Source organism: Streptomyces sp. NPDC056144 (genome assembly GCF_042264145.1).
GTDB lineage: Bacteria > Actinomycetota > Actinomycetes > Streptomycetales > Streptomycetaceae > Streptomyces.
The window spans coordinates 345,874-572,068 of sequence record NZ_JBHJVF010000002.1; the positions used below are offsets into that span (position 1 = coordinate 345,874).

Annotated in this window: 200 protein-coding genes and 5 pseudogenes (2 of these 205 running past the window's edge); 94 read left to right on the forward strand and 111 right to left on the reverse strand. The window is 72.9% G+C overall.

Annotated features, from left to right (window positions below):
- Positions 1–603, forward strand: partial view of a multicopper oxidase family protein gene (locus ACFC0Z_RS08065; protein ID WP_376434011.1) — the 3' portion only. 1,008 nt of this gene lie to the left of the window's left edge; 603 of the gene's 1,611 nt are visible here — the last part of the coding sequence; its start codon lies beyond the left edge, outside the window; it ends in the stop codon at positions 601–603.
- A gap of 65 nt (positions 604–668) precedes the next feature.
- Complete coding sequence (locus tag ACFC0Z_RS08070; RefSeq protein WP_376434013.1) at positions 669–1,241, forward strand: antibiotic biosynthesis monooxygenase; 573 nt, start codon at positions 669–671, stop codon at positions 1,239–1,241.
- 31 nt (positions 1,242–1,272) lie between these two features.
- Here ACFC0Z_RS08070 and ACFC0Z_RS08075 read toward each other — a convergent pair whose 3' ends face one another.
- Entirely contained in the window at positions 1,273–1,455 is a 183-nt protein-coding gene (locus ACFC0Z_RS08075; RefSeq protein ID WP_376434015.1) for a hypothetical protein, read from the reverse strand.
- A 161-nt stretch (positions 1,456–1,616) separates the two neighbouring features.
- Here ACFC0Z_RS08075 and ACFC0Z_RS08080 point away from each other — a divergent pair, with 161 nt between their 5' ends.
- Complete coding sequence (locus tag ACFC0Z_RS08080) at positions 1,617–2,573, forward strand: helix-turn-helix domain-containing protein (RefSeq protein WP_376434017.1); 957 nt, start codon at positions 1,617–1,619, stop codon at positions 2,571–2,573.
- A 72-nt stretch (positions 2,574–2,645) separates the two neighbouring features.
- The gene (locus ACFC0Z_RS08085) at positions 2,646–3,659 is read left to right on the forward strand and encodes an alpha/beta hydrolase (RefSeq protein WP_376434019.1); all 1,014 of its coding nucleotides are present in this window, start codon (positions 2,646–2,648) and stop codon (positions 3,657–3,659) included.
- A 15-nt stretch (positions 3,660–3,674) separates the two neighbouring features.
- On the opposite strand, the gene ACFC0Z_RS08090 is transcribed toward ACFC0Z_RS08085, so the two are convergent.
- The 19 genes from ACFC0Z_RS08090 to ACFC0Z_RS08180 form a co-directional block, all read right to left on the reverse strand.
- Positions 3,675–5,948, reverse strand: coding sequence for an NB-ARC domain-containing protein (locus tag ACFC0Z_RS08090; protein ID WP_376434021.1), 2,274 nt, complete (start codon positions 5,946–5,948; stop codon positions 3,675–3,677).
- Between the two features lie 24 nt (positions 5,949–5,972).
- Complete coding sequence (locus ACFC0Z_RS08095) at positions 5,973–6,953, reverse strand: helix-turn-helix domain-containing protein (protein WP_376434023.1); 981 nt, start codon at positions 6,951–6,953, stop codon at positions 5,973–5,975.
- Between the two features lie 230 nt (positions 6,954–7,183).
- A complete protein-coding gene (locus ACFC0Z_RS08100) occupies positions 7,184–9,958 on the reverse strand; it encodes an AAA family ATPase (RefSeq protein WP_376434025.1) in 2,775 nt (924 codons plus the stop codon).
- 48 nt (positions 9,959–10,006) lie between these two features.
- Positions 10,007–10,627: an FMN reductase gene (locus tag ACFC0Z_RS08105; protein ID WP_376434027.1), complete on the reverse strand. Its 621-nt coding sequence runs from the start codon at positions 10,625–10,627 to the stop codon at positions 10,007–10,009.
- Complete coding sequence (locus ACFC0Z_RS08110) at positions 10,624–11,709, reverse strand: LLM class flavin-dependent oxidoreductase (protein WP_376434028.1); 1,086 nt, start codon at positions 11,707–11,709, stop codon at positions 10,624–10,626. Before ACFC0Z_RS08110 ends, ACFC0Z_RS08105 begins: the two co-directional genes overlap by 4 nt.
- 125 nt (positions 11,710–11,834) lie before the next feature.
- A complete protein-coding gene (locus ACFC0Z_RS08115) occupies positions 11,835–12,671 on the reverse strand; it encodes an alpha/beta fold hydrolase (protein WP_376434030.1) in 837 nt (278 codons plus the stop codon).
- Between the two features lie 133 nt (positions 12,672–12,804).
- A complete protein-coding gene (locus ACFC0Z_RS08120) occupies positions 12,805–15,669 on the reverse strand; it encodes an AAA family ATPase (RefSeq protein WP_376434032.1) in 2,865 nt (954 codons plus the stop codon).
- Positions 15,666–16,553, reverse strand: coding sequence for a carbohydrate ABC transporter permease (locus ACFC0Z_RS08125; RefSeq protein ID WP_376434034.1), 888 nt, complete (start codon positions 16,551–16,553; stop codon positions 15,666–15,668). The genes ACFC0Z_RS08120 and ACFC0Z_RS08125 overlap by 4 nt, the downstream gene beginning before the upstream one ends.
- Positions 16,550–17,518: a carbohydrate ABC transporter permease gene (locus ACFC0Z_RS08130; RefSeq protein WP_376434036.1), complete on the reverse strand. Its 969-nt coding sequence runs from the start codon at positions 17,516–17,518 to the stop codon at positions 16,550–16,552. The genes ACFC0Z_RS08125 and ACFC0Z_RS08130 overlap by 4 nt, the downstream gene beginning before the upstream one ends.
- Positions 17,515–18,846: an ABC transporter substrate-binding protein gene (locus tag ACFC0Z_RS08135; protein WP_376434038.1), complete on the reverse strand. Its 1,332-nt coding sequence runs from the start codon at positions 18,844–18,846 to the stop codon at positions 17,515–17,517. Before ACFC0Z_RS08135 ends, ACFC0Z_RS08130 begins: the two co-directional genes overlap by 4 nt.
- A 123-nt stretch (positions 18,847–18,969) precedes the next feature.
- Positions 18,970–19,305, reverse strand: a complete 336-nt coding sequence (locus tag ACFC0Z_RS08140) for a GNAT family N-acetyltransferase (protein ID WP_376434040.1) — start codon at positions 19,303–19,305, stop codon at positions 18,970–18,972.
- A 44-nt stretch (positions 19,306–19,349) separates the two neighbouring features.
- Entirely contained in the window at positions 19,350–20,051 is a 702-nt protein-coding gene (locus ACFC0Z_RS08145) for a GPR1/FUN34/YaaH family transporter (RefSeq protein WP_376434042.1), read from the reverse strand.
- Positions 20,052–20,065: 14 nt separating this feature from the next.
- Positions 20,066–21,985 carry an amidohydrolase gene (locus ACFC0Z_RS08150; RefSeq protein WP_376434044.1) on the reverse strand — a complete coding sequence of 640 codons (1,920 nt, stop codon included), beginning with the start codon at positions 21,983–21,985 and terminating at the stop codon, positions 20,066–20,068.
- A complete protein-coding gene (locus ACFC0Z_RS08155; RefSeq protein WP_376434046.1) occupies positions 21,982–22,935 on the reverse strand; it encodes an alpha/beta hydrolase in 954 nt (317 codons plus the stop codon). The genes ACFC0Z_RS08150 and ACFC0Z_RS08155 overlap by 4 nt, the downstream gene beginning before the upstream one ends.
- 62 nt (positions 22,936–22,997) lie before the next feature.
- Complete coding sequence (locus ACFC0Z_RS08160; RefSeq protein ID WP_376434048.1) at positions 22,998–23,858, reverse strand: alpha/beta fold hydrolase; 861 nt, start codon at positions 23,856–23,858, stop codon at positions 22,998–23,000.
- A gap of 72 nt (positions 23,859–23,930) precedes the next feature.
- On the reverse strand, positions 23,931–25,355 hold the full coding sequence (locus ACFC0Z_RS08165) for a dihydrolipoyl dehydrogenase family protein (protein ID WP_376434050.1): 1,425 nt from the start codon (positions 25,353–25,355) through the stop codon (positions 23,931–23,933).
- Positions 25,355–25,936 carry a Dps family protein gene (locus tag ACFC0Z_RS08170; RefSeq protein ID WP_376434051.1) on the reverse strand — a complete coding sequence of 194 codons (582 nt, stop codon included), beginning with the start codon at positions 25,934–25,936 and terminating at the stop codon, positions 25,355–25,357. The genes ACFC0Z_RS08165 and ACFC0Z_RS08170 overlap by 1 nt, the downstream gene beginning before the upstream one ends.
- A 3-nt stretch (positions 25,937–25,939) precedes the next feature.
- Positions 25,940–26,437, reverse strand: a complete 498-nt coding sequence (locus ACFC0Z_RS08175) for a DoxX family protein (protein ID WP_376434053.1) — start codon at positions 26,435–26,437, stop codon at positions 25,940–25,942.
- Between the two features lie 5 nt (positions 26,438–26,442).
- A complete protein-coding gene (locus ACFC0Z_RS08180; protein WP_376434055.1) occupies positions 26,443–27,105 on the reverse strand; it encodes a hydrolase in 663 nt (220 codons plus the stop codon).
- A 395-nt stretch (positions 27,106–27,500) separates the two neighbouring features.
- Between ACFC0Z_RS08180 and ACFC0Z_RS08185 the strand changes: the two genes are divergently transcribed.
- Both ACFC0Z_RS08185 and ACFC0Z_RS08190 read left to right on the forward strand, forming a co-directional pair.
- Entirely contained in the window at positions 27,501–28,235 is a 735-nt protein-coding gene (locus ACFC0Z_RS08185; RefSeq protein ID WP_376434057.1) for a DUF4232 domain-containing protein, read from the forward strand.
- Positions 28,236–28,402: 167 nt separating this feature from the next.
- Positions 28,403–29,068 (forward strand): NADPH-dependent F420 reductase, encoded by a 666-nt coding sequence (locus ACFC0Z_RS08190; RefSeq protein ID WP_376434059.1) that lies wholly within the window; start codon positions 28,403–28,405, stop codon positions 29,066–29,068.
- Between the two features lie 82 nt (positions 29,069–29,150).
- Here ACFC0Z_RS08190 and ACFC0Z_RS08195 read toward each other — a convergent pair whose 3' ends face one another.
- From ACFC0Z_RS08195 to ACFC0Z_RS08215, 5 genes are all read right to left on the reverse strand, one after another.
- Positions 29,151–30,605 carry a cellulose binding domain-containing protein gene (locus ACFC0Z_RS08195; protein WP_376434061.1) on the reverse strand — a complete coding sequence of 485 codons (1,455 nt, stop codon included), beginning with the start codon at positions 30,603–30,605 and terminating at the stop codon, positions 29,151–29,153.
- A gap of 103 nt (positions 30,606–30,708) precedes the next feature.
- Complete coding sequence (locus ACFC0Z_RS08200) at positions 30,709–32,265, reverse strand: beta-N-acetylhexosaminidase (protein WP_376434063.1); 1,557 nt, start codon at positions 32,263–32,265, stop codon at positions 30,709–30,711.
- Positions 32,266–32,374: 109 nt separating this feature from the next.
- Positions 32,375–33,217, reverse strand: a complete 843-nt coding sequence (locus ACFC0Z_RS08205) for a carbohydrate ABC transporter permease (protein ID WP_376434065.1) — start codon at positions 33,215–33,217, stop codon at positions 32,375–32,377.
- Complete coding sequence (locus tag ACFC0Z_RS08210; RefSeq protein WP_376434067.1) at positions 33,214–34,146, reverse strand: carbohydrate ABC transporter permease; 933 nt, start codon at positions 34,144–34,146, stop codon at positions 33,214–33,216. The genes ACFC0Z_RS08205 and ACFC0Z_RS08210 overlap by 4 nt, the downstream gene beginning before the upstream one ends.
- 3 nt (positions 34,147–34,149) lie before the next feature.
- Positions 34,150–35,415, reverse strand: coding sequence for an extracellular solute-binding protein (locus tag ACFC0Z_RS08215; protein ID WP_376434069.1), 1,266 nt, complete (start codon positions 35,413–35,415; stop codon positions 34,150–34,152).
- Positions 35,416–35,647: 232 nt separating this feature from the next.
- On the opposite strand from ACFC0Z_RS08215, the gene ACFC0Z_RS08220 reads away from it, so the two are divergent.
- The gene (locus tag ACFC0Z_RS08220; protein WP_376434071.1) at positions 35,648–36,496 is read left to right on the forward strand and encodes a GntR family transcriptional regulator; all 849 of its coding nucleotides are present in this window, start codon (positions 35,648–35,650) and stop codon (positions 36,494–36,496) included.
- Positions 36,497–36,576: 80 nt separating this feature from the next.
- Here the strand turns inward: ACFC0Z_RS08220 and ACFC0Z_RS08225 are convergent, their stop codons facing one another.
- A complete protein-coding gene (locus tag ACFC0Z_RS08225; RefSeq protein ID WP_376434073.1) occupies positions 36,577–38,040 on the reverse strand; it encodes an MFS transporter in 1,464 nt (487 codons plus the stop codon).
- Complete coding sequence (locus tag ACFC0Z_RS08230) at positions 38,037–39,245, reverse strand: M20 family metallopeptidase (protein ID WP_376434075.1); 1,209 nt, start codon at positions 39,243–39,245, stop codon at positions 38,037–38,039. The genes ACFC0Z_RS08225 and ACFC0Z_RS08230 overlap by 4 nt, the downstream gene beginning before the upstream one ends.
- A gap of 121 nt (positions 39,246–39,366) precedes the next feature.
- On the opposite strand from ACFC0Z_RS08230, the gene ACFC0Z_RS08235 reads away from it, so the two are divergent.
- On the forward strand, positions 39,367–40,449 hold the full coding sequence (locus ACFC0Z_RS08235) for an Lrp/AsnC family transcriptional regulator (RefSeq protein WP_376434077.1): 1,083 nt from the start codon (positions 39,367–39,369) through the stop codon (positions 40,447–40,449).
- A 131-nt stretch (positions 40,450–40,580) separates the two neighbouring features.
- Here the strand turns inward: ACFC0Z_RS08235 and ACFC0Z_RS08240 are convergent, their stop codons facing one another.
- The 4 genes and pseudogenes from ACFC0Z_RS08240 to ACFC0Z_RS08255 form a co-directional block, all read right to left on the reverse strand.
- On the reverse strand, positions 40,581–41,207 hold the full coding sequence (locus tag ACFC0Z_RS08240) for a hypothetical protein (protein WP_376434079.1): 627 nt from the start codon (positions 41,205–41,207) through the stop codon (positions 40,581–40,583).
- 85 nt (positions 41,208–41,292) lie between these two features.
- Positions 41,293–42,018 carry an HD domain-containing protein gene (locus ACFC0Z_RS08245; protein WP_376434081.1) on the reverse strand — a complete coding sequence of 242 codons (726 nt, stop codon included), beginning with the start codon at positions 42,016–42,018 and terminating at the stop codon, positions 41,293–41,295.
- A gap of 203 nt (positions 42,019–42,221) precedes the next feature.
- Positions 42,222–42,305: pseudogene (locus tag ACFC0Z_RS08250) on the reverse strand (DUF202 domain-containing protein); the annotation flags it as partial.
- 104 nt (positions 42,306–42,409) lie between these two features.
- Complete coding sequence (locus tag ACFC0Z_RS08255; RefSeq protein WP_376434083.1) at positions 42,410–43,165, reverse strand: DeoR/GlpR family DNA-binding transcription regulator; 756 nt, start codon at positions 43,163–43,165, stop codon at positions 42,410–42,412.
- 95 nt (positions 43,166–43,260) lie between these two features.
- Here ACFC0Z_RS08255 and ACFC0Z_RS08260 point away from each other — a divergent pair, with 95 nt between their 5' ends.
- Complete coding sequence (locus ACFC0Z_RS08260) at positions 43,261–43,977, forward strand: NUDIX domain-containing protein (RefSeq protein ID WP_376434085.1); 717 nt, start codon at positions 43,261–43,263, stop codon at positions 43,975–43,977.
- 113 nt (positions 43,978–44,090) lie between these two features.
- Here the strand turns inward: ACFC0Z_RS08260 and ACFC0Z_RS08265 are convergent, their stop codons facing one another.
- The 3 genes from ACFC0Z_RS08265 to ACFC0Z_RS08275 all read right to left on the reverse strand — a co-directional run bounded on the left by ACFC0Z_RS08265 (position 44,091) and on the right by ACFC0Z_RS08275 (position 47,937).
- Positions 44,091–44,411 carry a chorismate mutase gene (locus tag ACFC0Z_RS08265; RefSeq protein WP_376434087.1) on the reverse strand — a complete coding sequence of 107 codons (321 nt, stop codon included), beginning with the start codon at positions 44,409–44,411 and terminating at the stop codon, positions 44,091–44,093.
- Positions 44,412–44,966: 555 nt separating this feature from the next.
- Positions 44,967–45,587: a hypothetical protein gene (locus ACFC0Z_RS08270; RefSeq protein WP_376434089.1), complete on the reverse strand. Its 621-nt coding sequence runs from the start codon at positions 45,585–45,587 to the stop codon at positions 44,967–44,969.
- 88 nt (positions 45,588–45,675) lie between these two features.
- The gene (locus tag ACFC0Z_RS08275; RefSeq protein WP_376434091.1) at positions 45,676–47,937 is read right to left on the reverse strand and encodes an alpha-N-acetylglucosaminidase; all 2,262 of its coding nucleotides are present in this window, start codon (positions 47,935–47,937) and stop codon (positions 45,676–45,678) included.
- 293 nt (positions 47,938–48,230) lie between these two features.
- Between ACFC0Z_RS08275 and ACFC0Z_RS08280 the strand changes: the two genes are divergently transcribed.
- Complete coding sequence (locus ACFC0Z_RS08280) at positions 48,231–49,484, forward strand: serine hydrolase domain-containing protein (protein ID WP_376434093.1); 1,254 nt, start codon at positions 48,231–48,233, stop codon at positions 49,482–49,484.
- Positions 49,485–49,614: 130 nt separating this feature from the next.
- The gene (locus ACFC0Z_RS08285) at positions 49,615–50,001 is read left to right on the forward strand and encodes an FKBP-type peptidyl-prolyl cis-trans isomerase (protein ID WP_376434095.1); all 387 of its coding nucleotides are present in this window, start codon (positions 49,615–49,617) and stop codon (positions 49,999–50,001) included.
- A gap of 171 nt (positions 50,002–50,172) precedes the next feature.
- Here the strand turns inward: ACFC0Z_RS08285 and ACFC0Z_RS08290 are convergent, their stop codons facing one another.
- Complete coding sequence (locus ACFC0Z_RS08290) at positions 50,173–50,532, reverse strand: SH3 domain-containing protein (RefSeq protein WP_376434097.1); 360 nt, start codon at positions 50,530–50,532, stop codon at positions 50,173–50,175.
- A gap of 55 nt (positions 50,533–50,587) precedes the next feature.
- Here ACFC0Z_RS08290 and ACFC0Z_RS08295 point away from each other — a divergent pair, with 55 nt between their 5' ends.
- Complete coding sequence (locus tag ACFC0Z_RS08295; RefSeq protein ID WP_376434099.1) at positions 50,588–51,106, forward strand: HAD domain-containing protein; 519 nt, start codon at positions 50,588–50,590, stop codon at positions 51,104–51,106.
- Here the strand turns inward: ACFC0Z_RS08295 and ACFC0Z_RS08300 are convergent.
- Both ACFC0Z_RS08300 and ACFC0Z_RS08305 read right to left on the reverse strand, forming a co-directional pair.
- Positions 51,098–52,027: a hypothetical protein gene (locus ACFC0Z_RS08300; RefSeq protein ID WP_376434101.1), complete on the reverse strand. Its 930-nt coding sequence runs from the start codon at positions 52,025–52,027 to the stop codon at positions 51,098–51,100. The two genes, ACFC0Z_RS08295 and ACFC0Z_RS08300, sit on opposite strands and share 9 nt — an antisense overlap.
- Position 52,028: 1 nt before the next feature.
- Positions 52,029–52,481 carry a hypothetical protein gene (locus ACFC0Z_RS08305; RefSeq protein WP_376434103.1) on the reverse strand — a complete coding sequence of 151 codons (453 nt, stop codon included), beginning with the start codon at positions 52,479–52,481 and terminating at the stop codon, positions 52,029–52,031.
- Positions 52,482–52,582: 101 nt separating this feature from the next.
- On the opposite strand from ACFC0Z_RS08305, the gene ACFC0Z_RS08310 reads away from it, so the two are divergent.
- The 3 genes and pseudogenes from ACFC0Z_RS08310 to ACFC0Z_RS08320 all read left to right on the forward strand — a co-directional run bounded on the left by ACFC0Z_RS08310 (position 52,583) and on the right by ACFC0Z_RS08320 (position 56,694).
- Complete coding sequence (locus ACFC0Z_RS08310) at positions 52,583–55,765, forward strand: CHAT domain-containing protein (RefSeq protein ID WP_376434105.1); 3,183 nt, start codon at positions 52,583–52,585, stop codon at positions 55,763–55,765.
- Positions 55,766–55,795: 30 nt separating this feature from the next.
- On the forward strand, positions 55,796–56,572 hold the full coding sequence (locus tag ACFC0Z_RS08315; protein ID WP_376434107.1) for a hypothetical protein: 777 nt from the start codon (positions 55,796–55,798) through the stop codon (positions 56,570–56,572).
- A 34-nt stretch (positions 56,573–56,606) separates the two neighbouring features.
- Positions 56,607–56,694 (forward strand): annotated as a pseudogene (locus tag ACFC0Z_RS08320).
- Positions 56,695–56,984: 290 nt separating this feature from the next.
- On the opposite strand, the gene ACFC0Z_RS08325 reads toward ACFC0Z_RS08320, so the two are convergent.
- Positions 56,985–57,722, reverse strand: coding sequence for a VOC family protein (locus tag ACFC0Z_RS08325; RefSeq protein WP_376434109.1), 738 nt, complete (start codon positions 57,720–57,722; stop codon positions 56,985–56,987).
- 161 nt (positions 57,723–57,883) lie between these two features.
- Between ACFC0Z_RS08325 and ACFC0Z_RS08330 the strand changes: the two genes are divergently transcribed.
- Positions 57,884–58,678 carry a DUF2785 domain-containing protein gene (locus tag ACFC0Z_RS08330; protein ID WP_376434111.1) on the forward strand — a complete coding sequence of 265 codons (795 nt, stop codon included), beginning with the start codon at positions 57,884–57,886 and terminating at the stop codon, positions 58,676–58,678.
- Here the strand turns inward: ACFC0Z_RS08330 and ACFC0Z_RS08335 are convergent, their stop codons facing one another.
- On the reverse strand, positions 58,679–59,194 hold the full coding sequence (locus tag ACFC0Z_RS08335) for a DUF5956 family protein (RefSeq protein ID WP_376434113.1): 516 nt from the start codon (positions 59,192–59,194) through the stop codon (positions 58,679–58,681).
- Positions 59,195–59,285: 91 nt separating this feature from the next.
- Here ACFC0Z_RS08335 and ACFC0Z_RS08340 point away from each other — a divergent pair, with 91 nt between their 5' ends.
- The 8 genes from ACFC0Z_RS08340 (at position 59,286) to ACFC0Z_RS08375 (ending at position 65,952) form a co-directional block, all read left to right on the forward strand.
- The gene (locus ACFC0Z_RS08340; protein WP_376434115.1) at positions 59,286–60,047 is read left to right on the forward strand and encodes a 2-phosphosulfolactate phosphatase; all 762 of its coding nucleotides are present in this window, start codon (positions 59,286–59,288) and stop codon (positions 60,045–60,047) included.
- Between the two features lie 76 nt (positions 60,048–60,123).
- The gene (locus ACFC0Z_RS08345; RefSeq protein WP_376434117.1) at positions 60,124–60,471 is read left to right on the forward strand and encodes a thioredoxin family protein; all 348 of its coding nucleotides are present in this window, start codon (positions 60,124–60,126) and stop codon (positions 60,469–60,471) included.
- Positions 60,472–60,498: 27 nt separating this feature from the next.
- The gene (locus ACFC0Z_RS08350) at positions 60,499–61,074 is read left to right on the forward strand and encodes a GNAT family N-acetyltransferase (protein ID WP_376434119.1); all 576 of its coding nucleotides are present in this window, start codon (positions 60,499–60,501) and stop codon (positions 61,072–61,074) included.
- Positions 61,075–61,382: 308 nt separating this feature from the next.
- The gene (locus tag ACFC0Z_RS08355; RefSeq protein ID WP_376434121.1) at positions 61,383–62,237 is read left to right on the forward strand and encodes an SAM hydroxide adenosyltransferase; all 855 of its coding nucleotides are present in this window, start codon (positions 61,383–61,385) and stop codon (positions 62,235–62,237) included.
- Between the two features lie 207 nt (positions 62,238–62,444).
- Positions 62,445–63,314: an ABC transporter substrate-binding protein gene (locus ACFC0Z_RS08360; RefSeq protein ID WP_376434123.1), complete on the forward strand. Its 870-nt coding sequence runs from the start codon at positions 62,445–62,447 to the stop codon at positions 63,312–63,314.
- Positions 63,315–63,324: 10 nt separating this feature from the next.
- Complete coding sequence (locus tag ACFC0Z_RS08365) at positions 63,325–64,248, forward strand: amino acid ABC transporter permease (protein WP_376434125.1); 924 nt, start codon at positions 63,325–63,327, stop codon at positions 64,246–64,248.
- Positions 64,245–65,018: an amino acid ABC transporter ATP-binding protein gene (locus ACFC0Z_RS08370; RefSeq protein ID WP_376434127.1), complete on the forward strand. Its 774-nt coding sequence runs from the start codon at positions 64,245–64,247 to the stop codon at positions 65,016–65,018. Before ACFC0Z_RS08365 ends, ACFC0Z_RS08370 begins: the two co-directional genes overlap by 4 nt.
- A gap of 121 nt (positions 65,019–65,139) precedes the next feature.
- Positions 65,140–65,952 carry a CPBP family intramembrane glutamic endopeptidase gene (locus ACFC0Z_RS08375; protein WP_376434129.1) on the forward strand — a complete coding sequence of 271 codons (813 nt, stop codon included), beginning with the start codon at positions 65,140–65,142 and terminating at the stop codon, positions 65,950–65,952.
- A 34-nt stretch (positions 65,953–65,986) separates the two neighbouring features.
- On the opposite strand, the gene ACFC0Z_RS08380 is transcribed toward ACFC0Z_RS08375, so the two are convergent.
- Positions 65,987–66,667, reverse strand: coding sequence for a phosphotransferase (locus ACFC0Z_RS08380; RefSeq protein ID WP_376434131.1), 681 nt, complete (start codon positions 66,665–66,667; stop codon positions 65,987–65,989).
- Positions 66,668–66,737: 70 nt separating this feature from the next.
- Here ACFC0Z_RS08380 and ACFC0Z_RS08385 point away from each other — a divergent pair, with 70 nt between their 5' ends.
- Positions 66,738–67,247 carry a hypothetical protein gene (locus tag ACFC0Z_RS08385; RefSeq protein WP_376434132.1) on the forward strand — a complete coding sequence of 170 codons (510 nt, stop codon included), beginning with the start codon at positions 66,738–66,740 and terminating at the stop codon, positions 67,245–67,247.
- A gap of 18 nt (positions 67,248–67,265) precedes the next feature.
- Here ACFC0Z_RS08385 and ACFC0Z_RS08390 read toward each other — a convergent pair whose 3' ends face one another.
- Positions 67,266–67,655 carry a hypothetical protein gene (locus tag ACFC0Z_RS08390; RefSeq protein WP_376434133.1) on the reverse strand — a complete coding sequence of 130 codons (390 nt, stop codon included), beginning with the start codon at positions 67,653–67,655 and terminating at the stop codon, positions 67,266–67,268.
- A gap of 71 nt (positions 67,656–67,726) precedes the next feature.
- Complete coding sequence (locus ACFC0Z_RS08395; protein WP_376434135.1) at positions 67,727–68,206, reverse strand: hypothetical protein; 480 nt, start codon at positions 68,204–68,206, stop codon at positions 67,727–67,729.
- A gap of 105 nt (positions 68,207–68,311) precedes the next feature.
- On the opposite strand from ACFC0Z_RS08395, the gene ACFC0Z_RS08400 reads away from it, so the two are divergent.
- The gene (locus ACFC0Z_RS08400; RefSeq protein ID WP_376434137.1) at positions 68,312–68,809 is read left to right on the forward strand and encodes a hypothetical protein; all 498 of its coding nucleotides are present in this window, start codon (positions 68,312–68,314) and stop codon (positions 68,807–68,809) included.
- A 34-nt stretch (positions 68,810–68,843) separates the two neighbouring features.
- On the opposite strand, the gene ACFC0Z_RS08405 is transcribed toward ACFC0Z_RS08400, so the two are convergent.
- The 3 genes from ACFC0Z_RS08405 to ACFC0Z_RS08415 all read right to left on the reverse strand — a co-directional run bounded on the left by ACFC0Z_RS08405 (position 68,844) and on the right by ACFC0Z_RS08415 (position 71,743).
- Positions 68,844–69,842, reverse strand: coding sequence for a DUF2332 family protein (locus tag ACFC0Z_RS08405; RefSeq protein ID WP_376434139.1), 999 nt, complete (start codon positions 69,840–69,842; stop codon positions 68,844–68,846).
- Between the two features lie 84 nt (positions 69,843–69,926).
- Positions 69,927–71,102: a citrate synthase gene (locus ACFC0Z_RS08410; protein WP_376434141.1), complete on the reverse strand. Its 1,176-nt coding sequence runs from the start codon at positions 71,100–71,102 to the stop codon at positions 69,927–69,929.
- A gap of 32 nt (positions 71,103–71,134) precedes the next feature.
- Entirely contained in the window at positions 71,135–71,743 is a 609-nt protein-coding gene (locus ACFC0Z_RS08415; RefSeq protein WP_376434143.1) for a TetR/AcrR family transcriptional regulator, read from the reverse strand.
- Between the two features lie 74 nt (positions 71,744–71,817).
- On the opposite strand from ACFC0Z_RS08415, the gene ACFC0Z_RS08420 reads away from it, so the two are divergent.
- The 4 genes from ACFC0Z_RS08420 to ACFC0Z_RS08435 all read left to right on the forward strand — a co-directional run bounded on the left by ACFC0Z_RS08420 (position 71,818) and on the right by ACFC0Z_RS08435 (position 73,988).
- The gene (locus ACFC0Z_RS08420; RefSeq protein ID WP_376434145.1) at positions 71,818–72,399 is read left to right on the forward strand and encodes an RBBP9/YdeN family alpha/beta hydrolase; all 582 of its coding nucleotides are present in this window, start codon (positions 71,818–71,820) and stop codon (positions 72,397–72,399) included.
- Positions 72,400–72,484: 85 nt separating this feature from the next.
- The gene (locus ACFC0Z_RS08425; protein WP_376434147.1) at positions 72,485–73,027 is read left to right on the forward strand and encodes a 2'-5' RNA ligase family protein; all 543 of its coding nucleotides are present in this window, start codon (positions 72,485–72,487) and stop codon (positions 73,025–73,027) included.
- A gap of 161 nt (positions 73,028–73,188) precedes the next feature.
- Complete coding sequence (locus tag ACFC0Z_RS08430) at positions 73,189–73,617, forward strand: serine hydrolase (protein WP_376434149.1); 429 nt, start codon at positions 73,189–73,191, stop codon at positions 73,615–73,617.
- On the forward strand, positions 73,590–73,988 hold the full coding sequence (locus tag ACFC0Z_RS08435) for a serine hydrolase (RefSeq protein WP_376435025.1): 399 nt from the start codon (positions 73,590–73,592) through the stop codon (positions 73,986–73,988). The genes ACFC0Z_RS08430 and ACFC0Z_RS08435 overlap by 28 nt, the downstream gene beginning before the upstream one ends.
- A 301-nt stretch (positions 73,989–74,289) precedes the next feature.
- On the opposite strand, the gene ACFC0Z_RS08440 is transcribed toward ACFC0Z_RS08435, so the two are convergent.
- Positions 74,290–74,724, reverse strand: coding sequence for a VOC family protein (locus ACFC0Z_RS08440; protein ID WP_376434151.1), 435 nt, complete (start codon positions 74,722–74,724; stop codon positions 74,290–74,292).
- Between the two features lie 67 nt (positions 74,725–74,791).
- Positions 74,792–75,208 carry a GNAT family N-acetyltransferase gene (locus ACFC0Z_RS08445; RefSeq protein WP_376434153.1) on the reverse strand — a complete coding sequence of 139 codons (417 nt, stop codon included), beginning with the start codon at positions 75,206–75,208 and terminating at the stop codon, positions 74,792–74,794.
- Positions 75,209–75,324: 116 nt separating this feature from the next.
- Between ACFC0Z_RS08445 and ACFC0Z_RS08450 the strand changes: the two genes are divergently transcribed.
- Positions 75,325–75,831 (forward strand): GNAT family N-acetyltransferase, encoded by a 507-nt coding sequence (locus tag ACFC0Z_RS08450; RefSeq protein ID WP_376434155.1) that lies wholly within the window; start codon positions 75,325–75,327, stop codon positions 75,829–75,831.
- On the opposite strand, the gene ACFC0Z_RS08455 is transcribed toward ACFC0Z_RS08450, so the two are convergent.
- A complete protein-coding gene (locus ACFC0Z_RS08455; RefSeq protein WP_376434157.1) occupies positions 75,821–84,478 on the reverse strand; it encodes a SpvB/TcaC N-terminal domain-containing protein in 8,658 nt (2,885 codons plus the stop codon). The genes ACFC0Z_RS08450 and ACFC0Z_RS08455 overlap by 11 nt on opposite strands.
- A 372-nt stretch (positions 84,479–84,850) precedes the next feature.
- Complete coding sequence (locus tag ACFC0Z_RS08460; protein ID WP_376434159.1) at positions 84,851–85,255, reverse strand: hypothetical protein; 405 nt, start codon at positions 85,253–85,255, stop codon at positions 84,851–84,853.
- 192 nt (positions 85,256–85,447) lie between these two features.
- Between ACFC0Z_RS08460 and ACFC0Z_RS08465 the strand changes: the two genes are divergently transcribed.
- The 26 genes and pseudogenes from ACFC0Z_RS08465 (at position 85,448) to ACFC0Z_RS08590 (ending at position 117,900) form a co-directional block, all read left to right on the forward strand.
- Positions 85,448–86,494 carry an NlpC/P60 family protein gene (locus tag ACFC0Z_RS08465; RefSeq protein WP_376434161.1) on the forward strand — a complete coding sequence of 349 codons (1,047 nt, stop codon included), beginning with the start codon at positions 85,448–85,450 and terminating at the stop codon, positions 86,492–86,494.
- Positions 86,495–86,585: 91 nt separating this feature from the next.
- Entirely contained in the window at positions 86,586–86,954 is a 369-nt protein-coding gene (locus ACFC0Z_RS08470) for a BlaI/MecI/CopY family transcriptional regulator (RefSeq protein WP_376434163.1), read from the forward strand.
- Positions 86,951–87,940, forward strand: coding sequence for a M56 family metallopeptidase (locus ACFC0Z_RS08475; protein WP_376434165.1), 990 nt, complete (start codon positions 86,951–86,953; stop codon positions 87,938–87,940). Before ACFC0Z_RS08470 ends, ACFC0Z_RS08475 begins: the two co-directional genes overlap by 4 nt.
- Before the next feature lie 274 nt (positions 87,941–88,214).
- Complete coding sequence (locus ACFC0Z_RS08480) at positions 88,215–89,081, forward strand: alpha/beta hydrolase (protein ID WP_376434167.1); 867 nt, start codon at positions 88,215–88,217, stop codon at positions 89,079–89,081.
- A gap of 63 nt (positions 89,082–89,144) precedes the next feature.
- Positions 89,145–89,615 carry a GNAT family N-acetyltransferase gene (locus ACFC0Z_RS08485; protein WP_376434169.1) on the forward strand — a complete coding sequence of 157 codons (471 nt, stop codon included), beginning with the start codon at positions 89,145–89,147 and terminating at the stop codon, positions 89,613–89,615.
- 413 nt (positions 89,616–90,028) lie between these two features.
- A complete protein-coding gene (locus tag ACFC0Z_RS08490) occupies positions 90,029–91,540 on the forward strand; it encodes a sugar transferase (protein ID WP_376434171.1) in 1,512 nt (503 codons plus the stop codon).
- Between the two features lie 91 nt (positions 91,541–91,631).
- The gene (locus ACFC0Z_RS08495) at positions 91,632–92,948 is read left to right on the forward strand and encodes a nucleotide sugar dehydrogenase (protein WP_376434173.1); all 1,317 of its coding nucleotides are present in this window, start codon (positions 91,632–91,634) and stop codon (positions 92,946–92,948) included.
- On the forward strand, positions 92,938–94,215 hold the full coding sequence (locus tag ACFC0Z_RS08500) for a glycosyltransferase family 4 protein (RefSeq protein WP_376434175.1): 1,278 nt from the start codon (positions 92,938–92,940) through the stop codon (positions 94,213–94,215). The genes ACFC0Z_RS08495 and ACFC0Z_RS08500 overlap by 11 nt, the downstream gene beginning before the upstream one ends.
- The gene (locus tag ACFC0Z_RS08505; RefSeq protein ID WP_376434177.1) at positions 94,212–95,603 is read left to right on the forward strand and encodes a Wzz/FepE/Etk N-terminal domain-containing protein; all 1,392 of its coding nucleotides are present in this window, start codon (positions 94,212–94,214) and stop codon (positions 95,601–95,603) included. Before ACFC0Z_RS08500 ends, ACFC0Z_RS08505 begins: the two co-directional genes overlap by 4 nt.
- Positions 95,600–97,114 (forward strand): Wzz/FepE/Etk N-terminal domain-containing protein, encoded by a 1,515-nt coding sequence (locus ACFC0Z_RS08510; RefSeq protein WP_376434179.1) that lies wholly within the window; start codon positions 95,600–95,602, stop codon positions 97,112–97,114. The genes ACFC0Z_RS08505 and ACFC0Z_RS08510 overlap by 4 nt, the downstream gene beginning before the upstream one ends.
- A gap of 3 nt (positions 97,115–97,117) precedes the next feature.
- Positions 97,118–99,052, forward strand: coding sequence for an asparagine synthase (glutamine-hydrolyzing) (gene asnB / locus ACFC0Z_RS08515; RefSeq protein ID WP_376434181.1), 1,935 nt, complete (start codon positions 97,118–97,120; stop codon positions 99,050–99,052).
- A gap of 29 nt (positions 99,053–99,081) precedes the next feature.
- A complete protein-coding gene (locus tag ACFC0Z_RS08520; protein WP_376434183.1) occupies positions 99,082–101,292 on the forward strand; it encodes a bi-domain-containing oxidoreductase in 2,211 nt (736 codons plus the stop codon).
- Positions 101,289–103,307, forward strand: a complete 2,019-nt coding sequence (locus ACFC0Z_RS08525; protein ID WP_376434185.1) for an alginate lyase family protein — start codon at positions 101,289–101,291, stop codon at positions 103,305–103,307. The genes ACFC0Z_RS08520 and ACFC0Z_RS08525 overlap by 4 nt, the downstream gene beginning before the upstream one ends.
- The gene (locus ACFC0Z_RS08530; protein WP_376434187.1) at positions 103,304–104,917 is read left to right on the forward strand and encodes a right-handed parallel beta-helix repeat-containing protein; all 1,614 of its coding nucleotides are present in this window, start codon (positions 103,304–103,306) and stop codon (positions 104,915–104,917) included. Before ACFC0Z_RS08525 ends, ACFC0Z_RS08530 begins: the two co-directional genes overlap by 4 nt.
- A 1-nt stretch (position 104,918) precedes the next feature.
- Entirely contained in the window at positions 104,919–106,160 is a 1,242-nt protein-coding gene (locus ACFC0Z_RS08535) for an O-antigen ligase domain-containing protein (RefSeq protein WP_376434189.1), read from the forward strand.
- Between the two features lie 8 nt (positions 106,161–106,168).
- Positions 106,169–107,491: a glycosyltransferase family 4 protein gene (locus ACFC0Z_RS08540; protein ID WP_376434191.1), complete on the forward strand. Its 1,323-nt coding sequence runs from the start codon at positions 106,169–106,171 to the stop codon at positions 107,489–107,491.
- Positions 107,492–108,727, forward strand: coding sequence for a class I SAM-dependent methyltransferase (locus tag ACFC0Z_RS08545; RefSeq protein ID WP_376434193.1), 1,236 nt, complete (start codon positions 107,492–107,494; stop codon positions 108,725–108,727).
- Positions 108,724–109,518, forward strand: coding sequence for a sugar phosphate nucleotidyltransferase (locus tag ACFC0Z_RS08550; protein WP_376434195.1), 795 nt, complete (start codon positions 108,724–108,726; stop codon positions 109,516–109,518). Before ACFC0Z_RS08545 ends, ACFC0Z_RS08550 begins: the two co-directional genes overlap by 4 nt.
- Positions 109,515–110,156 (forward strand): annotated as a pseudogene (locus ACFC0Z_RS08555) (PIG-L deacetylase family protein); the annotation flags it as partial. The gene ACFC0Z_RS08550 and the pseudogene ACFC0Z_RS08555, both read left to right, overlap by 4 nt.
- A gap of 83 nt (positions 110,157–110,239) precedes the next feature.
- The gene (locus tag ACFC0Z_RS08560) at positions 110,240–111,265 is read left to right on the forward strand and encodes an NAD-dependent epimerase/dehydratase family protein (protein ID WP_376435027.1); all 1,026 of its coding nucleotides are present in this window, start codon (positions 110,240–110,242) and stop codon (positions 111,263–111,265) included.
- Positions 111,253–112,536 (forward strand): DUF4910 domain-containing protein, encoded by a 1,284-nt coding sequence (locus ACFC0Z_RS08565; RefSeq protein ID WP_376434197.1) that lies wholly within the window; start codon positions 111,253–111,255, stop codon positions 112,534–112,536. The genes ACFC0Z_RS08560 and ACFC0Z_RS08565 overlap by 13 nt, the downstream gene beginning before the upstream one ends.
- Positions 112,533–113,849, forward strand: a complete 1,317-nt coding sequence (locus tag ACFC0Z_RS08570) for a hypothetical protein (RefSeq protein ID WP_376434199.1) — start codon at positions 112,533–112,535, stop codon at positions 113,847–113,849. The genes ACFC0Z_RS08565 and ACFC0Z_RS08570 overlap by 4 nt, the downstream gene beginning before the upstream one ends.
- Entirely contained in the window at positions 113,846–114,802 is a 957-nt protein-coding gene (locus tag ACFC0Z_RS08575) for a glycosyltransferase family 2 protein (RefSeq protein WP_376434201.1), read from the forward strand. The genes ACFC0Z_RS08570 and ACFC0Z_RS08575 overlap by 4 nt, the downstream gene beginning before the upstream one ends.
- Positions 114,799–116,013 (forward strand): polysaccharide pyruvyl transferase family protein, encoded by a 1,215-nt coding sequence (locus ACFC0Z_RS08580; RefSeq protein WP_376434203.1) that lies wholly within the window; start codon positions 114,799–114,801, stop codon positions 116,011–116,013. Before ACFC0Z_RS08575 ends, ACFC0Z_RS08580 begins: the two co-directional genes overlap by 4 nt.
- Entirely contained in the window at positions 116,013–116,564 is a 552-nt protein-coding gene (rfbC, locus tag ACFC0Z_RS08585; protein ID WP_376434205.1) for a dTDP-4-dehydrorhamnose 3,5-epimerase, read from the forward strand. Before ACFC0Z_RS08580 ends, rfbC begins: the two co-directional genes overlap by 1 nt.
- A gap of 7 nt (positions 116,565–116,571) precedes the next feature.
- Positions 116,572–117,900 (forward strand): glutamate-1-semialdehyde 2,1-aminomutase, encoded by a 1,329-nt coding sequence (locus tag ACFC0Z_RS08590; RefSeq protein ID WP_376434207.1) that lies wholly within the window; start codon positions 116,572–116,574, stop codon positions 117,898–117,900.
- 17 nt (positions 117,901–117,917) lie between these two features.
- On the opposite strand, the gene ACFC0Z_RS08595 is transcribed toward ACFC0Z_RS08590, so the two are convergent.
- Positions 117,918–118,472, reverse strand: a complete 555-nt coding sequence (locus ACFC0Z_RS08595; RefSeq protein ID WP_376435030.1) for a phosphatase PAP2 family protein — start codon at positions 118,470–118,472, stop codon at positions 117,918–117,920.
- Between the two features lie 214 nt (positions 118,473–118,686).
- On the opposite strand from ACFC0Z_RS08595, the gene ACFC0Z_RS08600 reads away from it, so the two are divergent.
- Complete coding sequence (locus ACFC0Z_RS08600) at positions 118,687–120,819, forward strand: hypothetical protein (RefSeq protein ID WP_376434209.1); 2,133 nt, start codon at positions 118,687–118,689, stop codon at positions 120,817–120,819.
- Between the two features lie 30 nt (positions 120,820–120,849).
- Here the strand turns inward: ACFC0Z_RS08600 and ACFC0Z_RS08605 are convergent, their stop codons facing one another.
- The 11 genes and pseudogenes from ACFC0Z_RS08605 to ACFC0Z_RS08655 all read right to left on the reverse strand — a co-directional run bounded on the left by ACFC0Z_RS08605 (position 120,850) and on the right by ACFC0Z_RS08655 (position 133,409).
- Positions 120,850–121,743 (reverse strand): geranyl diphosphate 2-C-methyltransferase, encoded by an 894-nt coding sequence (locus tag ACFC0Z_RS08605; protein ID WP_376434211.1) that lies wholly within the window; start codon positions 121,741–121,743, stop codon positions 120,850–120,852.
- A 3-nt stretch (positions 121,744–121,746) separates the two neighbouring features.
- Positions 121,747–123,100, reverse strand: a pseudogene (locus tag ACFC0Z_RS08610) (family 2 encapsulin nanocompartment cargo protein terpene cyclase); the annotation flags it as partial.
- Positions 123,018–124,433, reverse strand: a complete 1,416-nt coding sequence (locus ACFC0Z_RS08615) for a family 2B encapsulin nanocompartment shell protein (protein WP_376434213.1) — start codon at positions 124,431–124,433, stop codon at positions 123,018–123,020. The pseudogene ACFC0Z_RS08610 and the gene ACFC0Z_RS08615, both read right to left, overlap by 83 nt.
- A gap of 311 nt (positions 124,434–124,744) precedes the next feature.
- Complete coding sequence (locus tag ACFC0Z_RS08620; protein WP_376434215.1) at positions 124,745–126,010, reverse strand: alpha/beta fold hydrolase; 1,266 nt, start codon at positions 126,008–126,010, stop codon at positions 124,745–124,747.
- A 110-nt stretch (positions 126,011–126,120) separates the two neighbouring features.
- A complete protein-coding gene (locus tag ACFC0Z_RS08625; RefSeq protein ID WP_376434217.1) occupies positions 126,121–126,804 on the reverse strand; it encodes a GntR family transcriptional regulator in 684 nt (227 codons plus the stop codon).
- A gap of 47 nt (positions 126,805–126,851) precedes the next feature.
- Positions 126,852–128,237, reverse strand: coding sequence for an aldehyde dehydrogenase family protein (locus ACFC0Z_RS08630; RefSeq protein ID WP_376434219.1), 1,386 nt, complete (start codon positions 128,235–128,237; stop codon positions 126,852–126,854).
- The gene (locus ACFC0Z_RS08635; protein WP_376434221.1) at positions 128,234–129,241 is read right to left on the reverse strand and encodes a proline racemase family protein; all 1,008 of its coding nucleotides are present in this window, start codon (positions 129,239–129,241) and stop codon (positions 128,234–128,236) included. Before ACFC0Z_RS08635 ends, ACFC0Z_RS08630 begins: the two co-directional genes overlap by 4 nt.
- A gap of 65 nt (positions 129,242–129,306) precedes the next feature.
- Positions 129,307–130,215 carry a dihydrodipicolinate synthase family protein gene (locus ACFC0Z_RS08640; protein WP_376435033.1) on the reverse strand — a complete coding sequence of 303 codons (909 nt, stop codon included), beginning with the start codon at positions 130,213–130,215 and terminating at the stop codon, positions 129,307–129,309.
- 144 nt (positions 130,216–130,359) lie between these two features.
- Positions 130,360–131,838 carry an FAD-dependent oxidoreductase gene (locus ACFC0Z_RS08645; RefSeq protein ID WP_376434223.1) on the reverse strand — a complete coding sequence of 493 codons (1,479 nt, stop codon included), beginning with the start codon at positions 131,836–131,838 and terminating at the stop codon, positions 130,360–130,362.
- Positions 131,819–132,151 carry a (2Fe-2S)-binding protein gene (locus ACFC0Z_RS08650; protein WP_376434225.1) on the reverse strand — a complete coding sequence of 111 codons (333 nt, stop codon included), beginning with the start codon at positions 132,149–132,151 and terminating at the stop codon, positions 131,819–131,821. The genes ACFC0Z_RS08645 and ACFC0Z_RS08650 overlap by 20 nt, the downstream gene beginning before the upstream one ends.
- Positions 132,152–132,233: 82 nt before the next feature.
- On the reverse strand, positions 132,234–133,409 hold the full coding sequence (locus ACFC0Z_RS08655; RefSeq protein ID WP_376434227.1) for an NAD(P)/FAD-dependent oxidoreductase: 1,176 nt from the start codon (positions 133,407–133,409) through the stop codon (positions 132,234–132,236).
- Between the two features lie 201 nt (positions 133,410–133,610).
- Here ACFC0Z_RS08655 and ACFC0Z_RS08660 point away from each other — a divergent pair, with 201 nt between their 5' ends.
- From ACFC0Z_RS08660 to ACFC0Z_RS08680, 5 genes are read left to right on the forward strand one after another with little or no spacing between them, the layout of a single operon-like run.
- Positions 133,611–135,353, forward strand: a complete 1,743-nt coding sequence (locus tag ACFC0Z_RS08660; protein WP_376434229.1) for an ABC transporter substrate-binding protein — start codon at positions 133,611–133,613, stop codon at positions 135,351–135,353.
- A gap of 20 nt (positions 135,354–135,373) precedes the next feature.
- Positions 135,374–136,309 carry an ABC transporter permease gene (locus ACFC0Z_RS08665; protein WP_376434231.1) on the forward strand — a complete coding sequence of 312 codons (936 nt, stop codon included), beginning with the start codon at positions 135,374–135,376 and terminating at the stop codon, positions 136,307–136,309.
- Positions 136,306–137,292 (forward strand): ABC transporter permease, encoded by a 987-nt coding sequence (locus ACFC0Z_RS08670; protein WP_376434233.1) that lies wholly within the window; start codon positions 136,306–136,308, stop codon positions 137,290–137,292. Before ACFC0Z_RS08665 ends, ACFC0Z_RS08670 begins: the two co-directional genes overlap by 4 nt.
- Positions 137,292–138,356: an ABC transporter ATP-binding protein gene (locus tag ACFC0Z_RS08675; protein ID WP_376434235.1), complete on the forward strand. Its 1,065-nt coding sequence runs from the start codon at positions 137,292–137,294 to the stop codon at positions 138,354–138,356. Before ACFC0Z_RS08670 ends, ACFC0Z_RS08675 begins: the two co-directional genes overlap by 1 nt.
- Positions 138,353–139,366, forward strand: coding sequence for an ABC transporter ATP-binding protein (locus tag ACFC0Z_RS08680; RefSeq protein WP_376434237.1), 1,014 nt, complete (start codon positions 138,353–138,355; stop codon positions 139,364–139,366). Before ACFC0Z_RS08675 ends, ACFC0Z_RS08680 begins: the two co-directional genes overlap by 4 nt.
- A gap of 72 nt (positions 139,367–139,438) precedes the next feature.
- On the opposite strand, the gene ACFC0Z_RS08685 is transcribed toward ACFC0Z_RS08680, so the two are convergent.
- The 3 genes from ACFC0Z_RS08685 to ACFC0Z_RS08695 all read right to left on the reverse strand — a co-directional run bounded on the left by ACFC0Z_RS08685 (position 139,439) and on the right by ACFC0Z_RS08695 (position 143,839).
- A complete protein-coding gene (locus tag ACFC0Z_RS08685) occupies positions 139,439–140,341 on the reverse strand; it encodes an ornithine cyclodeaminase family protein (RefSeq protein ID WP_376435035.1) in 903 nt (300 codons plus the stop codon).
- Between the two features lie 29 nt (positions 140,342–140,370).
- The gene (locus tag ACFC0Z_RS08690; RefSeq protein WP_376434239.1) at positions 140,371–141,351 is read right to left on the reverse strand and encodes a proline racemase family protein; all 981 of its coding nucleotides are present in this window, start codon (positions 141,349–141,351) and stop codon (positions 140,371–140,373) included.
- A gap of 82 nt (positions 141,352–141,433) precedes the next feature.
- Positions 141,434–143,839, reverse strand: a complete 2,406-nt coding sequence (locus ACFC0Z_RS08695; RefSeq protein ID WP_376434241.1) for a collagenase — start codon at positions 143,837–143,839, stop codon at positions 141,434–141,436.
- 271 nt (positions 143,840–144,110) lie between these two features.
- Here ACFC0Z_RS08695 and thpR point away from each other — a divergent pair, with 271 nt between their 5' ends.
- Positions 144,111–144,701, forward strand: a complete 591-nt coding sequence (thpR, locus tag ACFC0Z_RS08700; RefSeq protein ID WP_376434243.1) for an RNA 2',3'-cyclic phosphodiesterase — start codon at positions 144,111–144,113, stop codon at positions 144,699–144,701.
- 55 nt (positions 144,702–144,756) lie between these two features.
- On the opposite strand, the gene ACFC0Z_RS08705 is transcribed toward thpR, so the two are convergent.
- Positions 144,757–145,311 (reverse strand): hypothetical protein, encoded by a 555-nt coding sequence (locus ACFC0Z_RS08705; RefSeq protein WP_376434245.1) that lies wholly within the window; start codon positions 145,309–145,311, stop codon positions 144,757–144,759.
- 81 nt (positions 145,312–145,392) lie between these two features.
- Entirely contained in the window at positions 145,393–146,040 is a 648-nt protein-coding gene (locus ACFC0Z_RS08710; protein WP_376434246.1) for an alpha-ketoglutarate-dependent dioxygenase AlkB, read from the reverse strand.
- A 277-nt stretch (positions 146,041–146,317) separates the two neighbouring features.
- Here ACFC0Z_RS08710 and ACFC0Z_RS08715 point away from each other — a divergent pair, with 277 nt between their 5' ends.
- The gene (locus ACFC0Z_RS08715) at positions 146,318–146,773 is read left to right on the forward strand and encodes a VOC family protein (RefSeq protein ID WP_376434248.1); all 456 of its coding nucleotides are present in this window, start codon (positions 146,318–146,320) and stop codon (positions 146,771–146,773) included.
- 7 nt (positions 146,774–146,780) lie between these two features.
- Here ACFC0Z_RS08715 and ACFC0Z_RS08720 read toward each other — a convergent pair whose 3' ends face one another.
- Complete coding sequence (locus ACFC0Z_RS08720; protein ID WP_376434250.1) at positions 146,781–147,365, reverse strand: GNAT family N-acetyltransferase; 585 nt, start codon at positions 147,363–147,365, stop codon at positions 146,781–146,783.
- 123 nt (positions 147,366–147,488) lie between these two features.
- On the opposite strand from ACFC0Z_RS08720, the gene cpt reads away from it, so the two are divergent.
- The 3 genes from cpt to ACFC0Z_RS08735 all read left to right on the forward strand — a co-directional run bounded on the left by cpt (position 147,489) and on the right by ACFC0Z_RS08735 (position 151,781).
- Positions 147,489–148,034, forward strand: coding sequence for a chloramphenicol phosphotransferase CPT (cpt, locus tag ACFC0Z_RS08725; protein WP_376434252.1), 546 nt, complete (start codon positions 147,489–147,491; stop codon positions 148,032–148,034).
- Positions 148,035–148,107: 73 nt separating this feature from the next.
- Positions 148,108–150,177 carry a DUF4139 domain-containing protein gene (locus ACFC0Z_RS08730; RefSeq protein ID WP_376434254.1) on the forward strand — a complete coding sequence of 690 codons (2,070 nt, stop codon included), beginning with the start codon at positions 148,108–148,110 and terminating at the stop codon, positions 150,175–150,177.
- 8 nt (positions 150,178–150,185) lie between these two features.
- The gene (locus ACFC0Z_RS08735) at positions 150,186–151,781 is read left to right on the forward strand and encodes a mucoidy inhibitor MuiA family protein (protein ID WP_376434256.1); all 1,596 of its coding nucleotides are present in this window, start codon (positions 150,186–150,188) and stop codon (positions 151,779–151,781) included.
- Between the two features lie 19 nt (positions 151,782–151,800).
- Here the strand turns inward: ACFC0Z_RS08735 and ACFC0Z_RS08740 are convergent, their stop codons facing one another.
- Positions 151,801–152,994, reverse strand: a complete 1,194-nt coding sequence (locus ACFC0Z_RS08740; protein WP_376434258.1) for an MFS transporter — start codon at positions 152,992–152,994, stop codon at positions 151,801–151,803.
- Positions 152,995–153,116: 122 nt separating this feature from the next.
- Positions 153,117–153,872 (reverse strand): alpha/beta fold hydrolase, encoded by a 756-nt coding sequence (locus ACFC0Z_RS08745; RefSeq protein WP_376434260.1) that lies wholly within the window; start codon positions 153,870–153,872, stop codon positions 153,117–153,119.
- Between the two features lie 198 nt (positions 153,873–154,070).
- On the opposite strand from ACFC0Z_RS08745, the gene ACFC0Z_RS08750 reads away from it, so the two are divergent.
- Positions 154,071–154,799 (forward strand): lysophospholipid acyltransferase family protein, encoded by a 729-nt coding sequence (locus tag ACFC0Z_RS08750; protein WP_376434262.1) that lies wholly within the window; start codon positions 154,071–154,073, stop codon positions 154,797–154,799.
- A gap of 33 nt (positions 154,800–154,832) precedes the next feature.
- Here the strand turns inward: ACFC0Z_RS08750 and ACFC0Z_RS08755 are convergent, their stop codons facing one another.
- The 5 genes from ACFC0Z_RS08755 to ACFC0Z_RS08775 form a co-directional block, all read right to left on the reverse strand.
- The gene (locus ACFC0Z_RS08755; RefSeq protein ID WP_376434264.1) at positions 154,833–155,882 is read right to left on the reverse strand and encodes an enoyl-CoA hydratase/isomerase family protein; all 1,050 of its coding nucleotides are present in this window, start codon (positions 155,880–155,882) and stop codon (positions 154,833–154,835) included.
- A 279-nt stretch (positions 155,883–156,161) separates the two neighbouring features.
- Positions 156,162–156,845, reverse strand: a complete 684-nt coding sequence (locus ACFC0Z_RS08760; protein ID WP_376434266.1) for a GNAT family N-acetyltransferase — start codon at positions 156,843–156,845, stop codon at positions 156,162–156,164.
- 285 nt (positions 156,846–157,130) lie between these two features.
- The gene (locus ACFC0Z_RS08765; RefSeq protein WP_376434268.1) at positions 157,131–157,853 is read right to left on the reverse strand and encodes a ribonuclease H; all 723 of its coding nucleotides are present in this window, start codon (positions 157,851–157,853) and stop codon (positions 157,131–157,133) included.
- 70 nt (positions 157,854–157,923) lie between these two features.
- Positions 157,924–158,850 carry an AAA family ATPase gene (locus ACFC0Z_RS08770; protein WP_376434269.1) on the reverse strand — a complete coding sequence of 309 codons (927 nt, stop codon included), beginning with the start codon at positions 158,848–158,850 and terminating at the stop codon, positions 157,924–157,926.
- A gap of 2 nt (positions 158,851–158,852) precedes the next feature.
- The gene (locus ACFC0Z_RS08775) at positions 158,853–160,061 is read right to left on the reverse strand and encodes an RNA ligase (RefSeq protein ID WP_376434271.1); all 1,209 of its coding nucleotides are present in this window, start codon (positions 160,059–160,061) and stop codon (positions 158,853–158,855) included.
- Between the two features lie 169 nt (positions 160,062–160,230).
- Here ACFC0Z_RS08775 and ACFC0Z_RS08780 point away from each other — a divergent pair, with 169 nt between their 5' ends.
- From ACFC0Z_RS08780 to ACFC0Z_RS08790, 3 genes are all read left to right on the forward strand, one after another.
- Positions 160,231–160,626, forward strand: coding sequence for a hypothetical protein (locus tag ACFC0Z_RS08780; RefSeq protein ID WP_376434273.1), 396 nt, complete (start codon positions 160,231–160,233; stop codon positions 160,624–160,626).
- Between the two features lie 106 nt (positions 160,627–160,732).
- A complete protein-coding gene (locus tag ACFC0Z_RS08785; protein WP_376434275.1) occupies positions 160,733–161,314 on the forward strand; it encodes a dienelactone hydrolase family protein in 582 nt (193 codons plus the stop codon).
- A 183-nt stretch (positions 161,315–161,497) separates the two neighbouring features.
- Positions 161,498–162,700 (forward strand): hypothetical protein, encoded by a 1,203-nt coding sequence (locus ACFC0Z_RS08790; protein WP_376434276.1) that lies wholly within the window; start codon positions 161,498–161,500, stop codon positions 162,698–162,700.
- Between the two features lie 12 nt (positions 162,701–162,712).
- On the opposite strand, the gene ACFC0Z_RS08795 is transcribed toward ACFC0Z_RS08790, so the two are convergent.
- From ACFC0Z_RS08795 to ACFC0Z_RS08815, 5 genes and pseudogenes are all read right to left on the reverse strand, one after another.
- Complete coding sequence (locus ACFC0Z_RS08795) at positions 162,713–163,252, reverse strand: NUDIX domain-containing protein (RefSeq protein WP_376435038.1); 540 nt, start codon at positions 163,250–163,252, stop codon at positions 162,713–162,715.
- A pseudogene (locus ACFC0Z_RS08800) lies at positions 163,244–163,630 on the reverse strand (hypothetical protein); the annotation flags it as partial. The gene ACFC0Z_RS08795 and the pseudogene ACFC0Z_RS08800, both read right to left, overlap by 9 nt.
- Before the next feature lie 80 nt (positions 163,631–163,710).
- A complete protein-coding gene (locus ACFC0Z_RS08805; protein WP_376434278.1) occupies positions 163,711–164,283 on the reverse strand; it encodes an NADPH-dependent FMN reductase in 573 nt (190 codons plus the stop codon).
- A gap of 122 nt (positions 164,284–164,405) precedes the next feature.
- Positions 164,406–165,122, reverse strand: coding sequence for a DUF2470 domain-containing protein (locus tag ACFC0Z_RS08810; protein WP_376434280.1), 717 nt, complete (start codon positions 165,120–165,122; stop codon positions 164,406–164,408).
- 89 nt (positions 165,123–165,211) lie between these two features.
- Entirely contained in the window at positions 165,212–166,792 is a 1,581-nt protein-coding gene (locus ACFC0Z_RS08815) for an aspartate:alanine exchanger family transporter (RefSeq protein ID WP_376434282.1), read from the reverse strand.
- An 85-nt stretch (positions 166,793–166,877) separates the two neighbouring features.
- Between ACFC0Z_RS08815 and ACFC0Z_RS08820 the strand changes: the two genes are divergently transcribed.
- Positions 166,878–168,260, forward strand: coding sequence for an NAD(P)/FAD-dependent oxidoreductase (locus tag ACFC0Z_RS08820; protein WP_376434284.1), 1,383 nt, complete (start codon positions 166,878–166,880; stop codon positions 168,258–168,260).
- A 78-nt stretch (positions 168,261–168,338) separates the two neighbouring features.
- Here the strand turns inward: ACFC0Z_RS08820 and ACFC0Z_RS08825 are convergent, their stop codons facing one another.
- A complete protein-coding gene (locus ACFC0Z_RS08825; RefSeq protein WP_376434286.1) occupies positions 168,339–169,097 on the reverse strand; it encodes a hypothetical protein in 759 nt (252 codons plus the stop codon).
- A gap of 157 nt (positions 169,098–169,254) precedes the next feature.
- Here ACFC0Z_RS08825 and ACFC0Z_RS08830 point away from each other — a divergent pair, with 157 nt between their 5' ends.
- The 3 genes from ACFC0Z_RS08830 (at position 169,255) to ACFC0Z_RS08840 (ending at position 171,333) form a co-directional block, all read left to right on the forward strand.
- A complete protein-coding gene (locus tag ACFC0Z_RS08830; RefSeq protein WP_376434288.1) occupies positions 169,255–169,704 on the forward strand; it encodes a GNAT family N-acetyltransferase in 450 nt (149 codons plus the stop codon).
- A 64-nt stretch (positions 169,705–169,768) separates the two neighbouring features.
- The gene (locus tag ACFC0Z_RS08835; RefSeq protein ID WP_376434290.1) at positions 169,769–170,848 is read left to right on the forward strand and encodes a dihydrodipicolinate reductase; all 1,080 of its coding nucleotides are present in this window, start codon (positions 169,769–169,771) and stop codon (positions 170,846–170,848) included.
- Positions 170,845–171,333: a carboxymuconolactone decarboxylase family protein gene (locus tag ACFC0Z_RS08840; RefSeq protein WP_376434292.1), complete on the forward strand. Its 489-nt coding sequence runs from the start codon at positions 170,845–170,847 to the stop codon at positions 171,331–171,333. The genes ACFC0Z_RS08835 and ACFC0Z_RS08840 overlap by 4 nt, the downstream gene beginning before the upstream one ends.
- Before the next feature lie 57 nt (positions 171,334–171,390).
- On the opposite strand, the gene ACFC0Z_RS08845 is transcribed toward ACFC0Z_RS08840, so the two are convergent.
- The 5 genes from ACFC0Z_RS08845 to ACFC0Z_RS08865 all read right to left on the reverse strand — a co-directional run bounded on the left by ACFC0Z_RS08845 (position 171,391) and on the right by ACFC0Z_RS08865 (position 178,404).
- Entirely contained in the window at positions 171,391–172,227 is an 837-nt protein-coding gene (locus tag ACFC0Z_RS08845; RefSeq protein ID WP_376435040.1) for a DUF3592 domain-containing protein, read from the reverse strand.
- Positions 172,228–173,055: 828 nt separating this feature from the next.
- The gene (locus tag ACFC0Z_RS08850) at positions 173,056–174,705 is read right to left on the reverse strand and encodes a GMC oxidoreductase (RefSeq protein WP_376434294.1); all 1,650 of its coding nucleotides are present in this window, start codon (positions 174,703–174,705) and stop codon (positions 173,056–173,058) included.
- Between the two features lie 82 nt (positions 174,706–174,787).
- A complete protein-coding gene (locus ACFC0Z_RS08855; RefSeq protein WP_376434296.1) occupies positions 174,788–175,585 on the reverse strand; it encodes an aminoglycoside adenylyltransferase family protein in 798 nt (265 codons plus the stop codon).
- Between the two features lie 61 nt (positions 175,586–175,646).
- Entirely contained in the window at positions 175,647–177,080 is a 1,434-nt protein-coding gene (aspA, locus tag ACFC0Z_RS08860; RefSeq protein ID WP_376434298.1) for an aspartate ammonia-lyase, read from the reverse strand.
- Between the two features lie 247 nt (positions 177,081–177,327).
- Positions 177,328–178,404, reverse strand: coding sequence for an asparaginase (locus ACFC0Z_RS08865; protein WP_376434300.1), 1,077 nt, complete (start codon positions 178,402–178,404; stop codon positions 177,328–177,330).
- A gap of 116 nt (positions 178,405–178,520) precedes the next feature.
- Here ACFC0Z_RS08865 and ACFC0Z_RS08870 point away from each other — a divergent pair, with 116 nt between their 5' ends.
- Positions 178,521–178,985, forward strand: a complete 465-nt coding sequence (locus ACFC0Z_RS08870; RefSeq protein ID WP_376434302.1) for an Lrp/AsnC family transcriptional regulator — start codon at positions 178,521–178,523, stop codon at positions 178,983–178,985.
- Positions 178,986–179,157: 172 nt separating this feature from the next.
- Positions 179,158–179,961, forward strand: a complete 804-nt coding sequence (locus ACFC0Z_RS08875; RefSeq protein ID WP_376434304.1) for an endonuclease I family protein — start codon at positions 179,158–179,160, stop codon at positions 179,959–179,961.
- On the opposite strand, the gene ACFC0Z_RS08880 is transcribed toward ACFC0Z_RS08875, so the two are convergent.
- Positions 179,924–181,474: a SulP family inorganic anion transporter gene (locus ACFC0Z_RS08880; protein ID WP_376434306.1), complete on the reverse strand. Its 1,551-nt coding sequence runs from the start codon at positions 181,472–181,474 to the stop codon at positions 179,924–179,926. The two genes, ACFC0Z_RS08875 and ACFC0Z_RS08880, sit on opposite strands and share 38 nt — an antisense overlap.
- 249 nt (positions 181,475–181,723) lie before the next feature.
- Between ACFC0Z_RS08880 and ACFC0Z_RS08885 the strand changes: the two genes are divergently transcribed.
- Both ACFC0Z_RS08885 and ACFC0Z_RS08890 read left to right on the forward strand, forming a co-directional pair.
- Positions 181,724–182,998, forward strand: coding sequence for a VWA domain-containing protein (locus tag ACFC0Z_RS08885; RefSeq protein WP_376434308.1), 1,275 nt, complete (start codon positions 181,724–181,726; stop codon positions 182,996–182,998).
- Complete coding sequence (locus tag ACFC0Z_RS08890; RefSeq protein ID WP_376434309.1) at positions 182,998–183,828, forward strand: hypothetical protein; 831 nt, start codon at positions 182,998–183,000, stop codon at positions 183,826–183,828. The genes ACFC0Z_RS08885 and ACFC0Z_RS08890 overlap by 1 nt, the downstream gene beginning before the upstream one ends.
- Before the next feature lie 56 nt (positions 183,829–183,884).
- Here ACFC0Z_RS08890 and ACFC0Z_RS08895 read toward each other — a convergent pair whose 3' ends face one another.
- Genes ACFC0Z_RS08895 through ACFC0Z_RS08910 form a run of 4 tightly spaced genes read right to left on the reverse strand, consistent with a single transcriptional unit; the run spans position 183,885 to position 187,790 of the window.
- Positions 183,885–184,349: a MarR family transcriptional regulator gene (locus tag ACFC0Z_RS08895; RefSeq protein WP_376434311.1), complete on the reverse strand. Its 465-nt coding sequence runs from the start codon at positions 184,347–184,349 to the stop codon at positions 183,885–183,887.
- A 12-nt stretch (positions 184,350–184,361) separates the two neighbouring features.
- Positions 184,362–184,841: a MarR family winged helix-turn-helix transcriptional regulator gene (locus ACFC0Z_RS08900; protein ID WP_376434313.1), complete on the reverse strand. Its 480-nt coding sequence runs from the start codon at positions 184,839–184,841 to the stop codon at positions 184,362–184,364.
- A gap of 41 nt (positions 184,842–184,882) precedes the next feature.
- Entirely contained in the window at positions 184,883–185,374 is a 492-nt protein-coding gene (locus ACFC0Z_RS08905) for a (2Fe-2S)-binding protein (protein WP_376434315.1), read from the reverse strand.
- Positions 185,375–185,405: 31 nt separating this feature from the next.
- On the reverse strand, positions 185,406–187,790 hold the full coding sequence (locus ACFC0Z_RS08910; protein WP_376434317.1) for a molybdopterin cofactor-binding domain-containing protein: 2,385 nt from the start codon (positions 187,788–187,790) through the stop codon (positions 185,406–185,408).
- Between the two features lie 191 nt (positions 187,791–187,981).
- Here ACFC0Z_RS08910 and ACFC0Z_RS08915 point away from each other — a divergent pair, with 191 nt between their 5' ends.
- The 3 genes from ACFC0Z_RS08915 to ACFC0Z_RS08925 all read left to right on the forward strand — a co-directional run bounded on the left by ACFC0Z_RS08915 (position 187,982) and on the right by ACFC0Z_RS08925 (position 190,322).
- Positions 187,982–188,635 carry a class I SAM-dependent DNA methyltransferase gene (locus ACFC0Z_RS08915; protein WP_376435043.1) on the forward strand — a complete coding sequence of 218 codons (654 nt, stop codon included), beginning with the start codon at positions 187,982–187,984 and terminating at the stop codon, positions 188,633–188,635.
- Between the two features lie 384 nt (positions 188,636–189,019).
- Positions 189,020–189,766 carry a type 1 glutamine amidotransferase gene (locus tag ACFC0Z_RS08920; RefSeq protein WP_376434319.1) on the forward strand — a complete coding sequence of 249 codons (747 nt, stop codon included), beginning with the start codon at positions 189,020–189,022 and terminating at the stop codon, positions 189,764–189,766.
- A gap of 118 nt (positions 189,767–189,884) precedes the next feature.
- Positions 189,885–190,322 (forward strand): OsmC family protein, encoded by a 438-nt coding sequence (locus tag ACFC0Z_RS08925; RefSeq protein WP_376434321.1) that lies wholly within the window; start codon positions 189,885–189,887, stop codon positions 190,320–190,322.
- 16 nt (positions 190,323–190,338) lie between these two features.
- On the opposite strand, the gene ACFC0Z_RS08930 is transcribed toward ACFC0Z_RS08925, so the two are convergent.
- On the reverse strand, positions 190,339–191,292 hold the full coding sequence (locus ACFC0Z_RS08930) for a GlxA family transcriptional regulator (RefSeq protein ID WP_376434323.1): 954 nt from the start codon (positions 191,290–191,292) through the stop codon (positions 190,339–190,341).
- Between the two features lie 164 nt (positions 191,293–191,456).
- Here ACFC0Z_RS08930 and ACFC0Z_RS08935 point away from each other — a divergent pair, with 164 nt between their 5' ends.
- A complete protein-coding gene (locus ACFC0Z_RS08935; protein ID WP_376435046.1) occupies positions 191,457–192,392 on the forward strand; it encodes an NADP-dependent oxidoreductase in 936 nt (311 codons plus the stop codon).
- Positions 192,393–192,416: 24 nt separating this feature from the next.
- Here the strand turns inward: ACFC0Z_RS08935 and ACFC0Z_RS08940 are convergent, their stop codons facing one another.
- Complete coding sequence (locus tag ACFC0Z_RS08940; RefSeq protein WP_376435048.1) at positions 192,417–193,001, reverse strand: HAD-IA family hydrolase; 585 nt, start codon at positions 192,999–193,001, stop codon at positions 192,417–192,419.
- Positions 192,998–193,453 carry an Lrp/AsnC family transcriptional regulator gene (locus ACFC0Z_RS08945; RefSeq protein ID WP_376434325.1) on the reverse strand — a complete coding sequence of 152 codons (456 nt, stop codon included), beginning with the start codon at positions 193,451–193,453 and terminating at the stop codon, positions 192,998–193,000. The genes ACFC0Z_RS08940 and ACFC0Z_RS08945 overlap by 4 nt, the downstream gene beginning before the upstream one ends.
- Before the next feature lie 135 nt (positions 193,454–193,588).
- On the opposite strand from ACFC0Z_RS08945, the gene ACFC0Z_RS08950 reads away from it, so the two are divergent.
- Together ACFC0Z_RS08950 and ACFC0Z_RS08955 are read left to right on the forward strand one after the other, a co-directional pair.
- Complete coding sequence (locus ACFC0Z_RS08950) at positions 193,589–194,509, forward strand: SMP-30/gluconolactonase/LRE family protein (RefSeq protein WP_376435050.1); 921 nt, start codon at positions 193,589–193,591, stop codon at positions 194,507–194,509.
- Positions 194,510–194,602: 93 nt separating this feature from the next.
- A complete protein-coding gene (locus ACFC0Z_RS08955; protein ID WP_376434327.1) occupies positions 194,603–195,193 on the forward strand; it encodes a GNAT family N-acetyltransferase in 591 nt (196 codons plus the stop codon).
- Here ACFC0Z_RS08955 and ACFC0Z_RS08960 read toward each other — a convergent pair.
- From ACFC0Z_RS08960 to ACFC0Z_RS08970, 3 genes are all read right to left on the reverse strand, one after another.
- A complete protein-coding gene (locus tag ACFC0Z_RS08960; protein WP_376434329.1) occupies positions 195,190–197,445 on the reverse strand; it encodes a sulfatase-like hydrolase/transferase in 2,256 nt (751 codons plus the stop codon). The two genes, ACFC0Z_RS08955 and ACFC0Z_RS08960, sit on opposite strands and share 4 nt — an antisense overlap.
- Positions 197,446–197,620: 175 nt before the next feature.
- Positions 197,621–199,057: a carboxylesterase/lipase family protein gene (locus ACFC0Z_RS08965; protein WP_376434331.1), complete on the reverse strand. Its 1,437-nt coding sequence runs from the start codon at positions 199,055–199,057 to the stop codon at positions 197,621–197,623.
- Positions 199,058–199,125: 68 nt separating this feature from the next.
- On the reverse strand, positions 199,126–200,403 hold the full coding sequence (locus ACFC0Z_RS08970; protein WP_376434333.1) for an MFS transporter: 1,278 nt from the start codon (positions 200,401–200,403) through the stop codon (positions 199,126–199,128).
- A gap of 209 nt (positions 200,404–200,612) precedes the next feature.
- On the opposite strand from ACFC0Z_RS08970, the gene ACFC0Z_RS08975 reads away from it, so the two are divergent.
- The gene (locus ACFC0Z_RS08975) at positions 200,613–201,605 is read left to right on the forward strand and encodes a LysR family transcriptional regulator (protein ID WP_376434335.1); all 993 of its coding nucleotides are present in this window, start codon (positions 200,613–200,615) and stop codon (positions 201,603–201,605) included.
- A complete protein-coding gene (locus ACFC0Z_RS08980) occupies positions 201,602–201,967 on the forward strand; it encodes a hypothetical protein (protein ID WP_376434337.1) in 366 nt (121 codons plus the stop codon). Before ACFC0Z_RS08975 ends, ACFC0Z_RS08980 begins: the two co-directional genes overlap by 4 nt.
- A 7-nt stretch (positions 201,968–201,974) precedes the next feature.
- Here the strand turns inward: ACFC0Z_RS08980 and ACFC0Z_RS08985 are convergent, their stop codons facing one another.
- Entirely contained in the window at positions 201,975–202,481 is a 507-nt protein-coding gene (locus tag ACFC0Z_RS08985) for a hypothetical protein (protein WP_376434339.1), read from the reverse strand.
- 213 nt (positions 202,482–202,694) lie between these two features.
- Between ACFC0Z_RS08985 and ACFC0Z_RS08990 the strand changes: the two genes are divergently transcribed.
- Both ACFC0Z_RS08990 and ACFC0Z_RS08995 read left to right on the forward strand, forming a co-directional pair.
- The gene (locus tag ACFC0Z_RS08990; RefSeq protein ID WP_376434341.1) at positions 202,695–203,903 is read left to right on the forward strand and encodes a serine hydrolase domain-containing protein; all 1,209 of its coding nucleotides are present in this window, start codon (positions 202,695–202,697) and stop codon (positions 203,901–203,903) included.
- Between the two features lie 36 nt (positions 203,904–203,939).
- Positions 203,940–204,230 carry a hypothetical protein gene (locus tag ACFC0Z_RS08995; protein WP_376434343.1) on the forward strand — a complete coding sequence of 97 codons (291 nt, stop codon included), beginning with the start codon at positions 203,940–203,942 and terminating at the stop codon, positions 204,228–204,230.
- A gap of 5 nt (positions 204,231–204,235) precedes the next feature.
- Here ACFC0Z_RS08995 and ACFC0Z_RS09000 read toward each other — a convergent pair whose 3' ends face one another.
- From ACFC0Z_RS09000 to ACFC0Z_RS09045, 10 genes are all read right to left on the reverse strand, one after another.
- Complete coding sequence (locus tag ACFC0Z_RS09000) at positions 204,236–205,006, reverse strand: GNAT family N-acetyltransferase (RefSeq protein WP_376434345.1); 771 nt, start codon at positions 205,004–205,006, stop codon at positions 204,236–204,238.
- Positions 205,003–205,410 (reverse strand): DUF4440 domain-containing protein, encoded by a 408-nt coding sequence (locus tag ACFC0Z_RS09005; RefSeq protein WP_376434347.1) that lies wholly within the window; start codon positions 205,408–205,410, stop codon positions 205,003–205,005. The genes ACFC0Z_RS09000 and ACFC0Z_RS09005 overlap by 4 nt, the downstream gene beginning before the upstream one ends.
- Before the next feature lie 73 nt (positions 205,411–205,483).
- A complete protein-coding gene (locus tag ACFC0Z_RS09010; RefSeq protein WP_376434349.1) occupies positions 205,484–207,799 on the reverse strand; it encodes an arylsulfatase in 2,316 nt (771 codons plus the stop codon).
- Complete coding sequence (locus ACFC0Z_RS09015; protein WP_376434351.1) at positions 207,796–208,737, reverse strand: formylglycine-generating enzyme family protein; 942 nt, start codon at positions 208,735–208,737, stop codon at positions 207,796–207,798. Before ACFC0Z_RS09015 ends, ACFC0Z_RS09010 begins: the two co-directional genes overlap by 4 nt.
- Positions 208,734–210,719, reverse strand: coding sequence for an ABC transporter ATP-binding protein (locus tag ACFC0Z_RS09020; RefSeq protein WP_376434353.1), 1,986 nt, complete (start codon positions 210,717–210,719; stop codon positions 208,734–208,736). Before ACFC0Z_RS09020 ends, ACFC0Z_RS09015 begins: the two co-directional genes overlap by 4 nt.
- Positions 210,716–211,576 (reverse strand): ABC transporter permease, encoded by an 861-nt coding sequence (locus ACFC0Z_RS09025; RefSeq protein WP_376434355.1) that lies wholly within the window; start codon positions 211,574–211,576, stop codon positions 210,716–210,718. Before ACFC0Z_RS09025 ends, ACFC0Z_RS09020 begins: the two co-directional genes overlap by 4 nt.
- A gap of 5 nt (positions 211,577–211,581) precedes the next feature.
- Positions 211,582–212,526: an ABC transporter permease gene (locus tag ACFC0Z_RS09030; protein ID WP_376434357.1), complete on the reverse strand. Its 945-nt coding sequence runs from the start codon at positions 212,524–212,526 to the stop codon at positions 211,582–211,584.
- A 1-nt stretch (position 212,527) separates the two neighbouring features.
- The gene (locus ACFC0Z_RS09035; protein ID WP_376434359.1) at positions 212,528–214,135 is read right to left on the reverse strand and encodes an ABC transporter substrate-binding protein; all 1,608 of its coding nucleotides are present in this window, start codon (positions 214,133–214,135) and stop codon (positions 212,528–212,530) included.
- A gap of 318 nt (positions 214,136–214,453) precedes the next feature.
- The gene (locus ACFC0Z_RS09040; protein ID WP_329625827.1) at positions 214,454–214,525 is read right to left on the reverse strand and encodes a putative leader peptide; all 72 of its coding nucleotides are present in this window, start codon (positions 214,523–214,525) and stop codon (positions 214,454–214,456) included.
- Positions 214,526–214,601: 76 nt separating this feature from the next.
- Positions 214,602–215,891, reverse strand: coding sequence for an ROK family protein (locus ACFC0Z_RS09045; protein WP_376434361.1), 1,290 nt, complete (start codon positions 215,889–215,891; stop codon positions 214,602–214,604).
- Positions 215,892–216,405: 514 nt separating this feature from the next.
- On the opposite strand from ACFC0Z_RS09045, the gene ACFC0Z_RS09050 reads away from it, so the two are divergent.
- Positions 216,406–217,353, forward strand: coding sequence for a TauD/TfdA dioxygenase family protein (locus ACFC0Z_RS09050; protein WP_376434363.1), 948 nt, complete (start codon positions 216,406–216,408; stop codon positions 217,351–217,353).
- Positions 217,354–217,404: 51 nt separating this feature from the next.
- Here the strand turns inward: ACFC0Z_RS09050 and ACFC0Z_RS09055 are convergent, their stop codons facing one another.
- Positions 217,405–217,776 (reverse strand): cupin domain-containing protein, encoded by a 372-nt coding sequence (locus ACFC0Z_RS09055; RefSeq protein ID WP_376435053.1) that lies wholly within the window; start codon positions 217,774–217,776, stop codon positions 217,405–217,407.
- Positions 217,777–218,092: 316 nt separating this feature from the next.
- On the opposite strand from ACFC0Z_RS09055, the gene ACFC0Z_RS09060 reads away from it, so the two are divergent.
- The 3 genes from ACFC0Z_RS09060 (at position 218,093) to ACFC0Z_RS09070 (ending at position 220,438) form a co-directional block, all read left to right on the forward strand.
- Positions 218,093–218,473 (forward strand): SPW repeat protein, encoded by a 381-nt coding sequence (locus ACFC0Z_RS09060; protein WP_376434365.1) that lies wholly within the window; start codon positions 218,093–218,095, stop codon positions 218,471–218,473.
- A 183-nt stretch (positions 218,474–218,656) separates the two neighbouring features.
- A complete protein-coding gene (locus tag ACFC0Z_RS09065) occupies positions 218,657–219,004 on the forward strand; it encodes a DUF805 domain-containing protein (RefSeq protein WP_376434367.1) in 348 nt (115 codons plus the stop codon).
- A gap of 144 nt (positions 219,005–219,148) precedes the next feature.
- On the forward strand, positions 219,149–220,438 hold the full coding sequence (locus ACFC0Z_RS09070; RefSeq protein ID WP_376434369.1) for an ATP-binding protein: 1,290 nt from the start codon (positions 219,149–219,151) through the stop codon (positions 220,436–220,438).
- Here the strand turns inward: ACFC0Z_RS09070 and ACFC0Z_RS09075 are convergent.
- The 3 genes from ACFC0Z_RS09075 to ACFC0Z_RS09085 all read right to left on the reverse strand — a co-directional run.
- Positions 220,416–221,363, reverse strand: a complete 948-nt coding sequence (locus tag ACFC0Z_RS09075) for a carbohydrate kinase (RefSeq protein WP_376434371.1) — start codon at positions 221,361–221,363, stop codon at positions 220,416–220,418. The two genes, ACFC0Z_RS09070 and ACFC0Z_RS09075, sit on opposite strands and share 23 nt — an antisense overlap.
- A gap of 3 nt (positions 221,364–221,366) precedes the next feature.
- Positions 221,367–224,966, reverse strand: coding sequence for a GH32 C-terminal domain-containing protein (locus ACFC0Z_RS09080; protein WP_376434373.1), 3,600 nt, complete (start codon positions 224,964–224,966; stop codon positions 221,367–221,369).
- 64 nt (positions 224,967–225,030) lie between these two features.
- Positions 225,031–226,195, reverse strand: the 3' portion of a protein-coding gene (locus ACFC0Z_RS09085) for a glycoside hydrolase family 32 protein (RefSeq protein ID WP_376434375.1). 335 nt of this gene lie beyond the right edge of the window; only the last 1,165 of its 1,500 coding nucleotides appear in the window; its start codon lies beyond the right edge, outside the window; the stop codon is at positions 225,031–225,033.

Here is a 226,195-nt window from a genome sequence, read left to right on the forward strand (position 1 = left end):
GGCGGGCTCCTCGAAGCGCCCGTCGCCCACGACACCCTGGACGTCGCCCCCGCCGAGCGCTACGACGTCGTCGTCGACTTCTCCCGCTACGCCCCGGGCACCAAGGTCCACCTGCGCAACCAGCTCGCGGACGGCTCCACGAGTCACGTCATGCGGTTCGACATCGGCTCCGGCGCTCCGCGTGATGACACCCGCGTCCCCGCCAAGCTCTCCACGATCCCCCGTCTCGACCCGTCCAAGGCCGTGACGACCCGCGACTTCCACCTCACCGGCAACGACTCCGGCTGGACCATCAACGGCCTGCCGTACGTGCCGGGTTACGACTTCGCCCAACCCACCCTGGGTGCCACCGAGATCTGGCGCTTCACCACCAACTTCCACCACCCCCTCCACATCCACCTCGACCCCTTCCAGATCCTCACCCGCAACAACCAGCCGCCCGGCTCGCACGATCACGGCCTGAAGGACACGATCAACATCCGTCCGGCCCAGACCGTCGAGGTCGCCATCCGCTTCACCGACTACGCCGGGACCTACATGCTCCACTGCCACAACCTCGAACACGAGGACATGGCCATGATGGGGGACTTCAGCACGCGGTAGCCCGACCCGGTGGGGACGACGGCGTAAAGTACGGGACGGCGCGGCGTGATCACCCTGGAGAAGCCGTGCCCACCGCCAGCCCCGAGCTCGCCACCGTCCCCGCCGACACCGGCGAAGTGACCCTGCTGATAGCCCGCCGGGTCGAGCCCGGCCACGAAGCCGCGTTCGAGGCCTGGGCGCACGGCATCCTCGGCAGCGCCGCCGCCTTCCCCGGGCACCTCGGGTACGGCTTCTTCCGCTCCTCCGGCGGCGACGCGCCCTGGTTCCTCGTCCACCGCTTCCGGGACGCGGCGGCCTGCCAGGCGTGGCAGGAATCGCCGGAGCGGGCGGCCTGGTTCGCCGACTGCCACGGGCACCACCACATCGAGATCGCCCGCCGCACCCTGACCGGCATGGAGACCTGGTTCGCCAAGCCCGGATCCACGCGGCCCGCCCCGCCCCGCTGGAAGATGGCGATCAGCGCGACCCTCGCGATCTACCCCATCACGCTCGTCGCCGGTTACGTCCTCACGCCCCATCTCACCGCCCTCCCGCTCCCCCTCGGCACGGCGGTGACCGCGGCCGTCTTCAACCTCCTCATGACCTACATCGCCATGCCCACCGTCAGCAGACTCCTCCGCAACTGGCTGACCCCGTAAGGGCATTCCCGGGTTTCCCGCAGGAAGGTGGTCACACCCACGTGTAGTTGTCGTCCGTGACCGCTCCGAGGGCGGCATCGGTGACGCCGGCGCGGGGGTCGGGAAGGGCGGAGAGGGCCGCGCCGATGGGCGGGAAGATCAGCAGGTTCCCCGTCCTGCGGTATTCCGGCCCGCCCGTGCGGCCGTGACGTGCCGGGCCGGCCCCCAAGGCCACGCGGGCGCGATGGCTTGTTCTGCCGATTCCTGCCTGTGGTTCTGCCTGGAGTCGGGGAAGGCCCGCTGCTTGGCTGGTCTCCGCGGGCGGGAACCCGGCGTTCCGCCGAGGCGCCCGTGGCAGTCCCCGGAGTCACTTCCCTGAGCGGAGAGAAATTGAGCGTGGTGTTCACGACCGCCTCCGTGCCCGACCGGAACAAGGTCGCGTTCTGGAACGACGCGGTGAGCAGGACGCTGGTGCCGATGGAGGTCGCCCCTCGGAGCGACGGGCCGTTCGACGGCCGGATCTCCGCCGACCGTCTCGGGTATCTCCAGGTGTCCAGCATGGAGGCCGACGCCAAGCGGGTCAGTCGTACGCCGGCGCTCATCGCCCGGTCGTCCGAGGCGTTGGTGGCGGTCGGTGTCCAGGTGGCCGGCACGGCCACGTTCGTCCAGGACGGCAGGCGGGCCGAGGTGGGTGAGGGCGACCTGGTGGTGTACGACACGACCCGCCCGTACTCCTTCGACTATCCGCGGCGGTTCGCCACCCATGTCTTTCAGCTTCCGCGCCGCACCTTGGGCGTGCCGGACGGCGACATACGGCAGGTAACCGGCAGCGCCATCGGTACCGGGGACGGCTTCGGCGCGATGCTGCTCCCGTTCCTGGCCACCCTGGCCTCCTCCCCCGCCGACGGCTACCCGCCCCCGGTCGCCGACCGGCTGGCCGGCAACGTGGTCGAGCTGTTCGCGACGCTGATCGCCGAGCGGGCCCATCCGGGCGGCGCGGACGCGGACGCTCCGAGCCATCTGGTGCAGCGCGTCCGTGACCACATCAACCGGAACCTGGGCGACCCGGACCTGTCGCCGGAGCGCATCGCCCGGGCGCAGGGGATCTCGGTCCGGTACCTGCACCGCCTCTTCGAGGGCGAGGGGACCACGGTCGGCCAGCTCATCCGGCAGCGCCGTCTGGAGGAGTGCGGGCGCGAGCTGGCCCGCCGTGGCCGGACCGCCCCCACCGTGTCGGCCGTGGCCCAGAGGTGGGGCTTCGTCAGCCCGGCGCACTTCAGCCGGTCCTTCCGCGCCGCCTACGGTGTCTCTCCCCGTGAATGGCGTGACGTGCGTGCCGCCGCCCAGGGGTAGGACCTCGCGTCTGCCGGGGGCCCTGCGCCGTACCTCCCACTCGCTTCGGCCCGTCCCGGCAGGAGACCGTGCGTGACCGTTCCTCCGTCCCCTCGACCCTTCCTGGACGATCCCACTCGGGCTCTCCTGTCCCGGTACGCCTGTCCGTCGTCTCGTGACGGCCTGGACCCGGAGCAGGCCCGTCTCGGGCTCGCGATGCTCCAGGCCGACGCCGACGCTCGCGACGACGCCGACCTTCGCGACGAGGCCGACCCTCGCGACGACGCCGTCTCCACGGAGTGGTTCGCCCTGCCGGGCGGGCCGACCGGGCACGTACGGGTGCAGGTCGTCAGGCCGGCCGACAGCGTCGGCGAGGCTCCCGTCGTGCTGTTCCTGCACGGTCTCGGCTGGGTTCTCGGCGATGCCGGGACCCATCAGCGGCTGGTGCGCGCGTTCGCTCTCGGTACGGACGCCGCCGTGGTCTTCGTCGAGTACGAGCGCGCCCCCGAGGCGCGGTACCCGGTCGCCGTCGAGCAGTGCTACGCCGTCGCCCGGTGGGTCTGCGAGCGGGGCGGCGAGATCGGCCTGGACGGGAGCCGGATGGCCGTCGTGGGCGACTCGGCGGGCGGCAACCTGGTCGCGGCGCTGACTCTGCTCGCCAAGGAGCGCGGCGGGGTGCGGCTGCTCCAGCAGGTGCTGATCTGCCCGGTCACCGACGCCGCCTTCGACACTCCCTCGTACCGGGAGTTCGCCGACGGGTACCTCCTCGGCCGCGAGACCATGCGCTGGTTCTGGGACCAGTACCTGCCCGACGTACGGCAGCGGAGCCAGGCCACCGCTTCCCCGCTGAGGGCGTCCCTGGAGCAGCTCGCCGGGCTGCCCCCGGCGCTCGTCGTCACCAGCGAGGCCGACGTGGTGCGCGACGAGGGCGAGGCGTACGCGGCGAAGCTCCGCGCGGCCGGGGTGGCGGTGGTGTCCGTGCGCTACCAGGGGACGATCCACGGTTTCATGGTGCTCGACCGGCTCCGCGACACGGCGTCCGCCCGTGCCGCCCTCGTGCAGGTCCTCGACACCGTGCACGTGGCCCTGCACCGGCATCGAGGGTGACCTGTCGGGGGCTTCTCATGCCGCGATCGTCTCCCCGGCGAGCGTGTCCAGGAGTTTCCGCGCGGCCTTGAGCTCCTTGTCGTCGGCCGCGTCTCCCAGGGCGAGGACCTGGCGCAGGACGTAGCGGGCCTCCTCGGTCTCGCCGAGTTCCACCAGGGCTTCGCCCAGATGCAGCAGCTGCTCGGCCTCTCGGTGGACGATGCCGATGCGGTTCGACTGGATCTGGGCGCTGCGCAGGTGGTCCGCGGCCTCCCGCCACCGCCCCAGCTCGGCGTAGTCGAGTCCGACCGCCTGCGTCGCGGTGGCGCGGAAGATGGCGGCCGTGTGCGCGCTGAGCGGGCAGTCGGGGGCGTCGAGGAAGGCGATGACGCGCCGGTGGAGGACGAGGGCCTCGCCTGCTCGGCCGAGCAGGCGCAGGGCGCTTCCGTACAGGCGCATCGCCTGGGGCCAGACTTCGTAGTGACCGGCGGCCTCCGCCAGCTCGATGGCGGCGAGGGACCGTTCGGCGAGCCTCGCGGCGTCGCCGAGCTGCCGGTAGCCGCTCGCCGCGTGCACCAGGGCCGAGACCTGCTGGTGGACGTCCTCGGCCCGGCGGGCGTGGGTCAGCGCCTCCTCCGCCTGCTCGATGGCCTCCTCGTAGCGTTGCTCGCAGGTGTTGAGGGCCCAGGAGTGGCAGTTGAGGTGGAACGCCCGCATGTACGGGTCGTCGAGCGCGGCGGCGGCCTCGGCCCCCAGGCGGAAGACCTCGGGCCAGTGCCCCCAGTGGGCCCACAGGTCGCAGACCCAGTCCATGGCATGGGTGGCCTGAACGACCTGGTCGTACTCGCCCCGGTGGACGGCCGCGCGCAGGGCGGCGAGCCAGGAGGGGGCCTCGCTCTGGAGCCAGGTACGGCCCTCCTCCGCGCTCTCCAGCGGGACCAGGCCCCGCCAGGAGGGCGGCGGCGCGCCGTACCCGGGCTTGTACCAGCGGCCGGCGACGGCGGAGGTCTCCAGGAGCCAGGTGCGCAGTCGGGCGTCCGCCGCTTCCCGGTCTCCGTCCTCCTCCGCGCGGGACAGCCGGTCGCGGCCGAACAGTCGCAGCAGGTCGTGGAGTTGGTAGCGTCCGGTGAAGGTGGCCTGGAGGAGTCCGGCCTCGACGAGCTCCTCCATGACGTCCTCCGCTTCGTAGACGCCGGTCGCGGTGAGAGCCGCGCCGTAGGCGGCGGTCATGTCCGGGCCCGGGACCAGGCTGAGGAGCCGCAGCATCCGCGCGGCCTCGCCGGTCAGTTGCCGGTAGGACAGTTCGAAGGCCGCCTCCACCCGTACGTCCCCGGCCGCGAGCGCGCCGAGCCGCCGCTCCTCGTCGGCCAGGCGCCGTACGAGGTGGGCGACGGTCCATCCGGAGCGGACCGTCAGCCAGTTGCCCGCGACCCGCAGGGCCAGGGGCAGCCGACCGCACAGCTCCGCCACGTGCGCCACGGCCTCGGCCTCCGCGTCGGCCCGCTCCTCGCCCAGGATGCGTCGCAGGAGTTCGACGGCCTCGTCCCGGGCCATCTCCGTCAGCGCGAGGCGGCCGACGTCCTCGAGTCCGGTCAGCGGGCGCCGGCTGGTGACCAGCACCAGACTCCGCCCTCCGGCGGGCAGCAGCGCACGGACCTGGCCCTCGTCGCGGGCGTTGTCGAGGACGACCAGACAGCGGCGGTCGCCAAGGAGCGCGCGCAGCAGCCCCGCGCGCCCCAGTGCGTCCTCCTGCGCCAGACGGCGGTCCGACACTCCCAGGGCCTTCAGCAGCTTCATCAGCGCCTCGTCGGTGTCGACGGGGCCGTCCACTCCGTGCAGGTCGACGACGAAGCACCCGTCGGGGAACTCCTCCGCGAGGTCCGCCGCCGCCTTCAGTGCCAGCGTGGTCTTCCCGCACCCGGGCGGGCCCGAGACGACCCACACCGACACCTCGCCGCCGCCTGTACGGGCTCGCAGGGCGGCGGCCCGGAGGACGGCCAGCTCCGGCTCGCGTCCTGTGAAGTCCCCCACCGATCGTGGTGGAACGACCGTTCCCGCCACCGCGACCGCGCGCGTGGGGCGTGCCGCCCGCACGGTGTGCAGCAGCGCCTCGCGCTCCTCGTCCGTGAGCCCGAGGCCTTCCGCCAGCGCCACGACCGTGCGCCGCTGCGGGACCAGGCTGCGGCCGCGCTCCATGTCGCCGATGGCCCGGACGCTGACGCCCGACGCCTCGGCCAGTTCCTCCATGGTCAGTCGGCCTCGCTGGCGCAGGCCGCGCAGCACGGTGCCGAAGGACTTGTTCTCGTACACGACTCTCCTTTCCGGCTCGGCCGGTCAGCCGGTGGTTTCCGTGGATTCCATGGCGTTCGTGGCTTCCGTGGCTTCCGTGGATTCCGTGGATTCCTGGGTGTCGGCGGGCATCGGCGCGAAGGCCGAGGTCGCCAGGGTCTGCCAGGCGCTGGGGCTCATGCCGTAGGCGCCGCGGAAGGTGCGGCTGAAGTGCGAGGGGCTGCTGAATCCCCAGCGGTGGGCCATCGCGGCCATGGTGGTTCTCCGGGTGGAGCGGGCCAGTTCGCACCGGCAGGCCTCGAGCCTGCGCTGCCGTACCCACTGGCTCACCGTGCTGCCGTCGTTCTGGAACAGCTTCTGGAGGTACCGGACGGAGATGTGGTGGGCGCGTGCGATGGACTCCGGCGAGAGGTCGGGGTCCGTCAGGTGTTCTTCGATGTGGGCGTGGACGCGGGCGAGCATCGCGTCGCCCGCCGGGGACCCCTCCTCCGCCGCACCCGTCGGTTCCGTCGAGGCCGCCGGGTCCGTTGCGAGGAGCTCCGACACCAGGACGGCCAGCAGGCGCACGGCCGTACGGGCACGCCGGTCCTCGTTGGGGGAACGGCGGGACTCGGCGTCGGCGGCGAGCGCGGTCAGGAAGTCGGACGCCAGTGCTCCGATGCCGTCACCGCCGCGTACGGGGACGCCGAGCAGCCGCTCCAGTTCAAGCTCGGGGACGCCCAGGTAGTGCCGGGGCACCCGGAAGAAGGTCATCCGGCCGTCCTCGCCGAAGCGGAGGTGGTGACGTCGGGCCGGGTCGCAGAAGACGAGGTCGTTCGGCTCCAGGAGGGTCCTGGCGCGCTGACGGCCGACGGTGACCGTCCCCCGGACGTGGACGCCGAGGTAGACGTGGTTCCCGTCATCGATGTCCGGCAGCTCGGCGAGCATCCGGACCAGCCATCCGGGGCGGGGGGAGGGCACGGTGGGGGCGGGTCCCTGGCGGGGACCCCGTTCGGGGGCCCGGGAGGACATCAGTGTGGGGGGCATGGTGGTTCCTAGCCGTGGGGGCGCGTACGGGCGGAGAGCGGTCTCAGACCCTGTTGACCGGTTCCTCGGCCCGTAACAACCTGACGGTCACGCGTGGTTCCTCTCTTGATCAGGTGACCCGCGGCTTTCCTCCTGCCACGGGCGGTTCTTGATCATTCTGAGGAAACGACGACATCGGCACATCGCATGAATCGTCCATTGCGCCGACACCCACAGGGGATACGAAGCGACTACTCTCCGCAGTCGCGCTGCCTGACCAGCCTGGTCAGCTCCGTGCGCGAGGTGACGTCCACCTTGGTGAAGGCACGGCGCAGGTGCGAACCCACCGTGTGCGGGGAGAGGGAGAGCCGCTCGGCCGTCTGCTGGTTCGTCAGGCCCTGCGCCACCAGTCGTACGACGCGGGTCTCCGCGGCCGTCAGCTCGGGCCACGCGGAGTCCGGTACGGCCGGTGAAGGGCGCTTGCGGACCCCGGCGGCCCGCAGGCGGCGGCGTACCCGTGCGACCTCCCGGTCGGCGCCCGCGCGCTCGTAGAGGGCGAGGGCCGTGTCCAAGTACGGCACCGCTTCGGACTTTCGGGTGGCGGCCAGCTTGCGTCCGGCGTCCTCCAGCGCCGACGCCCGGGCCAGTACCCGGGGGCTGTCCTCGTAGAGCCGGACGGCGCGTACGAGCGAGGCGAGGTCGTTGTCGAGGAGCCCGCGGGCGTGCGCGGCGGTGGCGGCGAGGAACGGGAAGCCTGGATTGAGCGCGGCACGCCGCTCGGCCTGGGCGACGGTCTGCGCGGCCCGGTCGAGGGCGCCCGCCCGCAGCGCCAGCCGGACGAGCACGGGTGCGTCGGCGGGGTCGACCAGGCCGGCGTACGCGGGGCGGGCCTCGGCGGGCGAGGTCATCACCGCGTCGAGTTCGGCCATGGCACGGTCGGGACGGCCTTCGACGTCGGCCGCCAGCGCCAGCATCCAGGAGCCGAAGTGCCGGACGACGGGGGCGTCGTCGGTCCGCATGCGCCGCGCCTCCGCCGCGTACGTCCGCAGGGTCTCCCGGTCGCCGGTGTGGAGGGCGACGCGCAGCATCACGTACCGGAGGGTGACGTCGGCGAGGTTGCCCGGGCCGGGGTCGTCGGGCGCGGTCGCCGCTGCGCAGTCGGCGCGGGCGTCCGCGAGCCGTCCGGCTTCCAGCAGGACGCGGGAACGGGTCATGCGCCACATGCGGGTGGCGGCCGTCCTGCCCTGTTCCCCGGTGATCCGAATGCCCTCGTCCGCGACGGCGAGGGCCTCGGCGCTGCGCCCGGTGGTGTTCGACAGGAGGGCGTGCCACAGGGCCTCGGGGACCCACAGGGAGGTGCTGACGCCCAGGGCGTCGGCCAGCGCGGCGGACCGCTCGGCCTGCCGGAACGCCTCGGTCAGGGCCATGCGGTGGAAGCTCACGGCCGAACGGACCGTCGTCAGGGTGGCCTCGGTGCCCCGGTCCCCCGTGGCCGCGGCGGTCTCCCACGCCTGAGCGGCGACCTGTTCGGCGACCGCGTGCTCGCCCGACATCGACAGGCCGACGGCGAGCATGGCGAGCAGCCGCCCGCGCACGGCGGCGGAGATCCCGGGGAGTGCCGCGCCGGCGCGGGCGTGGGTGACCGCTTCGGAGAAGTCGAAGGGTACGGCGAGGCGTGCCAGGGCGAGGCGTACCAGCGCCTCGCCCTCGGGTGCGAGGCCGTCGGCGGCCAGGGCGGCGGTGCCCAGCTCACGCGCCTGGGCGGCCCGGCCCGTCTGCCAGAGCAGCGGGATCGTCTCGGCGATGATCGCCGGACGTTCCGGGGCGGTCGCGCCGACGAGTTCCAGCGCCTGGAGGCTCCGTTCGGCGGCGGGTCCGGGCGCGGTGGGCGCGAGCTCCGCCGCTTCGGTGCGCAGCCGGTCGGCCTCCGCCGCGTCCGCGGGTGCCTCCGGCGGCAGCCCGGCGGACTGTCGGCGCAGGCACTGGCGCAGGGGCAGCGGCAGGGGGAGGCCGGCTTCCACCGCCTCGCGGATCAGGTCCTGGCGGAAGGCGAGGAGGTCGCCGGTCTCGGTGAGCAGTTCGGCGTCGAGGGATTCCCGTACGGCGGTGATGAGCCCCACCGGGGACCGGTCGAGCAGTTCGGCGAGGCCCGCGACGGTGACGGTGCCGCCGGCGACGGCCACGGCCCGCACCAGCTCCCGTGCTTCGTCGGACAGCTGGTCGAGTCGGCGTGCGACGGAGGGGAGTTGTCGTGGCGCGGGAGGTCCGGCGGGCAGCGTGGCCGTTCCGTCCTCGATCGTCACCGCCTCCTCGCGCAGGGGGGCCAGCAGCTCGATCAGCAGCTGGGGCACCCCCTCGGCACGGCGGGCGAGGTCCAGGACGTCGGGGCCGGGAGCGGCGCCGAGGACGTCCTCGGCGATCCGGGCGACCGCGCGGTCCTCCAGCGGTTCCATGACGAGCTCGCGTGCGCCCGCCTGCCGGATCCGGTCCAGCGCGGTGCGTACGCCCGAGGGGACGTGGCCGCCCCGCACGGCGACGAGCCACAGCACCCGGTGCGGGGAGAGCCCGGCCGCGAGGGTGTGGAAGGCGAGGAGGGTCAGGTCGTCGCACCACTGGAGGTCGTCGAGGACGACGAGCAGGGGTGTCCTCCCGGCCGCCTCCCGCAGACGGTCCCCCAGCTCCTGGAGCAGCCAGAACCGCTGGCCGGGCGCCGCGGCGAGCTCCCTGAGACGCGGGCCGGACGACAGCGGTTCGTCGCCGGAGAGTACGCCTTCCAGCAGCGGCCCGAGCGGTACGGACGGTTCGCCGGGGTCCGCAGCCCCCGCGAACACCCGGATGCCGCGTTGTCGCGCGGCGGCCGCTGCCTCGGTGAGGATCCTGGACCTGCCGATGCCGGCGGGGCCCTCGACCCGGACGATCCCGCCCTCGCCGCTGCCCAGCGCGGTGAGCCGCTCCTCGATGAACGCCAGTTCGGCGTCCCTGCCTCGGAGGGGCAGCGGGCTTGTCGTCACTCGGTTCACGCTCATACGGCACATCAGTATGAACCACGCGAACCGCCCGGATGCGGGCCGGTCTCAGTCGAAGCGCAGGTCGGCCAGTTGGCGTTCGAGGGCGGTGACGTCGTCCTCCGGCTCCTCCCGTGCCGGTCGCGCCGCCATGAGCGCGGCGAGCTCGGCGCCCGCGCGGCGGATGCGACCGGGCAGGCCGTCGGTGTACTCGTCGCCGCCCGAGCCCCAGTCCTCGGAGGCCGCGAACACGGCGGTGGGGACGGTGACGGCGCGGAGGTAGGCGAAGAGGGGGCGGACGGCGTGCTCCAGGACCAGGGAGTGGCGGGCCGTGCCGCCCGTCGCGGCGGTCAGGACCGGCTTCCCCGTGAGGGCGTCCGGGTCGATCACGTCGAAGAAGGACTTGAAGAGCCCGCTGTAGGAGGCCGCGAACACGGGCGTCACGACGATCAGACCGTCCGCCGCCGTCACCGCCTCGATCGCGGCGTTCAGTCGCGGCGGCGGGAACCCGGTCACGAGGTGGTTGGCGAGGTGGCCTGCCAGTTCGCGCAGCTCGACGACCTCCGTCGAGACGTCGCGCCCCAGGACGGCGAGTTCCTCGCGGGCCGACTCGGTGAGCCGGTCCGCGAGCAGGCGGGTGGAGGAGGGGGTGCTCAGCCCCGCGGAGACGACGATCAGCCTGGTGCTCATGCGGCGGACACCACCCCGGCGGCGCGGAGCGACGGGTGCGCGGGCGCTTCCGGCACATCGCCCGGACGGCCCTCGGCCAGCTCCTTGCGGAGCACTGGGACGACCTCCTCGCCGAGGATGTCGAGCTGTTCGAGCACGGTCTTCAGGGGCAGACCGGCGTGGTCCATCAGGAACAGCTGGCGCTGGTAGTCGCCGACGGTCTCCCGGAACGACAGGGTCCGCTCGATGACCTGCTGGGGCGAGCCCACGGTCAGCGGGGTCTGCTCGGTGAAGTCCTCCAGCGACGGGCCGTGGCCGTAGACCGGCGCGTTGTCGAAGTACGGGCGGAACTCCCGTACCGCGTCCTGGGAGTTCTTCCGCATGAAGACCTGGCCGCCGAGGCCGACGATCGCCTGCTCGGGGGTGCCGTGGCCGTGGTGCGCGTACCGACGCCGATAGAGCTGCACCATGCGCCTGGTGTGGTCGGCCGGCCAGAAGATGTTGTTGTGGAAGAAGCCGTCGCCGTAGAAGGCGGCCTGCTCCGCGATCTCGGGGGACCTGATGGAGCCGTGCCAGACGAACGGCGGAACGCCGTCCAGGGGCCGGGGTGTCGAGGTGAAGGCCTGGAGGGGCGTGCGGAACGTGCCCTCCCAGTCGACGACGTCCTCGCGCCACAGCCGGCGCAGCAGCGCGTAGTTCTCCTTGGCCAGGTTGATGCCCTGGCGGATGTCCTGCCCGAACCACGGGTACACGGGACCGGTGTTGCCGCGGCCCAGCATGAGGTCGACCCGGCCGTCGGCCAGGTGCTGGAGCGCCGCGTAGTCCTCGGCGATCTTCACCGGGTCGTTGGTGGTGATCAGCGTCGTGGACGTGGACAGGACCAGCCGCTCGGTACGGGCGGCGATGTAGCCGAGCAGGGTCGTCGGTGACGAGGGCACGAAGGGCGGGTTGTGGTGCTCGCCCGTCGCGAAGACGTCGAGCCCCACCTCCTCGGCCTTGAGCGCGATGGCGACCATCGCCTTGATCCGCTCGTGTTCGGTCGGGGTGCGGCCGGTGGTGGGATCGGGGGTCACGTCCCCGACGGTGAAGATGCCGAACTGCATGGGGTGGTCGCTCTCCTGAGCTCGTCCGGTTCCCGCTCCGGGGAACCGCGGGGCCGGGGTGACACCGGTGGTTGGCTCCGGCGCCACCCCGGCGGGTCGACTGTCCTACGCCGAGGGGCGGCGCGTCACTTCGCCAGGAAGGCGAGGAGGGCGGCGTTGACCTCCTCGGCGTGGGTCCACAGCAGACCGTGCGGGGCGTCCTCGATCTCGACGTAGTCGGCCGCCGGGAGCGCCTTGTGGAAGGGGCGCGCGGTGCCCTCGGCCGGGAGGATGCGGTCGGCGGTGCCGTGCAGGATCAGGGCCGGGACGTCGATGGCGGGGATGTCGGCGCGGAAGTCGGTGTACCAGGTCGCCGGGGCGGCGGAGGCGGCGAAGGAGCCGCCGCGGGCCGCGGTGTCCCAGCTGTTGCGGACGGCTTCCTCGCTGATGCGGGTGCCGAGGTTCTCGTCGAGGTTGTAGAAGTCGTTGAAGAAGGCCGTGTAGTAGGCGTAGCGGTCGGCCTTCACGGCGGCGACGACTCCGTCGAAGAACTCCTTCGGAGCCACGCCGTCCGGGTTGTCCTCGCTCTTGAGCAGGCAGGGCTCCAGGGAGGCCAGGAAGGCGACCTTGGCGACACGGCCGGAGCCGTACGAGGCCACGTAACGGGCGACCTCGCCGGTACCCATGGAGAAGCCGACGAGGACGGCGTCGCGCAGGTCGAGGCCCTCCATCACGGTGTTCAGGTCGTCGGCGAAGGTGTCGTAGTCGTAGCCCGTGGTCGGCTGCGAGGAGCGCCCGAAGCCGCGCCGGTCGTACGTGATCACCCGGTGGCCCGCGTCGAGGAGCGCGGCGGTCTGGCGCTCCCAGGAGTGGCCGTCGAGCGGGAAGCCGTGGATGAGGACGACGGGCTGTCCGGCCCCCTGGTCCTCGTAGTACAGCTCGACGGGGTTGGTGTTCTCCTGGCCCACGGTGATGTACGGCATGGGGAGTTTCCTCGCTTCGCGATGAGGGGTCCGCGCGTCGGAGCGGCGCGGTGTGCCCGTCACGCTAGGACCGGTCCGGCGCCCCTTCTTGCCGTACCGCGCACCGTCCCTTGCACGGGGGCGCAGAGCCCGCTCACTCGTCGCCGGACGCTCCGGCCTCGTCCTCCGCGAGGACGATCCGGGCCAGGTGGACCCGGGAACGCACCGCGAGCTTGCGGAAGATCGACGCCAGATGGGTGTTGACCGTGTGCGGGGAGACGACGAGGGTCTCGGCGGCCGAACGGTTGGTGTGGCCCGCGGCGATCAGCCGGGCCACCTTCCGTTCCGAGGCCGTGAGCGCGTCCCAGCCCTGGTCGGTACGCGGCCGGGGCCGGCCCGGTCGCCGGCCAGCGCGTTGGCCGGGACGCTTCGTGGTCCCTTCCAGGTCGGCCCGGACCCGGTCCGCATCGGCGTCCGCCCCGGCCCCGGCCCGGGAGTACAGCTCGTGTGCCCGGGTCAGCGCGGGTGTGGCGGCGGGGTCGCCGGAGGCCAGCAGGGCGCGGCCGAGGTCGGCGGAAGCGGCCGCGAGGGGCAGCGGCCGGGGGCCGCGCAGGAGGATGTCCACCGCCCGCTCCAGGAGACCGCGGTCGGCGGTCACCAGGCCGGCCGCGTGGGCGGCCGTCCCCTGGGCGGTCGGCACGGCGGGGTTACGGGCGGCGTGTGCGGCGGCCTGTGCCGCGAGGTCCTCGGCGGTCTGCCGGTCCCCGCCGCGCAGGGCGATCCGCACCGCCTGGACGACGTGCGGGCGCAGGAGCCGCCACCGGAGGAACGGGTGGTCCCGCCCCACCGACCGCAGGTGTTCGGCCGCCGCCGCGTGTGCGCCGTCGGCGTCGGCGACGACGGCCTCCAGGAACCGGTGCGTGGCGTGGTTGCCCGTGTTCGGCCGGTCGGCGACGGCCGACCGCACGAGGTCCAGGTGCTCCCGCGCGGCCTCGCGGTCGCCGCGCAGCAGGGCGACGAGGCCGCGGTTGACGCGAATGTTGACCAGGTTGCCGGGTACCTGGAGGTCCGCTTCGAGGCGTTCGGCGGTGACGAAGTCGGCGTCCGCGTCGTCGAGCCGCCCGAGCCCCAGGTTCAGGGTTCCCTGGGCCCAGAGCACCATGGCGGGGCGCGCGGGAGCGTCGCCGACCGTCCGGAGGAGTCGCCGTACGGCGTCGAAGTCGTCGCTGTGGATGAGGGCGACGGCCTCCTCGGGAAGGAAGGCCGCGTCGAAGACGCTCAGTGCCGTGTGGTGGGCGACGGCGGCGGCGCAGTCCCCCGCGTTGAGGGCGATCTCGCCCAGACCCCACAGGGCGAGGACGCGGGCCTCGCGGTCGCCGGACCGCTCCGCCTCGGCGAGGGCCCGTTCCGCCGTCTCGCGCGCGGCCCCGAGGTCGCGCCCCCGGGACCGGGCCAGCGCCTGCCGTGCGGTCAGCCGGGCACGGATCACGGGATCGGTGACGGCCGCGAGCGCCGTCGTCGTACGGCGGGTGAGCTCGTGGACGTCGTCCAGGTGCCAGAACGCGTCGCCGAGGACGCACTGCAGGCGGGCGAAGACGTCCATGGGCGGCTGCCGGGCGAGCAGGGCGTCGCCGGTGTCCCGTGCCTGGGTGTACCGGCCCGCGCGGGTCAGGGCGACGACGGCCCGCTCCCCCACGTCGTACGCCAGGGGCGCACGCGGCGGTACGAGTTCCAGGGCGCGCACGGCGAGGTCGGCGGCGAGGTCGGGCATCACGGCGAGCGCGTCGTCGGCGGCCGTGCGGAGCAGTCCGATCGCCTCCGTGTCGCCGGGTTCGGCGCTCTTCAGCAGATGCGGGACCGCGTCGCCGGAGCTCCGGCCGGCCGCGACGAGCCGGGCGGCGGCCTCCCGGTGCAGGGCGCGGCGAACGGAGGGGGCGAGGTCGGCGTACACCGCCTGGCGGAGCAGGTCGTGGCGGAACCGGAGGCGTTCGCCGTCGTCGTCGAGGAGTCCGGCGGCGAGCGCCTCTCCCACTTCGGCGCTCAGGGCGGACGCGGGCCGGCCGCACAGGGCCGCGGCGTCGGCGAGGGAGAACGCGCGGCCCAGGACCGAGCCGATCCGCAGGAAGTGCAGGGTGTCCGGCCGCAGGTCGGCCATGCGGCCGCGTACGCCGACGATCAGCCGCTCGGGCGGCTCCGGCCCGTCCGCGCCCAGGGCGCCCACGGCGCCCGTCACACCTGCGGCGCCCGTCGTGCCGGTCGTGCCCGCAGTGCCCTCCGGGCCCGTCGTTCCCTCCGCCCCCGTCGCCGCGACGGCCGACAGCAGCTCGGCCGCGAGGAAGGGGTTGCCGCCCGTCCCGTCGAGGAGCCGCTCGACCCGCGCGGGCACGTCCCCGCCGAGGGCGTCGCGTGCCAGCTCGCCCAGGGCCGTCTCGGACAGCGGCCCCAGGGGAAGGGTCGTCGCCAGGGACCCCTGCCCGTACAGCTCCGGGTTCTCCCTGCTGGTGAGCAGCCAGAGGACGGGCGAGCTCAGCAGTCGCGCCGGCATGACGCCGAGGGCGAACCGGCTCAGCGGGTCGGCCCATTGAACGTCGTCGACCGCGATCAGCACGGGCGTGCCCGCCGAGCGTTCCTCGATCAGCTGGGCCAGCCGCTCGACGAGCCAGATGCGCTGGTCGTGGTGGCCCGCGAGGTCGGCGAAGTCCGAGCCGGAGAGCAGCGGCGGGTCACCGTGCAGCAGGCCCGAGGCGAGGGAGGCGAGGGGTGCCAGCTGGTGCAGTTCCTCGGCGCGTCCGTGGCTGACGGCGAATCCGCGGGCCCGCGCGAGCGCGACGGTCTCCCGCAGCAGCGCGGTCTTCCCGATCCCGGGCTCGCCGAGGAGCAGCGCGACCGCGCCGCCCTCGCCGTCGCGCACCGCTTCGACCAGGGCGCGCAGTCGCTCCAACTCGGCTTCGCGGCCACGGAGGCCGGGGCGGCTGAGATCCGTCGCCGGCGCTCGCCCGCCGGCCGTGTCGCGGCTCATCCCTTCACCGATCCGGCGAGCAGTCCGCGGGCGAAGTGCCGCCGGAGGAGGAAGAAGACGAGCAGCGGGACGAGGGCGGCCACGAAGGCTCCGGCGGTGAGCCGCTGCCAGTCGTCGCCGTAGGTCCCGGCCAGGTTCGCGAGCCGTACCGTCATCGGCGCGGTCTCGGCCGTTCCGCCCGACAGCGTCAGGGCCACGAGGAGGTCGTTCCACACCCAGACGAACTGGATGACGGCGAAGGCGGCCAGGGCGGGGCGGGCCAGCGGCAGCACGATCCGGAGCAGCAGCGTCCCGTGCGACGCGCCGTCGACGCGGGCGGCCTCGATCACGTCCCGGGGCAGCCCCGCGAGGAAGTTGTGGAGGAGGAACACCGCGAACGGCAGGGCGAAGGCCGTGTGCGCGAACCAGACCTGGCCGAACCTCGCGGCACCGGTGAGGTCCCAGGCGGGCAGGAACAGCCAACCCTCGGAGAAGAGTCTGAGGAGCGGGACGAGCGCCATCTGGAGCGGGACGGCCTGGAGCGCGAAGACGCCCACGACGAGCGCGTCGCGCCCCCTGAAGTCGATCCAGGCGAGGGCGTACGCGGCGAAGAGGGCCAGGACGAGCGGGAAAAGCACCGAGGGAACGGTGATGACGACGGAGTTGACGAAGTACTCGGCGAGCCGCCCCGAGCCGTTCCCTCCGCCGGACAGCACCTCGCCGTAGTTGTCGAGCGTGAACCGCGGCGCCCCGAACACGGTCCACCAGCCCGTCGTCTTGATCGCCTCCTCGGGACGGAAGGAGGAGAGCAGGAGGCCGAGGGTCGGCGTCGTCCAGAGGACCGCGATCACCACGGCGACCGCCGTGAAGGCACGGGAGGCCAGACGCTCCCGGACGCCGTTCACCCGCTCCTCCGCCGCGCCCGGACCTGGTGGGCTACGAAGGGGGTCACCAGGAGGAAGAGGAACACGGCGAGCGCCGCGCCCCGGCCCGTCTCGCCGTAGCGGAAGGCCTGCTCGTACATGGCGTGGGCGACGACGTCCGTGTCGAACTGCCCGCCGGTCATGGTCCTGACGACGTCGAACGTCTTGAGGGTGCCGATCGCCTGGGCGAGGAGGACGACGAGCAGCACGGGCCTGATCGACGGCACGGTGATCCGCCGGAGGATCTGCCCGGGGGACGCCCCGTCGAGCCGCGCGGCCTCGGTCAGCTCCGGCGGTACGGCTCTGATCGCGGCGGTCAGCAGGACGGCCGCGAGGCCCGTCTGGGTCCACACGGTCACCACGACGAGGAACAGGACGTTCCAGGGCGAGTCCACGAGCCACTGCCGCGGTTCGCCGCCGAACGCGACGACGAGCCGGTTCAGCAGCCCGATCTGGTCGGCGTCCGCGGGACGGTAGGCATAGACGAACTTCCAGACGATGCCTGCCCCGACGAGGGAGACGGCCATCGGCGTCAGGACGAGGGCCAGCGCGAACGTCCTGAACCGCGACCGCGCGACGGTCGCCGCGTAGAGCAGACCGATCGCCGTGGACGTCAGCGGCACGAGGACCGTCCACGCCAGGGTGTTGCGCAGCGCCACCAGCGCCCCGGGGTCGGTGAACATCCAGACGTAGTTGTCGAGGCCGACCCAGGTGTCTCCCCCGTTGTCGGTGAACGACAGCGCGAGGGTGCGCAGACCCGGCAGGAGAAGGCCGATCGTGAGCAGGAGCAACGCGGGCGCCAGCAGGATCAGGGCGGCGCCCCGCCCGCGTACCGACCCCCGGTGGAGGGTGAGGAGGAGCAGGGCGACGACCGCCGCGAAGGCGGCGAGGCCCTGGAGCATGAACAGGACCTTGGGCTGCTGGGCGACGACGTCGAACGACATCATCTCTCCGGCCAGGACCGCTCGACGGCGCCGGCGACCTGCCGGGTGCTCGCGCCGCCGACCCAGTCGACGGCTCCCTTCCAGAACGTCCCGGCGCCGACCGACGCCGGCATCAGGTCCGAGCCGTCGAACCTGAACTGGGTCCTGGCGTCCTGGAGCAGCTGGACGGACAGCCGGTCGACCGGGGTCGCGGCGTTCGCCGGGTCCACGCCCTTGTGCGCCGAGACGAACGGGCCCTTCCTCATGCGCGCGTTCGCGAACTCGGCGGTGGCCAGGTACTCCTGGAACGCCCGCACCTCGGGACGGTCGGCGAACGCCGAGGCGAACACTCCTCCGCCGAGGACGGGGCGGCTGGCGGGGTCGGTACCGGGCAGGAGGAAGGCGTAGACGTCCTTGTCCGGTCCGATCTCGGTGCCCTTCGGCCACATGTCGGCGTAGAACGAGGCCTGACGGTGCATCGCGCAGTCACCGGACAGGACCGGGGTGCCGGCCTCCTGGAAGGAGATCGACGCGATCGACTTCGCCGGACCGAAGCCGCCGTTGGCGTACCGGTCGTTCTTGAGGACGGACCCCACGGTGTCCATGGCCCTGAGCACGCGCGGGTCGTCGAACGGGATCTCGTGGGCGACCCACTGGTCGTAGACGTCCGTGCCCTGCTGGCGCAGCAGGACGTCCTCGATCCAGTCCGTCACGGGCCAGCCCGTCGCCTCCGCCGACTCGGCGCCCGCGCACCACGGTGTGACGCCGGAGGCCGCGACCTTCTCGGTGAGGGCCATCAGTTCGGTCCACGTACGGGGAACGCTCAGGCCCCTGTCGCGGAAGAACGCCGGGGAGTACCAGACGAACGACTTCACGTTCGCGACCAGCGGGGTGCCGTAGAGAGTGCCGTCCACGGTGGAGTAGCCGTTCCAGTCCGCCGACCAGCCCTGGCGCGCGAGAGCGGCGGTACGGGGGCTCACGGGTTTCAGCTTCCCCGCCCGCGCGAACCGTTCCATGAGGCCGGGCTGGGGGAAGAACGCCACGTCGGGGGCGTTGCCGCCGTCGACCCGGAGCTGGATCCGCGCCTCGAACTCCCCGTCGCCCTCGTACTGGACGTCGATTCCCGTGCAGTCGGCGAAGTCCGCCCACGTCTCCTCGAACAGGTCCGCTTCCCGGTCCCGGTTCTCCGCGTACACCGTGACCCGAGTGCCGGGGTGTGTGCCGTAGCGGGCGTACGGTGCGCAGTCCGCGGTGGTGTGCGACCGCGAACCGCTGTCCTGCGGGGTGCCGCAGGCGGTGGCGGTGGCGGCGAGGGTGATGACGGCGAGCGCGAGCCTCGCGCCGAACCTCATGGGTGTGCTTCCTCCGATCGCCCGCCGCGCGTTCTCGACGGGCGTTTCGGAAAGCTACCGGGTCCGAACGACTTAGACCAATCGTTCGAAGGGGAAGTGCCTGGTCAAGGCCGCACAAACCCCCTACAGCCCGAAGCGGGCACGGCGGTCCTCGGGCACGAGGTCGGCGTACTCGGGGTGCTTGCCGATCCAGCCGCGGATGAACGGGCAGTACGGCAGGACGCGCAGCCCGCGCGCCCGGGCGTCGTCGAGGGCGCCCCGGGCAAGCAGCCCGCCGAGGCCACGCCCGCCGAAGCGGGGATCGATCTCGGTGTGGATGAAGGCGATCTCGCCCTCGGAGAGGTGGTACTCGGCGAAGCCCGCGGTCTCGGGGGCCTCGCCGCGTGCGTCGTCCGCCCCGGCGACGGCGAGGATCTCGTAGCGGGACTTCTCGGGGCGGTCGAGAACCTGGGGTTCCATGAGGGTTCCTGTCTGGTGGCGGTGGTACGGGGGAGGTGGCCGGGTCAGAGGGTGCGGCGCACGCCCGCCTGGCGTTCCAGGTTGCGGAGCTGGACGGCGAGGTCGCCTTCCACGGCGAGATGGGCGGGGCCGCTGCGGCCGATCGGCAGGACCTGCTCGCTGCGCATGTCCTCCAGCATCAGGGCGAACGCCGTGTACATCGCTACCACCGCCACCACCAGCCCGAGCACCCCGGCGGTGCGCGTCAGCCATTCGGCGCCGGTGACGCCCGCGAGACCGGTGGCGGCCCAGCGGGGCAGCGAGACGGCGAGGACGAGCCACAGCGCCCGCTTGGGACCGGTCACCGCGGTCATCAGCGCCCCGAAGCAGAGCAGGGCCAGATTGAAGACGCCGAGCACCTTCAGGCCGTCGGCCGCGCCGGTGAGCATGACGAGCGCGTAGGGCAGCCAGCTGCCGGCGAACACCGCCATCAGCGTGGCCGCGATCACGTCACGGGCCCCGAAGGCCAGGTAGCTGACCAGGAGTTGCAGGACGAAGGCGGGCAGCACGGTGAAGGCGACCGCGGTGCGGGCCTCCTCGCCGAGGATGCCGAGCTGGAGGCAGCCCGTCATCACGGACGCGATGGCGATCGTGAAGAACCCGAGCGGCATGGGTGAGGCGATGGGACGCAGCGTGATCCGCGTCATCGACCGCAGGTCCGGCTCGAATCGGCGTTCCGGGGGGACGTCCGGCGGGGCGTCGGTCATCTGATGTCTCTCTTTCAGTGCGCGAAGCAGGGGTCGACGAACGACGGCTGTGCGTCCGGGGCCGAGCCGCGCGCGACGCGCCACAGGCGGTGCTGCTCGGACTCGGCGGCGGCCTCGGCCACCAGCGAGGCCTGGCGGGTGCCGCCCTGGTAGCCGCCGAACCGGGCGACGGGGCTCCACGCGGGGCTCACCGGCGGTACGGCCTCGTCGAGTCCCTCGTACTCCGCCGTCGCGTAGACGATCCGGCCGCCGACGACGGTGAGGACGGCCTCGATGTCGGGGATGACGTCCTCGGGCACGGTGAGGAAGTCGTCGGAGAGGACCGCGAGGTCGCCGTAACAGCCCTCCCTCAGGGTTCCCTTGACGTCCTGCTCGCCGGTGAGCTCCGCTCCGCCCCGGGTGTAGAGGCCGAGGGCGGTCTCCCGGTCGATCAGGTTCCCGGCCGGGTAGAGCGCGGTCCCGCCGACGGTGCGGCCGGTGACCAGCCAGTGGAGGGCGACCCACGGGTTGTACGAGGAGACCCGGGTCGCGTCCGTTCCGGCGGCGACGGTCAGGCCGCGGTCGAGCATGGCCCGGACCGGCGGGGTGTGGGCGGCGGCCTCGGCACCGTAACGGTCGAGGAAGGCGGTGCCCTGGAAGGACATCCGGTTCTGGACCGAGACGGCGCCGCCCAGGGCGGCGATCCGGTCGAGGCTGTCGGCCGAGACCGTCTCCGCGTGGTCGAAGAGCCAGCGGTTGCCGCCGGGGAACAGTCCCTCCGCCGCGAGCTTCTCGAAGACGGCCAGGTCGCGCCGGATCGTCTCGTCATAGGTCGCGTGGAGCCTGAATCCCCAGCCGTTCGCGAGCAGCAGCCGTACGGCGTCCTCGAACTCGGTCTCGTAGCCGGCGGCCAGCTCGGGCCGCGGCTCGGAGAAGTTCTCGAAGTCGGCGGCGGCCCAGGTCAGGTTCTCGCCGGCGCCGTTCAGCCGGAGCCACTCGTCCCCGTCCCCCGGCTTCACCGTCTCGGTCCAGCGTTTGAGGTCGGCGAGCTCCTGCCCGGCGGTCTGCGGGAACAGGTGGTAGGCGATCCGGAGGGTCAGCTCTCCCGTCCTGGCGAGGTCGACGACCGTGGCGTAGTTGTCGGGGAAGTTCTGGAATCCGCCGGCGGCGTCGACGGCGGAGGTCAGTCCGAAGCGGTTCAGCTCGCGCAGGAAGTGGCGCGTCGACGTCCGCTTGTCGGTGTCGTCGAGCGTGGGTGCCTTCGCGAGCGTCGAGTAGAGGATGAGCGCGCTCGGCGCCGCGAGCAGCACGCCGTTGGGTTCGCCGTCCCGGCCGCGGACGATCTGCCCGCCCCGGGGATCGGGGGTGGCGCGGGTGAATCCGGCGGCCTTGACGGCGGCCCGGTTCATCAGCGCCGACTGGTACAGGTGCAGGACGAACACCGGGGTGTCGGGAGCGGCGGCGTTGAGCTCGGCGACGGTCGGCATCCGGCGCTCGACGAACTGTTCGGCGGTCCAGCCGCCGACCACCCGGATCCACTGCCCCTTGGGCGTGCGCCCGGCCTGCTCCCGCAGCATCGCCAGGGCCTGGCGGAGGCTCCGTACGCCGTCCCAGCGCAGCTCCAGTACGTAGTTGAGGCCGCCCCGGATGACGTGCAGGTGCGAGTCGTTGAGCCCCGGGACGACACGGCGGCCGAGCGCGTCGACGACCTTCGTGCCTGGACCGACGAGGTGAGCGAGGTCGTGGTCGTCACCGAGCGCCGCGACCCGGCCGTCGCGGATCGCGACCGCGCGCGCCTCGGGTCGGTCGGGGTCGCCCGTGAACACCTTCGCGTTGCGGACGAGGAGGTCGGCGTACGCGTGCTCCCCGCGCATGGCGGGGACGAGCCCGGCCACCGGCATGCTCGCCGAGGAGCCGGTCGAGGAACCAGTCGTCGAAGGTCCGGTCGTGGTCATGCGAGGGCCTTCCGGAGGGCGTCGACCGCGACGCTGATCGCGAGTTCCGCGCCGTGCGTCTCGCGCAGCGCGTTCAGCATCACGAAGTCGTGGATGACGCCCTGGACGCGCAGGGCCGTGACCGGCACTCCGGCGGCGCGGAGCTTCGCCGCGTACGCCTCGCCCTCGTCGCGCAGGACGTCGGCCTCGGCCGTGACGACCAGAGCCGGCGGGAGGCCGGTGAGCTGCTCGGTGGAGGCACGCAGCGGCGAGGCGGTGATCTGGGCACGCTCGGCCTCGTCCGTCGTGTACTGGTCCCAGAACCACGTCATCGCGTCGCGGCGCAGGAAGTAGCCCTCGGCGAAGGCATGGTACGAGTCGGTGTCGAAGCCCGCGTCCGTGACCGGGTAGAAGAGGACCTGCTGGACGAGCGTCACGTCTCCGCGCTGCTTGGCCATGAGGGTGAGGGCAGCGCTCATGTTGCCGCCGACCGAGTCGCCCGCGACCGCGATCCGCGTGCCGTCGAGCTCCTTGTGGTGACCCTCGCGGGCGACCCACTGGGCGACGCTGTAGTTCTGCTCGATCGCGACGGGGTAGCGCGCCTCGGGCGAGAGGTCGTACTCGGGGAAGACCACGGCCGCCCGGGCGCCGACGGCGAGTTCACGGACGAGCCGGTCGTGGGTGTGGGCGTTGCCGAAGACCCAGCCCGCTCCGTGGATGTAGAGGATGACGGGCAGCGGGCCGGTGGCGCCGCGCGGGCGGACGATCCGGGCCCGGACGTCGCCGGTCGGGCCGCCGTGGACGGTGATCCACTCCTCGTCGACCTCGGGCAGGGGCACGCCCTCGCCGTTCTGGACGTCGTCCACGGCCTTGCGGCCTTCGGCGACGGGGATCTGGTAGAGGTACGGCGGCTGGGCGGTGGCGGCGGCGAACGCCTGGGCGGCGGGTTCGAGGACCGGACGGTTCGTCATGAGTGTTGCTCCTTGTGGGTGTTGGTGGAGGTGAGAGGTCTGCGGGGGTGGGATGGTGGGCCTCAGCGGGTCGCGCGCGCGGCGGCGAGGATAACGTGGGTGACCGTGGTCGGGCGGGAGACGGCCACGGCGTGCGACGCGTCCACCTCGGTGACGTGGGAACCGGCGCGCCGGGCCATCCACCGCTGGGCGGCCGGGGGGATGTTCTTGTCGGCGGTGGCGATCAGCGCCCAGGACGGGATCTCCCGCCAGGCCGCCCGGCCGGCCTTCTCCTCCAGCGCGGTGGTGGCGACCGGGCGTTGACTCGCGGCCATGACGGCCGCGTCGGCGGCGGGCACGTCGGCGGCGAACTGCCGGTGGAACTTCGCCTGCTCGATGACGAGTTCGGTGCCGGAGCCGGTGCCGCCGGGCAGGGGGTACGAGCGCGGGGTCACGGTGTCGCCGAGGGTCGAGCCGGGGAACCTCGCCGCGAGCTCGGCGGCGCTCTCTCCCTCGTCCGGGGTGAACGCGGCGATGTAGACGAGGGCCTTGACCCGGCTGTCGCCGACCGCGGCGCCGCTGATGACGGCGCCGCCGTAGGAGTGCCCGACCAGGACGACGGGGCCGTCGACGGTGGCCAGCACGCTGCGCAGGTAGGCGGTGTCCTCGGCGAGGCCGCGCAGCGGGTTGGCGGGGGCGAGGACGGGATGGCCGGCGTGCCGCAGCCGCCGGATCGTGCCGCTCCAGCTGGAGGCGTCCGCGAAGGCTCCGTGGACCAGGACGATCGTCGGCTTCGGCGTGTTCGACGTGGGCCCGGAGTCGTACGGGTCCGTAGCGGCGGAGGCCGGGCGGCGCGCGGGCCCGGCGCCGACCAGGGCGGCCAGCGTGGCGGGCAGGGCGAGACCGAGGGCGAGGGTGCGCCTCGTGGGATGCGTGGGATGCATGGGATGGTCCTTGTCGGGTGAGGAAATGGTGCGGTGTCGCGCCGGTACGGGGCGGCCGGACACGCCGACCGCTCAGAGGCCGTACGCCTCCAGGAGCCGGAGCCAGACCTCGCTCACGGTCGGGAAGGCGGGCACGGCGTGCCACAGGCGTTCCAGGGGGACTTCGCCCACGACGGCCACGGTGGCGGTGTGGATGAGCTCGGTCGCCATCGGGCCGGTGAGCGTGCAGCCGACGACGACGCCTCGGCTCTCGTCGACGACGAGCTTGGCGAGACCCCGGTAGTCGTCCGCGTGGAGCGCGGCCCCCGCGACGTCGTCGACGCGGTACTCCACGACGCGTACCGCGAGTCCCGCCGCGCGTGCCGCGTGTTCCGTGAGCCCCACGCTCGCGATCTCGGGGCGGGTGAAGACGGCCTGCGGGACGGCGGTGCGGTCGGCACCCGCGCTCCACGGCTTCAGGCCGCCGGCTTCGGCGGGGCGTCCCGCGGCCCGCTCGGCGATCGCCGCCGCGCAGGCGCGGGCCTGGTACTTCGCCATGTGGGTCAGCGGGGCGCGGTGGTTCACGTCGCCGACGGCGTAGAGCCAGTCGCCGTCGACAGAGGTGACCCGGCAGGTGTCGTCGACCGGGAGCCAGTCGCCGGCCGGCAGCCCCACGGAGCGCAGGCCGAGGTCCGCGGTGCGCGGCCGCCGTCCGACGGCGGCGAGGACCTCGTCGCAGACGAGGGCGGCCCCGTCGTCGGTGTGCACGGTCACCGCGCGGGTGTCCTCGTCACGGGCGACGCGGACAGCCGACACCCCGAAGCGGATCGTGACGCCCAGGTCGCTCAGCCCCCGGGTGACCTCCTCGCCGGCGCACGGCTCCCAGCCGGTCAGGAGGGCCTGGTCGCGGACGAGCAGGGTGACGGAAGAGCCGAGCGAACGCCACGCGGTGGCCGTCTCGCAGGCCACCACTCCCCCGCCGATGACGACGAGCCGTCCGGGTACCGCGTCGGCCGTGGTGGCCTGCCGGTTGGTCCAGACGCCGATCCGGTCGATCCCCTCGACCGGCGGGAGGGCCGGTTCCGTACCGGTGCAGACGACGACCGCGCGCCGGGCCGCCAGGGTACGGACCTCGCCGTCGGCCCCGGTCACCTCCACGCGGCGCTCACCGGCGAGCCGTCCGTGCCCCCGTACGAGCGCGATTCCCGCGCCGTCGAGCCAGTCGGCCTGACCGGTGTCGTCGCCGCGCCCGGTGAAGCGGTCGCGGCGGGCCAGCACCCGCGCCGGGTCGATGTCCGCCGTGACCGTCTGCCGGGCCCCGTCGACCGCTCGGGCGTCCGCCCGGGCGGCTCCGGGCCGCAGCAGGGCCTTGCTCGGCACGCAGGCACGGTAGGAGCACTCGCCGCCCACCGCGTCGGCCTCGACGACGACGGCGGTCAGGCCGGACCGCACGAGCCGGTCGGCGACGACCTCGCCGCCCGGTCCGCCGCCGACCACGACGACGTCGTACGTGTCCATCAGCCGCGCACCAACGGGGTGTCCACGAGGTGTTCGGCCAGGAACCAGACCTGGGCCTCGCCGGTGCGGATGACCTCGGACACGAGCAGGTCGGTGCTGCCCTCGTCGCCCTCCGCCGCGATCCGTGCGGCGGCGTCCCGGGCGTCGATCAGGATCCGCTCGTGGGCGTCGAGGAGCCGCGACAGCATGACGGGCACCGGCTCGACGCCGTCCGGGGGCCGGGGGATCGCGGTCAGCTCGGCGACGTGGCGGGGGTCGCCGACCGCGACGCCGCCGAGGCTCTGGACCCGCTCGGCCAGCGCGTCCACGATGGCCAGTTGGGCCTCCGCGTGCTTGTCCAGCATGAGGTGGAGCGAGTAGAAGGTCGCACCGCGCATCAGCCAGTGGTGCTTCTTGTAGAGCGAGTACAGGATCTGCGTGTCGGCGAGGACGCGGTTCAGCCGCTGGCAGGCGTACATGCGGGTGTCGTGGCCGAGGCCGATCGGCAGCTGCTTGAGCGTGCCGAACGCCTGCGTCTCGGCGCCCTTCTGATGCAGCAGAGGCTGACCGCCGCCGTGCGGGGTCGTGAGGGTGGTGTCCACCGATTACTCCTGAGGGGAAAGGGGGGTGTGCAGCACGAGCCGGGTGAGGAGTCCGCTGCCGAGACCGGCGGCGAGGGCGAGGGCCGCCCACCACGGCGGGTACGGCGCGAGGCCGAGGACCGCGTCGAGGGACCAGGCGCCGGGGCCCGTGGCGGCGAGGGCGGTGGCGGTGCCGATGAGGACGAGCGGGTACTCGTACCCGTCGTTCTGCACCCAGAGGCCGTGGCGCCACTTCACGGTGAGGGCGACCGTCATGACGCCGACGGTGCCGGTCGCGGCGAGCGGGGTGAGCAGGCCGGCGGCGAGCAGCAGACCGGAGCCGATCTGGCCGCCGCCCGCCGCGAGGGCGGTGAGCGCACCGCCCCGGAAGCCGTCGGCGCGGAACTCCTCCGTGCCGCCCGCGAGGCCCTTGCCGCCGAGGTGACGGCTGACCTTCTGCACCCCGTGCCCCGCCACGAGCAGACCCACCAGCAGACGCAGGATCAGAATGCCGGTGTCCAAGGGGGTCAGCCGGCCGCGTGCGCGCCGATGACGCTCTGCGCGTACACGACGCCCAGGCCGTACGCGCCCGCGTGGGCCTTCACGATCTCCATGACGGCGCCGTACGTCTCCTGGCGCGCCCAGTCCCGCTGGAGCTCCAGGAGGACCTGCACCCAGGTCACCGGCACGGCACCGGCGGCGATCATCCGCTGGAGGGCGTGCTCGTGGGCGGCGGGGCTGACGCCACCGGAGGCGTCGGTCACGACGTACACCTCGTAACCCTGCTCAAGGGCCGAGAGCGCGGGCAGCACGAGGCAGACCTCGGTCCAGAGCCCGGACAGGACGATCTTCTTGCGCCCGGTCGCCTTGACCGCCGCGACGAGCGCCTCGTCCTCCCAGGCGTTCATGGTCGTGCGGTCGATGACCTCGTTCTTGGGGAACACCTCGGCGAGCTGCGGCAGCAGGGGGCCCGAGAAGGACTCGGCGGCGACCGTGGTCAGGACCGTCGGAACGTCGAACGCGACGGCCGCCTTGGCGAGACCCACGGTGCTGTTGATGATCGCGGCACGGTCACCGCTGCCGGTGCCGAAGAACATCTGCGGCTGGTGGTCCACGAAGAGCATGACGGCGTTGTCGGGCGTGAGCAGGTCCTTGCTCGGGGCGGCCTGCACCTTGGCGATGTCGAACATGAGGGGTCCCTTCGAAACGGTAGGAAACGCGCCCACCGCCTCCGCGGCTCGGCACCTCTTCACGCTACGAGCGACCCGCCCGACCGATTTGACCTCCCGCGCCCAGGGGTTGGCACGACAGCGCACACCGTGAGCCGAGAGCTCGGCCTGCGTCCGCGGGTTCCCCCGTCTCGCCGCGTCACGGTCACGCCACGGTCGCCGCATCGTGCTGGGCCTGTAACGAAACCGAGTTGCCCCTCCTCCTCCGTTCGCCGCTTGGCGAGAATCGTTTTGTCGCTTGCACACGGACCGGCTCCGGTTCGGTCACGGGGGAAGAGGAACCAGGAATGAACTCCATTACTGCCAGAGGCGGTTCAGTGCGTCGGGGTCTGCGGGGCGCCACTCTGGGCGCGTCCGTGGTCGCGGCTCTCCTCGCGACCACCGCCTGTCAGCCCTCCGGTGGTGACAACGGGGCCGCCGCTCCGCCCGCCGCCTCCTCGTCGGCCGGCGCGCCGTCGGCCACCACCGCGCCGACCAGCGCGTCGCCGACCACCGAGCCTTCGGGCTCCGCCTCGACCGATGCCGGTGCGCCGGCGACCAAGACGCCGTCGAAGGGCTCCGGAACCGGGACGAGCAGCCCCACCGGCGGGGAGACCGGGGACAGCGGCGAGACCGGTGGTGGCAACGGCACGAAGTACCCGGACTGCGAGGCCGACGGTCTCGGCACCGCGGTCGAGCTCCAGGACCCGCGCGGGGAGACCCCCCGCCACTTCCTGCTGACCGTCACGAACAACGACCGGACGCCCTGCGTCCTCAACGAGGCGCCGATGGTGCGGCTGAAGGCCGGTAACGACGCGCCGATCGTCGAGACCCTCGGCGAGCCCAGCAGCGAGCCGATCGTCGTCGAGGGGGGCGGCAAGGCCTACGCCGGTCTGTACGTCTTCGGCAACGACGAGGGCGGCGAGGCCGAGTACGACCAGTCCGACCGCTTCACCGCCACCCTGGTCGCCGGCGAGGGCACCGAGCTGAGCGGCACGCTCATCTTCGACCTGCCCGACGGGCTCGACACCGTCTCCGTCGACGACGCCGCGCGGCTGCACGGCTGGGCCCTCACCGAGGGCATGGCCATGCGTCCGGTCACCCAGCTCTGACCGTCCGCCACACCTTCACCGCCGCTTCTCCGCCGCCGCATCTCCCGCACCGGGAGGTGCGGCGGTCCGCGTGGTCCTCCCGGCGCGGGGAATAGCGGGCGGGGACAGCCCTGTTGCGGACTGTCACAACGGCGCAGCGCGCCACCCGTTCACCAGGAGGGACTGTCATGAGGATCGGCATCATCGGGGCCGGCAACATCGGCGGCAACCTCACCCGCCGTCTCACCACCCTCGGACACGAGGTGTACGTCGCCAACTCCCGCGGCCCGCACACGCTCACCGCCCTCGCCGAGGAGACCGGCGCCACCCCCGTGACCGTCACGGAGGCCGCCCGGGGCGCTCAGATCGTCGTCGTGACGATCCCGCTGAAGGCGATCCCGGACCTTCCGTCGGCCGGGCTCTTCGACGGTGCCGCCGAAGGTTTCGCCGTGATCGACACCGGCAACTACTACCCGCAGCAGCGCGACGGCCGGATCGCGGCCATCGAGGACGAGGGACTCACCGAGAGCCGTTGGACCGAACGTCACCTGGGGCACCCGGTGATCAAGGCGTTCAACGGCACGTACGCCGAGGACATCCTCGACCGTCCGCGCCCGGCCGGCGACCCCGAGCGGATGGCGCTGCCGGTCGCGGGCGACGACGAGCAGGCGAAGAAGGCGGTCCGCGAGCTCATCGACGAGCTCGGCTTCGACACGGTCGACGCGGGCGGCATCGACGACTCCTGGCGCCAGCAGCCCGACACCCCGGTGTACGGGCTCCGCGCGGGCGTGGCGGCCGTGGAGCGCGCCCTCGCGGAGGCGTCGCCGGAGCGGCCGGAGTCCTTCCGCGGGTGACCCGGAACCGACCTGACGACGCCGACCCGACGACGCCGCCGCGGCTCACGGCCGCGGCGGCGCCTCGGTCGGCGGTCGTCCGTCAGGAGGCCGGGACCTCGTCGACGAAGGCGGTGCCCGCGCCGCGGAGGGCGGCGAGCTTCGTCGCGACCTGGGCCGGGGTCAGGACCTGGTCCTTGACGTGCAGGACGTAGTCGACCTGCTGGTCGTAGGCGCGCGGAGTGGTCGAGGGCTGGCCGTTGAGGTCGATCAGCCACTGGTTGAAGTTGATGGACATGGGACGTTCGGGCAGGTACGCGGCGTCGTGGGTGCCGAAGACCGCGCCGTCGACGTAATAGGTGATCTTGCTGTTGTCGATGGTCACCACCAGGTCGTGCCAGCCCGCGAAACTCGTACGGCTCTCGCTGTGCTGGTTGACCGCCTGCCAGGGGTCGGGGTTGTAGGTCTCCCAGGAGGTCGTGTAGAGGATGTTCGCCGGCTCGCCCCAGCCGCCGTTGGGCAGGTACTCGAAGTCGTACTCGGCGTAGTCGTCGGCCATCGGGGCCTTGAGGTCGTTGATGGTGAAGAAGGTCTGGACGACGCGGTCGCCGTCCGGGCCGTACTTGGGCGCGTCGGAGAACTTCACACGGGCCGCGTACGTGCCGTTCTTGAACTTCGTGGCCTTGGTGAGGACCTCGGTGTGCGTCGTGGTCGCACCGGTCCCGGCGCTGGAGGTCTCCAGGTTCATCACCGTGTTGCCGCTCTGGTTGACGAAGGTGACCTTCGACGGGTCCCAGGTGGCGCCCGGGACGCCGGGTCCGCCTGCGTTGGAACGGACGCTCCAGCCGTGGTTCGCCAAAGCCGGGTCGGTGTGCGAGGTGTAGGAGAAGTCGTCGAACAGGACCTGGCCGCCGCCCGCCGGCGGATCGGTCGGGGTCGGGGTGGGCGTCGGGGTGGGCGGGTCCGTGGGTTCGTTTCCGGCGGGGGCGGTGCCCCAGACGTTCGCACCGGCTATCTGTGCCGTGACCTTGGTCCAGTCCGCGTAGGCCGTCTGCGCTCCGCCGAAGGAGTAGTCGTCGCTCTGCGTCAGGGTCTGCCAGGTGGACTGGTAGAAGCGCAGCTGCATGTCGCCCGTGTCCGCGCCGGGGGCGAGCGTGCCGGCCGCGGGGGTGAAGCCGATCTCCAGGTAACGGTCCGCGGTGGCCGTCGGGTTGGTGAGCGTGCCGAAGGTGCCCGTGATGACGGAGCAGCCCTTCACCGCCCAGGAGCAGGCGAAGCGGTACGCCGCCGTCGCCGAGTCGGCCTTGAAGTAGTAGCGGATCTTCACCTGGCTCAGCTGAACGGTGGTCGTGCCGGTGTTGCGCACCTTGAGCCACGGTTCGGTCTGGTCCGCCGTCGCGCCGCTCGCGCTGGTGCGGTACTGGACGGCCAGCCCGTCGCCCGACGCGGCGGACGCCGTGGTGAGGGGCAGGGTCGCGAGCGCCGCGCTGCCGACGGCGGCGGTCAGGGCGAGGGCCGCGCGGGCTCCTCGGCCGGCGGTACGGACGTGCTTCGTCATGCGACGGTTCCTTTCGATGGCTCCTGCCTTCACGCAGGAGGGGTCGGGAGAGGGTGCGCGGGACAGAGGAGGGGCTCGCGCTTCACGCGGGGGCTCGGGCGGGTCAGAGAGCGAGCGTGTCGTGCGGTACGCCCAGCGCCGTCAGCCGCGCCCGGTGACCTTCCAGCCGGGTCCGGAAGTCCGGCCAGTCGCCGGTGGCGCCGTCCCACGCCCGTTCCGCGAGGGCGCACAGACGGGGGTAGGTGAGGTACTCGATGTGCGCGGGTGTCGGGACGAACTCGGTCCACAACTGGCCCTGAGTCCCCAGGACTTTCCCGGCCAGGTGCGGTTCGCCGGCCGGCGGGCGGAGGTCGACTCCGTACACGGTGCGCACGTCCAGGGTGTGGCCCGGTTGCGCCGGCGGCTCGGTCGCGCCGGGGCCGCGCGCGTAGTCGAAGTACGTCGAGCGGTGGTCGGCGTGGATGACCTCGTGGCCCCGGCGCGCGGCCGACCACGCGTGTTCCGGCGTACGCCAGCTCATCACCGTGCAGGTCAGCGGAAGGGTCGTGCCGTCCTCGGCCCAGGCGACCGGCCGCCGGCCCGCCCGTACGACGTGGTCGGCCATCGTCGTCATGAACCAGCCGTGCAGGTCTCGCGGGCCGGACAGCCCCTCCCGGACGGCACGCGCCCTCGCCTCGGGGCTCGACTCCCATTCCTCCGTCGGGACTTCGTCGCCCCCGATGTGGACGTACCGGGACGGGAAGAGGTCCATCACCTCGTCCAGGACCGTGCGGAAGAAGGAGAGGACGTGATCGCCCACGCCGAGGACGTTCGGGCAGACGCCCCACCGCGTCCACACGTCGAGGCGCGTGTGCGGGTCGTTGCCCAGCTCGGGGTAGGCCGCGAGCGCGGACCGTACGTGCCCCGGCATCCCGACCTCGGGGACCACCGTCACCCCGCGCGCGGCCGCGTAGGCGACGAGGCCCGCGAGCTCGGCGCGCGTGTACGAGCCGCCGTGCGGGCGGCCGTCGAAGTCCTCCCCGCCGGCCGGGCCGATCAGCGACTCCGGCCGTCGGCCGCCGATCTCGGTGAGCCGGGGGTACGCCGTGACCGGCATCCGCCAGCCCTGGTCGTCGGTGAGGTGCAGCTGGAGGACGTTCAGCTTGTGCAGGGCCAGGAGATCGACGAAGCGGCGCAGGTAGGAGACCGGCTGGAAGTGCCGGGCGACGTCGAGCAGCATGCCGCGCCAGGGGTGGGCGGGGACGTCGGTGATCTCCACGCCGGGGAGGTCGACTTCCCGCCCGTACGCCCCCGACAGCCCTTCGTACGGCAGTAACTGACGGATCGTCTGCACTCCCCGTAGCAGTCCGGTCGGCCGCGCCGCGCGCAGCAGCACCCCGCCCGCGCTCACCGTCAGGCCGTACCCCTCCTCCCCCAGCCCGGTCAGGGCCGGGTCGAGGGCGAGGACGAAGGCGCCGTCCTCGGCGGGCTCCAGGCGGAGGCCGGTGGCGGGTCCCACGTACGTACGCAGGAGGTCGGCCGCCCCTTCCGCGCTCGGCGCGACGCGGAGTCGGGTGGTGGTGTCGAGACGGAATCCGCCGGGGCGCGGGGAGAGCCGGGTCGGGCGGGGGACGAGGGACAGTTCGGGTCGTGGGGGTGCGGTGACGTCTCGCAGGTGCACGGGTGGTGTCTCCCGAGGTGAGAGGTGCGGTGGTGGTGACGGTGACGGCGGCCGCGTCTGTCCGGACCTGATCCGCCGGATGGGCTGCGGCCCTGGCCCGCCGGGAGCTTCAGCCCTTGACTCCGCCGGCGGTGAGGCCCGACGTCACGTGTCGCTGGAGCGCGAGGAAGACGATCAGCGCGGGCAGCGCGAAGAGTGTCGAGGCCGCCATGGTGGCTCCCCAGTCCGTGCCGAAGGTCGTCTGGAAGGACGAGAGCCAGACCGGCAGCGTGCGGCTGTCCTGCTGCTTGATGATGAGGAAGTTGGCGTACGTGAACTCGTTCCAGGCGGTGATGAAGCCGAAGAGCGAGGTCGCCATCAGACCGGGCATGAGCAACGGGAGCGCGACCCGGCGGAACGCGCCGGTCCTGGTGCAGCCGTCGACCTGCGCCGCCTCCTCCAGCTCGGGCGGGATGCCCGCCATGAAGCCCCGGAGGACCACCACGGTGAACGGGAGGGTGATCATGAAGTAGACCAGGGTGAGCGTGGGCAGCCGGTCGAGCATGTTCGTGTCGCGGGAGATGATGTAGACCGGGATGATCAGCGACTCCCACGGTGCCATCTGGGCGATGAAGACCGCCAGCATGAACTGTCTGCGGCCCGGCCAGCGCAGTCGCGCCACGGCGTACGCGGCGCCGAGCGCGACGAGCAGGGCCAGGAGGACGGCGCCGAGGGTGACCAGGACGCTGTTGCGCCAGAACAGGCCGAAGCCGTCCGCCTGGACCGCCGTGCGGAAGTGGACGAGGGTCCACTCCTGGGGGATCAGGCGGGGCTCGTAGGACTGGATGTCGCGGGACGGCTTGAAGGCGGTCGTCACCATCCAGTACACGGGGAAGAGGCAGATCACGACGGTGAGGCCGGCCGCCGCGTGGAGCGGGAGGCGGCGGAGGGCGCGGGCGCGGGTCGGCGTCACAGGTCCTCCCCTTCCTGGCGGAACAGTTGGCGGAAGTAGACGACGAGGACGCCGCTCATGAGCAGGACGGTGACCATGGAGGCGGCCGATCCCAGGTCGTAGCGCTGGTTGGCGAGCGCGGTCTGCACGGCGTACACCGGGAGGATGGTGGTGGCGTCGCCGGGGCCGCCGCGGGTCATCACCCAGATCTGGACGAACGCCTTGAAGGTCCAGATCACCTCCAGGGAGAGGACCAGCATGAAGATCGGCCGGACCAGGGGGAACGTCACGGAGCGGAAGATCCTCGCGGCCCCGGCGCCGTCGAGGCGGGCCGACTCGTAGAGCTCCTCGGGCACGGTGGTGAGGGCCGAGTAGAGGGTGACGGCGGCGAACGGCACCGACTGCCAGACGATGAGGACGACGAGGATCGTGAAGGCGGCGGGACCGTCGGCGAACCAGGTGTAGCCCTCGAAGGAGGTGAGGCCGAGGCCGGTGAGCGTCTCGTTGACGATGCCGAACTGGGAGTGGAACAGCCACTGGAAGACGGTGGTGGCCGCCACGACGGGCACGGCCCACACCAGGACGAGCGAGCTGAGGACGACGGTCCTGCCGACTCTGCCGAGGCGTTCGGTCATCAGGGCGACCAGCGTCGAGAGGATCATGATGGCGACGACGTTGACCGCCATGAAGAGGAACGTGCGGCGGACGACGTCCCAGAACCTCGGGTCGGTCAGCAGGGTCTGGTAGTTGCGCAGCCCCACGAACTCGGCGTCGCCTCGGATCAGTTCGCGCAGCCGGAAGTCCTGGAAGGAGATGAGCAGGGCCCGGGCGAACGGATAGAGGAGGAGGTAGAGCATGCCGAGGACGGCGGGGGCGACGAGGAGGTACGGGCCGAGGTTGGTGGCGCGAAGCCGGGGAGCGGTGAGCCGCCGGGGGGTGCTGGCCTGCATGTGTCAGGAACCGCTGTTCAGGGTGGTGGCGATGGACTGGGACGCCTCCGCGGCCTCGGACTTCGCGTCGCGGCCGATGAGCACCGCCGTCATGTAGTCCTTGATCGGGTTCTTGCCCTCGACCGCGGCCCACTGCGGGGTGTTGGGCGTGGCGTGCCCCTGGGCGGCGCCGACCGCCATGGCCGCCGCGCCCGGGTCGGAGGAGACGGCGGCGGCGAGGGTGGTCTTGTTCGGGACGTAGCTCATCGCGAGGGCGAGCTTCTTCTGCCAGGCGTCCCCGGTGAGCTCCTTGACGAAGGTGTACGCCTCCTCCTGGTGCGCGGCGGCGGAGGGGACGACGAGGTCGGAGCCGCCGGTGAACACCGCGCCGGGGGTGTCCGCCGTCTTGCCGGGGATGGGGAAGAAGCCGAGCTTGCCCTTGAGCGCGGGGTTGCTCTGGGCGATGACGTTGGCCCCGCCGGGGGTGGCGATGACCTGGGCGACCTGCCCCTTGGCCACGACTTCGGCCTGGAGCGGACGGGACTCGTCGGAGTCCTTGGGGCCCTTGCCGAGGGCCTGGAGTCGTCGGTAGAACTCCATGGCTCTCAGCGCTTCGGGGGTGTCGAGGCCGCCCTTCCAGGTCGCGCCCTCCCGGACGGCGAGGTCGCCGCCCTCGTCCCAGACGAAGCCCGCGAGGGCGTACCAGTTCTGGCCGGGGAGGTAGATGCCCTGGGTGCCGTTCTTGTTGAGCTTCTCGGTGACGGTGAGCCACTGGTCGCGTGTGGTGATCCTGGCCGGGTCGATGCCGGCCTTCTCGAACAGGTCGGTGCGGTAGATGACGACGCGGTTGGCCGCGTAGTACGGGATTCCGTACTGCTTGCCCTCCCAGGCGCCGGGTTCGGCGAGGCCCTTCAGCCAGGCGTCGCCGCCGAGTTCGGCGACCTTGTCCGTGAAGTCGGTGAGGCCGCCGCTCTGGGCGTACTGGGCGACCTGGGTGTTGCCGACCTCGATGACGTCGGGGGCGTCATTGCTGGCCAGGGCGGCGGTGACCTTCTCGCCTATGCCCTCCCACTCCTGGATCTGGATCTTGAGGTCGATGTCCGGGTGCGCCTTCTCGAAGCCGGCCTCGAACTCCTTCTGGAAGGCCTCGGACACGCTGTCGCGCATCAGCCAGACGTCGAGGGCGGTCGGTCCGTCGGCGGCCGGGCCGCCTTCGCCGGACGCGGAGCAGGCGACGAGTCCGGTGCTCAGCAGCATGGCGCCGATCAGGGCGAGAGGACGGTGCTTCACGGGTTCACCTCTGGGGGCAGGAAAAGGGAACAGGAGGTCACCCTCGACCTGACCACTTGGGCGTCGAAGGTTTACCAGTTGGTGCGGCATGAAGGTGGCATGGACCAATGTCGTCGTCAACCCCTGCCGCAAAGAGGGGGTTTGCCCAACCCGTCCGACCTGACCACTTGACCAGCTATAGTTGACCAGAGAAGCTGGTGACGACGAACGAAAGCCCGGTACGGAGATGGAGATGGAGAGTCACGCGGCGGCCTCCGGCGCGATGCTCAAGCGCGAGCGGGTACGTCACGCGATCCTCGAACTCATCGAGGCGCGGCACCCCGGAGACCCCATCCCCTCCGAGCGCGCCCTCTGTTCCGAGCTCGGCGTGTCACGCCCCACCCTGAGGGCCGCCGTCGACGAACTGGTCGTCGCCGGGCTCCTCGTCCGCGAACACGGACGGGGCATGTTCGTGGCCGCCGAGAAGATCACCCAGGAGCTGGTGTCCGAACGGAACGCCTTCAGCCTGCCCCGGGCCGGCGGCGTGTGGACCAGCAGACTCCTGGAGTTCAGCACGTTGCCCGCCGGCGCCCGCGTCAGCCGCAAGCTCCGCGTCTCCCCCGCCGCCGAGATCCTCTACGTCGCCCGCCTGCGCCTGGTGGACGGCTCCCCCATGGCGATCGAGCACCTCCACGTCCGGGCCGACCTGGCCCCGGGTCTGACCAGTGACGAACTGGAGCAGGGCGATCTCTACGAGCACCTGCGCGACCACCACGGCGTCCAGGTCAACGAGGCGGTGCAGTCGATCGAGCCCACCGTCGTCACGCGGGACGAGGCCGAGCTGCTCGACGTACCGGAACTCTCCCCCGCGCTCCTCTTCGAGCGCCTCACCACCGACACCCGGGGGCGAGCGGTGGAGTACGTGCACTCCCTCTACCGCGGCGACCGCTACCGGATCGTCTCCCGCCTCGCCCTCAACGTCGCCGAGGCCGCGCAGCCCGCGGCGAAGGAGGGGCATCACCCGGGGATCCCCCCGGGCGACTTCACGGGGGGCGAGCCGGTCACGTTCTCGACGCGGGGCGTCGTGCAGCAGGACGGCTGAGGCCGGCGCCCCGTCCTTCCGGGCACCGGCCTCCTCCTGCTCTTCCTCCTCCCCCCTCCTCCGTCCGGGCGTCGGCCTCCTCAGTCCTGTCCCGCCCTGCGGGCCACGGTCGTCACCGCCGCCGCGGCGAAGGAGAGGACCGCGAACAGCAGCCAGACCGTCACGTAGCCCGACTCCGACGGAGTCGCGTCACCCGCGACCGGGCCCGAGCCCGAGCCCCGGCCCGGTCCCGCCGACGCGGCCAGGACCGAGACGATCACCCCGCCCGCGACGGCGCCACCGAGCGTCTTGGCGTTGTTGTAGAGGGCGGTGGTCACCCCGGTACGGGACGGGTCGCTGCCCTCCGCGATGACGGTCGGCAGGGCGCCGAGGGCCACCCCGATCCCGAGCCCGGCGATCACCTTCGCCGCCACCAGCTGCCACACCTCCGCGTGCAGCACGGCCGTGATCAGGAAGCTCGCTCCGATGAGGGAGAACGCGAGCGCGAGCGCCGGAACGTAGCCGAGGCGGCCCGCGATGCGCGCCGTGAGCGAGGAGGTGAGGACCGCCATCACCGCGGCGGGCACGGTGACGAGGGAGATCTGCAGGGCGGTGAGTGCGAAGCCGTACCCGGTAGGGGCCGGGTCGGCGGCCAGGAACGTGGCCTCGGGCGCCTGGCTGCCGAAGTAGACCACGCCGTAGACGAACGCGCACAGGAAGAACGGCGCGACCCTGCGGTCGGCGAGCGCCCGCACGTCCACCAACGGGTCGGGGGTACGCAGCTCGACCACCACCCAGACCAGGCCGAACAGCACCGCGAGGAACAGCTGCCCCCAGGCCGCCCCGGACAGCCCACCGCCGTCCCCGGCGGAGAGCCCGGACAGGAGCAGCACCACGGTCACCCCGAGGAGCGCAGCGCCCGGCCAGTCGAGCCGCCCCGCCGCCCGGCGCGCCGACTCCGGGACGACCGCGAGGAAGGAGACGGGGACGCAGACCACGGCGAGCACGACCGGGACGAGGAGCGTGATCGCGAGGTCGTTCGTTGCCTGGTGGACGGCCCCCATGACGACCCCGCCGATCAGGGTGCCGAGGGCGAGCGCGCCGACGAGCCGGGCGATCGCGGAGCGGGCCAGGTCGACCGGGAGCCGGTCGCGGACGAGGGCGATCTCCAGCGGCAGCAGCGCGGCCAGCGGCCCGAGCAGGACCCTGCCCGCGAACAGCATCGGCAGCGACTGCGCCAGCGCCGTGAGCAGGGTGCCGACGGCGACGCAGACGAGCGAGAGGCGCAGCACCCGCCGGTGGCCGTACAGGTCGCCGAGCCTGCCGAGGACGGGGACGGACACGGCGGCGGCCAGGAGCTGCGCCGAGACCGCCCAGGTCAGCTCGGCGTCGGGGATGCCGAGTTCCCGCCCGATGTCGGGCAGCAGGGGCGTGATCCCGCCCTGCAGGAATCCGCTGGTCAGCTCGAAGAGGACCAGGAGGCCGACGACGGCGCGGACGGAGGCGGGGCGTTCGGCCGCCGGGGTGGGCGTGGTGCCGGAGAAGGGGGAACGGGTCGGCGTCACGGGCGCTCCTCGGCGGCGTCCCGCAGGCGGCGGGCGGCGAGTTCGGCGAGCAGGACGGCGGCGTCGAGGACGGCCCGGTCGTCGAAGACCGCCCGGGGCGAGTGGTTGTACGGGGCGGTGGCGGGGTCGCGGTCGGGCGGGCAGGCGCCGATGCCGAGGTAGGCGCCGGGGACCTCACGCAGGACGAAAGCGAAGTCCTCCGATCCGGCGATCGGGCGCGGCGCCTCGAAGGCGTGGTCGGCGCCGAGCAGTTCCCGGGCCGTCCGCAGGGCGTGGGCGGCCTCGGCGGGGTCGTTGACCGTGACCGGGTAGTTCTCCTGGTAGTCGATGACGACGTCCAGGCCGTGCGCGTCGGCGACGCCGCGGACCGTCCGCTCGACCCCGGCCCGCACCTTGGCCTGGGTCTCGTCGGAGAAGGTCCGTACGGTCGCCTCGAACTCGGCGTGCTCGGGGATGACGTTGCCCGCGGAGCCGGCGTGCAGCGAGCCGACCGTGATCACCGCCGGGTCGAAGACGTCCGCGGTGCGGGTGACCATCGTCTGGAGGGCGGTGACCATCTCGCACACGGCCGGCACCGGGTCCTTCGCCAAGTGCGGGGAGGAGCCGTGGCCTCCGGCACCGGTGACCCGGACCGCGACCGCGTCGGAGGCGGCCAGCATGGGGCCCGGCCGGACGGCGGCGTAGCCGGTGGGGAGCATGGTCGAGGTCACGTGAAGCGCGTACGCCGCCACCACGCGGCTGCCGGCGGCATCGAGGACCCCTTCCTCGATCATGAGGGCGGCGCCGCCCATGCCCTCCTCCCCGGGCTGGAACATGAGGACGACGTCGCCCGCGAGCTCGTCGCGCCGTCCGGCGAGGAGACGCGCGGCGCCGACGAGGGCCGCGGTGTGCAGGTCGTGCCCGCAGGCGTGCATGCGGCCGGGTGCCTCGGAGGCGTACGGGACACCGCTCTCCTCCTGGACGGGCAGGGCGTCCATGTCGGCGCGCAGCAGGACCGCGGGGCCGGGCAGGCCGCCGCGCAGGACGGCGGTCACCGAGCTGAGCCCCTTCCCCAGGGTGATCTCCAGGGGCAGACCGTCGAGGGCGTCGAGGACCTTCCGCTGGGTGAGCGGCAGGTCGAGACCGAGCTCTGGTTCCCGGTGGAGGGCGTGCCGCAGCCGGATGAGGGAGTCTTCGAGGACGAGGGCGTCGCTGTGCTGGAACATGGCCGGTATAGTGCCGATCTCTTCGCTCGACGCTCCCCTGGTGCAGGAATCCGCCGGGATCACGTGATCATTTGCGCGAACAGGCCACCCCGCGTCGAGCCGCCACATGAGGAGCGGTCCCGTGCTCGACGAACTCGACTTCCTGCTCGTCACCGCGCTCCAGGTCGCGCCCCGCGGGGACTGGCAGCGGATCGGCGACGTCCTCGGGCTCGACGCCTCGACCGTCGCGCGCCGGTGGGCGCGGCTGACGGAGGCCGGACTCGCCTGGATCAGCGTCCACCCGAGGGCCCACGCGCACGCGCCCTCCGTCGTCGCCTTCATCGAGGTCGACTGCGTGCCCGGCCGGCTCCACGAGGTCGCCGCCGAGATCGCCGAGGACCCGCACGTGTTCAACCTGGAACACATCAGCGGCGGCCGGGACCTGCTCGTCACCGCCGTCTTCACCGACCAGGCGGAACTGGCCCGCTACGTCGGCTTCCGGCTCGGCGCCCTCCCCGGTGCGGCCGCCTCACGCACCCAGATCGCCACCACCCTCCACACCGAGGGCAGCCGCTGGCGCCTGGACCGCCTCTCCGAGGACCAGCGCCGCCGCCTCGCCCCCACCGCCGGCTCCGGAGCCCGGCCGCAGGGCGGCCGGCTCCTCCAGGGCCGCGACCTGGAACTCGTCCAGGCACTCAGCGAGGACCCCCGGCAGCCCGCCGCCCGGCTCGCCGAACGCACCGGACTCAGCCCGACCACCGTCCGCCGCCGCCTCGACCGGCTCGACGCCGAGCACGCCCTCGTCTACCGCTGCGAGGTCGCCCGGGCCCACTCCGGCTGGCCCGTCTCGGTCTCCCTGTGGGCCTCCGTGCCGCAGAGCCAGGCCGTCCGCCTCGCCGAACGCGTCAGCGCCCTCCGCGAGATCCGCCTCTGCGCCTCCCTGACAGGACCCCACAACCTGCTGCTCGCCGCCTGGCTGCGCTCGGTCGACGACATCGCCGCCTTCGAGTCGCGCCTCGTCGCCCGCTTCCCCGAACTCGCCGTCGCCGACCGGGCACTGACGCTCTGGCAGATCAAACTGGGCGGCCACCTCCTGGACCCGAGGGGCCACCACCTGCGCCCCGTCCCGCTCGACCTCTGGCAGGACCCGCGCTCCGAAGCCGCCGAGGCCCTCCTCCTCGACCGCCTGCGCACGCCGTCGGGCGGTCGGGGCCCCGGGAAGTGACATCCCCGGGAATCAGAGCGTGGTGTATCCGCGCGACCGGTGCCGTGACGGCGCGCCACACGACGCCCTGCGCCAGGCGCTCCAGGACGAGCTCGACCGGTCGCCGTCGAACGACTCACAGCGGTCAGCGGTCAGTCCGTCGGCAGGAACTCCGCCACCATGTTCCGGAACTCGGGGGCCGGGAGGTCGTGGGGGGAGAGCCAGTCCTCGCCCTTTGCCTGCTGCTCCCAGGCGAGGTGGCGGGCGGTGACGGCGGCCACGAACTCGCTTGCCAGGTGGGTCGATTCGAAGGCGTCCTGGTCGGAGGTCTGCGAGCTCGCGCCGACGATCACGCCGCGGACCTCGACCGAGTGGCCCCAGCGGAAGGCGCCGGAGCCGCAGAGGTGGGGGTCGGTGAGGACCGCTTCGCCGTAGTTGCGGCCCAGGCGGCGGTGGCCGGCGGCCTTCGCCGCCGCGTTGACGAGCCAGCGGTGGCCGTCGGCGCCGACCGTGACGACGCCGAGCACGGCGGCGTCGTGCGGCACCCACGGGTCCGCGGTCGGGTCCATGATCACGAAGCCCATGCCGGGCTCGGGGTAGACGCCCCGGGACGGGACCGACCCGGCCTCCGTACGGTTGCGCCGGATGCTCGCCGCCCTGCGGCGGCCCAGGTCCAGCAACAGCTGGTCGAGCTCGCTGTCGCTGAACATGTAGGCGTAGGGGTTGGTCCGGCACTTGGCCCGGACGATCTCACCACCCTCGACGGCGTCCGTGCTCATCGCTGTCCTCCTGTCGCGCGGCATATGCCCCGGCCGGTTGATCACGACAGGGTAGTCGTCACCGCTGCCGCGCGGCTGCCCCTCCTCAGAGGAAGTTGTTCGGCCAGATCATCGTGCGCCACATGTGCGCCACCGGGGACCCGTCGAAACCGAGGCCCTCGGCCGGCTGCCGGAAGTGGCGGCCGACGACGTCCTCGAACTCCCGGAAGTCGACCTCGACCTCGGGATCGAAGGTGTACAGGTCGTTGATCGTGACCATGCGGGCCGACATGTACCACCGGTGCCGTCGGGCTTCCTCGTAGGCGGTCCTCGTGTGCGCCGGCGGCCGGTACTCGACGCCGAAGAACTCGCTGTAGGCCTCGGGGTAGCCGTAGCCCACGCTCTCGTCGGGGAAGTACCGCAGGGTCTCGTGCTCCCGGATGGCCCACGCGACCTCCTCGTCCACGTACGGCTCCACCAGTTGCGCGCCCCAGTGCCCGTGGTGGCTGCGCAGCAGGACCGCGACCGAGATGTCGTGCAGCAGACAGGCGAGCACCACCTTGTCGTCCATCCCCTGCTCGCGCGCCCGGCGTGCGCTCTGGAGCATGTGCCGGGTGGTGAACGGGTCGAGCGCGAGCCGCCGGCGGAAGAAGTCGGCGAGCGTGGGACGCTCCGGCATGACCGGGAGAGTGCTGTTGTCGCCCATCATGAACACCTGTCCCGGTCCGCGTGAGGCGAGCCATCCGTCGCCGGACCGGTGTCCGTCGGTACCGAGGGTCGCGACGGCCGGGGGACAGATGACGCGGACGTGCTCGTGCTGGCCGTGAGACACGTACTGCCTTCCTCCTGGGGTGCCTCCGGTGTAGGGCACCACGGCTGCTCATACCATCAGGAAGATCATTAAGACGGGCTTCGCGTTCACTCGGATGCCGGAGCGCGCGGCGGGAAAACCCTCGTCCCAGTGAGCCCGGCGCACATCGGTGCGATACGCGCGCCTCGCCGCCACAGCACGAACACGAGCCCCCCCAGGCCGTAGGCAAGGACGAGCGCGGCGACCGCCGTGGCCAGGGCCGTACGGTTCCAGGCGAGTGCCGTGCGCTCCGGCTGGAGTCCGGGGTCCCAGGGGCCGGACGGGTCCCGGTCTGGGCATGGGGCAGTCCTCGGCCGTCAGGCCGTCAGGCCGTCCGGCCGTCCGGCCGTCAAGCCGTCAAGCCGTCAAGCCGTCAAGCCGTCAAGACCGTGACACCCATCCCCGCGAGCGCCTCGACCACCGGGTCGTGGGCGTCGGCGTCGGTGAGGAGAGCCGTGACGTTCTCCCAGGGCAGGACGCGGAAGCGGGACGCCGTGCCGATCTTCTCCGAGGAGGCGAGGATGTACGTGTCCGCGGCACGGCCGGACAGAGCGCGCTTCATCGCGGCCTCGTCGGCGTCCGCCGTCGTCAGGCCGGCCTCCGGGTGGACGCCGGTGACGCCGAGCAGACAGAGGTCGGCGGAGACGTTCTGCGCGGCCTCGACGGCGGCGGCTCCGCACGTGACCGCCGAGTGCTTGAAGACGCGTCCCCCGAGCAGGAACAACTCCGCCTGAGGGTGGTCGAGCAGGGCCGCCGCGATCGTCGGGCTGTGGGTGATCACCGTGCAGGCGAGGTCGTGCGGGAGGGCGCGGGCCACGGCGAGGGCCGTGGTGCCGCCGTCGAGGATCAGCGCGGCTCCCGGCCGCACGAGTCCGGCGGCCAGCTGGGCGACCTTCCGCTTTCCGTCCAGGGCCACGGTCTGCCGGGCGGCGTAGTCGGCGATCGCCGGGGAGACCGGGAGCGCACCCCCGTACACCCTCTGGCAGAGCCCCTCGGCGGCGAGATCGCGCAGGTCGCGCCGCACGCTGTCCTCGGAGATGCCCAGTTCGGCGGCGACGTCCTTGGCGACGACCTTCCCCTGGCGGGCGAGCAGGTCGAGCAGGTGGTCGCGCCGTTCAGCAGCCAGCATGCACGTTCCTTCCTGTTCTTGCATGATTCTGCGTGTAGCTTAGCGGTTCCGCCGTACGCGACAGAGGCACCCCCTCGCAGACCACAGGAGAAGGCATGAGCAGCGACCCGAACCGCACGAACCATCCGATCCGCCCTGGCCGCCCCGGCCGCCCCGGTGTCGACACGCCGGACCATCGCGGACGCATGGGCCTCGACCGGGCCGGGCGGGACCTGGACCGCAACCCCGACGTCCGCGTCCGCGACGTCGAGGTCACCTCCCAGGGCTGGCACGTCCTGCGCCGGACCACCTTCGACTACCGTCGCTCCGACGGCCGGTGGGAATCCCAGCAGCGCGAGACGTACGACCGGGGCAACGGTGCCGTCGTGCTGCCGTACGACACCGAGCGCGGCCGCGTGCTGCTGACCCGTCAGTTCCGCTACCCCGCCTACGTGAACGACCACCCGGACGGCATGCTCGTCGAGGCCGCGGCGGGACTGCTCGACGCGGACGACCCGTACACCGCGATCCGCCGCGAGAGCGCCGAGGAACTCGGCGTCACCCTCGGCCCGCTGACGCACGTGCTCGACGCCTACATGAGCCCCGGCTCCGTGACCGAACGCCTCCACTTCTTCGCCGCTCCCTACACGCCGGCCGACCGGACGGGCGCCGGCGGGGGGCTCGAAGAGGACGGCGAGGACATCGAGGTCCTCGAACTCCCCTTCAACGAGGCCCTCGACATGGTCCGCGACGGACGCATAGCCGACGGGAAGACCATCATGCTCCTGCAATGGGCCGCGCTCGACGGCCCCTTCGCCAGGCGCGACCCGTGACGCGCCCGAGTCCGAGCCGCCGAATCCGACGCGCCGTCCGCATCAACTCCAGGTGCGGGAGCGGAGTCGTTCGGGAGGACGAGCGAACAGAGGAGCCGCGGCTTCGGAACCGATCACCATAAGCGGCGCTTCTTCGCCGATTCGGCCCCCTGGGCGGGCCGGGTGGCAGGTCGAGCGCCCCGGCAGGTGGTGAGCAGGAGGCCGGCCAGGGCCGAACCGGTGGAGCCGAGGAGCTGGGTGTAGCGGGTGATGACCTCGTTCTCCCGGCTGAGCTCGGTGCGCGGACCGCCGACGGCGAGGCGGATCCGCTGGATGTCGGCGGATCGGGCGCGCCTCTCGGACACGAGTCGGCAGATCTCCGTGTCGATGTCGTCGATCCGGGAACGCAGGGTGGTGATGTCGTCCTGTGCCTCGGTGGTCAGGTCGAGGGTCATGGGTGTCTCCGTTGCGAGTACGACTGGCGGACGGGCAGTGAAAGGAGAGAGAAAGGTGAGCGCGGGCGCGAGCGCGCGCGTCACGCCGCCGCAGGCAGGGGGGACACGGGAACTTTCCCAGTCGGGGCGGGTCCGGCCCCCACTGGCATCGTCTGCTCCACAGTTTCCCCCTCAAGCACTGTGCGCTACGTCGACACCCTGACAGCGGTGCATCAGACGGTCAAGCAAGTAGTGATACGTGCACGACTCGGACATGATGAATTCATGCATCCCCAGTAACGACACCGCCGTTGAAGCGGATCGGCCGGCCGGGCTTCCGGTGAGATCGACCTCGGCCGCGGTATCCCTCCCCCCGAGGCCGGACGAGGCCCTGCGCCCCGTCCGGCCCCGTCGCGGCCGCGTTCCGCAGCGCCGTCGACGAGCACTACCGGCGCACCCGCTCGGCCACCGAGTACCGCCACATGCTCGGCCACAGCCGACACACCCTGGACCGGGCCCAAGGCTCTCGACCACCCAAGGAAGCCTGCTTGGCCTCCTCTTCGGCCGGCCGCACGGTCAGGCGGGCGCCTGCCGGGTGGGGAGGGCGTGTGACAGGAGGAACTCGGTCGCCCCCGCGATGGCTTCGGCGGAGGTGGCGTGGACGGCCTCGGACTCCTTCTCCTGCTGGTCCGCGGCGGTGGCGGTGAACCACCATGCGTCGGCATCCGGGTCATGGTGAATGACGGCGAGGCCGCCCGCGTACCGAAGGGGGATGGACTCGCCGGCAGCCCTCTTGGCGACGGCGTGCGGCCACTTGAGGCGGGCCGACTGGCGCTTGATGCCGCCCCAGGCCGCGCCCAGTTGGGCGTAGTTGGCTCCGCTGCGGCCGGCGACGGTGGCGGCGCTCTCGGCCAGACGGTCGACGGACCGTTTGGCCTCGTACAGCGACCGCAGCATGGCCAGTTGCACGTCGGGGGCGGCCATGAGCGCGGTGTCGAAGGGCTTGTCGGCCGCGCGATAGGCGAGCGCACGCGTCGAGATGCTCTCGGCCAGCGCTCGGACCGCCTCGAGCACCTTGTCGTCCATGACGAACGTGTCGCCCTCGGTGGGCTCGCGCCAGGCGGGCTCCACCAGAGTCATCGCGGTGGTCCAGAAGTTCTCGTCGTCCCTGTCGGGGGTCGGGATCACATCGTTCATGCGACAAGAATACCTGTCGAGAGGGAGATGCGACAGGGAAAACTGTCGCACTGTGCCCGCGATCGCCGACGGCCCGGCCCCGACCCGCCTACCGGCCGGCGGTCAGCGTCGCCTGCACCTCCGTCGCCAGGGCGATGGGATCGCCCACCGGGGCCGTCGGGTAGCGCTCGTGGCCGCGTGCCCAGGTGTCGTCGTGGGCGAACCAGTCGACGGCGGCTGGGGGCGTGCCCCTCAGAAGGGACTCCTCCAGACCCGCGAAGTACGCGGCCCAGCGCGGCGCGTACACGTCCCGGACGAGTCCGGCCCACTCGCGGTTGGCGTAGTCGCGCAGTCCGCCCTGCTCGCTCTGCCCCCGGCCGCCCCAGGTCGTGAGGATCGACCGGGCGTCGTACTCCAGCTGGTCGCGTTCGGCCGGGTCGGCCCCCCAGGAGCGGGCGGCCGCCAGCCACGGGCCGAGCAGGAACCGCCGGTCGGAGGCGACCAGACGCCCGAGCAGCCCCAGACGGGCGTTCCACTCGGCCGTCAGTACCCGGAACCCCGTCAGGTCCCCCGCCTCGTACGCGGCCCGGATCCGGGGCAACAGGACGCGGGCGCGGTTGGTGAGCGCCTGCCGGGCCACGTCCACGAGGTCGAAGCGGTAGGCGTCCGTGGCCCGCGCCTCCGGCGCGACCCGCAGGAGTTCGGCGAGCGCCCGCTCCACGGTGACCGCCTCGTAGCGCATGGCGGTCGGGCTCCACCGCGCGGACCTGGTCGCCGTCAGGCTCGGCCGTGCGGCGAAGAGGCTGTCCTGCGGCTCGCTCCACGTGCCGGACGGCGTGCTGTACGGGCCGCGGCGCAACTCCTCCCACGCGGCGGCCGCGTGCGGGTCGGCCCCGCCGTAGCGCCGGGCGGCGTACGCCTCGAACCAGGCGCGGTGGTCGATCGGGCCCGGCTGCCAGGCCAGCGCGGTGAACAGGTCGAAGGCGGCGGGGTTTCCGCCGGTGGCCTCCGGGAGGTGGGCGATGCCCCGGAGGGCGCTGCCGGGCGCGGTGAGCCACTCCTGGAAGCGGCGGGTCCACACGGCCGTGTTGGCGCCCAGGGTGGTGTGGCCGCCGAAGTTGCCGATGGCGCCGAAGGCGTAGGGCGTGCCGCCCCACTGGGCCTCGCGGTCGAGCCCGTCGTACCGGTCGGAGAGCCCGTCGACGACGAGCACCCGGCGGCGGTCCACTCCGCTCAGGAGGGTGGCGGTCGGGTTCTTCTGCCAGCCGAGCATGACCCAGGTGGCTCCGGGGCGCGCGGCTTCCAGGGACCGCTGGACGGCCCCGGCGGCGTCGGCCAGGTCGACGCCGCCCGCCGTGCCGCCCTCGTGGAGCAGGTCCATCTTGAACATGCCGGTGTCGCCGAAGCGCTGCCGCTGCACGCGGTAGTAGGTGGCGGCGAGCCGAGCGAAGACCGGACCGGTCGGGTCCAGCCAGTCGGGCCGTTCGAATCCCACCCAACGGCCCTGCGGGACCGTGACCGCGCCGGGGTTCCGCTCGGCGAAGCCCGCCGGGACCGTGCCGAAGAAGCCAGGCAGGACCGGTGTCATCCCCAGCGCGCGCAGATGCCCGGCGATGCGGGCGCCAAGCGTCGCCCGGGCCTCGACGAGCTGCTCGGATACGGGTCCCGCGAAGCCCGACATGTTCTGGAGCAGCCACCAGCCCTGGTGGGCGGGGCCGGGGATCCAGCGGCGGAGCTCCGCCGCGTCGTAACCGAACCGCTGGAGGGCGACGTAGTACGGATACTCGGCGCCCGTCGGGACGAAGACCTCGTTCACGCCGTGCAGCGCCATCAGGTCGATCTGGTGGCGGTACGCGTCGAAGTCGCGGTAGGCGCCGGAGTAGCCCTCGTCGGTGTCGTTCAGGGCGTACCGGTGGGGGACGGACGCCGAGCCGGTGAGGGTGCCAGGGACGGCGGGGAGCGCCTCGGGGAGCCGGTCGACGCTGTCGCCGGGCCAGCCGATGTCGACGCCCGCGACCCGCCCCAGATACTGGCCCACCCCGGTGAGGAGCGTCGCGGGAGAGGTACCGACGACCTCGATGGCGCCTGTCGTGCCGGAGACCGAAAAGCTGTCGCCGGAGCCGGAGCCGGTCCTTACGACGGGGACGAACGTGAACTGCGAGGCGTGGGAGGGCAGGAGGCGCTCCAGGGCGGCGCGCGCGGGCGCCGTGTCGAAGGCGGGCGCGGACGGGGGGCGCTCCGCGGAGCCGCGCGCGGGTTGCGTCGCGGAGGCGGGCACGGGTTGCATCGCGGCGGGTCCGGCCGTCGTCAGGACGGCGAGGGCCAGGACGACGAGGGCCTGACGGCATCGAAGGAACGGGCGGCGGGCCATCCGGCTCCCTGATCGAGGAGGACGACGGGTCCCCACCACTGTCCGACGGGCCGCGCCAGGGGGGACTCAGGCGGAGCCGCGGACGGGCAGGCGCTCATCCGTGCGGCGGTGCGCGGGGCCGTCGACGTCAGCGGGTCCGGCCCACGCCGCGGCAGCAGGACGTCGACACCCGCGTCGCGTACGAGACGACGCTCCCCGACCGTAACCGCCGCCGCGCGACCCGACGGGTGACGTTCCCGCGGGTCGACGGCCGGGGGGCCGTCACGCACGCGCGACGGGCCGATACTCCGGCCATGACACCAGCCCCCCGCGCCCGTTCCGCCGCGCGCCCGCGCCGAGCGCTCGTCGCCGCGCTCACCGCCCTCCTCGCCCTCGGCGGCACGACCCCGGCGACCGGCGGCACCCCGGGCGCCGGCACCCCGGGCGAGGACGACGGCAGCAGGTGCGCCGCCTCCCCCGCACCGGGGCGCGGACCGGCCCGCGAGGTCCTCCGCATCGCCGAACGCGCCGCGGCGGACCTGCACCTCAAGTCCGTGGTCCTGCGGGTGACCGTCGACGGCCGCGAACTCGTCACCGCCGCGCTCGGCGAGTCGATGACCGGGGTCCCCGCCGACCCCGCCATGCACTTCCGCAACGGCAACATCGCGATCAGCTACATGGGAGTAGCCCTCCTGCGCCTCGTCGACCAGGGCAGGGCCGACCTCGACGCCCCCGTCGCACGCTGGCTGCCCGACCTGCCACAGGGCGAGAGGATCACCCTGCGCATGCTCGCCGCCTCGACCACGGGACTCGCCGACTACGTCCGGCTCCCCGCCTTCCAGAAGGCCGTCGGGGCCGACCCGTTCCGGCAGTGGACGGCGAAGGAAGTGGTCGGGCTCTCCACGCGCGAGAAGCGGTGGTACGAGCCCGGCACCAACTGGAACTACTCGCACGCCAACTTCGTCCTCCTCGGCGCGGCCCTGGAGAAGATCACCGGAACACGCCTCGACCGGCTGCTCCGGAAGGAGGTCACGGGGCCGCTCGGACTGCGCGAGACCCGCAACGCCTTCACACCGGACATCCCGGCGCCCGTCCTGCACGCCTTCACCACCGACCGGGGGACGTACGAGGAGTCCACCTTCTGGAACCCCTCGTGGACCACCGCCCCCGGGGCCGTACAGACCACCGACATCTGCGACCTGGCCCGCTCGGCCGCCGGCCTCGGCTCCGGCGAACTCCTCTCCCCGGCCTCCTACCGGCAGTTCCTCGACCCCGGGACAGTGGGCCTCGGCCACGCCACCCGCGACTGTCCCGCCACCGTCTGCATCGCCCAGACCAGGACCACCCACTACGGCCTGGGCGTCCTCGTCCTCGGCGACTGGGTCGCCCAGCACCCCCTGTTCTTCGGCTACTCGGCCTCCCAGGCGTACCTCCCCTCCGAGCGTCTGGCCATCGCCGTCTCGACCACCCGGGCCCCCGACGCCGCCGACGGGCACTCCGCACACCTGATCGCCCAGCGCATCGCCGCCGCCCTCGCGCCCCGGCACCCCATCCCCGACTTCGGCTGAGGCGGGTCGCGTCCGCGCCGCCGCCCGGCCACGGCGGCGCTCGGCGGCGTGGGCTCGGTAGCGTGGGCTCGGTAGCGTGATCACCTGCGGCGTGGAGCGACCACGCGCACCGAGGAGCGAGGCCACCGCGATGAGCGAAGCAGAACCGACGAAGCCCGAGATCACCGTCCCGGAGGGCGAGGCTCCGACCGAGCTCACCATCCGTGACCTCGTCGTCGGGGACGGCCTCGAAGCGAAGCCCGGTAGGGTCGTACGGGTCCACTACGTCGGCGTCACCTTCGCGTCCGGCAAGGAGTTCGACGCTTCCTGGGACCGCGGGGAGCCGTTCAAGTTCGCCGTGGGCGGCGGCCGTGTCATCAAGGGCTGGGATCGCGGCATCAGGGGCATGAAGGTCGGCGGCCGCCGCGAGATCGTCGTTCCCCCACGCCTCGGCTACGGCAACCAGTCCCCCACCCCGGCGATCCCCCCGGGCTCGACGCTCGTCTTCGTCGTGGACCTCCTGTCCGTGGCCGTCTGACACCGGCCCGGACCGGCCCGGACCGGCCCGCTCCCTGCCCCGCACCACGAGCGGCCGGTGTGGATGAGCTGCTCGGCGAGTGGTGATGCCCGCATGCTGCTGAGGTCGAAGCCGCCGCGACTGGTTCTCGCCCCGCGAGCATGATCGCGGGGCGGATCCGAAAGAGGCCGCTCAGTCCAGGCGCATGCAGACCGAAGGCGTCACGTAGTTCTTGTGCACCCACCCGGCGGTCCCCTCGGCCAGTCCGCCCCGGGACTTCTCCGCGAGGGTCACGTGGTACCAGTCGCCGCTGGCACGGTCGACGGTCACGTCGTCGTCCTTCCGTAGATGCCCGAGGGAGGCGAACCGCGTCCCGGCTCCGGTGCGGAGATTCACGGTGTCGGCGCTGACGTCGTAGCCGCAGGGATTGAACTCGGAGGCGGCTGTACGGTCCGGACCGGCGGCGGAGGTGGCGACGGCAGGGGCTGCGGAGGCGGCGGAGGCGGCGAGGAGCGTGGCCGCCGCGAGGGTGGGGAAGATCAGCAAGCGCATGCCCTACCAACTCGGGCGGCCCTTGTACGTTACGGGCTGCGGCTATCGTGCGTCCGTGAACGGCTCCCCGCAGCGCCCCCTGCTCTTCCTCGACGTCGACGGTCCACTCATCCCCTTCGGCGCGCGCTCCCAGCCCTATCCGACCTATACGCACGGTGTTGTTCTTGGCGCTTCCGGGAATCCGCTGCTGTCACGGCTCAATCCCGCACACGGTCCCCGTCTGGCGGCACTTCCCTGCGACCTCGTCTGGGCGACGACGTGGACGATTGACGCCAACGAGCTGATCGCGCCGCGCCTCGGTCTGCCCCCGCTGGACGTCGTGCTCTGGGACGGGACGTCAGCCGACGGCGAGCTGGAGGAGTCGGACGCGCGGAGCGGACTGCACTGGAAGACCCGGACCCTTGTCGCATGGGCCGCCGGGCGCCCCTTCGTCTGGGTCGACGACGAGATCACCGGCGTCGATCGCGACTGGGTCACCGCCCACCACCCGAGCCCCACCCTCCTCCATCGTGTCGACCCCCGTCAGGGCCTGCCCGACGACGACTACGCCGCCCTCCACGCCTGGCTACGGTGACCTACGGAGCGCCCCCGGCCCGCCGGGGCGCCGGAGGTCCAGGGCCTCGTGGAGTTCCGTGACCGTCGCGCGGTCCAGGGGGCCCGTGCGGTCTCCGCCCAGGCGCCGGGCGAGTTCGGGGGCGTACAGCTGGGTGACGCGCCGTACGTGTTCGGCGAAAGCCGCCGTCGCGGCGCGGAGGCGGTGACGGGACAGCAGGAGCATCGCGGCCGTCGCGAGCAGGAAGGGCCAGCACACCGTGCCGAGCAGCAGGTACAGGCAGGCCCAACCGGACAGCAGGGTGGCCGAGTTCACCGCCTGCCGCTCGGCGTTCAGTTCGGCGCGGTCGCCGTCCGGCAGGACCAGCCACAGGCTCGGCCAGACCACCGCGAGGTCGATGCCGTAGGCGTGCCGCAGGTCGGTGCCCGTCCACCAGATCCGGTCGCCGCTCCACGTCGCCCGGCGCGGCTCCCCGGCGTCGATCCTGGCGTTCCGGCGGAGTACCCCGGGTGCGTCGTCCGGCGGGGTGCCGGGCGTGCCGCGTTCGCGGGCGAGGCGCCGCGCCGCTTCCCGGCGCACGGTCTCCTCGTACCGCCGTACCCGGCGCCTGACGACGCGGTGGACGGGTGCGCCGAGGATCGCCGGCCAGCGCCGCCAGTCGTCGGTGAGGGCGGCGATCTCCGTGATCCGGCCGAGGGCCCGGGCCGCGAGTCCGGCCCCGGCCGCCGCGAGGGCGAACGCCAGGACCGCGAGCGCGACCAGTCCGGCGCCCTCGGCCGAGAGATGCGAAGCCGCCGTCTTCGCCGCGGCCTTCAGGCGGTCCACGTCGAGGCCGTGGCCCAGCCGGGAGGCCACGGCCCCGAGCGTGACGTAGAGCGCGCCCCACAGGAGCAGCGGCCCCTCGATCATCTTCTTGCCGACCGAGGAGAGGATCGCGTCCATCTCAGGATCCGTCGCCCGGGACGGGGAGCTCCATCGGTCCTCCGGTCACGGCGCAGACCGGCACCGGTGCCGGGCCTCTCACCGCCTCCAGCCGTCGGCACCGGGCGCCCGGGCACGCGTAGATGGGGGTGAGGGGTCCGGCGCCGGTGTCGGGGGGCTGCGTCGTGTCCAGGCCCGGGAAGGAGGAGGCCGGTGGGGGCACGTCCGCGCCCCGCAGTTCCCCGTACAGGCCCTTGGCGTGTCCCGCGCGCCGCAGGGCCAGGTTCAGGCCGTCCAGCGCCTCGCGCACGTCGGCGCCCGGTCCGGATCCCCCGCCCGCGCCCGTACGAATCGCGGTCAGCGCCGCGTCGAGCGCCGCCGCACCCCCGTCCCGTACGAGGATCGAACGGAACACGGCCTCCCGCTTGCACAGGTACTCCACCGCCCGAGCCGTCTCGTCCGCTCGTCGTGGCATGTGCGCCCACCTCCCCCTGGACTGACCCAGACGATTCGAGTATGACGTCAACTGCCATCGTACGAAGGCAGGTTGAGGACCGACGACGGGCGGGGGCCAACGTGGCAGCCGACACGAGGACGATCGTGCGCACCCTGGTGGCGCGCCTCAAGGACGGGGTGCCGTTTCCTCACGGGCGTCTGGCGGAGGTGCGGGATCTCGCCGCCCGGCTCGACGCCGAGCTGGACCTCGACGAGGACTACGCGGCCCGCAACGATCTCGGGTGGCTGCACTTCTTCCTCCACGCGTACGAGCAAGGGGAGAAGGAACAACAGGAAGCACTCATGGCGGCGCTCGGCTGCTTCGCGCTCAGCCGGCTCAGCGGCGTCGGCGACGTCCCGCGCGCGCTCGACGCCCTCATGGGCATGGCCGTGAGCATGCGGGCCCAGCGGTTCTTCATGGCGGTCCTGGAGGACCCCGGCCCGGACGCGGCGTCCCGCGCCGTCACCGGCATCGACCGGCTGATCCGGCTCGCGGGAGCCGACCACCCCGATCGCGACACCCTCGTCTCCAGCCTGTGCGCCGTGCTGCAGCTGCGGCTCGGGGTCTCCGACGACCCCGTCGAGGCCGCGCGCGCCGTCGAGGTGCTGGATCCGCTGCTGAACGACGCCACCCCGGCCGGGGTGTGGCTGGTGCACGGCCTGGTGCTCAGCCACCGCTTCGACCACACCGCGGACCTCCGCGATGCCAACCGGGCCATCGCGTCGCTCCGGCGCGGTATCACCCTCCTCCCCGCCGACCACCCGGACCGGGCCGGGTCCCTCTCCAACCTGGCGACCGTCCTCATGCTCCGCTTCGAACAGACCTGGTCGCTCGCCGACCTCGACGCCTCCATCACCCTCCACCAGCAGGTGATCACGGCGATCACGGCGGACGAGCCGAACGCCGCCGCCTTCCTGCTCAACCTGGGCGCGGCCCTGACCGCGCGGTTCGAACGCTCCGGGGCACTGACCGACGTCGACGCCGCCGTCGAGTGGCTCCGCGACGCCGTCGGCCGCGCCACGCCGGGAGGCGAGGTGCACCGACGCGCACTGACCACCCTCGGCGGCGCGCTGCTCCTGCGGTACCGCCGCGAGTCCCGGATCGAGGACAACGAGGAGGCCCTGCGCCACGCCAAGCAGGCGCGCCGGCTCACACCGGCCGACCACCCGGACCATCCCCTGCTCGCCTACGCGCTGGGCGCGCTGCTGCACTGCCGCTTCGAGCAGCACCCCGCGTACGACGTCACCGACCTCGACCGGGCCGTCGACCTGTTCCGGCAGGCCGTCGACGCGACCGCGCCCGCGCACCCGTCCTGGCCGGAGTACGTGCTCCACCTGACGACCGCCCTCCAGCAGCGCTACGACCGCACGCGCGACGCCCGGGACCCCGCACGCTCCGTCGAGCTGCTCCGCCGGCTGCTCGCGCGTACCGAGCCGGGCGGGCCACGGCACACCCTGGGCCTGGTCAAGATGGGCACCGCGCTCACCCACATCGGCGCCGCCGCGACCGGCCGGGACGAGGCGCGCGCCGCGTTCGCGGGGGCCGTCCGCTGCCTCACGGCAGCCGCCGACGCCCCCACCGGGCAGACCACGCTGCGTATCGACGCGGCCCGCCTCGCCGCCCTGTACACGTCGGTCACCGACCCCGCGCTCGGCGCCCGGCTCCTGGCGCAGGCCGTGGAGCTCCTGCCGGAGGCGGCCCCCCGGTTCATCCACCGTCGCGACCAGCAGCACGCGCTGGGTGGGTTCTCCGGCCTCGCCGGCGACGCCGCCGCGCTCACTCTCGCGGCCCGCGCCGGGGATCCCGGCCGGAGCCTCGCGGCCCTGCGCCTGCTGGAGTCCGGCCGGGCGCTGCTGCTGAGTCAGCTCCTCGAAACCCGCGACGACCTCACGGCGCTGCGCGAGCGCCGCCCCGAACTGGCCGACCGGTACGAGCACTTGCGCCGCCTGCTCGACACCGACGAGGTCGGCCGCCTCCCCGCCGAGCTCCTCACCCGGCCGGACGCCGCGCCCGAGCTCGACACCCGTCAGCGGCTGCTCCGGGAGTTCGGCGAGACCGTGGCCGCGATCCGGGCGCTCGACGGCTTCGCGTCCTTCATGCTGCCGCCGGCCGCGCAGAGCCTCTTCCGGGCGGCCGACGAGGGTCCCGTGGTGGTCTTCACCGTGAGCCGGTACGGGAGCGGGGCCCTCCTCCTGACCACCACCGGTGTCGACTTCCTCCCGTTGCCCGGTCTCACCCCGGGGGCGGTGGCGCACCGCACCGAGCACTTCCGCGCCGTCGTCACGGCCTCCGCCGACGACGATCCCGCCGTCTCCGTCGCCGCCCAGCGCGACCTCACCGCGCTGCTCGAATGGCTGTGGGACGCCGCGACCGGCCCGGTGCTCGACGCGCTCGGCCTCCGCGCACCGGGCGACGGAGCGACCGGGCCACTGCCTCGCCTCTGGTGGTCTCCCGGCGGGCTGCTCGGCCAACTCCCGCTGCACGCAGCCGGATACCACCAGGGTGAGGACGCCGCGGAAAGCCGCACCGTCATGGACCGGGTGGTGTCCTCGTACACCCCCACCGTGCAGGCCTTGCTGCACGCCCGGCGCCCCACGGTGTCCACCGGTGGTCCGGGCCGGGCCGTGGTGGTCGCGATGCCGACCACGCCGGGACATCCCGACCTCCACCGGGCACTGGACGAGGCCGATGCCGTTTCCGAGCAACTCGGCTTACCGTACGAGGTGTTCGCCTCGCCCGACGAGAGCTACGCGCACGGGACGGGCGCAGCCCCGACCTCGCTCCCGACCTCCGCCCGGGTCCTCGACGCCCTGGGATCGGCCTCCGTCGTGCACCTGATCTGCCACGGCATCAGCGAAGCCGCCGACCCTTCTCACAGCCGTCTCCTCCTGCACGACCACCGCGAAGTCCCTTTCACCGTGCTGAGTTTGGCCCCCGTGAACCTGGACAGCGCGGAACTCGCCTACCTGTCGGCGTGCGAGACGGCGGTGAGCACCCACGACGACCTCGCGGACGAGTCCATCCATCTCGCCTCGGCGTTCCAGCTGATGGGGTTCCGGCAGGTGATCGGCACGCTGTGGAAGGCGTACGACGATGAGAGCGACGAGATCGCTTCGGCCTTCTACCGGGGGCTGGCCGGGCCTGACGGCACACTCGACTGCGGCCGGTCGGCCGTCGCCCTGCACGGGGTGATCCGGGAGCGCCGGGATGCCTTCCCGCGCACGCCGTCGCTGTGGGCGGCGTACCTGCACGTCGGAGCGTGAGCGGGGTTCCCTCGGCCCGGGACTCGGAAAATGGTTCGATCAACCCGGGCCTCTCGCTCTAGGGTCTGCGACGTGGCAACGAAACTGAACCAGATCATCGCCGTCGAGAAGGGCGTGAAGTCGCGGGCTCACCAAGACCTGACGACTGCTCACCACGGCCTGAGCAAGCCCGCGTTGCTCGCCGGAATCTCGCGTACGTACCAGCCGAAGGACGAGGAGGGCGAGCAGCTCCCTCCCGAGTCGACCCTCGTGCAGGTGAAGGCCGAGGACGTACTGCGGGACACCGCACGGGCGTTGACCCGGCTGTTCGATGTGACGGCCACGAAGGACTGGGCGAACTGCGAGGCGCGTGCGGACGTCACCGTCGACGGGCGGGTGCTCGTGGAGCGCGTACCCGTCGCGTATCTACTCTTCCTGGAGAAGCAGTTGACGGACATCTGGACGTTCGTGCGCAAGCTTCCCGTGCTCGACGCCGCCGAGTCGTGGACGCAGGACCCGTCGACCGACGCGTGGAAGACCGAGGTCGTGCGCACGGTGCGGACGAAGAAGGTGCCCCGCAACCACGTCAAGGCCGAGGCGACGGACAAGCACCCGGCGCAGGTCGAGGTCTACTACGAGGACGTTCCCGTCGGGTACTGGACGACGGTGAAGTTCTCCGGCGCGCTGCCCGCCCGGCGGGTCAACGAGCTGCTTGAGCGGGTGGAGAAGCTCCAGCAGGCAGTGAAGTACGCCCGCGAGGAGGCCAACAGCGCCGAGGTCACCGACCAGCGCGTCGGCGACGCCGTCTTCGGCTACCTCTTCGGGTAGCCGGGACACACAGACTCCCCGGCCGTGGCAAGCGGCCGGGGTGCGCGAGGAGCGCAAAGCTGAAGCTGAGCCTTGTCGTGACATCCGCGGTTGATGTGGAGGTTCGAGTCCTCCTCCCGGCACTTCGCGCCGGGATGGCCCAACCTGGCAGAGGCGAACCGCGGTCAATCTCAGACTATTGCTCCAGACTCAGCATGCGCCGCTCATCGCCGGATCGACCGGGCCCGGGCCCTGGTGCGTCGAAATGCCAGTTCGAATCTGGTCCGCCGAGCTCGATCGGCGGTGGTCCAAAGGCAGGACGCGACGCAATGACGACTGACCCGGGTTCTCAAGTGTGCCGGCGTGTGATGTGAGCGGCACCGTCAGGGTCCGAGGGCAGGCTACGCCCTCGGACCCGCTCCTTTTCCCGAGGTCAGCGCGGGGCAAGCAGACAGAACTCGTTCCCTTCGGTGTCCGTCAGGACCCGCCACGAGATGGCGGACTGGTCGATGCCGGGGTCGCCGGCTCCCAAGGCGCGCAGGCGGGCTTCCTCCGCCGCCGGGTCGTCCTCCGCGTACGGGCGGACGTCGAGGTGGACACGGTTCAAGACGGTCTTGGCGTCCGGGGTCCGGATGAACTCCAGGTAGGGCCCGACGCCCTTGGACGACCGCAGCGCCGCCTGGTCGTCGGCGACCCGGTGGACCGTCCAGTCCATGGCCTCGCCCCAGAACCGGGCCATCTCCCGCGGATCGGCGCAGTCGACGACGATCGCGGCGACCGGCCCGGTGTCCCGGTAGGTCTCGCGGGGCTCCAGGACGCAGAACTCGTTGCCCTCGGGATCCGCCATCACGGTCCACGGGACGTCTCCCTGCCCCACGTCGGCGAGCGTCGCGCCGAGACCGCGGAGCCGTTCGACCAACTCCGTCTGGTGGGCGGCCGAGGTGGTGGCGAGATCGATGTGCAGCCGGTTCTTGACCCGCTTCGGTTCCGGCCGGGCCACGATGTCGAGGCATACGGCCACGGGATCGGGGTAGTCGAACCCGACCGGTTCGAGGTTGGTGATCCCCGGCCCCTCGCTGTCGACGCCCCATCCGAGCGCCTCCGCCCAGAAGCGGCCGAGCGCCGCGTCGTCCTTCGCCTGCATCGTGACCTGCACAAGTCTCGTCGTCATGCCCTTCAGCCTAGATCGCGATCTCGCGAGGCCGACGCCCTCGCCGTCCACCACCAGGGCCGATCGCTGCCGCGCGGCAGGCCGGCCAAGAACGGGGGCGATCCGGCAATCGGGAGAAAAACGGAGGCGCACACCCACCCGGGCGACCTAGGGTGCCGACCATGATCAACTGGAGCGGCGTCGAGGCCGCCGACTACGCCGTGCCCGGCGGCACCCGGTCCCCGGACGACCTCGTCGGTGAACTGTCCGCCGCCCTTGCGGACCCCGATCCGCAGATCCGTGACGGCGCACCGTACGCCGTTCTCGCCACCTGGATCGACCGCAGGACGATCGGGACCGCCCGGCGCCTTGAGCTCGGTGACGAGATGGCCGCCCGGTTCACGCATCCCCGTGCCGAGGCGCGCACCTTCGCCCCTCTCGTCCTGGACATGCTCGTGAACGGGGGCGACCTCAAGGCCGGTTGGGTGGACGCCTTCGAGGCCTGGTACCCGGCGGAGTCCGACCTCCGCGGCCACGACGCGACGATCGGTTGGCTGCACGCCGTCGCCCACGGCGCGGATCTCCTCGCCACGCTCGGGCTCCACCCCGACGTCGATCCCGCTCGGATGCTCGCCCTCGCCGCCGCCCGACTCACCACGCCCACCGACCACGTCCTCGACCAGTTGGAGGACGACCGCCTGGCCCGGGCCGTGGCTCGCGTCCTCACCCGCGCGGACCTCACCGAGGCCGACTCCGTCGGATGGCTGGACACGGTCGCCGACCGCTTCGGAGCGGACCGGATCGTGACTCCGGTGCCCGCGCACGTCAGCAACTGCCTGCGCACGCTGCGCCTGCTCTACATCCTCGCCGACCGAGGTGTACGCCCCACCAGCGAGCTTCCGGCCCAGCCCCTGCGGCACCCCGAAGCCGTCAAGTCGGCCGTCGCCGCAACGCTGGACCGGATCGTCAAGCGCTGATCACCCCGACCCCCCGGTCCCCAGGGCCTCCAGCTCCCGCGCGCACAGCCGCACGAACGCGGCGGACAGGCTGAAGCCGATGCCCTGACGGACCGCCGCCGCGAGCAGCCAGCCGAGTACCGCTTCCAGATCGGGCAGGCCGCCGACCGGCCGCAGCAACCACAGCCGCCCCGGCGGCCGCGGCGGCACCCCCGCCCGACCGAGATCGGCGAGTGCGTCCGCCTCCAAGGCGGCCCGCTCAGCGACCGGGGCAGGCCGGCATTCGACGTCCAGGACCCGGCCGTCGGCGGCGAGGGTGGTGTCGATCAGCCAGACGGAGGACCGATCGGGCACCCAGGTCCGGGCGCCCGGCGGCCAGACGTAGGGAAGGAACACCAACACGGGCGCCTGCGGCGCGAGAACCCACCCCAGCTGCTCCAGCTCCCGCACCTCGGGCAGACGGTCCGCCTCCAGTTCGGACGGACCCGAGCGCCGCGCGGCCAGCCGATGCGGGCACCCTTCCACATCCCAGGACATACGGGGCAGAGTACGACCCGGCGACAGCGAACCGGCGACAGATCGCCGACGTTCCTTGTGAATCACCTCCGCGCCCTGCGACCATCGCGGGATGCGCTCGCGAACAGTCGGGATTCCGGACCTGGACGGCACCGAGAAGGTGGCCGTCGTGATCGATGTGATGCGGGCGTTCACCACCGCCGCGTGGGCCTTCCATCTCGGCGCGGAGCGGATCGTCCTCGCCGCCGACGCCGACGAGGCGTTGGAGATCAAGGCGGGCAACCCGGGCTGGCTCGCGCTCAAGGACGGGGCGCCTGCGAGCGGGTTCGACCTGGTCAACTCCCCTGTCCTGATACAGGAGTTTGACCTGACCGGCCGCACCGTGGTCCAGAAGACCACCGCCGGGACGGTCGGAGCTCTGGCGGTCGTCGAGGCCGAACTCGCCCTGTGCGCCAGTTTCGCCGTGGCCGGCGCGACGGCCCGCGCCCTGACCGATGCCGGGGCCGAGTCGGTGACCCTCGTGGCCACCGGCGAGGACGGCCGCGCCACCGAGGACCTGGCGTGTGCCGCGTACCTGGACCGGCTCCTCGCCGCCGGCGGCGGCCGCCCCACACCGACCCCCGCCTCGGCCCCCGCCTCGGCCCCCGACCCGGCTCCCTACCTGCACCGTGCCCGCACGTCCCCGGCCGCGGAAGCCCTGCGCACCGGAGCGCGCGACGGTTCCCGCCCCGCCGACGTGGACCTGTGCTGCCAGGTCGACCGCTTCGACTTCGCCATGCGACTCGGTCTTGAGGACGGCATGGCCGTGCTCCGCCCGTTCCGGACCCGGCAGGACACGGCGCACGCAGTGCACCGCGAGGCGACGCACGACTGAGCGGGGCCGTCCGCGCGTACCGCAGGACTCGCGAGATGATGGGCCTGAACGACGGAACACCAGGTCAGGAGCCTCCATGGCGAAGCAGGTCCACCAGCCCCGCGAGGACGCGGAGTTCGACTTCATCCTCCGGATGAGCCGGGTTCCGGTCCTCGCGTACTTCATCGGGACCTGGCCGAAGGCGATCGAGCCCTGCCGGGCCATGGACCTCGTCATCGGCGACGTCGCCGACGAGTACACCGGCCGCCTCACCGTCGTGCGGACCGACATCGCCCGCTGCCCCGTCGCGACCAAGCGGTACGAGGTCACCGGCGCGCCGTCCTACGTCCTCCTGAAGGCGGGGGAGGCAGGAGAGGCCGTGGCCCACGGTTCGGGCCTGATGACCGGCGCCGAGCTCCGCGGTCTCCTCGAAGAGCACCTCTGACGGGGTGCGTGCGCTAGCTTGCCCGCCATGACCGCCTCTCCCTCGCTCCCCTGGCCGCCCGCACCCCTCAGGACCGAACGGCTCGTCCTCCGGGAGTCCGAGGCCGGGGACCGGGCAGCGTTCGTGGAGCTGTTCGCGTCGCCCGAGGTGGGCGCCCACATAGGCGGCTCCCGGCCGCGTGACGAGGTGGAGCGCTCCGCCCCCGAGGTCCCGGGGCGGCGCCCCGGCTGCTTCGTCGTCGAGACCGACGGCGCGATGATCGGCATGATCACCCTCGATCGCCGCGGACCGGAGCGCCTCGGCCGCGTCCGCCCCGAGGGCGGGGAGACCGAGCTGGGGTACTTGCTGCTGCCGGAGGCGTGGGGGCTCGGGTACGCCTCCGAGGCCTGCCGCGCGGTCCTGGACTGGTTCGCCGGCGTCCAGCCCGGCGAACCAGTGGTGCTCACGACGCGGACCGCCAACGACCGAGCGATGCGCCTGGCCGCGAGGCTGGGGTTCACGGAGATCGAGCGGTTCGAGGAGTACGGCTCCGAGCAGTGGTTCGGCGCCCTGTCCTCGGCCGCCCAGGGGGCCCAGGGGACCCAGGGGACCCAGGGGGCCTGAAGGCGAGTGGACGGCCGCCTCCGCAACCCGACGTCTTACGGAAGTGTCCACGATATGGACACCTGTGTGTGCTCACCACCGACGGGTGCTAGCGTCCCGGCCATGCAGCACACCGCCACCCTCGCCATGATGCGAATGATGCCCCGGACACCGGAGGCGCTTCGCTAGCGAAGCCGTGTGCGCACTAGCTGCGACGGACCCTCCGGAAACGGAGGGTCCTTTTTTGTTGCCCCGGCCGGGCCTCCTCCCCCTCTCCACCCTCGCTCTCCCCCTCCCCTCCCCACCCTCCAGAAGGCGAAGTACCCACCATGGCCCCCGCCCCCGCCCCCGCCCCCGTACCGGTCGTCTCCCTCACCGACTGCGCCGACCCCAACGCCCTGGCCCGCCAGTCCGCCCGTATCGCCACGCTCTTCGGCGCCACTCCGACCGTCCTGCCGCTCACGGGCGCCGACCCGGAGGGCGCCGCCGCGCTCACCCTGCTCGACCTGCTGCGTTCCACGGACCTCATCGGCGGACCGACCCAGCCCGTGGTCGTCCTCGTCAACATCGCCCCCCGGGACGGCCACTGGCCCAACGGCGTCCCCTTCTGTTACTTCCGGCACGGGCAGCACCTGGTCATCAGCACCCTGAGCCAGCGGGTGCTCGCCCCGCTCGCCACCTACCTGGGCCTGACCGAGGTGCACGTCACCGACGTCCGCGAGGTTCTCGAGGCCGCCGCCGCCGGATGGGCCGAGCTCGCGGCGGACGAGGTCGAGGAGATGGTGCGGACGCAGTTCCGCAGCCTCTGGTACGTGCCGCTGCTCGCCCGCTGGCTCGCCGACGGCCGCGAGGTGCCCGCGCAGGCGCACCCGGTGCGCGAGACGGAGTCGGACGACGTGCGGGTCGCCGTCGTCGACAACTTCGGCAACTGCAAGCTGGACCGACCCGCCGCCGAACTGCCCGGCTACACGGGCGAGAAGACCCTCCTCGTGCACAACCGCCACGAGGGCCGCGACGTCCGGGTGCGCTGTTACGACCGGCTCCCCGACGTCCCGCTCGGTGAGCCCGGCATCACCGTCGGGAGCTCCGGGGTCGGCTTCGCCGAGCTGGTGGTCCGCGGCGGTTCCGCCGCCGCCGTCTTCGGCCTCGACCAGGGCGACCGGGTACTGACCCTCGCGGGCTGACCCGTTATCAACGCGTTACTCCCGCGGCACCCGGCCGGATTGACGTCGGCCTCCACGAGCCGGAATGCTGAAAAGTATGTCCGGAACCCTCCTGCTGGTACGCCGCCGCCACGTGGACAACGTGCGCTGCGCGGCCGACCTGTGTCGTTGAGCACACGCCACCGGCCCACTTTCCTTATCTTTTACCGGACTTTCGAAGGATTTCCGATGCTCCGTTCCCGCATAGCCCTCACGGCCTCCGCCGCCACCGTCGTCCTCGCCGCCGCAGCCTGCGCGCCGCAGCCGAAGGCCGACACCGGAGCCGCCGGCTCCGGGGCCCCGAACTGCACGATCGACAGCCCGGCCCTCTTCAAGTCCGGCCAGCTGACGATCGCCACCGACTCCCCCGCCTACGAACCGTGGTTCGACAGCAACACCCCCTCCAACGGCAAGGGATTCGAAAGCGCGGTGGCCTACGCGGTGGCCGGCAAGCTGGGCTTCGCCAAGGAGCAGGTGAAATGGGTGACCGAACCCTTCGCCCATTCCTACGCCCCCGGCAAGAAGTCCTTCGACTTCGACATCAACCAGATCTCCATCACGCCGCAGCGCGAGAAGGCGGTCGATTTCTCCACCAGTTACTACACCGCGAACCAGGCCATCCTGACGCTCGAGAACTCGAAGTACGCGAAGGCCAAGTCCCTGGGCGAGCTCAAGGACGCCAAGATCGGCGTGCAGGTCGCGACGACCAGCTACCAGGCCGTCCTGGAGCAGCTCAAGCCCAGCAAGCAGCCGAGCGTCTTCAACACCACCAAGGACGAGGTCACGGCGCTGACGAACGGTCAGATCGACGCGATCGTCACCGACCTGCCGACCGTCTTCTACCTCGCGGGCGCCGAGCTCGACAACGGCAAGATCATCGGCCAGTTCGGCTACGCGGGCGGCACCCCGGAGAAGTTCGGTCTGCTGCTTCCGAAGGACAGCAAGTACACCGGCTGCGTGAACAAGGCCCTGGAGTCCCTCAAGGCCGACGGCACGCTCGCGCAGCTCACCGAGAAGTGGCTCTCCGCCTCCGCGAACGTCCCCGAGCTGAAGCAGTAACGGGCCGGCTGTGGAACTCACGAAGACCGTGGTGCCGCCGCCCTCGGACGGCACGGACCCCTCCGACTCCTCCGGCGCGGCGGGCGACGCGTACCGGCCGAGCGAGCACGAGCTGGAGCGGCAGCGCTATCGCCGCTCCCGCCGTCGCCGCCACACCTGGATCTCCTTCCTGTGCACCCTGCTCGGGCTGGTGGTCATCGGCACGGCGGCGGTCTCCTCGCCGGGCTGGGAGCGCGTCGACAGCCTGTTCTTCGACGGGGCCGAGCTCCGCGAGGCCTTCCCCGAGCTGCTGCGGGGCTTCTGGCTCAACATCCAGATGTTCCTCGTCGCCGAGGTGCTGATCCTCGTCCTCGGCCTGCTGATCGCCCTGATCCGGGTGACCCGCTCGCCGGGCCTCCAGCCGCTGCGGCTCGCCGCGACCGTCTACGTCGACGTCTTCAGGGGCGTACCCACCCTGCTCCTCGTCTTCCTCGTCGGTTTCGGGCTCCCCGCGCTCCAGCTCCAGGGCACGCCGTCGCAGCCCTGGGTGCTCGGTGTGATCGCCCTCGTGCTCTCGTACGGTGCCTACGTCGGCGAGGTCCTGCGCGCCGGTCTCAACTCCGTGCACCCCGCGCAGCGCAACGCCGCGCGGGCCCTGGGGCTGAACGAGCGGCAGACCCTGCGCCACGTCGTCCTGCCGCAGGCCGTGCGCAACGTGCTCCCGCCGCTGCTCAACGACTTCATCGCGCTCCAGAAGGACACCGCGCTGATCGCCGTACTCGGCCCGCTGGAGGCGTTGCGCGCCGCCCAGATCAAGGCGGACTACGACTTCAACTACACCCCCTATCTCGGAGCGGCTCTCTTGTTCATCGCGGTGACCATTCCGCTGACCCGCTTCGCCGACCGGCTCCAGCGGCGGGCCTCGCAGCGCCAGTGGGCGGAGGCGGGCCGATGAGCGAGGGAAGCCCGGCGGGCCAGGCGTCGAGCCGGCCGCTGCTGCGCATCCGCGGGCTGCGCAAGCAGTACGGGTCCCGGCTCGTCCTGCGGTCGATCGACCTCGACGTCGCCGAGCACGAGGTGGTCTGCCTGATCGGCGGCTCGGGCTCGGGCAAGTCGACGCTCCTGAAGTGCGTGGACCTGCTCGACGTCGTCGACGACGGCACGGTCCACCTGGGTGACAGCGAGCTCACCGACCCGCGGCTCGACCCCGATGTCGCCCGCCGGCGGATCGGCATCGTGTTCCAGGCGTACAACCTGTTCCCGCACCTCAGCGTCCTCGACAACATCACGCTCGCGCCGCGCCAGGTCCACGGCGTCCCGCGCAAGCAGGCGGAGGCGACGGCCCGCGAGCTGCTCGCCCGGCTCGGGCTCGCGGACAAGGAGCGGGAGCACCCGGACCGGCTCTCCGGCGGACAGCAGCAGCGCGCGGCCATCGCCCGCGCGCTCGCCACCGAGCCGGAGCTGCTGCTCTTCGACGAGATCACCTCGGCGCTCGACCCCGAGCTCGTCGGGGAGGTCCTGGACGTCGTCGCGGACCTCAAGCAGCGCGGTCTGACCATCCTCATGGCCACGCACGAGATGGACTTCGCCCGTCGCGTCGCGGACCGGGTCTGCTTCCTGGAGGGTGGCGTGATCGTCGAGCAGGGCACCGCGGAGCAGGTCCTGACCGCTCCGCGCGAGCAGGCCACGCAGCGTTTCCTCGCACGGGCGCTCGAACGTCCCTGACCTCCGCGGGGCGTGTCGCCCCGTTTTCTCCCCCTTCGGCGATGGTGTACTCGGCTCCGCGACGGCGCGGCCCGTGAGACCGGGATTCCGGGCGCCCTCGCCGAAGGGAGAGTGACGACACATGTCCGTGACCGAGCCGCCCGCCTCGCGCGGGAGGACGCTGACCTGGCCGTGGTTCCTGGCCGTGGTGGTGGTGTACCTCGCGGTCCTCAAGGGCGCGGGGCTCCTCGTCGGCGTCGACACCAGTGGCACCGGCGGCACAGGTGGCTCCGACAGCCCGTTCCCGACCACCGAGGCCGTGGTCCGCAACGGGGTCGTGCCCATCGGCCTGTCGGTGGTGTTCGGCATAATCGTGGTGACCTGGCTCGGCTGGTGGGGCGAGGTCCTGCGCTATCGCGCGCCCGTCCGCCGATGGGTCTGGTTCGTGCCGGTCTCCATGGCGGTCTGCGCCCTGCTCGGCATGAACTACGCCAACCTGGCCGACCAGAAGGGCTCACTCGTCCTCGCCCTGGTGGTGATGACGCTTTTCGTCGGCATCGGCGAGGAGCTGATGTTCCGCGGCATCGGCGTGCAGGTCTTCAAGCGCGCCGGATTCAGCGAGGGCAAGGTCGCCCTGTACTCCTCGCTGATCTTCGGCCTCGTCCACGTCAGCAACGCCTTCGGCGAGGGTGTCCAGGCCGTCTTCCAAGCCCTGATCGTCTCGACCTCCGGCTACTTCTTCTACCTCTGCCTGCGCGTCGGCGGCACGCTGCTGCTGCCGATGCTCGTCCACGGGCTGTGGGACCTCGGACTCACGTCGAACCTGGTCGGCGAGGAGCCGGAGGCGTCGGCGGGGATGGTGCTGCCGATCCTGCTTCAGGTGGTGCTGATCGTGCTGGTGGTGGTGAAGCGCCGGGCGGTGGAACCGGCGGCGGCGACGGCGACGACCGTCTGAGGCGGTCGGCTCGGGCTCACCGACAGGGGCGGGCTCACCGACGGGGGCCGATGTCCGCTTCAGCCGTCGCGCCCCCGGCCCGCCGCCGCAGCCACGCCGCCTCCGCGGGCGTCAGGTTCGGATCGGCGAGCTTGTGCCGGGCGACCTCGCGGAGCCGTACCGAGGGATCGGTCCTCGACCCGCTCCGTACGCCCCTCAGCAGCAGACCCCGGCCCAGGCGCGCGGCCAGACCGGGAACGTCCGCGCCGCCGACGGTGACGACGGTCATCGCCAGATCGGCGGCGGGATCGCCGGCGGCCGCGTTGCACCAGTCGATGACCACGGGTCCGCGATCCGTCAGCATGACGTTGCCCGGGTGGAGGTCGAGGTGGAGAACCCGGTCTCCGGTCTCTCTACTGAATCGTTTCGGCAGCCAGCCCGGAGCCGCGATCGCATGCAGCCGGTCGTGAAGCGCGCCCAGCGTCCGGCCGAACGCGCCAACCCGCCAGGGCGCCCGCTCCACGGCCTCCATCAAGGTCGGCCCGTGCAGCCGCTCCATGACCAGGTCGGTCCCGGTGGCCTCGTACACCTTCGGTACGGGGTAGCCGGCCGCCTGTAGGAACGCCATGAGGGGCGCCTCGTGACCGGTCCGCCGACCGTCCCGGTACCGGCGCAGCACCCTGGACTCGTCCACGGCGTACACGTCGGCGTCCCGCCCCCTCGCGATCAACTCCATGTGCGGCAGTCTGTCCTCAGGGCGCACCCCGCGCCAACCCCCGCCCACGGAACACCAGGACACGACACCCATGCCGCATCCCCTCGACGCCCCGGAGGCGGTGTCGGCCGCCGCCGAACCGCTGGAGGAGCTACTCGCCGACGTGAACCACGTGCCGTCCATCGCCCTCTTCCCCGTCGTCCCCGTCGTCCCGGTGACGGGGGGACTCCGCGCCCCCGAGTGGCTGACGGGACTCGCCCAAGCGGTGTACGACGCGGGGGCCGGCGGCCACCAGGTCCGTACGCCGGTCCGCCCGTACACCTCGCCCGAGGCCTGGCGTGACGTCCTGCGCCAGGAGGTGAGCGAGGGGTTCCTGCAACCGGCGACGAGGTACGCGCGCACCGACGGTCCGCCGGCCGACCTGGTCCGGCGGGCGGGCGAACTCGCCGAGGAGATCGCCGACCTCGTCGAGGAGCACCTGGGCCCCGTCCGGACCGCCGCCGACGTGGACGGCCCGCACGCCGGTGACATCGCGTGGCGCAACGTCCTGCTCGTCACCGACGACTGGGCCACGATCCTGCACCTCGGGGTCGGCGACTGACGACGCACCGGTCCAAGGTCAGGCGTCGGGGTCGACTTCGGGGTGGGTGAAGCGCACGGGCCTGCCCAGCGAGCGGGCGTACGCGATCTCGGCCCGGGTGCTGTCGCCGATGTAGTCGCCGACGACGAGGACTTCGTCAGCGAGCCGGATCTTCGCCCGGTGCAGCTCGTCGAGTCGCACCTTCAACGCCTCGGCCTCGACTGGATCGGACCAGAGCCGGTGCGGCGACTTCATGTCGCACCCCGGCTTGACGACGATCCGTCCGGCCGCGGTCTCCCGCACGTCGGCCTCGATCATCTCGGCCATGAAGCGCGTGGAGCCGCAGATCGCGACGATACGCGGGAGGCCCAGGCGCTTCTTCGCTGTGGCGAGTTCCGCCTCGGCGGCGAGCGGTCGCGGTTCCGACACGGCTTCCTCCCGGTGGAGCAGTCCAAGAAATGGGGATACCCGACGATAGCCACTCCCCCGCCACCCCCTGGCTAGTCCTTCACCGGCGGCAGGGCGGCAAGCCTCCTCCACAGCGCGAGCTGTACGTCGTCCACCGGCCTCATCGCACCTTGGTACAGCTGCATGTGCCCGTCCTCCCAGGCCGAGGTGGCGAACACGTACGTCGAGCCGTCCGCGAGGCGGGGCGTACGGCCGGAGTCGAGGCCGTAGGTGACGCGGACCGTGCCGTGCAGGTCTCCCCGGAGCACGGACACGACCTCGACGAGGTAGACGTCCTGCACGGACGCCGAGAACTCCCGGCGCTCCTCGAACGACGTCACCCGACCGGTGAACAGGTCGTCGGCGTGGGGCGCGGTGCTCGCCGCGTCGCTCGCGCGGTACCCGCGCAGCGAGCACCCGCCGTATCCCGGAGCGGTCCACGCCTGATAGCCGAACCAGCCGCCGACACCCAGCAGCCCGAGGGCTACCGTGCCCGCGGCCAGGGCGATCCTCGTCTTCTTCCGCATCATCATCCCCACGACCCACCACCCGTGACGCGCCGGACGCGCCTGTCGCGTCCGACGGATCTAGAACTGTCTCGGGGGACGGTGGTTGCGGGCACCGCTAGAGTGGGCGGCGTGAACGAAGCTGCGGTCAAGCGGAAGTTGGGCATCCCGAACTGGCGGAACCTGTCGAAGGACAAGGTGCTCAGGTTCGCGGCAGCGATGCCCGAGATGGCCACCGAGGTACGGATCAAGCTCATCGATCAGTTCCCCGCCTTCAAGGACCTGGCCAAGGCCGACATCGACGCGGTCTCCGACGCCCACAAGTCCACGATCGCCGCCAACGAGAAGAGTCAGAACCGCTTCTACCAGGCCGCGCAGGACCAGCGGGACGCCTTGCAGGCCGATCTCCGGCGGGACGACCTCAGCTGGGCACAGCGGGAGGCCCTCCACGACCGGCTCGACCGGAACGTGCAACGGGTGTCCGAGAAGGACACCGAGAGCAAGCATTTCCTGGGGCTGGGCATGAAGACGGTGGCAACCGCCGGGGTGGCCGCCGCCACTCTGGGCGTGCTGTTCGTCGGCGGGAGGATCGCCGGAGCGCGTGAGGAGCGGTCCGAGGAGTCCTCGTAGGACTCCCGGCGTTCTGCAGGTCGGTACTCACCCGTCAGGGGCGGGTCAGTACGGTGCCGTGACCGTCGCCCAGGGCGTAGGGCTTTCCGTCCAGCGCGGCCACGAAGGACGTGTTCGGGGTGACCTGGATGTCGAGGTCGGGGACCGCCGGGTCGATCCCCCGGGCTTCGTAGCCGATGCGGTGGGCGCCCAGGGCGGCGACGTGCCGCGCCGTCGCGCGACGGGTCGGTTCGTCGAGGTAGGCGAAGGTCGCGGAGTGAGTGACGACGAGCGTCGCGTCGCGAGGAGCTTCGGCGGCCAGGGTGTCCAGGGCCATTGCCGGGCCGTTCCGCAGGTCGGCGGCGACCACGCGTACACCGTGCTGGGCCGTCAGCGCGGCAGCCGCGGCGAGGCGGGCCCGGCGGGCTTCGTGCTCGGGCCAGACGAGGGTCCGGAGCCAGGCGAGGGTGTCGGGGTCGGCGGGGTCCAGGGGGTTCAGGTCGAGCCCCGCGCGCCATGCGATGTCCGGCATCGTGGCCGGGAGTTCGAGGCCCTCGCCCAGGTGGACATCGACCGTCACGGGGCTCGGGCCCGTGCATGGGTGCAGGAGGGCGGTGCCGTCGACCGCGTACGAGTACCGGTCCGGGATCAGGCACAGGCCGGCGGCCGAGCCGAGTTCGAGGAGGGCGATCGGGCCGGGGCCGGGGATCTGCCGCAGGCCCAGCAGGATCGCCGCGCAGCGAGCGGCCTCGTTGGTCTGGGTCGCGTGCGTGCGGATCGTGGCCTCGACGGCGGTCCACCGGGAGGTGAGGACCTCGCGCAGCGAGTCCGCGTCGCCCGGGAGCGCGCCGTGCAGGCGCGCTGCGGCGAACACCAGGTTCGGCTGCCGCTTGTCGCGCGGCAGCCCGGCGAGGAGGGCCAGCAGGTCCTCGTCATCGGCGAGTGTCCCGGCCCAGCGCACGAAGGTCGGGGACGATCCGGCGGCCTCCGTGGTCGCGAAGGCGCGGTAGCGGGCAGCGGTGTGCAGGGCGATGGCGGCGATCTCGTCGGTCATGGAGGGAGAGTCGTCGACCCTCGGTCGCGGCGTCGATGTTGATGGAGTCAACATGCCCCTCCGGGGACCTCTGAGGGCGCCGGCTCAGGACAGGGCCCTCGGGCGGAGGCGCAGGCCGTGCGGGTACTCCTCCAGGGCGTGCGCCATCAGGCCCGGAATGCGGGCGAGCGTGAAGACGACATCGCCCGCGTCGTCCGGGAGGTCCGCCGCGACGATCAGGCCCGCGAGCGCGATGTCGATGTTCGGGTGGAGGCTGTGCTTCCGCGCCATGGCGACGGCGAGTTCGTCGATGGCGTCCGCCGTCGCGGGGCGGACGGCCGCGACGCGGTCGAGCAGGAGGACGGCTCGGGGGTCGGGGCCGGTGTACACCTTGTGGCCGAACCCGGCGACCGGCTCCTCGGGTACGGTCCCGCTCCTCCCCCACGCCCGTAGCGCCGCCAGGGCGTGCGCGGAGGCGCCCGCCTGCGAGGGGCCGCTCATCGCGGCGAGGCCCGTGAGCAGCACCATCCACGGGTCGGCGCGGACACCGGCCGCGGCGCGCGCGGCGAGGGTCGAGGCGGTGAGTTCATGGTCGACGAGGACGCTGAGAGCGGTGTCGACGGCCGCGATGAGCGCGCCCCCGCCGGCCCGTGTTTCGGGTGCCCAGTGGCGGGCGAGGCGTTCGGCTACCGTGCCCTGCCGGAGGCCCGTCAGCGCTGCCGTGGCCACTGTGATCGCCGTTTCCGCCACGCGGCGGCAGTGGGCGGCGTCGGTACGCTCGCGCTGCTCGTCCTCGGCCGCCAGGCGCAGTACGGTCCCGCGGATCACGTCCGTGGCCCTCCCCGGAGCGGGATCCCGCGGCTGCTCGGGGGCGGTGAGCCAGAGCCTGTCGGGTGCGTTGGGCTTGTCGGGTGCGCTGGGCTCGCCGGGCATGTCCGGCTCAGACGGCTCAGACGACTCGGACGACTCGTCGCCGAGGACGTGCCGTGCCGTGCGTTCGTACCCCCACTCCGCGCAGGTCGTGACGTCCGCACCCCGGAAGGCGAGTCGCCCGGAGGCGTCCAGCCGCGTCACGTCGGACTCGATCAGGGGCGACCACGTGCCCGCCCGGGGGCGGCTGCGGGCTCTGGCGAGCTTCAGGACGTCCTCGCGGCGGAACCGGGAGACGCGCAATCCGTTGGGGTCCGCCGCGACCTCGCGGTCGATGACGCCTCGCGACACGTAGGCGTACAGCGTCGGCAGCCGCACGCCGAGGGCCGCGGCCGCCTGCTCCGAGGTCATCCACGGACCGCGTACCCCCTTGGGTGGCTTGCTCATCGCGGGCGGGGCGCGCCGAGGCCGTGGAGGAGTTGGGCGACGTGTGCTGCGGCCTCGCCGGGGTCGAGGGGCTGGTGGCCGACGAGCAGGCGGTACCAGAAGAGGCCGAAGAGCCGGTCGGTCGCCGCTTCCAGGTCGGCGGTGGGCGGGAGTTCGCCCCGGTCGACTCCGCGTGCGAGGAGGGCGAGGACGACGGCGCGGCGGGTCTCCACCCACTCGCGGAAGGCGTCGGCGAAGGCCGGGTCGAGCTGGGCCTCGGCCATGAGCCCGCGCAAGGCCCGCATGCGCAGGGCGTGCTCGGACACCCCGTAGAGGGCGGTGGTGAAGGCGGTCAGGTCGCCCGCGATGTCGCCGGTGTCGGGTTCGGGCATGCGTTGCTCGACGGTGGCGCGGTAGGCGTCCATGACGAGGACGGCCTTCGACTTCCACCAGCGGTAGATGGTGCTCTTGGCGACGTCTGCGCGGGTGGCGACGCGTTCGATGGTGACGGCCTGGTAGCCGAGTTCCTCGACGAGCTCGATCGCGGCGGCGAGGACGGCGTGGTGGGCGTCCTGGTTGCGGGTCCGTCCGCCGGTGCGGCGGGTGGGGGTTTCTCCGGTGGGCACGTACTCACGCTAGCAGTGTGCTAGCTTTAATCGAAACGCGACGGATCGTTTTGATTACGGGGAGTGGATTGATCATGAGTGAAATCGTGGTGTCGCACGGGTACGGCGCGAGCGACGACAGCGTGTGGTTCCCCTACCTGGCCAAGGAGCTGGGTGCGGCCGGGCACCGGGTCACCGTGCCGCGGCTTCCGGACACCGGCGCGCCGCGCCTTGAGCCGTGGCGCACGGCGTACGGCGAGGCGGTCCGGGCGGCCGGACCCGCCGAGTCCACCGTGCTCGTCGGGCACAGCATCGGCGCGGTGAACGTGCTGCGCTTCCTGGAGCGGCACGACCCGGCCGTGGACGGGGTGTTCGCGGGCGTCCTCCTGGTGGCCGGATCGGCGCACGAGGTCGGATACGACGCGCTCGCCGAGTTCTTCGAGGGCGGCTTCGACTGGGAGCGGATCCGGCGGGCGGCGCGGGGCTTCCGCGTCCTCCAGGCCATGGACGACCCGGTCAACCAGCCCGACCCGGCCGAGCACGTCGGCCTGTTCGTCCGGGGCCTCGGCGCGACGGCCGTCGTCACGCCGGACGGGGGCCACTTCGGGGCGACGCCGGACGACCACGTGGAGGTGCCGGAGGCCGTGCGACTGGTCACGGAGCTGCTGGACGCCTGAGCGGAGAGACGGGGCAGGGGGAGAGGGGGCGGCGGGGCGAAAAGGGGCCGCGCCGCCTCCGGTGGGGATGACACCATGCGGCGCTATGGCAGATGACAGCACCACCACCCCCTTCCAGGCAGGTCAGACGGCCCTGATCGTCCGCGTCCCGGAGGCGGAGCCGTCGGTCGGCCGATGGCGGGAACGCTGCGACCCCTCGGCCCGGGCCGGCGTTCCCGCCCACGTCACCGTGCTCTTCCCGTTCCTGAACGCGAGCGTCGTCGACGCGGGCGTCCGTACCGCCCTCGCAGAAGTCCTGGGCGGCCACCCCGCCTTCGAGCTGCGGTTCGCGCACTGCGGGCGGTTCCCGGGAGTTCTCCACCTCTCCCCCGAACCGGCCGAACCGCTGCGCCGCCTGACGGAGACCGTCGCCGCGCGCTGGCCGGAGGCTCCGCCGTACGGCGGCCGTCACGCGAACGTCGTCCCGCACCTGACGGTCGCCCTGGGACAGGAGGACGCCACCCTGGAGGAGATCGAGGCCGACCTCGCGGGGCGGCTCCCCTTCACGTGCCGTGTCTCGTCGGTCGAACTCATCGTGCACGACGGCGAGACGTGGCAGGTACGGGAGTCGTTCGCACTCGGGGAATGACCGCGCGGCGACGGGTGTCACCCGCCGGACACGCCGGCGGTCTCCCTCCGGAAATCGACCACACGGAAGCGTTGAACTCCTTCGGCGGCACGGATAGCGTCCGGCCGTTACCCGCGGTACGCGGGTGGCGTCGGCACGTGTCAGTCGGCGAGGAGTCACTCATGCGAAGAATCCGTACGGCCCTGTTAGGCGCGGCGGCCGGTCTGGCCGTAATGGTCGGCACCGCCCCGGCGGCCGGCGCGAGCACGGTCGATGCGGTCGCCGCGCTGCAGAACGGTGTCACGCTGGGCGTCAGCCGCGGGTACCCCGGCGCCATGGGCCTGATCCGCGACGGGCAGTCCACCACCTACGTCAAGGCGGGGTCCAGCACGGCGGGATCGACGCAGCCGATCGACCCGGCCGCCAAGTTCCGGATCGGCAGCAACACGAAGCTGTTCACCGCCGTCACGGTCCTTCAACTGGAGGCGGAGGGCAGGCTCTCCCTCAACGACACCCCCACGTCTACGGCAACTACGTCCGAGGCTGGAAGTGGCCGGAGCTCTGGCTCGGCTGGCAGCCCCCGATCCAGGACGCCACCAACTCCAACGTGAGCCTCTTCGGCCCCGCCGGCGCGATGGTGTCCACGCTCGACGAGCAGGCGAGGTTCCTCCAGGCCGTGTTCAGCGGGCAGTTGCTGCCCGCCGCGCAGATGGCCACCCTGCGGAGCAGCGTGCCGCTCGACGGCGCCGGCCAGCCCGGCGGCATGGGCGCCAACCACTGGACGTACGACTGCGCCTCCGGGACCAAGACGTTCTGGTCGCACGGCGGCAACGTGATCGGCTACGCCAGCCGGTGGTTCGTCAGCGAGGACGGCGGCAAGGCGGTCGTGGTCATGGGCAACGAATACCACGGAGCCAGCGACACCCAGGGCCAACTGGCGCTCCTGTACGGCGCGCGCGACGCGCTCTGCGCCATCCTCTGACGCCCAGCACGCCGGGCGCCCGCCCCACCGCCCACTCGACGGAACTCTCAGCGGAACTCGTGGACGACCTCGATCACGCCCACGATCCGCGCGTTGAAGTCGTCCAGCTCCTCGGCCGGGACCCAGCAGGACCGGATGGAAGCTGTGATGCGAATCGTCCTCGGTACGCGGCGCCGCCGCTCCGGCGGGCCTGGGACCTGGACCGTATCGGCAGCGCCTGGGGGCGGCCACGCAATTCCGCGCCCTGCCGGAAGGCTGACCGGCAGGGCGCGGAGATGCCGCCTCGCGGCGGACGGCTTGCTCAGTCGAGGCAGAACTCGTTGCCCTCGACGTCCTGCATGTTGATGCAGGACTCGTTCTCCTCGTCGGCGTACAGCGTCTTCAGGTGGGTCGCGCCCAGGGCGACGAGGCGCTCGCACTCGGCCTCCAGCGTGGTCAGGCGCTCCTGGCCCACCAGGCCCTTGCCGGCGCGGACGTCGACGTGGACGCGGTTCTTGGCGACCTTGCCCTCGGGGACGCGCTGGAAGTACAGGCGCGGGCCCGCCCCGGTGGGGTCACTGCACGCGAACCAGGCGCCGCGCTCCTCGGGCGCCAGCGTGGCGTTGTACGCGTCCCAGGAGTCGAAGCCCTCGGGCGGCTCGGGTGCTACGTAGCCCAGCACCTCGCACCAGAAGCGCGCGACGCGCTCCGGGTCGGCGCAGTCGAAGGTGATCTGGACTTCCTTGATCGTTGCCATTCGGCCAACGTAGCAGCGCGCGTTCGCCCGCTCATCTTCTTTTTCGGCCGGGGGTATGTCGGCTCGTTCAGAGGCGCAGGAGTCCGGCCGCCGTCGGGCGGAAGCCGCACTGGGCGTAGAAGGACTCCAGGTGCGGCTCGTAGTCGACGTGCAGCCATTCGGCTCCGAGGGCCCTCGCCTCGGCGGTGGCCGCGTTCACCAGGCGGATCCCGAGGCCCTGTCGGCGTGCGTCCGGGTGGACGGTGGTGTCGAGGACGAAGGCGTGCGCGCCGCCGTCGCCGACGACGTTGACGAAGCCGACCAGTCGGTCTCCTCGGTGCGCCGCGATCCACGTCAGGCTGCGGGCCAGCTGCGGCGCGAAGGAGGTCGGCCGGTGGCCCGGCCACGAGGCGGTGAACAGGTCGTTGAGGTCGGCGTCCGTGAGGTCGGGGCGTGCCGTCAGTGTCTCGTCGTCGTCGTCGCGCGACGCGTCCGTGGTGGTCATGCCCGGAAGGCTGCCTTGTCTCCGCACCGCACCGCCAGGGGAATTCCCCTTGCCGACGGGCGCGGGGGCTCCTACCGTCGATCGGCCCGCACTGCTCCCGGACCCGGAGGACGTCGATGTCCGTTCGCACCGCCACCGCCGCCGACGCCGGTTTCCTCCGGCGCATCCTGCTGGAGGCGTACAACTGGACCGGCGAGCAACGGTTCACCGCCGAAAGGCTCGACAGCGAACCGCAGGCCTCGCGGTACGTCGTGGGGTGGCCCCGCACGGGCGACTTCGGGGTCGTCGTGGAGAGCGAGGACGGCGAGCCGATCGGCGCGGCGTGGGCGCGGTGTCTTTCCGAGAGCGAGCCGGGGTACGGCTTCGTCGCAGCGGACGTTCCCGAGCTGACCGTCGGCCTGCTGCCCGGGCATCGTGGCCGCGGACTCGGCCGGGTCCTGATGGAGGCCTTGATCCGGGCCGCCGCCGAGGGGCCGTCCCCGGTCGCTCGGCTGAGTCTGAGCGTCGAGGACGGCAACCCCGCCGTCCGCCTCTACACCGCCCTCGGCTTCACCCGGGTCGGGCGGTGCGGCGACGCGGACACGATGGTTCTGGACGTGACCCCCCGGCAGGTCATTGGGTGATCATTTCCCAGCCCTTCCGCGCCATGACCGCTGCCGCTCCGAAGGAGATCGGGTCGTCCAAGCAGCCGGCGCAGAGGGTGGCGAAGTCCTCGGCGACGGTGCCCACTGTCAGGACGGCCGCGGTGACGATGAGGGCGGTTCCCCCCACGACCAGTCCCACGGTCTCCGACGTGGGACGTTCCGCCTTCCGGTCCGGTACGGCCACGGGGACCGGGACCTCCTTCGGTTTGCGCTGGGTCAGTTCGTAGGTGATGGTTCCCGAGCCCGGGAACTTGGCCGACGACTCGACCTCGACGGTGGTGTTGGGCATGGTGCGCGACGGCGCCGCCATGGGAGCGATGTCGTAGCCCGCCACCACCTCGCGCATGTCGCCCTTCGCCCGCAGTTCGGCCGTGAGGCCGGCGACGTACCACGCCACCTCCTTCGGGCCGTCGGCCTCCGCCTGGCCGCCCTTGTGCTTGACGTCCCAGACGTAGACGATCTTGTCGGTCCACAGGATGAGGTCGGCTCGGCCACCGATCGACTTGATGACGTTCTTCGGGTTGAGACCGCCCACCTGTGACTGGAGGTGCATCGTGACCAGGCCGCGGCCCGCGAGTTGCGACGCCGCCATCGTGATCGCCTGGTCGTGGTGGAGCGTGTACGTCTCCCGGAGGAACGACCCCACGTTGAAGGGGGTGTTGGGCTCGCGGCCGTCCGCGTCCGTGTAGCGCAGGGGGTTCTGGTACGCGTAGCCGTACAGCTGCAGGTTGGACGGCTTGTGGACGCCTTCGTTCGGGCCGCTGTCGAAGTACTTGCCCAGGGCCGGGTCGGTGGACTGCCACATTCCGCCGCGCGCGTCGTAGTAGCGCGCCCCGTGGTATGTGTACCCGGTCTCCTGGTCGAGCTCCTTGCCCGTGAAGCCGTAGGGGTCCTTGTTCCCCGGGTGTTCGTCAACCCAGGGCTCGCCCGACGGGAAGTAGTCCAGGTGCTCGGCGAGGCGGCCGTCGGCGTCCGAGCCGAAGTTCGAGGACCCCAGGTGGTCGCCGTGGAAGAAGAACTGGTCCTTCTCGTAGGCCTCGCCGGGCTTCGACGTCTTGGTGGCGATGCGGACGCCGCCCGCGAACACGTGCTTGAACTCGGCGGGGGCGCGGGCCGTGTAGTACTGGTTCGGGTAGAACGTGACCTGGGCGCCGTCCTTGACCAGGCGGGTGCCCTGGTCGTCGTAGAGGAAACGGACCGTCGGCGGCTTGCCGGGCCTGGTGCAGGCGGACGGGTCCTGCGGCTGCGTCTCGTTCCTCGACGTGTCGTGGACGCAGGCGAGGCGGTTCTCCTCGTCCCAGATCTGCTGGCGGCGCGGCTTGCCCGGCACGGCGGTGACGCTGTCGATCAGGTTGCCGTTGGCGTCGTAGGAGAGCGTCGAGCGACCGATCGCGGAAGGGGCGTGCGGGCGCGTCGACGCGTAGCCGTACGCGTGCTGGTACGTGGTGGGGTGCTGGATCTGTTCGTGGACGTCGCCCACCACGATGCGGTGGTCCTGGTCCTTCTCGGTGATGTTGCCGATCGTGTCGTACGAGGTGGAGTACGTGTAGCGGTCGGTCTTGTTGGCCGTGAATTGGAACGAGCCCTTGGCGGCGGTGAGCCGGTTCAGGTTGTCGTAGGTGTAGGTGTGCTCGGTCGGGCCGCCGAGCTTCGGTGCCTCCTGCGGAAGCTCGGTGTTGTTCTTCTGGGTGGCGAGGTTGCCGTTGGCGTCGTACGTGTACGCCAGGTTCTGGAAGACGGAGCCCGTCGGCAGGGTGGACGTGAGGCTGGCCATGCGGCGGTCCTCGGCGCCGTACGTGAACGTGGTGCGCGTGCCGTTGCCGAGCTGGAGGGTGTCCCGGTCGCCGAACTTGTCGTACGTGAGCGAGCGGAGGTACGTGTAGTCGTAGTTCTTCTTGGTGCCCACGGCCGCGGCGATGCGACCGCCGCTGTCGTACGTGTAGGAGAGCAGCTCGCCGTCCGGGTAGGTGAGGGTGAGCATGCGGCCCAGGGCGTCGTAGCGGTAGGCCGTGCCGAAGGTGCGCACCTGAGGCCCGGGGCCGGGCAGGGTGCGGATCTCCTCGGTGACCTCGCCGAGGGGACCGTAACGGCGGGTCAGGTCGCCGCCGGCGTCCTCGATCCTGGTGACCCGGCCCGCGGCGTTGTACTTGGCGCCGGGGGCTCCGTACGTGTAGCGGACGTCGTTGTGGGTGAAGACGGGGTGGTGGATCTCGGTGACGCGGTCGTAGTCGTACGTGTAGGTGAGGGCCTGGTCCTTGGCGGCGAGGTTGGCGGTCCGGAGCCGGACGACGTTGCCCGCCGGGTCGTAGTCGGTGACGGTGCGGCCGGCGTCGGGTGAGTCGACGACGGTGCGGCGGCCGAGGTTGTCGTAGGCAGAGGTGGTGACGTTGTTCCGGTCGTCGGTGACCTTGGTGACCGAGCCGAGCGGGTCGTAGGCGTAGCTGGTCCAGATCGGTGCGTCGCCGGTCTTGGCGCCGGGTCCGCGAATGCCCGTCTGCTGTTGCCGGACGTCGCTGTAGGAGGCGGTGGGGTTGCCCTTGGCGTCGGTGGAGACGGTCTCGAACCGGGTGGTGCCGTCGCGGTCCTCGCCGAAGCCGTACGCCACGGAGGTCGTGGTCCCGTCCGGGAGTTCGGTGCGCAGGGGGCGGTCGAGGACGTCGTGGGTGACGGTCGCCGGCCGGACGGTGTCGAGGGTCTTGTTGAAGGCGGTGTTGGCCTCGCCCTTGGGTTCGGTGACGGGGTAGTACTGGGCGACCGAGCGGCCGAGGGCGTCGAAGACGGTGCGGCCGGTGACGGTCATGACGTCCTGGCCGCCGACGGTGGCGTCCTTCTTGGTCTGGACGATGCGGCCGAGTCCGTCGGAGAAGCCGATGGTGTCGATCGTGTCGTCCCTGGCCCGGCCGGTGGCGTCCCGGTCGAGGTGGCGGGTGATCGCGTACGGCACGGGGGCTTCGGGGTGGTAGGCGAAGGCGATCGTGGGGCGGCCGCCGCCCTGCTCGTGGGGTCCGGTGACGGTGGTGAGGCGGCCGATCTCGTCGTAGGTGGAGCTGGTCGTCTGGTTGTTGATGTCCGTGGACTCGGTCTGGAGGCCGTAGCGCGGGTCGTACGCGGCGGTCGAGCGGTAGCCGTGGCTGTCCTCGATGGAGGTGGCGTGCGTGCCGGTCTCGGCGTCGTAGGTGTAGGTGCGCCGGTAGCGCTGGCCCCGGTGGTTCTCGGGCGAGGTGATCGTCTCGAGGGTGCCGTCGGGATAGTAGGTGAGGTCGGTGACGGCGGTCGTGCCGTCGTCGAGCTGGGCGGTGTGGCGGGTGACCTCGCCGTCGGCGCAGTCGACGTCGGCGACGCGCGAGCGCATCAGGCGTCCGCCGCCGCGGACCTCGACGGTGCTGCCGATGCCCACGATGTGGGTGTCGGTGCAGCTGGTGTAGCCGGTCCTGGTCTCGACGTCGTCGGCGGCGCCGGGTTCGCCGTAGTCCACCTTGCGCGTGAGGTTGCCGAGATCGTCGTAGGTCATCTCGGTGGACGTGGTCTTGCCCGGGGTGGTGCCGCCCCGGCCGTCGTACCAGCGGGCTTCGGTGCGCTCCAGTTCCGGGGCGACGGAGCCGGGGACGACGTCCCGGAGGGCGTACGTGTTGACGGTCTCGGTGAAGAGGGCGCCGCCGGCGTCCGTGACGGCCTCGCGAGTGAGGAGTCCGCGGGTGGTGTGGCTGTGGGTGCTGTACTCGCGGACGGTGGACCGGTAGGGCTTGGCGTCCTCGGCGAGCTCGGTGCTGGTGACGGTGCCGTAGCCGAGGAACTCGCGCTCCAGGCGGTCGTACTTCCCCTTCTCGTACGTGAAGGAGTGCGCCTGGGTGTCGGGGCCGTCGCCGGGCAGGTTGTCGTGGACGCGGGTGCCGGAGAGGAGCCAGCGGGAGCCGGGCTGGTCGTAGGTGTTGCCGTCGCGCTGGTACGTCAGCTCGACGCGCGCGCCGAGGGGCCGGGTGACGTTCTTGAGGAGGTTGGTGCGGCCGGTGCGGTTGGCGGCGACGACGAGTTCGTCGTCCTCGTCGGAGGAGAGGTGGTCGGCGAGGCCGTCGCCGTCGATGTCGCGGATCATCTGCTGGGCGCGGGCGGCGCCGGTGGAGAGGTTGACGCCGGGGTTGATGATGATGCAGCCGGCGATGAAGCAGATGGGGACGGTGAAGTAGACGCCGCCGCCGAGCTGGGCGTTGACGTCGGCGTTGATGCCGTCGAGGCTGCCGCGGAAGGGGACGGCGGGGGCGAAGCCGGAGCCGGTGTTGAGGGCGACCGTGACGGGGTTGCCCTCGTGGACGCGGTCGACGCGGCCGTCTCCGTTGACGTCGGCGAGGGAGTCCTTCGTGGAGGTGGTCTGCTGGTGGAAGGAGCCGCCGCCGCCGAAGCCGTAGAAGTCGGTGCTGAAGCCGATGCTGAGGCCCATGGTGGTGCCGCTGCCCGCGTTGAGCTTGCCGCCGGGCCAGGGTTCGGGGGCGGCGAAGCGGTAGCCGAGGTTGAGGGCGACGCGGCCGTCCTCGTAGGCGCGGTCGGGGAGGGTGTCTCCGTTGATGTCGAGCAGGTCGTACGAGGTGTCGGCGGTGTTGCCGCCGTACTCGCCGCCGAAGCCGAAGGGCGGCATGTCGTCGCCGGACGAGGAGGTGGTGGAGCTGCCGTGGGCGGGTGGTGCGGCGTGGCCGCGGCCGGTGGCGATGGTGCGGGCGGCGCTGCCCGCGTTGGCGTTGCCGCTGCGGGTCTCGGTGGAGCGGATGGCGTCGTCGGGGACGGAGCCGCGGGTGGCGCCGAGGACGCCGGTCGGGTCGGTGTACTGGACGCCGCCGGAGCCGACGACGTCGGGGAAGCCGTCGCCGTTCATGTCGAGGTAGTCGGTCTCGCCGCTGGACGTGCCGGTGGCGAGGCTGCCTCCGAGGCTTCCCACGCCGCCGCCGATGCCGCCGGTGAGGGAGAGCTGCCAGGAGTGGGACATGCGGGGCACGGCGTACGCGGAGGCGAGGGAGTCGGCGGTGGGCAGGCCGATGGTCTGGCCGCCGAAGCGGGAGCTGGAGGCCGTGCCCGGTGCGGCCCAGGTGTACTCCCCCGAGCCCCAGCGGTGGTGTTCGGGGTTGGGGGCGAAGGGGACGGCGGCGGGCGGGGTGATCTTCGGGTTCTTCTCGAAGGCCGGGCGGTCGCGTTCGACGTCGACGTCCTCGGGGAGGCTCTCCTTCATCTTCTGGGCGGTGAGCTCGGACTGCTTGATGGGCTGGGTGGCGCGGTCCCGGTTGCCGTTGTAGCCGATGGTGGACCAGCCGCGGTACTGGCGGGCGAAGACGTCCTCGGTGGACGGGGCCTGCACGGTGGCGGGGACGAGTCCGCCGCCGCCGACGGAGACCTTGGCGCTCGTGATCCTCGCGGCCAGTTCGGCCGTGGGCGCGGTGATGTCGACGTACAGGGGTTCGCCGGCCGGGGCGGAGACCTGGACGGAGGGTGTGTCGCCGATGTCGAAGAACCGCTTGGCGAGGAGTCCGTTCTTCTTCTTGACGGTGAGCACGAGCCGTCCGGTGGCGACCGGGTTCGTCGTGACGTGCGCGGTGACGGCGAAGGTGCCGCTGCCCGGCGCGGCCACCGGCCGCTGCACGCCGCCGGGTCCCGAGGGCACGTAGGTGTCGATGTCGTACGGCGGGCGGAACTCGAGCGGCCGGTCCGCCGCGACCTTCCGGATGCCCTCGGCCGTCGTGTAGCGGGCGAGCGGGGTCCATTCCAGGGCGGTGACGTCGACGGGCGAGTCGACGAGGATCCGCCACTGGAGCTTCTGGCCCTTGGTGGCCTGGATCGTGACGTCGGCCGGGAAAGTGCCGGTCTCGGCGGCGCGGATGGTCTTCTCGAAGACCGTCGTGCCGGCCTGGGTGATGCGGACGGTGACGTCGTCGCTGGTCGCGGCCGTCTTCCGGACGTCTCCGCTCAGGTGCAGGGTGCCGGCCACCGGCGACTCGGCGGTGATGGCCCGGCCGGCGAGGGTGAAGTCCTCGGACGCGGTGTACGAGTGCAGGGGCAGCCCGCTCGCGTCGGTCGCCTGGAATCCGGCGTAGGCGACGGTCGGGTCCCAGGCGACCTCGTCCCCGGCGCCGTCGAGGACGGAGCCGACCCGGAAGTACAGCCGGTCGCCGCGCCTGACGGTGACGGCGTCGACGCCCTCCGGGGTGTACGCGGTGTGGTCGCCGTCCTCGATGCGCCGGGTCCACAGCTCGGTGTCCTCGTGCTGCACGGCGACCCGGACGCCGTCGGGATGGGCGAAGTCCGCCTGGACGGTCGTCTTCTTCAGGGCGACGGTGCCGGTGACGCGGACGATGCCGTCGTAGGGCGCCGTCCAGCGGCGGACGGTGTCCACCAGCGGGGAGGAGTCGATGCGCCGCTCGCGCTCGGCGTCGAGGTCGGGCAGGAGTTTTCCGGTGTCGACCTGTCCGGCGCCGATCGGCACCGGGGTCTGTGCGGCGGAGCCGTACGTGACGCCGCCGTCGTCGTCGACGCGGCCGAAGCGGACGGAGGAGCCGTCGACGAGGTCGATCACGCCGTCGGCGTTGACGTCGCTGAAGTAGCGTCGGGTGGTGGAGACGGTGTCGACGTAGTCCAGCTGTGCCGACGCCACGCCGAGGAAGCCCTCGATCCCGACGGTCAGGGAGTTGGCGGTCTCGCTGAGGATGCCCGGCAGGTTGCGCAGGGGGGCGGTGGTGTCCGCGAACCGGGGCTGGCCGCCGGGGCGGGAGAGGTTCTTGCGGAAGACGAAGTCGTCACCGTCCTCGAACACCTTGTCGGGGAGGCTGTCGCCGTCGACGTCGACGAGGGAGAGCATGCCCTCGTCACCGGTACTGCTGAAGCCCGCCTTGACGCCGGCCGAGCTGCTCTTCGAGGGGCTCACGCCGTAGCCGACGTACAGGTGGCCGCCGATGGTCTTCGAGGTGTTGCCGTGCAGGGCGCCGGCCTCGCCCGAGCCGGGGTTCACGGTGTTGACGACGCTGTTGCGGACGTCGTCGTCGGGCGAGGTCCAGTTGACCCGGGCGAAGGCCTCGTAGGCGCCGTTCGCGTCGCGGATGTCGTCGAAGTACTCGAAGGTGTGCCGGTTGAACTCCTTGCCGTCCGCGCCGGACTGGGCGATCGACGTGAGCAGCGTCTTGTGGAACGCGCCGGTGGTGTAGCCGAGGGTGTAGGTGCGGATCGGGCGGTCCTGGAAGCGGACCTCGACGCGGCGCAGGAGGTCGGCGGTGACCCGCTTGAAGCCGCCGCGGGCGTCGATCGACACGTCGGGGCGCCGGGGCTCGCCGAGGTCCCGGTCGCGGACGAAGGTGACGGTGTAGGGCCCGGCGGTGTCGCCGCGCCCGGTGTACGCGATCCGCTTGACGTACAGGGCGCGGCCGGGGACGGTGCCGCCCGCGACGCCGGGGTCCTGGACGAGGGCGTAGTCGTAGCGCACGGTGTTGCCGTGCGGGTCGCGGACTTCGCGCAGGCCCCAGGAGAAGACGTTGCCGGCGTCGTCGGCGAGCGTGGCGCCCTCGCCTCCGTACCGGAAGCGCGTGCCGGTCTTGTCGGTGACCGTCCAGGCGTAGGTGGACGGGGAGTCGCCGGTCCTGACGATGCGTTCGAAGCCGCCTTCCACGCGCGGGTGGAAGACCTTGTCGCCGGTGCTCCGGGGGCCGGGGGTGCCCCGGTGGGCGACGGGGGCGAGCTCCTCGCCGCCGAGGACGTACGTCTCGGTCTCGCGGTCCTTGTCGTAGCGCGGCACGCCCCAGCGGGTGTCGACGGAGAGGGAGGGGACGGACAGGTCCCAGCCCGTGCCGAGCCAGGTCTCGGCGGCCGAGGAGGCGTAGGCCACGGAGAGGGACGGCGCCAGGCCGGCGCGGCCCGGGGGCAGTTCGAGGGGGTACGCGAGCCGGGCGTCGCCCTGGTTGTTGGCGGTGGGCGCGGCGATCTGGTTGACGCCCGAGACGGGCGAGGCGGCCTGGATGTTCTTGATCTGGTTGGGGTCGGAGGAGACCTGGTCGGGGGCCTCGGGGGTGGTGACGACCGCGTTGACCATGTCGGTGAAGTGGTCGGTGCGCGAGACGACGACGTGCTTGGTCTCGTCCACGCCGATCCGGTCGAGGGCGCGCCAGCAGGTGCCCGCCTCGTCGAAGTAGAAGGTCCGGACGTCGGCCGGGGTGTGTCCCGATGCCTTGAGTTCCGCGGGGTCGTACGGGAGGGAGACGGTGATGCCGGTCTCGAAGGTGTGCGGGGTGGGGGTGAAGCGGTAGCCGACGGGTCCCTTGGTGACGTTGTCCATGCCCGCGCCGAGCCCGGGCAGGGAGGTGCCGTCGAGGGGCTGGACGCCCACCTGGGTGGGTTCTGACACGGCGTCGGGTGCGAGGGTCACCTCGGCGCCGTCGCGGGCGACGCGCTTGGTCACGCCCGTGGCCGGGGTGACCCACGTCGTCGAGGCGCGTGTCGCGGACGGGCCCTTCGCCCGGGCCCGGGTCCCGGGCACGCAGCGGCCGAGCGCGGGCGCCGGCGCGGACGCAGCGACGGGTCCGAGGCGGCCGGAAAGGTCCGCGCGGGCCGCGATCGTGTCGCTCGCCGAGACCATGGAGACGGGCAGCGCGAGGGCCAGCACGAGCGCCGGCCCCCGGCTGAGTGTCCGGGTGGACCACGGAATCCGGAATGCCCAGCGCCGACCGCGTACACCACCGGTCATCAGCCTCGCCCCGACCCTTCACGCGCACGACGAACGAAAACGGAATACGTACGATAAGCCCCTGAACATCCCCATCGTCCTCGTGGACTTCTCGCAAGAGAAGCCGCAAATGAGACAGTTGACAAGGGAGTTGTGGAGCCCGTCCGTTCACTCGATCGTGCGGTTTTGGCGGGGTGATCATGGGCCACTCAGGGGCCAAACGGAGTCTCCGGCACCCGTCCGAAACAGCTTTCGGTTCGCGGCGTGGCGCGGCGCGCTTGACCGGTTCCGATCCTTCGCTCCGTCAGACCGCTACTTCCACTCGTAGATCCTGGCCGTGGCCTTGCCGCTCTCCTCCACGTGGAACTCGAAGACACCCGCGATCCCCGTCAGGCGGGCGAAGCGCGTCGACGCCGTCTCGAAGAAGATCGCGCCGCGCCAGTCGATGGCGCCGGTCTCGTCGAAGCGACCGACGCCCGAGCCGTGCCAGGTGACGGTCTCGCCGTCCTTGGCCATGAGCACACCCTGGCCCTCGCCGAAGAGCGTGCCGTCGGGCCGCGTGGCCGACTCGTACGTGCCCATGTCCTTGACCTCGACGCCCAGCAGGGTGCCGGCCGCCTGGAAGGACGCCTCGAGGACGGCGTGGCCGCCTTCCGCCGAGAGCACCCGGATGCCGGTGGTCTCGCCCAGTTCCTCGCCGATCAGGTCGCCCAGCATGATGGGACTCCTTTCCGAGCCGCCCCCGGAAGGTTCCCCTCCCTCCGGACTACGCCGGGTGATGGGGGCTGTCAAACGGAGCGGATCCGAAACCGGTCGGGGACGGATCGGAGCTGGACCGGCCTCCATACGGAGACTTTATTTCTAAGCTGCTTAGTATCTACGAAACCACTGAGCAGAAGGAGCACCGTCGTGGCCACCCACCGCCGCCCGAAGCAGCCCGGTCCGCGTCGCGCGAGCGTCCTGACCGCCACCGCCGCGGCGGCCGCGACCGTCTCCCTCGGGGCCTCCTCCGCCTCCGCCGACCCGCTCCCCGACCCCACCAAGAAGGGCGTCCAGGCCCAGGTGGACCGGCTGTACGAGCAGGCGACCCAGGCCACCGAGAAGTTCAACGGCGCCACCGAGAAGGCCGGCGCCCTCAAGCGGGAGGTGGCGGCGCTCCAGGACTCCGCCGCCCGCAAGCAGGCCCAGCTGAACGCGCTCCGCGACCGCATCGGCACGGTGGCCACCGGCCAGTACCGCGCGGGCGGGCTCGACCCGGCCCTCCAGCTGTTCCTGTCCGAGGACCCCGACACGTACCTCGACAGGGCGACCGCGCTCGACCGCGCCGGCGACCGGCAGACAGCCGTGCTCCAGCAGTTCCTCTCCCAGCAGCGGGCGCTCGGCCAGCAGCGCGCGGAGGCGGCGGGGAAGCTCCGCGACCTCGACGCCGTACAGAAGGAGTCGGGGCGGCGGAAGGAGGAGATCCAGGGCAAGCTGCGCGAGGCCCGGCGCCTCCTCAACACCCTCTCGGCCAAGGAGCGCGCGCGGATCGCCGAGACCGAGGCCCGCGCCAACCGGGCGAGCGCCCGCGTCGAGCTCGGCAGCCAGCCGAGCGCCTCGGGCCGGGCCGCCGCCGCCTTCGCCGCCGCGCGGAGCCGGGTGGGACTGCCGTACGTGTGGGGCGCGAGCGGCCCGGGCTCCTTCGACTGCTCGGGACTCACCTCCTGGGCTTTCCGGCAGGCCGACGTCTCGATACCCCGCACCTCCCAGGCGCAGGCGAGCGCCGGGACGCGCGTCAACTCCCTCGGCGACCTCAGGCCGGGCGACCTCGTCATCATGCGCACCGACCTCAGCCACGTCGGCTTCTACGCCGGGAACGGGCAGATCCTGCACTCCCCCAAGCCGGGGGCCCAGGTGCGGTACGAGTCCATCGCCCGCAGCGGCATGCCCTTCATGTGGGGCGTCCGCATCGGCTGACCAGGGCCCCGTCCGGCACCGCCGACGGCGTCCGGGCCGCTCTACTATGGCTGCGGACCGCGGAACGGTGAACTGGGAAGAGGAACGGGCCATGCGTCGGCTGGGCGAGCTCGAGGCGGAGATCATGGACCGCTTCTGGAAGTGGGACCGCCCCGCGACGGTGCGCGAGGTCGTGGACGACATCAACCGGCACCGCGAGGTCGCCTACACGACGGTCACCACGGTGACGAGCATCCTCTTCCACAAGGGCCATCTGACGCGCGAGCGCGAGGGCCGGGTCTGGCTGTACCGCGCCTCCGCCTCCCGCGAGGCGTACTCGGCCGCGCTGATGGAGGACGGCCTCGGGGCCAGTGAGGACCGCGAGGGCGCGCTCGTCCGGTTCGTGGAGAACCTGGACCCCGAGGAGGTCGAGGCGCTCCGGAAGGCTCTGAAGACCGTGGGACGGCGGACCCGGCCGTGAACGCGGCGCCCGCTCTTCTCGGGTACGCGGCCGTCGTCGGCGCGGTGGCCCCGCACGTCCTGGTGCGCAGCGCCTGGCCGCACCGGGCGCCGGGCCTCGGGGTGGCCCTGTGGCTGGCCCTGATCGTGTCGTTCGTGCTCACGGTGGTGCTCGCGGTCGCCCAACTCGCCTCGGTCGACGGGCACGTGCATGCCGGACTGGCGGGTCTCGGGGAGCTGCTGCACGCGTGCGGAGTCGGGATCGGGGCCGGCATCGACCTCGGCGACGTCCTGCGGCCCGTGTCGAGCGTGACCGGCCTCGACCTCGCCACCTCCCTTCTGCCGCTCGGGGCGCTCGCCGCGTTCCTCGGCGCCTTCGCCCTGCGGCTCCTCCGCGGCGGGGCGCTGCGGGCACGGCACCGGGACCGGCTCGACAAGGTCGGGGTCCGCTCCGCGCGCCTCGGGGCGACCGTCCTTCCGCACGAGGCGCCCGCCGCGTACTGCCTCCCCGGCTTCCGGCCGCGTGTCGTCGTGAGCGACGGCGCCGTGCGGCTGCTCACGCCCGGGCAGCTCGGGGCCGTCCTCGCCCACGAGCGCGCGCACGTCGCCGGACGTCACCACCTGCTGCTCGCGGCCGCGCGGGCCTTCTCCGCCGTCGTCCCGTGGCTGCCGCTGGCGCGTCGCGCGCGGGAGCAGATGCCCGTGCTCGTCGAGATGCTCGCGGACGACCGCGCGCTGCGGAGCCACCGGCGCGAGGAACTCGCGACGGCGATGTACGAGCTGGCCGCCGGCCGGGCCCCGAAGGGGGCGCTCGCGGCGCACGGCGGTGCCGGCCGTCCGGGCACGACCCCGCCTGCTGCCACGTCGCCGTCGACCGCGCTGCTGCGCGTGAAACGCCTGCTCCGCGCGCTCCCGGCCCCGCACCCGGCGCTCCGCGGCGCGGCGGCGGCCGTCGCCTTCGCCGTACCGCTGCTGCCGCTCGCGGTCGCCTGCCCGCCCGGGGGCTGAGCCGCACCCACCGCCCGAGCCCCGGAAAAACCGCTCGCGCCCGCGCGGTCCCGCGGGTTAGCGTCCGTCCCATGAGTTCCGTCATCCAGAACTGGCACGCCACCCGCATCCGGTCGGCCCGCTGACCTTCGTGTCGGCCCGTCGGCGTGCGTCACCGCCGCCGGCGTCTCCGGCATGGGGTCCAGGGCCTTTCCGGCGCGACTTCCTACGCGAACCCGGACAGGCCCTCGCGTTCACCACGCCCTTTCCCCTCCGGATGACGAGGATCCTCACCATGCGCGCATTCCCGCGCCCCACGTTCGCGTTCGTTCACGGCGGCTCCAGCAACGCCCGGGCTTGGGGCCCGTTGCAGAACGCGCTGGCCCGGCTGGGCCACCGTTCGTACGCCTTCGACCTCCCCGGCCACGGCGACCGCGCCGACTCCCCCGCCGCGTACTACCGGCAGCCGCAAGACCTCGCGGCGCTCGCCGCCGCCCCCTCCCCGATGCGGGACGTGACCCTCCAGGACAACGTCCGTCACGTGGTCGACACCCTGCGCGGGCTCGCCGCGCGCGGGCCGGTCGTCCTGGTCGGCAACAGCCTCGGCGGGCTGACGGTCACCGCCGTCGCCAACGCCGTCCCCGGCCTCCTCGACCGCGTGGTCTACCTCTCCGCGCTCTGCATCGCCGATCCGGCGATGCTCACGGAGCCGTGGGACGTGGCCGACGACAACCTCCTCGACGCGGCGGCGGCCCGGATCGCCGTGCCGGGCGTGCCCGGTCCCGGGGTCGTCCGGCTGAACTGGCGCTCCGCCCACGCCGACCCCGCGCTCTTCGCCCAGCTGAAGGAGGCGGTCATGGCGGACTCCACCGATCACCAGTTCCGGCTGCTGCTCGACTCCCTCGACCCGGACGAGAACCACGCGGTCCTGGAGCCCGGGGCCGTGATCGACGCCGACGCCTGGGGCCGTGTCCCGCACACGTACGTCCGTCTCTCCCAGGACCGCAGCAACACCCCGGCCGTCCAGGACCACATGATCCGCGCGGCGGACGCGCTGACCCCGGACAACCCGTTCGACGTGCACACCCTGGCGACCTCCCACGTCGGCTACTTCAGCCGCCCGGAGCCGTTCGCCCGGCTGCTCGACGACCTCGTCCGGTGAGGCCGGTAGGTTCGACGTAAATCGAACGTCGATGCGGCGGCAGCGCCGTGAAGTGGGTGTGGCGTGTTCGTCATCGCGCGTGAGGAGTCCTTCGACCCGGACGAGATGCTCCGGCTCTACTCGGCCGTCGCGTGGGAGGGGTACACCTCCGACGTCGACCGGCTCGTGCGCGGGCTGCGCAACTCGCATCTCGTCCTCACGGCGCGGGACGGTTCGGGGGCCCTGCTCGGGCTGGCCCGGACCGTCTCCGACGACGAGCACATCTGTTACGTCCAGGACGTCGTCGTCGACCCGGCCCATCACCGCCAGGGGGTGGGCCGGGCGCTCGTCGAGGAGCTCACGCGGCGCTACGCGCACTGCCGTTTCTTCCTGCTCTCCACCGATCACGCGGACTCCCCCGAGGGCGAGCGGAACCACGCGTTCTACCGGAGCCTGGGCTTCCTCTCGTACGAGGAGAAGCGGATGGCCGGCTTCGGCCTGCCGCGGCACCGGCCGGACCTTCGGGAGCAGGGTCACGGGGGCGCGGGGGCCTGAGGAAATCGGCCGGATTGGCGGCTTTTCAACAGACTGCGGAAGAAACCGAGTTGGCGATCTTGATGCCCAACTCCCCATTCCGGAGGGCCTGATTCTGGAGTCTCCACAGGTCGCGGGGCAAGTTCCGGTGATCTTGGGCGAGTTGGGAGCCTCCCTCGACGCCTCTCCGTCTTCAAAGGTTGCCCACAAGTTCCGTACATCTGCCCTCAAGAGGGGTCCCCATGGTCTAGATTGACCGTGCTTCACATGATCGGACACGAGCCGACAAATGATGCTCTTCTGGACGAGAGATCAGTGCGGCGCGGGAGGCGGGGGCCTCCCGAGGGGAGGAGTGGCGCGGGAGGCGGATCCTCCTGAGGGGGAGGAACCGTGTCAAGCGATCACGTCGGGTTTTCTGACGCCCTGGGGGGGCTGTGCAGCAGCGGGAATTGATCAGCCCGTTTCCTACGACTCGCGAGCGGGTGGACGACAGGGCGGCAGTCGCCCGTCACCCGATCGCCTGGGAGCAGCGCTACCGCCGTGCGGTGATCGTCAGCGACACCGCCGCCACGGCCTTCGTCGTGGCGACGATAGGCGGCTTCTTCGGCGCCCGTGACGCGGCGAACTGGCACGAGAAGTGGCGCATCCTCGCCTTCGGCACCGAGCTGCTCGTGCTCGGCGCGCTCGCGGTGGGCAGGGCGTGGGCACCGGCGGTGCTCGGCCAGGGCGCCGAGGAGTTCCGCCGGCTCGGACGTGCGCTGTTCACGGCCGCCGTCGTCCTGGCGCTCGGCGGGATAGCGCTCAGCTCGAACAACATCAAGCTCTGGATATTCGTCGCGGTGCCGGCCATCGCGCTCGTGACCATGACGGAGCGGTACCTGCTCCGCCTGTGGCTGCACAAGCAGCGGAACGAAGGCCGGTGTCTGCGTCCGGTGCTGGCCGCCGGGAGCCCCGCGACCGTACGCGATCTGATCGCCAGGACCCGCAGGTTCCCGCACCTCGGCTGGCGCGTGGAGGCGGTGTGCACGGCGGAGACCGCCGGGCGCGACGGCGGCCACGGCGACGCAGGTCACGTCGACCGGGGCCACCTCGACGGAGTGCCGGTCGTGGGGCAGTTGACCGACGTCGCCGGACACGTCCGCCGCGACGGCTACCGGGTCGTCGCCATCACGCCCGACCCGCACTGGTCGCCCGACCGGCTCCAGCGACTCGCCTGGAACCTGGAGGGCAGCGACGCCGAGATGATCGTGGCGCCGGTGCTCATGGAGGTGGCCGGGCCGCGGCTGCACATCGACGCGGTGCTCGGCATACCGCTGCTGCGGGTCAGCATGCCGACGTTCACCGGTGGCCGCCGCGCGGTCAAGGGGATCGTCGACCGGCTGGGCGCGGCCCTGCTGCTCCTGCTGCTCACGCCGCTGATGCTCTGCGTCGCGCTGCTCGTCCTCGTCGACAGCCGGGGCGGGGCGGTCTACCGCCAGCGCCGGGTCGGCAAGGACGGCCAGGAGTTCACCATCCTCAAGTTCCGCACGATGGTGGTCGGGGCCGACCGGGCGCGCGACGAACTCGCCGAACTCAACGAGGGCGCGGGGCTGTTGTTCAAGCTCCGCAGGGACCCGCGGGTGACCCGGGTGGGGGCGGTGCTTCGCCGCTACTCGCTCGACGAGCTCCCGCAGCTGTTCAACGTCCTCACCGGATCGATGTCGCTGGTGGGCCCGCGGCCCCCGCTGCCGGAGGAGACGGCCGCGTACAACCAGGACATCCGGCGGCGGCTGCTGGTGAAGCCCGGCCTCACGGGCCTGTGGCAGATCAGCGGCCGCAGTGACCTTCCGTGGGAGGAGGCGGTGCGGCTCGACCTGCGGTACGTGGAGGACTGGTCGCTCGCCCTCGACGCGGTGATCTTGTGGAAGACGCTCCGTGCGGTGCTGCACGGACAGGGGGCCTACTGATGCACGGGCGCCATCCGATACACGGGTGCCATCGTCCGGCCGGGGTGCGGAAGGCAGGCCGCGAGGGCCTGCCCGGGGGGAGGAACGGGTCGTGAGAGTCAGCGTCTTCGGGCTCGGGTACGTGGGCTGCGTGTCGGCCGCGTGCCTGGCGAGCCTCGGCCACGAGGTCATCGGGGTGGACGTCAACCAGGTGAAGGTCGACCTGGTCAACGACGGCAAGCCGCCGCTCGTCGAGGAGCGGATCGGCGAGCTGGTCGCCGAGGTCGTGGGGAGCGGGGCGCTGCGCGCCACCACCGACGTCCGCGAGGCGATCGCGCACAGCGACGTGTCGCTGATCTGCGTCGGCACGCCGTCGGAGCCCAACGGCAGCCTGTGCACCACCTATCTGGAGCGGGTCACCGAGGAGATCGGCGCTGCCGTCGCCGAGCGGGGCGGGCGGCAGACGGTCGTGTTCCGCAGCACCATGCTCCCCGGCACCTGCCTCGACCTGCTCGTGCCGATCCTGGAGAAGTACGTCGGCGGCACGGCCGGCGTCGACTTCGGCGTCGCGGTCAACCCGGAGTTCCTGCGCGAGGGTTCGAGCGTGCGGGACTTCTTCGACCCGCCCAAGACCGTCATCGGCGAACTCGACGCGGAGAGCGGCGACGTGGTCGCCTCGCTGTACGAGGGGCTGCCCGGCGAGACGTTCCGGGTGCCGATCCCGACGGCCGAGGCCATCAAGTACGCCGACAACGCCTTCCACGGGCTCAAGATCGGCTTCGCCAACGAGCTGGGCGCGGTGTGCCGGGCGCTCGGGGTGGACTCGCACCAGGTGATCGACGTGTTCCTCGCCGACCACAAGCTGAACATCAGCCCCGCCTACCTGCGGCCCGGCTTCGCCTTCGGCGGCTCGTGCCTGCCCAAGGACCTGCGCAGCCTCGTCCACGCGGCACAGCGGGCCGACGTATCAGTGCCGATCCTCTCCCACGTCCTGCCCTCCAACGCCGACCACCTCCAGCGCGCGGTGGACCTGGTCGAGCGCACCGGCAAGCGCCGGGTGGGGCTCTTCGGGCTCTCCTTCAAGCCCGGTACCGACGACCTCCGCGAGAGCCCGCTCGTCGAGCTGGCCGAGCGGCTCTTCGGCAAGGGGTACGACCTGCGGATCTACGACCCCAACGTGAACCTGTCCCGGCTGCTCGGCGCGAACCGCGAGTACATCGAGACCCGGCTGCCGCACCTCGGCAGGCTGCTGACGGACTCGGTCGACGAGGTCCTCGGCCACGCCGAGGTCTGCCTCGTCGGCACCAGAGACCCGGCCGTCCTGGCGGCGCTGCCGCACGGCGACGGCCCCCTGATCGTCGATCTCGTCCACCTTCCCGACGCCGCCGCGCGCCGGGCCGAACCGGGGTACGTGGGTCTTGCCTGGTGAAACATCGTCCGCATCACAGGACAACAACGGGACCGGCCGGCGCGCGCTGGTCCTGGTCGAGAACCTCTCCGTGCCGTTCGACCGGCGGGTCTGGCAGGAGTGCACGACACTGCGCGACGCCGGCTGGGAGGTGCACGTCATCTGCCCGCGCGGCGAGAAGCGGGACACGGAGGCGGAGGCGGTGGTCGACGGGGTACGCATCCACCGCTACCCGCTGCGCGCCGCGACCGGCGGCCCGGCCGGCTATCTGAGCGAGTACGGGTCGGCCCTCTGGCACACCATGCGGCTGGCCCGGAAGGTGGGCCCGGTCGACGTGGTCCACGCCTGCAACCCGCCGGACCTGCTGTTCCTTCCGGCGCTGTGGCTCAAGCGGCAGGGAGCGCGGTTCGTCTTCGACCAGCACGACCTGGTGCCGGAGCTGTACCTGTCGCGGTTCGACCGGGGCGAGGACCTGCTCTACCGGGCCGTGTGCGCCCTGGAGCGGGCCACCTACCGGGCGGCCGACGTCGTGCTCGCCACCAACGAGAGCTACCGGGACGTCGCCGTGCGCCGCGGCGGGAAGCGTCCGGAGGACGTGTTCGTCGTGCGCAGCGCGCCCGACATCGAGCGCTTCCACCCGGTTCCGCCGGAGCCGGAGCTGAAGCGCGGCAAGCCGCATCTGCTGTGCTACCTCGGTGTGATGGGGCCGCAGGACGGGGTGGACTACGCCCTGCGGGCCCTCGCGAAGCTGCGCGACGAGGTCGGGCGTACCGACTGGCACGCGGTGTTCGTCGGCGGCGGGGACGCCTTCGACGCGATGGTCGCGCTGTCCCGGCGGCTCGGTCTCACGGACCAGGTGCAGTTCACGGGGCGCGTGCCGGACGCCGACCTGGTGCGCTACCTGTCCACGGCGGACGTGTGCCTCTCCCCCGACCCCCGCAATCCGCTCAACGACGTGTCGACGATGAACAAGGTCCTCGAGTACATGGTGATGGGCCGGCCGATCGTCTCCTTCGAGCTGCGCGAGGCGCGCGTCTCCGCCGGTGACGCCGCCGTGTACGCGCCCGCCGACGACGAGTCCGAGTTCGCCCGGCTCGTCGCGAGACTCCTCGACGATCCCGAGGAGCGGGCCCGGATGGGCAAGATCGGACAGGAGCGCATCGGCGGCCGGCTGTCCTGGCGGCACTCGCAGCGCGCGCTCCTCGACGCCTACGCCGCCGCCTGCCGCGGCCTCGCCCCTGTCTCGGCGCGCGGACCGATCCGGTCGGGGAGAAGGCCCCGCCGTTGAGCGACGACACCATACGCCTGGTCACGGTCGGGCGGATCATCCGTCGGCGGCGACGGCTCCTCGTCCTCCTGACGCTGCTCGGCGCGCTCGTCGGCCAGGGCACCGCGCTGCTGCTCCCGCCCCGGTACACGACCTCGGCGTCGGTCCTGCTGCCGGGCGCGTGGGAGGAGCGCGAGCTCCTCACCCAGGCGCAGATCGCCACGAGTTCGGTGGTGATAGACCGCGCGAACACGGCGCTGGCCTGGGACGGGGTCAGCGCGAAGGAGCTGCGGAAGCAGGTGGTCGCCGAGGTCGCCGACGGCAACATCATCAGGATCTCGGGGACGGCCGAGACGCCGGAGCGCGCGCAGCGGCTCTCCGACCAGGTGGCCAGGGACTTCGTCACGTTCGCGGCGGAGATCTCCGGCGTGCCGACCGATCCGAAGGCGAAGGACCGGCCCGAGGCCCTGCGTGAGCTGGTGGCGAAGACGAGCCGCCGCATCGACGAGCTGGCCGACGCGGCCGGTTCCGGGGAGACCGTGGAGAGCGTGCAGGCCCGTACCGAGCTCGCGAAGCTCCGTACCTCGTTGCAGGACGCGGTGGACACGCTGGACAAGGCCGAGCTGGCGGACAACAAGACCGCCCTGGTCGTCATGGGTCCGTCGGCCCGGCCGACGGGTCAGGCGCCTCCGACGCGCGTGCAGCTCGTCGCCGGTGGCGCGCTCCTGTTCCTCCTGAGCACGGTCGTCGCGCACCTCGCCGCCGCGCGGGTCGGCCGGCGGCCGCGCTCCGAGCGGGAGATCACCGCCGCCGTCGGCTCCCCGGTCCTGGGCGCGGTGGACGTGCCCGTCGAGCGGGGCGGCGACCGGACCGGGGCCCGCGACCGGTGGTCCTGGGCGCGGCGGCTCCTGGGCCTCGACATCCGCTGGGACGTGCCCACCCCGCGTACCGCCGGTGAGGAGGCGGGCCGCAGGGTCCGCTACCGGCGGGCGTGCGCGCGGCTGCGGGACCAGCTGCCGGCCGCCCGGCAGGTGCTCGTGGTCGTCCCGGACGGGGACGAGGCGGCCCGGCGCGCGGCCGAGGAGTTCGTGGACGTGGCCGCGCACGACGGCCTGGTCGGGAACCCGGCGCTGCACGTGGTCGGCGTCTCCGTCTCCCGGCCGTTGCTGCCGGACCACACGCACGAGTCCGGTGTCCTGGTCGTGCTGAGCGCGGGCGGCTGGACGGCGGGTGAGCTCGCGGGCATCACCGAGGCCTGCGCCGACGCCGAGCACGAGGTCGTCGGCGTCCTGGTCGCCTCGCCGGTCCGGTCGCGCACCGCGCGCCCGGCACGGTCCGCCGCCGGGCCCCGGCACGCGGGCACGCAGACATCCGCGTCGGACGAGCGCGTGACGGGAGGGGTGCGATGACGACGCGTACGGCTCCGGAGGCCCCGGCCGCCACTCCGCTCCTCGACCTGGGCACGCTCGTGGCCTCGGTCCGCAGGCGGCGCCGCCTGTGGTCGGCCACGACGCTCCTCGGCCTGACCCTCGGCACGGGGGTGGCCGTGTTCCTGCCGCCGCCGCCGACCGCGACGGTGAAGCTGCTCGTCGCCCACCAGGAGGACCAGCCCAACGACCCCGGCACCCTGATCCGTACGGACGCCGCCCTGCTGCAGACGACGAAGATCGCCGCCGAGGCCCTGCGGACCCTCAAGTCCGGGGACAGGCCGGAGGACTTCCTCAAGGACTACGGGAGCGTCGGCCTCACCAACAACGTGCTGGAGATCAGCGTCAGCGCGGACAGCGACGCGGAGGCGGTGGCGCGCGCGCAGGCGCTCGCCGACACCTTCATCGCGGACCACGTGCGGCGCCTGCGGGCGACCGCGGACTCCGAGGCCAAGGCTCTGCTCGAACAGCGCGACCGGCTGCGCGGGGACCTCGCCGAGGTCAACCGGTCCATCGGGGAGAACTCCTCCGCGACCGGGGCGTCGGCGGACATGGAGTCGCTCTTCGCCCGCCGGGCCGAGCTCACCTCGCAGATCGCCGACTACACCCAGCGCGCCGCGCAGGCGGGCATCGGCACGCCCCGTCTGATCGCCGGTACGCAGATCGTGGACGCCCCCCGCACGGTGCGGTACTCGCTGCCCAAGGCGGCCGTGACCGACGCCGGGATCGGGATCGCCCTCGGACTGGCCCTCGGGCTCGCGGCGGCCTCGGTCGCCTCGGTGGTCGTGGACCGGCCCGTGCTGCGCCGGGACGTCGCGGAGAACCTCGGCGCGTCGGTCGTCGCCGAACTGCCCCGCCGGTCGTCCCTGTGGCGGCGGCGCCGCAGGACCAGGGCGGCCCGCGAGCGGCTCGTCTCGTTCCTGGCCCGTACCGTGCGGACCTCCGAGGAGCCGGTGTCGCTCCTGGAGCTGGGCTGCGCGTCCGAGGTGAGCACGCTCGCCATGGACCTCGCGCGGGCCCTGACGGCCCGCGGCCCCGTGGTCGTCGTCGACGGTCTGCCCGGGCCCCAGCTCGCCGAGCGGGAGGGGAAGCACGGGGACCCGATCGTGGTCGACGCCGGGCACGCGGCGCCCGTGACGTACGGGGAGTTCCGGCTCGGCGTCGGCTCGGTGGCGCCCGGCGCGGCGTGGACCGACCTCCCGTACCTCGGCACGCGCACGGTCCTCGTCGTGCGTGCCGGGGTGGAGAGCGCCGCGTGGCTGCACAACGTGGCGCGGCAGCTCGCCGACCAGCGCGTGGCGGTGCTCGGTGTGGTGCTGATCGACCCCGATCCGCGGGACCGGACCGACGGGACGCTGTGGGACGGGACGCAGACCGCACTCCGCGCCCGCGGTGAGCGGGCGGCCCGCCGGAACACGACGGAACGGCCGCGCCCGGAGCGGGTGCCGTTCTGGGCCACGCGCGGCCCCGAAGACGAGCAGGAGGTGCGGTAGCACATGTGTGGCATCGCGGGCACGTACCGCTGGCCGGACGGGAAGACCGTCACCGACCGGCTCACCGACATCCTCGCCCACCGCGGGCCCGACGGGGCCGGCCGGTACAGCCACCCCGTGGGGGACGGCGAGGTGCACCTCGGGCACCGCCGGCTGGCGATCGTCGACCTGTCGGAGACCGGGGCGCAGCCGATGGCCAAGGACGGCCTCGTCCTCACGTACAACGGCGAGCTGTACAACGCGCCCGAGCTGCGGGCCGAGCTGGAGGCCGCGGGGACGCGCTTCCGGGGGACGTCCGACACCGAGGTGGTCCTGGAGGCCTGGCGGCGCTGGGGCACGGACGGCCTGCCCCGGCTGCGCGGCATGTTCGCGTTCGGGGTCTTCGACGAGCGGACCGGCGAGCTCGTGCTCGTCCGCGACCAGCTCGGCGTGAAGCCGCTGTTCCTGATGCGGCGCGGCGAGGGGCTCGTCTTCGCCTCCGAGCTCAAGGCGCTGGCGGCCGCCACCGGCGGGACCCTGGAGGTGGACCACGGGGCGCTCGTGGCCTCGCTCCTCTACTACTGGGTGCCGGACTCCCGCTGTGCGCTGCGCGGCGCGGAGAAGCTGCCGCCGGGCAGCTGGCTGCGGTGCCGGCCGGACGGCGGGGTCGAGCGGGGCAGGTTCTGGAACCTGCGGGACGTCGCCGCCGAGGGCCGGGAGCGGGCGCGCTCCGGCGACCTGCCGGACATCGCGGCGGTCGTCGAGGAGTCGACGCGGCGCCACCTGCTCGCGGACGTGCCCGTGGCGACGTTCCTCTCCGGGGGTCTGGACTCCAGCTATCTGACCGCGCTCGCCGCGCGGGACGTGCCGGGGATCGCGGCCTACACGATCGGCTTCCGGGCGGAGGACGCCCGGTTCGAGGCGATGCCGGACGACCTCCGGTACGCCCGGAAGGTGGCCGAGCAGTTCGGCGTGGACCTGCGCGAGATCGAGATCGCGCCCGACGTCCTGGACCTGCTGCCGCGGATGACGCACAGCCTGGACGAGCCGATCGGCGACCCGGCCGCGATCAACACCTTCCTCATCTGCTCGGCGGCCCGCGAGGCCGGGGTGAAGGTGATGCTGTCGGGGATGGGCGCGGACGAGCTGTTCGCGGGGTACCGCAAGCACTACGCCAATCTGGTCGCGCTGCGCTACCAGCGCGTCCCCCGGCCGCTGCGGCGCGGGCTGTCCGCCGCCGTGGACCGGCTGCCGGTCGCCACGGCCCGCCGGGGCTACCGGTCGGTGCGGTTCGCGAAGCGGTTCCTGTCCTTCGCCGACCTGCCGGAGGAGACGGCGTTCCGGCGCAGTTACACGATGTACGACCGCCAGGAGCTGCTGGGCCTCGTCAGTCCCGACCTGGCGGGCACGGTCGACGACGTGCTGACCGAGCACGCGGAGGTGTACGAGGACAACGACCTCGACGACTTCGTGAACCGGATGTGCCTGGGCGACAGCCGCATGTTCCTTCCGGGTCTGAACCTCGCCTACACCGACCGGTCGAGCATGGCCGCCTCGACCGAGGTGCGCGTGCCGTACGTGGACGTCGAGGTGGTCAGGGCGGCGTTCGCGGTGCCCGGCGACCGGAAGATCGTCGGCCGGCAGGGCAAGGCCGTCCTCAAGGAGGCGGCCACCTCGGTCCTGCCCCGCGAGATCGTCTACCGCCCGAAGGGCCTGTTCAGCGCGCCGTTGCGCGCCTGGATGAGCCGGGATCTCGCGCCGCTGGTGCGCGAGGTGGTGAACGAGGGCCTGCTCGTCGAGTCCGGGATCCTGCGCCGTGACGCGCTCGCCCGGATGGTCGCCGAGGACGCGGCCGGGCAGCGGGACTTCTCCAAGCATCTGTGGCACGTGCTGACGCTCGAGTACTGGTATCGCGGCGCGACCCTCGGGTCCGACCGACACGCCCGCCAGGGCGCGTAGCAACACCGTTGAGAAACAAGGGGACTTCGGTGAAACAGGTAGTACAGAACTACAAGAGCGGTGAGCTGGCCGTCCTCGACGTGCCGGTGCCGGAGTGCAAGCCGGGCGGTGTGCTGGTCCGTACGTCCTACTCGCTGATATCCACCGGGACCGAGCTCATGAAGGTCTCCGAGGCCGGCATGTCGATGCTGGGCAAGGCCCGTTCCCGCCCGGACCAGGTCGCCAAGGTCATGCAGAGCGTCGCCACCAACGGCCTGCCCGCCACCTACCGCAAGGTGATGGGCAAGCTCGACTCGTACACGCCGCTCGGTTACTCGCTCTGCGGGGTCGTCGAGCAGGTCGGTGCCGGGATCGACGACGTGAAGGTCGGCGACCTGGTGGCCTGCGCGGGCAACGAGCACGCGCTGCACGCCGAGGTGAACTGGGTCCCGAAGAACCTCTACACCCCGCTGCCGGACGGGCTCGCGCCCCGGCACGCGGCCTTCGGCACCGTCGGATCGATCGCCATGCAGGGCGTCCGGCAGGGCGAGCCGCAGCTCGGCGACGTGGCGCTCGTCATCGGCCTCGGCCTGATCGGGCAGCTCGTGGCGCAGCTCCTCACCGCCTCGGGCGCCCGCGTCGTCGGCGTCGACCCCGACCCGTCGCGCTGCGAACTCGCCGTCGGTCTCGGCGCCGTGGTGTGCGGCGAGCCCGGCTCGCCCGCCGTGGACGCCGCCGTCGCGTCGCTGACCGGCGGCCACGGCGTGGACCAGGTGTACCTGGCCGCCGGCGGCGCCGACAACGGGCCGGTCGAGCTGGCCGCCCGGCTCTGCCGTGACCGGGGCCGGGTCGTCGACATCGGCAAGACGCGGCTGGACCTGCCGTGGAACGCGTACTACGAGAAGGAGCTCGACGTCCGGTTCTCCCGCTCGTACGGCCCCGGGCGCTACGACCCGGAGTACGAGCTCGACGGGCGGGACTACCCGATCGGGTACGTGCGCTGGACCGAGCGCCGCAACCTGGCGTGCTTCCTCGACCTCCTCGCCCGGAACCGCGTGGACGTGGAGCCGCTGATCTCGCACATCGCCGACTTCGACGACGCGGTCAAGACGTACGAGCGGCTCAAGGACGGCGAACTGAGGGCCGTGGCCGTCCTGTTCCGGTACCCCGAGGCCGAGACGACGGAAGAGGGAGAGGCGCCCCCCGCCGAGGTCGTGGTGCCGGCGGTCCGCCGCGGCACCGCCGTCACGGCCCCGTCCCGGCCCGCGAAGCCCCTGGTCCGCCTCGGGTTCGTCGGCGCGGGCAACTACGCCACGTCGATGCTGCTCCCGCACCTGGCGGGGCGCGAGGGCGTCGCCCTGTCGACGGTCGTCACGACGACCGCGCTGTCCGCGGCGAACGCGCAGCGGAAGTTCGGCTTCGCCGAGGCGACCACGGACCTCGACGCCGTGCTCGAAGACCCGTCGATCGACGCGGTGTTCGTGGTCACCCGGCACAGCTCGCACGCCGCCCTGACCCGCAAGGCGCTGCTCGCCGGCAAGGCCGTCTTCGTGGAGAAGCCCCTCGCGCTCACCGAGGAGGAGCTCGCCGACATCCTCGCGGCGGTGGAGGAGTCCGGCAACGACCGGATCCACGTGGGCTTCAACCGCCGCTTCGCGCCGCTGCTCCAGGAGGCCAGGCAGCGGTTCGGCGCCCGGACCGGCCCGGCGAGCCTGCGGTACCTGGTCAACGCGGGCCGCCTCCAGCAGGGCAGCTGGTACCTCCGGCAGGGCACCGAGGGCTCCCGCTTCACCGGCGAGGGCGGGCACTTCGTCGACACGGCGAGCTGGCTGCTCGGTTCCGACCCGGTCTCCGTGTACGCGGCCTCGGCGGCCGGCGGCGAGGACCTCCAGATCGTGCTGCGGTACGCGGACGGGTCCACCGCCACCATCAGCTACGTCACCACGGGCACCCCCGGCTTCCCCAAGGAGACGCTGGACCTGATCGCCGACGGCAAGGTGCTCCGGTTCGACGACTTCGCCCGCGCCTCGGTGTTCACCGACGGCGGCGCCGCCGGCCGCAAGCGCTGGGTCAGCTCCCGTCTCCCCCAGGCCCGCGACAAGGGCCAGAACGCCCAACTGGCCGCGTTCGTAAGGGCGGTGCTGACCGGCGGTCCGATGCCGGTGCCGCTGGAGTCGCTCGTCGCCACCACGGCGGCCACCCTCGCCGTGCGCACCGGTCTCGCCGGCGGCGCGCCGGTGACGCTTGCGAGGGCGCGATGACCATGAGTCCCGCCTGGTACCTGCGGCGGCTGTCCCGGATGGGGCCGCGGGAGGTCGGCGGCCGGGTCGGCGACACGCTGCGCAGGCGGCGGTGGCGGTCGGCGCCGCCGGGCTACCCGGGGGCGCGGGACGCCCGGTTCACGGCGGTGCTGCCCGCCGGGACGCTCGCCGCCGTGCCGCCGGACGCCGTCAAGCGGCTGGTCGAGGAGGCGGACCGGCTGATGGCCGGGCGCGCCGAGTTCTTCGGCGTGGTCCGCGAGGACCTGGTCGACCCCGACTGGGTGCTCGACCCGAAGACGGGGCGGCGCGCGCCCTGGGGGTACGCCTTCGACGTCCCGTACCGGGACGAGGAGACGGTCGGGGACATCAAGCAGATCTGGGAGCCGTCCCGGCACCAGTACCTCACGGTGCTCGCCGCCGCCTACGCGCTGACCGGGGACGAGCGGTACGCCGAGCGTGTCGCCGCGCACCTGCGGCAGTGGTGGGCGGCGAACGCGCCGCTGCGCGGGGTGCACTGGATCAGCGGCATCGAGCTGGGCATCCGGCTCCTGTCGTGGGTGTGGGTCCGCAGGCTCCTCGACGGCTGGCCGGGCGCGCCCGGCCTGTTCGAGGAGAACCCGGTCGCGCTGCGGCAGATCTGGCACCACCAGCGCTGGCTCGCGGGGTTCCCGAGCCGGGGTTCCTCGGCGAACAACCACGTCATCGCCGAGACCGCGGGCCAGTTCGCCGCGGCCTGCGCGTTCCCGTGGTTCGACGCGTCGGAGCGCTGGCGGTCGGACGCCCTGAAGTCCCTCGAACGGAACCTGCGGGGCAACACCTACCTGTCGGGCCTCAACCGGGAACTGGCAACCGAGTACCACGGGCTCGTCCTGGAGCTCGGTCTCGCGGCGGTCGCCGAGGCGGACGCCGCCGGCGTACCGCTCCCGGCGACCGTGCGGAGGGTGCTGCTGCGGATGACGGACGCGCTCGCGGCCGTCGTGGACGGGCGGCTGCGACCGCCGCGCCAGGGCGACGCGGACGACGGGCACGGCCTGATCGTGGACGGCGAGGGCACCGACCGCTGGGGCTCGCTGCTCGCCACCGGCGAGGCCGTGTTCGGCCGGCTCCCGTGGTGGCCGGAGGTCACCGGCACCGATGTCCGCACCCCACTGCTCGCCGCGCTGATCCGCCCGTACGGGCAGGGTGGCGGCCCGTCGACGGCGGGCCGTCCGGAGCGCCGTCCCGGGCACTTCGCCGACGCGGGCATGACCGTCCTGCGCGGCCCCGGCGGCATCTGGTGCCGCTGCGACGGCGGCCCGCACGGGTTCCTGTCCATCGCCGCGCACGCCCACGCGGACGCGCTGTCGGTGGAGGTCCGGCACGACGGGGTCGACGTGCTCGCCGACCCGGGGACGTACTGCTACCACGGGCAGCCGGAGTGGCGGAGCTACTTCCGGTCGACGCTCGGCCACAACACCCTGGAGTGGGACGGCGCCGACCAGTCCGTCTCCGGCGGCCCGTTCCTGTGGACCCGGCACGCCCGCACCCGGGTCCTGGTCGCGGACCCGCACGGGGAGGACGCGGCCCGCTGGGTCGCCGAGCACGACGGGTACGGGCGGACGGCACACCGCCGCGAGGTGGTGCTGACCGCCGCGAGCCGGGAGCTGCGCGTGGTCGACGAGGTGCGCGGCGAGAGCGGCACGGCCGGGGCCATACGCCTCGCGTTCCACCTGGGGCCGACGGTCACCGCCGAACTGTCCAGTAACCGGGCCGTGTTGACGTGGAACCGGGACGGCGAGGACCGATCGGCCGTCCTCGAGCTGCCCGGGGAGCTGACCTGGCGGGCGCACCGCGGCGAGACCGCGCCGCCGCTGGGCTGGTACTCCCCCGGCTTCGGCGTCAAGGTGCCGGCCACCACGCTCGTCGGCAGCGGGACGGCCGAGGGCACGCGCACGTTCACCACCACGCTCGTCTTCGACGCGACGGAAACCGCCGACACCGCCGACGCCGCCGACGGCCGGGAGGCCGCGTCGTGAACGCACGGAGGCGCCGGGCGCCGCGCACCGCGGCCCTGGCGCTGTTCCTGGCGGCCGTGACCGCCTGCACGAGCACAGGCACGAGCACGAGCACGAGCACGAGCACGAGCGACGTCCCGCCCGGCCCGTCGGTCACGGCCGCCCCGTCCCGTACGAGCTCCGCCCCGCACCCGTCCACGGAGGCGCGGCCCGCCGCCGGGGCGCCGTCCGCGGCGATGGCGCGGGTGTGCGCGAAGCCGGTGCCCGGTCCGGCGACGGCTCCGGCGGGCGCGGTGACGGTCGACCCGGCGGTGGCAAGCGATCTCGCGACGAAGACCGAGGACAGCCCGGCGGGCACCACGTTCTGGCTGCGGCCGGGGACGCACCGGCTCGGCGACGGCCCGTACGACCAGGTCGTCCCGAAGAAGGGCAACCGCTATCTCGGCGCGCCGGGGGCGGTGCTGGACGGCCGGAAGGTCAACCAGTACGCGTTCGGCGGCACGGCCACCGGCGTCGTCATCCGCCACCTGACGGTGCAGGGCTTCGTGGCGCCGAACAACGAGGGCGTGGTCAACCACGACATGGCCGACGGCTGGGTGATCGAGCACGCGACGATCCAGGACAACTCCGGTGCCGGGCTGATGGCCGGCGCCCGTCAGCGGCTCGTCGGCAGCTGCCTGCGCCGGAACGGCCAGTACGGCATGAACGCGTACAAGACCGGGGACACGCTGCGCGGCCTGGTGGTCGAGGGCAACGAGGTCGTCGGCAACAACACCGACGACTGGGAGCGGCGGACGCCCGGCTGCGGCTGCACCGGCGGCATCAAGTTCTGGGCGGTGAACGGCGCCGACGTGCGCGGCAACTGGGTGCACGACAACCGGGGCACCGGGCTGTGGGCGGACACCAACAACAACGACTTCCTCTTCGAGGACAACCTCGTCGAGGCGAACGACGGCGCCGCCCTGATCTACGAGACGAGCTACAACGCCGTGATCCGGAACAACACGATCCGGCGGAACAACCTCGTCGAGGGCCGTCCGCTCGCGGCGGACGGCGACGACTTCCCGTACGCGACGGTGTACGTCTCCGAGTCCGGCGGCGAGCCGCGGATCCCGGCCCGCACGGACCGGATCGACATCCACGGGAACGTGTTCGAGAACAACTGGAACGCGATCACCCTGTGGGAGAACGCCGACCGGTTCTGCAACAGTCCGGCCAACACATCCACCGACTACTGCACGTTGCTGGTCAAGGGCACGGCCCGCTGCACGGCACCGGCCATCGCCGGCGCCCCTCTGTACGACGACTGCCGCTGGAAGACCCAGCGGGTCGACGTCCACCACAACCGCTTCGTCCTCGACCCGGCCGAGACCGACTGCGCGAAGGAGTGCGCCCGCATGGCGCTCTTCGCCAACGAGGGAACGTCCCCGGACTGGTCACCGTACCGGGGGAAGCGGGTGGCCGAGGCCGTCACCCACGGGCAGGACAACCGCTGGCACGACAACGTCTACCGCGGACCGTGGAACTTCCTCGCCGGTGACCGGAGCCGGGCGCTCGACGCCGGGACCTGGCAGGCGGCCCCGTACGGGCAGGACGCGCGCAGCACCTTCGCCCCCGGGGCGGGTGGTTGAGATGACCGTGGAGTCGTGGCTGCCGCACAAGCCCGAGGGCCCGCCCAGGGCCGCCGGCATCGCCTGGGCGCTCCTCGCCCTCAACACGCTCGGGTCGGCCGGGGCGCAGACCGTGTTCCCGATCCCCCGCTCCCTCATCCAGATGGTCACCATGGGCGCGCTGGTCGTGGCGTTCCTGCTGGCGCTCGCGCTCAACCCCGAACTCCTCGTCCGCCGCAGCGCGTTCGTCTTCCTGATCACGCTGCTCCTGGTGCCGAGCCTGATCTCCAGCATCGCCCTGGAAGTGGGTGTCGGGGCGCTGTTCCGCTGCGCCCGGCTGGCGCTCTTCACCGCCACGCTGTGGCTGCTGAGCCGCTGGTGGGACGGTTCGCTGTCCTTCGTCCGCCACCACATCCGCATGTACTTCGCGGTCCTCGTCCTGGTGGCGGCGGGGCTGGCCGTCTCGCCGGGCACGGCGATGCCCGAGTACTACGGCGGGCGGCTCGTCGGCGCGCTGTGGCCGCTCACTCCGCCGCAGATCGGGCAGTACGCGGCGGTGGTCATCGGCCTCACCGCGCTGCTCCTGCTCGGGCGGCGCACGACGGCGGCGAGCGCGGCGACGGTCATCGTGCCGTCGCTGGTCCTGCTCGCGATGACCCACACCCGTACGGCCACGCTCGGGCTGCTCATCGGCCTCACCCTGGCGATCGGTTCGCTGGTCCTGACCAGCGCGGCCGCCCGGCGGCTCTTCGCCTGGGCCGTGCTGTGCGCGGTGGTGGCCGCGGTCGTGTTCAGCTCCGCGCTGCGGGAGTGGTTCCTGCGTGGGCAGAGCCAGGAGAACTTCACCAACCTCACCGGCCGGGCCAAGGTCTGGGACGCCCTCCTCGGCTCGCCCCGGACGCTCCAGGAGCAGGTCTTCGGCACCGGCCTGGGCGACAAGTCCTTCGACGGACTGCCGATCGACAACAGCTGGCTGGCCGTCTACGACGAGCAGGGACTCTTCGGCGTCGTCATCGTGGCGGCGGTCCTCCTCGTCCTCGGCGGGGTCGCGCTGCTGCGTCCCCCGTCGCTGCCGAGGGCCTGCGCGATCTTCCTCATCAGCTACTGCGGCCTGTCCTCGTACACCGAGGTGGGTCTCGGGGACGCCTCGGCCTACCTGCTGCACCTGACGCTCGCGGCGTCCCTCCTCGCCGCACCGGACGTGTCGACGCCCGACACGGCAGAACGGGACGCGGTGCGCGTCCCCCGATGGACCAGGAGGTGACCCCCGGCATGCGTGTCCTCGTGGTGCACAACCGCTACTCGTCGGCGCAGCCGAGCGGAGAGAACAGGGTCGTCGACGAGGAGGTCGGACTGCTGCGCGCGGCCGGCCACCGGGTCGACCTGTTCGAGCGGCGCAGTGACGACATCGTGGGCAAGTCGCTGCTCGGCAAGGTCGCGGTGCCGCTGCTCGTGCCGTGGAACCCGGGCGTCCGGACGGAGCTCGCCGCCCGGCTGCGCGCGCAGCGCCCCGACGTGGTCCACGTCCACAACGTCTTCCCGCTGCTGTCCCCCGCCGTGCTCGCCGCCTGCGCCGACGTCGGCGTGCCGGTCGTCGCGACGCTGCACAACTACACCCAGGTCTGCCCGCCGGGCACGCTGCACCGGGACGGGCAGTCGTGCGCCGAGTGCGTGGGCCGGACGCTGCCGCTGCCGGCCGTCCGGCACGGCTGCTACCGGGACTCCCGGCTCGCGACGGTCCCGCTCGCGGTGAACCTGACGGTGAACCGGCGGCGGTGGTGGACCGGCGTGGACCGGTTCTTCTGCATCTCGGCGGCGCAGCGCGACGTCCTCGTCCGCTCCGGCATGCCGGCCGAACGGCTGGTGGTGAAACACAACTTCGTCCCCGACCCGGGGGTCCGGCGCGCGGACGACGGCGAGCACCTGCTGTTCCTCGGCCGGCTCGCCGAGCCCAAGGGCGTACGGCTCCTCATGGCGGCCTGGGACCGGCTCGCCGCGGACGGCGGGGTGGGCGTGCCGCTGGTGATCGCGGGCGCGGGTCCCCTGGAGCGCGAGGTGTCGGCGTGGGCGGCGGGCCGGGACGACGTGCGGTACGCCGGCCTGTGGGACCCGGAGGAGTGCCGCGAGGGCGTGGCCCGGTCGGTGGCCGTGGTGGCGCCCTCGATGGCCCGGGAGACCTTCGGCCTGGTGGTGGCCGAGGCGATGGCGGCGGGGGTCCCGGCGGTCGCCGCCGCCCACGGCGCCTTCGTCGAGCTCGTCGACGACGGGGTGACGGGGCTGCTGCACCGGCCGGGGGACACCGGTTCGCTCGCGGAGTGCCTGCGCCGGATCGCGTCCGGGGCGGACCGCAACCGGGAGATGGGCCGTGCGGCCCGGCACCGGTACGACAAGGGCTTCAGTCCGGCCGTGGGGCTCGAACGGCTGGTGGAGGAGTACCGCGCGGCGATCGCGGCGCGGTCCGGCGGCGGGGTCAGCGCGCCGCCGGAAGGGAACCCGGAGGGGAACCCGCACGGGACCCCGGACGGTGACCCGTACGGGAACGACGAGATCGGCCCGCGGCGGGGTGCCCGCGCGGGCGGGGATGGGGGTATGTAGATGACACGATGCCGACTCTGCGGTTCGGCGGCGCTCGCCAGCGTCGTCGACCTCGGGGCGACTCCGCCCTGCGAGAGTTTCCTCGCCGCGGACCGACTGGACCTGCCGGAGCCCGCGTACCCGCTGCACCTGCGGGTGTGCACGGACTGCTGGCTGGCGCAGATACCCCCGCTGATCACTCCGGAGGAGACGTTCGAGGAGTACGCGTACTTCTCCTCGTTCTCGACCTCCTGGGTGGAGCACGCGCGGGTCTTCGTCGACGGCGCGGTGGAGCGGCTCGGGCTCGGTCCCGACGCCTTCGTGGTCGAGGTCGCGAGCAACGACGGGTATCTGCTGCGGCACGTGGTGGACCGGGGGATCCGCTGCCTGGGCGTCGAGCCGTCGGTGAACGTGGGCGCGGCGGCGCGGGAGGCCGGGGTGCCGACGCTCACGGCGTTCCTGTCGCCGGAGACCGGGGAGGCGGTCCGTGCCGAGCACGGTCCCGCGCAGCTGGTCGTGGCGAACAACGTGTACGCGCACATCCCCGACGTGGTCGGCTTCACCCGGGGCCTGCGGGCGATGGTCGCCGACGACGGCTGGGTCTCGATCGAGGTGCAGCACCTGCTGACGCTGATCGAGGAGAACCAGTACGACACGATCTACCACGAGCACTTCCAGTACTACACGGTCGCGTCGGCGGCCCGGGCGCTCGCGAGCGGCGGTCTGACGCTCGTGGACGTCGAGCTGCTGCCCACGCACGGCGGGTCGATCAGGCTGTGGGCGCGTCCCGCCGAGGTCGCCGGGGAGCCCTCGCAGGCCGTGGTGGACGTCCTCGACCGCGAGAAGGCCGCCGGACTCCAGGAGCTGTCGGGGTACGCCGAGTTCTCCGCGCGGGTCGCCAAGGTCCGCCGGGACCTGCTGCGGTTCCTGATCGACGCGGCGGAGCGCGGCGAGACGGTCGTCGGGTACGGGGCCCCGGGCAAGGGCAACACCCTGCTCAACCACTGCGGGGTGCGGCCCGACCTGCTCGCGTACACGGTGGACAGGAACCCGTACAAGCACGGCAGGTACACGCCCGGCACGCGGATCCCGATCCTGCCGCCCGAGCGGATCGCCGAGGACCGGCCGGACTACGTCCTCGTCCTGCCGTGGAACCTGCGGGCCGAGCTCGTCGAGCAGTTGTCCTACGTGGGCGACTGGGGCGGCCGGCTCGTCTTCCCCATTCCGGAACTCAGCGTCGTCGAGGTGAAGCGATGAAGGTCGTCCTGTTCTGCGGCGGTTACGGGCTGCGCATGCGCGCCGGGTCCTCCGACGACATGCCCAAGCCGATGGCGATGGTCGGCCCGCGCCCGCTGATCTGGCACGTCATGCGGTACTACGCGTCCTTCGGGCACAAGGAGTTCATCCTGTGCCTCGGCTACGGGGCCCACCACATCAAGGAGTTCTTCCTCTCGTACGAGGAGACGACCTCCAACGACTTCGTGCTGCGGGGCGGCGAGACCGAGCTGCTCTCCACGGACATCGCCGACTGGACGATCACGTTCGCTCAGACCGGCATCGAGTCGCCGATCGGCGAGCGGCTGCGGCGGGTGCGCCACCACCTCGACGGCGACGAGATGTTCCTCGCGAACTACGCGGACGTGCTCACCGACGCCCCGCTGCCGGAGATGATCGACCGGTTCAAGGAGACCGACGCGGGCGCGTCGATGATGGTCGTGCCGCCGCAGTCCTCCTTCCACTGCGTGGAGCTGGGCGAGGACGGCCTCGTCGGCGGCATCACGCCGGTGAGCGAGCTGCCGCTGTGGGAGAACGGCGGCTACTTCGTGCTCCGCCAGGACGTCTTCGACCACATACCGGAGAACGGCGACCTGGTCGCCGACGGCTGCGCCGGCCTCGCCAAGGAGGGGCGTCTCGTGGCGTACCGCCACCGCGGTTTCTGGAAGCCGACCGACACGGTGAAGGAGCGGGCCGCCCTCGACGAGGCGTACGCCCGGGGCGACCGGCCGTGGGCCGTGTGGGAGCGCGACGGCGTCGGGACGGGCGCGTGATACGGCTCACCGCCGGTCGTCCGGACCGGATCGTCGCGGTGGGGGCGCACTGCGACGACATCGCCATCGGCGCCGGCGGCACGCTCCTGACGATGTGCCGGGCGCGGCCGGGCCTGCGCGTCGACGCGCTGGTGCTGAGCGGTGGCGGCGGGGAGCGCGAGGCGGAGGAGCGGGCCGCGCTCGCCGCCTTCTGCCCGGGCGCCGACCTGCGGCTGACCGTGCTCAAGCTGCCGGACGGGCGGCTGCCGGTGCACTGGGAGGAGGCCAAGGCGGCGGTCGAGGAGCTGCGCGCGGCGACCGACCCCGACCTGATCCTGGCCCCGCGCACCGACGACGCCCACCAGGACCACCGGGGCCTGGCCCGGCTGATCCCGACGGCGTTCCGCGACCACCTGGTCCTCGGCTACGAGATCGTCAAGTGGGACGGCGACCTCGGCCGCCCGTCGGCGTACCAGCCGCTGGCGCCGGAGACCGCCGAGCGGAAGGTGGAGCTGCTCCAGGCGCACTACCCCTCGCAGCGGCACCGGCCCTGGTACGACCGGGAGGCCTTCCTCGGCCTGGCCCGCATCCGGGGCATCGAGTGCCACGCCCGCTACGCCGAGGCGTTCGCCGTCTCCAAGCTCACGCTCGACCTGGGCTCCTCCGAGCCCGTCACTTCCGCACCATCTGCTCCGTCCGCACCATCTGCTCCGTCCGCACCATCCGATCTGGGGGAATGAACGTGCGCGTACTGCTGACCGGACACCAGGGCTACCTGGGTACGGTGATGGCCCCGGTCCTGACGGCCGCCGGGCACGAGGTCGTGGGCCTCGACTCCGGCCTGTTCGCCGACTCCGTCCTCGGCCCGCGGCCCGCCGACCCGGCCGGGCACCGGGTGGACCTGCGCGACGTCACGGCCGAGCACGTGGCCGGGGTGGACGCGGTGATCCACCTGGCGGCGCTCTCCAACGACCCGCTGGGGTCGCTCGCCCCCGAGCTCACGTACGACATCAACCACCACGCCTCCGTACGGCTCGCGCGGCTCGCCCGCGAGGCGGGCGTGGGGCGCTTCCTGTACGCGTCGACCTGCTCCGTGTACGGCGCCGCCGGCGGCGACGAACTGGTCGCCGAGGACGCCCCGCTGCGCCCGGTCACCCCGTACGCGGAGTCCAAGGTGCGCGTCGAGGACGACCTGCACGCCCTGGCCGACGGGGACTTCAGCCCGGTCTACATGCGCAACGCCACCGCGTTCGGCTACTCCCCCCGGCTGCGCGCCGACATCGTCCTGAACAACCTGGTGGGCCACGCGCTGCTCTCGGGCGAGGTGCTCGTCCTCTCCGACGGGACGCCCTGGCGCCCGCTGGTGCACGCCGCCGACATCGCGAGCGCCTTCACGGCCGCGCTGACGGCGCCGCGCGAGGCGGTGCACGACCGGGCGTTCAACATCGGCAGCGAGACCAACAACGTCACGGTCGCCGAGATCGCCGCGCAGGTCGCGGACGCGGTGGACGGCGCGAAGGTGAACATCACCGGCGAGAACGGCGCCGACCCGCGCTCGTACCGCGTGGACTTCTCCCGGTTCCGCGAGGCGATCCCCGGCTTCGACTGCGAGTGGTCGGTGAAGCGGGGCGCCCTCGAACTCGCGGAGGCATACCAGAAGTTCGGGCTCACCAAGGAGGACTTCGACCGGCGCTTCACCCGCCTGGCCGTGCTCCGCGCCGCCTCCGAGGCCGGCACCGTCGACGAGACCCTGCGGTGGCGCGGGTGACCCTGCTCGGCGAGGAAATGCACACGCTGGTGGAGCGGCTGTACCCGCTCTGCCGGAGCATCACCGGCGACGGGGTGCGCGCCACCCTGGACATCGTCGGCGAGTACATCCCGCTCCAGGTGCACGAGGTGCCGACCGGGACGCAGGTCCTGGACTGGACGGTGCCGCAGGAGTGGAACATCCGGGACGCGTACGTGGCCGACGCGACCGGTCGGCGGGTCGTCGACTTCGCCGCGTCCAGCCTGCACGTGCTCGGCTACAGCGTGCCGGTGGCGGCGACCATGCCGCTGTCCGAGCTGCGCGAGCACCTGTACACCCTTCCGGAGCAGCCGAGTTGGGTGCCGTACCGCACGAGCTACTACCAGCCGACGTGGGGGTTCTGCCTGGCGCAGGACACCCTGGACTCCCTGCCGGAGGGCGAGTACGAGGTACGGATCGACTCCACGCTCGCCGACGGCCACCTCACCTACGCGGAGCACGTGGTCCCGGGGCAGGTCCCGGACGAGGTGATCGTGTCCTGCCACGTCTGCCACCCGTCGCTGGCCAACGACAACCTGGCCGGCGTCGCGGTGGCGACGTTCCTCGCCCGCGCGCTCGCCGAGGAGAACCCTTACTACACCTACCGGTTCATCTTCGCGCCGGGCACGATCGGGGCGATCACCTGGCTGGCGCGCAACGCGGACCGGATCGAGCAGGTGAAGCACGGCCTCGTGCTGGCCTGCGCGGGCGACCGGGGCGCCCTCACGTACAAGCGGAGCCGGCGGGGTGAAGCGGGGATCGACCGGGCCGTGCGGTACGTGCTCGAATCCTCCGAACGGCCGCACACCGTCAAGGAGTTCTCGCCGTACGGGTACGACGAGCGGCAGTACTGCTCGCCCGGCTTCGACCTCGGCGTGGGCTCGCTCAGCCGGACCCCGTACGCCGGGTACCCCGAGTACCACACCTCGGCGGACAACCCGGACTTCGTCTCCCCCGAGGCGATGGAGGACACGCTCGCCGTCTGCCGCGAGGCGTTCGCGGTCCTCGACCGCGACCGGCGGTACGTCAACCTCAGCCCGTACGGCGAACCGCAGCTGGGGCGGCGGGGGTTGTACGACTCGCTGGGCGGCCGGAGCGACGCGAAGGAGGCGCAGATGGCGATGCTCTGGGTGCTCAGCCTCGCCGACGGCGAGCACGGCCTCCTCGACGTCGCCGAGCGGTCGGGGCTGGCGTTCGACACCGTCGCCGCCGCGGCCGACGCCCTGCGCGAGGCAGGGCTGATCAAGGCATGACGGAGATCACCACCGGGGAGGGGGAGACGGCCCCCGGGGACCGGCGGTCCGCCACACGGGCCATCGCCGGCCGGCTCTCCTGGGGCCTCGCCGACCAGGCGGCCTCCAGCATGACCAACTTCGCGGTGGGCGTCTACGTGGCCCGCTCGCTCGGGCTCGCCGCGTTCGGCGTGTTCAGCCTGGCCTGGGTGACGTTCGGGCTCGTACTCAACGTCGGGCGCGGCCTCGCGACCGATCCGTTCGTCGTGCGGTTCAGCGGCGTGTCGACCGCCTCCTGGCGCACGGCGGTCGCCCGCTCCTCCGGTACGGCGCTCGGCGTCGGCCTCGTGCTCGGCGCGGTGTCCGTGGTGGCCGGGCTCGCCATCGGCGGCGAGATGGGCACGGCGTTCGCCTGCCTCGGCGTCGTCCTGCCGGGGCTGCTGCTCCAGGACGCCTGGCGGTTCTGCTTCTTCGCCGCGGGCGACGGACGCAAGGCGTTCCTCAACGACGTCGTCATGGGTCTCGCGCTCGTCCCCGCCCTGGTGGTGGCCCACCACGTGGGCACCGTCGCCTCCTTCCTCCTCGCCTGGGGCGCCTGCGCGGCGGTCGGGGCCGTGTACGGCTGCTTCCAGTCCGGCATCGTGCCCCGCCCGGACGGGGCCCGCGGCTGGCTGCGCGAGCAGCGCGATCTCGGCACCCGGTACCTGGTCGAGAACGTCAGTCTCAGCGGCGCGGGCCAGCTGCGCGCGTACGGGCTCGGCGCGATCGTCGGCGTCGGCGCCGTGGGCGCGACCCGGGGCGCCGAGCTCCTGCTCGGCCCGTTCCTCGCCCTGCTCATGGGGCTCTCGCTCGTCACCGTCGCCGAGGCGGCCCGGGTGCTGCGGCGGGCACCGCAGCGGCTGTGGCTGTTCTGTCTCCTGCTCGGCGCCGGGCAGGCCGTCGCCGCGCTGCTCTGGGGCGCGGCCCTGCACCTCGTACCGGAGCGGCTCGGCGAGCTCGTGCTCGGCGGCGTCTGGCACTCGGCGTCCGAGCTCATCGTCCCGGCCACGCTCGGCGTCGCGGGCGCCGGACTCGGGACCGGCGCGGCGGCCGGTCTCCGCGCGCTCGCGGCGGCCCGGCACAGCCTGCGCTGCCAGCTCTTCGCCTCCACCCTGTACGTCGGCGGCGGGCTCGGCGGGGCCTTCGCCGGCGGCATGGTCGGCTCGGCCTGGGGAGCCGCCGCCGCGACCCTCATCGGCTCGTCCGTCTGGTGGCTGCACCTGCGGTCCGCCCTGCGCGAGCACCACCTGAAACCCGTCATCCCGCACCCCGTCACCGAAGAGAGGACGTCATGACCGCCCTGCCCCGGCTGAGCATCGGCCTGCCCGTCTACAACGGCGAGGAGTACCTGGCCGAGTCACTGGACGCCCTGCTCGGACAGACCTACGAGGACTTCGAGCTGATCATCTCGGACAACGCCTCGACCGACGGGACCCAGGACATCTGCCGACGGTACGCCGAGAAGGACTCCCGTATCCGGTACAGGCGCCTGCCCCGGAACATCGGCGCGACCCCGAACCACAACCTGGTCTTCACCGAGTCCCGCGGCGAACTGTTCAAGTGGGCCTCGCACGACGACCTGTACGCCCGGGACCTGCTGCGGCGCTGCGTGGAGGCGCTCGACGAGCACCCCGACGTGATCCTCGCCCACGCCGACCAGGCGGTCATCGACGAGGACGGCCAGGTGAAGGTGCCGTACACGTACACGCTCGCCACCAACTCGCCGCACGCGCCCGAGCGCTTCCGCAGCATGCTCTTCGAGCCGGGCGGCGACGACTTCTACGGGGTGATCCGCGCCGACGTGCTGCGCCGGGTGCGACCGCTGGACAGCTACCACCACGCGGACCGCACGTTCGTCTCCGAGATCGGCCTCCAGGGCCGCTTCCACCAGGTGCCGGAGCTGCTGTACTTCCGCCGCGACCACCCCACCCGCGCCGAGCGGGCCAACCCGTCCAAGCGTTCCCGGTGCGTCAACCTCGACCCGCGCCGGGCCGGCGTCCTGCATCCGACGCCCCGGCTGCTCGTCGAGTACGTGTGGGGGTTCGTCTCCGCGATCCAGCGGGCGCCGCTCTCCGCCGCCGACCGGCGCGCCTGCTACGGACACCTGGCCGCCTGGGCGACCAGCCGCACCCGGCCGGGCGCCGGCGAGCGCGTCGAGGACCGCGCCCCCGTCGACCCGGCCCTGCTCTCCGTCTCCGTCGACGCGCTCGTCGCCGGCCGCGAGGGACGCACCGGGGGTCAGGCGTGACGCCGGTGCGGGTCGGGGTCTTCGGCCTGCTCGGCTCGGGGAACGTCGGCAACGACGGCTCGCTCGAAGCGATCCTCGGCTACCTGCGCGCCGAGCACCCGGAGGCGGTCGTGGACGCGCTGTGCGGCGGCCCCGAGTCCGTGACGGCCCGGTTCGGGATCCCGGCCACGCGGCTGCACTGGTACCGCGGGGAGTACCGGACGGCGTCCCGCGCGGGCGCCGTCGTCGGGAAGGGCGTCGGCAAGCTCGTCGACGCCTACCGCACCGCCGCCTGGGTACGAGGGCACGACGTGGTGATCGTGCCCGGCATGGGCGTCCTGGAGGCCACGCTTCCGCTGCGGCCGTGGGGATTCCCGTACGCCCTGTTCCTGCTCTGCGCGTCGGGGCGGCTCCTCGGCACCCCGGTCGCGCTCGTCAGCGTCGGCGCGGCCCCCATCCGCGAGCGCGCGACCCGGACCCTGGTGCGCTGGTCGGCGCGGCTGGCCGCGTACCGCTCGTACCGGGACAGCCAGTCCCGCGAGGCGCTGCGGGCGATGGGCGTGGACACCAGCCGCGACGAGGTCTACCCGGACCTCGCCTTCGCCCTGCCGACGCCGCCGCCGAGCGAACCCTCCGGCACGCCCGGCACCGTCTGCGTCGGCGTCATGGCCTTCCACGGCGGCAACGACGACCGTGACAGGGCCGAGGAGATCCACCGTCGCTACCTCGACGGCACGATCCGCTTCGTCCGGACGCTGGTCGAGGAGGGCCGGCCGGTCCGTTTACTCACCGGTGACGCGGCCGACCTCGTCGTGGTCGACGCGATCCTCGCCGCGGTGGACTCGCCGCTCGTCACCGCCGCCGAGACCTCGTCCCTCGCCGACCTCATGAAGGAGATGGCGGCGGCCGACAGCGCGGTGGCGGTGCGCTACCACAACCTGATCTGCGCGCTCCGGGCCGGGACGCCGACCGTCGCCCTCAGCTACGCGGCGAAGAGCGACGCGCTCATGGAGGCGATGGGCCTCGGCGCGTACCGCCATCCGGCCCGCGCGGTCGACCCCGACCGGCTGCTCGAACAGTTCCGGGCTCTGGAGCTCCGGGCCGCCGAGCTCCGCCGGACCCTCGCGGAGCGCGACGCGGCGGCCGTCCGCCGGCTCCGCCGCCAGTTCGCCGACCTGACCACGGCCGTGTTCCCGAGGACCGGGCGTTCCCCCATCCGCCAGGAGGTTTGATGAAAGCGACCGCGGTCCCCGAGATCACCGGCGCCTACCTGTTCCAGCCGACGCCGTACGCCGACGAACGCGGCTTCTTCTGCCGCACCTTCGACGCCGACGTGATCCGCTCGGTCGGCATCGACCCGGACTCCTTCGTCCAGGACAGCCTGTCCCGCAACGTCCGGGGCGTCCTGCGCGGCCTGCACCTGCGGTCCGGTGCCGGGGAGGCGAAGCTCGTGCGGTGCTCGTACGGACGGATCTTCGACGTCGTCGTCGACCTGCGGCCGGACTCGCCGACGTACCGGAACGTGGCCACCTTCGACCTCTCCGGCGAGGCGCAGACCAGCCTCTACATCCCGGCGGGCTGCGCGCACGGCTTCCAGGCGCTGACCGAGACCGCCGACATCTCCTACCGCATCGACCGCCCCCACGACCCGGCCGAGGACGTCACGATCGCCTTCGACGACCCCGAACTGGCCGTCCCGTGGCCGCTGCCCGCCACCTTGATGTCCCCCCGGGACCGGGAGGCGCCGAGCCTCGCCGTCGCCCTCAAGCAGACGGAGGGCTGACACCGCCATGGACGCCACCGAAGACCTGTCCCTCCCCGCGTCGCGGCGCGCGAACGAGCGCCTGCACGCCCTGATCCCCGGCGGCGCCCACACCTACGCCAAGGGCGACGACCAGTACCCCGAGGACCTGGCCCCGGTCATCAGCCACGGCAACGGCGCCCACGTGTGGGACGTCGACGGCAACGAGTACATCGAGTACGGCTCGGGCCTGCGGTCGGTCAGCCTCGGCCACGCCCATCCGCGCGTCCTGGAGGCGGTCCGCCGCCAGCTGGACCGCGGCGCCAACTTCGTCCGCCCGTCCCTCCTGGAGGCCGAGGCCGCCGAGCGGTTCCTCGCCACCGTGCCGACCGCCGACATGGTGAAGTTCGCGAAGAACGGCTCCGACGTCACCACCGCCGCCGTACGCCTCGCCCGCGCGGCCACCGGCCGCCCGAGGATCGCGATCTGCGGCGACCACCCGTTCTTCTCCGTCGACGACTGGTTCATCGGCACCACGCCGATGTCCGCCGGCATCCCGGCCTCCACCACCGAGCTCACCGTCTCCTTCCCGTACGGGGATCTCGCCGCCACGGAGGAGCTGCTGCGCCGGTACGAGGGCGAGGTCGCCTGCCTGATCCTCGAACCGGCCGGACACGTCGAACCCCCGCCCGGCTACCTCGCCGGTCTGCGCGCCCTCGCCGACCGGCACGGCTGCGTCCTCGTCTTCGACGAGATGATCACCGGATTCCGCTGGTCGGAGGCGGGCGCCCAGGGCCTGTACGGGGTCGTCCCCGACCTCTCCACCTTCGGCAAGGCGCTGGGCAACGGGTTCGCCGTCTCGGCGCTCGCCGGGCGCCGCGACCTCATGGAGCTGGGCGGGCTGCGGCATTCCCAGGACCGGGTGTTCCTGCTGTCCACCACCCACGGCGCCGAGACCCACTCGCTCGCCGCGGCGATGGCCGTACAGACCACGTACACCGAGGAGGGCGTCACCGCCCGCCTCCACGCCCTCGGCGAGCGGCTGGCCGCCGGGGTCCGCGAGGCCGCGGCCGGCCTGGGCGTCGCGGACCACGTGTCCGTACGGGGCCGGGCGAGCAACCTGGTCTTCGCGACGCTCGACGGGGACGGGCGGCCGTCCCAGGAGTACCGGACGCTATTCCTGCGCCGCCTCCTCGCGGGCGGGGTGCTCGCGCCCTCGTTCGTGGTGAGCAGCGCGCTCGACGAGAACGACATCGACCGGACCGTGGAGGTGGTGGCGCAGGCGTGCGCGGTCTACCGCAAGGCGCTCGACGCCGGAGACCCCACCCCGTGGCTGGGCGGACGGGCGGTGAAGCCGGTCTTCCGCAGCAAGGCCTGAGGTGATGTTCCGTCACCTCAGGTGCGGGGCGCGGGTCTTCTCCGGTCGACGAGCCACGCGGTCGTCGTCGCGACCGCGACGGCGGTGAAGTAGCCGCCGATGGTGTCGGTCGGGTAGTGCGAGTTCGTGGCGACCTGCGCCCACCCCATGGCGGCGCCCGCGACCAGCGAGGCCAGCAGGACGAGAACGGCGCCGCCCGGCCCGACGAGGCCGAGCCGACCGGTCACGAGCAGCGCCACCACGAGAATGAACGCCGTGAGAAAAGCGGTGTGCCCACTGGGGTAGGCCAGGGACCCGCCGTGGATCGTGCGGCCCACCAGGGGCTTGAGGAGCGTCGTCGCCGCCACGCTCGCGCCGCAGGCGGCGACGACGAGGACCGCCGCGCGGGGGCGGCGGAGCAGCAGACACAGCGCCACGACGGAGAAGACGAGGATCGCCGCCCCCTTGCGCTCCCCCAGGGCGTCGAGGGCGGTGGCGATCGGCCACCACGAGGACGGCAGGCCCGCCACCACCCCCTGGATCCGCGCGTCCACGCGGCCGGGTTCGCCCGTGCCGCCGTACCGCAGCGCCATCACGGCGACCGCGCACGCGGCGAGCACCGCGATCGGCGCGAGCCACACGCGCCTCAACTCGCTTGCCCCTCGGCCCTCTTGTCCTGTCAGGCGATCCACCGCGTTCCCTCCGTCGTGTCCGCCCCGCCTTCCGTCGACCATAACCGAGCCGGGTCCCTCGACATCGGCGGCCCGGCGGGGAGAATGGGATTCCACGCCACGCGATGGGGGCAGCGTGTCACTGTTACTGCGCACGGGGCGGGGCAGGCTCCGGTACGGGGCGGCCGTGGGCGTCGGGGCCGTCGTGCTCGCCCTCGCCGCCACCTGGACCTCCGGCCCGCTGGCCACCGGCATAGGGGCCGCCGCCTCGGCGCTCTACGCGCTCGTCGCCGACCGGCTCCGGCCGCGCGAGACCCCCGACCCGCCCGCCGGGGCGCTGCTGCGGACCCCCGCCGGACGGATCCCCCGGTTCGCGCAGGTGGAGCGCCCCGAACTCGCCGGGGTCCATCCGGCCGACGGGCACGGCGAGCGCCGGCCCGCGCCGCCGTACATCGAGCGGGACGCAGAACCGCAGGTGCAACAAGCCCTCAACGAAGGTGGATTCGTACTCCTCGTCGGCGAATCAACGGCCGGAAAGAGCCGGTTGGCGTACGAGGTCGCCCGCTCCCGTTTCCCCCGGCACCTGTTCGTCCGCCCGCTCGACCGGACGGCGCTCGCCGCGGCCGTCGAGGCGGCGGGAGGGCGGCGCAAGGCCGTCCTGTGGCTCGACGACCTGGAGAACTACCTCGGTGCCGACGGGGTGACCTCCGCCATGGTGACGGGGCTGCTGCACCGGCGGCCGGGGCGGGCCGTCGTCGTGGCGACGATGAGATCGGAGGAGTACCGCCGCTACGACGCCCGCGAGGAGAGCCGCCTCACCGGGTCCGACCGGGACGCCTGGCGGGTCCAGCGCGACGTGCTCGGCGCGGCGGTACGGATCCGGCTCGACCGGCACTGGTCGGAGGCCGAGCGCCGGCGGGCGGCGGCGCACCGGGCCGATCCGCGCATCCGCCTGGCCCTGGACAGTGGCGAACGATTCGGCCTGGCCGAAGTGGTCGCGGCCGGACCCGAGTTGCTGTCCGCCTGGCAGAACGCCTGGGCGCCGGGGACCAATCCGCGGGGTGCGGCGGTCGTGGCGGCGGCCGTGGACTGCCGGCGGGCGGGGCTGCGGAGACCGGTCAGCCGGGAGTGGCTCCAGGACCTCCACCTGCCGTACCTCGCGGAGCGCGGCGGCCCCGACCTCCAGCCCGAGCCCTTCACCGAGGCGATGACCTGGGCCTGCAAGGCCGCCTACGCGACGAGCGGCCTCCTCGTCGGCAACTACACCCAGGGCTACACGGCCTTCGACTACGTCCTGACCGCCTCGGACCTGCCCCCCGTCCCCCACCACCTGTGGGACGCCCTCCTCGGGCTCGTCGCCCCGGCCGACGCGTACGACATGGGGCTCGTGGCCCACCAGGCGGGCGAACTGCGGCGGGCGGCCGCCGCGCTCGCGCGGGCGCACGCCGGGGGCGCGGCAGAGGCCGACTTCCTGCTCGCGATCGTCACCGGCGACCGGGGCAGGCCACGCCAGGCGGCGAGCGCCCTTCGGGGCATCGTGGCCCGCCGCAGGACCGCGCTGGGAGCGTCCCATCCCGAGACGCTGGCCGCCGTCCACCAGTGGGCGTACTTCACCGGCGAGGCCGGCGACGCGGCGACGGCCTCGGCCGCCTTCGGGAACCTCGTCGCCGACACCACGGCGGCACTGGGCCCCGACCACCCCGACACCCTGGCCGCGCGCCACCAACAGGCCTACTTCGCGGGCGAGTCGGGCGACCTGGACTCCGCCGTACGCGAGGTGCGGGCGCTCCTGGAGATCCGCCTGCGCCGGGGCGAGGCCGACCGCCCGGAGGCACTCGCCGCACGCCGCAGCCTCGCCTGGTTCTCCACCCTGCGCGGAGACCCGCCCACACCCGAAACCGACCTGGACCACCTCCGCACCGACGCCGAACGAGCCCTGGGCCCCGACAACCCCCACACCCTCGCGATCCGCAGCACCCAGGCCTCCCTGGCGGCCCGAGCGGGCCGCCACCACGAGGCACTGACGGAGTTCACCCTCCTGATCACCGCCCGCAGCAGCACCCTCGGCCCCGACCACCCCCACGTCATGCACAGCCGCCTGCAACGCGCGCAGGCCCTGATCGCCCTGGACCGGCACGCCGACGCGCAACAGGAACTGACCCGCTTCCTCGCGGACGTCCGCCACGTGCTCGAACCCGAGCACCGGCACCTCGCCCTCGCCCGCGACCTGATGCGCGGGCACGCCGGAAGGGCCGGGTCCGTCGGGTGACGGACTCGGCCCTTGCGGACGTGTCGGGGGTCAGACGCGGTCGGCGGCGATCAGGACGTACTGGAAGGAGCCGTCCTTGTACGACTCGATGAACGCCTCCTCGATGCCGGTGACCAGGGAGGACGTGGCGCGCAGCTCCCAGTAGGGCAGGGTGTCGGGGGTCAGGTCGATCACGGCCTGCGGGACGAGGCGGTTGTCCGCCATCGCCTTCAGGTACTCGCGGCGGGAGTGGATGTTGCACTCGAAGTGCGCGTTGATCTGGGAGACCCACTTCGAGGGCTGGCCGTAACGGGGGTTCCAGCAGCCCGTGATGGTGACGTACCGGCCGCCGACCTTGAGGAAGCGGGAGTGCTCGGCCATCAGGTCGTCGAGGTCGACGTACATGCTCGACTCGTTGTTCCACGAGGCGGTGATGCTGCCCTTCTCGAAGGGCGTGTCGAGCATGTTGCAGACCTGGGCGCGGACGTGGTCGTCGATGCCCAGCTCCTTGGCCCGCCGGTTGCCGAACTCGGCCTGCGTGGAGGAGAGGGTGACGCCCTCGACCTTGCAGCCGAAGCGCTGGTGGGCCATGACGCTCGAACCGCCGCGGCCGCAGCCCGCGTCAACGAGGGTGTCTCCGGGGCCGACCTCGCCGAGGTGGTCGAGGAGGACCTCGGCCTGGGCCGACTCCAGGCGGTGCAGCTCGGCAATCAGCTTCTTCTCGTACTCGCTGTCCTCGGGCGTACCGAGGGCGGCGTGGTCGATCGCGCCGATGCCGTAGTGGTGGTGGTAGAGCCCGTCGACGTCGCCCAGGCGCAGGTTGACGGGCCTGGCCTCCTGGTTCCAGTAGCGGGCGATGTCGCCCTGGTAGGGCGAGGCCGGCGCCGGAACGAACGCGGAGGTGCCGGCGGTGGTGAGCTCGGTGTTGGTCACAGAGGGGTCCATTTCTTACCAGAAATCGGGCAGGCTGTAGCGGTACGTGTTGGTCTGGTGCCAGTAGTGGTTGCCGTCGACCCAGGCGCCGACGCCCCGCAGGAAGCGCAGGACGCTGGGGATGGGCCAGGCGGCGGCGAGGGCCGCGCTGGCGGCCTCGAAGTCGCGCATGAGGTCGTTGTGGACCTCGACGGCCTTGAGGTAGCCGTCCTTGTCCGAGAGGTTCTCGCGGTCGGCGATCACCACCGGCAGGTTCATGTGACGCCCGGGGGCGTCGAGTTCCTTCGTGTACGAGTACAGGTCGTTGACGATCGTGCTCGCGTTCCCGGCGAGCGCCAGGACCCGCTGCATGGCGGGCTGGGCGTGCAGGTCGGTGGGGAGCTCGTAGCCGCCGACGGTGTCCGTGATGGTGGGGCACGGCCGGAAGTTGTTGTACTGCCGCATGACCAGGTACTCCCACACCTCGGGGGTGTGGTCGGTCTGCGCCCAGGCGGCCTCGGCGAGGTAGCCGAGGTGGAGGCGGGCCATGTCGTGGCGGAAGCGGTCGGACTGCGAGGGCGTGGCGAGCTGGTTGAAGTACTCCATGGCGGAGTGGTACGCGCGCCGCGGGGCGTCCGCGCTCAGCGACTCGGCCCACTGTGCCTGGTACTCCGCCGTGGTGTGCATGGGGTCCAGCGCGGTGTGCGCGAGCAGGAGTCGCCCGCCGAGACCGACCGGGGAACCGCCGTGGTCCTCGCAGTACATGTCGTCGACCGCGTTCTCGGCCACCATGAGGCGGGCGGCGACCATGAGGTGGTCGACGGTCGGGGCGTCGGGGTGGCAGGCGACCATGTACTTGCCGGTGGAGAAGCCGTCGAACTGGCCTTCCCACTCCTCGGGATAGAGCCGGATCTCGTCGAGCGCCCAGTCCTTGATGCGGCGGCTCAGCTCCGCCACGCGGACGGGATCGGGCTCGGCGATCGGGTGGTAGTAGAGGCCCGGGATGTGCAGGGCGTCCGCCGGCGCCTGGGGCTCGGCGGGTGCGAGGTCGGCCGGCGTGAGGTCGAGCGGCGTGAGGTCGAGCGGCGTGACGTCGACCGGCGCGAGGTCGGGGATCGCGGCGGGCCGGAAGAGGCCGATGGCGGCCGTACCGAGGCCGGTGGGTCCGCGCAGGATCTGTTCCAGACCGGGGCCCGGGGTCTGGGTGTCGGGCATCCGTGGCTCCTAGGTGGGGTGGTGTTCCGTTCCGGGTCCCGGGCGTGCCGGCCCGGCCCGGGGAGGGGCCGGGCGTGGCGGTGGGGGGTGGGTCAGCCGCGACGGCGGGCGATCTGGACGTTCTCCAGGACGCCGAGCGCGTTGGGTACGAGGATGGCGGCGGAGTAGTACGTGGTGACGAGGTACGACATGATCGCCTGCTCGCTGATGCCCATGAACCGTACGGACAGGCCGGGTTCGACCTCTTCGGGCAGCCCGGTCTGGTGCAGGCCGATGACGCCCTGGTTGTCCTCGCCGAGGCGCATCGCGAGGATGGAGCTGGTGTTCTCCTCGCTGATCGGGATCTTGTTGCAGGGCAGGATCGGGACGCCGCGCCAGGCGGGGACGCGGTGGCCGTCGAGGTCGACGGTGTCCGGGTAGAGCCCGGCGGCGTTCCACTCGCGGCCGATCGCCGCGATGGTGCGGGGGTGGGCGAGGAAGATCTTGGTGCCGCGGCGGCGGGTGAGGAGCTCGTCGAGGTCGTCCGGGGTGGGCGGGCCCGAGTGGGTCTGGATCCGCTGCTTGAAGTCGGCGTTGGCGAGGAGGCCGAACTCCGGGTTGTTGATGAGCTCGTGTTCCTGGCGCTCGCGCAGGGCCTCGACGGTGAGCCGGAGCTGTTCCTGCGTCTGGTTGTGCGGGCCGTTGTAGAGGTCGGCGACGCGGGTGTGGACCTTCAGGACGGTCTGGGCGACGGAGAGTTCGTACTCGCGCGGCCGGAGCTCGTAGTCGACGAAGGCGCCGGGGAGGACGGCCTCGCCCTTGTGGCCGGCCGACATGGCGATCTCGGCCTCGCCGTACTTGTTCTGCCCCTTGAGGGGCAGCGAGCTGAACTGGTCGATGTGCGCCTGGAGGGAGGGCGCGTTGGCGAGGATGCCCGCGAAGTCGGCGCGGGAGAGGGTGAGGAGGGTGCCGGAGGTCTCGGCGGTGGCGGTGTAGTCCCAGGTGGCGTCGGCGTCCAGGAGCGCGTTCTCGCCGAAGCTGTCGCCGTCGGCGAGGACGGAGACGGCGATCTCGTCGCCGTACTGGCCGACGGAGGTCTGGTTGATCCGGCCGTGGGCGATGAGCTGGATCTCCACGGCGGCGTTGCCGCGGACGGCGAGGATCTCCCCCGCGCTGAAGTCGCGCTGGACGCACCGGTCGGCGAGCGCGGTCAGCACCTCGTCGTCCTCGTAGCCGCGCAGCAGGGCGAGTTCGCCGAGTTCGCGCGGGATGACGCGGACGCGGCTGCCGTCCTGGACGAAGTCGATGCGGCCGTCGCCGACGGTGTAGCTGAGTCGGCGGTTGACCCGGTAGGCACCGCCCTTCGTCTCGACCCACGGGAGCATCCGGAGCAGCCAGCGGGAGGTGATCTCCTGCATCTGCGGCGCGGACTTGGTGGTGGAGGCGAGGTTGCGGGCGGCGGCGGTGCTCAGGCTCTGCCTGGGCGGTTCCACCTGGGATTCCGAGCCGGTCTCAACGGACGTCGTCATCGGACGAGGTCTCCTTCGGTGCCGCCGTCCGGCGTTCGGGCGCCGGACGGTGAAAGAGGGATGAGGGGGGTGGGTGATCGGGGGTGGTCCTCCGGATCGAGGGAACAGTAACGCTCGGTAAGTCGCGGTCACCTCACTGCGAGGAAGGCATTACCTCGAAGCAGTGATCTTGTTTCGTTCGGGGTTTAAGGGGGTCGCCGACATGATTCGGCCATCGGCCCGGCCATCCCGTCGAACGGGGACACGAAAAAGCCCCCCTTCTCCCCGGGGGGAGGGAGAAGGAGGGAGCTGGAGGGGGTGGGGCGGGTCGGTCAGGCGCGTCCGGCGGCCATGTCCATCAGGCGGGCCAGGACGCGGCCGCCGGAGACGTGGACGCCGTCGTGCTCCCACTCGTTGGTGACCCAGGCGCGCGCGGAGCCGATGTGGCGGGCCGTGCGCAGGGAGACGCCCGCGTCGACGTACATGTCGTCGTGGTAGACGACCGCGGCGAGCGGGACCCGGTTGGCGGCGAGCCGGTCGAGGTCGTACAGCGGCGGCCAGTCGACGCGCGCGGCGAGGAGGTCGGCGGCTTCGGCGAAGGGGCGAAGGCCGGCTATCTCGCGGAACATCCAGGGGTACATCATCTCGCCGGTGAACAGCAGCGGGTCGGCGTCCCCGGCGAACTCGGGGAAGTCGTCCAGGGCGCGGGCGGCGGCCCAGCCGGTCGGGCCGGCGCCCTGCCCGTACAGGGTCTCCTGCATGACCGCGAAGAGCGGGTTGTCGGCGAAGCCCGTGAGGGTCATGACCTGGTGGAGGAAGGTGTCGCTCAACTCGCCGTCGGTGTCGACGGCTTCGTCGAGGAGCCAGTGGATCCGTTCGAATCCGTCGCCCATGCCGAGGGCGAGGCCGAGGTAGCGCAGGCGGTGCGGGGTGAGGCGGTCGCCGTCGGGCAGCCGGACGTCGTCGGCGGCGAGGAGGTCGGCGATCTTCCGCAGGCGGGGGGCGTCCTCGGGGTAGCGGGTGTAGAAGTCGAGGACGCGGTCGCGAACGCGGGGGTAGGTGTGCGCGTAGACGTCGTCGGCGGTGGCGGTGAGGCCGGGCAGGCCGCCGGTGACGTAGCAGGCGCGCAGGCCTTCGGGGGCCTGGGAGAGGTAGGTGAGGGTGATGAAGCCGCCGTAGCTCTGGCCGAGGGTCTCCCAGGTCTTGTCGCCCAGGAGTTGACGGCGGATCAGTTCGGCGTCGGCGACGATCGCGTCGGCGCGGAAGTGACCCAGGTAGCCGGCGAGGGCCTCGGGCGAGGCGAAGCGGGCGGCGGACCTGGCGGTGACGGGGGTGGAGCGGCCCGTGCCGCGCTGGTCGAGGAGGAGGACGCGGTGGGTCCTGAGCGCCTGGGCGAGCCAGCCGGGCGAACCGGCGGACGGGCGGGGGCTCTTGCCGCCGGGGCCGCCCTGGAGGTAGAGCAGCCAGGGCAGTTCCTCCCCGGCGCGGGCCGGGTCGGCGACCTCGCGGGCGAAGACCTCGATGGTGGGGCCTTCGGGGTCCGCGTGGTCCAGGGGGACGACGAAGGTGTGGTCGACGGTGGCGTACGCCGGGTTCATGGGTTCCTCCACGGCCGCGGGCGCGGCCGGTCAGGTGGTACGGAGCAGGGGTGGGTGGCCGTCGGCCGCCCACCCGGGCCCTGTCCGGTGAGCCCGTGTGTCGGCCGGTGTCAGCGCTCCCCGGAGGTCCGCTCGCCCTTGGCCCAGATCGAGCGGACGTGTCCGAGGTGCCGGGACATGCACGACTCGGCGCCCTTGGCGTCGCCGGCGAGCATCAGGTCGAGCAGTTCCAGGTGCTCTTCCGCCGACGGGATGAGGTTGCCGCTCTCGTCGAGCGCGGTCAGCCCGTACAGGCGGGAGCGCTTGCGCAGGTCGCCGACGGTCTCGACGAGGCGTTCGTTGCCCGCGAGGCCGAGCAGGCTGAGGTGGAAGAGCCGGTCCGCCTCCAGGTAGCCGATGAGGTCGTGCTCGCGGGCCGCGCGCACGATCTCCTCGGCGACCGGACGCAGCGCCTCCAGGTCCTCGCGGGAGGCGATCTCCGTGACACGGCCCACCGTCGGGATCTCGATGAGGGCACGGATCTCGCTGTACTGGTCGAGGTCGCGCTCGTCGACCTCGGTGACCCGGAAGCCCTTGTTGCGGACGGGCTCGACGAGGCCCTCGCGGGCCAGGTCGAGCATCGCCTCGCGGACCGGGGTGGCGGAGATCCCGAAGTCCTCGGCGAGGGTCGGCGCCGAGTACACCACCCCGGGGCGGAGCTCGCCCGAGATGAGGGCGGCTCGCAGGGCGTGGGCGACCTGGTCGCGCAGCCGCTCCCGGGAGGCGTTGAGGTCGCGGTGGGTCAGGTGCCCCATGACGGTGGTGATCCCTTCGGTCCGGTTGATCTCACCACCGTACGATGTCACGCCGCCGGGCCCGCGGGTGCCAGCGTGTACGTCCGGCTCGACGTGAAGAAGTCCAGCGCGGCCTTGCCCTGCTCGCGCGCTCCGTGGCTGGACGCCTTGGAGCCGCCGAACGGCAGGTGGAAGTCGACGCCGGTGGAGGGCGCGTTGAGGCGGATCATGCCGGTGTCGAGCAGGTCGAGGCCGTTCAGGGCGGTGTTGAGGTCCGCCGTGTGGACCGAGGTGACCAGGCCGTACGGGACGGAGTTGGTGATCCGGATCGCGTGGGCGAGGTCGTCGGCGGCGAGCAGCGAGGCGATGGGTCCGAAGACCTCCTCGCGCAGCAGCCGGTGGCCCGGGGAGACCTTCTCGACGAGGGTCGGGGCCGCGTACCAGCCGTCACGGTCGGGTACGGTGCCGCCGGCGAGGACGGAGAGTCCGCGGGCGGCCTCGCCGACCTGGTCGCGGGCGTACTCGTGGATGAGCGGTCCGCACACGGTGGCGGCGTCGGCCGGGTCTCCGACGGGCAGGGCCCGCAGGGCCTCGGAGAGCGCCTCGCGCAGCGGGTCGAGGGCGGCGCCGACCGCGATGACACGGCTGGTGGCCGTGCACTTCTGGCCCGCGTAGCCGGCGATGGCGGCGGCGATGTGGGAGGCGGCCTGCTCGATGTCCGCGTCCGGCAGGACGAGGGCGGCGTTGAGGCCGCCCATCTCGGCCTGGACCGGGATGCCGCGGGCGGTCGCCGCGCGGGCGACGGCCTGGCCGATGGGCGTGGAGCCGGTGAAGGAGACCACGTCGGCGGCGGAGACCAGCGCGTTGCCCTCGGTGCCGCCGCCGGGCAGGACGGTGAAGACCGACTCCGGCACGTACTGGTGGATGATCTCGGCCAGCCGCAGGGCGCAGGCGGTGGCCTCGGGGGCCGGCTTGAGGACGACCGTGTTGCCGGTGGCGAGCGCCGGGGCGGCCTTCCAGGTCGGGATGGCGAACGGGAAGTTCCACGGGGTGATGAGCCCGGCGACGCCGTGCGGGCGACGGCGGGTCAGGAGCAGCCCGGGGCCCGCGGCCGTCTCGTGGACGGCGCCGGTGGCCTCGAAGGGGGCCTGGGCGTAGTACCGCCAGATGGCGACGGTGCGGGCGACCTCGGCCCGGGCCTCGGCGAGCGGCTTGCCGACCTCGCGGACGGCGAGCGCGGCCAGTTCACCGGCGGCGGCCTCGATGGCGGAGGCGATGGCGCCGAGCGCGGCCGAGCGGGTGGCGGCGCCGGCGTACTGCCAGCCGGGCTGGGCGGCGCGGGCCCGCTCGACGGTGTCGACCGCGGTGAAGGCACCGGGCGCCGGGAGCGAGACGAGGACGTCTGCCGGGTCGGCGGGGTTGCGGGAGATCACGGTGGGAAGCGTGTCGGTCACAGGAGGAAGCCTCCGGGGAAGGGGTCGTCCGGGTCGAGGAAGTACTGGGCGGTGCCGGTGATCCAGGCGCGGCCGGTGACGGTGGGGATGACGGCGGGCAGGCCGCCGACCTCCGTCTCGCCGACGAGGCGTCCGGTGAACTCGGTCCCGATGAAGGACTCGTTGACGAAGTCGGTGTCGAGGGGCAGTTCGCCGCGGGCGTGGAGCTGGGCCAGGCGGGCGCTGGTGCCGGTGCCGCACGGGGAGCGGTCGAACCAGCCCGGGTGGATCGCCATCGCGTGCCGGGACCGCTGGGCGTTGGAGCCGGGGGCGGCGAGGTAGACGTGCTTGAGTCCGGCGATCTCGGGCTGCGTCGGGTGGACGGGCCGGTGGTCGGGCGAGGCGTTGATGGCGTCCATGACGGCGAGTCCGGCGGCGAGGAGGTCGTCCTTGCGTGCGCGGTCGAAGGGCAGGCCGAGGGCGTCGAGGTCGACGAAGGCGTAGAAGTTGCCGCCGAAGGCCAGGTCGTAGGTGACGGTGCCGTAGCCGGGGACCTCGATCTTGCGGTCGAGAGCGACGCTGAAGGCGGGCACGTTGGTCAAGGTCACGGACTTGGCCGCGCCGTCCTCCACGCGGACGTCGACGCTGACCAGGCCGGCCGGGGTGTCCAGGCGGACGGTGGTGACGGGTTCGACGACCGGGACCATGCCCGTCTCCACCAGCACGGTCGCCACGCCGATGGTGCCGTGGCCGCACATCGGGAGGAGACCGGAGACCTCGATGTAGAGGACGCCGTAGTCGGCGTCGGGGCGGGTGGGCGGCTGGAGGATCGCTCCGCTCATCGCCGCGTGCCCCCGGGGCTCGTACATCAGGAGCGTACGGAGGTGGTCCATGTGCTCGATGAAGTGCAGCCGCCGCTCGGCCATCGTGGCACCGGGGATGACCCCGACACCGCCGGTGATCACGCGCGTGGGCATGCCCTCGGTGTGCGAATCGACGGCGTGGAAGACATGACGCGTACGCACGGGAGTCCTTTCGGGGAGTCGGGGTGGGGTGAGGGGCCCGCCGGGCGGGCCCTCCCCGCGGTCCGTCAGCGGTGGCCCTCGGCGATGGCCTTCTCCGTGGAGACGCGCACGCCGGCCTCGATCGCGCCCGTGAGCGGGAAGCGCGGCGGGCGGGTCGGGCCGCCCGTGCGGCCGGCGATGTCCATGGAGAGCTTGATGGACTGGACGAACTCGGTCTTCGAGTCCCAGCGCAGCAGGGAGTGGAGGGACTTGTAGAGCGGCACGGCCGTCTCCAGGTCGCCCGCGACGGCCGCGTGGTAGAGCTCGGCGCAGGTGGTCGGGAAGGCGTTCGGGTAGCCGGCGATCCAGCCGACCGCACCGGCGACGGCCAGCTCCAGGAGGACGTCGTCGGCGCCGATGAGGAGGTCGAGCTCGGGAGCGAGCTCGGCGATCTCGTAGGCGCGGCGGACGTCGCCGCTGAACTCCTTGACGGCGACGATGGAGCCGTCGGCGTGCAGGTCGGCCAGGAGCTGCGGCGTCAGGTCGACCTTGGTGTCGATCGGGTTGTTGTACGCGACGACCGGGATGCCCACGCCGGCGACGTCGGCGTAGTGGGCGCGGACGGCGGCGGCGTCGGCGCGGAAGGCGTTCGGGGGCAGGAGGAGGACGGAACCGGCACCGGCCTCGGCGGCCTGCTCGGCCCAGCGGCGGGACTCGGCGCTGCCGTACGCGGCGACACCGGGCATCACGCGGGCGCCGTCACCGGCGGCGGCGACGGCGGTACGGACGACCTGGGCGCGCTCGGCGTCGGTGAGGGTCTGGTACTCACCGAGGGAACCGTTGGGGACGACACCGTCACAGCCGTTGGCGATCAGCCAGGCGACGTGCTCGGCGTAGGCGTCGTAGTCGACCGACAGGTCCTCCTTGAAGGGGAGGGTGGTGGCGACCATGATGCCGCGCCAGGGGCGGTCGGTGTTCCAGGTGGTGGCGGTCATGTCGAGGACCAGCCTTTCTGTGGTGTGTGACATTTTATGGGGGATGAGAAGGAAGAGGCCTTGTGGGCCTCTTCCCCGGTGAAGTCCTTGGCGAAGTCCTTGGCGAAGTCCTTGGCGAAGTCCTTCGCGAAGTCCTTGGGCGGGCTACTCGCCCGCTTCCTCCGCCTCACGCGGCTCGTCGAGCCCCGCGAGTGTCGCGAGCGAGACGGGGACGGCGAACGGGCGCCGCTCGGCGGGCGGTTCGACGGGGTCCCCGCCGCGCGCCGCGAGACAGGACACGGCGGCCCCGCACATCCGCCCCTGGCACCAGCCCATGCCGGCCCGGGTGAGGAGTTTGACGGTCCGGGCGTCACGCGCCCCGAGGTCGGTGACCGCCTCGCGCACACGCCCCGCGGTCACCTCCTCGCAGCGGCAGACGTCCGTGTCGTCCTCCAGCCACGCGTCCCAGCCGGGGCCGGGGGCGTGCGCGGCCGCCATGACGTCGGCGAAGGCGCGCATCCGGTCGCGGCGGCGCCGGAGCTCGGTGAGCCTGCCGACGGGCGTCTGCCGCCCGCCGAGCCGGGCGGCGATGGCGCGGCCCGCGAGTTCGCCTTCGGTGCGGGCGAGACCGGCGCCTCCCACGCCGCCGGTCTCGCCCGCGGCCCAGAGACCGGCCACGGAGCTCTCCTGGAGTTCGTCCAGGACGAGGCCCAGGGTCCCGTCGGCGAGCGCCCGGGTGGCGCAGCCGAGGGTGGTGGCCAGTTCGATCTGCGGCACGAGGCCGTGCCCGACGGCGAGCGCGTCGCAGGGGATGTGCCGGCCGGTCCCGGGCACGGGCCGCCAGTCGCGGTCGAGGCGGCTGACGGTGACGGCCTCGACCCGGTCGGTGCCGTGCACCTGGGTGACGGCGCTGCGGGCCAGGACCCGGACGCCGTGCCGGAGGAGGCCGGCCCCGTGGACCAGGGCCTCGACGGCCTTGGCCGGGTTGGTGACGAGGGCGCGGGGGCTGCGGGCGTACCGCAGGTATCCGGCGGCCTCGACGACGGCCGGGACGCGGGCTCCGGCGGCGGAGAGCGAGGAGGCGACGGCGAGCAGGAGGGGTCCGCTGCCGGCCACGACGACGCGCCGTCCGGGCAGCACGAGCCCGGACTTGAGCATGGCCTGCGCGCCTCCGGCGCCGACGACGCCGGGGAGGGTCCAGCCGGGGAAGGGGAGCTGGCGTTCGTACGCGCCGGTGGCGAGCAGCAGCGCCTTGGCCCGGAGGCGTACCGGCCGCTCGGCGGTGCCGTCGGGGCCGGTGACGGCGTGGACGGTCCAGGTGCCGTCGGCCTCGCGCTCCGCCGACCACACGTGGTGGCCGCCGAGGTGCGTGACGTCGCTCGCGGCGAGGCGCGTACGGAGGTCGGAGAAGGCCGACCAGTCGTGGTGCAGGGCCTCGGGGCGTACGGCTCCGAGGGCGGGCGCCGGGTGGCGGTAGAACTGGCCGCCGGACTGGGTGGAGGTGTCGAGGAGGGCGACGGAGAGGCCGAGTTCGGCGGCGGTGACGGCGCCGGAGAGCCCGGCGGAGCCCGCGCCGATGACGGCGAGGTCGTACGGTTCGCGCGGTCCGCGCCGCCCCTGCGGGTCAGACGGCGAGGCGGTCATGGCCGTGGCCTTCCTGGGTGGTGATCGCGTCGCCGGGACGGGCGGGGACCAGACAGGCGCGCCGGTTCGGTTCGCCGTTGACGGTGGCGAGACAGTCGTAGCACTGGCCGATGCCGCAGAACGCGCCGCGGGGGCGGCCCCCTTCGCGGGTGGTGCGCCAGGCGAGGATGCCCGCGCCCCAGAGGGCGGCGGCGACGGTCTGGCCGGGCAGGGCGGTGACGCTCCGGCCGTCGAAGGTGATCTCGAACGGCGGGTCGGGCTGGGCCCCGACCAGGTCGGCGGGGGTGCGGCGGGCCACGGGCCCTCCTCTCATGACGACGTGACGGTGACGGTACGGCGTGAGCCGGGGATCGGTGGACCCTGGCTCACTGGGCCGGGACTCGCCGGCCCCGGACTCACTGGGCCCGGGCCGCGAGCGCGTCGGCCTCGGTGAACCGGTCGGCCCGGAACGGGGTGATGTCGAGGGGCTGTTCGGCGCCGGTGATGGCGGCGGCGATGATCTGCCCCGTGACGGGCGCGAGTCCGATCCCGGCGCCCTCGTGTCCGCAGGCGTGCAGCAGCCCGGGGACGCGGGGGTCGGGTCCGATCGCCGGGAGGTGGTCCGGCAGGTACGGGCGGAAGCCCAGGTAGGTCCGGATGGCCCGGACGGTGCCGAGCACCGGGAAGAGGGCGGTGGCGCCGAGGGCGAGGCGGCGCAGGACCTCGGTGTTGAGGGTCCGGTCGAAGCCGACGCGCTCGCGGCTGGCGCCGATGAGGACGGGGCCCGCCGGGGTGCCCTCGACGACCGCCGAGGTCTGCAGGGCGGCGGAGCCGCTGGCCACGTCGGCCACGTAGTCGGCGGCGTAGACCTTGTGCAGGACGACGCGGGGCAGGGGTTCGGTGACGAGGACGAAGCCGCGTCGGGGCAGGACGGGGAGGGGGACGCCCGCCATCTCGGCGAGCGCTCCTCCCCAGGTCCCCGCCGCGTTGACGACGTAGGGGGCATGGAGGTCACCGGCCGCGGTCCGCACACCGCGGATCTCGCCGGCGTCGCCGGTGAGCACACCGGTGACCTCCTCCCCCAGCCGCAGCCGGACGCGGGCGCCGGCGGCCCGCAGCAGCTGGGCGGCGGCCTGGGCGGGCATCACCTGGGCGTCCTGCGGATAGAGGAAGCCTCCCGCGAGTCCAGAAGCGAGGTGGGGCTCCAGGTCGTGGAGCCGGTCCCCGGGGACCTCCTGGGTGGTGACGCCCGCCTTCTCCTGACGGGCCGCGAACTCCCGCAGGGCCTGCATCCCGAGCTCGCCCGAGGCGACGACGAGGCCGCCCTTGGCCTCGTACTCGACCTGCGACGGGAGCAGGTCCGCCAGTTCGCGCCACTGGGTGGCGGCGAGCCGGGCGAGCTCGAGTTCGGGTCCTGGTTCCTTGTCGGAGACCAGGAGGTTTCCTTCGCCGGCTCCCGTCGTGCCGCCCGCGACGGGGCCGCGGTCGACGACGGTGACGGAGAGGCCGGCTTGGGCGGCGTAGTAGGCGCAGGCCGCGCCGACGACACCGGCGCCGACGACGATGACATCCGAGGGTTTTCTCGTGGGCACATCAGTAATATTTCACATTGCACTGGAGATGCCAAGACCCTGACGTCGAGGTTTCCATTCGGTGATCACCTGACCGCGCACCCCCCGGACACGGATGGGTAACAGAGCCCTCTACGTCTTGTCAGTGCAATTTCACATTACTATGTTACCGGTCACATTCCAGCTCTCGGCTGTCCGACCTGCACTATCGGAGTGACCCTCATGAACAAGCGCACGTGCACCCTGGCCACGGCCCTCGTCACGGCCCTGGCCCTCGGCGCCACCGGCTGTGCCGACGGCAAGAAGTCCGGCGCCCCCACGGAACGCAAGAACCCCGCGGTCGCCAACAACGGCACGGCCATCGGCGGCGCCCCGCAGAAGGGCGGCACGCTGCACGTCCTCTCCAACCAGGACTTCACCCACCTGGACCCGGCCCGCAACTGGGTCATGCCCGACATGGACTTCGGCACCCGCCTGCTGTACCGCACCCTCCTCACGTACAAGGCCGAGGCCGGCGCCAAGGGCGGGGAGCTCACCACCGACCTCGCCGAGGACCTCGGCGTCTCCTCCAACGGCGCCAAGACCTGGACCTTCACACTCAAGCCGGGCCTGAAGTACGAGGACGGCACCCCGATCACCGCCCAGGACGTGAAGTACAACGTCGAGCGGTCCTTCTCCCCCGACCTGCCCGGCGGCCCCGACTACGCGGCCCGCTACCTCGTCGGCGCCGAGGGCTACCAGGGACCGGCCAAGGGCAAGCATCTGGACTCGGTGAAGACGCCCGACGACCGCACCATCGTCTTCGAGCTGCGCGTCCCGTTCGCCGAGTTCCCGTACGCGACCACGCTGCCGACCTTCAGCCCCGTGCCCAAGAGCCAGGACAAGGGCCCCCAGTACGACAACCGGCCGTTCTCCTCGGGCCCGTACAAGGTCGAGACGTACGCCCGTGACAAGCAGCTCGTCCTCGTCCGCAACACGAACTGGAGCCCCGCGACCGACACCGTCCGCAAGGCCTACCCGGACCGGATCGTCGTGACCATGGGTCTCAAGGGCGGCCAGATCGACGACCGGCTCATCGCCTCCGGCGGCTCCGACGCCTCCGCCGTCTCCTGGGCCGCGATGCGCCCCGAGTCCGCGCCCAAGGTGCTCACCAAGCCCGACGTGAAGGCCCGCCTGCTCGCCGAGTCGCAGAACTGCACCGAGATGGTCCAGATGCACACCGGCCGCGCCCCCTTCGACAACGTGAAGATCCGCCAGGCCGTCGGATACGCCCTGGACCGTGAGGCCGTCATGACCGCGGCCGGCGGCCCGGCGGTCGTCGACCCGGCCACCGCGTACATGCCCGCCCTGCTCTCCGGCGGCAAGCAGGCCGACACCCTGAAGATCCCGCTCAGCGGCGACGTCGAGAAGGCCAAGCAGCTCCTCAAGGAAGGCGGGAAGCCCGAGGGCTTCTCCACCAGCATCACCGTCTCCGCCAACGACAAGGCCGTCGGCGAGGCCGTCCAGCAGTCCCTGGGCCGCGCCGGCATCAAGGTCACCATCGAGACCGTCGACCCCGGCGCCTTCTACGACACCATCGGCGACACCAAGAACCGCACGGACATCGTCTACTCCGGCTGGTGTCCCGACTTCCCCTCCGGCTCGACCTTCCTCCCGTTCGTCTTCGACGGCCGCTACATCAAGGAGAAGGGCAACTCCGGCAACCACTCGCTCTTCCGTGACGACGCCACGATGAAGCGCATGGACGAGATCGCCGCGATGACCGACGCCGCGCAGGCCAACAAGGCGTGGCAGGAGCTCGACGCGCAGATCCTCGCGAAGTCCCCCGCCGCCCCGGCCCTCGTCCGCCGCAAGCCGCTGCTCGTCGGCACCAACATCGCCGGCGCCTACGGCCACGTCGGCTTCTCCGGCCAGATCGACTACGCGACGATCGGTCTCAAGGACCCGTCGAAGAGCACGCGCTGACGACCGGGACACCCATCACCATGACCACCACCACGACCGTCTCCCCGCCCGCCCGGGCGGGGAGCGGCCCCTGGCAGCTCGCCCGCGCCGAGCTGCGCCGCCGCGCCTCCGTGAAGTTCTCCCTCCTCGTCGTCGGCGTCTTCCTGCTGATGACGGTCGCCGCCCCGCTCATCGGCGGGCTCGGCGGCTGGGGTCCGGAGGAGTTCGACAAGAGCGCCGTCGACCCGTACCTCGGCGGCCAGCCGATCGGTCCGCTCGGCGGCGTCTCGGCCGAGCACTGGCTCGGCGTCGAGCCCGTCACCGGCCGCGACCTGTTCGCCCGTGTCGTCCACGGCGCGCAGGTCTCCCTGATCATCGCCTTCTCGGCGACGGCGATCGTCGTCCTCGCCGGGACGGCGGCCGGCATCGCCGCCGGCTACTTCGGCGGACGCGTGGACACCGCGCTCTCCCGCCTGATGGACCTCACGATGTCCTTCCCCTCCCTCATCTTCATGATCGCGATGATGTCGGTGGCCAGGGACGTCAACCGGGTGCTCCTCATGACCCTCGTCATCGGTCTCTTCGGCTGGCCGGGCATCGCCCGGATCGTCCGCGGCCAGACCCTGTCGCTCAAGCACCGCGAGTACGTCGACGCCGCCCGCGTCGGCGGCTCGGGGCCCTGGCGGATCCTCGCCCGCGACATCCTCCCGGGCGTCGCCGGACCCGTCATCGCGTACACCACGCTGATCATCCCCGGGATGATCGCCACCGAGGCGGCCCTCAGCTACCTGGGCGTCGGCGTCCGTCCGCCCACCCCGTCCTGGGGCCAGATGATCGCCGAGTCCGTCGCCTACTACGACACGGACCCGATGTACTTCGTCGTCCCGAGCCTCTGCCTCTTCCTCACCGTGCTCGCGTTCACCCTCCTCGGCGACGCGCTGCGCGACATCCTCGACCCGAGAGGAAGCGGCTCGTGATCCTCTACCTCGGGCGCCGGCTCCTGGGCGTCCTCGGCGTCCTCCTCGCCATCGCCGCCGTCACCTTCACCATCTTCTACGTCCTGCCCTCCGACCCGGCGGCCGCCGCCTGCGGCAAGTCGTGCAGCGCCGACCGCCTGGAGGCGATCCGCGCCAACATGGGCCTCGACGCCCCGCTGTGGAAGCAGTTCGCCGACTTCGTCACCGGCATCTTCACCGGCCGCACGATGGGCACCGGCGAGTACGCCCTGACCTGCGACTTCCCCTGCCTCGGCTACTCGTACGAGAACAGCGAGAGCGTCTGGGACCTGCTCGTCGACCGGCTGCCCGTCTCCGCGTCCCTCGCGCTCGGCGCCGCCGTCCTCTGGCTGGCCCTCGGCCTCACCGCGGGCGTCACCGCCGCCCTGCACAAGGACAGCCTCACCGACAAGACGCTCATGGTCGGCGCGGTCGCCGCCGCCTCCCTGCCCGTCTACTTCACCTCGGTGCTGCTGATCTACGGACTCATCCGGGTCACCGGACTCCTCCCGTACCCGCAGTACGTCTCCTTCGGCGAGGACCCGGTCGCCTGGGCGACCAACCTGATCCTGCCGTGGCTCGCGCTCGCGATCCTGTACGCCGCCATGTACGCGCGGCAGAGCCGCAGTTCGATGATCGAGTCGATGGCGGAGCCGTACATCCGCACCGCCCGCGCCAAGGGACTCCCGCGCCGCAAGGTCGTCGTCAAACACGGCCTGCGCGCCGGCATGACGCCGATCCTGACGATCTTCGGCATGGACCTCGGCGGGCTGCTCGCCGGTGCCGTCATCACCGAGTCGCTCTTCGGACTCCCCGGTGTCGGACGGCTCTTCTACGGTGCCTTGTCCACCGGCGACCAGCCGGTGATCCTCGGCGTCACGCTGCTCGCCGCCACCTTCATCGTCGTCGCCAACCTGGCCGTCGACCTGCTGTACGCCGTCGTCGACCCGCGAGTGAGGTACTGATGGCCGAGCCGCTGTCGCCCGAACCGGGGCTTCCCGAGCCCCTGTTGTCCGTACGGGACCTCACGGTCACCTTCCCGACGAAGCGCGGGCCCGTCCGCGCCGTCGACTCCCTCGCGTTCGACGTGCTGCCCGGCCGCACCCTCGGCATCGTCGGCGAGTCCGGTTCCGGCAAGTCCGTGACCTCGATGGCCGTCATGGGCCTGCACACGTCCGCCGAGGTCACGGGCTCCGTGACCCTCGGCGGGCGGGAGCTGGTCGGCCTGCCCGAGCGCGAGCTGAACACCCTGCGCGGCCGGAAGATGGCCATGATCTTCCAGGACCCGCTGTCCAGCCTGCACCCCTACTACACGGTGGGCGAGCAGATCGCCGAGCACCACCGGGTCCACTTCGGCTCCAGCCGCGCGGTGGCCCGCGAGCGGGCCGTCGAGGCCCTCGGCGAGGTCGGCATCCCCGAACCCCGCCGCAGGGCCGGGGAGTACCCGCACCAGTTCTCCGGCGGCATGCGCCAGCGCGTGATGATCGCCATGGGACTCTCCTGCGAGCCCGACCTGCTGATCGCGGACGAACCGACGACCGCGCTCGACGTCACCGTCCAGGCCCAGATCCTGGACCTGATCGCCAAGATCCAGCAGGACCGGGGACTCGCCGTCGTCATGATCACCCACGATCTCGGCGTGGTCGCCCGGGTCGCCCACGACGTCCTCGTGATGTACGGGGGCAGGGCCGCCGAACAGGCCCCGGTGGACGCCCTCTTCGCCGCCCCCGCCCACCCCTACACCCGCGGCCTGCTCGACTCGCTGCCCCGGCTCGACGATGAGGACGACGCGCCGCTGCGGGCGATCCCCGGCAGCCCGCCGTCCCTGCTCGACCCGGCGCCCGGCTGCGCGTTCGCCCCGCGCTGCTCGCGGGCCGCCGCCGGCACCGAGGAGGAGCGGGCCCGGTGCGGGAGCGAACGCCCTCTCCTGACCGGTCCGGCCGGGCACCCGGCCGCCTGCCACTTCCCCGCTTTCCCCACCGTTCCCGCGCCCACCGCGTCCCCCGCCCACGAAGGCGCCGCCTCATGACCACGACCACCACCGCGACCGCGGGACCGGCGGCGGAAGCCCCGACCGCGCCGCTGCTCCAGGTCCGCGACCTGACGATGACCTTCCCCGGGCGGTCCCGCTCCGCGCCGATCAAGGCCGTCGACGGCGTCGGCTTCGACGTGGCGGCCGGGGAGACCCTCGGCCTCGTCGGCGAGTCCGGCTGCGGCAAGTCGACCACCGGCCGCATGATCGTGCGGCTCCTGGAACCGACCTCCGGCTCCGTCACCTTCGGCGGCCGGGACATCAGCCATCTCTCGCAGCGCGCGCTCAAGCCGCTCCGCCGCGACCTCCAGATGGTCTTCCAGGACCCGCACTCCTCCCTCAACCCCCGCCAGACGGTGGCCCGGATCATCTCCGACCCGCTGATCGTGCAGGGAAGTTCGGCGGCCGACGCCCGCAAAAGAGCGGTCGAGCTGATGGACCTCGTCGGTCTCATCCCCGAGCACATCGACCGCTATCCGCACGAGTTCTCGGGCGGCCAGGCCCAGCGCATCGGCATCGCGCGCTCCCTCGCCACGAACCCGAAGCTCGTCGTCGCGGACGAGCCGGTCTCGGCGCTGGACGTCTCCGTCCAGGCGCAGGTCGTCAACCTGATGGAACGGCTCCAGCGCGAGCTGGGACTCGCGTACCTCTTCATCGCCCACGACCTGTCCGTGGTCAAGCGGGTCTGCGACCGGGTCGCCGTCATGTACCTCGGCCGGATCGTGGAGATCGGCGCGAAGGAGCGGGTGTACGCGGCTCCGGCCCACCCCTACACGCGCGCGCTGCTCTCCGCCGTACCGCTGCCCGACCCGGCGGCGGAGCGGGCACGGGAGCGGATCACGCTCCTCGGGGACCCGCCGAGCCCGGCCGCTCCCCCGCCGGGCTGCACCTTCCACCCGCGCTGCCCGAAGGCGCGGGACATCTGCCGGACGGAGGCGCCGCTGCTGCGGATCGCCTCGCCGGGCGAGGCGCGGCAGGTCGCCTGCCACTTCCCCGAGGCCGGCTGATCGCACGCAGAACGCCCCGGTCCCGCCGAAGCGGGGCCGGGGCGTTCCTCGTGCGATCAGACCTCGTGGTGCTCAGGCCTTCCGAATGGCCTGGTAGAGGGCGCCGGCGACGGCCAGGTCCTCCCAGGCCATGCCGACGCTCTTGAAGAACATCGGACGGTCCGTCGACGGCGCGCGACGGCCGCGGACCAGGTCCGCGAGCGTGCCCGCGACGTGGTCGGCGCCGATCGCGCCCTCCGCGATCGGGACGAGCAGGTCACCGGCCTCGCGGAGGGCGGCGGCGCGCGCCTCCACGTACACGTCGGCGCGGGAGACGAGCGCGGTGTCGGTCTCCCGGGCGTCCGGCTCGTGCGAGCCGACGGCGACGACGGTGGCGCCGGGCGCCACGAGCTCGCCGTCGAAGAGCGGCTCGCGGGCCGTCGTGCAGCAGACGACGAGGTCCGCCTTGGCGACGTCCTCGGGCAGGCCCGCGCGGGCCTCGACGCCGAGCGTGCGCGCGTACCCGGCGAGGGCCCGCGCGCCGACCTCGTTGCGGCCGACGACGACCGCCTCGGAGATCTGGCGGACCGCGAGGACGGCCTCCAGGTGCCCGTACGCCTGCGGCCCGGTGCCGAAGAGCACCAGGCGAAGGGGCCGCCCGTCCGGGGTGAGGTGGTGGACGGCGAGGGCGGAGACGGCGGGGGTCCGCAGCTCGGTGAGGGCGGCGCCGTCGAGGAGGGCGAGGGGCTGGAGGCTGGTCCCGTCGAGCAGCAGGTAGGACCCGGTGATGCGGGGCAGGCCGAGGGCCGCGTTGCCGGGGGCGACACCCGCGATCTTCACTCCGGCGAGCGGGCCGAAGGCCGCGGGCATGAGGAGCAGTTCACCGGCCGGGACGTGGACGGAGGTCCGGTGCGGCGCGGCCTCGGGGTCGAAGCCCGCGAGCAGGACCTCGGCGAGGACCGTGGCCGTCGCGCCCGGGGTGAGGACGCGGGTCATGGCCGACGCGTTGATGTGGAGCACGTCGGTCACAGGAGGAATCCCGTTCCGAGGTCGTCGTGGGCGTCGAGGACGAAGGTGTGGCTGCCGGTGTGGTGGGTGGCGCCGGTGACCTCGGTGACGCCGCCTTCGAGCAGCCGTCCGTGGAAGACGGTGTCGGCGACGGACTCGTGGGTGAGGACGGCTCCGCCGTCGAGGCGGCCGTCCTCGCCGAGCAGGGCGAGCCGGGCGGAGGTGCCGGAGCCGCAGGGCGAGCGGTCGATCTGGCCGTCGGCGAAGACGGTGACGTTGCGCTGGCGCGGGCCCGCGGCCGTGTCGGGAAGCTCGTCGTAGAGGATGACGCCGTAGACGTCGTGCTCGGGGAACGCGGCGCGGATCTCGCGTCCGGCGCGGACGAGTTCGGGCAGGGACGCCTTGGAGGTGTCGAGGCCGAGGTCGCGCGCGGGGACGGTGACGTAGACGGCGCCGGAGTCGGCGATGTCGACCTCTACCGTGCCGAAGGAGGTCGTGACGGCGACCTTGCGCGCGACGACGCTGGTGGGCACGTTGCGGAAGGTGACGCCGGTGGTACGGCCTCCGGCGCGGTGGACGGTCGCGGTGACGCGGCCGGAGGGGACGTCGATGCGGACGGCGACGTCGCCGTCGTCGGGCGCCGTGACGCGGCCGGTGTCGACGGCCCAGGCGCCGAGCGCCATGGTGCCGTGGCCGCAGGCGGTGGAGTAGCCGTCCTTGTGCCAGAACAGCACGCCGAAGTGGGCGCCGTCGTCGTCGGGCGGGACGATGAAGCCGCCGTACATGCCGGAGTGTCCGCGCGGCTCCTGGACGAGGAGGCGGCGGACGTCGTCGAGCGGGCCGAGCCGGAGCGCGAGGGCGCGCCGTTCGGCCACGGTGTCGCCGGGGATCGGGGGCAGGCCCTCGTCGACGATCCGGAAGGGTTCGCCCGCGGTGTGGTAGTCGGTGGTGCGGACGGAGCGCGGGAGAGCGCGGGCGGTGTCTGGCGTGGTACTCACGAAGGACTTCCTTCAGTAGGGAACGGTGAAGCCGGGCCGGCCCCTCCCCCGTGTCGAGGGGCCGACCCGGACAGGGGGAAGATCAGCTGCGCAGCGGGCCCTCGCAGGTGAAGTTCGAGGTGCCGGCGACCCGGTTGGCCCAGATGTCGACGGTGCCGAAGGAACAGTTCATGTCGGCGAGGTTGTTGGACGCGGCGCCCGCGCGGTCGAGGATGAAGTAGTCGACCGTCTCGGACATGTCCTTGAAGACCTTGTCGGAGTTGTTGGCGTCGGAGAGGTTGGCGGTGATGCGCCCCGTACACAGGAAGCGGCGCTTGCCGGCCTCGCCTGCCTCCACGCAGTCGGGGGTGTTCTGGGTGGCGTTGGCGAAGGCGGTGCGGACCGCGCTGACGTCCGAGTCGCGCAGGTAACCGTTCTGCGTGTACGTCGTGTTCGGGACGTAGAGGGTGTCGACCTTGGCGATCTGCGCGTCGAGGAAGCGGTCGTAGGACTGCTGGAGCCCGGCGTCGGAGCCGAGGCGGGTGCGCCAGGCGTCGTACGCGGCGACGTCGTTGTTCCGCAGGTGGGTGTACATCTCGCGGAGCAGCGTGGGGCGCTCGGTCCAGAGGAACTCGAAGAAGGTGCCCGCGTAGTTGTAGAAGCGGAAGCCGTCGCCGCTGTAGGTGGCGCGCAGGAGCTGGTTGACGCTCATGCGGGGGCCGCCGCCCGCGGTGTCGTTGATGATGCCGCGGACGAGGGACTTGCGGACGGCGATGCCGTTGTCGCGGGTGGAGCCGTCGAAGAACTCGGCGGTGCCCTCGTCCATGGCGGTGGTGCGGTCGCCCGTGTACCAGGGGCCCTGGCCGAAGGTGCCGGGGACGGCGAAGCGGCCGTTGAGGTAGTGGACGTACTCGTGGCGGAAGAGCTCTTCGAGCGTGAGCGTGGAGTCCTGCGGGACGCGGCGCTGGTACGTGTAGAAGGTGGCGCCGTTCTCGATGTAGATGCCGCCGTTGTTGGTGTCGTAGCCGGTGAGGATCGGGTGGTAGATCTCGTAGCCGGCGCGCGTGCCGTACAGGACGATGTTCAGGGTGGCGTTGGTGTCCCCGGCGAGCGGCTGCTCGGTGCCGATGACGCGGTGGAACTGGGCCTTGACCTGCTTGCTGGCGTAGTAGAGCTGGTCGACGGTGGCCCGGTCGAGGCCGGTGCGGACCTTGATGGCGCCGTTGTCGTACGAGTACGTGTACGGGAAGATCCGCGCCTCGATGTCGGACTTGCAGACGCCGTACGGCTTGCACGCCTCGAAGAAGTTGAGCCACGAGACGACCTTGCCCCACTGGGCGGTGTCGCTGCCGAAGGCGCTGATGGTCTGGTTGAGGACGGGGCCGAGGTCGGCGACGATCCCCGACTTGAGCGCGTCGACCTGGCCGAAGCGGCCGTACTCGTTGAGGGCGTCGCGGGCGACCCAGTCGTTGACGGTGCCCTTGAGGTGGCCGTAGCCCGCGAAGGCGCGGAAGGCGGCGCGGTAGGCGGGGTCGGCGGCGACGGCCGCGTGGAAGGCGGAGTCGTTGTTGCCCGGGTAGACGCCGAGGTAGTTGGTGGAGAGCGCGGCGAGCGCGGCACCGGCCCAGGAGGCGTCGAGGTTGGTCGCGGTGTGCGACGCGTCCATGGTGGCGAGGACGCGCTTGATCAGGCCGAGCTGCGGGTGGCGCAGGCCGGGGCCGCTGGCGGCGTAGAGGGCCTCGCGCAGGGTGGTGGCGTTGGCCTTGGTCGCGTCGAAGGTGCGGGCGGCGTTGCCGAAGGCGGTGACGGCCTGGGTGATCGCGGCGGTGGTGGCCGCGTCGGTGGTGTCGATCTCGGAGCGCGAGAAGTCGTGGTAGATGACGGCGTGCAGGTACGTGAACATCTCCTCCAGGTGCGAGGAGTTGGTGCCGTTGTGCGCGGGGGCGAGGCTCGTGATGCGGCGGGCGACGGCCTGGACGTGGACGTCGGACATGACGGGCGTGAGGCGGGCGTCCCAGGTCCAGATGAGCTTGCGGAGACAGCCCTCGGCGGTGACCGCGGGGTCGGCGAGGAAGTCCGCGAACTGCTCGGGGCCGAGTCCGGTCACGCCGTTGAGCGTGCAGGGGACACCGGCGGCGGTGACCTCGGCGTCGGCGTCGGCAACGGCGGTGGCCTCGGTGCCGGTGTCTCCGGCGGCGCCGGGGTTGGCGGTGACAAGACCGGGTATGCGACCGGCCGCGAGACCACCGGGGGCGGGCAGGGATCCGGCCTGCTCGGCGGTGGCGGCGCTCGCGCTGGCGAAACGTTCCACCTCGTCGAAGGGGTTGGTGCCGTGGGCGTGCTCGGCACCGGCCTCGGGGCCCGCCGCGCCCTGACCGGCGGCGGGACCGAAGGAGGAACCGGCCTGGGTGTCGGTGGCCTGGCCTTCGGTGGCGGCGGAGACGGCGGTCTGGCCGGCGGAGGCGAGGAGGGTGACCGCGATGGCTGAGGCAAGCAGGGATGAGCGCACACGTCGGTGGAGGGACAACGTAACTCCTGCGTTTGGGGAACTGCGGGGATCGGAGCGGGAAATGCTCCGGTGTGTACGCCGTGTGACCGCGGTTCATACGGCGTGTGCGCTGTAACATAGTAATGTGAAATTGCACTGACAAGGCTTTGAACATGACCAGTTCTCACGGGTTGGGATCCGGCCAGGTCAGCGGCACCCTGACGGGAGGGATTCAGGGGCCACGGCATACCCTCGGCGCAGAGGACGACATGCCGAGCGGGGTACGGGAAAGATGACTGAGCCGACTGAACCGGCGCCGGAAAACACCATCCGCGTGTTCATCGCCCTGGCACCGCCCGACGAGGCGAAGGACGAGCTGGCCCGGGCGCTGGCCCCCGCCTACGCCGCGTACCCCCGAATGCGGTGGAACCGCATCGAGGACTGGCACATCACCCTGGCGTTCCTCGGCGAGCTCCCCGTGACGGCCGCCCCCCTCCTGCGCGCTCCGCTCGCACGCCTGGCGGCGACCCGCGAGCCGCTCGAACTGGCGCTGCGCGGCGGCGGACAGTTCGACGAGCGGGTGCTGTGGAGCGGGATCGACGGGGACGTCGACGGACTGCGGCAGCTCGCCACCGAGGTGCGGGCGCTGGTCAGGGAGTGCGGCATCGCCTTCCAGGAGCGCACGTTCCGCCCCCACCTGACGCTGGCCCGGGCCCGCCGCGACGACCCGACGAGCGTGCCGACGGTCGCCGGGCAGCTGTCGACGTTCTCCGGCCGGCCGTGGCCGACTGGACGCCTCCACCTGGTGGGCAGCAATTTCGGCCGCGGCCCGGCACCGATCCGCTACCGCGACATCGCTTCGTGGCCGTTCGAAGGTTCCTGACGACCGGTCGGCCGGCCCCCGGGTCCGGTCACACGCTTCACACGCTTCACACGCTTCACACGCGCGGTATCGACCCCACCACATGCTGGGTGACGGAGCAGACCCAGGCGGGCGCGCCGGAGGGATCGCGGGCGGGATGCGGAACGACGCGGTGGTCCGGGCAGACGGGCCAGAGCACGCGGTCGCGGTCGGCGAGCAGACACTGCACCCCCTCGGCCGCGCCGACCGCGAGGTCGGCCGGGTGGATGCCCCACACGGCCTCGTCGCCAACCGCGAGCCGCCCGAGCGGATCGCCCCACTCCTCCGGAGGGTCGTACGTCACCGGCACACGGAGGACCTGTCCGGTGTCGCGGCGGACCTGGTCGAGGAGCGCGCCGACCACGGCGAGGGCGACCTCCTTCCGGTGCTCGGCGAGGAGGGCGACGAGGTGGTCGTCGGGGACGGCGCCGTTGCGGGTGAAGACCTCGGCGAGGAAGGCGGCGGTTCCGGCGGGCAGGGCGGGCCGGTGCCCCGGGTCCGGGTTCCACTCCTCACCCAGGAGGACGGCGACGCGGCGGAGCCACGAACGGAAGGCGGGATCGTCCTCCACTAGGGGTGCCGCGGGGGCCATGGGTCTCCTGGGGCGGGGGGCGGGTAGGGGCGGCGAGGCGGACAGCGGCGATGATCACCGGAGCGACGGACGATACGCCCCTCACCCCACCCCTCGCGGCCGGAACTGCACACTGATCCGTGGACCGACCGCACGGCTCGTCTTCGGGATCGCGTGGTCCCAGGTCCGCTGGCACGAGCCGCCCATCACGACGAGGTCGCCGTGCCCGAGGGGCAGCCGGAGCGCGACGGGCCCGCCGCCGCGTGGGCGGAGGGCGAGATCGCGGGGGTCGCCGAGGGAGAGGATCGCCACCATCGTGTCGTGCGTGGCGGAGCGCCCGACGCGGTCGCCGTGCCAGGCGACGCTGTCGCGCCCGTCGCGGTAGAGGCAGAGCCCGGCGGAGACGAACGGTTCGCCGAGTTCGGGGACGTAGTGGCGGTCGAGGGCCTCGCGCGCCTCGACGAGGGCGGGGTGCGGGAGGGCGGCGCCCTCGCGGTAGTACGCGAGGAGGCGGGGGACGGCGACGACGTGGTCGTACATCTTCCGCTCCTCGGCGTGCCAGGGCACGTGCGCCACCAGCTCCTCGAAGAGCGCGTCGGCGCCGAGGAACCAGCCGGGGAGGTGGTCGACCCAGGCCCCGCGCCCGAGCTCCGTACGCCGGAGACCGCGCAGCGGACCGGGCCGCATGTCGGCACCCTGGTCGAACAGGGAGCCCTGGAAGCCGGGGAGGTCCGGCGGTGCGACGGTCATGGGTCCAGCATAAACGCAGACTCGAACATTCGATCGATTCCGGAAGCGGCCGGAAACCATGTTGCCTCGGCTGATATCGATCACTAAAGTCATTCGGGTGACTACCGGGTCGGCCTTGAGCCATTCACGAGTGAGTGTCCCGGCCTCGGCATGACCCCGAGGCGGGCCAGGAGCCCGCCTTCCCTCTCCGCGTCCTCGCACCGGCGTCTCGGCCTTCGGCCTTCCTCTGGCGCCCTTTCCCGCGACACCCAGACCGGAGACAGGAGATCTTCCCCGCATGCCCCATGACCAGCAGAACCCCCAGCCCGCCGACGCCACCGCCGACGCCACGTCCGAGCAGCCGGCGAAGGCACCGCACATCGAGCTGAACCACACCGCCATCTACTCGCGCGACAGGCGGCGGTCCGCCGAGTTCCTCGCCGGGCTCCTGGGCCTGGAAGTCGGCGCCCCCTTCGGCCCGTTCATCCCGGTGGACCTCGGGAACGGCGTGACCCTGGACTACTACGAGAAGCGCGACGAACCGATCCAGTCGCAGCACTACGCCTTCCTCGTACCCGCGGAGCGCTTCGACGCGATGATCGCCCACCTGGAGGCGGCCGGCGTCACGTACTACGCGGACCCGTACCACTCCAGGCCCGGCGAGGTGAACAACCTCTTCGGCGGCCACGGCGCGTACTTCCTGGACCCGGACGGCCACAACCTGGAGATCATGACCGTCCCGTACGCCAGGTAGAGGCGACTCACGGTGAGACCGGCGCCCCGCCCACGGCCGGTCTCACCGACCTCCGCTCCTCCGGCCGGTCGATCCGGTAGAGGTAGTGGGAACGGTCGTCGATCGGGTTGTCCGGCTTGAGGGGGATCTCCGCCACGCGGCGGAGGCCCGCCTTCTCCAGGGCGCGCCACGACGGCCGGTTGCCCGTGTGGACGGGGACGAGGACCGCGCTCGCGTCCGGATAGTCGTCCCAGGTCGCCGCGACGACCGCCGCGATCATGCGGGGGCCGTGGCCCCGGCCCGTGGGGTGGGCGTCGCCGAGCAGGTAGTCGAGGGTGACCGCGCCCTCCGGCACGTCGGCCACGGCCGCCAACTCGTCCAGGTACTCCGGGTAGTCGGCGAGGCGGCAGCGCTGCACCAGGCCGAGGGGTACGTCGTCGAGCAGGACGAGCAGGTCCTCCGCGGGCTCCTCCCCGCGGGCCGCCGCCCCGAAGTCGCGGGCGACGGCCTCGGGAGAGGTCTCGTGGTTCCACCAGCGGACGACCTGCGGCGCGGCCAGCCAGCGTCCGAGCATCGGGAAGTCGGGCTCTTCGAGCCGGCGCCAGGTGATCATCGGGACTCCTCGTCGGAGACGGAAGGGAGGCCTGCACGGGTACCCCGAGGGTAGGCCGGAGCCGGCGGACACGGCCACGCAATTGTGTCGCGCCCCGCGATCGGTGCCGTCTACCCTGACGCGATGTCGACCAAGATGATCATCCTCAACGGCGGGTCCAGCTCCGGGAAGTCCGGCATCGTGCGGTGTCTCCAGTCCCTGCTGCCCGACCCGTGGCTGGCGTTCGGCTGCGACGCGTTCGTCGACGCCCTGCCCGCGCGGATGCAGTCGTCGGACGACGGCATCGCCATCGGCGACGACGGCGGCATCAGCATCGGGGCGGACTTCCGGGAGCTGGAGGCGGCCTGGAGCGAGGGCATCGTCACGATGGCCCGCGCGGGTGCGCGCGTCATCATCGACGACGTCTTCCTCGGCGGCGCCGCCTCCCAGGCGCGCTGGCGGAAGGCGCTGGGCGACCTGCCGGCCCTGTGGGTCGGCGTCCGGTGCGACAGCGCCGTCGCCGCGGGCCGCGAACTCGCCCGGGGCGACCGCGCCGTGGGCATGGCGGCGACGCAGGCGGAACTGGTCCACGAGGGCGTGGAGTACGACCTGGAGGTGGACACCACCCGGGCGGAGTCGCTCGACGTCGCCAAGCTCATCGCCGACCGTGTGCTCGGACAGATCCACTAGGGAGAATCCCTGAAGACGCGTGGACCTGACCCGGCGTAGGCTCCGAGCAGACGAAGCGTGGGGGGTGGGGTGCATGACGGCCGAGGTGGTGCGGCGGTGGGGGTCTTCCCTCGATTCCGTCGTCGTGTACGCGCAGGGCGCCTTGTGCCGGCGGATCGCGCGGGGCACGGTGCCGGACGACCGGCGGGTACGGGTGACGGGGCTGCCCCGTTCGATCGATCCCGGGTCGCTGCGGGCGAGGGTCCTGGGGCCGCCCGGGCTGCGGGTCACCGAGGCGCGGGTGGAGGTCGAGGCGGAACCGGTCCGGGCCGGCACCGATAACGGCTCCCTGCGGCGCGAGGTCGACCGGCTGCGGGACGAGCAGGCCGCCGCGCGGGAGCGGGTCGAACGGCAGACGCGCCTGATCGACGAGGTCACGGCGCTCCAGCCCGTGGCGCCCGCGCGCAAGCGCGAGGACCCGCACCGCCGGACTCCGGTCGATGCCTGGCTCGACCTCGCGGACTTCGTCGACGAGCGTCTCGCCGGGCTCCATGCCCGGCTCGTCGAGCTGGAGAAGGCGGTCACCGTCGTCGACCACGAGCTCGACCTCGCCCGCGACCGGCTCGCACGCGCCTCCACCGACGCGCCGTCGGCGCACGTCGAGACCTCCGTCAGCGCCGTGCTGACCCTCGCCCCGGACGGCGGCGGACCCCTCGCGGGGGACGTCGAGGTCGCGGTGGAGGTGGAGTACGGGGTCCCGGGCGCCGTGTGGGTGCCGGCCTACCGGCTCGACTACCGGCAGGGGGACGAGACCGGTCGGCTCCTGCTGCGCGCCTCCGTCGCGCAGCGGACCGGCGAGGACTGGACGGGCGTCCGGGTCGCCCTCGCCACCGCCGACCTCCAGCGCCGCACCGACCTGCCCCGCCTCCGGTCGCTGCGGATCGGGCGGCGTCAGGAGGCCCCCGCGTCCTCCGGCTGGCGCGAGCCCCCGGCGGGCCTCGCCGAGCTGTTCGCCGGGTACGACTCCGCCGGGCCCCGGCCCCGGTTCCGCGGTGCCCGGGCGATCGGCTCGGCCCCGGAATCCGCGGCCGGCGCCGTGACGGCGCCGCCGCCCCCGCCGCCCGCACCCGCGTCGGCGGTGGCGCCGCCCTCGGGGCCGCCGGCCTTCACCGGGGTGCCCGACTTCGCGGTGTCCGGGCCGTACGGCGGGGGTGCGCCACAGCCCGCGCTCGCACCGCCGTCCGCGCCCAGGGCGCGTCTCGCCTCCCCGGCACCCGCCCCGCCGGGTGGCGTGCCGACGCCTCCCCCTCCGGCCCCCGTGGTCGGGCCGCCGCAGCCGAGTCCCGCCGAGCTGGACTACGGCGCGCTCGTCCTGTCCGGCCCCGACGACCAGGCCGGCCGCCGAGGGCGTCTCTTCCCCGACGTGTCCTTCGACCCGGTGGCGACCGAGTACCGCCGCCGCGCCGAGGCGGTGGCCTCACTGCCCCTGCCGGGGCGGACCGTACGGCCCAGGTCGTCGGCCGGCTCCTTCGACCACCGTTTCGACGCCGCCGCCCGCGCCGACATCCCGTCGGACGGCACCTGGCACAGCGTCACCGTCGGCGAGATCGCGGTCGGCCTGCGCACCGAATACGTGTGCGTGCCGTCCGTCGAGCAGACCGTCTACGCGTCGCTGGTGCTGTCCAACGCCACCGAACAGGCCCTGCTCGCCGGGCCGGTGGAGGTCTCCGTCGACGACGACTTCCTGCTGACCGCCGCACTGCCCACGCTCGCACCGGGGGCCGTGCGCCGGGTGGGTCTCGGGCCCGCCGAGGGCATCCGGGTCAGCCGCCGCACACAGCTGCGGGAGTCGGTCGCGGGTCTGCGCAACAACATCACCGTGCTCGACCACCGCGTCCACGTGGAGCTGGCCAACCGGCTGGCGAAGCCCGTCACCGTCGAGGTCCTGGAGCGCGTCCCGGTCACCTCCGACGCGGACGTCCGCATCGAGGAGCGGGCCGACTGGACGGAGCCGGACGGCGGCGCCGAAGCCGGTCCCCAGGCCCCGGGCACCCGTGTCTGGCGGGTGCGGCTCGACGCGGGCGCCACCACCGCCCTCGACGGCGGCTACGAGATCCGCATCCCGACCGGCAAGGCCCTGGTCGGCGGCAACCGCAGGAGTTGAGACCCGCCATGTCCACGGAACCGAAGCCGCGCACCGAGGCCGCCGCCGACGGGGATCCCGTCGTGCCCCTGCCCGTCACCGCCGTCACCGTCCTGGAGGACCGCGCGCAGGTCGAGCGCGTCACCGCACTCGACCTGGCGGCCGGAGTCCAGCGGCTGCGTCTCGGCCCGGTCGGCGCGGCCGCCGTCGACCACACGCTCCACGCCGAACTGACCGGTACGGGCTCCGCGACCGTCCTCGACGCGCGGATCGTGCGCTCGTGGACGCCGCGCGGGCCGGAGCCCTCGCAGGACGAGGACTCCGAGCTCCGTCTCCGTGTCCACGCCCTCGAAAGCCGCCAGGCCGACCTGGAGCGGCAGCGCGACCGGCTCCGCGCCCGCCTCGGCCTGCTGGGCCGGCTCGCGGCCGACCTGCTGCGGGAGATCGGCGAAGGCGCGGGCTTCGGCGAGACGGAGCGGGACCGCTGGTCCCGCGAACTGGACCGCGTCGACGCCGAGCGCGACACCCACGCGGAGCGGCTCCGGTCCACGGAGGCCGAGTTGGAGGCTTTGGACGACGAACTGGGCGCCACCCACAGGGCCATGAGCCTCACCGACGAGGAGCCGGCCGAGCTCGTCGGGTACGTCGAGCTGACCGTGGAGAGCGCGGTCGCGGGGCCGGCCGGGCTGCGTCTGACGCACCTCACTCCGTGCGCCCTGTGGCGGCCCGCCTACCGGGCCGTTCTCGACGGGGACTCCCTGACGCTGGAGTCGGAGGCGATCGTCTGGCAGCGGACCGGCGAGGACTGGTCGGGCGTACGGCTGACGCTGTCGACGGCCCGTTCGGCGCGGGCGACCGAACCGCCGCGCCTGACCGAGGACCGGCTGACGGTCAAGGAGCGTTCGTCGGCGGAGCGCCGGACGGTCGACGTCGAGCTGCGCGAGGAGGAGATCGCCACCCTCGGGCCCGCTCCGGTCCTCGGCCTTCCGGCCGTGGACGACGGCGGCGAGGTGCGCGTGCTGCGGTCCCCCGAGCCGGTGTCGGTACGCGGTGACGGCCGCGCCCACCGGGTGCCGGTCTCCGCGTTCACCGCCCCCGCGCGCAGTGAGTACGCCTCGTCGCCCGAGGCGTCCCCGTTGGTCACCCAGGTGGTACGCGGTGACAACGGCTCGGGCCACGTCCTGCTCGCCGGTCCCGTGGACCTGGTGCGCGGCGGCGGCTTCGTCGGCCGGGGGTCGATGGAGTTCACCGCCGTCGGCGCGCCCTTCGAGCTGGCCTTCGGGAGCCGCGACGACTACCGGGTGGTGCGGGAGTCGGAGGAGTCGCGGGAGACGACCGGGCTCGCGCAGCGGACGGTGGTCACCCGCACGGTCCGGCTGCGTCTGTCCCGGTTCTCGGCCCCGGGCGAGCAGGGCGACCGGGTCGTCGCCCTGCGGGAGCGGATACCGGTCTCCGAGGTCTCGGCGGTGGAGATCCGCTTGCGCAAGGAGGGCTGCTCCCCGGAGCCCGACACCCTCGACGCCGACGGCATCGCCCACTGGGACGTCACTCTGCCGCCGGGCGGCCGCCGCACGGTCACGCTGGTCTACGAGATCACGGCGACCTCCAAGGTCACCGGCCTCTGAGCCGCCCTGACCGCACTCCTCAGGGAGTCCTGGCCCGTGTTCCCCGGCGGAGGAGGTAGGCGGCGGCCGAGGCGACCAGCGTCAGCATGCAGGCGATGAAGACCAGGCCGGCGCCTTCGAGGCCGAGGGGGTCGGCGAGGAGGCCGACGCCGATCACCGGGATCGAGATGCCGGTGTACGCGACGACGAACAGGGCCGAGATGACGGCCGCACGCCGGTCCTCCGGGGCGGCGGCCGCCACGGAGGTCAGGGCCGCGCGGAAGGCGAGGCCCTGACCGGTGCCGCCGACGAGGGCGGAGAGGACGACGAGGACGAGGAGGTCCGTGGAGAGGGCGGCCGCCAGGAGGGCGAGGCCGACGAAGAGGACGGCGCAGCCCAGGGTGAGGGAGCGGGCCACGCCGACGCGGTCGACGGCCAGTTGTCCGGCCGTGGAGGCGAAGAAGGCGAGCGCCACGATCAGGCCGGTGACGGCGTGGTTGTCCACGTGGAGGTAGCGGGCGAGGAACGCGGGGCTGACTGAGGTGAAGACGCCGAAGAGGGCGAAGCCGACGAAGGAGGCGACGGCCGCGGGGACGAAGACCGCGCGGACCTGGGCCGGCAGGGCCGGACGTTGGGGACGTACGGCGGTGAGGCCGCGTCGGTTCGCGACGGTCTCGGGGAGCCGCAGCAGCACGAGGCCGCCGAGGACGACCAGGGCCAGGTGCACGGCGAAGGGAAGGACCAGGGGGTCGGGGGCGTACTCGGCGAGCAGGCCCGCGAGCAGGGGGCCGCAGCCCAGGCCGCCCATGTTGGCGGCGGTCGCCACGAACGTCGCCCGCGTACGGCCGCCGGGCGGGGCGAGCTCCATGACGTACGCGGTGGCGGCTCCGGTGAAAAGGCCTGCCGACAGGCCGGAGAGCAGCCGGCCCGCGTACAGCCAGCCCAGGGCGTCGGCGCACAGGAAGCAGACGGCGCTCGCCGCGGAGAAGCCGAGGCCGCAGAGGAGGGTGGGGCGTCGGCCGATGGTGTCCGAGGCGTTGCCGGCGAGGAGGAGGACGCCGATGACCCCGAAGGCGTACACCGCGTAGACGATGGTGACGGTCAGTTCGGAGAAGCCGAACTTCTCCTGGTAGAGGGGGTAGAGCGGGGTCGGCAGCGTGGTGCCGGCCATGCACACGACGAAGACGGCCCCGGCGAGCAGACACGGCAGCCAGCGCTGGCGATCACCTTGCATGGCGCCGACGGTATCCCCGGCCCGGGAGTCGGCCGGGCAGGCCGCGGCCTCGGCGCGGCGGGTCGGGCCGAGGCCTGGTCGGGTCAGGCACGGGCCTCGTCGGGCCGGGTCGGCTCGTCGCCTCAGGTCAGGGCGGCGGCGAGGGCCTTGGCGAAGCCGTCCGGGTTGTCGAGCATCATGTTGTGCCCGGCGTCCGGGATCTCCGTCACGGGGATGCCGAGCGCGGCCATCCGCGCGGCTTCGGGGTCCGGCTGCGTCCACTCCCCCACGAGGAAGGCGCGGACCGTGGTGAGCGCGAGGAGGAGGTCGCCCGGCGCCGGTTCGCTCCCCTCCACGAGCGCGACCGCGCTGCGGTGCACCGCGCGGGGGTCGGCGAGGCGCAGCCGGGCCGCGTAGTCGGGGCGGTCGGACTCGGCGATCATGCGGGCGAACCCGGCCGTCACGAAGGCCTCTTCGTCCTGGGCGGCCACGGGCGAGCTGAACGCGCCCCCGCCCGCGTACAGGTTGGGCTCGGCGACGACCAGCCTCCGGAACAGCTCCGGCCGGTCGGCGGCGAGCCGGATGGCGACGGCACCGCCCATCGAATGGCCGATCAGGTCGACCGAGGTGAGCCCGAGATGGTCGAGGATCCGGGCGACCACGGCGGCCTGGGACTCCACGCGGTAGTCGAAGTCCGCCGGCCGGTCGCTCAGGCCGAAGCCGAGCAGGTCGACGAGGAGGGCGCGGCCTCCGCCGAGCGCCGGGTGGGCGGCGATGTGGGCGAAGTCGGACGCGGCCGTGCACCCGAGTCCGTGGACGAAGACCCGCACCGGGCCTTCGCCGGGCAGGTCGATCCACCGGACGTACGCCCGCTCGTCCGCCAAGAACAGTTCCCGCATGACGTGCTCCCCCGTGCCGACTCGTCTCCGTCGCTCCGACGGTCCTTCACCACCGCACACCACTCTAGGAGTCGGCACGGACAACGGCCGCGCGGCTACACACCCACGGTTGAGTACGCGTGCTCATGTCGCCCGCTCCCGGGCTCGCGACGATGGTCCTGTCACCGCGTCGTCGTCCTCGGATCAGGGGGCTTTACCGTGCTCAGCCGTATCTCCGCGAACCTCGTCCCGTTGTTCGGGCGGCTCACCGTCACCACCGACCCCGAGGCGCGGGTGGAGCCCGGCAGCATCATCGTCGTGAACCACACCTCGTCGGCCGACTCCGCGCTCGTTCTCGCCGCGCTGCGCAAGCGGTGGGCCGTCGAGCCGGTGCTCCTGGCCACGGCGGGGCTCTGGCGCGTTCCGGTCCTCGGCCGGGTGCTGGTACGGGACGGGTACGTGCCCGTGTTCCGGAACACGCCCCGGGCCTCCGCCGCGCTCGACCAGGCGGCCGTCGCGCTCGCCTCGGGGCGGAACGTGATGCTGTACGCGGAGGGGCGTCTGCCGGTCCGCCGCGACGCCGCCGAGACGCCGCCGGACGACTTCCGCACCGGACTCGCGCGGCTGGCCCGGGCGACCGGGGCGCCGGTGGTCCCGATCGGGCAGGCCGGGGCCCGGCGGATCATCTCCGGCGGGCGGACGAAGCAGCTCGCCGGGGTGCTGACGGCTCCCGTCCGGCGGCCCGGTCTGCACGTCCACGTCGGGGCGCCGATCCGGCTGCCCGAGGACGTCGCCGAGGCGACCGCCGTGGCCCACGGCGCCGTCACCGACGCCTGGCGGACGGCCGCCGGAGCGCTCGGCGAGCCGGCCGCCCTCACGGACGGGCGGGCGCCGTTCGCCACCGCGCACCGGGGCCGCCGCTGGTCCGTCCGGCGCCGCCGGGGCTGACGCGCAGCCCTGCCTGTCTCCACCCGTGCCTGTCTAGCGGAGGCCGAGCCCCAGGTCGCCGCCGGCCGGCACCGCGAAGTAGCGTGCCACGTCCTCGTCCGTGACCTCGGCGAGCGTGCGCGGGGTCCAGTGCGGGTCGCGGTCCTTGTCGACGACCTGTGCGCGGATCCCCTCGACCAGGTCGGCGGTGGACAGGGCCGCGCAGGAGACCCGGTATTCGAGGTCCAGGACCTCTTCGAGGGTCGCGAGCGCCCGGGAGCGGCGCAGGGTCGCCAGGGTGGCCTTGAGCGCCGTCGGGGACTTCGCGAGGAGCGTGGTGGCCGCCTCCTTCGCGGCGGGGACGCCGGTGTCGAAGAGGCGTTCGACGATCTCCTCGACCGTCTCGGCGGCGTAGCAGGCGTCGATCCACTCCCGCTGCCCGGCGAGGACGCCGGGCGTCGGCGTCACGGTGTGGCGGGCGACTGCCTCGTCGGCGGGCAGTTCGGCCAGGTCGCGGACCAGGGCGGGGAGCGCGGCCGAGGCGACGGTGTGGTCGGCGAGCCCGACGAGGACGGCGTCGGCGGCTCCGACGTGCCCGCCGGTGAGGGCGAGGTGGGTGCCGAGTTCGCCGGGGGCCCGGCCGAGGAGGTACGTACCGCCGACGTCGGGGACGAAGCCGATGCCGGTCTCCGGCATGGCGACCCGGGAGCGTTCGGTGACGACGCGGACCGAGCCGTGCGCCGAGACGCCGACGCCGCCGCCCATGACGATGCCGTCCATGAGGGCCACGTACGGCTTCGGGTAGCGCGCGATGCGCGCGTTGAGCCGGTACTCGTCCCGCCAGAAGGCGGCGGACGCGGTGCCTCCGGCGCGGGCGTCGTCGTGGATGGCGCGGATGTCCCCGCCGGCGCACAGTCCGCGCTCCCCCGCGCCCTCGATCACGACGGTGCTGACGGCCGGGTCGTCCTCCCACGCGGTGAGGGCGTGGTCGACGGCGAGGACCATGGGGTGGGTGAGCGCGTTGATGGCACGCGGTCGGTTCAGGGTGACGAACCCGGCCCGGCCCTCCGTGCGGAGGAGTACGTCGGGCGTTCCGGTCTCCACGATCACTCGTTCCCTTCCCCTTGCCGCTGCGCTGTCCGGGCCACGGTACCCGGAGCGGCCTCGGGCCTGATCGGCGGAGAGGGGGCGGGACAAGAGGTGGGTGAGGGGCGGGAAGGACTCATCCGCTTCTCGCGGATCCTGATTGCACGGTGCGCGGTCCCGAGAGACCGCTACTCCGTGTCCTCACACCGAGTCCTTCCCGTCACTTCCATGGAACCACCGCCGGGGACGGCACGCACCTGGCGCGTACCTGGTGCGTACCGTCCCCGGCGGGAGGCGTCAGGCGGGAAGCAGGTCCTGCGGGATCCGGACCTGGCGGGGGGTCGCCAGACGGAGCTCGATGATGTCCCTGACCGTGGGCCATTCCTCGTCGAGGATCGAGTAGAAGGCCGTGTCACGGACCGCGCCGTCGAGACCGCGGGAATGGGCCCGGCGGACACCTTCGCAGGTGGCGCCGAGGCGTTCGATCGCGATCCGGGAGCGGGTGTTGCGGGCATCGGCACGGAGGGTGATCCGGCGGACGCCCCAGTGTTCGAAGGCGTGCCGCAGCATCAGGAGCTTGGCCTCGGTGTTGATGCCGGTGCCTCGGGCGTCGCCGGCGATCCAGGTGTTCCCGATCTCGGCGGCGTCCGGGACGGCGGTCAGCGGATCGCCGTGGGGCATGCCGGGCACGGGCGGCCAGATCAGCGGCCCGCGCCAGTAGTCGAGTTCGAGGAAGCGGGTCGAACCGATGACGCGTTCGTCGGCCGTACTGACCAGGGCGAAGGGCAGGCATCTTCCTGCCGCCTGGTCGGCGAGGGCGCGGGCGATGTAGTCGAGGGCCGATTCGAAGCCGTCGGGTACGGGGGTGAAGGCGTAGGCCGATCGGTCCGCCCCGCCGGCCCGCGCAAGGGCTTCGGCGTGCCGCATCGCCAGCGGCTCCAGGCGCACGGAGCGCCCGGTCAGGAGAACAGGTACTGGCACGGAACCTCGGGTCTTTCACGGGCAGGGAAAGCTCCCGCTGCGGAGTGGCCGCAGCGGCAGCAGGAGGGAGGTTCTCGCCCGGTCGCCGGTTACGTCAAGAGCGACAAACAAGCAGGTAAAACGGTTCGGCACCGGTGCGAGGAGGACAGTATGCAGCCACAACCGCTCCGAGAACAGAACCCCGAACGAACCCGGGCGCACACGCGGATGAAGCCTGTCCCGCGCCCGGGTCCGGCGGTCTCACGAGACGGACGAAGCCGCCCGCCAGTCGGACGCCGTGGGCGCTCAGGCGCAGGTGGGATGGCCCCAGCCGTCGGCGTTCTTCGCGATGGTCTCGCCCTTGTCGTAGGACTTCCCGCAGCGGCATCGGCCCGGGAATCTGGCCTTCAGGGTGCCGCCGTTCGGGCGACCGCGACCGCTCGACGGACCCGAGGAGCGGGCCGAGGAGGCCCCGGGGGCCGTGGCGCGGCCCGAGGGCGCGGAGGCGCGCTTGCGGGGCGCGGAGGCGCGCGAGGCGGGCTCGGGCGGCGGAAGGGGGGATCCCGTGGCGGAACCGAGGGGTTCCTGTGTACGGGCGGAATGGCTGGCCGCGCGGTCGGCGGCGTCGTTGAGGGGGTCGCCGTCGACCTGGTGGGCCGGGGTGTAGACGAAGTCGATGTCCCGGCCGGTGAGGAGGGCGTCGATGCGGACGACGAGGTCCTTGTTGGCGACGGGGGTGCCCGCGGCCGTCTTCCAGCCCTTGCGCCGCCACCCGGGCAGCCAGGTCGTGACGGCCTTCATCGCGTACTGCGAGTCCATGCGGACCTCGGCGGGCACGGCCGGGTCGAGGGTTTCGAGCAGTCGTTCCAGAGCTGTGAGTTCGGCGACGTTGTTGGTCGCGCGGCCCAGCGGGCCGGCCTCCCAGCGGTCGACCGCTCCGTCGGGGCCGCCGATGACCCAGGCCCAGGCAGCGGGTCCGGGGTTTCCCTTGGACGCGCCGTCGCACGCCGCGAAGATCTTTTCCACCATCCCACGATCCTGACACGGCGCCGGGGGTGGGTGAAGCCACCCCGGCGCCGTGCGGACCTGCGGTTTCCGGTCAGAAGTTGCCGTAGTTGACCTGCCAGGTCGGCAGGCCCATGCGACGCCAGAGGGCCACGACCCGGTCCCGGTCGTCCAGGGAGACCCGGACCGCGTACCGGTGGCGGATGTGCGCGTCGAAGAGCTCCGCCTTCACGATGTCGTCGCCGCGGCCGTCGCCGGAGGCCCGCATCCACAGCTCGTCGTAGGGCACCTCGTACCGCGCGAGCCAGGCCTCGGTGAGCTCGCGGTGGTCCTCGCTGCGCCCGGACAGGAGCACGATCCGGTCGCTCTCGACGTGCCGGAAGGCCCGCAGGGCGTCGCGGACCGGGACGTTCAGCAGGTCGAGGTCGCAGCGCGTGAAGTCGTACGGGCCCCGGTCGCCGCGCAGCGCGAGGGTGCCGTCGATGTCGCAGAGCACGGCGGACGGGAGCGCGGGGTCCGGCACGTACGGTGCCCCTGCCGTCCCGGCCGTCCCGCCGCCGAGCCATTCGGCGGTGAGGCGCCAGCCGCCGCGGGTGGCCTTCGCGTGCTTGTCGGCGAGGATCCGGATGATCTCCTCGCCCACGGGCCGCTCGCGGGCCGCGTCGCGGCGGACGCACTCGTCGACGGGCACGTCGGTGAAGTCGTGCACGACGAAGGTGACCTCGCGGCCCACGAGGGCGGCCTTGAGCCGCTTGGGGATGTGCGGGGTCAGGTGGGTGTTGTCGATCACGACGTCGAAGCCGTCGTCGACGGCACCGCGCACGGCCGCGTCCTGGATGGCGAGGACGGTCCGCTCGTGCTCGTACGAACGGCCGCGCTCGGGCGCGGGCACGTCCAGCATGGTCCGCAGGTCGTCGAGGTTGACGCGGCGTACGCGTCCCTCGGCGGCGGCCTGGAGGGCGCGGGCGGCCGTCGTCTTCCCGGAGGCCGGGAGGCCGGTCATGACATGGACGACAGGCACGTTCAGTTCTCCTCGTCGTGGGTGAAGGGGTCGGTGGCCTCGGGGCGCAGCTGACGCCAGACGAGGAGCTGGGTGTCGCGCCCGTCGAGGCGCAGGAAGAGCAGGGCGCGCAGGGCCCGGTCGGGGACCTGCGCCGCGGCGCGGGCGAAGGCGGCACGGTCGTCCGCGAGGTGGGCGAGCCGGTCGTACGCCTCGTCGAGCTCGCGCTCGCGGCGGGCGGCGGACGTCTCGAGGCCGGCGATCACCCCGCGCACCCAGGCGTCGAACTCGTCCGGGACCTGGTCGAGGAGGGCGTCGAGCGGCTTGCCGCCGTGCGCCTCGACCTCGGCGACGGAGCAGCCGATGCCGCCCGCGACCTGCTTGGCGGGGAGCGCGGCGAACCGCTGGATGCCGTGGCCGCGCCAGATGTCCCGCTCGGTGACGCCGGTGAGGACCTTGTGGAGGCGCACGTACTCGGCGATCTTCGCCTTGGCGCGGACCCCGGAGGCGAAGCGCAGGACGAAGCCCTCGGCGTCCATGCCGGTCGCGCGGGTGCCGCCGGGGAGCGTGTTGGACTCGGTGAGGGCGACGAGCTCGTCGACGGTCATGGCCGGCCAGACCCGCACGACGGAGCCGAGCGGGCCCCAGCCCTCGGCGGCCTCGGCGAGCGGCGTCTCGGTCCCGTCCGCGCCGAAGGCGGCGAGCAGGACGAGGTCGCGGCGGGCGCCGTAGTCCACGACGATCCGGTTCTCCGGGTAGATCACCTCGGCGAGGTACGTCACACCGGGGACCAGGCCCGAGGTGTCGGCCGCGTCGAGGCGGCGCTGCGCCCAGGTCGCCTGCGTGCTGGTGAAGGAGCCCTTGGAGGCCGCGCGCCACTGGCCCGCGAAGTGGAAGACGACCGCGAGGCTGCCGTCGACCTTGTCGTACACCTCGAAGGGTTCGTCGGGCAGCGGCGGCGCGTAGGGGCGGCCGGAGGCGTGCTCGGAGAGGTTGAAGAACTTCGGGAGGGGCAGCGCGACGATCCGTCCGGTCTCGTCGTCGGCCACGAGTCCGCGGCAGCTGAGGGTGGCGCGGTTCCAGCGCTGTTCGTACTGGCACGCGCGCGTGTACGTGTAGATCGACAGCGGCAGTCGCGGGTGGCTCTTCCGGCTGATGTGGCCCGCCGCGAGGGCTTCGTCGAGCTCCTCGGGCGCCATCAGGTCGTGCAGAGTCAGGGTCTCCTGGCTCATGGGGTCCCTCCCTGGGGTCAGGTGATCCATTCTCGGGGCGGGGCGGGTCGAAAGACACCGGTTTTCCCGGTCCCCTTCCTCCCCGATCCCGGGCGTGTCGGTGGCGCCCCGTAGACTCGCCGTCTGCCCGTCGGTGACGGAACCGACGCAGTCGAAGGAAGCGAGCCCCATGAACCACGCGGACGGCACGGCACCGATCTACGCCGAGCTCATACGGGAGCGGGGGGATGTTCCGGGTGATGTCCGGCAGGCCGCCGAGGAGGTCCTGCGCGACCTCAGCCGGGTGATCCAGCTTCCGCCGCAGGGTGTCCCCGCCCCGCAGGGCGCCGTCGCGCACGCCGGTGCCGGCGCGCCGATGGGGCAGCCGGGCCTTCCGGTACCGCAGCAGGGCCTTCCCGTCCCGCAGGCCGGCGTCGTGCCGATGCCGCACCAGGGCGGAATGGGCCAGCAGGGCGGAATGGGCCAGCAGGCCGGGATGGGCCAGCAGCCGGGCGGCATGACGCAGGCCGCCGCGATGGGGCAGACGGCCGCCATGGCCGTCATCCCGCAGCGCCCGATGCGCTGACCCGCCGAGTCGAACGGGCGTTGTCAGTGCCGTCACCCATGATGGTTCCTCGAAGGGCCTGCGCCGCGACGGTGCGGGCCGGGCACGGGGATCAGGGGACGACGACATGGCCGAGGTACTGCTCTTCCACCACGCTCTGGGACTGACGGACGGGGTCGTCGCGCTCGCCGACGAGCTCCGCCGGGCGGGCCATACGGTGCACACACCCGATCTGTTCGAGGGGCGGACGTTCGACGACCTGGAGGCCGGCGTCGCGTACGTCCAGGAGGCCGGGTTCGACGTCCTGACCGAGCGGGGCGTGGCGGCGGCCGAGGGGCTGCCGAAGGAGCTGGTGTACGCGGGGATCTCGCTGGGCGTACTGCCCGCGCAGAAGCTGGCGCAGACCCGGCCCGGCGCGCTCGGTGTCCTGCTCCTGAGCGCGTGCGTTCCGGAGAACGCCTTCGGTCCCGCGTGGCCCGAGGGCGTCCCCGTGCAGGTGCACGCCACGGACGCCGACCCCTTCTTCGTGGGCGACGGCGACCTGGACGCGGCCCGCGCGCTCGTCGCGGGCGCCGAGGAGCGCGCGCTGTTCCTGTATCCCGGCACCGAACACCTCTTCATGGAACGGGGCTCCGCTTCCTACCTGCCGGAGGCCGCGGAGGCGACGGTCGAGCGGATACGCGACTTCCTGGGCGGCCTCGCCGCCTGAGCGGGACGGGGCCCGGAGGGTCAGCCGATCGGTTGACCCCGGGGTCGTCCGGACGGCCGTCGGCCGGGGGCCGGGCGGCGGACCGCGCGGGGCGGGAGGCGGGCGGAGGATCGGGACAGTGGCGGGACCCCTTCCCGGTGGTGCCGTCCGCGTGTGTCCCGTACCGAGACCGAGGTGTCCGCCATGACGACGTCGACGACGTTCCGCCGTGTTACCCGTCCTGCCCGGGTCCTCCTGCCGGCTGCCATCGCCGTCGCCCTGCTGGCGGGCTGCGCCCAGGGCGGGGGCGGGCCGGCGTCCGCCGGGACCTCGCCGTCCTCGGGCGTTGCGTCCTCCTCGGCTCCCGCTCCCTCCGTCACGGTCACGCCGTCGCCGAAGGGCACGCCGTCCGCTTCCGTCACCTCCTCGGCTGCCGCCGCCGGCACGCTGCTCGTCACCGACTTCGGCGCCGACACGGTCACCTTCGTGGACCCCACGCGTGGGGCCACCGGCTCGGTGAAGGTGGGGACCGCTCCGTACGGGATCGTCGTCGGGAAGGACGGGCGGGCCTGGGTGGCGACGGCCGAGGGCGTGGCCGTCGTGGACACGGCGAGCCGGGAGCGCCTCGCCCTCGTCCCGTACCGGACGGACGCCGGTCCGGTGGGCACGGGCGAGTACCGGGGCGGCGGCATGGGCATCGCGATGGCCCCGGACGGCCGGCGGGTCTACGTCGGGGTGAACGTGCCCGGCGGGAACGGCACCCTGGAGGTCGTCGACACGGCGCGCCTGGAGGTCACGGACACGGTCCCGGTGGGCCGTCGGCCCTTCGACGTGGACGTGTCCAAGGACGGTGCCGAGGTCTACGTGACGAACCACGACTCCTTCGACGTAACGGTCGTCTCCGCCGGGTCGCTCGCTCCCCGGCGCGTCGAGGTGGCTCCGTACGGCACGGAGGGAGGGCTCGGTTCCTGGCTGAAGCCGCACTACACGGCCGTACGCCCCTCGGACGGCAAGCTGCTGCTGCCCTTCGAGGGCGAGCGGCTCGCCGTCGTCGATCCCCGGACGGGCCGGACGACGATCGAGCCGATGACGGCCAACACCCACCAGCACGGCGCCACCGTGACGGCCGACGGGACGCTCCTGACGGTCGGGACCGGTCCGATCGACCCGTCGGAGGACGCGGGTCCCTCGCTCACCGTCCGGAGCCCCGGCGGCGCCGAGCGGGTCTATCCGCTGGAAGGGCCGCACGAGGACGTGGCCGTGTCCCGTGACGGGAATACCGCCTACGTGAGCGGTGGGTTCACCCGGGACGGCTACTGGGACGGGCTGACCGTCATCGACCTCGACTCCGGGGACACGCGCCGCCTCCCGGCGGGCTCGCGCCCGCTGGGGATCGCCGTCCTCTGACGCGCGCCCGCCTCACACGTCGTCCCGCTCCGGAGCGGCTGCCGCCACTGCGGTGACTCCCGTGGCTGCCGCGTAGCGCCGCCACGTGCCGTGGCTGTCCGGGGTGAAGGGCTTCTCCCGCAGCGCCGTGAGGAGCTCGGACTCCGACAGCCACCCGTACCAGGCCACCTCGTCCGGGTCAGGGGTGAGATCGCCGCTCAGGACCGCCTCGTGCACGGCGAGCCAATGGGGGCTGAGCCCGTCGCGGTTCAGGAACGTCACGACGGAGCGGACGGGCGCCCGCACCCCCAGCTCCTCGGCGAGTTCGCGCGCGGCGGCCTCCTCGTAGGACTCGCCCGCGGCGACGGCGCCGCCGGTCGCCACCTCGTAGTGTCCCGGGAACCGGGCGACGCTCCCCGAACGGCGCTGCACGAGGATCCGGCCCTCCGGGTCCCGGCACACCGTCACGGCGATCCGGTGCAACCAGCCACGGCGGACGGCCTCGCCCCGGGCCACCACCGCCACCACCCGGTCCTGCTCGTCGACTCGCTCGACGCGCTCGACCCTCTCCAGTTCCTTCGCGACACGGGCGCGGAGGAGCTCGTACTCCGCCCGCAGTCTGCGCCACTCGGTGACCGGCGGTCGGGCGACGACGATGCCTCCGGTGACCGTCTCCTCCGGCCCGAACTGCTCGCGCGTGAGGTCGATCTCGACGCCGGGGCCCAGGCGGTTCCACCAGTGGTAGTCCACCCGCTCGCCCCCGACGTGGACCTCGCCGCGGATCAGCTCACCGCCCAGGAGGTCGTTGAGCACCATGGCGGTCACCCCGCACTGGTCGCGGGCCGGGTTGTCCGCGGTCCAGCGCGACCGGTACTCGGGGGTGCACGTCTCTGCACTCCAACTGCTCCGCACGGCTTGTTCGATGTCGGAGAGAAGCAACGGTGTCGTCATGCCCGTCATCCTGCCCGCGGGCACTGACAACGGCCCGGCGCACGCGAACCAGGCGGCTCACTGCCGGGGACCCGGGCGGTTCACTGCCGGGGAAGGACCGTCAGCACCCGTTCGATGAAGGCCTTGAAGTCCTCCATGAAGTCGGCCAGGAACTGCTGGGTCGTCGGTTCGGTGACCTCGCCGTCCTCCGTGAACAGCCCCGGGACGAACTGGATGTACGCCTCCGGTGCGTTCATCTGCGGCGAGTTGCAGAAGCTCAGCACCGAGCGGAGGCTCTGCTGGGCGACGGCGGTGCCGATCTTGCCGGGTGAGGCTCCGATGACCGCCGACGGCTTGTGGGTGAAGGAGTTGGTGCCCCAGGGGCGGCTGGCCCAGTCGATGGCGTTCTTGAGGCCGCCGGGGATGGACCGGTTGTACTCGGGCGTCACGAAGAGGACGGCGTCGACGGAGGCGATGGCCTCCTTGAGGGCCTTGCCCTCGCGCGGGTAGTCGGCGTCGTAGTCGTGGTTGTAGAGCGGGAGGTCCTTGATGGGGATCTCACGGAACTCCAGGCCGGGGGGCGCGACGCGGATGAGCGCCTTGGAGAGGATCCGGTTGATGGACTTCTCCGACAGGCTGCCGACGAAGTAGCCGACCTGGTACGTGGTGCTCATGTGCGTTCCGCCGCCTTCCGTGACCGGGCGTCCCCCGCGAACCTGTCCGCCGCGAGCCTGCCGCCGCTCCGGAAACGTAACCCGGTCCCCGCCGGGCGGCGACCGCAGCGGGTCGCTCCCCCTCAGGCGGACAGGTGGGAGCGCGAGCCGTGACGGCCGGAGGTCAGGAGGCCGTGGATGCGCAGGCCGAGCTGGTCGGCCTCGGTGACGGGTTCGGCGAAGGGGAGCCGGACGTCCCGCTCCCCGGCGAGGTGTTCGAGGCGCAGCGTGATGCCGTAGCGGTCGATCGCCAGGGGCACGGCGCGCAGGAGGCCGTGCAGGGCCGTGGGGTCGAGGAGGCCGAGGAGACGGACGATCAGATCGGCGTGGTCGGCGACGAGGTGGTGCAGCATGCGCGCCTCGCAGGCGGCGACCGGGTCGGGTTCGGCCGTCTCCAGCTGGGCCAGGGGCACGTAGGTGCGTCCCGTCGCGTCCTCCAGGACGGCCTGGCCGAGCTGCATGCAGGTGCTCTCGGCCGCGTCCCCGGTGTACGGGGCGGCCACGAGGCCCGTGAGGGTGACGCGGGCGCGGAGGCGGTCCCGCACGGGTGTGGGGGCGATGTCGGTGAGTTCGACGCGCATCGGAATCAGGGGCGTTCCCGTGCCGGGGCCGGGGCCGGGGCCGGAGTCCGCGGACGGTTCGTGGAGGTGGATGCGGCCCATGGCCGTCGTTCCGTCGAGGTGGTGGACGTCGTGGTGTCGGCCGTCGGTCACGACGGTCATGGAGTGGGCCACCGTGATGATCGACCGCATCCGCTCGGCGGGGGTCGGGCGCGGGGCGGGGGTGACGCGGAGACGCATGGGTGCTCCAGGAGGGGTCGCGAACAGAAGCGCATCTAACTTAGGGCAGCCTAACCTAAGTTAGATGCGCTTCGACAGGGCGCCTCGCGTCACAGCCCCACGATCAGCTGAATGCAGACGATCTTCACGAGGATCGCGAGGGCGAACAGCGTCGCGTACCCGGTGTTGACCCGGCTGTCCGAGATCCGGCTGTTGGCGTACGCCGTGATGGCGGGGTTGCCGACGTACCCGGCGAGCAGGCCCATCGTCCGGGCCCGGCTCTGGCCGAGGAGCCGGGCCACCAGGACCATCAGGGCGTAGCTGAGGACCGCACTGACGAGGAGGACCACGAGGAGTTTCAGCCCGAACAGCGAGAACGCGTCGCGGCGGAAGGCGTATCCCGAGGTGAGGCCGACGCAGGCGAGGAAGATCAGCAGACCGATCTGCCGGAGGGTCAGGTTGGCGCGGGTCGGGAGGACCCAGACCAGGGGTCCGGTGCGCCGGATCCTGCCGAGGACCATGGCCATGACCAGGGGGCCCGCGGCGGTGCCGAGGGAGAGGACCGTGGATCCGATCGTCAGCTTCGGGATGCCGATGAGGAAGCCCGCGGCCAGGCCGAGGCCCATGCTGACGGCGCTGACCTCGCTGACCTTGGCCTCGGTGTCGCCGAAGTAGCCGGTGACCTCGGCGGTGCGCTCGCGGGGCATGGCGACGCGGACCCGGTCGTCGAGCTGGAGCAGCAGGTCGTCGTGGGCGAGGAGGTCCTGGTCGCCGCGGCGGACACGGGTGGCCTTGGCGCCGAACCGCTCGCCGAGGCCGAGTTCGGAGACCGTGCGGCCGGCGAGGTCGGGGTTGGTGAGGAGGATGCGGCGGTAGTCGACGACGTCGCGCCGGTCGAGGAGGTGGGTGGGCGCCTCCGCGCCGAGCGCGGCGACGCCGGCCGCGACCGCCTCGGGGCCTCCGACGAGGACGACCTGGTCGCCGGGGGCGAGCGCGTCCAGGTCGCGGGCGACCCGGGGAGCTCCGCCCTCGGGCCGGTGCACGCTGGCGAGGAGCTGCCCGTCGGCGGCGCCGGGGACGTCGGCCCAGCGGGCCGGACGGGTGACGTCGACGGTCCGGGTGACGAGCTCCCTCGGGAGTCCCGCGCCGGGGTCGCGGCGGGCCGTCCAGGTCCGTACGGCGGCGATGCCGGCGACGAAGAGGATCGTGAGGACGACGGCGAGGGGATAGCCGATCGCGTAGCCCGTGGCGGCCTCGGTCGGGTCGTCGGAGGACGCCTGGGCGGCGGCGAGACCGGGGGTGGTGGTGCCGATGCCGGCGTAACCGCCCGCCAGGTAGGGCCCGCTGATGCCGAAGACCTTGCTGCCGATGAGGCCGACGGCGAGGGCGGTGACGACAAGGGCGGCGACGGCCCCGAGCATCACGGCGAGCTGCGGGCGCAGTTCGCGGAAGAACGCGGGTCCCGCTTCGAGGCCGACCGTGTACACGTACAGCGCCAGGCCGAGGACGGAGAGGCCCGCGGGGACGGCCTTGCCGATGTCCGGGTCGAGCGCGCCGAGCAGCAGACCGACGAAGAGGACACCCGCGGCGCCCAGCTTGACCGGACCGAAGCGGACCATGCCGAAGAGCGAGCCCGCCGCAATGACGATAAAAAGGGTGAACCACGGATAGTCAGCGAAAAATTGCCACATGGACATACTCAGACACATATGGGGACATCGCGCACGCTCATTCGTGCGCGCTCCTTCGTGAAGTTCCCGGGAAAGGGCGGACAGCGTGACTCGACCGAGGATTCTCGTGGTGGGTGCGGGCTTCGCCGGAGTGGCCTGCGTACGGCGGCTCGAACGGCGCCTGGCGGACCGGGAGGCGCTCATCACGCTCCTGTCGCCGTTCTCGTACCAGCTCTACCTGCCGCTGCTCCCCCAGGTGGCGTCCGGGGTGCTGACCCCGCAGTCGGTCGCCCTCTCGCTGCGGCGCAGCGAGAAGCACCGGACGCGGATCGTGCCGGGAGGGGCGGTCGGCGTGGACGCGGCGGCGCAGATGGTCGTGGCGCGGACGATCGCGGGCGAGTACGTGACGGAGCCGTACGACCATCTCGTGCTCGCGCCCGGCAGCGTGACGCGCAGCTTCGACATCCCCGGACTGGCCGAGCACGCGCGCGGGATGAAGACGCTCGCGGAGGCCGCGTACATCCGTGACCACGTCATCGCCCAGCTGGACCTGGCGGACGCGAGCACCGACGAGGAGGAGCGGGCGGCGCGGCTGCGGTTCGTGGTGGTCGGCGGCGGCTACGCGGGCACGGAGACGGCGGCCTGCCTCCAGCTGCTGACCCACAACGCGGTCAAGCGGTACCCGCGGCTCGACCCCCGGCTCATCAAGTGGCACCTGGTGGACATCGCCCCGAAGCTGATGCCCGAACTGGGCGACAAGCTCGGCGCGGCCGCGATGGACATCCTCACGCGCCGGGGCATCGAGGTGTCGCTGGGCGTCTCCGTGGCCTCGGTGGACGAGGAGGCGGTGACGCTCACGGACGGGCGGGTGCTGCCGAGCCGGACGCTGATCTGGACGGCGGGCGTGGCGGCGAGCCCGCTGATCGGGACGCTCGGCGCGGAGACGGTACGGGGACGGCTCGCCGTCACCCCCGAGATGAGCGTGCCCGGACACGACGGGGTGTGGGGCCTCGGCGACGCGGCGGCGGTGCCGGACCTCGCCAAGGGCGAGGAAGGGGCGGTCTGCCCGCCGACGGCGCAGCACGCGATGCGGCAGGGCAAGGCCCTCGCGGACAACGTGGTCGCGACCCTGCGCGGCGAACCCACACGGCCGTACGTCCACAAGGACCTGGGGCTCGTCGTCGACCTCGGCGGCATGGACGGCGTCTCCAAGCCGCTCGGCGTGGAACTCCACGGCATGCCGGCCCAGGCGGTGGCCCGCGCCTACCACTGGTCCGCGCTGCGCACGAACGTCGCCAAGACCCGCGTGATGACGAACTGGCTCCTCAACGCGGTCGCGGGCGACGACTTCGTCCGCACCGGCTTCCTCGCCTCGAAGGCGGGCACGCTCCGCGACTTCGAGTACACGGACGTCTACCTGACCCCGGAACAGGTACGCCTCCACACGGCGGCGTTCCGCGGCGGGGAGGTCGGGGCGGGCGGCAAGTGAGCCGGGCGGCCCATGATCCGCCGGACAGGCCCTGGGCCGCCCGGCGGGCACGGACCCGGTTCCCGGCCCCGGCCGCGCTCAGCGCGCGAGTTCCGGGGCCGGGCCCATGATCACGACCGGCTCGCGGGACGGGTCCAGGGCGACGAGGAGGGCGCGGAGGGTGTCGCGTTCCAGGGCCACGCAGGCCTGGGTCGGGCCGCCGTGGTCCACGTGGATCCAGACGCCGCCGCCCTTCTCCGGGCCGAGCGGGCGTTCCTTGTCGAGGGGGGTCCTGCCGGGCACGCGGTTGTAGTCGATCGCGATGACGTGGTCGAAGGAGCCTTCGAGGGACTCGCCGGAGAAGCCGGTGCCGCTGATGGCGAACTCGGGGTCCTCGTCGTACGGGAGTCTGGCGCCCGGGTCGGGCAGGCGGCCGCCCGTGTCACCGAGGCGGAAGACGCCGATCGGGGTGCGCAGGTCGCCCGCCTCGTGGTCGGACGTCCAGCCCCTGAGAGCGTTGTGGGCGGGCCACGGGCCGGCGGAAGGCCTCCACCGGCCCGTCGCGGTCCGCTCGTACAGGACGCCCATGGCCGTGTTGCTGTCGGCGGTGGCGCCGGTGACCACGAAGGCCTGGGTGGTGCCGTCGGGGACGAGGGCCTGGGTCGCCGGGCCGATGCCGGGGATGCGGGGCGCGGGGGCGGGCTTCGGGCGGGCGTCACCCGTGGTGGGGGCCGCCACCGGGTGTCGGGGGGCGGGCGCGGTCTGCGGCGTCGGCGCCGCGCCGCAGCCGGCGAGCAGCAGGGCCGCGCACAGTGCGCCGGCGTATCGCGGCGCGGTGGCGCCCTTGCGTGCGGGCATGGGACGGCATCCTCCTGGGCGGGGGCAGTGCGGTCATCCGTACCCGCTCGGCCGCCGACGGTGCCCTCGCGTCCGTGGCCCCACCCGTACGGAGCACTTCCACGCGCCGGTCCGGAATGCGGTTGACCGGGCGCGCCCGTCCCGTTTTCCTTGCCGGATGAGTGATCTTCGTATCGTCCGGGCGCACACCGAGGCCCAGCTCGCGGACTGGCGGGCCGTCCACAACACGATCATCCCGACGGCCGTCCTCTCCCCCGACGAGGTGCGCGAGCGGTCGGGCCGCAACCGGCTCGACGTCGCCTATCTGGGCGAGGTCGCCGTGGGCTGCTCGACCGTGCGGCCTCCGGACGACGAGACCCCGGCGGCGACCGTCATCGCGCGGACGCTGCCCGCCTTCCGCGAGCGGGGCTTCGGGACGGCGCTGTACGAGCACGGGCTCGCGCACGCGCGGACGCTGAGCGAGCACGGGGTGGAGACGGTGGTGCTCGCCTCCAACGAGGAGGGACTGCGGTTCGCGCTCGCGCGCGGGTTCGTGGAGGTGGAGCGTTACGTCCTGCCGGGTGACGAGATCGCGTTCGTGAACCTCCGCCTGGAACAGTCCGCCTGACGGATCGTCAGATCATTTCGTCGCAGGTCTGGGAACCTTGACAGCCCGGCGCTACCCTCCGCGCATGATGCGGACAGTGGTGTGGGGCACCGGAAATGTCGGGCGTGCGGCGATCCGCGCCGTGGACGCCCATCCAGGCCTCGAACTCGCGGCCGTCCTCGTGTCCGACCCGGCGAAGGTCGGCCGTGACGCGGGCCGGCTCGCGGGGCTCGGGCACGACCTCGGCGTGGCGGCCGTCGACGACGTGGAGGCCGTCCTCGGCACGCGCCCCGAGGCCGTCGTGTACGCCGCCTCGGGCGACACACGGCCCGACGGGGCACTCGCGGACGTCGCCCGGGCGGTGGCGACGGGCGCGGTCGTGGTGACGCCCGCGCTCTATCCGCTCTACGACCAGCGCAACGCGCCGCCCGAGTTCCGCGACCCGATCCTCGCCGCGGTCGCCGAGGGCGGCGGCAGACTCTTCGTGTCGGGCGTCGACCCCGGCTGGGGCAACGACATCCTGCCGCTGCTCGTCAGCGGCCTCGCCGCCACGGTCGACGTGATCCGCTGCCAGGAGATCTTCGACTACTCGACGTACGAGCAGGAGGAGTCCGTCCGCGAGCTGATCGGCATGGGCAAGCCCCTGGACTACGACCCGCCGATGCTGTGGCCCTCGGTGCCGACCATGGTCTGGGGCGGGCAGATACGCCTGATGGCCCGCGCCCTCGGCGCCGAGCTCGACGAGATCCGCGAGACGCTGGAGCGCCGCCCGCTGGAGTCCACGGTGAAGACCAGGACGATGGGCGTCTTCGAGGAGGGCACGCAGGGCGCGATCCGCTTCGAGGTCCAGGGGATCGTCGGCGGCGAGCCCCGGATCGTGATCGAGCACGTCACCCGCATCCACCCCTCGTGCGCCCCGGACTGGCCGGTGCCGCCGGACGGCGCAGGGGCGCACCGGGTCATCGTCGAGGGCAGCCCCCGGATCGAGGTCACGGTGGCGGCGACCGACGAGGGCGAGAACCGCTCGGCCGGCGGCAACGCCACGGCGGTGGGGCGGCTCGTCGGGGCGATCGAGTGGCTCGCGGCGGCGGAGCCGGGACTGTACGACGCGTTGGACGTACCGCTGACACCGGCGGTCGGGAAGCTCGGAAGGAGACCGCGATGATCATCGACATTCCCGAGGACCAGGAGCCGATCGGGTACGTGTGGGGCGACATGGTCCCGGAGATCGGGACGGCGGCGGCGAACTTCTCGCTGTCCGTGTACGCGCACACGACCCTCGGGCTGCGCGAGTTCGAGGCCGCCCGGCTGCGGATCGCGCAGATCAACGGCTGCGGATTCTGCCTGGACTGGCGGACCGACCGGGACGGCGAGAAGGTCGAGGAGGGCTTCGACGCCGTCGTGGAGGCCTGGCGGACGACGGAGGTCTCGGAGACCTTCGACGAGCGGACGCGGCTCGCGGCCGAGTACGCGGAGCGGTACGCGCTCGACCACCACGGTCTCGACGACGAGTTCTGGGCGCGGATGACGGCCCGGTACAGCCAGGAGGAGATCGTCGAGCTGACGATGAGCCTGGGCTCGTGGCTGGCGTTCGGGCGGCTCAACCGGGTGCTCGGGCTCGACACGGTGTGCAAGCTGCCGACGCACTGACCGGGGATCGGGGCTCCGGGGCGGCCCCGCCCCGGAGTTCTCAAAGCGCCACCCCCCTCAGAGCGACACCGCTCCCAGGACGGCCGCCGCGCCCACCACGGCCGCCGCCGCCACGAGGAGCAGACCCACCACGTTGACGGCCATGTCCCACTTCCAGGAACGGCGTTCGACGCCGACGTCCAGGACGAGGGCCGCCGGGTCCTCGGGGGCGTGGTGGAGCGTGACGTCCCGGCCCCGCGAGTCGGCGGGGTCACGCAGCCCGTTCTCGCAGTGCGCCGTGACGGCCTTCCCGTCCGCGGTGGTGAAGGCGACGACCGGCACCACGCTGGTGGCGGTGCCGCCGTCGTCCGCGTCGACGGTGACGCTCGTGAGGACGGCGACGACCCGCCCGCGCACGGCGACCATCGCGTCCAGCGCGGCGATGCGGCGCTTCCTGTCCCGTACGTTCCCGGGCAGGTGGAGGGCGCCGGAGACCGCCCACGGGCCGCAGAAGCCGAGCAACGCCCACGGCCAGCCCCGGTCGACCGCGGCGACGACGACCAGGCCGGCGTACACGAGGAAGAGCGCGAAGGTCGGCCAGGCCAGTCCGCGCCCGCCCTCGGTCGGGCGGTCGGTGAACCGGAAGTCGTGGGGCCTGCCGCGCGGGTAGTGGACCCCGATCTCCCGCCCCGTCCAGGCGACCGTGATCCGCTCGCCGCGCTCGCCGTCGTTGGTGACGGTGAACTCCTCCCCGGTCTCCGGATCCCGGAAGGCGACGACCACCCCGATCCCGCCCCTGGGGGAGCTTCCGTCCCGGGGCGCGTCCACCCGCTCGATCCGTCCGCTGGTCCGGACGGTCCGCTGCGCCCGGGTCGTAGCGGCGAGCGACCGCCCGTACCCGACCAGCGCCACCAGGCTGAACACCGCGCACCACAGCCATCCGAAGACGTGCCAGTCCCAGGTCCAGTCCGCGCCCCAGGCCCAGGCCCAGGCCCAGCCGGAGTCCGAGTCCCAGTCCGTGGCCGACGAGAGGACCCCGAAGGAGACCGCCGCCGCCCCGAGCACCAGGCCCAGCAGGACGGCGAGGCCCGCGGCGCACCCCTCCGGCGGCTCGGCCACCTCGGCCGCCCCGGGATCAGGGGCGAGACGGGCCGAGGCCGCGCGCGCCTCCCACTCCGGCGTCGGCCGTTCGACGACACGGACCTGCCAGGGCCGGTGGGCCGGGTAGGCGACGACCACGACACCACCCGGCCGGTGGTCCGGCAGGTACGTCCGGTTGACGTCCTGGGTGATGTCCACGCGGAACGGCGGCTCGCCGTCCGGGACGACGGTGAGCCCGAACCGCACGGGTATCTCGGTCGGCTTCCCCTGGTCGGCCGTCACGCTCCCGATCACGGCGAGCGCCGTGCGCGGAGGGACCGCGGCCTCGCGGGCCCGTCTCGGCGCACCCGCGAGGAAGAGCAGTCCGCCGTAGAGGGCGGGCAGGGCGAGCGCCGCGACGAACAGCGGCACGCTCTCCTCGACCACACCGACGACGGCTCCGGCGAGCGCCGTCCCGGCCACGCCGCCCGTCAGGAAGTCCCGGGCCAGCACGGCGACTTTGCGGCGCGGGGGCGGAACCGTGGCCGTGGTGATCGTCATACGGGCGATTGTGCGGGGCGCGGGCGACCGCCGGTAGGCCTCCCGCGCGGCGCGACGCCCCCAGGGCCGACCGGTGGGGTCACCGGTCGGCCCGTCGGTGGGTCAGAAGTCCTCCGCGATGATGGCCTCGATGTTGCGTTCCGCGAGGGCCGTGATCGTGACGAACGGGTTGACGCTGGTGTTGCCGGGGATCAGGGAGCCGTCCATGACGTAGAGCCCCTGGTAGCCGTGGAGGCGGCCGTGGTTGTCGGTGGCCCGGTCGAGGACCGCGCCGCCGAGCGGGTGGTACGTGAGGTGGTCGCCCCAGATCTTGTACGCGCCGAAGAGGTCGGTCCGGTAGATCGTCCCCTCCTTGCTGTTGATCTTGTCGAAGATCGACTTCGCCATGTCGATCGACGTCTGCTTCCAGGCCCGGTCCCAGCTCAGGTCGACCCGGCCGGTGCTCGGGTTCCAGCTGAACTCGGCGCGGCGCGGGGTCCGGGTGATGGAGAGGTAGAAGGAGGCGTACGTCTCGATGCCGGTCGGCAGCGGGGCGACCTCCGCGAAGGCGCCGCCGGCGTTCCAGTTGTCGATGCCGGCGGTGGGCATGGAGGACTGGAGCTTGCCGGTCGGGTCCCACATGTGGTTGGCCCGGCCGCACATGACGTTGCCGTTGTCGCCCCAGCCCTTGCCGATGTGCTCGTTGAGCCCCGGCAGGTGACCCGTGGCCTTGAGGCGGGTGAGGAGCTTGCTGGTGCCGACGCTGCCGGCGGCGAAGAAGACCCGGTCGGCGCGGACCGTCTTCGTGACGAGGGTGGCGCCGGTGGTGTCGATCTGGTCGATGACGACCGTGTAGCCGCCGGCGGCGGCCGGGCTGACGGAGGTCACCCGGTGGAGCGGGGAGACGCTGACCCGGCCGGTGGTGGCGGCCTGGGCGAGGTAGGTCTTCTGGAGGCTCTTCTTGCCCACGTTGTTGCCGTAGATGACCTCGCCGGCGAGCGCGGACTTCTGGACGTTCCCGGCGGCCTCCTGCTTCATGTAGTCCCAGTCGTAGACGTTGTCCACGAAGACGAACGGGAAGCCGGAGCGCTGGGCGTGCTTGCGGCCGACCCGGGCGTACTGGTAACAGTCCGTGTTCTCCCACCAGTTGACGTCCACCGAGGTGACGCCGAGACCCGTCCGCGCGCGCGGGTAGTAGGTGTCGTACATCTCGGCGGGGTCGACGGTGGGGAGGATCTCCGGGAAGCGTTCGCGGAGCGGCGTGACGGCCATGCCGCCGTTGACCAGGGAGCCGCCGCCGACGCCGCGCCCCTGGTAGACGGTGATGCCGGCGAAGTCCTCGGCGTCGAGGATGCCCGTGTGGATGGGTACGTCCTTGTCGAGCGGGAAGCCGAGGAACTGGCTCAGGGGCTGCTTGGTGCGGGTGCGCAGCCAGAAGGAACGGTAGTCCGGGGTCGTGGTGTTGGCGAAGATCTTGCCGTCCGGGCCCGGGGTGTCCCAGGCCTTGCCCATCTCGATCATGTGGACGTCGACACCGGCCCGGGCGAGGCGGAGCGCGGTGACCGAACCGCCGTAGCCGGTGCCGATGACGAGGGCGCGGACCTGGGCGCCGTCGACGATGGGGGTGCAGTCCAGGCCGGGCACCTCGGCCCGGGCGGGGGTCGTGATCGCGCCGGAGAGGGCTGCGGCACCGAGAACAGAACCTGTTCCCGCGAGGAAACGACGACGGCTGACCTCACGCATTGCCTGGGCGGACAGGGGGTGTTCACTCATGTGATCTTCCTCACTCGCGAGTGAATGGGAACACGTTCTACGACTGGCCGCCGTGGAAGTCACGCGAAACCGACGGGTAACTTCAGGCCGGATACGCCTTGTTGATCGCGTCGGCCAGGTGTGCCGCGTGGGCGCGCACCTCCGGCAGGAGCGCCGACCACTCCCCGTACTCCCCCGCCAGGTACTGGTCCCGCGCGGCGGCCAGCAACACCCTTTCCCCCTGGGGCAGTTCACCCATGACCCAGTCGGCCGCCGCGTCCTTCGACAGGATCCGGCCCGTCCGCAGGGTCGTGAGGATCCTGGCCAGGGTCAGCAGCACGTTGCGGGTGTCGCCGTCGAGGTCGGCGAGGAGATCGGGTACGCCCCCGGCGATCGCCGCCCGCAGATCGGCCTCCGGCACCGGACCGAAGAGCTCGGACGGGCGGGGGCCGTGGAGGGAGCGGTCCCCGGCGCGGGCCATGGTCAGGAGCGGCGCGAGGTCGGGGCAGGGCGCGGGGGCGGGGGTGACACCGCGCTCGAAGTCCTCGCGGAGCCATTCCCCGTAGAGGTACTCGCAGACCGGCGGGTAACGCCAGGGGCGGACCTCGGAGTGGACGACCAGACTGAGCTCCACGGGCCGGGCGGGGCCCTCGTACGCCCGCGCGCCGGAGACCGCGAGCAGGGCGTCGGTGAGGGCGCGGCGCTCCCGCTCGGTGGTGGGCCGGGCCAGGACGGCGAGGACGTCCACGTCGCTCGTGGGCCGCAGTCCGCCGAGGACGGCGGAGCCGTGCAGACAGGCGGCGAGGACGGTCTCCTCGCCGAGCGCCTCGCGGACGAGGCGCACCACGCGCCGGGCGGATTCCTCGCCGGCGGCTTCACGGGAGGGGGCGGGGGCGGGCATGCGGCGGCTCCTGAGGGGTGGCGGGCGCGGGGCCCGCCACCGTACCGGAGGGTGGTGGGGATCAGCCGATCGCCGGGCCGGGGGCGCCGGTCAGCCGCTCCGGGGTGAGCAGCTCGGCCAGCCGCTCCGGGGGCAACAGACCCTTCTCCAGGGTCAGTTCGGCCACGCCCCGGCCGGTGGCGAGGGCCTCCTGCGCGATGGCGGTCGCGGCGGTGTAGCCCAGGTGCGGGTTGAGGGCCGTGGCGAGGCCGATGGAGTTCTCGACGGCCGCGCGCAGGGCCTCGGTGTTGGCGGTGATGCCGTCGACGCAGCGCTCGGCGAGGGTCAGGCAGGCCGCGCGCAGCGAGAGGAGGCTCTTGGAGAGGGCGTGGAAGATGACCGGCTCGAAAGCGTTCAGCTGGAGCTGACCGCCCTCGGCGGCCATGGTGATGGTGATGTCGTTGCCGATCACCTCGAAGGCGACCTGGTTGACGACCTCGGGGATCACCGGGTTGACCTTGCCGGGCATGATGCTCGAACCCGCCTGCACGGCGGGGAGGTTGATCTCGCCGAGTCCGGCGCGCGGTCCCGAGGAGAGCAGGCGCAGGTCGTTGCAGGTCTTGGAGAGCTTCACGGCGATGCGCTTGAGGACGCCGGAGAGCTGGACGAAGGCGCCGCAGTCCTGCGTGGCCTCGATGAGGTTGGCCGAGGTGACGAGCGGCAGACCGGTCAGCTCGGCCAGGTTGCGGCGGGCGGTCTCGGCGTAGCCGGGGGCCGCGTTGAGGCCGGTGCCGATGGCGGTGGCGCCGAGGTTGATCTCGTGGATGAGCTCGACGGCCTCGGCGAGACGGCCGCGGTCCTCCTCCAGCATCACGGCGTACGTGGAGAACTCCTGGCCCAGGGTCATGGGCACCGCGTCCTGGAGCTGCGTGCGGCCCATCTTGACGACCTCACGGAACTCCAGGGCCTTGGCCGCGAAGGCGTCCTGGAGGACGGCCATCGCCTTGAGGAGCTCGCGGGCGGCGCCGATCGCGGCGATGCGGATCGCGGTCGGGTAGACGTCGTTGGTGGACTGGCCGAGGTTGACGTCCTCGTTGGGGTGGAGGTGGGCGTACTCCCCCTTGGTGTGGCCGAGGAGTTCGAGGGCGCGGTTGGCGACGACCTCGTTGGCGTTCATGTTGGTCGAGGTGCCGGCCCCGCCCTGGACGACGTCCACGACGAACTGGTCGTGGAGCCGGCCCGTACGGATCTCCCGGCACGCGCCGGCGATCGCGTCGGCCTTGGCGGCGGGCAGCAGACCGAGCTCCTCGTTGGCGCGGGCCGCGGCCTCCTTGACGGCGGCGAGCGCGTCGATCAGGAGCGGGTAGACGGAGATGGGCGTGCCGGTGATGGCGAAGTTCTCGGTGGCACGCAGGGTGTGCACACCCCAGTAGGCGTCGGCGGGCACGTCCCGGTCGCCGAGCAGGTCGTGCTCACTGCGGACGGGGGCGGGGTGCGGGGCGGGTGCGGGAGCCATGGGTTCCGTCCTGGTGCGAGGGCGTGGGGAGGGGACCCGTACGGGTACGGGTGCGAGCGGGGGCCTGGGTACGGGTGCGGTACGTGTACGGGCGCGGGCGCGGCTCAGCCTCGGCCCGGCGGGTGGCGGCGGGGCCGTACAGGAGGCGTGCGGGAGGCGTGCGGGAGGCGTACCGGACGTGAGACCCGGCTCGCGGGCGGAGGGAGGGGAAGCACTCCGCCCGCGAGCCGGTGGCGCGGTGGGGCCGTCAGGCCCGGGTGGCGAGGGCCGGTTCCGTGCGGACCGGGCCTTCGAGGAGGCGGCGGAGCAGGGCCGTACGGCGGGCCGGGTCGGCGCCCTCGCCCTCGGCGAGGAGGGTGGCGAGGACCGCGATGCGCGCCTGGGCGGAGCGGAGCGTGCCGGTGAGCAGCGCTCCGGCGGCGACGAGGTCGACGGCTCCGCCGCCGGTGTAGATCTCGGCGAGCGGCCCCGCCGGGACGCGGGTGCTGACGGCGACGAGGACGCCCTGGGCGATCGCGTCCTCCACGGCGGCGACGATCTCCGGGGTGGCGTTGCCCGCGCCGGTCGCCTCCAGGACGATGCCCCGGGCACCGGCGGCCACGGCGGCGTCGAAGAGGAAGCGGTCGCCGTCGGAGTGGTGGGTGACGATGGAGACGCGGGGCAGCGGGGCGGGGTCGGTCGCGTCCGGGTCGGCCGTCAGCGCCGCGTCGGGCAGCGGCAGGGGGGCGGAGCGCTCCGGGAGCCGTTCGATGTCGACACGGGAGAAGCCGACGCGGCCGAGGCGCTCCGCGGAGGGGTCGGAGAAGGCGTCGGAGGCCAGGGTCTGGGTCTTCACCGTGCCGCGGGCCGCGTGGACGCGTCCGTCGAAGACGACGAGGACGCCGAGTTCGCGTACGGAGGCGGCGACCTGGAGGGCGTCGTACAGGTTGCCGGGGCCGTCGCCGTCGCCCGTGCCGAAGGGCCGCTGGGCGCCGGTGAGGACGACCGGGCGGGCGTCGGCGTGGTGGAGGTCGAGGAAGAAGGCGGTCTCTTCCAGGGTGTCGGTGCCGTGGGTGACCACGATGCCGTCGACGCCGGGGTCCGCGAAGGTCTCGCGGACGGTCCGCAGCAGGGCGAGCTGGTGGGCCGCCGTCATCCGGGAGCTGTTCACGTTGAAGAGGTCGACGACCTCGACGGTGACGCCCTCGGGCAGCGGGGCCGTGGCGATGACGTCGTTGCCAGAGGCGTCGGCCGCGTAACCGGAGCCCTGCCAGCGGCTGGCGATCGTGCCGCCGGTGCTGATGACGACGATCCTGCGCGGTCCCCCGTCGTGCGTCCGCTGCATGCCTGCCGTCCCTCGTCCGTGCTCTGTGCTGACGTCGGCAACGATAGGACAGAGGGCGCGCAAGGCGATTGCCAATTCAGCCCGGAAAACCGTGATCCTTGGTGGATAATTGCGCCATGGACCGAATCGATCTCCACATCTTGCGCGAGCTCCAGGACGACGGCCGGCTGAGCAACCAGGAGCTGGCCCAGCGGGTCGGCCTCAGCCCCTCCCCCTGCCTGCGGCGGGTCCGCCAGCTGGAGCAGGACGGGGTGATCCAGGGCTACCGGGCGATCATCGACCCGGAGGCGGTGGGGCGGGGCTTCGAGGTGCTCGTCTCGGTGGAGGTGCGCCGGGACCGGGAGACGGTGGAGGCCTTCGAGGAGGCTCTCCAGGACGTGCCGGACGTCATCGAGGCGTACCGCCTCTTCGGCAGCCCCGGCTGCCTGCTGCGGATCGCGGTCGCCGACCTCGCGGCGTACGAGCGGCTGTGGATCGAGCGGCTCACGACGCTGGCGGGCGTCACCGAGGTCAACTCGCAGATCATCATGAAGCGGATCAAGGAGCCGAAGGGGATGCCGGTGGATGTTCGGGGCGTATGACGCTCCAAGGCATCTGCGGAACACGCTTGCTGACGGCGCCTCAGCGGTTCCGACGTATGCGAGAACGTCACGGAAAAGTCTTCTCCCGGTTACACGGTGAACCCGCTCGCTGTGCCACGCTCCCGGCTGACAGCAGTCAACACGCGTAGATCCCCCCGGGAAAGGTCCCCCCATGTCCGTTGCGCACATAGGCAGATGGAAGGTCTGGGTCTCGGCGGTCGCCGCCACCCTCGTCGCCCTCGCCCTTCCGACGGTCACCGCGACTCCCGCGAGCGCCACGACCACGGCCTACGACAGCACGTACTACAAGAACGCGATCGGCAAGACCGGCACCAGCCTCAAGTCCTCGCTCCACACCATCATCAGCAGCCAGACCAAGATCTCGTACGACGCGGTCTGGAACGCGCTGAAGGTCACCGACCAGGACCCCAGCAACACCAACAACGTCATCCTGCTCTACAGCGGCGTCTCCCGCAGCAAGTCGCTCAACGGCGGTGCCGTCGGCGACTGGAACCGCGAGCACGTGTGGGCACAGTCCCACGGCAACTTCGGCACCGGCGCCGGGCCCGGCACGGACCTCCACCACCTGCGCGCCTGTGACGTCCAGGTCAACAGCACCCGGGGCAACAAGGACTGGGACCTCGGCGGCACCGCCGTCAGCGGCGCCACCGGCAGCTACACCGACTCCAACTCCTTCGAGCCGCGCAACGCCGACAAGGGCGACGTGGCCCGCATGATCCTCTACATGGCCGTCCGGTACGAGGGCGACGACGCCTTCGCCGACCTGGAGCCCAACGAGTCGACGACCAACGGCAGCGTCCCCTGGCACGGCCGCCTCTCGATCCTGAAGCAGTGGAACGAGCAGGACCCGCCGAGCGCCTTCGAGGAGCGTCGCAACGACGTGATCTACAGCTCCTACCAGGGCAACCGGAACCCGTTCATCGACCACCCGGAGTGGGTCGAGGCGATCTGGTAGTCGGCACCCCCGCCGGCGCCACCGTCGAAGCCGGCACCCCCGCCGACGTCACCGCCGTGGCGTGAACCTCCGCCGCGCGATGCCGTGCCGCCCAGGACTCCAGGGTGGCACGGCACGCGTGGTCGAGGTGGTGGAGACCGGAGAGGTCGACCTCGACCGGCCGGTCCCTCGGCAGCGATTCGAGGGTGTCGAGGAGCTTCGGAAGCCGCAGGAACGTGACGTTGCCCGCGAGGCTGACGCGGACCGGCCCCTCCCCGTCGTCGTCGGCCCGGTCCACCCTCAGGTGGGAGGCGTCCCAGGCGGCCTTGACCACGGAGAGTCCGAGACCGATCAGGACGCCTTCCAGCAGGTTCAGGGTGACGATCGCCGACGCCGTGACCACGAGGACGAGCGCCTCGCCCCGATGGCCCCGCCACAGGGCGACGACTCCCCGGAAGGGGATCAGTTTCCAGCCGGCGTGGACGAGGATCCCCGCGAGCGCCGCGAGGGGCACGTACTCCAGGGTGCCGGGCAGCACGGCGGCGAAGAGCAGCAGCCACAGCCCGTGCAGGACCCGGGAGGCCTTGGTGCGGGCGCCTGCCTGGACGTTGGCCGCGCTGCGGACGATGACGGCGGTCATCGGCAGCGCCCCGAGCAGCCCGCAGAGACTGTTCCCGACCCCCTGGGCGAGGAGTTCCCTGTCGAAGTCGGTGGGCGGCCCCTCGTGGAGCCGGTCCACGGCCGCCGCGCTGAACAGCGACTCGGCGGAGGCGATCAGCGCGAAGGCGAGGACGGTGCCGAGCAGGGCAGGGTCGGTCAGCGGGAGGACGGCCAGGGCGGAGACGGCGCCCGCCCCGGGCACCCCGACGGACTCCAGGACGCCGCTCACCCGCACGGTCCCGACCGGCAGGTCGAGCAGCGCCGTCGCCAGGCCCGCGAGGACGACCGCGACGAGTGCTCCGGGGACGACCCGGACCCTCGGCGGCAGGCGCCGCCAGCCCACGATGACGAGGACCGTGCCGGCGGCCATGGCCAGCGGCACGAGCGCGGCCGCGGTGGTCGCCGCGCGCGCCAGCGCGACCGGCAGCCCCGCGAGGCGGGCCGGGCCGGAGTCGGGCGCGGCGAGCCCGGCGGCCGCGTACAGCTGACCGGCCACGATCACGAGGCCGATGCCCGCGAGCATCCCCTCGACGACCGCGAGGGACACGGCCCGGAACCATCGGCCCCAGCGCAGCAGCCCCATGACGACCTGGAGCAGCCCCGCGAGGAGGACGACGAGGCCGAGCGCGGCCAGGCCGAGCGTCCGGACCGCGTCGAGGACGAGGACGGTGAGCCCGGCGGCCGGGCCGGAGACCTGGAGGCTGCTGCCGCGCATGAGGCCGGTGACGATTCCGCCGACGATGCCGGTGACGAGTCCGAGTTCGGCCGGTACGCCGGAGGCGACGGCCACGCCGACGCAGAGCGGCAGCGCGACGAGGAAGACGACGAGGGAGGCGGCGAAGTCCTGCCGGAGGTACGGAGAGGAAAAGCCCATGACAAGGTCATACGCCGTGGACCGGACCACACCGGCTGTTCCCCCGGATTTCATCGGTTTCCGACCGGAACCGTCCGGAAGGTGACGCGAACGCCGTCGAGGAAGGCGCCCGGGGAGCGCGGGCGATCAGGGCGCATCGGACCGCAGACGCCCGCACACGAGGACATAAGGAGGGCGTACGCGGGGGTGCGCACCCAACGTCCGGACGGGGATTTGGGTTTGTCGGAGAATCATCAATACGATCCGGCGATGATCACGAGAAAACGGCTGGCGACCGGGGCCTGCGCACTGCTCGCCGCCCTGGCCGCCGCGCTCCTGCCGACGGGCGCGGCCGCCGACGAGCCGGTGGCGAAGGAATCCCCCAAGGTCGAGCTGGTCCTCGACGTCAGCGGCTCGATGCGGGCCAAGGACATCGACGGCCAGTCCCGCATGAGCGCGGCCAAGCAGGCCTTCAACGAGGTCCTGGACGCGGTGCCCGAGGAGGTCGCCCTCGGCATCAGGACCCTGGGCGCCGACTACCCGGGGCAGGACCGCAAGCGCGGCTGCAAGGACACCCGGCAGCTCTACCCCGTGGGTCCGCTCGACCGCACCGAGGCGAAGACGGCCGTCGCCACGCTCGCGCCGACCGGCTGGACCCCGATCGGCCCGGCGCTGCTCGGCGCCGCCGACGACCTGGAGGGCGGCGACGCCACCCGCAGGATCGTGCTCATCACGGACGGCGAGGACACCTGCGGCGTCGACCCGTGCCAGATCGCCCGCCAGATCGCGGCCGAGGGCATCCACCTGGTCATCGACACCCTGGGCCTCGTGCCGGACGCCAAGACGCGGCAGCAGCTGACCTGCATCGCGGAGGCCACCGGAGGCACGTACACCTCGATCCACCGCACCGAGGACCTCTCGCGTCGCGTACGGCAGTTGGTGGACCGCGCCGCCGACCCGGTCGTCGTCCCGGTGGACGCCAAGGGCGCGGCCCGGTGCGCCGACGCCCCGCAGCTGAAGCCCGGCCTCTACACGGACCGCGAGTCCTTCGGCGAGCACCGCTGGTACCGCGTGGACCTCCTGCCCGGGCAGGAACTGCGGGCCTCCGTCAGCGTGTCGGCCGACCGGGCCGTCAACAACGACTACGGCGTGCTGCTGCGCGCGGTCACCCGGCACGGGCGCGAGATCGTCCGCGGCTCCGAGGCGGGCGACGGGCGTACGGACGTGATCTCGACCGGCCTGCGCTACCCGAAGCCGCAGCTCGACGACGACCTCGTGGACGACGTCAAGCCGGCCGCCGAGACCGTCTGCCTCCAGGTCAGCAACTCCTTCTCCGCTCCCCCGTCGGTCAAGACGACGCCGGGCATGCCGATCGAGCTGACCGTCGACGTCGTCGACGGCCCGTCGACCGCTTCGGACGTGGCCTCCTTCGGTCTCGGCCGCGGCTGGTGGCTGCTCGGCCTGCTCGTGCTCGTCGGCTTCCTGGCCGGTCTGCTCTGGGGCTGGGTGTCCCGCTGGCGCGTCGCCGTCTGGAGGACCAACTGATGCGTACCGTCCGCATGCTCGCCACGGCCGCCCTCGCCGGCGCCGCGCTCCTCGGCCTCGCGGCGCCCGTCGCCCTGGCCGACTCCGCGACCCCGTCCGCGGCCCCTTCCGCTTCCGGAGCCGGGCCGACGGAGGCCGGGACCACGTTCCGTACCGCCGCCCGCTTCCTGCCCGGGCAGCAGGCGACCGCGCAGGCCGCCACGGGTGACTACCTCTACTGGGTGTTCCCCGCCGACACCGGCGAGCGGCCGACCGTGGACGCCACGGTCACGCTGCCGGACGCGGCACTCCGGCACGGGCCCGCCACCTGGCGGATCGACGTGTACGACGGGCTGCGCCGCCGCCAGCCGTGCATGTACGGCGCCCAGTCCCGTACCGTCGCCAAGGACGCCGGCTCGGTCGCGCTGACCTGCGTCCTGCGGCCGGTCCGCGGCTCGGCGGACGCCTGGGCGAACGACCCGCTGCCCGGCAGCTACTACGTCCGGCTGACCGTCACCGGGCTTCCTGAGGAGGACCTCGGTCAGCCGATCGCGGCGCGGGTCGGGGTGACCGTCCTCGACAAGGGCGGCGCCTACGCCACCGACGGTTCGCTCGCCGCGCCGCTCGTGCCCGGCGCGAAGACGGCCGACGAGGCGGAGGCGGACGCCGACGCGGGCCGTCCGTCGGCCGTGGAGGCCGCGGCCCCCGAGGACGGCTGGTCGTCCGGCTGGTGGTCGGACCGCTGGCTGTGGACCGCCGCGGGCGGCGTCCTCGCGGCGCTCGCCGGGATCGGCGGCTACGTCCTGACCCGGGGTTCGGGGCGGCCGTCCCAGGTGCCGCCGACGGTCTGACCTCGCGTGTACGGAGACGGGCCCGCGCCACCTGGGTGGCGCGGGCCCGTGTCGTCTCAGTCGGTCAGCGCGGCGAGCTCTGCGTTGGCACGTTCGGTGACCAGGGCGAGGACGCGGCCCGCCGCCGCGAGGTCCTCGGCGGGGATGCCGCCCCAGACGCGGGCGGAGATGGGGGCACCCTCGGCGCCGGCCGCGGCGAACCGCTCGCGCCCCGGCTCCGTGGGGCGGAGCCGCTCGCCGTCCGCCACGAGGAGCCCCTCGGCCAGCAGTTCGTCGAGGGTGGCGCCGATCTCGGACGGATCGGCCTTGAGGGAACCGTGGACCTGGGCGACGAGCTCGTCCCGGGTCAGCGGGGCCTCGGCGGCGATGGCGGCGCGCAGTGCGACCTGCTGCTGGAACGTGAAGCCGTGCCGGGCCAGGACGCGTTCCAGGACGGCGCGGGCGGCGTAGTGGGCCAGTGCGAGGTTGCGCGGGTCGGCGGCCGGTGCGGGAGTGGCGGTGGCGGTGGCGGTGGCGGACATGGCGCTCTCCTCTTAGTGGCTCTGGTCGTGCGAGACGGGTGGAGCGAGAGGGACGTCGAGCAGGGCGGTCAGTTCGTCGGTGAGGGCGCGCGTCCGTGGGGCGTCGAGGCCGCCGAGCGGCTCCAGGAGCTGTTGCAACAGCTCCTGGACCACCACGACGGCCTGCTCCGCGACCTCAAGGCCTCTTTCGGTGAGGGCGAGTTGCACGGCGCGCGGGTCGCGGGGGTCGCGGGTGCGCTCGACCAGACCGGCCGCCTCCAGGGCGCGGGCCAGCTTCGAGACGTACAGCGCCTCAAGGCCGGTGTGGTCGGCGAGCCGGCGCTGGCTGGGCCGTTCGCCGGTGCGCCGCATGCCGTACAGCGAGCCGACCAGGACGTACTGCGCGTGGGTGAGGCCCAGGGGGGCCACCGCGCGGTCCACGGCGACCCGCCACTTGTTGGCGAGCCGCCACACCAGAAAGCCGGGAGTGGGTCCCGGGGACTCCTTGCTCATGGGAAATAGAGTACATGGACATGATGTCCATGGCTACTATTTCATGCGCTCGGCTGTCCCATGCGCTCCGCGCCCTCCAGGACCGCCTGCCGGATGCGGTGGTACGTCCCGCAGCGGCAGATGTTGCGGATGGTGTCGAGGTCGGCCTCGGTGATCTCGCGGCCCGCCGCCCGCGCTTTGCGGACGGTCGCCACGGCGGCCATGATCTGGCCGGGCTGACAGAAGCCGCACTGGGCGACGTCCAGGTCGAGCCATGCCTCCTGCATCGGGTGGAGGTCGCTCCCGACGGTGTCGGGGAGGCCCTCGATCGTCGTCACCTCGTCGGTCGGGGCGAGCTGGTCGACGGGGACGGCGCAGGGCGTGAACGCCTTGCCGTTGAGGTGGCTCGTACAGGCCCGGCAGACGCCGACCCCGCAGCCGTACTTGGGCCCGGTGACGCCGAGGACGTCCCTGAGGACCCACAGGAGGCGGACGTCTCCCTCGACGTCGGCGGTGACGGCCTTGCCGTTCAGGATGAAGGTGTGCTGCGGCACGGGTGCTGCTCCAGGTCTCGGAAGGTACGTCTCAGAAGGCGCGGTCGCGGCCGTCGACGGGCGAGGCGGGCACGGGCGGGACGGTCGGCAGGGGCGTGAAGGGGAGCGGCTCGGCGTGGTTGACGGGGAAGACCGTCGGCATGGCGCCGGTGGCCCGTCCGTAGGCGCAGGCGACCGAGGCCATCGCCCCGGCGACGGCCAGCTCGCCGGCCCCGCCCGGCTTCTCGCCGTTCGACGGCATGACGATGATCCGCAGCTCGGGCGGGGTGTTCCACTGCCGGGTGTAGAAGTACTGGTCCCAGCTGCCTTCGAGGAAGCGCCCGTCGCGCAGGTGGAGGCCCGAGGTGAGGGTCAGGGCGATGCCGTCGGAGATCCCGCCCATCATCTGGGCCTCCAGGCCCCGGGGATTGACGGCGAGGCCGACGTCGACGGCGCACACGACCTTGGTGACCCGGGGGCCGGTGCGGGCGTTCGGGATCTGGCGGTTGACGGTATCCGGGCGGCAGTCGATCTCGGCGAGGACGGCGACGAAGGAGTGGTACTCGGCGTGGACGGCGATGCCCTGGGCCGTCCCGGGCGCCATCTCCCGCCCCCACTCCCCCACTTCGGCGACCTTGTCGAGAACGGCGCGGGCACGCGGGTCCTTCATGAGCGCGCGCCGCATCGCGTACCCGTCCTTGCCCATCCGCCGCGCCAGCTCGTCCATGACGAGCTCCTGCGCACAGCGGACGTTGGGCGAGTAGATGCCGCGCATGGAGCCGGTGTTGAAGCCCTTGTCCGTCTCGGAGAGGAGCTGGGTCGTCACGCCCAGGTGGTACGGGCTCACCTGGGTGAGCTCGAACATCGTCTCGGAGAAGGCGAGATCACCGACGGGCAGCCGGGCCGCCTCCGCCGTGAGGAGGTCGCCGATGCCGTGGCCGAAGTCGGTGGCGACGGAGGTGTGGCGCTGCTCGTACGTGAGGACCTCGCCGAGCGAGTACGTGGCACGGACCCGTGACGTGGACATCGGATGCGTACGGCCCTGGCGGAAATCGTCGGTGCGGTGCCACATGAGCTTCACCGGCTTGCCGAGGGCCTTGGAGATCTCGGCGGCCTCGTGGGCGGCGTCGTGGAAGAGCTTGCGGCCGAAGGAGCCGCCGCCCTCGGTGACGTGGACGCGGACGGCCGCGGGCGGCAGGCCGAGGGCGAGGGCGATCTGCTCCTGGGCGACGATCGGGGCCTTGAGCGAGCCCCAGATCTCGGCGGAGTCCGGGCGGACGTCCGCGATGGCGCAGTTCGTCTCCAGGGCCGCGTTGCTGGCGAAGTGGAAGGTGAAGCGGGCGTCGACCGCCTTGGTGAGGAGCGGCAGCGGCGGTACGACGAGGGGGAGTTCGGCCCGGCGGAGCTTCTCCAGGACGGTGGCGTCGGAGGCGCCCTCGGCGGTGCCGGGGCCCCACGCGACGACGAGGGCGCGGACGGCGTCGACGCACTGGCCGAAGGTCCTGGCACGGACGGCGACGCCGGTGGAGACGGTGACGACGTCGGTGACGCCGGGCATCGCGCGGACGGCGGCGAGGTTGGCGACGGAGCGGACCGTGCCGTTGATCGTGGGCGGCCGGCAGACCATGGTGGGCAGGGCGTCCGGGACCTGGAGGTCCATCGCGAACTTCTTGCGTCCGGTGACGGCTTCGAGCGCGTCGAGCCGCCGCTGCGCGGTGCCGATGACCCGGAACTCGGCACGCTCCTTGAGCTCGACCGCGACGGCCGTGTCCGTCAACACGGCGGCCTTCGCGGCGAGTTCTCCGTACCCGAGGACCTTCCCCAGCGGGGAGACGACGGCCCCGGCCTTGGTGGTGAGGGTGGAGACAGCCTCGCCGAGGACGAGCCCGGCGGCACGCAGGAGGCGTTCGCAGGCAAGGGCGGCGGCGACCCGCAGCGGGGTGAACGTCGAGTAGGTGGTGTTCGAGCCGCCGGTGAGCTGGTTGAAGAGGAGCTCGGGCCGGGCGTCGGCCAGCGTGACCTTCACCTTGTCGAGGGGAAGGTCGAGCTCCTCCGCGACGATCATGGCGCTGGAGGTGGTGACGCCCTGGCCGACCTCGGCACGAGGCAGGGCGAAGTGGGCCGTGCCGTCGCTGTCGACGCGGATGGTGATGAGGTTGCTGGTCGGGGCGGCCGCGAGGGTGAGGAGCTCGTTGAGATCGAGGAGCTCGGCCGGTCCCGGCAGCGAGGGCACGAGCGCGCTCGCCGCCTGCGCCTGCCGGGGCACGAAGGCCTCGGCGCCGAGCTCGGCGGCGACGGTGAGGGTGGGTGCGGCGAGGACGTACCCGAGAAAGCGGCGACGCCCGATGCCGGGCCCTTCCCGCTCGCCCCGGTCCGCCCGGTCCGCCCGTTCGCCGCGCGGGGGGTGCTCGTCCCTCTCGGGGTGACGCCTCGCCATGCCGTATGCCCTTTCACCCATGCCCGGTCCTGCTACCGCCGGGTAATCACTCGGAGGGGAGGATCATCGCCCATGTGAGGGACGTCCGGGGACCGTTCGTGCGGGACCGGCCTCGACGAGGCATCGCCGCGGTAGGGGGCCCGGCGTGATCATGGCCGCGCACCCGCCCATAGAGTCCCGCCATGACCGAGATGACCGAATCCGCGCACGTCACCGCCACCCGCCGCTCCTACGACACCGTCGCCGCCGACTACGAACGGCTGCTCGCCGACGAGTTGGGCCGCCGGCCCCTGGACCGGGCCTTCCTCGCGGCCTTCGTGGAGCGGGTGGGGGCCGCCGGAGGCCCGCGCGTGGTGGCCGACCTCGGCTGCGGGACGGGGCGGATCGCCGCCCACCTGCGGGACCTCGGCGCGGACGTCTTCGGCGTCGACCTGTCGCCCGGCATGGTCGCGGTCGCCCGGGACACGTACCCGGGGCTGCGCTTCGAGGTCGGCTCGATGACCGCGCTCGACCTCCCCGACGGGTCACTCGGCGGCGCGCTCCTCTGGTACTCCACGGTCCACACGCCCGAAGCCGAACTGCCCGCCGTCTTCGCCGAGGTCCACCGCGTCCTCGCGCCCGGCGGCTTCGCGCTGCTCGCCTTCAAGGTCGGCGACGAGCGGGTACGGCTCCGCCAGGCGTACGGTCACGAGGTCGCGCTCGACGTGTACCGCTTCTCCCCCGACCGGGTCGCGAACCTCCTGGCCGAGGCCGGCCTCGGCGAGGCCGCCCGCCTCGTCCGGGAGGCGGACCCCGACGAGAGGACGCCCCAGGCCTTCCTGCTGGCGCGCAGGCCGCTCGACTGAACCCGTCCGCCGCAGGAGCGCAGCTGCGCCCCGGAGATCCGGGCACGCTGACCGCCGCCCGCGATGAGGGCGTTGACGCTGGCCATGGGGTCGCCGCCGGCGTTCCGGACGAGCAGGGCACCGATCACGACCGGCCCGAGGGCGACCGCGAGGGCGGCGCCGGTGGCGGTGGCCGTGGTGGTGACGTACCGGATCCGGAGCCGGGGGGCGCGTCGCTGGGCGTCGTAGGTCATGCCCCCATTCCACCGGCGGGCGGCGGCGGGCGGATGGGGCGAGGTACTCAGACGGGGACGGGGACGTACTCAAACGCCGGGGACTCCCGGTACGGCGCGACTTCGGCGATCATCTCTGGGAATCGAACAGAACCCCGGAGGCGTGACCACCATGAAGACCGAGCCTGCACCCGGGCCACGAGTCCTCGTCGTCCAGCACGAGGACGGCGCGGACGCCGGCCTCGTCGGCGACCGCCTCCGGCGCGCCGGCCTCCGCCTCGACGTCGTGCGGGCGTGGACGGGCGAGCCGCTCCCCGCGGACCTGCGCGGGCACGCCGGCCTCCTCGTCCTCGGAGGGGCCGTCAACTGCGAGGACGACGAGGCCGCGCCGTGGCTGCCCCGGGTCCGCGCGCTCGTCCGCGAGGCCGTCGCCGAGGACGTCCCGCTGCTAGGGATATGCCTGGGCGGTCAGATCGTCGCCGACGCGCTCGGCGGTTCGGTCGTGACGCGTCCTCAGGGTCCCGAGCTCGGCGCCGTACCGCTGCGGCGGCTGCCCGCGGCGGCCGGCGATCCCGTCCTGGGCGGGGTGCCGGAGGGGGCGCTCGCCGCGCAGTGGCACTGGGACGAGGTGGAGCGGCTGCCGGCCGGGGCCGTACCGCTGCTGAGCGGCGACGACTGCCCGTACCAGGCGTTCCGGGTCGGGGACGCGGGATGGGCGCTCCAGTTCCACCCGGAGGTGGGCGAGGAGACGGTCGCGGTGTGGGCGGAGGCCGACGGCGCGACGGTACGGGCGGGGGGCGGGGACCCGAAGGCGGCGGTGCGCGCGGTACGGGAGGCCGAGCCGGAACTCCGTACGGTCTGGGGCGCGGTGTCGGAGGCGTGGGGCGGGGTCGTACGGGAACGGGCGCTCCGGCGTTGAAGTGCGGATACTCGGACGCGAGGGGGCGCGCGACCGGCGCGTCCGCTTGGCCCGTCGGCGACCGTGGGGTTGCGTGGCGGGCGACCGTACCTCTGATGAGCTAAGGAGCTCCGCCGCCATGGCCGACTACCGGATCGAAACCGTCCGCAACGGGTACCGCGACTGGACCGCCCGGAACGACCGGGGAGCCGAGGTCCGGATGGCCGCGGCCGACGACGCCGCGTCCCAGCCCTCCTTCACACCGGTCGAGTTGCTGCTCGCGGCGATGGGCGGCTGCGGGGGCCTGGTGGTGGACCGGACCGCGCGCGCGGTGGACCACGACGACCTGAAGATCGTCGTGGAGTCGGTCTCGGGTCCTGAGGACGACGGCCGGGTGGGCCGGATCAGGGTGAGCTACGAGTTCGACCTGCCGGACAACAACCCGCGCGCGGAGGAGGTGTTCGCCCGGGCGGTGCGGCTGACGCACGAGAAGTTCTGCACGGTGAGCCGGACGGTGGAGCACGGGGCACGGGTGGAGGCGATCCTGCCGGACGGCACGACCGGTTTCGAGGGATGAGCCCGTCGCTTCGTGCTCAGCCCGCCGCGACGGCCCCCCGGAACGTACGCCGGTAGGCCATCGGCGAGACGCCGATCGCCGCGTGCAGATGCTCGCGCAGGGAGGTGCCGGTGGCGAAGCCGACCTGTCCCGCGATGTCGTCGACGGCGAGGTCGGTGGTCTCCAGGAGGTGCCGGGCCCGCACCACGCGCTGCTGGATGAGCCAGCGGCCGGGGCTCGTGCCGACCTCCTCGTTGAAGCGGCGGGCGAAGGTACGCAGGCTCATCCGGGCGTGCCCGGCGAGTTCAGCGAGGGTCAGGGGCTCCTGGAGGTTCTCCAGGGCCCACTGACGGGTCTCGGACGTGCCCTGGCCGGAGGCCGGGGGCACGGGGTACTCGATGTACTGGGCCTGGCCGCCGTCCCGCCACGGCGGCACGACGCAGGCCCGGGCCACGTGGTTGGCGACGGCGGTGCCGTGGTCCTGGCGCACGAGGTGGAGGCAGACGTCGACGCCGGAGGCGGCCCCGGCGGAGGTGAGCACGTCGCCGTCGTCCACGAAGAGGACGTCGGGGTCGAGCGCCACCTCCGGGTACCAGGACCGGAAGACGCCGGCGACGGCCCAGTGGGTGGTGGCGGGCCGGCCGTCGAGCAGCCCGGCGGCGGCGAGGACGAAGGCGCCCGTGCAGATCGAGACGGTACGCGCCCCGGGCCGTACGGTCGCGAGGGCCTCGCGCACGCCGGGCGGGAGCTCGCGGGAGAGCCGGGAGGGGTCGAAGGGCGGCAGGATCACCGTGTCGGCGGTGGCGAGGACCTCGGGACCGTGCCCGACGGTGACGGAGAAGTCCGCGTTGGTGACGACGGGTTCGCCGTCGACCGAGCAGGTCAGGACCTCGTAGCGGTCCTGGAGCGCGCCGAAGACCCGGCTGGGGATGCCGAGCTCGAAGGGATAGACGCCGTCCAGGGCGAGGACGACGACGCGGTGGAGACTCATGGCACGATCCCGTCGGAAGTTGGCATTCATGCCATGGTACGACCCCGGGGCAGGCGGCGAGGCTGGGACGCATGACGAACACCGCCACCACGGCCACCGCCAACCCGGCCACCGCCCCTGCCGCTGCCTCCGCCTCCGCCGCCGCCGCCGCCGCCGCCCCGACCATGCGCGCCATCAGCCAGGACGCCCACGGCACGCCCGAGGTCCTGAAGGAGGCCGTCCTCCCCCGCCCCGCACCCGGCCCCAGCCAGATCCTCGTCGCCGTCCGCGCCGCCGGGGTCAACCCGACCGACTGGAAGCACCGCGAGTCCGGACTCTTCCTCGGCGGGCGACTGCCGCTCGTCCTCGGCTGGGACGTGTCCGGCGTGGTCGAGGCCGTCGGCTTCGGCGTCACGCTCTTCAAGCCGGGCGACGAGGTCTTCGGGATGCTGCCGTACCCGCACGGCGTCGGCTCGCACGCCGAGTACGTGACGGGCCCCGCCCGCGCCTTCACGCACAAGCCCGAAACCATCGACCACGTCCAGGCCGGCGCCCTGCCGCTCGCCGCGCTCACCGCGTACCAGGCCGTCGTCGACACCGCCGCCGTCACCGCCGGACAGCGCGTCCTCATCCACGCGGCGGCGGGCGGCGTCGGCCACCTCGCCGTCCAGATCGCCAAGGCTCGCGGCGCGTACGTCATCGGCACCGCCAGCGCCCCCAAGCACGAGTTCCTGCGCTCGCTGGGCGCGGACGAGGTCGTCGACTACCGCGAGACCGATTTCCGCGAGGCCGTCCAGGACGTCGACATGGTCCTCGACCCCCTGTCCGGCGACACCCGCGCCCGCTCCCTCGACGTCCTGCGCCCGGGCGGCGTCCTCGTCTCGCTCCTGCCGGGCACCGACCCCGAGGAACCCGCCAAGGCGGCGGCCCGCGGAATCCGCGTGGAGAACCTCCTCGTGGAAGCCGACCAGGCCGGCATGCAGGCCGTCGCCGCCCTGGCCGCCTCGGGCGCGCTCCGCGCCCACGTCGAGGCCGTCTTCCCTCTGGCGGAGGCGGCAAAGGCCCACACCCTCGGCGAGACGGGCCGCACGACGGGCAAGATCGTGCTGACCGTGCCGTAACGCCGTGAGGAGGACGCGTCCGCGTCAGCATCCCGCGAGCAGCTCCGGAAGGAGCCGCATGTCGTCGAAGACGACCGTGCCCGGCCCTTCGAGGCGGCTCGCGGGGGTCGGGCCTCCGGTGTACGCGAAGGCGCGCATCCCGGCCGCCCGCGCCGCGGCGACCCCGGGGGCGCTGTCCTCGACCACCGCGCAGGCCGCCGGGTCGACACCCATCCGTCGGGCCGCGTACAGGAACAGGTCGGGGGCGGGCTTGCCGCGCGGGACCTCGGTGGCGCTGTAAATACGGCCCGCGAAGTGCTCGTACAACCCGGTGCGGCCGAGGGTGTGCCGCATCTTCTCGTGGGAGCCGCTGGAGGCGACACAGCTCGGGAGGGTGAGGGCGGCGAGCGCCTCTGGAACTCCGTCGACCGGGTCGAGCCGCTCGGTGAGTTGTCCGACGATCGACTCCTTGGAGCGGCCGATGAACCGCTCGACGACCTCATCGGCGGTGAGCGGCCAGCCCAGTTCCGCGCCGAGTTCGGTCTGGAGGCGTACGGCGAGGCGCTCGGTGTCGACGAGGACGCCGTCGCAGTCGAAGATGACCCGTTCGATCCGCCGGCCGGCCCTCAGGTCTGCCCATCCGTGTGCAGCGGGGACACCTGGCGTTCGAAGAAGGTCTCCAGGACCACCGTCGCCTGCGTGCCGCTGACCCCGTCGATGGCGTAGATCCGCCGCAGCACGTCCTGGAGCTGTTCGGTGGTCGCCGTCCTGACCTTGACCAGGACCGAGGCGCTGCCCGCGATGACGTGCGCCTCCAGGATCTCGGGGAGCGCGGCGAAGTCCCGCGCCGAATCCCCCATCCAGGACGTGGAGTCGACCATCACGTACGCCAGGACGCCGCCGCCGACGGCGGCGGGGTCCACCTCCACCGCGGTGCGGCGGATGACGCCGCGCTCGCGGAGTTTCCGTACCCGCTCGTGCGCGGCTCCGGCGGACAGGCCGACGGCCTCCCCCAGCGCGGCGTAGGGCTGGGTGGCGTCCTGCTGGAGCTGGGCCAGCAGCGCCCGATCGATGTGATCCACAACGCTCCATTCGCTCATTGCTTGCATGGACCATATCTCATCTTGCAATGTTCACCTCAGGCCGATTCTCGTTCGGCCGACGGCGTCACTCCGAGGAGCGGATCTGTGAGCACTGAAGCTGCTGGGCTGTACGAGATGCTCGACGACCGGTTCCGCACCGGCCGGTGCATGAACGGCGACGAAGGACTCGAAGTCCTCTACACCGGCTGCCGTTGGGCCGAGGGCCCGGTCTACGTGCCCGCCTGGCGTCAGGTGGTCTGGAGCGACATCCCCAACGACCGGATGCTGCGCTGGGACGAGGAGACCGGCGCCGTGTCGGTCTTCCGGCGCTCGGCCGGGCACACGAACGGCAACACCCTCGACCGCGAGGGCCGCCTGATCACCTGCGAGCAGGGCAACCGCCGGGTGACCCGTACCGAGCACGACGGCACGGTGACCGTCCTCGCCAGTCGCTGGCAGGGCAAGCGCCTGAACAGCCCGAACGACGCGACCGTGAAGTCCGACGGGTCGATCTGGTTCTCCGACCCGGACTTCGGCATCACCAGCGACTACGAGGGCTACCGCGCCGAGAGCGAGATCGGCGCCAACAACGTCTACCGGATCGACCCGGTCAGCGGCGAAGTGCGGCTCGTCGCCGACGGGTTCGGCGCGCCGAACGGGCTCGTCTTCTCGCCCGACGAGCAGCGGCTGTACGTGTCCGACACCCGCGCGGGCCTCGTCCGGGTCTTCGACGTACGGGACGACGGCGGCACCCTGTCCGAAGGCAAGGTCTTCGCCGAGGCCGGCGCGCGCGACAAGGCCCGCTTCGACAACCTCCGCTTCGACGACGGCGGCCGGCTCTGGGTGGCCGCCATGGACGACGGCGTGCACTGCTACGACCCGGACGGCACCCTCATCGGCCGCCTGAACGTGCCCGAGGCGGTGGCCAACATCTCCTGGGGCGGGGCGAAGCGCAACCGTCTCTTCATCGCCGCCGAGACGAGCCTGCACTCCGTGGTCATGGCCGTCACCGGCACGCATCCGACCGGACCGGGACGCCGCCCCTGGCTGCCGTAGGGCGGCACGGAAAACGCGTGGCCGCCCCGCCGGGCGCGGTGCGAGAATCCGTCCGCTTCTTGATCCACGTCCGCGTCCCGGAGGTCCGTCCGTATGGACATCGTCCCGCTGCTGCCGTTGGCCACGCCCCGGCTGACACTGCGCCTGTTCACCCCCGGCGACGCCGACGACCTGTACGCGTACCAGGGCCTGCCGAGCGTGGCCCGCTATCTGTACCGGCCGCCGCACACCCGGGAGCGCAGCGAGGAGGTCGCGGCCGAGCGCGCGACGCAGTCGGCCTGGCGCGCCGACGGGGACAAGCTGGCGCTCGCCGTCTGCCGGCACGACGAGCCCGGCCTTCTTCTCGGCGAGGTGTCGCTCTCGCTGGCCGACGCCCGTGCCTCCCAGGCCGAGATCGGCTGGACCCTCGATCCCCGCCACGAGGGGCACGGCTACGCGACCGAGGCGGCAGCGACCCTGGCGCGGTTCGCCTTCGACGAGCTGGGCGTGCACCGGCTCTACGCGCGGCTCGACGTGGAGAACACCGGGTCCGTCCGGGTCTGCGAGCGCCTCGGGATGCGCCGGGAGGCGCATCTCGTCGAGAACGACCTGGACGGGGACCGCTGGGGCAGCGAGTACATCTACGCGGCGCTGGCCTCGGACCTCGCCGGACCGGCGGCCGGCAAGACGCCCCCTAGGTCCTAGCCGACCGTGACGTGGGCCCGGGCCCAGGAGGTGTGGTCGAAGGAGGTGCGGTTGTCCGCGTCCGTGACCTCCAGGCGGAGGACGCGGACGCCGCGCACGTCGACGTCGAGGGCGACCGGCCCCGTGGCCGCCTTGAGGGTGGGGGTGGTGGCGAGGACGCGGTCGTCGCCGTAGACCGTGGCGCGGGTGGCGCCGGCCGAGCTCTGCCGGGCCGAGAAGTCGTCGATGCCGACGAGCGCCGTGAAGCGGGTCGCGACCCCGCCGAGGTGGAAGGCCACGTCGCTGTACGCGTGGACGCCGAGGCCCTTGGCGTACGTGGTGCCGCCGAAGGAGATCGGCGTGCCGTCGCCGGCGGCGTTCTTGCCGTTGGAGCTGTCCCGCTCGACCGGACCCCAGCCGTTCACGGCTCGGATCCAGGGGAGGTCCGAGAGGTAGCTGTTCGCGGTGGGCGGCGGGGGCGGGGTGGTGGTCACGCCCTCGGAGACGTACCGCACCGGACCGCCGGGAGCGAGCGCCGTCCCCTCGGCGGTCAGGGTCCACGGCGTGGCCGCGGGCGTGCCGGCGGGCGGGGTGACCTCCCAGGCGGCGGTGAGCACCGCGCCGGGGGCGAGCTGGGTGGCGGTGGTGGCCGTGGTGGCGCGTACGGTCCAGCCGGAGGGGGCACGCAGGGTCAGGGCGGCGGAGTTCCAGGCCTTCGCCGATCCGTTGGCGAGGGTGCCGGTCGCGGTGAACGGCTGCCCGGGGACGGCCAGTTGGGGGACGGTCAGTTTCGTGCCGAAGGCGGCGCGGGGGTACTGGTCCTGCCAGGACGCCCGCATGAGCGCGACCAGTTCGGCGACGCGGGCCGGGTAGCGTGCGGCCACGTCCGAGGTCTCGCCCAGGTCGGTGGCGAGGTCGTACAGCTCGACCTGCCACTGGCCGTCGGGGAGGTTGCGGTCGCGTACGGGCGCGAAGCGGACGGCCTTCCACCGGTCCTTGCGCAGCGCCTCGGCGAGCCAGGTGGAGCGCTGCTTGTCCTGGGCGTCGGCGCGGCTGGTGACACCCCGCTCGTCGCGGAACCAGAAGAGATGGTCGTGGGTGGCCGTGGCCGCGGTGGCGCCGCCGGTCAGCAGCGGCGCGGCGCTGAGGCCGTCCACGTCGGTGGGGGCGGGGGCGCCGCCGAGCTCGGCGAGGGTGGGGAGCAGGTCGGTGAGCGGGGTCGGCCGGTCGCTGGTGCCGGGCAGGACGCGGCCGGGACCCCAGGCGACGAGCGGGACGCGGACCCCGCCCTCGTACAGGTTGCGCTTGTAGCCGCGCAGCGGGCCGTTGCCGTCGAAGAGGTCGGGGTTGACCCCGCCCTCCTCGTGGGGGCCGTTGTCGCTGGCGACGAGGACGACGGTGTCGTCGGCCAGGCCGAGGGCCTGGAGGCGGTCGACGACGTCGCCGACGAGCGCGTCGAAGAGGCTGACCTGAGCGGCGTGGCCCTTGTTGGCGGCGGTCCAGGTCCTGGACGCGTAGGCGCCGGTGTCGGGGATGTCGCTGGGCGCGTGCGGGACGGTCGGGGTGAGGAAGAGCAGGAACGGCTCGGCGGCGTGCCGGTCGAGGAAGTCGAGGGCCTTCTGCCGGATCAGGTCCGGGGCGTAGGCGCCCTTGGCGCCGCCCGCGTTGGCGGGGATGGTCTCCTTGGCGCCGTTGTTCCAGAGGTACTCGGGGTAGTACTGGTGCGCGTGGGTGTGGTCGATGTAGCCGTAGAACTCCTCGAACCCACGGGCGTTGGGGTGGCTGTCCTGGCCCGCCTGCTCCGGCCCGAAGCCCCACTTGCCGATCACGCCCGTGCGGTAGCCGCGCGCCCGGAGGACCTGCGCGAAGGTCGTGTCGGCGGCGGTCAGGGAGCCCTGGGCGCCGGACGGGTTGGCGCGGACGGTCGCGTGACCGGTGTGCAGGCCGGTGAGGACCGAGCAGCGGGAGGGCGCGCAGACCGCGGCCGTCGAGTAGGCGTCCGTGAACCTGAGCCCCGAGGCGGCGAGTTGGTCGATCCGCGGGGTGGTGATGAGCTTCTGGCCGTACGCGCCGAGCTCGCCGTAGCCGAGGTCGTCTGCGAGGACGACGACCAGGTTCGGCGGGCGGGTCGCGTCCTCCGGCACGGCCGCCGCGGCCGACGCCGAGCCCGCCACGGTCGCGACGGCGCCGGTCGTCACCGCGGCGGTCGCGGGCAGCGCGCCCAGACCGATCGTGGCGGCGGATCCGGCGAGGAAGCGGCGGCGGCTGGCCATGGCGGGGGCTCCTTGGGGAGGGCGGCTGCGGACCGCGCGTGCGCCGGAGCGGGCGGAGTACCCGGGGCGCTCGGACGATCATGGGCGCGGACGGCCCGGCGAACCATGCACAGCACATGAAGAACGTGTGACACGGCCGCCGGACCGGCGACGCCCCCCTCTGTCCCCCCGCGTGTCAGTCGAGCCAGATCCCGCGGACCGGGCCGAGCGGGTCCTCGGAGACGGCGGACTCCGTGTTCCAGACCATCGTGGAGCGCTTCTCCGTCGTGTAGCGCGGCCAGTCGGCGCCCGGGTCCCGGTCCGTCACGAAGGCGACCCAGGCGCGGTGCACGGCGTCGGCGAGAGCCTGCGGCGGCGCCTCCCCGGCCGCGGCCGCGACGCCCTCGGTACCGAGGACGTCGAAGGCGAAGGGCACGTCGAGGCAGTGGAAGGAGATGCCCATGGCCGGGGAGCGCCAGGCGAACTCGTACAGCCACGTGGGCTGTTGCCGGGCGGCGCGGGCCTCCGCGAGGGCCAGGTTCGGGGCGCGGAAGGTGACGTCCGTGAGCGCCTGGCCGAAGAGCAGGGCCTCGTCGGTCTCCGCGTACGCCTTCGTGAACGCCTCCACCTGCGCGGCGCCGAGGCCGAGCCCGCCGAGCACCAGCGGCACCGGCACGCCCTCGGGGGCGGGGATCATCGCGAACTCGTGCTCGGTGAAGCCGAGCATGAGCGGGACGCCGTCGCCCGCGCCGCCGGTGGCCAGGGCGTCCGCGACGGGCTCGGGAACGAGCTCGCCGTCGGCGAAGGGAGCGAGGGCCAGCATCGGCGGCAGGCCCTCGCGGTCGGGTCCCTCCTCGCCCAGGCGGTCCTGGAGCGCGAGGATCTCCTCGTCGCTCAGGTCGCGCAGCGCGGCCGCGGTCGCGGGGACGCCGGTGCGGGAGGTGAGGAGGCGGGAGGCGGCGAGGGCGACCTCGGGACCGTCGGGGCGCAGCACCGCGCCGGAGACGGATATCACGCCGCGGAACAGGTCGCGGGCGGACGGGACGGCGAGGAGGGTCAGGACGGCTCCGCCGCCGGCCGACTGGCCCGCGACGGTGACCTTCGCCGGGTCGCCACCGAAGGCCGCGATGTTGTCGCGGACCCACTCCAGGGCGGCGATCCAGTCGCGTACGCCGCGGTTGTCGGGGGCGTCCTCCAGGTGCAGGAAGCCCTCGATGCCGAGCCGGTAGCCGAGCGAGACGACGATGACGCCGTCGCGGTTGAAGGCGGCGCCGTCGTACCAGGGGCTGGCGGCGGAGCCGGCGACGTACCCGCCGCCGTGGATCCAGACGAGGACGGGGAGCGGGGCCTCCGGCGCGGTGTCCGGGGTGAAGACGTTGAGGTTGAGGACGCCGTCGCCCGGGATGGTCGGCTCGGGGATGATCACGACCTCGCCGAAGGGGCGGCGCTGGGCGGTCGGGCCGTACGCGGTGGCGTCGAGCGGCTCGGTCCACGGCTCCGGCGGTACGGGCGCGGCGAAGCGGAGGTCGCCGACGGGCGGCTGCGCGTACGGGATGCCCAGGAAGCGGAGGGTGCCGTCGGCGCGGCGTTCGCCGCGGACGGGCCCTCGGGTGGTGGTGACGGTGGTGCTCATGGGCGCTGCTCCTTCTGGGCGGGCGAGGCGGCACACGGTCGGGCCGGGCCGGGCCGTGTAGGAGCGTGTCACCGAGCAGTGACACGTGTCAATCCTTGCGTGCGGCGACCGGCCCGCGTCCCCCTCCGCCAGGGCAGGAGCAGCGGCGTCGCCAGCAGCAGGACACCCGCGAGACCGATCGCTCCCCGCACCCCGACCAGCCCGGCGAGACCTCCCCACAGGGCGGTCAGCCCGGCCGTGACGGCCTTGCCGGAGACGGACCAGGCCGTGAGGGTCCGGGCGACGAGGCCGTTCTCGGTGAGCCGGAGGCGGTGGGCGGCGAAGACCGGGTTGAAGACGCCGATGCAGGTGATCAGCGCGAACTCGACCCCCATGACGAGCAGGAGCCCCGCCGGACCGGGCCGGACGAGCACCAGCCCGACCGGCCAGCACACCCTCAGGGTCCCGGCGACGAGGAGCACCCGCCGCCTCCCGAACCTCTCGACGAGCCCCGGCGCCAGCCGGGCGCCGAGGAGCCCGCCGAGACATGGAACGGCGAAGGCGAGCCCGTACTGCCAGGGCGCGAAGCCGAGGGGCCCGAGCGTGAGGACGGCGAGCAGCGGGGCGGTGGCCATGATCAGGCCGTTGACGAGGAGGGTGTGGAGGAAGAGGGGCCGGAGGAGGGGGTGGGCGAGGATGTGCCGCCACCCTTGGGAGAGGGAGTGGCGGGGGCGGGCCTCTCCCTGGGCCGCAGGTCGCCCGGCCACTCGTACGGGAGGCGGCTCCCGGTGACGTACCGCGCGCAGACTCACCGCCGACAGCAGGTAGCTCACCGCGTCGGCGGCGACCGTGGCGACGGGCCCGAGAAGCTGCGTCAGGGCGCCGCCCAGCGGCGGCCCGACGACGGTCGCGGTCCAGGTCGTCGACTCCAGGCGCGCCTGGGCCGTGACCATGGCCTCCGGCCTGACGAGGCCCTTCAGGTACGCGCCGGTCGCCGCGCCGAAGGTGATGTCGGCCGCCGCGACGACCACCGAGACGACGAGGAGCTGCGCGAACCCGAGCCGGCCGAGGCCGTACGCGAGGGGGACGCTCAGCAGCGCCGCGCACCGCACGAGATCCGCCGCGATCATCACCGGCCGCTTGCGGCGGAACTCCACCCACGGCCCGAGCGGCACCGCGACGGCCGCTCCGACCGCGGCGCCCACGGCCGCGAGCGAGGCGACCTCGGGGGCGCCCGCGTGCAGCACGGTGACGGCGAGGAGCGGGAAGGCGCCGAAGGCGAGTCCCGTGCCGAGCGCGCTCGCCGCGAAGGCCGCCCAGACCCGGCCGAAGTCCCGCCCCGGGGAGGGCCGTCCGCCGCGCGCCATGTCCGTACTCCTCCGCCGTCGCTACCCGCCACCACTCCCCCGCCGTCACGTCCCGGCACGTTCCGGGACGCCCCGCCACGCGACAACACGACGACGCACGGAACAACCGCGCGTCGCCTCCCCCATCCAAGCGACTCGTCCACACCGGGAGCAAACAACCGAATGCACCCCGCCCCACAACCAGCAGTTGTGCACCTATGCTGGACGGCGTGGACCTAGAAGCCGTACGCACCTACCTCGCCGTCCTCGAATCGGGCCGTTTCCGGGAGGCGGCCGACGAGCTGGGGATCACCCAGCAGGCCGTGTCCAAGCGCGTCGCCGCGCTGGAGAAGGAGCTCGGGGTACGGCTCCTCAGCCGTACCTCCCACGGCGCGGAGGCGACCATCGACGGGCAGGCCTTCCTGCCGCACGCCCGTGCCCTGCTCCAGGCCGAGGCTCGGGCGCTCGCCTCCGTACGCCCCGGAAGCCGGGCGCTGCGGGTGGACGTGATCGGCCGGCGGCTCGCGACCGCGACGCTGCTCCGGGCGTTCCACCAGGCCCATCCGGAGACGGAACTGGACGTCGTGACGCTCTTCGACGCCGACACGGCCGTCGCCGCGCTGCGCGCCGGGACGATCGACGCGTCCTTCCGCGCGGTCACCATGCCGGGCCGGCGGCTTCCCGAGGACATCGGAGTCCTCCCCGTCCTCGACGAACCCCTCCACCTCCTCACCGGCCCCGGCCACGCGCTGGCGTCGGCCCGTTCCGTCCCCCTCGCGCGGCTCGCCGACCACCGGATCTGGGTACCGGGGATCGCGAGCGGCACGGAGTGGGCGGCCTACTACGCCGACCTGTCCGCCGCGTTCGGGCTGACGATCGAGGTGACGGGCCCGGACTTCGGCACCGAGCCGCTGCTCGACACGGTCGCGGACTCCCCGGAGCTGGCGACGCTCATCGGCGCGGGAACGCGCCTGGTGTGGCCCGAGTCCCACGGCCTGCGACGCATCCCGGTGACCGACCCGACGCCGGTCTACCCGCACTCGCTGCTCTGGTCGACGGACAACCCGCACCCGGGCCTCCAGGCCCTCCGCGACCACCTGTCCGCCACCACCGCCATCGCCGTCGCCACCGGCGCGCCCCCGGCCACCGACACCTGGGCACCCTCCTGGTCACGCCCTAGACTCGGAGACACCGTCAACCACGGCTCAGGGGGCGCCCGATGAGATGGAACGGGGACACCGCGATCGGCGTACTCGTCGTACTCACCAGCGTGGGCCTCATCGTGACGGGCATCGTCGACAAGGGCCGCGGCGTACGCCCCTTCGCCGCCAAGCGCGCGCGGGCCGCGGCGGCACGCGCCTACACCCGCGACCTCCAACGCGCCGCCGACACCGCCATCGCGACCGCCCGCCACGCGGCGGGCGAGGGCGAGCCGGCCATCGTGACCGTCGACGCGGTGGTCCGGCTGACGCGCGAGCGCTACGGCCACGACGAGGTCGACCCCATCCACGCGGCCGCCACCCTCCGACGCCGCTTCACCCACGGCGGCTGCGCCACCGACTGCGTGACCGACGCCTTCGTCTGAAGCGGGGTCACTCGTTGAGGGCGACCTCCAGGTCGGCCCCGTCCCCGAACCGGAACCCGAGCGCGTCGACGAAGGTGAGGACGAGGTCCTCCGCCAAGGGGTCGGACTCCGTCGTCAGGGCCGACCTCAGCGCCGTCGGGTCCGGAACGACGCCGCACTGGCGGGACCAGGCCGTCGCTCGTTCCGCCGCCTGCGCCGGGTCGACGATCCACTCCTCGGGGAGGCCGTAGCCGCGGGCCGTCTCCGGGGACAGGACGCACTGCCAGGACGTGCCGTCGGCGGTCGCCGCCTGGATCGTGGCGAAGTCGCTGTCCACCACGTGGGCGACCAGCACGGGCGCGCTCGTCTCCTGGAGGAGCGAGGACGGCGGGTCCGACAGGGGATACGCGCGGAGGAGCTGCCAGTCCCCGTCGCGCGCCCACCAGACCGGGACGGCCTCCCAGGCCCGTACCGCCGCCAGTTCCGTCAACGGTCGGTCCGACCGTGCCACGAGGAAGGTTCCCGAGAAGCCCACGGCCACCACGGTAGCCGGGGCGCGGGCGTGTGCTCTGGACCGCCCCGGTGATCCGGGCGGCGCCGAACGAGTGGAATCGGCCCGGTCGGAGGCGTACGGGGGCGGACACCCGGGGTCCGGGTGGTGGTCTGGCCGCCGCCACCCGAACCCCGTACTCCCTCTCGTCACCCGCTCCCCGCTCCCCGCTCCCGTACCGGAAGGCGCGTCTCCGCCATGCGACGTATCCCCACCCGACGACTGTTCGCCGCGACGCTCCTCGTGGCGTCCGTCCTGGCTCCGACGGCCGTCGCCCCCGCCCCGGCGGTGCACGCGGCGGGCGTCACGGCAGGCGTCGCCCGCGCCGACGACGACTGTCCGCCCGGCGGCCTCGGACCCGAGATCGAGGCACGGCTCGACCGGACCATCGAGGAGGTGCGCGTCCAGGCCGGCATCCCCGGTGTCGTCGTCGGCATCTGGATGCCGGGCAAGGGGAGTTACGTCCGGGCGGCCGGCGTCGCCGACAAGACGACCGGCGCGCCCATGGACGCCGGCTCGTACGTCCGGATCGGCAGCGAGACCAAGACGTTCACCGTGACCGCGCTGCTCCAGCTCGTCGACGACGGGCGGGTCGGGCTCGACGACCCGATCGCGAAGTACGTCCACGGCGTCCGCAACGGTCACCACATCACGCTCCGGCACCTCGCCGAGATGCGCAGCGGCCTGTTCCCGTACACCTCCGACCCCGAGTTCATCCGCGACCTCCTCAGCGACACCCAGCGCTCCTTCGTGCCGGAGGAGTTGATCGCGTACGGCATGAAGCACGAGAACACCTTCAAGCCGGGGGCGAAGTTCGAGTACTCCAACTCCAACCTCGTCCTCCTCGGCATGGTGATCGAGCGGGTCACGGGGCAGCGGCTCCAGGACGTCATCCGCAACCGGGTGCTCCGCCCGTCCCACCTCTTCCACACGCTGTTCCCCGAGGGAACGGAGTTCCCGGAGCCGCACCCGCGCGGCTACACGAAGCAGACGCTCAGCGGCGCGATCGCCGACTCCACCGACTGGAACCCCAGCTGGGCCTGGGCCGCCGGAGCGATGATCTCCGACCTCCAGGACCTGCGGCACTGGGCGAAGATCGTCGCCACCGGCGAGCTCCTCAGCCCCGAGACCCAGGCGCAGCGCCTCAGGACCCTGCCGACCGGCATCCCCGGCACCGGCTACGGCCTCGGGATCTTCGAGACGGGGGGCTGGATCGGGCACAACGGCTCGCTGCCCGGGTACGAGACGGTGACCGTCTACCTGCCCGAGCAGAAGGCCACCCTCGTCGTCATGCTCAACACGGACATCCCGACCGCGACCACTCCGGAGCCGTCCACGCTCGTCGCCCGGGCCGTCACGCGGATCATCACCCCGGAGAACGTCTACGACGGCCGTACGACCTCGTGACCTCGTGACCTCAGGCCCTCGTGAGATCATCCGATCATGAGCGACCACCACCTCGACGTCAGCGCCCTGGCCATCAACGTGGTCATCCCCCAGGAGCTGCGGTGGACCGACACCCGCCGCGGTGAGGTCTTCGAGCTGATGACGCTCAACGTGCGCCTCCTCCCCGACGGCCGCCTCGCCACCAAGGCGTACGGCCGTCCGGTCGGCGGCGGACGGGGCGGGTACGTCTCCTTCCCCGTCCCCGACGAACCCGGTCTGGCGGCCCTCGTCGAGGCGGCCGCCACCCGGGCCGGCGCCATGTGGGCCGCCCATCGCGGGCTCGGCTGAGGCCGTTACGCGTTCCCCACCTCGTCGACCCCCACCTCGCCGACCCGCACCTCGTCGACCCGCACCTCACCGATCCGCACCGACAGCTGTGCGCCGAGTTCCTCGAAGCCCAGGGCGGCGGCGACCCGGCGGGAGGCCGGAACGCGAGCGCGCCACTGCGGGAGCAGGCCGGCGGCCAGGGCATGCGCGACGGCGGCCGACGCCACCGTCCTCGCCAGCCCGCGCCCCCGCGCCGCCGGGGCGGTCAGGACGCCGATGTGGGCGGTCCGGTGCGGCCACAGCCGGTATCCGGCGGCGGCCAGCGGCTCGCCGTCCTCGTGGAGGACGAAGGCCGGTGACGTGATGTCCTCCAGGGACGCCTCCCTCGCGTCCTGCGGTCCTGCCGCCCGCTCCAGGGCCCTCAGCGAGGGATCCTCGGCCGGTACGCGTTCCACGGCGGCGGCCGTCACCGGACGGAAGCCCTCCGGGGAGAGGAACGCCAGGGCCGCCGGGCCGAGCACCTCGGCGACGGGCAGGCGCTCCCTGTACGCGGTGACGTCCACCGCGGCCTCCGCCGCGCGGCCCCGCAGGGCCTCGCGCACGCGCGCCGCCGTGCGGGCGTCCGGGGCTGTGACCAGGGCGGCCCCTCCGAGGGTGACCGCGCCGGTCCAGCCGGGCGGGCACATCCGCGACTCCGGGGAGACGAGGACGCGCACCCCGCCGCGCGGCGGGAACTCCCCCGCGTGCCCGGCAAGCTCCTCCCAGAGCCGCCGGGCGCCCGCCAGGGGCGAGGTCACCGGAACTCGTCCGGCACGGGCGTCCCCTGGTGGTAGTACATGCGCAGCGGTCCGTCGGCCGGGCCGGCCGGGTCCCGGCGCCAGATCGAGCTGCGGCGGACCAGCCGGCCGTCCTTGACCGTCTCGAACCGGACGTGCACCAGGCCGGGCGCGAGCAGGACGCCCGTGACCGGGCCGGGCTCGTACTGGGTGCCCTCCGCCACGTTGCCGGCGATCGCGGGGAGCGCGTCGAGCATCTCCTCGTACGTCCAGTGGCGGCCCGAGGCGCCGACCTCCTCGAACTCCGGGTCGAAGAGCGGGAGCGCGAGCTCGCGGGAGTCGCGTACGGCCGGCTCCAGGAGGCGCAGTTCGCCCGCGATGGCCTCGGCGACGTCGGGGTGGAGGGTCTCGTCCTGTGCGGTCATGGGCCCTTCATACAGGGCCGACCTGGGGTCTGACCAGGGATTATCTTTCAGGTCGGCGCCTTTTCTCCCCCGCTCACTCGAAGGCGGCCGCCGCCTCCTTCAGCGCCGCCGCCACCGTTTCCGGCGCGTCCGGTCCCGGTGCCCCGGGGCGGTACGTCACCGAGTGGAGGCGACCCCGGTAGCGGAACGAGCGGTGGCGTTCGTACAGCGGCCAGGAGACCGGGGACTTGCGGTCGACGCCGACACTGATGCCCTGGAAGGGCGCCATGCCGATGAGCTGGTGGACGCTGTCGGGGGCGGCGCGGAGCTCGTCGTCGACGGTGACCGTGAAGCGCCAGCGCAGGCCCTCCTCCGCCGTGGCGGTCAGGAGGATCTCGTGCGGGCCTTCGGACAGGGGGCCCGCGTCCGTCTCGTGGAGCCGGCCGTACTCGTTGTACGCGAAGGTCAGGCGGCCGTTCTCGACGTAGGCGCTGTAGCCGCCGCCCTGGTCTCCGTGGGAGACGAGGACGCCGTCGCCGCTCTCCTCGACCGCGATCACGATCTCGAAGGAGCGGAGCGAGACGAGCCGGGAGGAGCGGTAGCGCTCCAGTTCCGGGGTGCCGGGCAGCAGGGTCAGCGGGCGGGAGAGGCGCTGTTCGGCGGGGTTGCGGCGGGCGAGGGCGCCGCTGTGGTCGGGGAGCGGGAAGACGCCGTTGCGCCAGGCGGCCTCCTCCCAGGCCGCCGACAGCTCCTTGACCAGTTCCGGGTTCTCGGCCGAGATGTCGTGGATCTCGGTCGGGTCGGTGCGGATGTCGTACAGGGCCCATTCGGAGTCGTCGTACGGCGCTCCCGGGCGGTGGAGGGTGACGAGCTTGTGGCCGTCGCGGTAGTGGCTGCGGTTGCCGGTCATCTCGCAGTACTGCTCGGGGTGGGTCGAGGTGTGCGCGGGGTCGGCGAGGACGGGGGTGAAGCTGCTGCCGTCGAGCTCCTGGAGCGGGAGGCCCCGGCGCGCCTCCGGCCGCTCCACGCCCGCCAGGTCGAGGAGGGTCGGGGCGATGTCGGTGACGTACTGGTACTGGGCGCGTCCGCCCGGCGCGATCCGGCCGGTCCTGGCGCCCTCCGGCCAGGACAGGACGAACGGGACGCGGACGCCGCCCGCGTACGTGTGGCCCTTGTAGAGGCGGAAGGGGGTGTTGGAGGCCATGCCCCAGCCGCGCGGGTAGTGGACGAGGCTGCGGGGGCCGCCGATGAGTTCGGGCTCGCGGTCGACGTCCGGGTCCCAGTCGCCGGGGAGGCGGGGGTGGTGGACGAAGCGGCTGAAGTACGAGCGGGTGCCCTCGGCCCCGCCCTCGCCCGTGCCGCCGTTGTCGGAGGTGAACACGACGATGGTGTTGTCGAGTTCACCGAGCGCGGCAAGGGTGTCGGTGAGGCGGCCGAGGTTCTGGTCGATGTTGTCGACCAGCGCCGCGTACACCTCCATGTAGCGCGCGTAGAGCTTCTGCTGATCCTCCGTCAGGGAATCCCAGGCCGGGACGTCGAGGCCTGCCTCCGCGTTGCGCTCCGGGAGTTCGGTGCCCGGCGGGAAGAGTCCGGCGGCGAGCTGCGCGGCGAAGCGCCGCTCGCGCAGGGCGTCCCAGCCCTCGTCGTAGCGGCCCTTGTGGCGGGCGATGTCCTCGGCCTTGGCCTGGAGGGGTCCGTGGACGGCGTTGTGGGCGAGGTAGAGGAAGAAAGGCTTGTCGGGGTCGTGGGCGCGCAGCGACTTCACCATGGAGATCGCCTGGTCGGTGATGTCGTCGGTGTAGTAGTAGTCGTCGGGGAACTCGTCGATGTCGAGCGGGCTGTTGTCGCGGACGAGCTGGTGCGGGTGGAAGAGGCTGGTGAGGCCTTCCAGGACGCCGTAGTACTGGTCGAAGCCCTTCTGGAGCGGCCAGTTGCCGCGGTGGTCGGCCGCGTTGGAGGCGGAGTCGCGGACGAGGTGCCACTTGCCGACGGCGTAGGTGGCGTAGCCGGCGTCGTGGAGGAGTTCGGCGAGGGTGGGGATGTCCTCGGCGACCTCCATGCCGTAACCGGGGAAGCCGGGGTCGAAGTTGGCGACCATTCCGTAGCCGACGCGGTGCGGGTTGAGGCCGGTGAGCAGGGCCGCGCGGGCCGGGGAGCAGAGCGGCATGGTGTGGTAGTTGCTGAGCTGCACTCCTCCCTCGGCCAGCTCGTCGAGGACGGGGGTGGGAATCTCCGAGCCGAACGGGCCGATGTCGCTGAATCCCATGTCATCGACGAGGACGACGACGATGTTGGGGGCCTTCGCGGGCGGGGTCGTACGGGTGGGCCAGGCGGGTTCCGAGTCGGCGAAGGTGCGGCCGACGCGGCCGGCGAAGCCCTCGTACGGGTCGCGGCGCTGGGTGGTGCTCATTTGGGGGCGGGTCCTTCCTGGTGGCCGAGGGTGCGGGCGGTGCGGAAGCCGCCGTGGCCGGTCGAGGAGTCGGGGGTGTTGTGGGAGCGGGCCGCGACCCGGTAGCGGTTGCAGTAGGAGGCGTGGCAGAGGTACGAGCCGCCGCGGATGACGTGCTCGCGGGCGTCCGCGTCCCAGGCGTCGGCGCACCATTCCCAGACGTTGCCGGAGGTGTTGTAGAGGCCGTGGCCGTTCGGCTCGTACGCCGTGACGGGGACGGTGCCGATACGGCCTCCGGGCCGCTCGGAGTGGTGCGGGAAGGTGCCGATCCAGGTGTTGCACTTCTCCTGGCCGCCGGGGGTGAGCTCGTCGCCCCAGGGGTAGCGGGCGCCGTCGAGGCCGCCGCGTGCCGCGTACTCCCACTCGGCCTCGGTGGGCAGCCGGGCGCCCGCCCAGGCGCAGTAGGCGAGGGCGTCGCCGTGGCTGATGTGGACGGCGGGGTGGTCGGCGCGGTCCTCGACGCCGGATCCGGGTCCCTCGGGGGCGTGCCACGCGGCGCCCTCGACGCCGAGCCACCAGGGGGCCGCCTGCACCCGGCCGAGGACGTGGGCCTCGGCGGCGGGGTGGAGGAGCAGGTGGAAGACGAAGGAGGAGCCGAAGCGTTCGGCGTCGGTGCGGTAGCCGGTGGCCTCGACGAACTCGGCGTAGCGCGCGTTCGTGACGGCGGTGGCGTCGATCGCGAAGGGCGCGACCGTGACCTCCCGTACGGGACCCTCGGCGTCGGCCGGGTAGCCCTCGCCGAAGGCGTCGCCCATCAGGAACGTCCCGCCGGGCAGCTCCACCATCGGGCTCGGGCGCCGGGCGGCCGCCCGTACGGTCGGCAGCGGGAGGAGCTCGGCGGTCCTCGCCGTACCGGACTCTCCCGCGCAGGGTCGTCCCGGCGTGCAGCAGGCGCTCATGCGGACACCGCCCCGACGGGAAGGCGGTCGGCCCGGGGCCGCCGCGACAGGGACGGGGACGCGGGTACGGGTACGGGCTCGGGCGCGGCGGCGAGCAGCGCCCGGGTGTACGGGTCCCGGGGGTTCTCGCACAGCTCGTCGGCCGTGCCGGTCTCCACGATCCGGCCCTCGTGCATGACGGCGATCCGGTGGCTGACCTGGCGGACGACGGCCAGGTCGTGGGCGATGAAGACGAGCGCGAGGCCCAGGTCGCGCTGGAGGTCGGTGAGGAGGCCGACGATCTGTGCCTGGACGGAGACGTCGAGTGCCGAGACCGGTTCGTCGCAGACGAGGACGGCCGGTTCGGGCGCGAGCGCGCGGGCGATGCCGACGCGCTGGCGCTGCCCGCCCGAGAAGGAGCGCGGGTGCCGGTCGGCGGCGGCCGGGTCGAGGCCGACGAGCCGCAGCAGTTCGGCGACGCGGGCCGGGCGCTCGCCGGGGGCGACGGTGCCGAAGGCGCGGAGCGGTTCGGCGACGATCTCGCCCACGGTCATGCGGGGGTTGAGGGAGGCGTACGGGTCCTGGAAGACCATCTGGACCCGGCGGCGTACGGCGTGGAGCTCCGCCCGGCCGGGCCGTGTGACGTCCTTGCCGTCGAGGAGGATCCGGCCGCCGTCGGCGGGGTGGGCGTGGGCGAGGACCCGGGCGAGGGTGGACTTGCCGGAGCCGGACTCGCCGACGATGCCGAGGGTCTCGCCCGCCGCGAGGGTGAGCGAGACGCCGTCGAGCGCGGTGAACGTACGCCGGCGGCCCCGGCCCTTGTACACCTTGCGGACGTCCTCGGCGGCGAGGACGACGGCGCCCGGGGCCGGGCGGTCGATCCGGGCGGGTGGCGGGGGCGGCGGCAGGGGTTCGGTGCGGTCGGCGGCGACGTGGCAGGCGGCGCGGACGGTGTCCCCCACCGGGGCGAGCGCGGGCGCCGTGGTGGAGCAGCGCTCCTCGGCCAGGGCGCAGCGCGCGGCGAAGGCGCACCCGGCGAGCGGGAGGCTCAGGTCGGGCGGGGCGCCGGGGATGCCGGTGAGCCGGGTGCCGGAGGGGGCGGAGAGCCGGGGTACGGCGGCGAGGAGGCCGACGGTGTACGGGTGCCGGGGGCGGGTGAGGACCTCGGCGGTGGGGCCGTCCTCGATGACCGTGCCGCCGTACATGACGAGGACGCGCTCGCAGGCGCGGGCGACGACGCCCATGTTGTGGGTGATGAGAACGACGGCGGTGCCGGTGGTACGGGTGAGGTCGCCGAGGAGGGTGAGGATCTGGCCCTGGACGGTGGCGTCGAGGGCGGTCGTCGGTTCGTCGGCGAGGAGGATGTCGGGTTCGCCCGCGAGGGCCATGGCGATGAGGATCCGCTGACGCTGGCCGCCGGAGAACTGGTGCGGGTGGTCGTCGAGGCGGCGCTCGGGGTCGGGGATGCCGACGAGGCCGAGGAGCTCGACGGCGCGGGCGCGGCGGGCCTTCCGGTCGGGGCGCCCGTGCGCCCTGAGCACCTCGTCGAGGTGGCGGCCGACGGTGAGGACGGGGTTGAGGGCCGTCATCGGGTCCTGGAAGACCATGCCGATACGGGCTCCGCGCACGGCCCGGAGCTCCTTCTCGTCGGCGGTCACGAGGTCCTGTCCTTCGAGGCGGACCGTTCCGCCGGTGATCCGGCCCGAGCCGGGGAGCATCCGGAGCAGGGCGAGGGCCGTGGTGGACTTGCCGGAGCCGGACTCGCCGACGATCGCCAGGGTCTCGCCGCGATGGAGAGTGAAGGAGACGTCCCGGACGGCGTGCAGAGCGCCTCCGTCCGGGGTGGTGAACTCCACGTCGAGGCCCTGGACTTCGAGGAGCGGCGGGGCCGGGGCGAGGGGCGGGGCCGGGGCGAGGGGCGGGGTCGCGCCGGGGGGCGGGGGCGCGCCGGGGGGCGGGGGCGCGCCGAGCGGCAGGGGCGAGTCGGGCGGCGGGGTCGTCATCGGCGTATCTCCCGGTTCAGTGCCTCGGCGGTCAGGGAGAGGCCGAGGACGAGCGCGGTCACGGTCACGAGCGGTCCCGCCGCGAAGTGCGGGGCCTGCGCGAGGTAGGGCATCGACTGGCTGAGGACGGCTCCCAGGGTGGGTTCGGGCGGCCGGACGCCGACGCCGAGGAAGCTCATGGCGCCCTCGACGAAGACGGCGACGGTGAGGGAGACGGCGATCTGGACGACGAGCGGGTCGGCGGCGTTGGGCAGGATGTGCCGGGTGAGGATCCGGGCGCCCGAGGTGCCGCCGACCCTGGCGGCCGTCACGTACTCCCGGCCGCGCTGGACAAGGATGCCGGTCCGCAGGAGCCGCCCGAAGACGGGGATCTCCGCGAGGGCGACGACGAGGATCACGGGCAGCCGGCCCGGGCCGAGGATCGCGGTCACGGCGAGCGCGAGGATGAGGCCGGGGAAGGCGAGGATCAGGTCGAAGGCGCGCTGGACGGTGGTGTCGGCGACCGGGTGGGCGGCCGCCGCCAGGGCGAGGAGGCAGCCGGCGAGGGCACCGGCCGGGACGGCGACCACGATGATCCCGAGGTCGGCGCGGATGCCGTACAGGAGCCGGGAGAGGAGGTCGCGGCCGAGGTCGTCGGTGCCGAGCGGGTGGCCCGGCGTGCCGGGTCCGGCAAGCGCCAGGGCGCTCTGGTCGGTGGGCCCGTGGCCCGCGAGGAGCGGGGCGAGGAGTCCGGCGAGGACGACCAGGCCGACGAGGGCCAGGCCCGTACGGCCGCGGGCGGTGGCGAGGGCGGCCCGGTAGGGGGAACGGGAGCGGCGCTTGCGGGGCGGCGCGGTCCTGTCGAGTGTGGTGGTCATGGCGGTCACTCCCACCTGATCCGGGGGTCGAGCCAGGTGTGGACGAGGTCGGTCAGGAGCTGGACGAGGACGAAGACGACGACGAGGAGGAGCAGGAGGTCCTGGACGACGGGGTAGTCCCGGCGGACCAGGGCCTGTTCGGCGAGCTGGCCGAGGCCCGGCCAGGCGAAGATCGCCTCGACGAGGACGGCGCCGCCGAGCAGGTGGCCGGTCTGCATGCCGAGGAGGGTGACGACGGGCGGGAGCGCGTTCGGCAGGGCGTGGCGCCACAGGAGGCGCCGGGGCGCGATCCCGGCGGCGGTGGCGGTGCGGACGTAGTCCTCGGTGAGGGAGCGTTCGATGCTGTCCTTGAGGTAGCGGCCGAGGACGGCGGCGCTGGGCAGGGCGAGGCAGAGCGCGGGCAGCAGGAGGTACTGGACGCCGAGGTCGGGCGCGGTCAGGAGCGGGACGCGGCCGCCGGACGGCAGGACGCCGAGGAGGACGGCGAAGAGCAGGACGAGGAGGACGCCGGTGACGAACGGCGGCACGGCGAGGGCTCCGGTGGTGAGCACCCGGACGGCGCCGCGCAGCCACCGGCTGCCGGAGGTGGCGCCGGCGATGCCGAGGAAGGCGCCGAGGACGACGACGAACAGCAGGGCGCCGAGGGTGAGTTCGACCGTGGCGCCCAGGCCGTCGGCGATCAGGTCGGCGGTCTGCCCGCCGATCGCGTACGAGGGTCCGAGGTCGCCGGTGAGGAGGCCGCCGATCCAGCGGGCGTACTGGGCGGGGAGCGGGTCGTCGAGAGCGAGGCGGGCACGGATGGCCGCCTCGGTCTCGGCGCTCGCGTCGGGTCCGGCGAGCACGGCCGCGGGGTCACCGGGGACGAGCCGCAGGACGGCGAAGACGAGGAAGGACGCGAGGAGGAGGACGAGGAGGGCGGAGGGGAGTCTCCGCACGAGATAGCCGCGCATCTCAGCCGGCCAGGTAGGCGTCGTCGAGGTTGAGATAGGTGAACTTGTTGACCGTGACGCCGTGCAGCTTCTTGGCGGTGACCTGCACGGAGCCGCGGATGGCGAGGTCGATGATGAAGGCCTCGTCGAGGAGGGTGTCGGTGATGCTCTGGCGCAGCGCGTTGGCGCGCGGGCCCTCGGCGGGCGCGGTCCACGCCTCGCGGACGGTCTTGGTGTAGGCGGCGGAGCGGAACTTGGAGGTGTTCTTGGCCTCGTTGAAGGGGTACGCGCTGACGGCGAGGGTCGAGGGCTGGACCTGGGCGAAGCCGTGGCTCATGGTCCAGAGCGCCGGCATGGTCTGGGAGATGAGCTTCTTCTGGGCGTTCGCCGAGTCGACGGGCTCCAGGGTGACGTGGACGCCTATCTGCCGCAGGTCGTACTGGACGGCCTCGGCGACGGCCGTCTCGCCGGGCAGGTTCACGTGGAGGAGCGGCAGGTCGAGGCGGGTGTGTCCGGCGGACTTGAGGAGCTCGCGGGCCTTGCCGGGGTTGTACGTGTAGTGGGTGCGGCCGGCCTCGGTGAAGGCGGGCGAGGACTTGGGCCAGGGGGTCGCGGAGGCGAGGCCGTATCCGCCGAGGACCTGCTTGACGATGCGCTCGCGGTCGACGCCCCAGGCGAGGGCCTGGCGGACGGTCTTGTCGTTCAACGGGGCGACCGAGGTGTTGACGCCGAGGTAGACGGCGCCGCCGCCGGTGGCGTACTCGCTGATGGCGAGGTCGGGGGCCTGGGCGACGACGGGCAGGTTCTTCCCGGGGACGCTGTAGGAGAGCTGGGTCTGTCCGGTGCGCAGGGAGGAGAGGAGCGCGTCGGCCTGGGGGACGACACGGATCTCGACGCCGTCGAGGTAGGGGCGGCCGGGCTGCCAGTAGGCGTCGTTGCGGGTGAGGCTGAGGCCGGTGCCGGGGCTCCACTTGGTGAGCTTGAAGGGGCCGGTGCCGATGAGCTGCTTGCCGGTGACGGCGGACTCTACGGTCTTCGGATCGGTGATGATCATGAACTCGAAGAGGTCGAAGAGGTTGTTCACCGGGTGGGCGAGCTTGAGGACGAGCTCGTGGTCGCCGCGCTTCTCGAAGCCGGTGACGGCGGCGGCCGTCGCCCTCAACTGTGCGGCACGCAGCGGGTTCTGAAGGTTCTTCACCGCGAAGACGACATCGTCGGCGGTGAACGGCCGCCCGTCGTGGAAGGTCACACCGGTGCGCAGCTTGAGGGTGATGCTGCGGCCGTCCTTGGCGTACTCCCACGAGGTGGCGAGTTCGGGCTGCGGCTTCAGCTGGTCGTCGTAGCGGGTGAGGGTGTTGTAGATCAGCCGGTGCTGAAGGGTCTGGGCGCTCTGGGCGAAGAGCAGGCTCGGCGTGAAGTCGGCGTTGGCGGCGATGGAGAGGGTGCCGCCGCGCCGGGGCTCGGCGCTCGCGCTCGCGTCCTTGCCCTTGGCCGCCGGGGCGGGCGTGTCGGAGACCGCCGAACGGCAGCCCGTGAGGCCGAGTCCGAGGAGCAGGGCGCCGCCGCCGGCCGCGCGCAGGGTGGTGCGCCGGGTGGGGGTGGAGGGCGTGGAGGTGGTGGACTCGGTCATCGTTGCCTGCCTGAGGGAGAGGTGGGAGACCCGCGGCGCACCCCTGTTTCCTTCCGCTGAGGAAGGAAAGGGGGCGGCGGGGAGTACGTGAGGGAGTGCCGCGGCACGGGTGGTGCGTCGTACGCCGTGCTTCGTGCGGGTACGCGGGACGGGCGGTGCGGGTACGCGGGACGGCCCGACGCGCGGCGCGGCCCGACAAGGCCGTGGCACACCGAGGGAGGTCGCCGGGCGGAACGGGAAAGCGGCCGACGCACGGCGTCAGGTCGGGAAGTACGGCCTGGTCAGCGGGGATTCAGCTCGACGGGGCCGGGCGTGAGGTCAGACGCGGACGGCACAGACCGCACTGGCCTGTCGACAGAGGTCGACGTGCCTGCGGGAGATGAGGCGCATGTCCGGATTCACGGGAGCAATATGACAGCGGCTTCGTGGGACGGTCAACACGGCATGCCCGCATGATGAGACGCCCTCAGCCCAGACTCTGGCGGTCCACCCCACCGAGAAGCTCCTCCACGGCCTGGAGAGGCGTCCTGAACAGGGAATTCAGCAGTACGGTGCCCGCCGCGACGGGCAACGCGGCCGGTCCGGCATGTGGACTGACGATCCGTTCGGGGTCGTCGCAGACGTGCGAGAGGTCGATCGCGGCGCCCCGGATCTCCTCCAGATAGGCCGGTTCGATGATGCTCGCCTGCTCGGTCACGACCACCAGGTCGGGGTTGAGGACGTCGAGGAGGAGGGCGGCGGCGCGGCCCACCGCCCGGGCCCGCTCGCGCAGGAGCCGGTCGGCGCGCCGGTCGCCCGCGGCCGCGGCGTCCACCACGAGGGAGGTGTCGGGCTCGGGGACGATCCCGCGCCGCACGGCGGTGAGCGCGAGCGCCGTGTTGGAGGCGGTCGCCTCCAGGCAGCCCCAACGTCCGCACGGGCAGGGGACCGTGGAGTCCGGGACGGGAAGGTGGGCGACGTCGCCGGCGGCCGCGCCCGGACCCTGGTGCACCACTCCGGCGAGGCCGACGGCGGCGTCGACGACGTTGCCGACGAAGAGGTGGACGAGACTCCGGCGGGCCTCCGGGCGTCCGAAGAGGATCTCCGACTGGGCGATGGAGCGGGCGTGGTTGTCGAGGCGCACGGTGTGGCCGCCGAGACCCCGGGCGAGTTCGGCGGCGAGCGGCCGGCGCCGCCAGCCGAAGGCGTCGTGCCGGACGACGACCCCGGCCGCCGGGTCCACCCAGCCGCCGACCGCCGCGCCGACCCCGAGCAGCGGGCGGCCCCGGGCGTGCTCGTCGAGGAACTCGCGCAGCTCGCGGGCGACGGCGGCGGGGAGGCCGTCGGGGCCGCCCGGGATGTCGGGGCCCCCGGAGGCGCCAGGGGCACGACCTGCGGGGGCGGCGCCGTCGTGCGCGTACGAGCGTCGGGCGAGGACACGGCCCCGGAGGTCGACGAGGCCGAACGTCGATCCGGGCACGCCGAGATGGACCCCGCCGACGACCGGCCCCCCGGTGGCGCCGACGTGCAGGTCCACGGGGATCTGCGGGCGTCCCACTCCCCCGCCGCCGGCCGGACCGGGCAGCTCGCGCAGGAGGCCCAGGCGGGTGAGGTCGGTGGTCTGGCGCGACACGGCGGCGGGGCTGAGGCCGGAGAGGCGGGCGACGGCGCCGCGCGCGACCGGGCCGTGGTCGAGGACGGTCCGCAGGACGGTGGCGGCGTTGGCCTCGCGCCGGCCGTCGCCCGCCATCCGGGGAGCGTGGGAGGAGGTCGTCATGGGTGCCTCTCTGCGTCACTGTTGCGGTGGTGTGAATTCCCGGCGCCTCGGTCGGCGGGGCGGCGGGACCTGCCCGAAGTGCCGTGACTCCGGCCCCTGTTCCGTACGAAACCGCTGGTCGTGGCGGGTTCGGCAGGGTGCGGCGAGCCGGTTCGGCGGCCGCGGGCAGGCGCCGATTCAACCACCGCGGACGGCGGTTCGGGGAGCGGGCCGGTGCTTGACGGCCGACGGCGGGCGCTGCGAGGCTCCGGGACATGTTCGCGACCTCCTCGTGTCCCGCCGTCTCCGGCGCCTGATCCTCGCGATCCCCCGCGATACCCCGCGGGCCGCCGACAAGGCCCGCGCGTCTCCCATTTCGCTTCTCCGCGCCGCTCTTCCGCGCCGCCACGCTCCCGGCAGTCCTGTGCCACCGCCCACGGCGTCTTCCCGTCACCTGATTACTTCCGCTCCGAGATTAATTCCGAGACACCAACTCCGGCGAGCACGCCCGGAACTCCGAAAGGCAGGCCCCACCATGTCCACCGCCACCGCGACCCCCGCCACCACCGTCACCGTCGAGCGCCTCGGCGGACGTCTGGGCGCCGTCATCTCGGGCGTCCGCCTCGGCGGCGACCTCCCCGCCGAAACCGTCGCCGAGATCCGCGCCGCGCTCCTCGCCCACAAGGTGGTCTTCTTCCGCGGCCAGGAGCACCTGGACGAGGAGTCCCACGAGGCCTTCGGCAAGCTCCTCGGCACGCCCGTGGCCCACCCCACCGTCCCGGCCGCCGACGGCCGTTACTCGCTCGGGATCGACTCGGACCACGGCGCCCGCGCCAACCAGTGGCACACCGACGTCACCTTCGTCCCGTCCTACCCGGCGTTCTCGATCCTCCGCGCGGTGGTCATCCCGCCGTACGGCGGCAACACCCTGTGGGCCAACACGGCGACCGCGTACTCCCACCTCCCCGAGCCGCTGCGCGTCCTCGCCGACAGCCTGCGGGCCGTGCACTCCAACGACTACGACTACGCGGCCCTGCGCCCCGGCGTCCCGCCGCAGGCGCTCGCGCAGTACCGCGAGATCTTCGTCTCGACGAAGTACCTCACGGAGCACCCGGTCGTCCGCGTGCACCCCGAGACGGGCGAGCGCACCCTGCTGCTCGGCAACTTCGTGCAGCGCATCAACGGTCTGACGGGCAGCGACTCGCGCACCCTCCTGGAGCTCTTCCAGTCCCACATCGAGCGCCCGGAGAACACCGTGCGCTGGCAGTGGCAGGTCGGCGACGTGGCCATCTGGGACAACCGCGCCACGCAGCACTACGGCGTGGACGACTCCGACGACCACGAGCGCAAGCTGCGCCGCGTGACCATCGACGGCGACCTGCCGGTCGGCGTGGACGGCGCCACCTCGGTGCTCCTGTCCCCCGAGGAGATCGCGACCCCGCCGTTCGGCGACGTGTCGGGCGCCTCGACCGCCAACGCCTGACGGCACCGTCCCGCGCCACCGCCGCCCCCGCGAGGGGCGGCGGGAGGGACGTCACTTGCCGGGAGCCTGCGCGTAGTCGCCGAAGCCCACCCAGTCGAGGGCCACGCACTGCTCGTCGCCCAGCACCCAGGCGTCATGGCCGGGCTGGACCTCCATGAAGTCGCCCGCGCCGAACTCGACGGTGTCCCCGTCGTCCATGACGACCTTCATCCTGCCGCTGACGACGTACCCGACGTGCGAGGCCTGGCAGCTGTCCGTGCCGACGATCGGCTTCACGTGCTTGGACCACTGCCAGCCCGGCTCGAACACCGCGCGGCCGACCGCGCCGCGCGAGCCGTTGAGCAGGTCGAGCCTGCCCTTTCCGTCCTCGAAGGGACGGGTCTCGTCCGCTGAATCGAAGCTCTTTCTGACGATGCCGGCCATCATGCTCTCCCGGCGTGAAGGAGGTCGGGCCCCGAGTCCTCTTCCAGGCTACGCCGGACGGGGCTCGCGCTCCGCCGGAGCGCCCGGGAAGATCCCTTTTCCCTTTGGTGATTCCGCGCATATGCGCACCGAATTTTCTGTGCGCTTCGACCATGGGACAGATCTACACATAAAGACCAGATAAGCGCACAATGAAGCAGCGGTAAGGAAATGCCGCACTGCGGTCGCATACGCATGACGCCAGAAGGAGGCGAGTCGTATGGCCGACGTCTCTCACCGTCCCGGTGATATCGCGGGACACCCGGATGCCTCGGAAATGCGGGACCGTTACGCCCGCGTTCTCCAGACCCGAGGTGTCGCGGCGGTGGAGGAGCTCGTGATCCTCGCCGGACTTTACGCCGCGATCTCCGCGTGGACGGTCCACTTCTCCGCAGCCCGCCCCGAACTCGCCCTCACCAACCTGGTCGTCGGACTCTCGATCGCGGCGCTCGGGTTGTGCATGTCGATGGCCCCGGAACGGTCTCAGGACCTGAACTTCGTCGTCCTGCTCCTGGGCGCGTGGCTCATCGTCGCCCCGTGGGTGGTCACGCGTAACCCCGACACCGGAATGATCCTGAGCAACGTGATCACCGGCGCGTGCGTCTGTCTGTTCTCGCTCACGGCCGGCGGACTGCTCATGAGCAAGAGAAGGACATGACGTTCTGACCCCTCCCACAACAGCGGCATCTCCCTTCCCAGGGATGCCGCTGTTCCGCGTGGCGCTACGGAGAACCTCCACAACGGATCATCGCCGCCGCGCAACTGTTGCCCTCCCGACGGTTTCAGCGGTCCGGTTCTGCGCAAAACTCCCTCCACGGGACTCGACTTCTCGGGGGGAAAAATGAACTGGTACTTCGACGTTCTCAAGAGATACGCGGACTTCGGCGGACGCGCGCGCCGCAAGGAGTACTGGATGTACTCCCTGTTCACCTTCATCGTGGTGGCCGTGCTCGCGATCATCGACTTCACTCTGGAGACGTACCCGCTGCTCGTCGGCATCTACTTCCTGGCCACCTTCCTGCCGTCGCTCGGCGTGACGGTCCGCCGTCTGCACGACACGGGCCGCTCGGGCTGGTGGTACCTGATCTCCTTCGTGCCCCTCGTGGGCCCCATCGTCCTGCTCGTCTTCACGGTCCTCGAGGGCGAGCGGCACGCCAACGCCTACGGGAACGACCCCAAGGCCGCGTGACACGTACCCGATCCACGCGGGCCCACGCATAGAGCCGGTACGGCGCAATTCGCCGTACCGGCTTGTGCGTGGCGGCGCACGACCCGCTTCCCCGGCCGCCCCTAGCCTCGGCCCGAACGGCACCAACGAGGGGCGGTACCACCCGTGAACTGGCACATCCACGACTACCGCGAGAGCGATCTCGCCGCCGTCGTCCATCTCATCGACACCACGGCCGAGCTCGGGCAGGAGTCCGTCTTCTCGCTCGCCGAGTGCATCGGGGCCCTCACCACCCGCCAGCCGGCCGTCGTCGCCGTCCACCAGGGCGTCCCGATCGGCGCCGCGCTCGCCTGCGTCTCCGGCGAGCGGGCCTGGGTGATGCGGGTCGCGATCTCGTCCGCGTGGCGCGGCCGGGGCCTCGCCAGCGCGCTGCTCGTGGAGCTGGAACGGCGGCTCGTGGCCGCCCGGGTCGGGCGGATCGCGTACGTCCTCCCGGAGGAGGAGCTGCTCGGCGAGGGCCTGCTCAACGCCGGGTACACCCGCCAGCCGGCGGTCGCCTACTTCGAGAAGGTGGAGCCCCTGCACGGCCCGGCCGCCGGGCTCCTCGATGACCTCGGCGGGCGGCTCCTGCCGGGCGACCTGTGGGCGAAGGTCGCCGGGATGGAGCGCGAGAAGGACCTCATCGAGCGTCGGGTGGTGCTGCCGCTGGCCGAGCCCGAGCGGGCCACCCGGCACGGCGTGCGCCCGCCGCGCGCGGTCTGCCTCTTCGGCCCGCCCGGCACCGGCAAGACGACGTTCGCGCGGGGCATCGCCTCCCGGCTGGGCTGGCCGTTCGTGGAGATCCTGCCGTCCCGCCTCGCCGACGAGGGGAACCTCGCCGCCGCCCTCCGGTCCGCGTTCGCCCGGATCGCCGAGCTGGAGCGGGTCCTCGTCTTCATCGACGAGGTCGAGGAGATCGCCCCGGTCCGCTCGGAGCCCGCGCAGCCCGGCGGGATGCACGGCGTGACCAACGAACTCCTGAAGCTGATACCGGGGTTCAGGGAGCGGGACGAGCGGCTGTTGGTCTGCGCGACCAACTCGATCCGCTCCCTCGACCCGGCGTTCCTGCGGCCGGGCCGCTTCGACTACCTCATCCCGATCGGTACGCCGGACAAGGCGGCCCGCGCGGCGATCTGGGCCCGCTACACGGACGGGCGGCCGGAGGTCGACGTCGACGAACTCGTCCTGGCGAGCGACCAGTTCACTCCGGCGGACATCGAACACGCGGCCCGCATCGCGGCCCAGGCGTCCTTCGAACGCGACCTGGTCTCGGTGCCCGGCCGAGCCGCCGACGCCCCCGCCCCGGGCGCGAGCACGGCCGACTACCTGGCGGCCATCGGCGAGTGCCGACCGACGGTGACCCCCGCGATGGTCGACCAGTTCGCCTCGGACATCACGACGCACGCCCGGACCTGAGGGCGAACTCCGCACAGGCGGAGTCCAGTTCGGCCCTGTCGGGCGGCTGGGCGCCGGCGCGGGAGACGGTGACGGCGGCCGCCGCGCCCGCTCGGCGCAGCAGCTCCGTCAGGGAGTCGGTGCCGAGCGCGCCGAGCTCTTCCCTGCCCCGCCCGGCGAGGGTGTCGAGGACGGCCGACATGAACGAGTCGCCCGCTCCGACGGTGTCCACGACGGCGACGGCCGGGGCGTCGGCGCGGACCGTCTCGCGGCGGGTGACGGCGAGGGACCCGTCCGCGCCCCGGGTGACCAGCACGAGCGCGGGGCCGAGGGCGAGCCACCGCTCCGCGACCGCCTCCGGGCTCTCGCCCGGGTACAGCCAGGCGAGGTCCTCGTCGCTCGCCTTCACCAGGTCGCTGAGGGCCACACACCGCTCGACACGCGCGACGGCCTCCGCGTGCTCCCCCATCAGTTCGACGCGCACGTTGGGGTCGTAGCTGACCGTGGCCCGGTCGCGCAGTGCCGCGGTCTCCGCGAGCACGGCCGTCGATCCGGGCTCGGTGACGGCCGCGATCGACCCGATGTGCACGTGGGTGAGGCCGGGGGCGGGCGCCTCCGGTGCCGGGTCCGCCTCCCACGTCCAGGCGATGTCGAAGGTGTACGTGGCCTGGCCCCGCTCGTCGAGGCCGACGACCGCCGACGGGGTGCGCGCGGGCGCGCCGCCGACCCGCACCCGTACGCCCGCGCCCTTCAGGTGCTCGGCGATGAGCCGCCCGTTCGTGTCGTCGGCGAGCTGGGTGAGGAGGGCGACCTCCCGGCCGAGGCGGCCGAGGCCGTAGGCCACGTTGGCGGGGCTGCCGCCGGGGTGGACGCGGTCGGCGGCGCCGGACCCGGCGGGGGCGCGGACGATGTCGGCGACGCACTCGCCGATCACCAGGAAGGACATGGGTCAGAGCTCCTTGGCGTAGGTGTCCTGGTAGCCGGCCCGGCCGCCGAAGACGTTCAGTCCGACGTGACCGGCGGCGTAGGCGGCCGTCTGGTCGGTGTGGTCGATGATCCGGTTCCCGTCGAGGAAGACCTGGACGCGGGTGCCCTGGTGGACGACCCGGAGATGGTACGTCGTGCCGTGCCGCAGCAGCGCGGGGACGCGGGCGAGGGCGGCCGCGTCCTCGAAGGCGCCGCCGCGCCGGACGACGAGCCGGAAGGCCCGCAGGTCGGGGTCCACGTTGAGGACGTATCCGTCGGCGCCGTCGGACGAGGCCCGCCAGATCAGGGAGGCGGCGCCCCGGGTGGTGCCGTCAGGACCGCCCAGCCGCAGGAGCGTGGCGAGTTCGAGGTCGGCGAAGCGGCGCGTGGACATCGCGTCGCTGTCGCGGTCGAAGACGGCGGTGTGCCCGGCGCCGGTCGGCTCCCAGTGCCCCGCGGGAACGGCGGTCAGGGAGCCGAGGTCGGTGCGGAACTCTCCGGCGGGCGGGGCGGCGGGCAGGGCGGGGAGGGTGTCGGTGAGTCTGCACGTGGACGCGAGCCGGTGGAAGGCGAGGCGGACGATGCCGACGGTGCCGCCTTCGGTGGTGAAGGCGATGCCGACGGCGTCGGGGTCGGGCAGCACCAGGCTGGTGATCACGGCCTCGCCCGCGCCGCCGAAGACCTCCACGGAGGAGGAGTCGACCAGGATCCGCAGCCGGACCGTACGGCTGCCGTCGGGGGCGGACGTCGCGGGGAGCGGGGCCTCGGTGCGGCCGGCGAAGTACCGGGTGAACTCGGCGCGTCCGGCGGCCGTCCTGTCGACGAAGAGGCGCTCGCGGACGGCGTCGTACCCGACGAGGGTGGCCTGCCCGGCCTTCGTCCGCAGGCGGAAGGCGCAGCTCGTGGCGGCACCGGTGGCGGGAAGCCGGAGCTCCGCCTCGATCTCGTACGTGGTGCCGGTGAGCCCGGAGCAGGGGTCGGGCATGCCGGTTCCGGCGACGAGGTCCTGGCGGATCACGGTGCCCGTGCGCAGTGACGCGGCTTCGGGGACGGGGAGTTGCCGGAGGACGTATCCGTTCGGGCCCTCGGTGAGGGTGAGTTCGCGGGGGACGGAGTGCTGTCCGTTCCAGGGTCCGGTCGGGGCGCTGAACGGGTAGTCCCAGTTCGTGGTCCAGCCAAGCCAGACCCTGCGCCCGTCGGGCATGTTGTCGAAGCTGATGGCCGCGTAGAAGTCCCGGCCGTGGTCGCTGCGGGGCGCGGGTCCGGGCGCCTGGTGGGCGGTGAAGGCGGTGCCGTTCCAGTCTCCGGTGAGGTAGCGGGCGGTGGAGCCGTCGGTGGCACGGAATGCTCCGGTGCTCAGCGTGAGCACCCAGACGGTTCGGGCGGGGTCACCGTCGGCGGCGAGCGGGAACAGGTCCGGGCACTCCCAGACCCCGCCGCCCGCCGTCCAGTCGCCGTAGCCGAAGGAGCTCGTGTACGTCCAGTGCAGGAGGTCGCGGGAGGTGAGGAAGCGGACGTGGTCGCCGCCGGAGATCACCATGACCCACTGGTCGCGGGCCTCGTCCCTGACGACCTTCGGGTCGCGGAAGTCCCACCCCCCTTGCGGGCCGCCGGGGTTGCCGATGAGCGGCTCGGCCCCGCCGTACCACTGCCAGGAGCGGCCCCGGTCCGTGCTGTACGCGGCGCGGACGGACTGGTTTCCGCCGATCTTGTCGGGGTGGTAGCTCGTGTAGTACGCGATGAGGCCGGGGGTGCCGCCGAAGAGCCCCGAGGCGTCGGCGGTGTCGACGACGGCGCAGCCGGACCAGCAGTGGCCGTACGCGTTCCACGGCAGGGCGTGCGGGAGGGAGCGCCAGTGCAGGAGGTCCGTGGAGACGGCGTGGGCCCAGCGGCCCTCGTCCTGGTGGAAGAGGTGGTACTCGCCGTCGAAGTGCAGGAGCCCGTTGGGGTCGCTGGCGAGCCCGGCGCGGCCGGAGTGGTGGACGGCGGGGCGGTACGGCTCGGTGAAGTGGTCGCGCGCGTCGGAGACGTACACGTCGTCGAGGTACGCGACGCCGCCGGTCGCGACGAGGCCGACGGTGTCGCCGGTGGCGGTCGCTGGTGCGCGGAGGGTCTGGACCCCGTCGACGTACACCGTGAACTCCCCTTGGAGGAGGTGGACTTCCACGCGGAAGGCCGTCCCGGTACGCAGGGGCCGTACGGGCGGGGGCGCGGTCGCGAGCACGGTCCGCCGCGCGTGGTCGAGGAGTCGTACGGCTCCGGCGGCGGGGTCGAGCACGACCTCGTGGCCGCGCACGAGGAGGCCTGCGGCTCCGGCGCCCGCGAGGCGGACGTCGGCGGAGGCGACGAGGTCCGGTCCGGCCGGGGCGGGCGCCACCCGGACGCCGTTCTCTCCCCGCAGGCCCTTCAGGTCGCGGGTCCAGGTGCCGGAGAGGGTGGTGGCGCCGGGGAGTTCGGCCTGCGGGCCGGACGCCGTGATGTTCCCGAAGGACACTCGCCCGTTGTAGGCGAGGAGGCCGTGGCGGCCCGAGAGGTGCGGGGCCGGGGCCGGGTCCTCGACGTCGATCACGGGGTCGTATCCGTCGGGCCGGAGGAAGTCGCTCTGCCAGTGGACGCGCAGGCGGCGCCCTTCGGCGACGACGCTCAGGCGGTGGACGGTGCCGGTCGCGACGGGGGTCGCGTACGTGCCGAGCGTGGTGTTGCCGTCGATGCGGTAGAGCCGCAACCGGCCCTGGTTCGGGTCGACTTCGACGGCGTACCCGCGGCTGCCCGTGGCGTCGGCCCGGAGGAGCAGCGTGGCGAGGGCGTACGGGTCGTGGACGAGGACGTCGGCCCGGAAGGCCGTGTCGTGGGACTCGTCCGCGGCGACGTTCCTGATGTTGACGTCGGCGGGCGCGTCGGCGGCGAGGCCGAGCGGGGTGGGCGTCCAGCTGCCGCCGCCGGTGGCGGTCCAGCCGGAGAGGTCGGTGGAGACGGCCCAGGCGCGGAGCGGCCCGAAGGTGACCGTCCCGTCGGTGGCGAGCAGGCCCACGTGACCCGAGGCGTGGCGGAGGTTCTCGACGGCGAGGACCTGACGGCCGTCGACGAGGACGGTCAGGGCGGGCCCGTCGAAGACGGCCTCCAGGTTCTCGCCCGCCCCGGCCGCCCCGGTGGCGAGGGTCGCGCCGTCCGCGAGGTCCGTGACCGTGACCTGGCCGGTGGCCGGCCGCAGGTGCACGGCGTACCCCTCGGCGCCGTCGGGCGTGGCCCGCAGCACGAGCGCGCCCCGCGCCTGCGGGGTCGCCGGGTCGGCGACGACCCGGACGGAGCAGCCGGCCCGGCTCCCGATCCGGTGCTCGGTCATGGCGAGCGCGGCCCCGGCGGTGGCGGTGGCCCGCTGCCCACCGTCGGCCGTACGCAGCCAACTTCCCTTGTACGGAAGGGGGTCAGGCAGTGGCGACCCGGCGGCCGGGGGCTCCGAGGCCCCCCGCGGCGCGGGGAGCGGGACGGGAGCGGCGGCCGCGGCCGCGCCGGTCGGGAAGGTGGGCAGGAGGGCGATCCCTCCTGCCTGGAGCAGGGAACGGCGGCTGAGTGGGGAGTACATGGCAAGGCCTCCTCGGCGGTGGGGTGGCGCTTGTACGGATGCGAACAGGGGTGGGGCGGCCCGCCTACGGCCAGAGCGCCCGCGGGGCCGACTCGATCGGGGCCATGTGCCAGGCGTCCAGGCGTTCCACCTGGGCGTCGCCCGCCGTCTCCAGCGAGATGCCGATCGCCTCCTCCGGGCGCGTCGGGTAGACGCGGGCCGTCAGGGCGCGGCCGTTGGCGAAGATCTCCAGGGCCGAGTGGTCGACGAGGACACGGAGTTCGACCTCGCCCGCCGGGCCGAAGGGGAGGTCTCCGTGGCGCGGAGCACGGTCGGTGTCGGGATCCAGGCTGCTCGTCTCGCGGTGGAGCCGGAGCGTGCCGGTGGCTCCGGAAGGGTCGCGGGTGAGCTCGACGACCGTGCGTTCGGCCCCGTCGGGGGTCTCCCGTACTCCGAGCCGTACCGTCGAGCCCGCGGCGAGGCGCAGGCTCAGTTCCAGGTCGAGCTGGTCGCCGCGGACGGCCTCCGGGTCGCCGTGGACGTGGTCCCGGCGGAGCCGGACCAGTTCGGGTACGGGGGTCTGGGCGAGGGCCCCGTCGGCGCCCTTCGTGACGAGGCGGGGCAGGGACATGACGCCGGACCAGCCGGCGCGGGCGGTGGCCTCCTCGCCCCTGCCTTCCTGGAGCCAGCCGAACATGATCCGGCGGCCGCGCGCGTCGCGGGTCGACTGGGGGGCGTAGAAGTAGTTCCGGCCGTAGTCGAGGCGGTGGAGGGCGCCGGGGGTGAAGCGGTCGCCCTCGTACCGGCCGGTCCAGTACAGGGGGTGGTGGGTGGTGCCCTCGTCCCAGGCGGAGAAGGCGAGGACGTCGGTGCCGTCGACCCGGAAGAGGTCGACGCACTCCCACATGGTGCCGGTCCAGTCGAGGTCGGCCGGGGTGCCGTGGCTCGCGTCGCCGGTGAGGAGCGGGCCGACGTACCGCCAGTCGCGCAGGTCGTGGGACTCGTACAGGAAGGCCGTGCCGCCCTGGCCCCGGACGCCGGAGCCGACGAGCTGGCGCCAGACCTCCCCCTCGCGCCAGACGCAGTGGTCGCGGTACGCGGTGACGTCGACGCCCGCCGGGGGCGCGGCGATCACGGGGTTGGCGGGGTCCTTGGTCCAGTGCCGCAGGTCGGGACTGCCGGTGGCGACGCAGGGGAGTTCGCGGTCGCCGTGGCGGCCGGAGTAGACGAGGGTGGGCACTCCCCCGTCG

Coding starts and splice junctions, on each gene's coding strand:
- ACFC0Z_RS08685 (WP_376435035.1), bottom strand. CDS start 140,341: ATGACCCGCGTCCTCACCCCGGGCGCGACGGCCACGGTCCTCGCCGAG.
- ACFC0Z_RS08850 (WP_376434294.1), bottom strand. CDS start 174,705: ATGAGTGAACACCCCCTGTCCGCCCAGGCAATGCGTGAGGTCAGCCGT.
- ACFC0Z_RS08155 (WP_376434046.1), bottom strand. CDS start 22,935: ATGACGAACCGTCCGGTCCTCGAACCCGCCGCCCAGGCGTTCGCCGCC.
- ACFC0Z_RS08275 (WP_376434091.1), bottom strand. CDS start 47,937: ATGGCCCGCCGCCCGTTCCTTCGATGCCGTCAGGCCCTCGTCGTCCTG.
- cpt (WP_376434252.1), top strand. CDS start 147,489: ATGTCGACCAAGATGATCATCCTCAACGGCGGGTCCAGCTCCGGGAAG.
- ACFC0Z_RS08645 (WP_376434223.1), bottom strand. CDS start 131,838: ATGACCGCCTCGCCGTCTGACCCGCAGGGGCGGCGCGGACCGCGCGAA.
- ACFC0Z_RS08615 (WP_376434213.1), bottom strand. CDS start 124,433: ATGACGACGTCCGTTGAGACCGGCTCGGAATCCCAGGTGGAACCGCCC.
- ACFC0Z_RS08675 (WP_376434235.1), top strand. CDS start 137,292: ATGGCCGAGCCGCTGTCGCCCGAACCGGGGCTTCCCGAGCCCCTGTTG.
- ACFC0Z_RS08780 (WP_376434273.1), top strand. CDS start 160,231: ATGAACCACGCGGACGGCACGGCACCGATCTACGCCGAGCTCATACGG.
- ACFC0Z_RS09060 (WP_376434365.1), top strand. CDS start 218,093: ATGCGGGACCGTTACGCCCGCGTTCTCCAGACCCGAGGTGTCGCGGCG.
- ACFC0Z_RS08805 (WP_376434278.1), bottom strand. CDS start 164,283: ATGAGCACCACGTACCAGGTCGGCTACTTCGTCGGCAGCCTGTCGGAG.
- ACFC0Z_RS08880 (WP_376434306.1), bottom strand. CDS start 181,474: ATGGGCTTTTCCTCTCCGTACCTCCGGCAGGACTTCGCCGCCTCCCTC.
- ACFC0Z_RS08660 (WP_376434229.1), top strand. CDS start 133,611: ATGAACAAGCGCACGTGCACCCTGGCCACGGCCCTCGTCACGGCCCTG.
- aspA (WP_376434298.1), bottom strand. CDS start 177,080: ATGGCTCCCGCACCCGCCCCGCACCCCGCCCCCGTCCGCAGTGAGCAC.
- ACFC0Z_RS08460 (WP_376434159.1), bottom strand. CDS start 85,255: ATGCTGGGCGACCTGATCGGCGAGGAACTGGGCGAGACCACCGGCATC.
- ACFC0Z_RS08890 (WP_376434309.1), top strand. CDS start 182,998: ATGCGTACCGTCCGCATGCTCGCCACGGCCGCCCTCGCCGGCGCCGCG.
- ACFC0Z_RS08710 (WP_376434246.1), bottom strand. CDS start 146,040: ATGACCGTCGCACCGCCGGACCTCCCCGGCTTCCAGGGCTCCCTGTTC.
- ACFC0Z_RS08315 (WP_376434107.1), top strand. CDS start 55,796: ATGGTTCGATCAACCCGGGCCTCTCGCTCTAGGGTCTGCGACGTGGCA.
- ACFC0Z_RS08360 (WP_376434123.1), top strand. CDS start 62,445: ATGCTCCGTTCCCGCATAGCCCTCACGGCCTCCGCCGCCACCGTCGTC.
- ACFC0Z_RS08915 (WP_376435043.1), top strand. CDS start 187,982: ATGACCGAATCCGCGCACGTCACCGCCACCCGCCGCTCCTACGACACC.
- ACFC0Z_RS08510 (WP_376434179.1), top strand. CDS start 95,600: ATGACGACGCGTACGGCTCCGGAGGCCCCGGCCGCCACTCCGCTCCTC.
- ACFC0Z_RS08705 (WP_376434245.1), bottom strand. CDS start 145,311: ATGGCCCCCGCGGCACCCCTAGTGGAGGACGATCCCGCCTTCCGTTCG.
- ACFC0Z_RS08420 (WP_376434145.1), top strand. CDS start 71,818: ATGAGTGAAATCGTGGTGTCGCACGGGTACGGCGCGAGCGACGACAGC.
- ACFC0Z_RS08955 (WP_376434327.1), top strand. CDS start 194,603: ATGGACATCGTCCCGCTGCTGCCGTTGGCCACGCCCCGGCTGACACTG.
- ACFC0Z_RS08900 (WP_376434313.1), bottom strand. CDS start 184,841: ATGAGCAAGGAGTCCCCGGGACCCACTCCCGGCTTTCTGGTGTGGCGG.
- ACFC0Z_RS08285 (WP_376434095.1), top strand. CDS start 49,615: ATGAGCGAAGCAGAACCGACGAAGCCCGAGATCACCGTCCCGGAGGGC.
- ACFC0Z_RS08960 (WP_376434329.1), bottom strand. CDS start 197,445: ATGGCCAGCCGCCGCCGCTTCCTCGCCGGATCCGCCGCCACGATCGGT.
- ACFC0Z_RS08430 (WP_376434149.1), top strand. CDS start 73,189: ATGCGAAGAATCCGTACGGCCCTGTTAGGCGCGGCGGCCGGTCTGGCC.
- ACFC0Z_RS08265 (WP_376434087.1), bottom strand. CDS start 44,411: ATGACCCTCGACCTGACCACCGAGGCACAGGACGACATCACCACCCTG.
- ACFC0Z_RS09025 (WP_376434355.1), bottom strand. CDS start 211,576: ATGACCACCACACTCGACAGGACCGCGCCGCCCCGCAAGCGCCGCTCC.
- ACFC0Z_RS08240 (WP_376434079.1), bottom strand. CDS start 41,207: ATGAGCACGGACGCCGTCGAGGGTGGTGAGATCGTCCGGGCCAAGTGC.
- ACFC0Z_RS08330 (WP_376434111.1), top strand. CDS start 57,884: ATGATCAACTGGAGCGGCGTCGAGGCCGCCGACTACGCCGTGCCCGGC.
- ACFC0Z_RS08680 (WP_376434237.1), top strand. CDS start 138,353: ATGACCACGACCACCACCGCGACCGCGGGACCGGCGGCGGAAGCCCCG.
- ACFC0Z_RS08410 (WP_376434141.1), bottom strand. CDS start 71,102: ATGACCTCGGAGCAGGCGGCCGCGGCCCTCGGCGTGCGGCTGCCGACG.
- ACFC0Z_RS08385 (WP_376434132.1), top strand. CDS start 66,738: ATGCCGCATCCCCTCGACGCCCCGGAGGCGGTGTCGGCCGCCGCCGAA.
- ACFC0Z_RS08180 (WP_376434055.1), bottom strand. CDS start 27,105: ATGTTCGACATCGCCAAGGTGCAGGCCGCCCCGAGCAAGGACCTGCTC.
- ACFC0Z_RS08345 (WP_376434117.1), top strand. CDS start 60,124: ATGGCGAAGCAGGTCCACCAGCCCCGCGAGGACGCGGAGTTCGACTTC.
- ACFC0Z_RS08130 (WP_376434036.1), bottom strand. CDS start 17,518: ATGATGTCGTTCGACGTCGTCGCCCAGCAGCCCAAGGTCCTGTTCATG.
- ACFC0Z_RS08930 (WP_376434323.1), bottom strand. CDS start 191,292: ATGAGTCTCCACCGCGTCGTCGTCCTCGCCCTGGACGGCGTCTATCCC.
- ACFC0Z_RS08425 (WP_376434147.1), top strand. CDS start 72,485: ATGGCAGATGACAGCACCACCACCCCCTTCCAGGCAGGTCAGACGGCC.
- ACFC0Z_RS08445 (WP_376434153.1), bottom strand. CDS start 75,208: ATGACCACCACGGACGCGTCGCGCGACGACGACGACGAGACACTGACG.
- ACFC0Z_RS09035 (WP_376434359.1), bottom strand. CDS start 214,135: ATGACCGAGTCCACCACCTCCACGCCCTCCACCCCCACCCGGCGCACC.
- ACFC0Z_RS09080 (WP_376434373.1), bottom strand. CDS start 224,966: ATGTACTCCCCACTCAGCCGCCGTTCCCTGCTCCAGGCAGGAGGGATC.
- ACFC0Z_RS08910 (WP_376434317.1), bottom strand. CDS start 187,790: ATGGCGAGGCGTCACCCCGAGAGGGACGAGCACCCCCCGCGCGGCGAA.
- ACFC0Z_RS08935 (WP_376435046.1), top strand. CDS start 191,457: ATGCGCGCCATCAGCCAGGACGCCCACGGCACGCCCGAGGTCCTGAAG.
- ACFC0Z_RS08355 (WP_376434121.1), top strand. CDS start 61,383: ATGGCCCCCGCCCCCGCCCCCGCCCCCGTACCGGTCGTCTCCCTCACC.
- ACFC0Z_RS08740 (WP_376434258.1), bottom strand. CDS start 152,994: ATGCAAGGTGATCGCCAGCGCTGGCTGCCGTGTCTGCTCGCCGGGGCC.
- ACFC0Z_RS08870 (WP_376434302.1), top strand. CDS start 178,521: ATGGACCGAATCGATCTCCACATCTTGCGCGAGCTCCAGGACGACGGC.
- ACFC0Z_RS08830 (WP_376434288.1), top strand. CDS start 169,255: ATGAGTGATCTTCGTATCGTCCGGGCGCACACCGAGGCCCAGCTCGCG.
- ACFC0Z_RS08790 (WP_376434276.1), top strand. CDS start 161,498: ATGACGACGTCGACGACGTTCCGCCGTGTTACCCGTCCTGCCCGGGTC.
- ACFC0Z_RS08450 (WP_376434155.1), top strand. CDS start 75,325: ATGTCCGTTCGCACCGCCACCGCCGCCGACGCCGGTTTCCTCCGGCGC.
- ACFC0Z_RS08280 (WP_376434093.1), top strand. CDS start 48,231: ATGACACCAGCCCCCCGCGCCCGTTCCGCCGCGCGCCCGCGCCGAGCG.
- ACFC0Z_RS09015 (WP_376434351.1), bottom strand. CDS start 208,737: ATGAGCGCCTGCTGCACGCCGGGACGACCCTGCGCGGGAGAGTCCGGT.
- ACFC0Z_RS08785 (WP_376434275.1), top strand. CDS start 160,733: ATGGCCGAGGTACTGCTCTTCCACCACGCTCTGGGACTGACGGACGGG.
- ACFC0Z_RS08840 (WP_376434292.1), top strand. CDS start 170,845: ATGATCATCGACATTCCCGAGGACCAGGAGCCGATCGGGTACGTGTGG.
- ACFC0Z_RS08855 (WP_376434296.1), bottom strand. CDS start 175,585: ATGCCCGCCCCCGCCCCCTCCCGTGAAGCCGCCGGCGAGGAATCCGCC.
- ACFC0Z_RS08765 (WP_376434268.1), bottom strand. CDS start 157,853: ATGGTGGAAAAGATCTTCGCGGCGTGCGACGGCGCGTCCAAGGGAAAC.
- ACFC0Z_RS08990 (WP_376434341.1), top strand. CDS start 202,695: ATGCGACGTATCCCCACCCGACGACTGTTCGCCGCGACGCTCCTCGTG.
- ACFC0Z_RS08720 (WP_376434250.1), bottom strand. CDS start 147,365: ATGATCACCTGGCGCCGGCTCGAAGAGCCCGACTTCCCGATGCTCGGA.
- ACFC0Z_RS08980 (WP_376434337.1), top strand. CDS start 201,602: ATGAGATGGAACGGGGACACCGCGATCGGCGTACTCGTCGTACTCACC.
- ACFC0Z_RS08440 (WP_376434151.1), bottom strand. CDS start 74,724: ATGGCAACGATCAAGGAAGTCCAGATCACCTTCGACTGCGCCGACCCG.
- ACFC0Z_RS08290 (WP_376434097.1), bottom strand. CDS start 50,532: ATGCGCTTGCTGATCTTCCCCACCCTCGCGGCGGCCACGCTCCTCGCC.
- ACFC0Z_RS09065 (WP_376434367.1), top strand. CDS start 218,657: ATGAACTGGTACTTCGACGTTCTCAAGAGATACGCGGACTTCGGCGGA.
- ACFC0Z_RS08920 (WP_376434319.1), top strand. CDS start 189,020: ATGAAGACCGAGCCTGCACCCGGGCCACGAGTCCTCGTCGTCCAGCAC.
- ACFC0Z_RS08535 (WP_376434189.1), top strand. CDS start 104,919: ATGACCGTGGAGTCGTGGCTGCCGCACAAGCCCGAGGGCCCGCCCAGG.
- ACFC0Z_RS08885 (WP_376434308.1), top strand. CDS start 181,724: ATGATCACGAGAAAACGGCTGGCGACCGGGGCCTGCGCACTGCTCGCC.
- ACFC0Z_RS08190 (WP_376434059.1), top strand. CDS start 28,403: ATGAGGATCGGCATCATCGGGGCCGGCAACATCGGCGGCAACCTCACC.
- ACFC0Z_RS08350 (WP_376434119.1), top strand. CDS start 60,499: ATGACCGCCTCTCCCTCGCTCCCCTGGCCGCCCGCACCCCTCAGGACC.
- ACFC0Z_RS08470 (WP_376434163.1), top strand. CDS start 86,586: ATGCGTCGGCTGGGCGAGCTCGAGGCGGAGATCATGGACCGCTTCTGG.
- ACFC0Z_RS08340 (WP_376434115.1), top strand. CDS start 59,286: ATGCGCTCGCGAACAGTCGGGATTCCGGACCTGGACGGCACCGAGAAG.
- ACFC0Z_RS08595 (WP_376435030.1), bottom strand. CDS start 118,472: ATGGCGCTGCGGTACGGCGGCACGGGCGAACCCGGCCGCGTGGACGCG.
- ACFC0Z_RS08640 (WP_376435033.1), bottom strand. CDS start 130,215: ATGACCGCCACCACCTGGAACACCGACCGCCCCTGGCGCGGCATCATG.
- ACFC0Z_RS08300 (WP_376434101.1), bottom strand. CDS start 52,027: ATGGACGCGATCCTCTCCTCGGTCGGCAAGAAGATGATCGAGGGGCCG.
- ACFC0Z_RS08375 (WP_376434129.1), top strand. CDS start 65,140: ATGTCCGTGACCGAGCCGCCCGCCTCGCGCGGGAGGACGCTGACCTGG.
- ACFC0Z_RS08735 (WP_376434256.1), top strand. CDS start 150,186: ATGTCCACGGAACCGAAGCCGCGCACCGAGGCCGCCGCCGACGGGGAT.
- ACFC0Z_RS09075 (WP_376434371.1), bottom strand. CDS start 221,363: ATGTCCTTCCTGGTGATCGGCGAGTGCGTCGCCGACATCGTCCGCGCC.
- ACFC0Z_RS08835 (WP_376434290.1), top strand. CDS start 169,769: ATGATGCGGACAGTGGTGTGGGGCACCGGAAATGTCGGGCGTGCGGCG.
- ACFC0Z_RS08950 (WP_376435050.1), top strand. CDS start 193,589: ATGCTCGACGACCGGTTCCGCACCGGCCGGTGCATGAACGGCGACGAA.
- ACFC0Z_RS08815 (WP_376434282.1), bottom strand. CDS start 166,792: ATGTGGCAATTTTTCGCTGACTATCCGTGGTTCACCCTTTTTATCGTC.
- ACFC0Z_RS08665 (WP_376434231.1), top strand. CDS start 135,374: ATGACCACCACCACGACCGTCTCCCCGCCCGCCCGGGCGGGGAGCGGC.
- ACFC0Z_RS08650 (WP_376434225.1), bottom strand. CDS start 132,151: ATGAGAGGAGGGCCCGTGGCCCGCCGCACCCCCGCCGACCTGGTCGGG.
- ACFC0Z_RS08570 (WP_376434199.1), top strand. CDS start 112,533: ATGACGGAGATCACCACCGGGGAGGGGGAGACGGCCCCCGGGGACCGG.
- ACFC0Z_RS08325 (WP_376434109.1), bottom strand. CDS start 57,722: ATGACGACGAGACTTGTGCAGGTCACGATGCAGGCGAAGGACGACGCG.
- ACFC0Z_RS08160 (WP_376434048.1), bottom strand. CDS start 23,858: ATGCATCCCACGCATCCCACGAGGCGCACCCTCGCCCTCGGTCTCGCC.
- rfbC (WP_376434205.1), top strand. CDS start 116,013: ATGAAAGCGACCGCGGTCCCCGAGATCACCGGCGCCTACCTGTTCCAG.
- ACFC0Z_RS08395 (WP_376434135.1), bottom strand. CDS start 68,206: ATGATGATGCGGAAGAAGACGAGGATCGCCCTGGCCGCGGGCACGGTA.
- ACFC0Z_RS08115 (WP_376434030.1), bottom strand. CDS start 12,671: ATGCCGTACATCACCGTGGGCCAGGAGAACACCAACCCCGTCGAGCTG.
- ACFC0Z_RS08590 (WP_376434207.1), top strand. CDS start 116,572: ATGGACGCCACCGAAGACCTGTCCCTCCCCGCGTCGCGGCGCGCGAAC.
- ACFC0Z_RS08260 (WP_376434085.1), top strand. CDS start 43,261: ATGAGCAGCGACCCGAACCGCACGAACCATCCGATCCGCCCTGGCCGC.
- ACFC0Z_RS08810 (WP_376434280.1), bottom strand. CDS start 165,122: ATGCGTCTCCGCGTCACCCCCGCCCCGCGCCCGACCCCCGCCGAGCGG.
- ACFC0Z_RS08380 (WP_376434131.1), bottom strand. CDS start 66,667: ATGGAGTTGATCGCGAGGGGGCGGGACGCCGACGTGTACGCCGTGGAC.
- ACFC0Z_RS08145 (WP_376434042.1), bottom strand. CDS start 20,051: ATGACCGACGCCCCGCCGGACGTCCCCCCGGAACGCCGATTCGAGCCG.
- thpR (WP_376434243.1), top strand. CDS start 144,111: ATGACTGAGCCGACTGAACCGGCGCCGGAAAACACCATCCGCGTGTTC.
- ACFC0Z_RS08150 (WP_376434044.1), bottom strand. CDS start 21,985: ATGACCACGACCGGACCTTCGACGACTGGTTCCTCGACCGGCTCCTCG.
- ACFC0Z_RS08825 (WP_376434286.1), bottom strand. CDS start 169,097: ATGCCCGCACGCAAGGGCGCCACCGCGCCGCGATACGCCGGCGCACTG.
- asnB (WP_376434181.1), top strand. CDS start 97,118: ATGTGTGGCATCGCGGGCACGTACCGCTGGCCGGACGGGAAGACCGTC.
- ACFC0Z_RS08135 (WP_376434038.1), bottom strand. CDS start 18,846: ATGAGGTTCGGCGCGAGGCTCGCGCTCGCCGTCATCACCCTCGCCGCC.
- ACFC0Z_RS08095 (WP_376434023.1), bottom strand. CDS start 6,953: ATGCCCCCCACACTGATGTCCTCCCGGGCCCCCGAACGGGGTCCCCGC.
- ACFC0Z_RS08100 (WP_376434025.1), bottom strand. CDS start 9,958: ATGAGCGTGAACCGAGTGACGACAAGCCCGCTGCCCCTCCGAGGCAGG.
- ACFC0Z_RS08995 (WP_376434343.1), top strand. CDS start 203,940: ATGAGCGACCACCACCTCGACGTCAGCGCCCTGGCCATCAACGTGGTC.
- ACFC0Z_RS08895 (WP_376434311.1), bottom strand. CDS start 184,349: ATGTCCGCCACCGCCACCGCCACCGCCACTCCCGCACCGGCCGCCGAC.
- ACFC0Z_RS08745 (WP_376434260.1), bottom strand. CDS start 153,872: ATGCGGGAACTGTTCTTGGCGGACGAGCGGGCGTACGTCCGGTGGATC.
- ACFC0Z_RS08925 (WP_376434321.1), top strand. CDS start 189,885: ATGGCCGACTACCGGATCGAAACCGTCCGCAACGGGTACCGCGACTGG.
- ACFC0Z_RS08525 (WP_376434185.1), top strand. CDS start 101,289: ATGACCATGAGTCCCGCCTGGTACCTGCGGCGGCTGTCCCGGATGGGG.
- ACFC0Z_RS08140 (WP_376434040.1), bottom strand. CDS start 19,305: ATGGAACCCCAGGTTCTCGACCGCCCCGAGAAGTCCCGCTACGAGATC.
- ACFC0Z_RS08270 (WP_376434089.1), bottom strand. CDS start 45,587: ATGAACGATGTGATCCCGACCCCCGACAGGGACGACGAGAACTTCTGG.
- ACFC0Z_RS08715 (WP_376434248.1), top strand. CDS start 146,318: ATGCCCCATGACCAGCAGAACCCCCAGCCCGCCGACGCCACCGCCGAC.
- ACFC0Z_RS08480 (WP_376434167.1), top strand. CDS start 88,215: ATGCGCGCATTCCCGCGCCCCACGTTCGCGTTCGTTCACGGCGGCTCC.
- ACFC0Z_RS08620 (WP_376434215.1), bottom strand. CDS start 126,010: ATGAACCCGGCGTACGCCACCGTCGACCACACCTTCGTCGTCCCCCTG.
- ACFC0Z_RS09050 (WP_376434363.1), top strand. CDS start 216,406: ATGTCCACCGCCACCGCGACCCCCGCCACCACCGTCACCGTCGAGCGC.
- ACFC0Z_RS08220 (WP_376434071.1), top strand. CDS start 35,648: ATGGAGAGTCACGCGGCGGCCTCCGGCGCGATGCTCAAGCGCGAGCGG.
- ACFC0Z_RS08105 (WP_376434027.1), bottom strand. CDS start 10,627: ATGAGCACCAGGCTGATCGTCGTCTCCGCGGGGCTGAGCACCCCCTCC.
- ACFC0Z_RS08110 (WP_376434028.1), bottom strand. CDS start 11,709: ATGCAGTTCGGCATCTTCACCGTCGGGGACGTGACCCCCGATCCCACC.
- ACFC0Z_RS08305 (WP_376434103.1), bottom strand. CDS start 52,481: ATGCCACGACGAGCGGACGAGACGGCTCGGGCGGTGGAGTACCTGTGC.
- ACFC0Z_RS08575 (WP_376434201.1), top strand. CDS start 113,846: ATGACCGCCCTGCCCCGGCTGAGCATCGGCCTGCCCGTCTACAACGGC.
- ACFC0Z_RS08255 (WP_376434083.1), bottom strand. CDS start 43,165: ATGCTGGCTGCTGAACGGCGCGACCACCTGCTCGACCTGCTCGCCCGC.
- ACFC0Z_RS08195 (WP_376434061.1), bottom strand. CDS start 30,605: ATGACGAAGCACGTCCGTACCGCCGGCCGAGGAGCCCGCGCGGCCCTC.
- ACFC0Z_RS08165 (WP_376434050.1), bottom strand. CDS start 25,355: ATGGACACGTACGACGTCGTCGTGGTCGGCGGCGGACCGGGCGGCGAG.
- ACFC0Z_RS08545 (WP_376434193.1), top strand. CDS start 107,492: ATGACACGATGCCGACTCTGCGGTTCGGCGGCGCTCGCCAGCGTCGTC.
- ACFC0Z_RS08120 (WP_376434032.1), bottom strand. CDS start 15,669: ATGAGCCGCGACACGGCCGGCGGGCGAGCGCCGGCGACGGATCTCAGC.
- ACFC0Z_RS08370 (WP_376434127.1), top strand. CDS start 64,245: ATGAGCGAGGGAAGCCCGGCGGGCCAGGCGTCGAGCCGGCCGCTGCTG.
- ACFC0Z_RS09045 (WP_376434361.1), bottom strand. CDS start 215,891: ATGACGACCTCCTCCCACGCTCCCCGGATGGCGGGCGACGGCCGGCGC.
- ACFC0Z_RS09030 (WP_376434357.1), bottom strand. CDS start 212,526: ATGCGCGGCTATCTCGTGCGGAGACTCCCCTCCGCCCTCCTCGTCCTC.
- ACFC0Z_RS08230 (WP_376434075.1), bottom strand. CDS start 39,245: ATGTTCCAGCACAGCGACGCCCTCGTCCTCGAAGACTCCCTCATCCGG.
- ACFC0Z_RS08875 (WP_376434304.1), top strand. CDS start 179,158: ATGTCCGTTGCGCACATAGGCAGATGGAAGGTCTGGGTCTCGGCGGTC.
- ACFC0Z_RS08405 (WP_376434139.1), bottom strand. CDS start 69,842: ATGACCGACGAGATCGCCGCCATCGCCCTGCACACCGCTGCCCGCTAC.
- ACFC0Z_RS08335 (WP_376434113.1), bottom strand. CDS start 59,194: ATGTCCTGGGATGTGGAAGGGTGCCCGCATCGGCTGGCCGCGCGGCGC.
- ACFC0Z_RS08730 (WP_376434254.1), top strand. CDS start 148,108: ATGACGGCCGAGGTGGTGCGGCGGTGGGGGTCTTCCCTCGATTCCGTC.
- ACFC0Z_RS08970 (WP_376434333.1), bottom strand. CDS start 200,403: ATGGCGCGCGGCGGACGGCCCTCCCCGGGGCGGGACTTCGGCCGGGTC.
- ACFC0Z_RS08210 (WP_376434067.1), bottom strand. CDS start 34,146: ATGCAGGCCAGCACCCCCCGGCGGCTCACCGCTCCCCGGCTTCGCGCC.
- ACFC0Z_RS08605 (WP_376434211.1), bottom strand. CDS start 121,743: ATGGACCCCTCTGTGACCAACACCGAGCTCACCACCGCCGGCACCTCC.
- ACFC0Z_RS08965 (WP_376434331.1), bottom strand. CDS start 199,057: ATGAGCACCACCGTCACCACCACCCGAGGGCCCGTCCGCGGCGAACGC.
- ACFC0Z_RS08625 (WP_376434217.1), bottom strand. CDS start 126,804: ATGGGGCACCTGACCCACCGCGACCTCAACGCCTCCCGGGAGCGGCTG.
- ACFC0Z_RS08775 (WP_376434271.1), bottom strand. CDS start 160,061: ATGAGCCAGGAGACCCTGACTCTGCACGACCTGATGGCGCCCGAGGAG.
- ACFC0Z_RS09055 (WP_376435053.1), bottom strand. CDS start 217,776: ATGGCCGGCATCGTCAGAAAGAGCTTCGATTCAGCGGACGAGACCCGT.
- ACFC0Z_RS08540 (WP_376434191.1), top strand. CDS start 106,169: ATGCGTGTCCTCGTGGTGCACAACCGCTACTCGTCGGCGCAGCCGAGC.
- ACFC0Z_RS09020 (WP_376434353.1), bottom strand. CDS start 210,719: ATGACGACCCCGCCGCCCGACTCGCCCCTGCCGCTCGGCGCGCCCCCG.
- ACFC0Z_RS09005 (WP_376434347.1), bottom strand. CDS start 205,410: ATGACCGCACAGGACGAGACCCTCCACCCCGACGTCGCCGAGGCCATC.
- ACFC0Z_RS08550 (WP_376434195.1), top strand. CDS start 108,724: ATGAAGGTCGTCCTGTTCTGCGGCGGTTACGGGCTGCGCATGCGCGCC.
- ACFC0Z_RS08865 (WP_376434300.1), bottom strand. CDS start 178,404: ATGCAGCGGACGCACGACGGGGGACCGCGCAGGATCGTCGTCATCAGC.
- ACFC0Z_RS09010 (WP_376434349.1), bottom strand. CDS start 207,799: ATGAGCACCACCCAGCGCCGCGACCCGTACGAGGGCTTCGCCGGCCGC.